Genomic DNA, 228521 nt, shown 5'->3' with positions numbered 1-228521 from the left:
GATGTCCTCGCCCTCGAAGACGACCTGGCCGGCGGTCGGTTCGATCAGCCGGGTCAGACATCGCACCAGGGTGGACTTGCCCGAGCCGGACAGGCCCATGACCACGAAGACCTCGCCGGGCGACACGTCGAAGCTCACGTCCCGCACCGCCGCCGTGCATCCCGCACGGTCCATGAGCTCACGGCGCGACAGGCCGCACAACTCCTCGGACTGCGGCACCTTTTCGGCCTTCGGCCCGAACACCTTCCACAGCCCGCGCACGGAGATGACCGGGGTCCGGTCCTGATCCGGGTCCTGGGACCTGTCGCGCCGCCGCGACACCTCGGTCTGTGCTGGGATCACTGTCGACCTCTCTCCATGCTTCAGGTGTTCGGCCTTCCGGGCTTCAGGTCTCCGGCCCGGTGCGCTTCAGCTGCGGAACCAGCGCTGCGGCCGCGGTTGGATGTTCTGCCAGATGTGCTTGGGCTCGCGGTACTCGTCCAGGCCGGCAGGTCCCAGCTCCCGGCCCACGCCCGACTGCCCGAACCCACCCCACTCCGCCTGCGGCACATAGGGGTGGTAATCGTTGATCCATACGGTGCCGTGGCGCAGCCGGCGGGCGACTCGCTGCGCCTTGCCCGCGTCCTGTGTCCAGACGGCACCGGCCAGTCCGAAATCCGTGTCGTTGGCGATGCGTACGGCTTCGTCCTCGGCGTTCTCGCCGCCGCTGAAGCGTTCGACGGTCAGCACCGGGCCGAAGGACTCCTCGTGCACCACGCGCATGTCCTGGGTGCACTCGTCGAGAACGGTCGGCGGGTAGTAGAAGCCGTCCGCGAGCGCGGGGTCGTCCGGGCGGGCGCCGCCGCAGCGCAGGACGGCGCCTTCGGCGATGCCGGCGGCGACATAGGCCTCGACCTTGTCGCGGTGGGCGGCGGAGATCAGCGCGCCGGTCTCGGCCGCGGCGTCGAAGGGTCCGCCGAGGCGGATCTGCCGCGCGCGGCGTACGACCTCATCGACGAAGGCGTCGTGCAGCGAGTCCTCGACGATCAGCCGGGCGCCGGCCGAGCAGACCTGGCCCGAATGCAGGAAGACGGCCGTGAGCGCGAAGTCCACGGCCGTCTCGAAGTCGGCATCGGCGAAGATGACGTTGGGGTTCTTGCCGCCCAGCTCCAGCGCGACCTTCTTCACCGTCGCGGCGGCCGTGGCCATGATCCGCTTTCCGGTCTCCAGCCCGCCGGTGAAGGACACCATGTCCACATCCGGGTGCTCGGACAGCGGCGCCCCCACCTCCGGCCCGGTGCCCAGGACGAGGTTGGCGGCCCCCGCGGGGAGCCCGGCCTCCTCCAGCGCCCGCATGAGCAGGATCGAGGTGGACGGGGTCAGCTCACTGGGCTTCAGGACAAAGGTGTTGCCCGCGGCGAGGGCCGGCGCGACCTTCCAGGAGGCCTGAAGAAGAGGGTAGTTCCAGGGGGTGATCAGGCCGCAGACACCGATCGGCTCGTGGACGACCCGGCTGATGGCGTCGTCGCGGCCCGTGTCGATGACCCGGCCCGCGCTGGTGCCCGCGACCCCGCCGTAGTAACGGAAACAGGAGACGACATCCGCGATGTCGTACTCGCTCTCCACGAGCCGCTTGCCCGTGTCGAGCGATTCGGCCCTGGCGAATTCCTTCGCGTCCCGTTCCAGGATGTCCGCCACGCGAAGGAGCAGCGCCCCGCGCTCGCGCTCCGGCGTGCCCGGCCACGGTCCCGAGTCGAAGGCACGGCGTGCTGCGAGGATCGCGGCCTCGGTGTCGGCCCGCATCCCCTCGCCCACGCTCGCGACGAGCGTGCCGTCGGCTGGGCAGCGAATCTCCCGGCGGCCGCCCGCAACCGGGTCGCGCCACTCACCGTCCAGATACAGGTCCGCCACGCGATGAGCCCTTCAGACGAATCCGTTGCGCATAGCGCATCGAATTGCTTGTGGTGGAACACCCTGGCCGAACGGGTGGCGCGCGTCAAGGGGTTGATACCTGCGGGCTTCACCTCTTGACCGCAGGCCTTACGGGACTGGACCATGTTGCGTATCACTCACTCTGTTGCTCATTACGCACCAGCGGAGGTCGCATATGTCCCCTCGCCCACAACCCGGCCACGAGTACGTCCTCACCCTCGCGTGCCCGGACCGGGCCGGCATCGTCCACGCGGTGAGCGGCTTCCTCGTACGCAACTCCGGCAACATCCTGCAGAGCCAGCAGTTCGACGAGCGGCTCAAGGGCCGGTACTTCATGAGGGTCCACTTCGACATCTCCGATCCGGACACAGGTCTGGAAACTCTGCGTTCCCGATTCGGCCCGGTCGCCGAGGCGTACGGGATCAGGTGGACGCTGCGGGACGCGGCCACCCCGACGCGCACGCTGATCATGGTGTCCAAGTTCGGGCACTGCCTCAACGACCTGCTCTTCCGGCAGCGGACCGGCGCGCTCAACATCGAGATCCCGGCGATCGTCTCCAATCACCGGGAGTTCGAAGCACTCGCGGACACCTACGGCGTGCCGTTCCTGCACGTGCCGGTGACGCGGGAGACCAAGGCCGAGGCGGAGGCGCGGCTGCTGGAGCTGGTGCGTGAGCTGGACATCGAGCTGGTGGTGCTGGCCCGCTACATGCAGGTCCTCTCCGATGATCTGTGCAAGCAGCTGGAGGGGCGGGCGATCAACATCCACCACTCCTTCCTGCCGAGCTTCAAGGGCGCACGTCCCTACAACCAGGCGTACGACCGCGGGGTCAAGCTGGTCGGGGCGACCGCGCACTACGTCACCCCGGAGCTGGACGAAGGGCAGATCATCGAGCAGGACGTGGTCCGGGTCGACCACTCGCTCGACCCGGAGGAGCTGGTGACCGTGGGCCGCGATGTCGAGGCGCAGGTACTCGCGCACGCGGTGAAATGGCACAGCGAGAACCGCGTCATGATCGATGGAAACCGCACGGTGGTCTTCCGCTGACGCCACGTCGTGCGAGCGCGCGGGCACCCTCGCAGGGGTGGTGCGGAACGCATCAGTTGTCGGCGCGCTCGAGCATCGCGCGGCGCCAGCGCTCGGTCTCGGCGATCTGGTTGAACGTGAAGACGTGCAGCCCCGCCACCACCGCCGAGGGCGCCGTCAGCGCGGGCGCGGTGCGCGTGAGGAACCGCTCCGGCGAGTAGCCGCCGGGCGCGGAGAGGCGGACGAACCACGAGGCGTGCCGGGCCAGGAAGCGCGTCGACTCGCCGACGCCGATCTTGGTGGCCATGGCGAGCAGCTTCGTCCGCTCCACGGGCCCTGCCACCCCCACATGGACGGGCAGGGCCACGCCGCGGCGCCGGATGCGCCCGACCCACTCCCCCAGGACCTGCGGGTCGAAGCACAGGTTGCTGACGATGTACGTGGCGTGGACGCGCTTCTCCCACATGGCCTGAATGGTGATGTCGTCGTCGATCAGGGGATGCCGCTCGGGATAGCCGGTGATGCCGACATGACGGAAGGGGCTGCCCAGCTCGCTCAACTGCCGCAGCACGGGCAGGGCCCCCTCGTACGCACCCGCCGAGGGGTTCGCGTCGCCGGCCGGCACGAAGACGTCCTCGACGCCGGAGGCCCGGAGCCGGTCGGCGATCTCCGCGACGTGCGCACCGTCGCGCAGGAGGCGCGCGGGCACATGCGGGACGACGCGGTAGCCATGGCCCGCGAGCCGGACGGTGAGGTCCAGAGTGGGGTCGAGGCCCTTGACCGGCGACGCGGTGACGGTGATCACCACGTCGCGCGGGACATGGGCGAGGACCTGGTCCTCGGTGGGGCCGGCCGGCAGGACTTCGTAGCGGACCCGCTGCAGAAGCGTCCTCACCGCGGGTCGCGGTGGCGGTAGTACGCCGCCTTGGAGGGGGGCAGGGGGTCCTTGCCGAGGATGAGGTCGGCGGCCCGTTCGGCGATCATCATCGTGGGGGCGTAGATGTTGCCGTTGGTGACGTAGGGCATGACGGACGCGTCCACGACGCGCAGGCCCTGCACGCCGTGCACCCGCAGGCTGTCCGGGTCCACGACCGCCATCGCATCGGTCCCCATCTTGCAGGTGCAGGACGGATGCAGGGCCGTCTCGCCCTCCTTGGCGACCCAGTCCAGGATCTCCTCGTCCGTCGCGACCGACGGCCCGGGCGAGACCTCCCCGGCGTTGTACGGCTCCATGGCGGGCTGGTTGAGCAGCTTGCGGGCCACCCGGATCGCCTCGACCCACTCCCGCCGGTCCTGCTCGGTCGACAGGTAGTTGAAGCGGAGCGCCGGATGCTCGCGCGGATCCCTGCTCTTGATCTTCACCGAGCCGATGGCGTCGGAGTACATGGGCCCGACGTGCACCTGGTAGCCGTGCCCGCCCGCCGGCGAGGAACCGTCGTACCGGACCGCGATCGGCAGGAAGTGGAACATCAGGTTGGGGTAGTCGACGTCCTCGTTGCTGCGGGCGAAGCCTCCGGCTTCGAAGTGGTTCGTGGCGGCCGGACCCTTGCGGAACAGCCACTGCAGGCCGATGAAGGGATAGCGCCACTTCTTCATGTACGGCTGCATGGAGACCGGCTGCTTGCAGGCGTACTGCACGTAGACCTCAAGGTGGTCCTGCATGTTCTCGCCGACGCCCGGCAGATCGTGGACGACCTCGATGCCCAGATCCTGCAGCTCCTCCGCCTTGCCGACACCGGAGAGCTGCAGCAGCTGGGGTGAGTTGATGGCACCGCCACAGAGGATGACCTCGCCGGCCCGTACCCGCTGCGGCTTGCCGCGACCGCGCTGGTACTCCACGCCGACCGCGCGCTTGCCCTCGAACAGGACGCGGGTGACGAGCGCCCGGGTCCTGACGGTGAGGTTGGGCCGCTTCATGACGGGGTGCAGATAGGCCTTGGAGGCGGACAGCCGACGCCCGCGGTGGACGTTGCGGTCGAAGGCGGCGAAGCCCTCCTGGCGGTAGCCGTTGACGTCGTCCGTGAGCGGGTAGCCGGCTTCCTGGACGGACGCGAGGAACGCGGGAAAGAGCGGGCTGGACGCGGGTCCGCGTTCGAGGACGAGCGGGCCGTCGTGGCCTCGGAACTCATCGTCCTGGTCGGCGGCAAGGCAGTTCTCCATGCGCTGGAAGTAGGGCAGGCAGTGGGAGTAGTCCCACTTCTCCATCCCCGGGTCCGCGGCCCAGCGCTCGTAGTCCAGCGGATTGCCGCGCTGGAAGATCATGCCGTTGATGCTGCTGGAGCCGCCGAGGACCTTGCCGCGTGCGTGGTAGACGCGGCGGCCGCCCATGTGGGGCTCGGGCTCGGACTCGTACTTCCAGTCGTAGAAGCGGCTGCCGATGGGGAACGTGAGGGCGGCGGGCATCTGGATGAAGATGTCCCACGGGTAGTCGGAGCGGCCGGCTTCGAGCACCAGCACGCGGTTGGCCGGTTCGGCGGAGAGCCGGTTGGCCAGCGCGCTGCCGGCCGAGCCGCCGCCGACGATGACGAAGTCGTACTGCAAGGGAGCCATGGCTGTCTCGTCTCGCTCGCGCCGTCGATACGCGAGGCATGCTAGTACGAGTAGCGCCATACGCACCAGGTTGCGTGCCACGCAACTTGGAGAGCCATCGCCTCCCTTTCGCTTCCCCCGGTCTGTTGTTTACCGCGCGTATAGTTCCGCTATGAGCAACTTCAGCGCAGATAACGAAACTGCCGGGTCGCAGACCGGCGGCGTCCAGTCCGTCGACCGCGCGATCAGCGTCCTGGAGATCCTGGCTCAGCGCGGCGAGGCCGGAGTGAGCGAAGTGGCCACGGAGATCGACGTGCACAAGTCGACCGCTTTCCGGCTGCTGGGCGCCCTGGAAGCGCGCGGTTTGGTGGAGCAGGCCGCCGAGCGCGGCAAGTACCGGCTCGGCTTCGGGATCGTCCGGCTGGCCGGCGCCGTCACCGGACGGATCGACATCACCCAGCAGGGACGCCCGGTCTGCGAACGGCTGGCCGAGGAGCTCGAGGAGACCGTCAACATCGCGGTCATGGAGAAGCAGTTCGCGATCAACCTCTTCCAGGTGCGCGGCCCGGCCGCCGTCAGCGCGCACAACTGGGTCGGCCAGCTGACCCCGCTGCACGCCACGTCCAGCGGCAAGATCCTGCTGGCCCACCTGCCCGCAAGGGAGCGCGCCGAGCTGATCATGGACGCGGGCCTGGAGAAGCTCACCCCGCACACCCTGACCTCGAAGACGAAGCTGGAGAAGAACCTCGCCGAGGCCAGGGAGCGCGGTTACGCCTGGACCCTGGAGGAGCTGGAGGTCGGCCTGCACGCCATGGCCGCGCCCGTCCGCTCCCGCGACGGCGAGGTCATCGCGGCGGTCACCGTGTCCGGGCCGTCCTACCGCTTCACCGAGGAGCGGATGCACGAGCTGGCACCGACACTGATCAGGGGAGCGGCGGAGATCAGCCACCGGATGGGCTACCTCGGCTGAGGAGCCGTCCCCAGCCGCTCCTGGACCCACTCGTGGAAGGCGCCGATGTGGTGCTCGCTGGGGACCAGGACGCCACCCTTGGCGTACAGGCGGGAGCTCATGGCGGGCTGGCAGCGCTCGCAGGCGTCGAAGTCCTGCCGGTTGACGCGGTCGAAGAGCTCGACGGAGCGGCTGACGTCCCTGCCGCTGTCCACGACGTCCTTGAGGTAGAGCCAGTCGCACTCGACGATCGTGCGGTCGGCGGCGACCGGGTACATCCGGTGGAAAATGACATGGTCCGGCACGAGGTTGATGAAGACCTGCGGCTGGACGGTGATCGCGTAGTAGCGGCGGTCCTGGTCGGGGGACACACCGGGTATCCGGTCCAGGCCCTCGGTGCCGTCGACCGTGAAACCCTGGATGTCCGAACCGAACTCGGCGCCGTGGCCGACGTAGTACTGGGCGGCGTAGCCGTCGGCGAACTCCGGTAGCACCTCGGTGAGTTCGGGATGGATCGTCGCGCAGTGGTAGCACTCCATGAAGTTCTCGATGATGAGCTTCCAGTTCGCCTTGACGTCGTAGACGATCCGCTTGCCGACCGCGAGGTTGTCGATGTCGTAGTGCTCGATCGGCTCCACATCGCCCAGCCGCTCCACGACCGCGCCGATGACCTGCTCCTCGAAGCTGGGCGGCTCCTCGGCCAGGCAGACCCACACATAGCCGAGCCATTCGCGTACGTGCACACCCACCAGGCCGTACTCGGTACGGCCGACGTCCGGCATCTTGGTGAGGTTGGGCGCGGCGATCAGCTTGCCGGTGAGGTCGTACGTCCAGGCGTGGTAGGGACACTGGAAGGCCCGGCTGACCTCGCCGGACTCCTCGGTGCGGAGCTTGGCACCGCGGTGCCGGCACACGTTGAAGAAGGCGCGGATCGCGTTGTCGCGGGAGCGGGCGACGAGGATGCTCTCGCGGCCCACCTCGACCGTCCGGAAGGCGCCGGGCCTGGCGAGTTCCGAGGCGCGCGCGACGCAGAACCACATCGTCTCGAAGATCCGTTCCTGCTCCTGGGCGAAGACCTCCGGATCGGTGTAGCAGGAGCCGGGGAGGGTGGCGATCAGGCTGTCCGGCAGGCTGGTCGATGTCACGTGGGCACTCCCCGGGGACGTTGTGTGATGTGCAACCTGACGTGGATGGCGCAACTTCTTGCGGGCAGAATGTGGCGCGCGGCCCCCGCTGTCAAGCCCCGGCGGCAGCCAGTTGCTTGCGCCAGCGGGTGAACAGCCGAGGCTGGTCCATCCCGAGCACCGCGACCGGAGCCCCGGCACGGCGGTAGACCGCGAGGAAGCTGCGGTCGTCCGCCGCTCCTTCCTCGACCGTGACACTGTCCGCCGCGGCCGCATGGCCCGTGAACTGGATCCGTACGCCGTACTGGTCCGACCAGAAGTACGGCGGCCTGACGGGTCCCGGCTCCCCGGCGCCACCGGACAGCAGGGTGGTGACGGCGACGGCGGGGCGTTCCTTGGCGCCGGTCCAGTGCTCGACGCGGCGGTGGATTCCGGCGGCGGGGTCGTACCAGTTGGCGCAGTCGCCGACCGCGACGACGCCGGTGAGGTTGGTGCGGCCGTCCGCACCGCACTTGACGCCGTTCTCCAGCTCGATGCCGGAGCTCTCCAGCCATTCCACATTCGGCCGGGCGCCCACCCCGACGACGACGATGTCGGCGGGCAGCCGGCGGCCGTCCTCCAGGAGGACCGCTGTCACCCTCCCCCGGCCGTCGGCCGTCGGGACTCCCGCCTCCCCTCGCTCGCCGCCGCTGAACCCCTTGACCCCGACGCCGCACAACAGCCGTACGCCGTGGTCCGCGTGGAGCGATGACACGACACCGCCCATCGTCTCGCCGAGCGGTCGGGCCAGCGGAGTCGGCGCCACCACGACGACCGTCACGTCCAGCCCGAGGGCGTACGCCGTCGAGGCGACCTCGGCACCGATGAAGCCGCCGCCGATGACGACCAGACGCCCGCCACGGGCCAGGTCGTCCCGCAGCGCACGGGCGTCGTCCAGGGTGCGCAGCGCGTGGACGCCGGCCAGCTTCCGCCCGCCCGCACGGGCCGGCAGGGTGCGGGCAGCGGCGCCGGTGGCGATGACAATGCCGTCGGCGCGGACGGCTGTCTCGTCGGCGAGGCGTATCCGGCGCTCGGTACGGTCGAAGCCGGTGGCACGGGTGCCGAGCAGCCATTCGGCGGCCAGGTCCTCGCCGTCCGCTTCCAGGGCGAGGTCGGCCTCGGCGACGGCCCCGGTGAGGAACTCCTTGGACAGCGGGGGCCGGTCGTAGGGCCGGTGGGGTTCGTCGCCGATGATGACCAGCCGCCCGTCGTACCCCTGCCTGCGCAGGGAGCGGGCGGCCGACAGACCGGCGAGCGAGGCACCCACCACGGCCACGGTTCTCACGCGGAGCCCTGCGCGAGCCGGGCCCCGACGCAGGGCGGGAGGTTGGGCGCGGCCAGGGACAGCTCGACGTAGATCATGCCGTCCTCGACCAGGACCTGGTGTGTTCGGACGGGACGCTTGGCCGGCGATGTGTCGACCGCGCCGGTGCGCAGGTCGAACTTCGACGCGTGCAGCGGACATTCGACCTCGCACCCTTCCAGCCAGCCGTCAGCGAGTGAGGCGTCCTGGTGGGTGCATGTGTCGTCGATGGCGAAGACCTCTCCGTCGTCGGTGTGGAACACCGAGACAGGCGGGTCGATTTCGAGCCGGTAGGCCTCGCCTCGCGGCAGATCCGCGAGCCGGCACACGGGAATCTTCATGACACCTCGGTGCGTATAACGAAACTGATTGCGGGAAGCGCAACAACAGTTTGGAGGCGCCCCCAGCCGCTGTCAAGAGACACGAAAACCGCCCCACAGCATGGGGCGGTTGACGTACGAACGGGCAGCTCAGGGGCGGTCAGTGGCCTCGCTTGATCCACTCGTCGAGCTGCGGCGCCTCGGCTCCGACGGTCGTCCCGTCGCCGTGTCCGGTACGGACGACCGTGCCGGGCGGCAGCGTGAGCAACCGCTCCCGGATGGAGTCGATGATCGTCGGAAAGTCCGAGAAGGAGCGGCCCGTGGCCCCCGGACCGCCGGCGAACAGCGTGTCGCCGGTGAAGACCGTGCCCAGCTCGGGCGCGTACAGACACACCGCACCTGGCGCGTGGCCCGGGGTGTGCAGAACAGCCAGCTCGATCCCGGCCACCGACAGCTCCTGGCCGTCGGCGAGTTCGCCGTCGGGAGACCGCTCCGGGTGGGTCTGCTTCCACAGGAAGAGGTCATCCGGGTGGAGCAGGATCGGCGCACCGGTCAGTGCCGCCAGCGCGGGAGCCGCGTCGATGTGGTCGTTGTGGGCGTGCGTGCACACGATCGCGCGCAGCGTACGGTCCCCGACGACGGACGCGATGGCGGCGGCGTCGTGCGCGGCGTCGATGACGATCGCCTCGCTGTCGTCGCCGATGATCCAGACGTTGTTGTCGACGTCCCAGGTGCCGCCGTCGAGACTGAACGTCCCACTCGTGACGAGATGGTCGATGCGGACGGCGGAAGCGGCGGCCATCAGAAGACCACCACCGAACGCAGCACGTCACCGTTGCGCATCCGGTCGAAGGCCTTCTCGACTTCGTCCAGGGCGATCGTCTCGGTGACGAAGGCGCCCAGGTCGAGGCGGCCCTGCAGATGGAGGTCGACCAGCATCGGGAAGTCCCGGGACGGCAGGCAGTCGCCGTACCAGGACGACTTGAGCGAGCCACCGCGCCCGAAGACGTCCAGCAGCGGCAACTCCAGCTTCATCTCGGGCGTGGGCACGCCCACCAGCACGACGGTCCCGGCCAGGTCGCGGGCGTAGAACGCCTGCCGGTAGGTCTCCGGCCTGCCGACCGCCTCGATGACGACGTCGGCGCCATGGCCGCCGGTCAGCCCGCGGATGGCCTCGACGGGGTCGGTGGCCTGGGAGTTCACGGTGTGGGTGGCGCCCATCCGCTGCGCGGTCTCGAGCTTGCGGTCGTCGATGTCGACCGCGATGATCGTCGCCGCCCCGGCCAGCCGGGCCCCCACGATGGCGGCGTTGCCGACGCCCCCACAGCCGATCACGGCGACGGAGTCGCCACGGCCGACGTTGCCGGTGTTGATCGCCGCGCCGATGCCGGCCATGACACCGCAGCCCAGCAGACCGGCGACCGCCGGGGAGACGGCGGGGTCGACCTTGGTGCACTGTCCGGCGTGGACGAGGGTCTTCTCGGCGAAGGCGCCGATGCCCAGCGCCGGGGACAGCTCGGTGCCGTCGAGCAGGGTCATCTTCTGCTCGGCATTGTGGGTGTCGAAGCAGTACCAGGGGCGGCCACGCCGACAGGCGCGGCACTGACCGCACACCGCACGCCAGTTGAGGATCACGAAGTCGCCGGAAGCCACATCGGTCACGCCCTCGCCGACGGACTCGACCACGCCCGCCGCCTCATGGCCGAGGAGGAAGGGGAAGTCGTCGTTGATGCCTCCCTCGCGGTAGTGCAGGTCGGTGTGACAGACCCCGCAGGCCTGGATCCTCACAAGGGCTTCGCCCGGCCCGGGGTCCGGCACGATGATCGTTTCCAGACTGACCGGGGAACCCTTCCCCCGGGCGACGACAGCACGAACCTGCTGGGCCATGACTACTCCTCGGCTGGTTTCTTATTGCGGTACGCAGCGCACGTATCGCAACGAAAGCATCCGCGAAGCGGATACGGCGGTCAAGGACCGGGCGTCGTCTACTCGCGGACCGGAGCGTTCACTGCGCGCTGCGCGTCACCGCTGTCCGCGCCCAGCCCCGCGAGCAGGCGCAGCCCGTCCTCGGCGGGACTGCCGGGGGCCGCGGACAGCACCAGCAGCTCCATGCCTGTCTCGTCGGGTAGTGCGAAATTCTCCTGGTGCAGTTCCAGCAGTCCGACCAGTGGGTGCCGGTACGCCTTGCGTCCGTGCGTGCGGGCGCGCACGTCCGCGCGGGCCCAGAGACGGCGGAAGCGTTCGCTGCCCATCGCCAGTTCGCCGATGAGCGAGGCCAGGCGGGGGTCCTCGGGGTACTTGCCGGCGGCCAGGCGGAGGTGCCCGACCACGTCGAGGGTGCACTTCTCCCAGTCCGCGTAAAGGCCGCGCTCGGCCTCCTCGAGGAAGATGTGCCGGGCGGTGTTCAGGCCCGGCATCGGCCGGCCGAAGAGGAGCCCGGCGAGGCGGTTCCCGGCGAGCACGTCCAGCCGATGGTCCATGATCAGCGCAGGTGCGTCGGCGACCAGGTCGAGAACGCGCAGCAGCTCCGGCCGGACCCGCCCGCCCGGCGCCTTCGCGCGGCGGCGGCGCTGCCGGGCGAGCCGGTAGAGGTGCCCGCGCTCGGTCTCGTCCAGGCCGAGGACACCGGCGAGCGCGTCGAGGACCTGCTCGGAGGGCTGGGTCGCGCGGCCCTGCTCCAGGCGTACGTAGTAGTCGACGCTGACTCCGGACAGGTGCGCGACCTCTTCGCGGCGCAACCCTTCGACGCGGCGCCGGCTGTCGGTGGGGATGCCGACGGCCGCCGGGTCGACCCGGGAACGCCGGGTCCGCAGGAAGCTCGCAAGATCGTCCATGCCCTCAGTATGGCCTCGGTGGTTCCCGCGACGTGCCCGTGAAGGTGGTCCTGCCGATACCAGGAAGTCCCGTCCGATGGAAGAGGCGCCCCTGAACGGCGGGCGCCGCGGCGCCCAGGATCGAAGGCATCCGATCCGAAGGAGTTCCCATGAAGACGCTGATCGTCCACGCCCACCCGGAGCCGAAGTCGCTCAACAGCTCACTGAAGGACCTCGCGGTGTCCACACTGGAGACCGCCGGGCACGAGGTACGGGTGAGCGACCTGTACGCGATGAACTGGAAGGCGGTCGTGGACGCCGCGGACTACGGCCCCGACGCCTCGAGTCCGCTGAAGGTCGCCCTGGACTCGGGCCGGGCCTTCGACGCCGGGACGCTCACCGCGGACGTACGCGCCGAGCAGGAGAAGCTGCTGTGGGCCGACACGGTCATCTTCCAGTTCCCGCTGTGGTGGTACTCGATGCCCGCGATCCTCAAAGGCTGGGTGGACCGGGTGTTCACCTACCACTTCGCGTACGGCGTCGGCGAGCACAGCGACACCAAGTACGGCGAGCGCTTCGGCGAAGGCACCCTCGCGGGCAGGAAGGCGCTGCTGTCGGTGACCACCGGCGGCCCGGAGTCCCATTACGCCGCTCGTGGGATCAACGGCCCCATCGACGATCTGCTGTTCCCGATCCACCACGGCATCCTCTACTACCCGGGCATCGAGGTGCTGCCGCCGTTCGTGCGGTACGGCACCGACCGGATGACCGACGAGGAGTACACCGACGTCGCCAAGGCCTGGGAACAGCGCCTGCTCACCCTGGAGTCGACCGAACCGATCGCGTTCCGGCGGCAGAACTTCGGTGACTACGAGATCCCCTCGCTGCACCTGAAGGAGGGACTGGAGCCCGCGGGCCACCGGGGTTTCGGGCTGCACGTGCGCGGCTGACCGCCGGCGATGGCCAGGACGGGCCGGGGCGCGAACCCGAGGCGCAGCCCGGCCGTGGTGGCAATCGGTGCACCGTGATGCCACGGCCCTGCCCCGAAACCCCCGTGTGTTCCGGGACGGGGCCGTGGCACGGATGAGTGCGGTGAAGGTGGTGCCGTCGCGTTGGTTGCCGGCCGCCCCTCAGGGGCGGGGGCCGCCGGATCCGGCGTCACACGCGTCGCGGTCGTCTCCACGGCTGACGTGTCTTGGTCATCAGTCGTCGTGCGTTCGGGTCATGTGGTGAAGGAGACCCGGAGGAACTCGAGGATCTCCGCCCGAGCGGCCTCGGCCTGCGGTTCCACGCCCGGCCTGCCGAGGAACGACGTCACCGCACTGATCGACTTGGTTCTGCCGCAATTCGCCGACGGCCCCGACCCCGCTTAGCGCCGGGTCGGACCGGATGCGCCCTGTTGCCCGGGGCCGTTCGCGTTCCCGTTGCCGTTGCCCTTGCCGTTGCCGTTGCCGTTGCCGTTGCCGTTGCCGTTGCCGTTGCCGTTGCCGAGGGTCCACGCCTCGATGTCCCGGTAGTGGATCGGCCCGCGGCTACGGCCCACGTTGCTGCCGACCAGGTGCAGACGTTCGGCAGCCCATCGGCTGCCGGTGAATCCGGCGAAGCCTGCGGCGATCTCTCCGACGGAGGATCGGTCGCCCCGGCGGGCCCGGGCCAACGTCAGATGGGGGCGCAGGGGCCGCTCCTCGAAGACGACACCGCAGTTCCTGACGGCGGTACGCACAGCGGCGGCGAGCAGGTGCAGTTCCTCGAGGTCTCCGTCGATTCCGCTCCACAGCACCCGGTCGTCGAAGTTTCCGCTGCCGCGCAGTGCCAGACACGGGGGCCGGTGGTCCGCCGCAAGGTCGGCGAGAAGCGGGCGCAGCAGCGGAACGGTCTCGGCCGGGAGCTCCCCGAGGAACGCCAGGGTGATGTGCCAGTCCTCAACACGGTTCCACCGCATGTCCGGGTGCGTGTCATAGGCGGGGCGCAACTCCCGGGCCAGCTCTTCTTTCGCGTGGTCGGGCGGGGCGAGCGCGATGAACACACGTACGGTCGCGGGCTGAGCCTGTTCGTTCACACTGGACTTCGTACCACCCGGGCAGGCGATGCCCCGGCGCGGGTGCCGCGGAAGAGGCAACATGTCCAGGCCGTTTCTTTCGGATCGTCCTGCCGAGCGGATGAAGATGCTCGATGCGCATTCCGAAGTCCACCGATGAGTTCTGCAGGCGCGGCGGGTCCACCCCGTTGTACGTCATCGAACCTCGGACTGGAGACACACCATGACCACTCCCGCACACGCCGGTCGCATGCTGTTCGTGAACATGCCCGTGGCGGACGCCGAGCGCAGCAAGGCGTTCTTCACGCGGCTCGGGTTCAGCTTCAACCCGATGTTCAGCGACGAGACCGCGGCCTGCATGCTGGTCGGCGAGCAAGCCTCCGTCATGCTGCTCAGCCACGAGAAGTTCGCGCAGTTCTCGAAGCTGCCGATGGCCGATCCCACCACGCACGCGCTGGCGCTCTACTGCTTCAGCGTGGCAACCCGCGATGAGGTCGACACGGTCGCTGAGGCTGCGTTTGCCGCGGGCGGCACCGAGGCGGATGGCCCGGAGGACCACGGCTTCATGTACTCACGCAGCTTCTTCGACCTTGACGGCCACGGCTGGCAGATCATGTGGATGGATCCGTCGAGCACCTCGGACAGCTCGACTTCCTAGACGGAGTCGTCGCGGTCGGCTCCACACACGGTCGTCGACCTCCAGGACAGCGCTTCAGTCAAAGGCTCTGCCGGTGGCGGCGAAGAGGCGGGCGCAGCGGTCCGCCATGGCGTCCGGGGATTGGTCCGGATGGTTGATCCACCAGCGGACCAGGGCGCTGACCAGGCCCCGCCAGGCGTATTTGAGCGCGTCCGCATCGAGTGGGTCGGGGGACCCGGTCGCGCGCAGCAGGTCGGCGGTGCCGGTTGCGGCGAGCTGGTCGATGGCGGTCCGGTAGCGCGCGGCGGTTCGGGCGGGCTCGCTGTCGGCGGGCAGCGAGGCGTCGTAGAGCACGAACCACCCCTCACGTCGGCCGTCCAGTGCGGTGAAGATGGCGCGCAGCACCAGCAGTGGTGTGCGCGCTGCGGTGGCGTCGCCCTCCGCCATCGCGGCGCGCATGGCGTCCAGCAATTGGTCGCCGACCGGGTTCAGGCAGGCGAGGAAGAGGTCCTGCTTCGCGCCGAAATACTGGTGCAGCAACGTCTTGGTGACGCCGACGCGTGCGGCGATGGCGGCCAGCGACGCGGAAGCGTAGCCGTGGCGCCCGAACTCTTCGGTGGCGGCGGCCAGGATCTGCTGCTCACGGCGAGCCCGTGGGACGCCCTTGGTGCCGGCCCTGCCTTGGGGGGTGGTCATGGGCTCGATATTACCCTAACATAATTTACCGACAGGTACATTACCCTCAGTCATCATGGAGTATCGGACCCATGCCCGACCCCACGACCGCTCCCCGCACCTCCCGCGTCCGCTCCTGGTGGGGATGGGGATGGGCCGACGCTCACCCCGACGACGCCGAGTGCACCGCTCTGGGCGCCCTGCTCCCCGGCACTCTCCCCCACCCGCTGCCGGTCCCGCGGACAGCCGACCTGAACATCGGACACCCCGGCGCCGAGCCCCCGCAAAGCCTCGCCCACCTGGTCACCGCCGACCCCGGACCGCGCGCCGCCCACGCCATGGGCAAGGCCTATCGCGACGTCATCCGTGCCCTGCGCGGGCAGCCCGGCCGGATCCCCGACCTGGTCGCCCATCCGACCCGCGACCAGGACGTGGCCGACCTTCTGGAGTGGGCCGGCCAACACCACGTCGCCGTGGTCCCCTTCGGCGGCGGCTCCTCCGTCACCGGAGGTGTGGAGTACCGCGGAGACACCCACCACGCCGTCATGTCCCTCGACCTGACCGCCATGGACCGGGTCCTGGAGATCGACGCCGACAGCCGCTCCGCTCGCATCCAGGCCGGCACCTTCGGCCCCGCGCTGGAGGACCAACTGCGACCCCATGGCCTGACCCTGCGCCACTTCCCGCAGAGCTTCGAGTTCTCCACCCTCGGCGGCTGGCTCGCCACCCGGGCAGGCGGCCACTACGCCACCGGCCGCACCCACATCGACGACTTCACCCAGTCCCTGCGCGTGGTGACCCCCGCCGGTACCAGCACGTCCTGGCGACTGCCCGCCTCAGGCGCCGGGCCCTCTCCCGACCGGCTCTTCCTCGGTTCCGAAGGCGCCCTCGGCGTCATCACCGAGGCATGGGTGCGCCTGCAGGAACGCCCCCGCCACAGTGCTTCCGCTTCCCTCGCCTTCACCGACTTCCACGCCGCGCTGAACGGGGTACGCGCCATCGCCCAGTCCGATCTCGCTCCCGCCAACTGCCGCCTGCTCGACTCCGGCGAGGCAGCACTCGCCGGCGCCTCCCGGGACGGCTCCGCGGTACTCGTCCTCGGCTTCGAGTCCGCCACCGCACCCGTCCACGCTCGCCTCGCCCAGGCCCTCGACCTCGCCCGCGCGCACGGCGGACGGGGCGGTGAGTCCGCCGCCGAGGCAGGCGCCCCGGCCGACGCGGCCGTCGGTGCCTGGCGCTCCATCTTTCTGCGCATGCCCTACCTGCGCGACGGTCTGGCCAGGATGGGAGCCGTCGTCGAGACCTTCGAGACGGCTAGCACCTGGAACCAGCTGCCCGCCCTCATCGACGCCATCCGCACCGAGGTCGGGACCGCCGCACGCGACATCACCGGCCACCCCGCAACCATCAACTGCCGCCTCACACACGTCTACCCCGACGGCGCCGCCCCCTACTTCACGGTCCTCGCCGCCGGCCGCCCCGGCGACGAAGTCGCCATCTGGGACCACCTCAAGACCGTCGCAAGTGACGTCCTCCACCGCCACCGCGCCACCATCACCCATCACCACGCCGTCGGCCGCGACCACCGCCCTGGTTACGACCGCCAGCGCCCGGAACCCTTCGCACTCGCTCTGCGCGCCGCCAAGCACGCCCTCGACCCCCACGGCATCCTCAACCCCGGCGTACTCGTCGACTGAGCCGGAGTGCGGAACCGGTGATGCGGTCGGTCATGGTGTTCAGGCGGGTACGGACAGGGCCGCACCGTAGCTGGACAGAGCCGCCTTGGCGTCGGCGAGTGCGAAGCGGGCGCCAAGGTGCCCGTCCGGGCGGACGAGGAAGCCGGTCGGGCCCTCAGGTCGGTACAACCGGGCGAACTCCCCGGCGGTGTCACGGTATCCGGGGACGGCCAGGGCTCCGGGATCGGTCGGTGCGGCTTCCCGGGCGAGGACGGCGATGGTCTGCAGGCCGGCCCCGGCGTCCGGGCCGTCGGGGGTGTCAGGGCTGCTGCCGGTCATCCGCAGCACCCCGGCAGCATCGGCGGCTTCGGCCAGGTCGGCCGCCTCGGCCGCGTACAGGACCAGCACGTGGCCCGTGCGGTCGCGCAGGATGTCGAGCAGGCGCAGCGGATAGGTGGCGATGGGGGTGGTCAGGCCGGCGCAGTCCGGGGCCCGGTCGCCGGGTTGGGGTGCGTCGGTCGGCCCGTACGGGCTGTCGGCGAGTGGGCCGTCCCGGTAGCCGACGAGCAGTTGGGCTTCGCGGAGCATGATGGTCTTCGGGTCGTCCGGGTCGGACTCGATGCCGCGGGTGGCGTGCCGGACCGTCCGGCCGACGACCTCCTCGCCGACCGGGCGACGTTCGGCGTCGTAGCTGGTGAGCAGGGTCGGCCCGGCCTCCCCGCTGATGACGAGCGCGAGCTTCCAGGCCAGATTGCAGGCGTCCTGGATGCCGGTGTTCATGCCCTGGGCGCCGGTCGGTGGGTGGATGTGGGCGGCGTCGCCCGCGACGAAGACCCGGCCGTCGGCGTAGCGGTCCACGATCCGGTGGCTGATGCGGAAGACGGAGGACCAGCGCATGGTGGAGACGGTGGCCGGCCTGGGGGCCAAGCGGTCGACGACAGCCTGGACATGGGACAGCTCCGGGACCCGGCCGCCCTCCAGGCCGTGCGCTACGCCGGCTGTCCGCCCGGGCGCCGGGTCTGTCGCCTGGGCGGAGAGTTCGGGCGGGACCAGCATCGACATGCGGTAGCGTCCGGCGCCGGGCAGCGGGATGCAGACCAGCAGGTCATCGGTGGCGCCGTCGTCGGTGTGGTGGAGGGAGCGCACGCCGTATCCGGGCGGAAGGTCCCAGTCCGCCTCGACGTCGGCCAGCATGTACTCCTCGGCGAAGGCGCCTCCCTCGAAGCCGAGCCCCAGTCCTTTGCGAACGGTGCTGTGCGCGCCGTCGCAGCCGATCAGATAGCGCGTACGGACCTCCTCGGCACCGCCGGACGCGGTCATCAGGCGGGCGGTGACTCCGTCCGCGTCCTGGGTGAACGAAAGCAACTCGGTGGAGCGCTCGATTGCCGTGCCCAGGCCCCTGACGTATTCCTCCAGCAGGCGCTCGGTCTCGTACTGCGGGAGCGCGGCGAATCCGTAGGGCACCTCGGGCGGCAGCGCGAGCTCGATCCGCGCCTGCTCCCGGCCGTTGACGTAGATCAGCTGGCCGTGCATCGGAACGGCGGCTTCCAGGACGGCGCGGACCAGGCCCATCCGGTCCCAGATCTCCAGGGTGCGCGGCTGGATGCCGACAGCCTTGGCATACGGGAGGCGGGCCGGCAGCCGGTCGATGAGACGGCAGCGCACCCCGTGGCGGCGGAGCTCGGCAGCCGCGCTCAGTCCCACGGGGCCGGCGCCCGCGATCAGTACGTCGATGGACCGGGTGTGCGACACGGGCGCCTCCTCGGCTTGTCCCCCCGTATCGCCCCTCTGCTCCATGGTCCCCCTCCGGGGCACGGGCGGCGAGCCGAGGCCCAGGTCATCCCCTGACTCCTGATCTGCCGGCCGACTGAGCGCCTCATGCCCACCCCCACCACGGGCAGCGGCGGCGGGCAGCGCCATAGGAGACCGGCGTCAGGCCTGTCCGGCGCATCGTGCCGGACAGGCCCTGGTCCCGGGAAGGGTTCAGCGCTTCAGCGCTTCAGCGTGAAAGTGAAGTCGCCGGAGAGCTTGCCGCTCAGCCGGACCGCCGAAACGAGACTCCCTTCCATGATCAGTCTCTCGACCTCGGCCCGCGAAAGCCCGCAACCTTCAGCGATCAGCCGCACCGGCCGGACCGGAATCCGCGCCGCGAAACGGACCGAGATGTCGATCACCTCTTGGTCCAGGTGATCCGATCCGCCGGTGTCGAGGCGCCAGGCATTGTCCCAGTCGAGGGCGATGCGATTACGGCGCCGCACGACCGGATCCTGGAGCAGCTCAGCTGCCAGGCCAGGGTCGTTGTCATGCAGCCGGTCCAGCAGCTCAGGTCGGACGGAGCGCACATTCACCCGCTCCAGGACCGTGAGCTTCGCCGTTTCCCCGCAAGCGGTACAGAGCACGAGGAGCCAGACGTCGATGAGCTTGTGGTGTGCGTTGACGCGAAATTTACCGTTTGCCCGGAAGCACTCGGAGGCGCACGAGTGGCAACGGCGGAGAACGAGCGGAAGGCAGGTGGGCGTGACCGCCCAGTTCTTGAGCACAGAAGTACACCAGTCCCGGTGAGAAGTCCGCAGCAAAAAGGAGCGCGGCGCACATGCGCGACGCGCGACGATTCAGCACTTGGGAGGTCTCACACGGTGTACAACGGCACGCCCTTGCCCAGACGACTCGGTCCGGCAGCACGGTAGTGGCGCACAACGGCGCCGCTCCACTGGTTTTCGCGTGCCGGCCCCCGGGCGCCAGGGCGGTCTCCGCCATTCAGCTCTGCTGGACGTCCTTGACGAACACGAGACCGTCGCTGTCGGCCAGGTGGGCCGGGTCGAGCGGGGCGTAGCCGAACCAGGGGGACACGCGGGTCTCGGGCCGTGTGGTGCCGAGGGCGGTGGCCAGCCGCGGGGCGTCGATGACGCAGCGGTCTTCCGGGAGCGCGTACAGGAGTCCTTCGACGGTGTCCGGCGGCGGTGTGTCCACTCCCTGGTGCCGGATCGTGCCAAGGGCTGCGGCCACGAAGGCGTACTCCTTGCCGAGTTGGGCGCTCACCAGCGCACCGGCGCTCCACCACTCCACCGGCCCCTGCCACATCTGCATCGTGCTCTTCTCCCGCTGGAGATGGGAGTTGTGGGCGTGGACGAGTACCGGGCCCCGTTCAGCGAGGGCGAGGAGGTTGTGGGCCATCATCAAGTCCCGCAGCGCGCACAGCCGGGTCATGCGGGCCGGTGAAGTGTCGGCCATCGAGTGGTGGTAGCGCAGCAGGCCGGTCGCGGTGCGCCCGTACAGGCGCGCCCGGTCCCAGTCGTCCCGCGAGTTCGCCGTGATCAGGTGCGGCGTCCGCGCGTCGAGCAGCGCCACCAGATCGTCGGTGAGCAGCCGCAGTTGACCGGCCTCGGCCGACTGCCCCGTGGATCGGGACGGGTCCATCATCGCGGCGGGATCGGTCCACCGGTCGTCGGCACCCAGCAGGCGGTCGAGGGTGTCCGCGGTGCAGGGGAGCAGGTCCGCTTCCACCCGGGCCGCGAGGTAGCCGTGGAGTGCGGTGAGGGCCTGCCGGGGGCTCGCGGCATGGGTGATCTCCAGCGGGCCGTCGAACCCGGCGAAGCGGAGCCGCTCGGACGCGGGCCGGCCGTCGGTCTCGGCGCGGACGTTGTAGGAGCGCATCCAGCGCACGAGCTCGCGGTTGGCCGCGAAGGTGCCCCAGCCGTGGCTGACTCCCTGCTCCATGACCTCGTCGAGAGTGCCCGTCCCCGAGGTGACGTAGTCGTCCACGACCAGTCCCATCATGCAGTCGCTCTCGATCGTGATCGTCCGGTAGCCCTCCTGCTCGACCAGCTGCTGGAAGAGCTCGTTGCGCAGGTCGAGCAGAGCATCCTGGCCGTGGGTGGGCTCGCCCAGGGCGAGCAGCCGAGGCCGGTACTGGAGCAGCCTCATGACGGCGGCAGCCTCGACGGCATGGACGGTGTCCTTGATGTCAGTAGCCATGCCTTCAACGGTATCGTTGAACGTTCGGTTGAAACTTTCCCGCGATATCGTCAGCTTCATGCGGAGAAACCTTCAAAGTGGTGATCGGCTCAGGCCGGTCGATCTGGCGCGCGGGCACGGTCTGTCCACGCAGGCGGTCAGGAACTACGAGGAGACCGGCATCCTGCCGGCCGCCGATCGCACACCCCACGGCTACCGCACCTACACCCCGCTGCACGCCGGGGCCCTGCGCGCGTTCCTCGCCCTGGTGCCCGGCCACGGCCACCGGACGGCGGCGGCGATCCTGCGGGCCGTGAACCAGGGTGCGGTCGACGAGGCGTTGCGCCTCATCGACGAGAGCCACGCCCAACTGCTCGGCGACCGGCGGACGCTCGAGGCTGTGGAGAGTGCCCTCCGCGACCTGGAGCCCGGTTTGAGGTCCGAGCCCGGTGTGGAGTCCGAGCCCGGTGTCGGGTCCGAGCCCGGTGTGGAGTCCGAGCCGGCCGCGGTGTCCGGGCCCGGCGGCACCTTCATTGGGCCCACGTTCATCGGGCCGCTGGCGGACCAGCTCGGAATCCGGCCCGCGACGCTGCGCAAATGGGAGCGCGCCGAGCTGGTGCGCCCGCGCCGCGACCCACGGACCGGTTACCGCGTCTACGACGAGGCCGACGTTCGGGATGCCCGGCTGGCCCATCAGCTCAGGCGGGGCGGCTATCTGCTGGAGCAGATCGCCCCGCTGATCACCCAGGTGCGGGCGGCCGGCGGCCTGGAGCCGCTGGAGGCCGCACTGTGCGACTGGCACGGTCGACTCTCCGCCCGCGGACGGTCGATGCTGACCGGGGCGGCAGAGCTGGAGGCGTACCTCCGCGAGCGCGGATGAGACCTCGATCGCGAGCCGGCTTCGGCTGCCCGCGGCGGCCGGGCCGGCCGGGACCCAACTCGGTCTGCACGATGTGCTGGTGCGGATCTCATCACCGTGGTTTCCTTGCGGCAAGACCCTGCTTGTGACCCGTCGCCACGTGGACTACGGGCGTGTCACCAGCACCGGTTGTCGCGCCGTGCGCTGACGCCACGCTCCCGGCGTCCTGCCGCCCTCTCCGGCCGCTGATCATCCCCCTTGTCTCCGCGCCTTCGGCGCGCTCTCCGCCTTCCTGCTGCTGCAGGGCGTGGAGACACTCAGCCTGCGCATCGAACGGCACTCGGCCAACGCCCAGGCGCTCGCCGAATGGCTGGAGCAGCGCGACGAGGTCGCCGCCGTCCACTACCCGGGCCTGCCGTCCAACCGGTGGTACGAGACCGGGCAGCGCTATCTGCCGCGTGGTGCCGGCGCGGTCCTGGCCTTCGAACTGCGTGACGGCGTCGAGGCGGGCAGCGCCGGGTCACCGCCAGGACGCTGGTCGCCGCAGTCGACTCCGACCGTCTCTACCCACCCGCCCAGCAGGCCGAGTTGGCAGCCGGTATTCCTTCGGCCGACCGGCTGCGAATGGTCCACTCCCCCTACGGTCACGACGGCTTTCTCATCGAAACCGAGCAGGTCGCCGCGCTCGTACGCGAACTCACCACCTCATGACGATCTCTGGGTGGACCGGGGATCTCAGGCGTCCGCCTGCCTGATGCGTTCACGGACGGCCGCACGGTCGATGCCCAGCTGCTCCATCAGCTCTGCCGCGGGATCCGGCCGCTCACAGTCAAGGATCGCGAGCAGCAGGTGCTCCGGCGTGATGCGCCGGCCGCCGGCCTTCTTCACCTCGACGAGGGCGCGCGGGAGGACCGAGCGGGCACCGGAGGTGAAGGGGGTGCGCTTGCGTGAGACGGGGACCGGCGGCCTCTCGACGCCCTGGACGTCGATGCCGATCGCGGCCAGTGCCGACCGGTCGAGGACGTCGAGGGCGGTACGTGCGGCCTCCAGGTCGGTACCGAGGGATCGGACCGCGAGCGAGCCGGGTTCGTGGAGGACTCCCAGGAGGAGGTGCTCGGTGCCGATGCGGCGATCGCCGCGCAGCCTGGCTTCTTCCAGAGCAGACGTGACCGCCGCGCGGGCACCTGTTGCGAACTGTTCGAACACTGTCGTCTCACTTCCCGTGTTTGGCGTGCGCCGATTGCCGTGACACGCCGAGGGCATCCCCGATCTGTTCCCAGGACCATCCCTGCTCCCTGGCGCGGACCACCGCTGCCGTTTCGATCTGCTCGGCGAGTCTGTGCAGGGCGCCCACCGCCCGTAGCCCGACGGCGGGGTCGTGCGACCTGAGGCGTTCTGCGAGATCTCCTGCTTCCATGACTGTCAGTCTGGGCTGACAGCCATCATGTTGTCAACCCAGACTGACAGTCCGCCGACGCGTTACGACCCATTGACCGCGGGCTGTCAGGCCCCCAGCGGCCCGTCATGGGAAGGACCTCAGCGGCGTTGCCACTCCTCGGCCAGGAGCCGGTAGGAACGCACCCGGTCGGCGTGGTCGTGCGTGATGGTCGTGATGACCAGCTCGTCGGCGCCGGTGGCCTCCTGAAGTCGTTCGAGCTGGTCGGCCACATGTCCTGCGGTGCCGACGAACTGGGTGTCGACGCGGTCGGCCACCAACGCCCGGTCCGCGTCGGTCCACACATGGGCGCGGGCCTGCTCGGGGGTGGGGAAGGCGATGGCGCCCTCGGCGGTGCGGATGCTGCGGACCCACGGACCGTAGCCGGCGGCGAGTTCACGGGCCGTCGCGTCGTCCTGGGCGACGACGACGTCGGCCGAGACGCTGACGTACGGCTTGTCGAGATCGTCGGAGGGCTGGAACGCGGCGCGGTAACCCTCGGTCGCCTCCAGGACAGTGGCCGGACTGACGTGGTAGTTGGAGGCGAAACGCAAACCGTTGCGGCCGGCGACGTCGGCGCTCTGCCCGCCGCTGCTGCCCAGGATCCACACCTGCACGGCGGCGCCCTCGCCGGGCACGGCGTGCGCCTCGACGCCGTCGGCCGAGCGGTAAGTGCCGCGCAGCAGGGCGAGGATGTCGTCGATCTGCTCGCCGTAATCCTGCGCCTCGGCGTTCGGTTGGCGCAGCAGGCGCTGCTGGAGGGCGAACCGGGGTGAGCCGAGCAGGTGCTCGAAGGAGAACCGGGGTGGGATCCGCAGCCCGTTCGGAGTGTGTCCGTCGATGACCGGGGTCGCGGTCACGACGGGTCCCACGGCCGGAACGGAGTCCGCGCTCGGACTGGGGGGACGTCCCCCGGAGCGGCCGAGGCCCAGGTCGAGCCGCCCGGGGTGCAGGGCGTCGATGAGGCCGAACTCCTCGACGGTGGACAGGGCGGTGCGGTGGCCCAGCAGGACCGCCCCGGAACCGATCCTGATCGTGGAGGTCGCGGAGGCGGTCAGGGCCAGCACGACAGCGGGCGAGGTCCCGGCGACGCCCGGGTTGAGATGGTGCTCGGCGACCCAGTAGCGGGTGTAGCCGAACCGCTCGGCCTGGCGGGCGAGGTCGATGCTGTTGTGCAGCGCGTCGGCCGCGGTGGACCCGGCCGGAACCGGGACGAGGTCGAGAACCCCGAGAGGGATGCCGGACATGATCGGGGTGCTCCTCAGAAGTCGGCGGGTCGGGGCGCGGCGAGGACCGGGGTCCAGGGGAACGGTGGGTCGGGGATGTCGCGCCGCAGTACGGGCGCGATGTCGGACTGGAAGAGTTCCAGCGAGGCCCGGTGCCGGGCGTCGCCGAGCCCGCTCGCGTCCTCCTGCAGATGGAGCACGCTGTGGCCGAACTGCTCGTGGTAGCGGTGCACCTTGTCGATCACCTGTTGGGGGCTGCCGATCAGCGCCGAGCTGCGCTCCACGAAGTCCTCCAGAGTCGCGAACACCGGCTCCAGACCCAGCCGCTTCTGGAAGGCCAGCTGTCCCTCGAAGACCGGCCGGTAGGCGGCGATCGCCTCCTGCGAGGTGCGTGCCGCGTAGTACCCGGCGGTACCGGCGCCGACCACCGCGTGGGCGGCGTCGTGGCCGTAGTGGGCCCAGCGCTCCCGGTAGTGGCGGACGAGTTCGGCGTAGGGCTCGATGGGGTTGGTGACACTGGCCGAGAACAGCGGGTCGCCGTAGCGGGCGGCGAGGTCGACGGACTCCCGGCTGGTGGCGCTGCCGTGCCAGACCCGCACCGGCTGCTGGTACGGCCTGGGCCACACCTCGGCGGCGGTGAGCTCCGGGCGGAAGCGCGGTTCTGCGGTCACCTTGTCCTCCCGCCAGATCCGGCGGAACAGCTCATAGCTCTCGGCGTTGCGCTCCCACTGGTCATCGGGAGTGACCTGGAACAGCTCGCGCTGGGCGGTGCCGTTGCCCTTCCCGATGATCAGGTCCAGGCGGCCGTCGGACAGGTGGTCCAAGGTCGCGTAGCCCTCGTAGGCGCGTACCGGGTCGAGCAGGCTGAGGGTGGTGACGGCGGTGAACAGCCGGATCCTGGAGGTGAGCGCGGCGATGTGACTGAGCACGACCGGTGGCGACGAGGAGATGAACGGCCGCTCGTGGCGTTCGCCGACGCCGAAGCCGTCGAACCCGGTCTCCTCGGCGAACACCGCGTTGTCGATCACCTCGCGGAAACGGTCGTGGGTCGGCTTCAGCACCCCGGTCACCGGGTCGGGGGCGTGCACGATGAGGGTGATGGCCAGGAACTTCACGACGCCACCCGCCCGGTGCCCGGCTCGGCGGCGGCGTCGGGGTGGGCCAGACCCAGGTGGTCGCGCAGCGTAGTGCCCTCGTACGCGGTGCGGAAGACACCGCGCTCCTGGAGCAGCGGTACGACGGTGTCGGCGAAGCCGTCCAGACCGGTGGGGGTGATGTGCGGGACCAGGATGAAGCCGTCGGCGGCATCGGCCTGGACGAGGGTGTTGATGGACTCGGCGACGGTGGCCGGGGAGCCGACGAAGTTCTGCCGGCTGCCGGTCTCGATGACGAGGTCGCGGATCGACCAGTTGTTGGCCGCCGCGAGCTCACGCCACTGGCGGGCGGTGGCCAGCGGGTCACGGTACATCCGCACCTGCGCGCGGCCGCGGGCGATGGTGTGCTCACCGAGGTCCGGGTCGATGTCGGGCAGCGGGCCGTCCGGGTCGTAGCCCGACAGGTCGCGGTTCCAGACGAATTCCAGGTGCTTGAGCGCGGTCGCTCCGCTGACCTGCTGCCGGCGCACCTCGCGGGCCAGCTCCTGGGCCTCGGCGTCGGTGTCGCCGAGCACGAAGGTCGCGGCCGGCAGGATCAGCAGCTGCTCGGGGCGGCGCCCGTAGCGGGCGAGCCGGCGCTTGACGTCGGCGTGGAACTCCTGACCCTCCTTCAGGGTGCCGTACCGGCTGAAGATCGCGTCCGCGGTGGAGGCCGCGAACTCCCGGCCCTCCTCCGAGTCACCGGCTTGGAAGATCACCGGACGGCCCTGCGGACTGCGCGGGACATTGAACTGCCCGGCGATGTCGAAATGCTCTCCCTCATGGACGAAGGCCCCGGCGCGCGCGTCCTTCAGAAAGATGCCGGACTCCTGGTCGGCGACGATCTCCTCACCGTGCCAGGAGTCGAACAGCTCGGTGGCGGTCGCGAGGAACTCCGTGGCGCGGGAGTACCGCTGGTCCTGCGGGAGGAAGCCGCCGCGGCGGAAGTTCTCGCCGGTGAACGCGTCCCAGGAGGTGACGACGTTCCAGGCGGCACGCCCGTCCGACAGATGATCGAGGCTGGCGAACTGGCGGGCCACCTCGTAGGGCTCGTTGAAGGTGGAGTTGATGGTGCCGGTCAGGCCCAGGCGCTCGGTCACCGCGGCCAGAGCGGACAGCACCGTGAAGGTGTCCGGCCGCCCGACCACGTCCAGGTCGTAGATCTGCCCGGCCTGTTCGCGCAGCCGCAGCCCTTCGGCGAGGAACAGGAAGTCGAACTTGGCGCGTTCGGCGGTCCGCGCGAAGTGCGCGAACGAGCTGAACTCGATGTGGCTGCCGGCCCGCGGGTCGCTCCACACGGTGGTGTTGTTGACACCGGGGAAGTGGGCCGCGAGATGGATCTGCTTCAGTGGCTTGCTCATGGTCGGACGGTCCTCCCGGCTCAGACGGTGGCGTAGCGGTTGGCGGGACGGGACAGCCCGAGCAGCCCGCGCAGGGTGTCGGCCTCGTACACCCGCCGGAAGGCGCCGCGGCGCTGGAGTTCGGGCACCAGGCCGCGGGTGATCGCCGGAAGGTCATGGCCGATGACCCCGGGACGCAACCGGAAGCCGGACAGTCCGGCCTGCTGCCACTCCAGGAGCAGGTCGGCGAGCTGCGCGGGGCTTCCCGTGAAGATCTTCGCGTCGCTGGTGTACGGGTAACCCGCCAGGTCGTCCAGGCGTGTCTTGCGGTCCGCCGCCGCTGCCGCGTCGTCGTCGAGAAAGACCACCAGGTCACCGAAGATGTGCAGGGGCTCGTCGGAGCGCCCTGCCGCGGCTTGGGCCGCGCGGATCTCGTCGGAGATGGCGCGGGCGTGGCCGGGGTCGTGCGGGGCGACGTAGCCGATGTCGGTGGAACGGCCCACCAGTTGGAAGGGGACGCTCTGGTGCGCCAGGGCGGTGACGACCGGCTGTCCCTGGGGCGGCCGGGGGGTGATCGAGGGTCCCTTGACGCTGAAGTGCCGGCCCTCGAAGTCGACATAGTGCAGCTTGTCGCGGTCGACGAAGCGCCCGGTGGAGGTGTCGCGGATCTCCGCGTCGTCCTCCCAGCTGTCCCACAGACGGCGGACGGCCTCGACGTGGTCGGCGGCCTCCTCGAAGAGCTCGGCGGTCAACTCCCGGACCTCCGGGGTGTCCAGGTCCTCGATGCGCAGAGGCGGGAACGTACGACGGCCGAAGTGGGCCGCCTCGCTCTGCCGTGCCGACACCTGGACCCGCAGGCCCGCTCGGCCGGTGCTGACGTAGTCCAGGGTGGCGATCGCCTTGGAGATGTGGAACGGCTCGGTGTGGGTGGTGACGACGGTCGGCACCAGCCCGATGTGACGCGTCAGCGGTGCGACGCGGGCGGCGATGAGGACCGCGTCCAGCCGGCCGCGTACCTGATCGGTGCGATCGTCCGGCTCGGTGAAGCGCGACGACTGCAGCCCGAGGGCGTCCTCGAAGGTGACGAAGTCGAGCAGGCCGCGTTCCGCCTCGGTGACGAGGTCGGCCCAGTAGCCGGCGGTGAGCAGGTCGCGGGGCCTGGCCTGTGGTGCGCGCCAGGCGGCCGAGTGCCAGCCCGCGCCGTCCAGGGCTACGGCAAGATGCAGAGGTGAAGGAGGAAATGCGGGCACAACGATGTCTTCCTGATCGGCCGTACACGATCGCCGGGTCTGCTCGGCAGGGCCCGGCGCGGGGAACGCGTCAGGCGCAACAGAGCGCGCCGGCCACCCGCAGCAGGTCGATGTGGGACCGGGAGTACAGGTGCACGCAGCCACGCGGGACCAGGGGTTCGACGACGAACCGGCCGGATTCAGCCTGCATCGACGTCACCTCCACCCATCGTGTCCGCGGCTCACCGGATAGTGCCGTTTGGGAGGCATACCCACACCCCCGTCGCCCACAACGCAGCCGCCACGCCACCTATTCCGCCCCATGCTCAGGCGTCCGTACGAGGTGGAATCGCCCCCGGCCGCAGTGCGAGGCCACGGGCGATCGCCACCCGCTGCTGCTGGCCGCCGGACAACTGCCGGGGATGCGCACCGGTCTTGTCGGCCAGCCCCACCCGGTCGAGGAGGGTACGGGCCAGCGCCTGCGCCTCGGGCTTGCGCAGCAGGCCCGTCGCCACGGGCGCCGCTGCCACGTTGTCCAGCACGGTCGGTGCGGGAAGAGGTTGAAGTTCTGGAAGACGAAGCCGATCCGGCTGCGCTGGGCGAGGATCGCGCGCTCGCTCAGCTCCTTGAGCCGTTCGCCCTGTCTGCGGACGCCGATCAGTTCGCCGTTGAGGCTGGCGTAGCCGACCTCCGGCTTCCCAGGTGGTTGATCACCCGCAACAGGGTGGACTTGCCGGAGCCGGACGGCCCGAGGATCACCGTGACCTCTCCTGGCCGCACCGTCAGGTCCACGCCGTCCAGCACCCGGTGGTCGCCACCGTCTGGTACGTGATCCTCATCAGCGTGGTGTCCGTCGTCCAGTACCGGTCCATGAGACGGAGCCTCGGCCTTCTTGACTCCGTCACAGGGCGCAACCACACTGTTGAGGACGGTAACGATAGTCAGCGCCCACCTCGCGGGGTTCCTGCCCCAGTGGGTCATCGGCCCCGGCCCGCTGACAGGCAACCCTTCTCCGCGACGGGGTGCCCTGGGTGATGACCGGGTCCTGCCGGGGTGGCGGGACAAGCGTGGTCTCGTGTCTCACGAGCCCCGATGATGGGACCGGTGGAGATGCCGCGCACTGGCAGTGGGGCGGGGAAGGCGGGCGCCCGTCGGCCGCTCCTGACCCGACGTCTCCACATCGACCTGTTGCGGGTCTGCAGCGCGACCGGCAGCCCGGCGGTCTGACCGGGACAGCTCCTGAGGGGCTCCCGTAGGCGCACATCACCGGGCCAGGCGTCGTCCGCACACCCAGACACCGGGCTCTCCAGGCGTCCTGCCACCGACGCCGCTTCGGCACACCCAGGCTGCTTCCCTCCCCGCATTGGAGAGCCATGCCCGAGACAGCTCTGCCCAGCCCGCTCACCTCACGCCCGGCCACCCTCCGCGATCTCCGACCCGCCGTGTCCGACCCCCAGGTCACCCTGGCCGCCCGCGCGTCGCACTTCGGCAGCCGTATCGGCGTCGACCTCGCCGGCGGGTTCTATCCGGCGCCCCTCCGCTACAACGTGTACCTAGCGCCGGGCTGTCCGCGGTCCCTGCGGGTGTCGATCACCCTGGACCTGCTCGCCCTCACGGACTCGGTCACCATCACCCCCGTCCCCCAGTCGGCCGGCACCCCCGACCCGCTCGTGGCACTGCGCAGCGCCTACGAGGCCACCCGGCACCACTACGACGGTCCACTCACCGTGCCCGCGCTGTCCGACCGCTGGAGCGGACGCATCGTCAGCGATCAGACCCCCGACATCCTCCGCGACCTCGTCGACCTCGCCGACCACCTCACCGAGCACGGCCGGGACGGCCTGCCCCGCCTGCGCCCGCCGGCCCTCGTCGCGGACATCGAGACCATCCGGCAACTCCTTGACGAGGACATCGCCGAAGCCGCCCAACGGGCCGGTGCGGCCCCGGCATCGCACCGCCGAGGGGAGGCGCTGGAAACCCTGCTCGCGGCACTGGACCTTCTCGACCGCCAACTGGCCACCGGGCCCTATGCGCTGGGCGACGAACTGACCGCCGCAGACGTGGACCTCTGGGTGACCCTCGTACACCTCGACCTCGTCGACCGTCTCCACCTGGACGCCGACGCGGTACACGCCATCGCCCGGCACGACCGCCTGTGGGCCTACGTGCGACGCCTGCACGGCCACCCGGCCTTCCGCGACAACCTCCGCACGGACCGGATGGCCCGTCTGCACCGCCGCACCTGCCGTGGCCCGGAATCATCAGGCGCCGCGATCGAGCTCCCCGGAGTCCCGCCGATCAGCTGAGCGTTGCCGGCGCAACGGCGAGGTCAGTCCCGGTACCCGTAGTCCCGTTCGGACTGCCGGTAGCGCTCCACCAGGATCGCGTCCATCGGCGCGGTCTGCGGTCCGAAGAACTTGCCGAACTTCTCACGGTACTTCTCGAACCATTGCGCCCGCTCGGACAGGAAGAAGATGTCGTGCAGGGCGATGGAGCGAATCGCGAGGACGGGTACGGGTGCCTTGCTCACAGCGAACCGCGGATTCCTTGCTGCCCTCACATCGCAGTTCTCGTGGAACTGACCGACCATGAGGCCCTGCGCCACGTAGTCGTCCTTGACGCGTTCCTGCGCCTTGTCGAGCAGCTCGGTGTCCTCGCTGTGGAGATCGGGAAGGACGACCACCATGGCGCGCAGCATGGGATTCCGTCCCTGCCAGGAGGTCAGCAGGTACTCGTGCAGGCTGCTCCGTACGATCTCCTCCACCAGGTCGGGGGTCGACGAGTGCCCGACCAGGCGGATACGGATCTCCATGGTTCTGTTCTTGCGAGAGGGGGCCACGAAAGGGCAGATGGGGCCCATCCGGCCGATCTCCGGATGGTTCGTCGCAATGTAGTCGGTCAGCCATAAGTCGACCGATTCGAGCGCGGACTCGATATCGACGACGGATCCCGTGGAGTTCATGGTGTTCCCGTCAGATCCGACACGCGATCGCCCGCGATGCGCGCGAGGCGACGGATCTCGGACTCGTCCGGGACTCGGGTGTTCACCAGCGAAAGGATGTCGTCCTTCATCACGATGACCCAGGACGTCTCGATACGGAAGTGCTCGACGGTGGACAGCCATCGCACCATGAAGCTGCCGTCTCCGACGGAGATCGGTTCCTGGCCGACTTTCGTGATGTCCAGCTGGACGCCGTCGTTCAGTTCCATCCGGTAGTGCGTGCAGTCGCGTACTGCGGCGGAGATCTCCTCGAACACCTGCCGGCAGGCCTGGTTGCCGAACCGCGTGACGTTGTGGAATATCACCGAGCCCACGACGTTCGTGAACAGTGCGGAGGCATGCTGTGTCGCCTCCGGATGCGTGCCGTGCGTCAGCATGTTCGTCAGGTCGACAATGGCGCGCCCCGACTCGTCACCGGAAACGAAGCTGGGGTCGTAGGCGGCGCTCGGTTCCTCGCCGAAGAACGACTCTTCGAGGTCCTCTTCTCTCAGGAGCAGTGTCTGGAAGGCGGTGTCGTCCATCGCGTTCTCCTATCGGCGTACGAGGCTGAGGGGGCGTATGTCGGTCCAGTGCTCCTCGACGTAGTCGAGGCAGGACTGGCGGTCGGTCTCGGCGAGGGCGACCGTCCAGCCCGCGGGCACCTCGGCGAAGGCGGGCCACAGCGAGTGCTGGCCCTCGTTGTTGACGAGTACGAGGTAGCTGCCGTCAGGGTTCTCGAAGGGGTTGGCCATCGTTTCTCCCTACAGAAAGTGGTCAGATTCGGGTGGCTGCGCATGCTTCATGCCCGCGCCGGCATTGCCGGGCGGTGGGGTTCGTCATCTCTCTTCGACGACCCTCATCACGTACTTGTGAATCCCGTTGATCGAGGTGAACAACTCCATGTCCTCGAACTGCGGGTCTATGACGACACCGTGCTTCTCCTCCAGCACATGTTGGAGGACGAGCAGGGTGAGCGAGTCGATCACCAGTTCGGCATCGTCGGGAAACTCGTCCGGGGGCCCGAGCCCGGCATTCTCGGACAGGATCACTCTGATGTCACTCTTTGAGATCATGCTGTGTCCCATGGCTTGGAAGACGCCTCCGACGTGACGTACTCGTGCATCAGTGCGCGGTTGCGGGTCAACTTGCCCATCGAGTTCCGGGGCAGCTGCCGCGTGACGAAGAACCGCCTGGGGATTTTGGCCGCGCTCAACCGTTCCCGGCACCAGACGGTGAGTTCGTCCGCGGTGACCGCCTCATGGGCTCCGACGAACGCTTCGATGGCCTCCGCATGGGTCACCACGGCATCGGTCACCCGGGGATGGCTCAGCAGGGCCGCCTCCACTTCTGTGAGGTCGACCTTCAACCCGCCGACGATGACGAGCGAGTCGGTCCGGCCGAGCATGGTCAGCACCCCGGTCGTCGGGTCCTGGTGAAATCGGTCGAAGGTCCGCAGCCAGCCGTCCGTGAAGCGGTCGGCATACTCCCCGTAGAGGTACGGCGAGCGGTCCATCCGGACGTGGAGCTCCTCGTCGACGACTTTCACCTCGGCCCCCGGCACCGGTGGCCCCAGCTGTGGGGGCAGGCACGTCCCGGAGAGGTCACCAGCGATCAGCCCGATCTCGGTCAGGCCGTAGACCTGGCTGATCGGCAGGCCGAAGCGCTCACCGAACTGCTCGTAGGTCTCGTGCGGAACCCGCTCACCGCCCGAGACGGCCAGCCGCAGCGAGGGCAGGTCCAGCGGATCCCTTGTGCGCACCAGGAGTTCGTAGTGGGCGGGTGTCCCGTACACGGCGGAGATCTCGGCGGCTGACATCAGCCGCACCACCTCGGTGGGGCGGAGCGTCGGGGGGACGACCAGCGTCGCCCCGGACACCAGCGCATGCAGCACCCCACTGACCAGACCCATGTTGTGCATGACGGAGTTCAGCAGCAGAATCCGGTCGCCCTTGCCAGGAACCCCGGGGAGTGCGGCGTGCCGGTCGAGCTCGGCCAGCACGGAGTCGGCCGGGCGGCCGATGACCTTCGGCCTGCCCGTCGAACCCGAGCTGAACTGCACCAGGCGGATGTCGTCGTCGGCCGGCCGCCCGTTCGGCAGCCGCCGGACCGAGAATGCGGACTCCTGACGGAATCCGGCCACCGGCCCATCAGCCCCGGCCGCCGTAACCAGGTACTGCGGACGCACCAGCTCCACCAGCGGCTCGTATTCGGCCGGTCTCAGCCGAAAATCGACCAGAATTACTTGCGCCCCGCGGCTCCACAGAGCCAGCAGTACCTGCAGATACGTGAAACTCGGCTTCATGCGCAGTAGAACGGAGCTGCCGTGGGCAATACCGTGCTCCCGAAAATCGCCTGCAAGGCCACCGACCGCTGCCCGGAGTTCGCCACGGGTGACGGGAGCACGGGAAACCGCCCACAGCTCGTCGTCGGCCCCTCGACCCAACAGGTGTTCTCCCCACCATGCATCCGCCATAAACGCATCCTTACGAGAAAACCGGCCCGTGCAATATTCGCTCCGGCATTTGATGACGGTGAAGTTAGCACCGCCGAGAAACGCCGAGCAAGCACACCACCAACGCACCCGGACCGCCTCGGAAGGAGCCGGCATTCGACGCGATGCGCCGCTGGAGGACCCTGCGCGTGAGGTGACCGGCGTGGCAGTCGAAGCCGTTCGCACTCCTCTCACCAGCGAGTCCTCGGCGGCGCACACCTGCGGGGATCGTCGTCGGACCGCCCGCGAGGCTGCGCTCCCACAGGATTCCGTCGGCTGCGGCGTACGCCGGTTGTCCCGCCGGCGGGACACATACGAGACCTCCCACATTGATCTCCTTGACCACCCAGTGGCCTCGGGTTAGGTTTCTAGGGATTTTGGTTCAGGGCAGTTGCGCCGGTTCCGGCGTACGAGGCGACCCACCGTTCCGATGGTCAGACGGTCGCGCATTCTCCGATGTCCGGTCGCGCTTTCTCATTGTCTTCGCGGCTGTCAGGATTTCTTTTACCTTTCTCCCCCAGGCAATGTCCGCACGGGGGATATTCCGGAGGTGGGGACTTGTCCATCAGTGCTGGCGCCACACTGCCGCTCACGGCCGCGCAACGCGAGATATGGATGGCCGAACAGCGGTTGGCGGGAGCCAACCGGGTTTTCCGGGTGGGCGACTATCTGGAAATCCACGGACGAGTGGATCCGGTGCTCTTCGAGCAAGCCCTCCTGCGGGTTGTCTCCGAGACGGAGGCGCTGCACGTCCGTTTTGTGGAAGAGCGCGGCGACGGCCGACAGGTCCTCCACGGACTCGGTGACTGGTCGCCCGCGATGATCGACCTCAGCGCCGAACCCGACCCCGAACGAGCCGCCCACGCCTGGCTGGAGGCCGCGGTGGCCCGGCCGATGGACCTCGCCGGCGACCGGCTCTTCGAGTACGCGCTGCTCCGTCTGGGCCCCGACCGCTTCTACTGGTACCAGGGCTACCACCACGCCGTGATGGACGCCTTCGGAGCACTCCTGATCACCCGCCGGGTCGCCGAGGTCTACACCGCCCTTGTCCAGGACCACCCGGTGAAACCGAGCCCCTTCAGCCCGTTGCACGAGCTGCTGGCCGCCGATGAGAAGTACCGCGATTCCCAACAATTCTCCCTCGACCGGGAGTACTGGACCGAGCAATTCGCCGACCGCCCCGAACCGACCGGGTTCGTCGACCGGCCGTCGACCACCCCGGAGCACTACCTTCGGCGGACAGCCGGCCTGGGGGCCGTGGAGCTGAACGACTTACGCGCAGCGGCGCGGCACGCCCGGGCCCCTTGGTCACACCTGGTCATCGCGGCAACAGCCGTCTATCTCCATCGGATGACCGGCTCATCGTGCGTCGTGCTCGGCCTGCCGGTGACCGGGCGTCTGGACCAGCTCCAGCGCCGTACTCCCGGCATGGCCTCCAACGTCCTTCCGCTGCGGCTCTCGTTCCGACCGGATCTGTCGCTCGGTGACCTCCTCGGGCAGATCGCGGACCGAGTGGTCGAGCTGGGCAGGCACCAGCGGTACCGGGCCGAGGACCTGCAACGGGACCTGGACCTGCCGGGCAGTCTGGGAACGTGGTACGCACCGGTCGTCAACGTGATGTCGTTCGACTACGTGCTCGACTTCGCCGGTCTGCCGACCACCGCGCACAACCTTTCCTCGGGCCTGGTGGGCGACTTCACGGTCGCCGTGTGGGACCGGCGCGACGGGACCGGCCTCAAGGTCGATGTCAATGCCCACCCTGAGATCTGCTCGGACGGCGAGCTGGCCGCTCATCATCAGCGCCTGCTCACCGTGTTACGGGCCGTGACCACGGCCGATCCCACCCAACCCGTAGGCCGGATCGACCTGCTCACCGACGAGGACCGCACCGCCCTGCTGGGTATGGCCGCGGATGCTCCGCCGGTTGCAGAGACCACGCTGCCGGGGTTGTTCGAGGCGCAGGCCGAGCGTGCACCGGACGCGGTAGCCGTGACGTGCGACGACACCGCCCTGACCTACGCCGAACTCAACACCCGAGCCAATCGCTTGGCTCACCTCCTCATCACCCACGGCATCGGCCCCGAACACAACGTCGCCCTCGCCCTGCCCCGCTCCACCGACCTCGTCACCGCCATCCTCGCCGTCCTCAAAACCGGCGCCGCCTACCTCCCCCTCGACCCCCAATACCCCACCCCACGCCTCAACCACATGCTCACCGACGCCCAACCCACCCTCACCCTGACCACCACAACCCAGACCAACCTCCCCCACCACACCACCCCAACCCTCCACCTCGACCACCCCACCCTCGCAACAGACCTCACCCACCAACCCACCCACAACCCCACCGACCACGAACGCACCACCCCCCTCAACCCCCACCACCCCGCCTACATCATCTACACCTCCGGCTCCACCGGCCGCCCCAAAGGCGTCGTCAACACTCACCGGAACGTGGTCAGGCTGTTCGACGCCACCCGCCAGTGGTTCGGCTTCGGCGCCGACGACGTCTGGACGCTGTTCCACTCGTACGCCTTCGACTTCTCCGTCTGGGAGCTCTGGGGGCCGCTGCTGCACGGCGGCCGACTGGTCGTGGTGCCCTTCGAGGTGAGCCGAACACCGGGGGCGTTTCTGGACCTGCTCGCCGAGCAGGGTGTCACCGTTCTCAACCAGACACCGTCGGCCTTCTACCAGTTGGTGCAGGCCGATGCCGACACGTCCCGGCCGGCCCGGCAGCTCAGTTTGCGCGTTGTGGTGTTCGGCGGCGAGGCGCTGCAGCCCTCCCGCCTGGCCGACTGGTACCTGCGGCATCCCGACGATGCACCGGTGCTGGTCAACATGTATGGCATCACCGAGACCACGGTGCACGTGACCTATCAGCCGCTGACCCGTGATCGGGTGAGCAACGAGGCTGCGAGCGTGATCGGCGTCGGCATTCCCGACCTGCGCACCTATGTGCTGGACGGCGGTTTGCAGTTGGTGGCGCCTGGTGCGGTGGGTGAGTTGTACATCGCGGGCGCCGGTGTGGCCCGCGGCTACCTCGGCCGTTCCGCCCTGACAGCTGAGCGGTTCGTCGCCGACCCGTTCAGCCTGGAGCCCGGCGGACGGATGTACCGCACGGGCGACCTCGTGCGCTGGAACGGCGACGGTGAGCTGGAATTCATCGGCCGCGCCGACCACCAGGTCAAGATCCGCGGCTTCCGCATCGAACTCGGTGACGTCGAGGCGGCGTTGTCCGCTCATCCGTCGGTGGCTCAGACGACCGCGATCGTGTACGAGGAGCGGCCGGGTGACTCCCGTCTGGTGGCGTACGTGGTGGCACGGGATGCTCTTCTACCCCAGCAGGTACGGGATTTCGCGCAGGAGAACCTGCCGGAGCACATGGTCCCCTCGGCCGTGATCCTGCTCGATCGTCTGCCATTGACCACTAATGGCAAGCTCGACCGAGCCGCTCTGCCGGCGCCGGACTTCGCGTCGGTCGGGTCGGGCCGGGAGGCACGCACTCCGCAGGAGCAGATCGTCTGCGACCTGTTCGCGCAGGTACTGGGGCTGCCTCGGGCCGGGGTCGACGACAATTTCTTCGATCTGGGCGGGCACTCACTGCTCGCCACCCGCCTCATCGCGCAGATCCGATCGGTCTTCGGCGTCGAGGTCGGTCTACGAACGCTCTTCGAGGGCCCGACGCCGGCCGCGGTGGCGGCCCTGCTCGACACCGCTGCACCTGGACGACTGGCGCTCACCGTGCGGGAGCGGCCTGAGGTCATGCCGCTGTCGTTCGCTCAGCGCAGGTTGTGGTTCCTCCACCAGATGGAGGGGCCCAGCGCCACCTACAACATTCCCCTCGTGCTGCGGTTCACCGGCCAGTTGGACCGGCATGCGCTGCGCGCCGCGCTCGGTTACCTCGTCGCACGGCACGAAAGCCTGCGCACGATCCTGCCCGAGGTCGACGGCACTCCGTATCAACGAGTGCTCGACATAGCGACCATGGACCTGCCCATCACCGAAACCACTGAGTCCGAACTGGATGATGTGCTGCGCCGGGGAGCTCGGCATGCGTTCGACCTGACCGTGGAACCTCCGCTGCGAGCCGACCTCTTCGAGCTCTCCTCCCAGGAGCATGTCCTGCTGCTGGTGGTCCACCACATCGCGGGCGACGGCTGGTCTCTCGGACCCCTCGCCTCCGACCTCACGCACGCCTACACCGCCCGCACCCAAGGAGAAGTCCCGAACTGGGTTCCACTGCCGGTGCAGTACGCGGACTACACCCTGTGGCAGAACGAACTACTGGGCGACCAGAACGACCCCGACAGCCTCTTCGCCACCCAAATCGACTACTGGACGAACGCTCTGGCCGACCTTCCCGACCAGCTGAGCATCCCCACCGACCGGCCCCGTCCGGCCGTGATGACCTACCGCGGCGACTACGTCACCGTCGCCATCAACCCCGAACTCCACCAGCGTCTCGCCAACCTCGCCCGGTCCACCGGGACCAGTCTGTTCATGGTCCTCCAAGCAGGCCTCGCCTCCCTGCTGACCCGCCTCGGCGCGGGCCACGACATCCCCCTCGGCAGCCCCATCGCCGGCCGCACCGACCAGAACCTCGACCACCTCATCGGATTCTTCGTCAACACCCTCGTCCTGCGCACCGACACCACCGGCGACCCCACCTTCACCCAACTCCTCAACCAGGTCCGCGAAACCTCACTCGCCGCCTACGCCCACCAAGACGTTCCCTTCGAATACCTCGTCGAAATCCTCAACCCCACCCGCACCCTCGCCCACCACCCCCTCTTCCAAATCATGCTCGCCCTCCAAAACGCACCCGTGAGTGCGTTGGAGCTTCCCGGAGCGCGTGCCGGTGTCGAGCTGGGTAGGACGGGGACGGCAAAGTTCGACTTGTTCTTCAGTCTTGCCGAGCAACGCGGTCCCAACGGCGAGCCTCAGGGCATCGACGGTGCCGTCGAGTACTCGAGCGATATCTACGACGCACCTACGGTCCATGATCTGTTCGACCGCTGGATCCAGCTCCTCGACGCTGCGACCATCCACCCCGATCAGCCGCTCAGCACCATCGACGTTCTCACCCCCGCCGAACGCCACCAGCTCCACCACACCTGGCAGGACACCGCACTGTCCCTGCCCGAGGCCTCCCTGGCTGACCTGTTCACCCGGCAAGTGACGAAAACCCCGGACGCCCCCGCCCTCATCACCGCCCACACCACGCTTTCGTACGCGGAGCTGAACACTCGCGCCAACCACCTCGCGCACCATCTCATCGCCCGCGGAATCCGCCCCGGCGATGCCGTCGCCGTTCTCCTGCAACGCTCACCCGAGACCATCACGACGCTCCTGGCCCTGATGAAGACCGGCGCCGTCTACGTCCCCCTCGACGCCCGCTATCCGAGTGAACGCATCCACCACATCCTCGAGCAGACCGACACCGCACTCGTCCTCACCGACACCACCTCACAAACCGCACTCCCTACCGCAACACCTCACCTCCTCATCACCGAAACCGACGCGGCCCGGTTCGACGGCGACAGCCACCACGCACCCGATGTCACGGTTCAGCCGGACGCCGCCGCGTACGTGATGTACACCTCCGGCTCCACCGGCACCCCCAAAGGCGTCGTCGTCTCCCACCGCAACGTCACCTCACTCGCCCTCGACCCCCGCTTCGATCCCCACGCGCACCAGCGGGTTCTGCACCACTCACCCTCCGCCTTCGACGCCTCCACCTACGAAATCTGGGTCCCACTCCTCAACGGCGGCGCCATCGTCATCGCCCCCGCCGGAGACCTCGACATCCCCCTGCTCCAGAAAACCATCACCGACCACCACGTCACCGCAGCCTGGCTCACCAGCTCCCTGTTCAACGTCATGACCGAACACCACCCCGAAACCCTCACCGGGGTGCAGCAGATCTGGACCGGCGGCGAAGCCGTATCCGGAGCATCCGTCCAACGCCTCCAACAAGCCTGCCCCACCACCACCGTCACCGACGGCTACGGACCCACCGAAACCACCACCTTCGCCACCTGCTACCCCATCCCCACCCCCTACACGGGCAACGCCACCGTGCCCATCGGCCGCCCCATGGCCAACACCCGCGTATACATCCTCGACAACCACCTCCAACCCGTCCCACCCGGCGTCACCGGCGAGCTCTACATCGCCGGCACCGGCCTCGCCCACGGCTACCTCAACCAAACCGCACTCACCGCAGAACGCTTCACCGCCGACCCCCACAACCCACAACCCGGCACACGCATGTACCGCACCGGCGACCTCGCCCACTGGAACCCCGACGGCAACCTCGAATACACCGGCCGCGCCGACCACCAAATCAAAATCCGCGGCTTCCGCATCGAACCCGGCGAAATCGAAAAAATCCTCACCGACCACCCCGACATCACCCAAGCCGCCGTCATCACCCACGAAAACCAACCAGGTGACGCTCATCTGGTCGCCTATGTAGCAGCCGACCGTTCCGTCCCGACGAGCGACGAGGATGAGCGGGCTCAGATCGGCGAGTGGCAGGAGCTCTACGACTCGCTGTACACCGGGTCCGGTGCTGAGTTCGGTGAGGACTTCTCCGGCTGGAACAGCAGCTACGACGACAGCGCGATTCCGTTGTCGGAGATGCGGGAATGGCGTGAGGCGACCGTCGAGCGGGTCAGGGCGCTCAAGCCCGGCCGGGTCCTCGAGATCGGCGTCGGTACCGGCCTGCTGCTGGCGAAACTGGCGCCCGAGTGCAGCGAGTACTGGGCGACGGATCTCTCCCCGACCGTCATCGAGGCGATGCGGTGCCACGTCGATGCCGATCCCGAGCTCGCCGGGCGCGTCACCCTGCGCGCCCAGGCAGCGCACGAGCACGACGGACTCCCGCAGGGTCACTTCGACACGGTCATCCTGAACTCCGTTGTCCAGTACTTCCCCAACGCCGAATACCTCCGGCAGGTCATCGAGCAGGCCGTACGCCTGCTCGCTCCCGGCGGAGCCCTGTTCGTGGGTGACGTCCGCAACCCCCGCCTGCTGCGCACCTTCACCACCGCGGTCCAGGCCGCCCGCGCCGACGACGCCGACACCGCCGCCATCCGCCGCGCCGTCGAACAGAGCCTCGTCCTCGGCAAAGAACTCCTCATCGACCCCGAATACTTCACCGCCCTCACCCACCACATCCCCGACATCGCCGGCACCGACATCCAACTCAAACGCGGCACCGCACACAACGAACTCACCCGCTACCGCTACGACGCCACCCTCTACAAAACCGGCATCACCCCCCACCCCCTCACCCACACCCCCCACCAACCCTGGGACCAGGACATCGACACCCTCGCTGAGCGGCTGCGCAACGAGCGGCCCGAGCAGCTCCGGGTGACGAGCGTCCCCAACACTCGCATCGCCGACGATCTCGCCGTCCAGAAGGCCCTGGAGGCCGGCGCACCTCCGGCCGCCCCGCATACGGCGAACGTCGACCTGGAGGCGTTCCACCACCTCGGCGAGGAACTGGGATACTGGACCGCGATCACGTGGAGCAGCCACGACGCCGGCGCCGTCGAGATCACGTACGTCAACCGCCGAGTACTGGGCGACGCCGCTCCCATCGGCACCTACGCACCGGCGGGTGGCGCCGACGCCGGCACCCCCCTGTCCACCTGGGTCATCAACCCGGCCACTCACCGCGGCACCGCCGCCCTCCTCACCGCCCTCCGCGAACACACCCGCCAACACCTCCCCGACTACATGCAGCCCGCCGCCATCGTCCCTCTCGATCGCCTGCCACTGACCGCCAACGGCAAGCTCGACCGCGCCGCCCTGGTGGCCCTCGACCCCGAGCGCGCCGACATCGGCCGCGCTCCCGGCACTCCGCAGGAGCAGGTCGTCTGCGAGCTGTTCGCGGAGACCCTCGGCCGAAGTGTGGTCGGCGTGGACGAGGACTTCTTCGAGCTGGGTGGACACTCACTACTGGCCACTCGGCTGATCGCCCGACTGCGCAGCGCGTTCGGCGTCGAGCTGGGGCTGCGGAGCCTGTTCGAGGCGCCCACCCCGGGGAAGATCGCGGCACGGCTGGATGTGGACGATCCGGACGGCTCGTACGAGGTGGTGCTGCCGCTGCGCACCCGGGGCAGCCGGCCGCCGTTGTTCTGCATCCACCCCGGGGGCGGTATCAGCTGGTCCTACAGCGCTCTGATCAAGCACCTCGACCCGCAGTACCCGCTCTACGGCATCCAGGCGCGCAGCCTGGCCCGCCCGGAGCCCCGGCCGGACAGCATCGAGGAGATGGCGGTGGATTACGCCGACCAGATCCAGTCGGTGCAGCCGCACGGTCCGTACCATCTGGCCGGCTGGTCGTTCGGCGGGCTGTGCGCCCACGCGGTGGCCGCTGAGTTCCAGCGGCGCGGTGAGCGGGTGGCGCTGGTCGCCGTGCTCGATGTCATCCCGAACTGGCAAGGGCTGACGCATGCCGACGTTCCTGCCCCCGACGACCGGGTGATGCTCCTGTACCACGTCGGCCTGGTCGACGACGGCAGCCATCGCGACAGCGGCGAGGAGATGACCTTCGCCACGGCGCGGGAGATCCTGCGCCGCCAGGGAAGCGTCCTGGCAAATCTGGAGGAGGACCGGCTTGCGACGATCACCGAGATATCGGCGAACAACACGCACCTGACCGTCGATTACCAGCCTGGACCGATCGATGGCGACCTGGTGCTGATCGCCTGCTCGGAACAGCAGGACCCGCCCGTCACCGCCGAGGCCTGGCAGCCCCACATCCGCGGCACGGTCGAGGCCCATGTGGTGTCCGGTGACCATGGAACCATGCTCACCCGCCCGGGCACGCTGGCCCAGATCGGTCAGATCCTGTCGGCCAAGCTCCACGACATCGCCGGTGACGAGTGACACCCGCCGGCCGCACTTGAGGTTCCTTCCACTCACTGTCTGCGAGGACTGATATCGATGTTGACCGACGTGCTCTCTGTCGACCTGGACAAAACGTTGGAGGCCGTTGAGGGCTGGCTCAGCGGCTACATCCGTCAACCGCACAGCGAACTCGGGCGATCCGGTCCGGTGTGCCCGTTCGTCGCCCCGGCCCAGGACGCCGACGCACTGGAGATCAGAGTCAGACTCGTCGGACTCACCCCGAGCCAGGCGCTCATCGACGAGATCGTCCGCTGCGGTCTCGACGAGTTCAGCGAGGTCGGCTGGAAGGCGGGCAATCCGAACCTTCGCTCACTCCTCCTCGTACTGCCGGACCTGCCGCCCGAGCACCTGCACCTGCTGGACGCCGCGCACAGCGCGCTGAAGCCCGAGAGCGTGCGCCGCGGGCTGATGCTCGGGCAGTTCCACGAGAAGTGCCGTGAGAAGGCGGCCCGCAACCCGGCATTCGAGGTCAGTTGGGCCCCGGTGCCGATGGTGGCGATCCGCTCGATGGCCATCCACGACGTGCTGTTCCTGGCCGATCGCAGAGACTGGTTCGAGGAGTATGCACGCCGTTTCGGGATCCGCTACCGGAATTCGGCACACGGCGTCGACCCGCTCTTGACCAAGGTGTACGAGCACGCCTGCGCCGTCCACGGTCTGCGGGGCTGAGCGGATGGGCAACGCATCACAGCTGACGGGGTGGCGGCGATGACCGGCGTCGTCGTGTACCGGGGCATGAATCGGGCCACGCTGGACCGGCAGTACTCGCCGAGCTCCCGCGTGCGCAGTCTGCCGGCCTATCTGGACGAGTACCGGCGGCTGAGCGAAGCTGCCCGCCACGACCATCCAGTGCTCACCGGTCTCGCCTACGGACCGCATCCCGCCGAGACGCTCGACTACTTTCCCGGCACGAGCACGAGCACGAGCACGAGTACAAGTACGGGTTCGGGTACGGGTACGGGACGCCCGCCCCTGCTGGTCTTCGTGCACGGCGGGAACTGGCAGGCGCTCGGCCGGGCCGATTCGGCCTTCCCGGCACCGCCACTGCTCGCGGCGGGCGCGGCGGTCGCCGTGGTCGAGTACGGGCTGGCGCCTGATGTCGGGCTCGACACGATGGCGGGGATGGTGCGCCGCAGCGTGGACTGGCTGCTGCGGCACGCGGACGGACTCGGATTCGCCCCGGACCGCCTCCACCTGTGCGGGACCTCGGCCGGCGCCCAGCTGGCCGCGATGGCGCTGCTGCCTGATCCGTTCGACGGCCCGGACGTGTCCGGCCGGATCGCCGGAGCGGTCCTGCTGAGCGGCATCTACGACCTCGAACCGGTCCGGCTGTCCTACGTCAATGAGGCGCTGCGCCTGGACGAGGCCGCGGCGCTGCGCAACAGCCCGCTGCTTCTGCTGCCGCCGCGGCCGGCCAAGGTCGTGGTCGCCCGCGGCGGCAACGAGACCGAGGAGTACATCCGGCAGCACGAACGGATGGTGGGGGCGCTGCGGCCCCGGACAGCGGTGAGGGAGGTCGTCGCGGACCGGCGCAATCACTTCGACCTTCCCTACGACCTGGGGGTCCGCACGTCACGGCTCGGGAGCGCCGTCCTCGCGCAGATGGGACTGGAAGGGAGCACGACATGACCGCCGAGCAGAGCGCCGGCACCGGGTGCCCGTTCACCGGCGGCGCACCAGCGCACCCGGAGGACGCCACGGTGGCCGCGCCGACGGTTCAGCCGTCGGACGCGTCACCTCCGGGCAGCACCGCATACGCGCACTACGCGCAGATGGATGCGTTGCTTGCGCTGCAGCATCCGCTCAGCACGGCGGACACCGAGCCGGGCTTCATCATCATGAGCCAGGTCAAGGAGCTGCTGTTCAAGCTGCTGCACACAGAATTCAGCACGTCGCGTGACCAGTTGCGCAAGGACCAGCTCGACGACGCGCTGTGGACACTGCGCCGGTCGGCCCGGGTGCAGCAGGTCCTTCTGGTGTCCTGGGAGACGTTCTCCGTACTGTCGCCCGTGGAGTTCGCCGAGTTCCGGGACGTCCTCGGTTCCGCGTCCGGTTTCCAGTCGGCCGGCTACCGGCGGTTGGAGTTCCTGCTCGGCAACAAGAACCCGGGGATGGTGGAGCCGCACCGCGGCTCGGTCACCTACCACGAGGTGCTGAATCAACTGCACGAGCCGAGTCTGTACGACGAGGCGCTCGCGCTGCTGGCCCGCCGTGGGCTGCTGGCTGGGGACGACGTCCCGGCCCGTGACGCCGCGCAGCCGTATCGGGCCGGCGAGGAGGTCGAGGCGGCCTGGCGGGCGGTGTACCAGGATCCGATCCGTCACCGTGACCTGCATCTGCTCGCCGAGGCACTCATGGACACCGCTGACCAGTTCGCCCGCTGGCGCTACACCCACCTGGTGACCGTGCAACGGATGCTGGGCGCCAAACCGGGCACCGGCGGCACCGACGGCGTGTCCTGGCTGGCCCGGATCAGCGAGCACCGCTTCTTCCCGGAACTGTGGGCGGTGCGCTCGACGCTCTGACCGACGCGCGGCATCAGGCGTTCGGCACCCGCGAGCGGCACAGCGAAGGATCCCGCAGGACACGACCTGCCCAGCCACACGACAGACAAGGAGCAGCAATGGAAGGCGGCATCCCTCGCGCGGCGGCCGAGGAGCTGGACGCGGCCGATCCCCTGGCCGCGTTTCGTGAGCGGTTCGTCATCGCCGACCCGGAGCTGATCTATCTGGACGGCAACTCGCTGGGCAGAATGCCCACGGCCACCCCGGACCACCTGCGCGCGGTGGTGGAGCAGGGCTGGGGCGAGGGGCTGGTGCGTTCCTGGCAGGACTGGATCGACTGGGGCAGCCGGCTCGGTGACCGTCTCGCCGAGCACGTGCTCGGGGCCCGCTCCGGTGAGGTGGTGGTCTCCGACTCCACGTCGGTCAACCTGTACAAGCTGGCCGGCGCCGCGCTGGAGGCCGCGCCGGGGCGCGGTACCGTCCTGATGGACGCCGAGGACTTCCCGACCAACCGGTACGTCCTGCAGGGCCTGGCCGCGCAGCGCGGGCTGCGCCTGCACCAGGTCCCCTCCGACCTCGACGGCGGCATCGACCTCGACCGGTTGCGCTCCGCCCTGGACCAGGACGTCGCGCTGGTGGTGCTCTCGCTGGTGTCGTACCGCAGCGGCGCGCTGCTGGACATGGCGAGGGTGAACGAGCTGGCCCGCTCGGTCGGCACCCGGGTCCTGTGGGACCTGTCGCACGCGGCCGGAGCCGTTCCCGTGGAACTGGCGGCGACCGGCGCGGAGCTCGCCGTCGGCTGCACGTACAAGTACCTCAACGGCGGACCGGGCTCACCCGCCTACCTCTATGTGCGACGTGAGGTACAGACCCAGCTACGGCAGCCGATCTGGGGCTGGTTCGGACAGCGGGATCAGTTCCGGATGGGCCCCTCCTACGACCCCGTACCCGGCATCGAGCGGTTCTTGGTGAGCACACCACCGCTGCTGTCGCTGGCGGCAATCGACCCGGGTCTCACCCTTGTCGAGCAGGCCGGTGTGGCTCAGATCCGGGCCAAGGGCCTGCTCCTGAGCCAGCTGGTCGCCGATCTGGCGGCTGCCTGGCTGACCCCGCTGGGATTCGGACCGGCCTCACCTCCCGCGGCGGAGCAGCGCGGTTCACATGTGTCGCTGCACCACCCGGACGCCTGGCGGATCTGCCAGACGCTCGCTGCGGACGCGAAGGTCATCAGCGACTACCGGACCCCGGACCGGCTGCGGCTCGGACCGTCCCCGCTCTACACCCGGTACACCGAGATCTGGGACGCGATGGACCGCCTCCGCGAGGTCGCCGAACGGCGGACCTATCTGTCCCGGCCTGCCGGTCTGGCCCGAGTGACATGACATCCCGGTCGATGCCCAGCGCCTCGCCCCCGAACCCCTCCACCTCATCCGATACGGAGTAGCCATGTCAGACCCGTCCCCGCTCACCACCGATGGTCTGGTCCAGATCCTCTTCGGTTCGTCGGCCTTCCAGATGCTCAACGCCGGCCGCAACCTGGGCCTGTTCCCGCTCCTCCACCAGAAGCCGGGGCTGACGGCGCAGGAGATCGGGGAGGAGCTCGGTCTGGCGGACCGCCCGACCCAGATCCTGCTCCTGGGCACCACCGCGCTGCAGCTGACGACCCGCCAGGACGACCTCTACCGCAACGCCGATGTCCTGAGCGGCATGTTCGCGGACGGAACGTGGGACATCATCGAGGACCTCATCGAGTACGAGGAGCGGATCGTGCGCCCCGCCGAAGTCGACTTCACGGACTCACTGCGCGCCAATACCAACATCGGCCTGCGGCGGGTCAAGGGAACCGGCACCGACCTGTACCACCGGCTGTCGGCCGATCCGGACCTGGAGCAGCTGTTCTACCGCTGCATGCGGTCCTGGTCCCGGCTGTCGAACCCCATCCTGCTCGAGAAGGCCGACCTGACCGGAGTGCGCCGGGTACTCGACGTCGGCGGCGGCGACGGTGTGAACGCCATCGCCCTCGCGCAGGCGAATCCGGGGGTCGAGTTCACCGTCCTCGACCTGCCGGGGACCGTGGAGATCGCCCGCCGCAAGGTAGCCGAGCACGGCCTGAGCGACCGGATCTCCGTGCGGGAGGCTGACATCTTCGCCGACGCCTACCCCGCAGGGCACGACTGCGTGTTGTTCGCCAACCAGCTGGTGATCTGGTCGCCGGAGCAGAACGTGCGCCTGCTGGGCAAGGCCTACGCGGCCCTGCCGGACGGCGGACGGGTGCTGGTGTTCAACGCCATGTCCGACGACAGCGGCGACGGACCCCTGTACGCGGCGCTCGACAACGTCTACTTCGCGACCCTGCCCGCCGCGAGCAGCACCATCTATCGCTGGGGCCAGTACGAGGAGTGGTTCGCCGCGGCCGGATTCGCGAAGGCCGAGCGGCTCCCAGGCGGCCGGTGGACCCCGCACGGCGTGATCAGCGCGGTCAAGTGACGCCCCAGCGAGAACCGGAGCCGACCATGTCCCTCACTACCCACGGCACCTCGTCGACCGGCGGGGGCGCGACGTGCCCCGTCGGCCCGCACATGATGGACCCGGACCTGCTCGCGGACCCGTTCAGCGGGTACGGGCGGATGCGCGAGCAGAGCCCGGTGGTCCGTGGCCGGTTCGTCGACGGCACCCCGGTGTGGTTCGTGACCCGCTTCGACGACGTCCGCGCCGTGCTGCGCGACCCCCGATTCGTCAACACGCCCTCCCACGTTCCGGGCGAGGGCGGCACGGATCCACGCGAGAGCATGATGGACCTGCTCAACGTCCCCGAACATCTGCGGGCCTATCTGCTCGGCTCCATCCTGGACAGCGACCCGCCGGACCACCCCAGACTGCGGCGCCTGGTCACCCGGGCTTTCGCGGCTCGCCGCATCCTCGACCTGCGGCCGGACATCGAGCGGATCGCCGACCGGCTGCTCGCCGAGCTCCCGGACCATGAACAGGACGGTGCGGTCGACTTCCTGGAGCATTTCGCGTATCCACTGTCGATCACCGTGATCTGTGAGCTGGTCGGCATCCCGACGATCGATCTCGAACGGTGGCGGGTGTGGGGAGGCGATCTGGTGTCGATGCGGCCCGAACGGCTGCAGCACTCGTTCCCGGTCATGATCGACTACTGCCATGCACTGATCGAGCAGCGCCGCGCCGCGCTGGGGGACGATCTGCTGAGCGCGCTGATCCGGGCCCAGGACGACGACGGCAGCCGGCTCAGCGACATCGAGATGGTCACCATGATCGTGACCCTGGTGCTGGCCGGGCACGAGACGAGCGCGCATCTGATCGGCAACGGCACCGCGGCACTGCTCACCCACCGCGACCAGCTGGAGCAACTGCGCAAGGACCCGTCGCTGATTCCGCGCGCGGTCCACGAGCTGATGCGCTGGTGCGGTTCGGTGCAGGTGGCACGGCTGCGCTACGCCGCCGAGGAGCTGGAGATCTCCGGGACGCGCATTGCTCGTGGCGACGCGGTCCAACTGGTGCTGGTGTCCGCCAACTTCGACCCGCGCCAGTACCCGGACCCGGACCGGCTGGACGTCACGCGCCACCAGGACGGACAGGCCGAGAACCACGTGGGGTTCGGTCACGGTATCCACTACTGCCTGGGTGCCACGCTGGCCCGGCAGGAGGGCGAGGCGGCCTTCGCCAAGCTGCTGGAGCACTACCCTCATCTGGCGCCGGCCGACGGTGACGCGGGGTGGGACCGCGCGCTGCTCCCCGGCAGCTGGCGGCTGAACTCGCTGCGCCTTCGGCTGCGGGCCTGAGCCGGCCGGTCGCGGGGTGAGGGGGCCGACCGGTGCCGGGCGACCCCATCACCCCGCTGTCCCGCTCAGTTGGCGGACGGCTCGTCCGCCACGGCGATGGCCCGTACAGGACACGACAGGGCGGCCTCCGCCGCCTGCCGCCGCGTCGCTACCTCAGTACCTCCGGGTACGAGCCGGGAGTACCCGTCGTCATCCTGGGTGAACAGGTCAGGCGCCGTCAGGACGCACTGCCCCGAGCCGATACACGTATTGTGGTCAATGCCGATCAGCATGAGCGTGACTCTCCGGTGGTGGGCAGTCAAAGGTCCTTCAGTGATCCAGCTCGTGCGCGGCGGCGCGGTCGAGCGCCGCGACTATCCAGTCCTCGAAGTCCCGTTCAGCCTTGGACGCGGCCTCGCGCCAGAGCTCCACGCGGTCACCGGAGGCGCTGATCCGGGGGATGTGGTCACGTTGGGGTGTGGCCGCCCGGTTGCCCTGACGGCTCTCGCGCAGGGTGGCTCTGAGCTGATTCCTGGACCAACTGTGCTGCTCCGCCCGGTCGAGCCACACATCCGCCTCCGCGGGCGGGAGGGAAGCGACCTCGGCATGGTGGCCGAAGCTGAGAGCCTCGCGCCGTCGCCCGAGCTCGAAATGCCGCGCCACCCAGGCGTAGTTGCGCAGTGTCTGGTAGTCGAGGCCGGCAGCCTCCGAGCCGGCCTGGTAGCGGTCGGCGTACTGTTCCTGGCCGTACACCAACCAGTCCCCCAGGCACCAGGCGGAGGAGTCGGCGATCTGGAAGATGCGCTGTCCGGCCTTCTCCCAGCGGTCGTAAGTGAGTCTGGCTGGGAGCTGCAGGCCGACCCGGGTGGTCAGGATGCGCTCCGGTCCGGCGTTCCGGGGGCGCACTGTCCTACCACCCGTGGTGTGCCTGGCCGTTGATGGAATGATCCGCTGGTTTTCCTTGGTGATGTGCTCCATGTGGTGCTCCCCTGGAATTGAGGCACTGCCAAATCTCGTACCAGTCGTATGCGGCCGGGGGTCGTGATATGTAGCGGCCCAAAAAACCGTAGGTCAACCTTCAAGAATCAGTCAACAATCATTTCCGGTCGGCATATGACCGATCCGGTTGCGTTCCTGGGCTCCCAGCGATCAAGACCGTCCTAAAATCGCCTATAGGTGAGCGCGATAGGAGTCAGCCGCCCGGGGCGGGGGGTACTGCTGCCTTCACGCCTCCACGCGGCGGCGCAGCACCCCGCCCGCCCGGACCGTCCGGACCGTCCGCCCGTCCGCCCGCCCGTCAAAGAGCTGACGAGGTGGGGCGGTCGGAGCCGGCCGAGCTGGACAGGACCGCCGCGTCGATGCCGTCGAGGATCAGGTCCAGGCCCACCCGGAAGGCCTCCTTGGCCTCATGGTCCAGATAGGGCGCGGTGTCGCCGCTCCCTTCCTCGACGGCGACGGGGGCGGCGCCCGACTCCAAGGCCGCCACGGCCGGAAAGCGCTGGGCGAAGTCCGGAGCAGCCTCCATGAGCAGCGCGGACCGGACGGACCACCACTCCTCGTCGGACACGCCGGTCGCCGGCCCCGCCTGCTGAAGCTCCGCTGCGACCCGGGCCATCCCGCGAACGAACTGGAAGAGCACGGAGATGACACGACGGACCTTCAACGGCTCCAGCCCGATCCCGTCGAGAATCCGCACCACCGTCTCCAACTGCGTGTACTCGCCGGGGCCGAGTACGGGCCTGGCCTGGGAGACCTGCAGGACCCACGGGTGGCGCAGGTAGAACGCCCAGACGTCGTCGGCCCAGGAGACGACCGCGGGGCGCCATCCACCCCCGGTCTCGTACGCGGTGGGCAGCTCGGCCAGCACACGGTCGTGCATGAGGTCGATCAGTTCGTTCTTGCTCGGCACATAGGTGTAGAGCGCCATCGCGCTCCGCCCGAGCCACACGCCCACCGCCCGCATCGACAGGTCGGCCATGCCCTGCTCGTCGGCCACGGCGATACCCGCCGCCACGATCGTGTCGACGTCGAGACCGGGCTTGGGCCCGGGCGCCGTCCTGGCCTCCTTGGAACCGGCCGTGCGCCAGAGCAGGGCCATCGAACGGCGAGCGTCGCCCTGTCCGGAAAAAACAACCACCTTGCAACTCCTTACCGCATAAAGTAACCTCTTCCACGCATCTCTTTACAGCGTAAAGATATCACGTCGGCACGGGCTGCCCCGGGATGGCCGACGTCCATGGAAGGTTTCCAATGGCAGAACTCCCTGTATCTCTCATCCAGGTCACCGACATCACCCGCGTCACACCGCACATGGCCCGCGTGACCTTCGACGCCGACCAGCTCGACGCCTCCGTCGGCCGGACACCGGACCAGCAGGTGAAGCTCTGCTTCCCCCTCCCCGGCCAGCGGGTGCCCATCCTCCCGGAAGAGGGAGGAGACGCCACGAGCTGGTACTACGCGTTTCTGGCCATTCCGGAGGACGAACGTCCGACGATGCGCAGCTTCACCGTCCGCCGTCGCGTACCGGGCACCAACACGATCGAGATCGACTTCGTCCTCCACGGCGAGACCGGCCCCGCGACCCGCTGGGCCGCCTCCGCCCAGCCGGGCGATCAGCTCGGCATGGTCGGCCCCTCGGCCGTCTACGCGCTGCCGGTCTCGATCGACGACTCGATCGCGAACTCCGACTGGCTCCTGCTGATCGGTGACGAGACCGCCCTGCCCGCGATCGGCACCCTGCTGGAGGCGCTGCCCGAGGGAGCCCGCGCCCATGCCTACATCGAAGTCGCCGACCACACCGAGCGCCAGAGCTTCGAGACCAACGGCGACGTCAGCGTCAACTGGGTGTTCCGCAACGGAACCGCCGCCGGACAGAGCGACGTCCTGGTCGACACCGTAGGCAAGGCCGAGTTCGCCCCGGGCCGCCCCTTCGTCTGGCTGGCCGGCGAGTCGGGCACCGTCCGGGCACTCCGCCGTCACCTCGTTGACGATCGCGGACTGGACAAGCGGTCGATCGCCTTCAGCGGCTACTGGCGGTTCAAGCTGACCCAGGACGACGCGCCGACCGAGCAGGACATGGCCGAGGCGCAGGAGCGGCTGGCCGAGGCGACCGCGGAATGAGCCACAGCGAGGAGTACACGGTCGGGCCCTTACGTGATCCGAGCCAGGAGCCGTCCGCACACGAGGGAGATCCCATGATCACCGTGCGAGGTCTTGCCCGGCAGTTCGCCCTGCGGGGGCGAACCGTCGACGCGGTCAAGGGCATTGACTTCGATGTGGCCGCAGGCGAACTCGTCGGGTTCCTCGGGCCCAACGGAGCAGGCAAGACCACGACCCTGCGGATGCTGACCACGCTGCTGCGCCCCACCGGCGGGACCGCGACCGTGGGCGGCTGCGATCTGCTGACGGACCCTCAGGGAGTGCGCCGCAGGATCGGCTATGTGGCCCAGGGCGGCTCCACCTGGCCGGAGTCCCGGGTCGGCGAGGAGATCGAGCTGCAGGCCCGGCTGTACGGACTGTCGCGATCGGAGGCCAGACGCCGCGGAGCACTGCTGGCCGAGCAACTCGACCTCGCCGGCTTGGACCAACGTCCCGCCAAGACGCTCTCCGGAGGCCAGCGGCGGCGGCTCGACATCGCCCTGGGCCTGGTGCACGAACCGGCCCTCGTCTTCCTGGACGAGCCCACCACCGGACTGGATCCGCAGAGCCGGGCCAACCTCTGGGACCACGTCCGCCGGATGCGCGCCGAGCAGGGCATGACCGTCTTCCTCACCACCCACTACCTCGACGAGGCCGACGCCCTGTGCGACCGGATCCTCGTGACCGACCACGGAACGATCGTCGCGCAGGGCACCCCGGACGAACTCAAGGCCCGCGTAGCCGGCGACACGATCACCATCGAGGTGTCCGACCGGCCCACCGAGGCCGCCGACGCCGCCCAGCAGCTGCCGGGCGCCCACGAAGTCACCATCACCGACGACACCGTTCGGCTCCGGGTCCCGCACGGCGACGCCGCCCTGCCCGAACTGCTGCGCGTTCTGGACCGGCAGGGCATCACCATGACCTCGGTCAAGGTCAACCGCCCCACCCTCGACGACGTGTTCCTCAGCCTGACCGGTCGCTGTCTGCGCGACGACGAGGCCGCACCACCGGCCCTGGAGGCCACCCATGCTGCATGACACCGGACTCATCTTCACCAGGGACATGAAACTGTCGCTGCGCAATCCCACCTGGCTCCTCATCGGAATCATGCAGCCACTGTTGTACCTGTTCCTCTTCGGGCCACTCATGGTGACCGTGGTCCGCAACACCCCCGGCTTCCCCTCCGACGACGCCTGGACGGTCCTCACGCCGGCGCTCATCGTGCAGACGGCGTTGTTCAGCGGCTCGTTCGCCGGAGTCGGACTGCTCACCGAGTACCGGGTCGGCGTGGTCGACCGCTTCCGGGGCACCCCGGCCAGCCGGTCCGCCCTGCTGTTCGGCAAGGTACTGGCCCAAGCCGCCCAGGCCACAGCACAGTCCGCCCTGATCGTGGTCGTCACCCTGCTGGTCTTCGACCTGAACGCCCCCGTCTCCGGCATGCTGCTGAGCCTGCTGATCGCCGCGGTGCTGGCCATCACGCTCTCCTCGGGGTCGTACGCGCTCGCGCTGATCCTCAAGAGCGAGGCCGCGTTTCCCTCGCTGATGAACATGGTGCTGCTTCCGCTCCTGCTGCTGTCCGGCGTGCTGCTGCCGGTCACCAGGGAACTGGCCCCCGCCTGGCTCTACAACCTGGCGCGGATCAATCCCCTGACCCACATCGTCGATGCCGAACGTGCAGCGTTCCGAGGTGACCTGCAGGCGACCGGGCTGCTCACCGGTTGCCTGATCCTGTTGCTCATGACCGTGTTGGCACTGGTCTGGGGCACCCGCACGTTCCAGAAGGAGAACGCCTGACGAACCGTCGGCCGGGCGGGCCGCGGACCGACCCGCCCGGCCGATGACACCCCCTCCCCCGACCACCACCCGAGGTTCCCTCCGGAGCCTCACCCGTACCACCCCGAGGAGCGCATGTGAGTACCGAGGCCATCAAGGTGACCGGTGCGAGGGAGAACAACCTCAAGAACGTCTCGGTAGCGATCCCGAAGAACCAACTGACGGTCTTCACCGGTGTCTCCGGCTCGGGCAAGTCCTCCCTGGTGTTCGACACCATCGCGGCCGAGGCACAGCGCCAGCTCAACGAGACCTTCACGAGCTTCGTCCGCAACTTCCTGCCCGACCAGGGCCGCCCGGACATGGACGCCATCGAGAACATCTCCGCCGCGATCGTCATCGGCCAGAATCGCCTCGGCGGCAACCCGCGCTCCACCGTGGGCACCATCACCGACATCCACCCGCTGCTCCGACTGCTGTTCTCCCGCGCGGGAGAGCCGACCGGCCTTCCGCCGAGCGCCTTCTCCTTCAACAACCCCGCAGGCATGTGCCCGGTCTGCGAAGGCCTGGGCACGATCGTCGAGCTCGACCTCGACGCCTTCGTCGACCGCACCAAGTCCCTCAACCAAGGCGCCCTGCTGCACCCGGACTTCTCCCCTGACAGCTGGTACTGGCTGAGCTACGTGGAGTCCGGCCTCTTCAACGGCGACACCCCGCTGGCCGACTTCACCGATCACGAGTGGCAGCAACTGCTGCACGGCGAGACACCGCACAAAATCCGTCTCAATTGGCAGGGCAACACCCTGAACGTCAAGTACGAAGGCATCGCCGACAAGTTCACCAGGCTGTACATCAAGAAGGAGGACATGTCGGAGCGCGGCCGCCAGGTGTTCCAGCGGTTCACCCGCTCGGCAGCCTGCACCGCCTGCGACGGCACGCGCCTCGCCCCCGCCGTTCGCGCCACCCGCATCGCCGGCCACCACATCGCGGACCTCACCGCGATGGAGACCGAACATCTCGCGGCGGTCCTGGCGGCATGGGACCTGCCCCACGTGAAGCCCGTCCTGAACGACCTGACCTCCCGCCTCCGCCACCTGGTCGACATCGGTCTCGGCTATCTGAGCCTGGACCGGGAGACCCGCACGCTGTCGGGCGGGGAGTCGCAGCGCATCAAGATGGTCCGTCATCTGTCCAGCAGCCTGACCGGAATGATGTACGTCTTCGACGAACCCAGCGTCGGCCTGCACGCCCGGGACGTCCACCGGCTCAAGGAACTCCTGGTCAAACTACGGGACAAGGGCAACACCGTGCTGGTGGTCGAGCACGACCCCGACATCATGGCCATCGCCGACCATGTGGTGGACATGGGACCCCAGGCCGGAACGCTGGGCGGCGAAGTCGTCTTCGAGGGGACCTTCGCCGGCCTCGCCGACGCTGACACCCTCACCGGCCGCCACCTCCGGCACGCTCTTCCCCTGCGGTCCGAGCCCCGGCAGCCCACCGGGACCCTCACTGTCCGCAACGCGAGCGGCCACAACCTCAAGGACGTCACGGTCGACTTTCCCACCGCGTCCTGACCGTGGTCACCGGCGTGGCCGGGTCGGGAAAGAGCTCACTGGTCCATGACGAGTTCCTGAGCCGGTATCCGGATGCCATCGTCATCGACCAGTCCGCGGTGACGGGCAGCCGGCGGTCCAACACGGCCACCTACACAGGGCTGCTGGACACCATCCGCAAGTTGTTCGCCAAGGCCAACGGCGTCAGTGCCTCCCTGTTCAGCGCCAACTCCAAAGGCGCCTGTGAGAACTGTCAGGGGCTCGGCATGCTCTACACCGACCTGGCGTTCATGGAGACGCTGAAGTCCGTCTGCGAGGTCTGCCAGGGCCGCCGCTTCTCCGACGACGTCCTCGGCTACCGGCTGCGCGGCCGGTCGATCAGCGACGTACTGGAGATGACAGCGGCCGAGGCGGCGGGGTTCTTCACGGAACCCAAACTCCGCCAGGTCCTGCACGCGCTGACCGAGGTGGGCCTGGACTACCTCCGCCTCGGCCAGCCGCTCAGCACCCTGTCCGGCGGCGAGTGCCAACGTCTCAAGCTCGCGGCCGACCTGCACCGGGTCGGCAGCGTCTACGTCCTGGACGAGCCCACCACCGGTCTGCACATGTCCGACACCCAGCGACTCCTCGGCATCATCGAGCGCCTCGTCGACCAGGGCAACACCGTGATCGTCATCGAGCACAACATCGACGTCATCAAAAGTGCCGACCGGATCATCGACCTGGGCCCCGAAGGAGGCAGCGGCGGCGGCCGGATCCTGTTCGAAGGAACGCCCTCGGACCTCCTGAAGGCCGAGAACTCCCATACCGCCGAATTTCTTCGCCGGGACCTCGCGGGCACATGACGTGTCCGCACGCCGCCACACGGCCACTCCCCTGGCGGCTACGCCCGGGGAGTAGCCGTTTCCTCGGCCGGCACGGCCACTCCTATGACGCCTGACGCCCCCGCGAAGCGGGCTGCACTCCCCCGATCGGCTCGGCTCCCCTCTTCGGCCGCCCGTTCTCGCGATGGCTGATTCCCACTCAGCGACGACTCGCTCACTCCTGGTTGTTTGGCGGACGCCTAATCGAATGACCGCACAAGTGTCCACACATCGCGTTCTGTCATGTTTTGGTTACTGACGGCCCGTTCAAGGCAATGCCATGCCGACGACGACCGGACGAAACCGCAGCGGTGCGCGCAGCGCCCCGCCCGACACCAGGAGTGCCGTGAGCCCGATCCTGTTCATCTACGCCAAGGGCGGACCGCCTCTGGAATACGCCCTCCCGAAGATCGCTGCACACGGCGACGTGCATGTACTGGCGCTCGCACCACTGCCGCAGTCCACCGAGACGGCGTGGCAGCCCTGGTGTGCCTCGGTCACCCGCGTGCAGCCGCAGGAGGGTGCGGAGTTGGTGAACCTGATCTGCGCCCACGCCACTCGCGTCGAGGCCGCCGCCGTGCTGACACTCTCGGAATACGCGGTGGTGGCCGTCGCGCACGCCTGCCTGCAGCTCGGTCTGGCCGGTGCGGGCGAGCAGGTGCTGGCCGCCCGGGACAAGCGGCTGATGCGGCAGATCTGGCACGACGCCGGGGTTCCCGTTCCGGGCTTCGCCGAGATCCACTCGCCCGGCGACATCGCCCTCGCCTTCGAATCGCTGAAGCCGCCGCTGCTCCTCAAGGCGGCGTGGAGCGCGGGCTCCACAGCTCACCTCACGGTGCGGAACGAACAGGAGGCGGAGCGCGGCTGGCAGATCGGACGCTCCGTCATGGAGGCGTCGTCCGAGGAGGGTTACGCGGAACTGCACTCCGCGGACGAGGGCGTGAGCGACTTCCTCCTCGAAGAGATCGTCATCGGAGACGCGACCGACTGGTTCGACGGACCCGGCTGGGGGGACTACGTCAGCGTGGAGGGAATCGTCGCCGACGGTACCTACCACCCTTTGTGCATCACCGGACGCATGCCGACCATCCCGCCCTTCACCGAACGCGCCAGCATCACCCCGGCCGCACTGCCCGAGACGCTGCAACGTCGCATCGAGGACGTGTCCCGAGCCGCGGTCGACGCGCTCGGACTCGGCACCTGCGCCACGCACACCGAGATCAAGCTCGGTGCGGACGGCGCGATGTGGCTGATCGAGACCGCGGCCCGGTTCGGCGGCGTGATGACCACCTGCCAGGTGGAGACCGTTTTCGGCCTCGACATGATCGGCATGCTGGTGCGCCAGTTGCTCGGTGAGAAGGTCGTATACCCGTCGCGGATGCTGACCGAGGGCTCGGGCGCCGCGGGCTCGCTGGTCATCCTCGCCGCCGACACCGCGGGCGAGCCGTGGCAGCACCTTCCGCGCTGGGACTTCGCCGCGGTGGACTGGTCCTCCCTGCTCAGTGGCGGGTCCCGGATCGAGCTCGTCCGCGAGCTCAGTCTCCCGCCCGGCACGGTCATGCCTGCCTACGAGGAGGCCGGAGGAGCCAACTCCATGGCCGCCCTGTGCTTTGTCGCAGCCGATTCCGGCCCCGCACTGCTCGCCGACTGCGGACGCATCGTCGAATCCCTTCCCCACGAGCTCGCCGCCACCTGTCCGACCTCGCGGAGTACCTCATGACGAACTCCGGCACTCCCGTGCCCGGGACGGGCGCACCGACCACGGCTCACCAGGGAGCAGTCGTGGGCAGTGTGCTCACCCTGCCCCTGTTCGAGCAGCTGTGCGGCGTCCTCGGCGGCCACCCTTACGTCAAGGTCGTCGTGGACCGGCAACAGGGTGTGTGGCACATCCTCGACAGCGCCGTGCACTCCTTCCACGTCAACTACATCGCCACCGAGATCCAGGCGCTGACCCTGGAGGAACTCGACTCCGAGCTCGACAGTTTCAACCACAGCGTCTACCAGGACCCGGAGCGCCGGTTCCTGCTCGGTGTCCTGTCCCTGCACTTCGGCGGGCCCGAGGACCAGTCACAGCCGTTCCTGGTGCTGGAGACGACCGAGGCCGACACCATGGGCGCGACGCTGCTCATCGAGTTCTACTCCTTCGTCCGCGAGCAGCTCGACAGCGCGCTGGCGCTGCTGATCAAGCCGGCCAACCACGGCCAGGCGAACGCTCTCACCTCCGTGCCCGAGACCGTGCTGCCGCGCACCCAGGGCCACGAGCTCTTCGCGGCCGCCCCCTTCGTACCGCTCACCCTCGGCTCGGCCGTCGGCCGGCTGCGGGCCTTCACCTCCACCGAGGAGTACCTCGCCGCCCGCCCCGGACTCACGTGGTACGACATAGTCGCCATGCCGGTGGTCCCGGACGACATCCCGCGGCTCGCCGGCCTGATCAACGGCTCGCCCACGACCCCCCTGTCGCACACCAACATGCTGGCGGCCGGCTGGGGCATCCCCAACGCCATCGTGCGCGGTGTCCTGGACCGGATCGCCGCCGAGGACCTCGACGGCGCCTGGATCCGCTACGAGGTGCTGGCCGACACCGCTGTCGTCGAACGCTCCGAGCAGCCGTCCGACCTCAACGAACCGACGTGGCACACCCAGCGCATCAGGCTCGACGCCCCCCAGGTCGCCGACGTCCCCATCGTGCCGCTGAGCGAACTCCGCTCCCACGACCGGCGCAGCTACGGCACCAAGGCGGCCAACCTCGGCGAGCTGCACCATGTGCTGCGCCACGGCTCGGCCCGGCTGACCGGCTACTACTCCGTACCGCGCCCGCCCAGGCCCGACCTGCTCGGCCACCTGGCGGGCCGCCTGCAGTCGCCCGAGCACGCCGATCTGGCCGAGGCCGCCGGTGCGTTCCTGGCCCGGCGCGTCAGCGCACCGGAGGGGATAGCCGTCCCCTTCGCCGTCCAGCAGCGATTTCTGGACTCCTCGCCTGCGGTGCAGCAGAGCATCGGCAAGCTGAAGATGGCCCTGGAACTGGATGCCATGGACGCCGTGGACACCGCCTGCGTCCAGTTGCAGCACCTGGTGCGCACCCTGCCGGTGCCCGAGGACCTGGTCAGCGCGCTCGACACGCATCTGGTCAAGCACCTGGCCGGAACGAGCCGCTTCGCGGTGCGCTCCTCCTCCAACGCCGAAGACCTGCCGGGCTTCTCCGCCGCGGGCATCTACGAGTCGCACACCAAGGTCACCGATCTCCCCGGACTCCTGGACGCCATCCGCCACGTGTGGGCGTCCCTGCTGTCCCCCCGTAGCGTGCGGCTGCGCCACCAGGCAGGCATCTCCCTCGACGACACGTACATGGGCGTGATCGTCCAGCGGTACGAGGCATCCCCGCTCGGAGGCGTGATGGTCACCTGCAACCCGACCAACAGGGCCGACTTCCGCAACGTCTACCTGAACTGCGCGCACGGCTCCACCTCCGACATCGTCGACGGCACCACGCTGCCCCTGCAGTACCTCTACAACACCGTGGAGGGCGGCGGCCGTACCATCTCGCTCGGTGCGGCCTCCGAGGACCTGGACCCGCACACGCAGGACCACCTCGGCGAGCTCGCGCTGGCCGGCCGCCTGCTCCAGTCCCACTTCGCCACCGACTACACCTTCGCGGTGCCGCTCGACATCGAATGGCTCCTCGCACCCGGTGGCCGGCTCCACATCCTCCAGCTGAGGCCCTACAGCGCCTGACACCGCCCGGCAGGCCCCACCACCACAGGACTTCCGGTGTGGTGGGGCCCGTCCCCCGTGGTCGCCCGCGCACTCTCGGGGAAGCCGGCCCCTCGCACCGTCCCGCTCATCGACGAAGGTCACCCATGCCTGTTTCCCTGCTCGCGCGTGCGAAGCGCCGCGCCCCCCTGCGCAAGAACGTCCTGCGCGTGATCCGCCTGAACAACGGCTTCCAACTGCTGTTCAACCTGCTGTGGTGGATGCCGGTCTTCTACGAGTACCAGAAGCAGGCGGGGCTGTCGGACAGCCAGATCTTCGGCATCCAGAGCATCTACTACGTGGCGTTCTGCCTGCTGGAAATACCCACCGGTCTCCTCGCGGACCGCATCGGACAGCGACGCTGCCTGCAACTGGGCGCGGCGGTGATGACCGCCGCCAACCTGGTCCCGGTGGCCTGGCCCTCCTTCTCGGGCTTCCTGCTGCACTTTCTGGCCATCGCCGCCGCCCGGTCCCTGGTGTCCGGAGCCTCCAGCGCCTACCTGTACGAGTACCTGCACGCCAACGGTGCCGGCGAGCACTACGTCCAGGCGGAGGGCACCGCGAGGTCCCTCGGACTGTGGGCGAAAATCGCCTGCTGGCCGCTGGTCGGCGTCCTGATGCACCTCCAGCACCAAGCCCCCTACCTGCTGACAGCCGCCTGCACACTCGGTTCGCTGGCCTGCGCCGGCGCACTCCCCGCCCTCGCCGCGGACCACGAGGCACAGCGCCCGCACGCTGAGCGCGCCGGTCTCCTCAGCTCCGCCCGCCAGGCACTGACCTTGCTCAAGAACTCGCGATCTCTGGGGCCCTTGATGGTGCAGGGCGTCGCCATCTTCACGCTGGCCCGCATCTGCCAGGTCAACCTCTTCCAGCCGCTGCTCCTCGACAAGGCCATTCCGGTCGCCGACCACGGCGCGGTGCTGTCCGCCATGACCGTGGCCGAAGCCGTCGGTTCGGCACGGCCGGGCTGGGTCCGCGGCAAGCTGTCGGACACGGTCATCGTCACCGTCCTGAGCCTCGTGATGGCCCTGTCCCTGGCCGCCACCACCATGGCCGGGGCCATGGCCACCATCGGATGGCTGTGTGTCTTCGCGGCGGCGACCGGTCTCGCCTACCCGGTCCAGCGGAACCTGATCAACGCGGCGATCCCGCAGACCCCTTACCGCGCAACGCTCCTGTCGTTGGAGTCCATCATCGACCGCGGGGTGTGTGCCCTGGTGGCGCTGGCCGTCGGCGCCTACCTCGCGGCCGACCGCCTCGACGCCCTCCTGGTGCACGCGGCCGTGGGAACGTGCCTGCTGCTTCTGGTCGTCAGCGTCGTCCTGTGGCTCGTCCGTCGTGACCGGGTCCGTCCAGCTCCCGAGGAGGCCTGAGACCTGGTCAATGCCGGGAGAAGGCGTCGACGGCCCGCGGCGGCCAGGCGGTGGCGTCGAGAATGCCCAGAGCGTAGGCGCGAGCCACCATCGCCGGACGGGAAGCGGCGTCCAGCACACCGCGCAGTCGCCGCAGATGGTAGTCCAGCGCTTGCCGCGACAGTCCGAGGTCGGAGGCTATGACCGTGTTCGGGCGGCCGCCGGCCATCAACGTGAGCACGCGCAACTGCACCGGACTCAGACGCGGCCTTCCGCGGAACTCGGCGCTCAGCGCGGTCAGAACGGCTGCGATGTGGTCGGGCGCTCCTTGCCTCCTGACCACCGCCAGGTCGGTCCGCAGCACCCTGTTGCCGCCGGAGGCCGTACGGCAGACCACCGAGCCGCTGTACCGGGAGGTCCGACCCGCGACGAGGTCCGCCCATACGCGCCGCACCGTGCCGTCATCGAGACCACCGTCCAGATGCTCGGCGGCCCAGCTTCCCTCCAGGGCGCTGCGGCCGCTCCCCAGCAGTTGGGCGGCGCCGCCACTGACTCTCCGCACCCGACCGCTCAGGTCCAGCGTCACGACGGCGAGCCCCGTACGCTCCCGCAACGCGTGCAGTTCCTCGTCGGCGACGGTCTTGTCCTCCAGGACCCGGGTGTGGTCGGTGAGGTCGACATAGATGCCGCCCACACGCGGACCGCAGCCGACGTCGAGCACGAAGCGGTGCCCGGTCACCTGGCGGGGTAACCCGTCGGGATGCCGGAAGGACAGGGTATGACGGACGGGCCTGCCGGACAAGAGCACCTCGCGGTCGAGCGCGCGGAACATGGCCGCGTCGGCGGGTGTGTCGATCTCTTCGACGGTCCTCCCGACGACATCGTCGGGCTCCCTGCAATAAAGGTGTGCGTAGGCGGCGTTGACCCACAAATACCGGCCCTGCCCGTCCCGGATGAACGCCGGTGCCGGCGCGAACACGGCAATCGCCTCGAACCACCGCGCAAATTCCGAACGGTCCTGCTGCACCGGCGGCTTCCGGGCCGACGTCTCCCAATTGCCGGGCTCCCGCAGGGCCCGCCCGTCATCCGCTTCTGCGTACATACCCAACTCCCCCATTCTTCATCGGATCCCGTGGTCATCGGCTGGTAATCGGCGCCGGCGTATCGAGTGCAGCGGCCCATCGTCGAACGTGCCTGGTTCCCCACCACACAGACCATGATCGACGATCAGGCCCCTGACGTGCCAGCGCCGACGATGCACGATTCGTCAGCTCGGCACACCACCCCGTCGACGTGCCGGTGTCGAGCGCACCTGGTGAAGTGCGCTCGACACCGGCATCGCGCCTCTCCAGCAGTCCACGCCTCTGCTTCAGATGAGATCTCATGAGCGATACACCTCTCGGATCGGTTGACGCTACGCGCGAAAATTACCTTCCTGGCAAGCTCCACGGCTTTCCAGCGGCCCTTGGAGGTCCCTTCTCAGCCAGGCTTCCTGGCGCCCGGTGAGAACGGTTCCGATAGTGAACTGATAGCGAGGGCACGGGTATCCCGAACTCTGGTGGGTGGACACGCAGGACCTGCGTTGGGAGCTTGCAGGGACGGAATGGATCCCAGCAATGCAGTCAGACGCACCACGGCCGGAGGACGGGCGGTTCGATGGCCCGAAGGACCGGGCTCGCGACGAAGATGGGTTCGGTGCAGGCGGGTAGCAGCGTGGCTTGGTCGCCGTTGAGGTGACCGCGTGGAAAGGGACGAACGGCGCTGGCCGAGCTGCGCAGCTCGCTGCCGGCTGTCCGTGCCCTGTCGGGCAGTGCCGAGCCGATACAACCATTGGCGGTACCAGCGCTGTTGACGAGCACCCCCTGTCCCGCGCGATCACCCGGCTCGAGCGACAAGCTCGGGGTCACTCGGTTGGAGCGCAACAGCCGGAAGGTCGCCCTCACCGAAGCGGGAGCGGTGCTGCTCTCCGAGGGGCGCGCCATCCTCAGCGCGGTAGCCGCGGCGGAGCGGCGTACCCAGCAGGCCGCGCAACCGCGACCCAGCCTCGTCCTCGCCGTCAAATCCGGCGCCGCCGGCGACCCGAGTCCGCCGGCACCGACCTGAGCCGGGATCTCGCCGCCGTACCGGTCATGGATGCTCCGCCGGTGACAACGGTGATCGCTTGGCCGTCACAGAGCCGACTTCGCGCAGTCGCCGACCTGATCTGCGTAGCAACACGCCTCTGACCGGGGTGGGCCCGGGGGCCCAGGTCGCGTGTTGCCTGCCGCTCAGGCCCGCGTTGTCGTAGCGTCACGACCATGACGACCTGGAAAGAGTTCACCGAGGGCGCGCCGCGGATCGCCGGCATCTTCACCCGCCGTCATGCCGCCACAGGCAACCTGTGCCTCCTTGCCACTCTCCGCTCGGACGGATTCCCGCGGATCAGCCCGATCGAACCGAGAGTGTTCGAAGACCAGCTGTGGATCGTGGGCATGCCGGACACCACCAAATTCCAGGACCTGGGCCGCGACCCGCGCTTCTGCCTGCATACGGCAACGGTCGACGCCGAGGTCAAGGACGGTGACGCGAAGTTGTGGGGCGTCGTCGTCGACGTCCAGGACAAGGCGCTTCATCAGCGGTTCGCCACCGACCTGTTCGAAGACACCGGACTCGATCTCCGGGGGCGCGACTTCGACCACTTCTACGCGGCCGATGTGACCGCCGCGTCAGCGGTAGAGGTCGGCGGCGGCCACATGGACGTCACGATCTGGAAGCCGGGCACGCCGGAGCGCGTCGTACGGAAGCACTGACCTCGCTCCGGCGCATCCCGGTCTGGTCGGTCTAGTCGGCCCGATCGGCCTGATAGGTCACGACAGGATCTCGATGTACCCGTCGGTTCCGTGCACGCGGATCCGCTGCCCGTCCTTGATCAGCCGGGTGGCCTGCTCCACGCCGACGATGGCCGGCAAGCCGTACTCACGGGCGATCACGGCGCCATGGGTCATCAGGCCACCCACCTCCGTCACCAGGCCCGCGATGCCGACGAACAGCGGCGACCAGCTGGGGTCCGTGAAGGCGGTGACCAGGATGTCGCCCGCTTCGAGATCGGCCTCCGCCATGTCAAGGATGACGCGGGCCCGTCCCTCAATGGTCCCAGCGGAAACCGGCAGGCCGATCAGGGCGCCGGCCGGCGCGTCGTCACGTCGGTACGCCCCGGTGACGGCCTCACCGTCCGAGGTGAGCACCCGGGGCGGTGTGAGCGCGTGATACGAGCGGAACGCGTCCTTGCGCTCCTGGATGAGCTGGTCATCCACCTGGTGAGAGCGCACGACGTCGTGAAACTCCTGGAACGTGAGGTAGAAGATGTCCTCCTTGGCAGGGAGCACGTCAGCCTGCACAAGACGCTCGGCCTCCGCCAGCAGGGCCTGCTTGTAGACGAAGTAGCGGCTGATGATGCCGTACTTCGGGTACTCCCGGTACCCGATGAAGGTTCGGACCCGGTCGATCATCCGCTTGGTCTCGTCGGCTTTCCGGTCGCCGTCCGGCAGGGCCCGCAGGCGTGACAGGACGTCCTGCTCCTTCTTCAGCGCCTTCTGCCGCCCTTCCTCGAAACGCCGCTCGGCGGCGCCCGGCTCGAAGATCCTGACGTTGTCGAGGATCACGGGCACGAGCGTGGTGGGGCGCTCGCGCCAACGTGGCCTCGTGATGTCGATCTCGCCGACGCAGCGCATGCCGTACCGGTCGAGGTAGGCCTCGATGGCGTCACGCGCCTCGGTCCCGCCCGCGACCTTCGCCAGCTCGTCCAGGAAGCCCTCGTCCTCGACGCCCTGCAGGAACGTCACCACCTCCGGATACGGGCGGATCACGTCCGCCACGTCGAGCAGCGCCAGTCCCATCTCCGACGTGACGTTGTCGGGGGCGGACAGCGTGAGCGTGTCAGCCGCGTTCTTCTCGCCCAGCCACTCCTGCAGCTTGTCGTTGAGCCACCAGGTGGACTCCATCCCCGCCATGATCACCTGCAGGCTCAACGGGTCGCTGAGGACTCGCTTGTGCTCCTCGAAGGCCTCCCGCAGGAAGTCGAAGAGCGCCGGTCCGGTCTTCGTCCGGATGGCGCGCTCCAGGGCGGCGATGGACAGCCGGCTGCGCTCGATCAGCTCGGTGACGATGGCCGGATCGGTCTCGATCGGGGCGGGCGGGCTGCCGGCCTGCGGGCCGCCGGGACCTGCGTCCGGGAGCGACGGGACGAAGCCGTCGCGGTCGAGAACGGTCTCCAGAGCGTCCCTGACCAGCGGATCGCCCTTCCCCATGATGTCCAGGAGGCCGGCGCGGCTCGCGGGCGAGGCCAGGCGCCGGGTGACGTCGACGAACAGCCTCCCGCCGGCCTCGTGCATCGGCACCATGGCCGTCAGCTGCCACATGGAGAACCCCAGGGGCTTCATGGGGTCGGTCATCATCTGCTGGTGACCGACGGAGACGTAGACGTGATTCTCCTGGTCGCCCGACTCGGGGATGGGGAAGAGCGTCGTGATCGGCCGGCTCTGAACGATCTGGAAGCCGTCGTCGACCAGACACCATTCGATGTCCTGCGGGCGGCCGAAGTGCGCTTCGATCCGCCGCCCGAGCTGTACGAGCAGCACGACCTGCGCATCCGTCAGCGCCGGCTGCTCCTGCCGCTGCGAGTCGATCGCCACTTCCTGCGTGCCGCCGGCGGGCAGGGCGTAAATGGCACGCTGTTTGGCGCCGATCGCCTTGGCGATGACTTCGCCGTGTCGCACCGTGTAGACGTCCGGGTTCACCAGGCCGGAGACCAGGGCCTCGCCGAGGCCGAAGCCGGCGTCCACGGTGGCGACCTTCCGGTTGCCCGTGACGGGGTCGGCGGTGAACAGGATGCCGGCCGCATGCGGGAAGGCCATCTGCTGCACGACCACGGCCATGTGGACCGTACGGTGGTCGATTCCGTTGCGCCGGCGGTAGGTCACGGCCCGTTCGGTGAACAACGAGGCCCAGCACCGGCTGACGTGCTGAAGGATCGCCGTCGGCCCCACGATGTTCAGGTACGTGTCCTGCTGGCCGGCGAAGGACGCTGTCGGCAGGTCCTCCGCCGTCGCGCTGGACCGGACGGCGTAGGCGGCCTGCTCGCCGAGCCGGGCGAGCGAGCGGGTGATCGCCGCCGCGAGATCACCCGGGATGGCAATCCCTTCGATGGTCCGACGGATCTGCGCGCTGAGGGTGCGGATCGCCTCCCGGTCGTCCGGGTTCACACGCGACAACTGGTCGAGCTGGTCGTCGATCGACGGCGCTTCCGCCATGATCCGCCGGAACGCGTCCGTGGTCACGCAGAAGCCACCCGGCACGCGGATGCCTTCGATCCGCGACAGCCCGCCCAGGTGCGCGCCCTTGCCACCGACGACCGCGACCTGGGTCTCGTCGACCTCTTGAAGGTCCAACACGTACTGCTCAGTCATGGCGTTACCTCCGAGGCAGCCGTGGTCCGTTGCACTGCGGCGGCCGATCGAATCACCGGTGCCTCCAACTCTGTCGCGCCTCTTGGCGACAACAACACACGCACGTGGTGCTCCTCTTTCCGCAGGTTGTGGCCTCGGCCGACGATTCTGCGGCACCACCGGGGTCTTGCCGCAAGCCCCCCGGTGCGCTATAAGTTGAGAGTGGCAAGGAGAGAGTTCTCCTTGCCTTTGCCTTTTGCCGTCCCATGGAACCGTCGTCCAGAGCTTGGTCAGGGGTGGTCGCCGGCCTGCCCCCCTCCTCGTACTCGGGAACTTCGGGTGCCGGTTGCCTACTGAAACGAACGGGACATCGATCCTTGTGAGATCCGGTGTCCATTCTGCGTAGGTTTCATCGTCGAAGGGGTGCTCCCGCGACGTGTCGAGCGAATTCACACCCTTTGCAAAAGGACACGTCCTTGGCCCGCCCTGCGGTGACAGCCTCCAAGTCCTGTTCGTTCCGGGCCCTCTCGCACGCGATGCAGGTCAGCATCCGGCCGCCGGGGAAGGCGGCGCCGACGGACTCGTAGGCGTGGTCCATTGCCGCGACCACGAATCCGCTGCCGGCGAGTTCCTCGGCAAGGCCGGTGAGGGTGAAGCGCGAGACGCCGAACCCTGGGGAGAGCACCACCAGGGGATGACGGCGGCGGTCGGGCCAGGCGCCGACGCGGCCGTTGGTGGCCGTGGCGCTCAAGGTCTCGGCGGGGAAGGCATCATCCAAACCGAAGCTCTTCAGGAACAGCCCGGCCTCGCGCACGGTCGCGTACGGTGCCGGTGTTCCGGTGCCGGTGTTCCGGTGCCGGGGAGCGCGGGGTAGAACATGCCGATCATCAGCTCTCGAGCCCTGTCCGGCACCCACGGGTCCCGGCGTGCGCCGTCGACGAGGTGAAGGGTGTCCCGGCCGACGGCGTACGGGCCGGCGGGGCGGGGCAACGAGGTGCGCGCGTCTGCGTCGTCGCGGATGGAAGCGACACCGGCGGCCGCATGAGTCGGGGCCACGCCGCGGCGGCCGGCCACGCACCGGCGGTAGGCAGCGTCAGAGCGAGGGTGAGCAGCGCGATGGTCGGGGTTGCAGAAGATCTGAGCATGTCGTGGACGCAAAGTGCCGTGGCCGGTCCAGCACATCAGCCCCCAGTTGCGTCCTGATGCCTGGAGTGTCCACTTGCGGATGCAGTTCCGCGACGGTGGATTCAGCCTGTGGGATCAGCCTGGGCGTTCCGGTCGTCCTGGCCCACGTGGAGCGCGTGAAGGTCCCCGCTGACGAGTCGCTGACCTCCGGTTCACAGGAACCTGACAAGTTTTGGCGATCTTGTTGTCTTCAGACGGTCCCTGAAGCTGAAGCGGGTACTCCCCGGCAGCGGGACCTCGCACGCACCAGATCCGAGGGACACCCAGCGATGAGATTCCGAACGCGCGAACTGTTTCTGGCAGGGGCACTGACCGTCAGCACGGTGGGCCTGGCCGTGCCCGCCTCCGCCGCCTCGCCGGTGGCGGACCTCCGGACCGATGCCGCCACGCCTCCCGGGAAGCCCGAGCTCTTCCTGGCCAACATCGACGATGACGCCGGCATCTGCAAGGCCCGTTCCAAGGAGCTCCTGGTCGATGCCGCCGGTCGGGAGCAGGCCGACAACGAGAGCTTCCGGGTGCAGGAGGCGGCGCTGCGTGAGGAGGCCAAGGACCCCGCCAAGAAGGAGGCGGCGGAGCGGAAGTACGCCGCGCTGAGGCGGACCCATCGGCTGGCGCAGTATCAGGCCGACCGTGACATGGCCGGGTGCAACGACGCCGCTGACACGGTGGTCAACGGCGCCCAGGACGAGGCGGATCTGGCCCGGCTCCATACGGCCCCCTGGGCCGCTGCACCCGCCTCCGCGACCGGGCGCGTCACCGTGCCAGGCGCCGGGGCCGACCACGTCCGCCTGTTCGTCAAGCGCCCCAAGAGTGCGGCGCCCCGCGGCTGGGAAGTCGTCGGCCCCGACACGAAGCTGAGCGCCGCCGAGCTGCGCGCCGGAGTCGAGCTGGGCATCGAAGGGCGTGACATCGTCCGGGACTCCGCCGTATGGGCAGGCCGCGTCACCGTACGGCTGGACGTCACCGCGAACGGCGTGACCTCCTCTCGCACCGTTGCCCTCGAACAGGCCCCCGTTCTCACCCAGCTCAACACGCAGCGTCTGCAGGAGGCGCTCGCCTCAGACGACCAGGACCCGGAGACCGGCAAGCCCTTCACCGACGCCCTCGCCGCCGCCGTGAAGGCGAACGGCGTCGCTACTCCGCTGCGCAGGGTGGACACCGGCGGCGACCAGTGGATGCAGGACCTCTTCGAGCCGGGCTACGCCTCCATCCCCGGCCCCGGCGGCAAACCGCACGGGATGCGGGTGCTGATCCCCTCCGTCAACGAGAACCGGCACGCCGCCTCCCGTGTCGTGTTCACCGAACTCGCCGGGCCCGATGTGGCCGCTGTGCACATCGCGCACGTGCCGACCCCGGACGAGGACTCGACCTACGACTCGATGGGCAACCTGGAGACGGTCCCCGCGTACCCGGGGTACCCGGCGGGGCGCATCGTCATCGGGGGCGATCCCGCGGACGGGAAGAAGGGCCCCGCCGCGGAGATGCTCACCTTCCTGCGCTCGCAGAACATGCAGAAACCCCTGTCGCTCGACACGTCATGGCTGTCGGTCGGCCACATCGACGAGTTCGTCCAGTTCCTGCCCGCGCCGGGGAGCCGCCTCGGCTGGCGCGCGGTCGTCGCCGACCCACGAAGCGGCATGAGGATTCTCCAGGACGCGAAGAAGGCCGGGCACGGAGGCCAGATCATGCACGGCGGGCTGCCGGCGCTGGACTGGCGCTATACCGACCACATCGACCAGCGCAGCATCAGCGAGTTCCTCGCCGACCCGCAGTTCCTTCACGTCAACGACCGCAGCGCGAAGAGGATCGACGCGAACGTCGCCGTGCTGAAACGCGAGGTGGGTCTGACCGACGCCGACATCGTGCGGGTCCCCGCCTTGTTCACCGCCCGCACGATGGACTACCTGATGCTCCAGAGCGAGATCAGAGGCATGAAGCCGGGCCCGGACAGGGACGCGGCCGAGGCCCGGCTCCGCGCCATGGACCAGGCGGTCGCGTTGATCCCCGGCACGGTCAACGGCCTGGTGCTGAACAGCGGGGAATATGTCGCGCCGAAGCCCTTCGGTCCGCTGATCGGCGGGAAGGACGTGTTCACCGAGGCCATCGACAAGGCCTTCGCCACCACCGGCTACACGGTCCGCTACGTCGACGACCTGCTCTCCACGCATGTGTCCGAAGGAGAGATCCACTGCGCGACCAACACCCTGCGCGCGGTCTTTGCCACCGACCAGCGGTGGTGGCCGCACTCCGCATGACCGACCGCGGATAACACTCCGCCCAGGAAGCCCGGGAAGCAGCGCCACGTCCGCTCCGGTGCGGCGACGGTCGTCCGGCCCGAGGTTCGGAACGACGTCGCTGCACCGGCGCGGGCAGGACGCAACGCATCGCCCGAACCGTGGCAGGTGCGCTACCACCAGGACACAGCGCCCTACTGTCGTCGACATGACGGAACCAGTGGCAGCGACGCATCCGCACGAGAGCGACCTGGGCGCGACACGCCTGATCGCGCTGTCGGACGGTATCTATGCCATCGCGATGACCCTGCTCGTCATCAACGTGGCGATCCCCGCGCATCTGGGGGACGCCGCGTTCCACAAGGCGCTCGGCGATGCGCTTCCCAACGTCGGTGCCTTCGCCCTCAGCTTCAGCCTCATCGCCGGATTCTGGCGTGACCACCGCCGCATCCTCACCGCGCTGCCCACCGAGACGGTCGTGATCACCCGCCTGGTCCTCCTCGGCCTCGGCCTGGTCGCCCTGCTGCCCTTCCCCACCGCGCTCCTGGCCGAGTACGCGTCTCAGCCCGAAACCGTCGCCCTCTACGCGGGCACGCTGGCCGCGATCCACGCGGTGCACGCAACCTTGCTGCTGCTCACACAACGCCAAGTGCACCCCTCCGCCGCATCATCCGCGGCCGCGGCCCGCCGAGGCTTCACCGCCCAACTCGGCTCCAGCGTGCTGATCTTCGGCCTCTCCGTTCCCTTGGCCTTCGTCAACACCGCAGCAGCCATGTGGTTCTGGATCACGCTCCTCCCCGCCCACTACATCCTCGGCCAGTACCACCGCCGACGCCCCGAACGGTGAATCACCCGGTCCGGCTTGTCGGTCCCGTCGTCGCGTGATGTGCTTTCATGCTTCGGTGAATCGACAGGGTGTTCCTATGGCCGGTGAACCTTCGACCTGCCGCATTCGGCAGCGCGAGGCGTCTGATCTCGATGACTGTGTCGAGGTGCTCGCCGAGGTCCATTCCGGTGACGGCTATCCGGCGAACTGGCCCGACTGTCCCGGCGAGTGGCTGATGCAGCCTGCACTGCTCGCTGCCTGGGTGGCGGAACTGGACGGGCGCGTAGTCGGTCACATCGGTCTGTCCCGCAGCGGGGCGGGAGATGCGGCACCTGGCCTGTGGAGCCGCCGCGAGGGTGTGTCCGTCGAGGACACCGCTGTGATCAGCCGGTTGTTCGTCTCGCCTTCCGCTCGTGGCCACGGGATCGGCGCACTGCTGATGGAGCGGGCCGTACAGGACGCCCACGAGCGTGCCCTGCATCCGGTCCTCGACGTCCTGGCCTCCGACACGTCGGCCGCAGCCTTGTACGAACGCCTGGGCTGGAGCTTGCTGGCCACCGTCGATCAGCAGTGGAGTCCGACCCAGACGGTGACGGTCCAGTGCTATGCCGCACCTGCGTGACCAATCGGACCACGCCACAGCCTTTCGTTGCGCCCGGCACTGGATCCTGTCCCTGGGTCAGCGGTGGCGTCGGCCAGGACGAACAGGCGGTAGTCCTCGTCGGCCGCCTGCCGGAGCGTCGTCAGCACCACGCCGCTGATGTGCCGCCGCGAGTACGAGGGCGGCGGCGAGCGAGCCGCCGAAGCCCAGCATGCCGAGCCAGTCGATGCGGGAGGCGAGAGTGCGCGGCGAGCCGGGACGCACGGGGTCGGCGTTCCGTGGGATCCCGGTCAGCACCAGGACCAGGGTGACGGCCACGACCGGAATGTTGATCCAGAAGGCACTCCGCCAGCCCGCCCAGGCGACCAGCAGCCCGCCAAGGGCGGGACCGACCGCGACGGTGGCGGCGCCGGTGATCAACAGTCCGCCGAGCACCCCCGTGGTGGGGCCTCGTGCCCGGCCTGTTCGGCGCGGCGGCGTATCAGCAGCATCGCCGCCGGATTTCGCGCCGAGGTGCCCGCACCGATCAGCACCCGTGCCACGATCAGCGCGGTCAGCGAGTGGGCCGACGATCCGACGACCCCGGCCGTGAACACCAGCACGATGCCTGCGACGAAGACCCGCCGGGGCCCGAACTCCTCGGCGAGGCGCCCGGCGGCGGGCTGGGCCGGCGCGCTGGTGAGGTAGAGACAGGAGATCAGGATCGCGGTGTCCCCGACGGGAAGGTGGGCACGACGCACTGTCAACCACCCATTGGAAGGAGACACGCCGCAAGATGATCGTTCCTGCAGCCCTGACCGCCTAATCTGCAGGCGGATCGCTCAGCGGTCGCCGATGCGGCTGCCCCGCGGCTGGTCCCATGTTCTGTAGCGGAGGTAGTTGTCCTGTGTCGCCCCACGTCAATCCCACTGTCGGAAGACGCCGACTGGGATCGGAGTTTCGCGCGCTTCGAAAGAGCAGGGGTTTGACAGCCCAGCAAGTGGCAAAGCAGTTGCTGGTCTCGCAAGCAAAGATCAGCCTTCTGGAGAATGGCCGCCGCAGAGTCAACTCACGTGATGTCCGCGATCTCTGCGAGGTGTACGGGGTTCAGGATCCGCAGGTTGTCGATGCTCTGATGCGGATGGCCGAGGAATCCGGTCAAGCAGGCTGGTGGAAGGAGTACGGCGATATCCCGCACAGCGTCTACATCGACCTCGAGACCGACGCCGTGGCCATCCGCTGTTACCAATCCATGGTGATTCCCGAACTGCTGCAAACTCCGGCCTACGCCCGGGCCGTTATTGCAGGAACGATCCCGCACGCCACGGCAGAACAGATCGACACATGGGTTCACGTTCGGTTGCGCCGTCAGTGGCGGGTCGACGAGCTGGACCGCCCGTTGCGCCTGTGGGTCGTGCTGGACGAGTCGGCCCTGTGGCGCGTCGTGGGCGGTTCCGAGGTCATGAGGGAGCAGTTGGAGCGACTGCTCGACCTCGGTGGTCGCCCGCACATCACCGTGCAGGTCATCCCGCACCAGTTGGGAGCGCATCCTGGCATGGCGGGGCAGTTCTCGATCATCGAGTTCGCGGATGACTCGGACCGGAGCGTTGTGTACCTGGAAGGGTTGACCAGCGATCTCTACCTGGAGAAACCCCTCGACGTGCAGCGCTACGCCGTCATCCATGAGAGTTTGCAGGCCAGGGCGCTGGACCCGGTAGCTTCCGGGCAGCTCATCACTGATGTCATCAAGTCGTACATCGGAGCGGAGTTCGGAGACTCCGCACATCAGGAAATTCCGCCACCGCCCTGAGGCTCAGCGGCGAAGAAGCTGACGATCGACACCTTTTTCATCCCGCCCGTGATGTCCCATTGCGTCCATGCCTGCCGAAGGCACCTGCTCGCGCCGGCGGCGCGCGGCGGAATCGATGACGATCCGCCGCGCGCCGCCCGGACCACTCGCCCGTACGGACGACCGCTCCGAGAACTCAACGCTCCGCTGGATGCAGGGATCAGCCGCAACTTAGCTGATCTGCAGGGCGAGTGGGCATCACCTGCCCGGCCCGGCCTCGGTCCTATGCGTAGTCGCTGTGCTGATCTTCGTGATCGGCGCCGTAGCCGCCGTGCACGTCGTGCGGCCGGCCCTGGTCATCGTGACCCTGAGGCTGGTCACCGTAGCCATGGCCACCGGTCTCTCCGCCGTTGTCACCACCCGGATAGCCGCCGGTCTCGCCGCCGTTGTCACCACCGGGATAGCCACCGGTCTCTCCGCCGTTGTTCCCTCCGTTGTCACCACCCGGATAGCCGCCAGTGGTGCCTGCCGTGGGACTCCCGGTGGTACCCGCTGTGGGGCTGCCGGTGGTGCCCACCGAGGCGCTGCCCGTGGTACCGGCGATGAGACCGCCGGGAGTGCCGCCGATGACACCACCGGTCAGGACGCCGCCGAGCAGACCGCCGTTGGTGCCACCCGTGGTCACCCCGGCGATCAGGCCGCCCGAGGTGGTTCCGCCGGTTGCGGTGCCGCCGGTACTCGTGCCGGCGATCACGCCGGTACCACCGGTGATCACGCCACCCGCGGTGCCGGCCGCACACGTGGCCCGGGTGATCTTGTTGGTGTCCAGCGTCACCGAGCCGTTACGCGCCAGCGCCCGGCCGTCGATGCTCGCACCCGTGGTCACACTGATCGACGTCAGCGCCATGATGGTGCCCACGAAGGTGGAGTTGGTGCCGATGGTGGCCGAACTTCCGACCTGCCAGAACACATTGCACGGTGCGGCACCATTGACGAGGAGCACGCGGCTGGCGGACGCCGTCGTCAGACCGGAGCCGACCTGGAAGACCCAGACGGCGTTCGGGTCGCCCTGGGCGTCCAGGGTCAGGGTGCCGGTCAGGTGGAGCGTGGAGGAAGCGGTGTAGACGCCCGGGACCAGCCTCAGGCCGCCGGCATCCGGGGGAAGGGCACCGTTGGTGGCCTGACCGGCGGCGTTGTTGTAGGCCGCGACCAGGTCGCTCTTGGCTTGGAGCGCCACCCCGTCATGGGAGTGCTGAACTCCGTTCACCAGGCCGGGCGGAAAACCGGTGATCGACGTACCCGGATCCACTCCGAGGTCTCCGGTGATCACCGAAGGACCGGTGTTGGTGACCGACTCACCGGACAACACCGCGAAGCTGTCCGCCGTCGCCAGCGGTACGGGTGTGGCGATGGCCTGGGCCGGGCTCGACGTCATGGCGACCATCAGTGCGGCCATGACCGCCGCGACCAGCGCCGCGATCCAGGCCGAAAGGGTACGTGCATTGGGCACTACAGGGGCATTCAGGGTCATCGAGGGGCCAACTCCTGTGTGGGGGTAGTGGCGCAATCGGTGCTTCTTCGACAAACAGAGGCGCCGACTTCTGTCACCGGCATATTACGGAGTCACGTAATCCGGAATGCGGCGCATTCGGGTGATCGAGGAATGCCACCCATTTGCGACCGTGCGCTGCGATAAGCGCACGATCTCCTTCCATGAACGGGGTACTTTTATCAGCGGATATATGAGCGCAGGAAACGAGTTGGCCGCCATCCCGCCGGGGCAGATGACGCTGTCGGACCGGCGGAGCGCGGCCCATTGCTACGTGAGTAGCCGGCTTCATGGGGCCGGTCGGGCCCTTGGCAGGGCCCTGCGGCCCCTCCCTCAGCGGGTTCACGGCCTGCACGCTGGAACGGAGCCGGTCCGCCGGCCACCGGCGACCTCGGTGTCGGATACGCGCTACCGCGCCATACCGACTTCCACTTTGCGCGGTTCGAGGGCCACGGTGTGGCTGGATCGCACGGGACGGCAGGTCCCGGCGCCCGTGGCCGGCGAAGAGCTCATGTCGATGACGTTGGTCGGTGGTGCGCTGGGCGCCGGCTGCGCGGCATTCGCGATCGTCATGGTGCGCGGACTGGTCCGCCGGGGTGCCGATCGGCGGCGCATGACGGAATGGGAAAGGGCCTGGGCGTTGACCGCTCCCGAGTGGGGCCGGCGTCCGGTGTGACGACGAACCGCACCTCGAACCTGAGCACCGCAGAGCGCGGCGTGAACGTCACCGAGCGGCTGAACGGGCCCTCGAAGTAGGGACGTTCGGCCCGGGTCGCCGGGACTGCGGACCCCTGCGGTCCCGGATCCCGGGACAGCATATTGAGACCGGAAGCGCACCCCGCACTCCCCCGCACACAGACCGCGCCCGGCCCAGCCGGCCGGTCGCCCTCACCCCAGGAGATCGACCATGCCGCAGCAGACCCCGGAACTTGCCCGACGCGTGGTCGTCGGAGTCGACGGATCGGAGTGCTCCAAGTCGGCGCTGAAATGGGCGATGACCTACGCACGGCTGACCGACGCAACCGTTGAGGCGATCACCACATGGCAGAACCCCGACACCTACGTCTACAGCTATGGCTGGGCGCCCGGAGTGATCGACATCAGTGAGATCCCGGCCAGCGTCCGCAAGAACCTCGACGCAGCCATCGCCGACGTGGCCGGACAGGTCGACCGGCCCGTCGAGGTACTCGCCCGAGTGGTGCAGGGGCATCCGGCGGAGGTGCTCCTGGAGGCCGCGGCCGGAGCGCAGCTGCTGACCGTGGGCAGCCGGGGGCACGGCACCTTCGCCGGCATCCTCCTCGGCTCGGTCAGCCGGCACTGTGTCCAGCACGCACCGTGCCCGGTCGTCGTCGTTCCTGAGTGACGTGTCCGCAGACCACCGTCATGACAGACGCTCAAGGAGTCCGCCGCTCCAGCCTGCGAGACGGCGGTACCCAGCCCGTTCGAGTGCCGGATCCCGCCTTCAGCCGAGGGAGCGCCGCCGGTTCAGCCGGCTCCCCCTTCGCCCCGCTCCAGGGCGGCCGCGTGGTCGGATACGTAGGTCTGGAGATCGCGTGGCGGCCGCTCGTAGCCGGTGGACGGCGGGCGCTGGGGCAGTTCCAGCGTCGGCCGCGTCACCTCGCGGTACGGGATCGCCGACAGCAGATCGTTGATCATGTTGATCCGCGCGCTGCGCTTGTCGTCACTGGCGACGACGTTCCAGGGCGCCTCGGGGATGTCGGTGTGCACGAACATCTCGTCCTTGGCCCGCGAATACGCCTCCCACCGGGTGACGGACTCCAGGTCCATCGGTGACAACTTCCAGCGCCGGGTGGGATCTTCGAGCCGGGCACGGAAGCGCTCCTCCTGCACGGCGTCGCTCACCGAGAACCAGTACTTGCGCAGCAGGATGCCGTCCTCGACCAGCATCCGCTCGAAGATCGGGCACTGATGCAGGAAGCGTCCGTACTCCTCCTTGGTGCAGAACCCCATGACGTGCTCGACCCCCGCGCGGTTGTACCAGCTGCGGTCGAACAGCACGATCTCCCCGGCGGCGGGCAGCTGCTCGACATAGCGCTGGAAGTACCACTGGGTGCGCTCGCGCTCGGTCGGCGCGGGGAGCGCGGCGATCCGGGCGACCCGCGGATTGAGGCGCTCGGTGACGCGCTTGATGGTGCTGCCCTTGCCGGCCGCGTCACGTCCCTCGAAGACCACGACCAGCCGGACGCCCTCGGCACGCACCCACTCCTGCAGCTTGACCAGTTCCGTCTGCAGCCTGAGCAGCTCGCTCTCGTACAGCCGCCGCGGCAGCCGCTCCTGACGTGGGGCACTCGTTCGGGACTTCTTGCCGGATGCCACGGCGGCCTCCATCAGAGAGCGGGTACTGGGGGTCCACGCTATGGCTTTTCCGCGATGCGGGCCGGTTGGACCCCTGTACCGGGTCCGAGTGGCCCAAGCGGCCGGCACTGGTGCCGGGCCAGGCTGTACCTGAGGGGCTGCGGAGCGGGCACCGGCCCCACCGGCCCGGCCTACGGCCGGGTCCCCGGCGGGAAGCCCGCAGACAGCAGCAGATGGCCGCAGAAGCCGCAAGAAGCATTCGATGAAGGGAACGGCCATGAAGGCATTCGTTTTCCACGGCCCGGGGCAGTCCGCGTGGCACGACGTTCCCGACCCGGGGATCCAGGACGCCGCCGATGTGATCGTCCGTGTCGATGCCGTCACCATCTGCGGTACGGATCTGCACATCCTCAAGGGCGACGTACCGGATGTCCTGCCGGGCACGATCCTCGGCCACGAGGCCGTCGGTGAGGTCGTCGAGGTCGGCAGCGGGGTACGTACGGTCCGGCCCGGCGACCGGGTCCTGGTCTCCTGCATCTCGGCCTGCGGACTCTGCCGGTTCTGCCGGGAGGGCGCGTACGGGCAGTGCCTCGGCGGCGGTGGCTGGATCCTCGGCCACACCGTCGACGGCACGCAGGCCGAGTACGTCCGCGTACCGTTCGCCGACCTGTCGTTGCACCCGCTGCCCGCCACGGTGAACAGCCAGGATGCCGTGCTGCTGGCCGACATCTATCCCACCGCGTACGAGGTCGGCGTGCTGAATGGGCGGGTGGGTCCGGGCGACACCGTCGTCGTGGTCGGCGCCGGCCCCATCGGGCTTGCCGCGATCGCCACGGCTCAGCTGTTCTCGCCGGGCAGGATCATCGCCGTCGACCTCGTGCCGGCCCGTTTGGAAGCCGCCAAACGTATGGGCGCCGACACAGTGGTCAGCGCCGCGGAGGACCCCGAACAGCTGGTCACGGACCTCACCGACGGCCTGGGGGCCGATGTGGTCATCGAAGCCGTGGGCGTGCCCGCCAGCTTCGAGATGTGCACCCGCATGGTGCGCCCAGGAGGGCGGGTGGCCAACGTCGGGGTGCACGGCAAGCCCGCGACACTCCATCTGGAATCCCTGTGGAGCAAGAACCTGACGATCCGCACCGGACTGGTCGACACGTACTCCACCCCCGCCCTGCTACGGATGATGACCGCCGGACGGCTGCCCACATCGTCCCTCGTGACGCACGACTTCCCGCTCCACCGCATGGAGGAGGCGTACGACGTCTTCTCCCGGGCCGTCGACACCGGCGCTCTGAAGGTCGTACTCAGCAGCGGACCCGCGAAGGACCGGACATGACCGCTGCCAATGTCGTCGTCGGCGTCGACGGCTCCGTCGTCGCGATGCGGGCACTCGACAAGGCCTCCGCGGAGGCGGACCGGCGCGCCACCGGTCTGGAGATCGTCTATGCCGTGCCCGGCTTCGACGAGGCCGGACCGGTTCTCGCATCGGCCGTGACCCGGGCACGCCACCGCTACCCGGCGCTCGCGGTGAGCACTACGGCAGTGGTCGGCGACGCGGCCGAGGCCATCGTGAGCCGTGGCCGGGACGCCGCCCTCACCGTCGTCGGCACCCGTGATCTGCCCGGGTTCGCCGGGAGGCTGCTCGGGTCGGTCAGTCTGCGGGTGGCGGCTCGCACCCAGAGCCCGCTCCTGGTCGTCCGCGGCGACCACACCGCGTGGCACGACAGTTCAGGACCCGGCGGTGACGTCCTGCTCGGCCTGGAGGACGACACCGACACCGACACCGCCGGGTACGCCTTCGCCGAGGCGGACCGGCGCGCGGCGCCGCTACGGGTCGTGCATGCCTGGACCTACCGGCACCTGCCGCCCGTCGGATACGCCCCGGTACCCACCAGCCACCTTCAGGAGGACATCGTCCGGCGGGCGCGAACGGAGGAGGCGGTACCCGGCCACGTCGTGACACCCCTGCGGGAGACGTATCCGCAGGTTCCCGTGCAGACGCGCACCGTAAGGTCCGGCGCCACACACGCCCTGCTGGAAGCCACCTGCGGAGCGGCCGTCATCGTGGTCACCGCGCACCGCAGACCGGGCCTGCTGGGACCTCAACTCGGCCCGGTCGCCACCGCATTGCTGCACCACTCGCACTGCCCGGTCCTGCTCGTCCCCGAGACACCACAAGGCTCGTTGCCCGTCTCCCCGCGCGATTGAGCCGGGGCCGCTGAGCGGGGCATCGACGGAAAGGGCCGGCCCGCAGGCCGGCCCTTTCCGTCCGTCGGACGCTGTACCCCTCGGATGGGATCCCACGGAGCCGTGTGCGCGGTGGTGCACCGGACCGGCCCCGTGCCGGAGAGGCTAGAAATCGCCGTCGGCCAGCCACAGGTCGGGGCCGAAGACCTCGTAGTGGATGTTCCGGGCCGCCACACCGGCGCGGAGCAGCTGGCCGCGTATCACGCGCATGAACGGCAGCGGTCCGCACAGGAAGACACTCGCGTCGGACGGGACGTCCACGCCGTCCAGATCCATCAGACCGGCCCGGGCCCCGGGTGCCTGCACCGGATCCGGGCGCTCGTACCAGACCAGTTCGCGGGCCTGCGGCAGGCTCCCGACGCAACGGTGGAGATCGTCCCGTAGCGGATGGTCGGCGGGCGAGCGGTCGGCATGCAGTACGAGGACGGGGCGGGTCGCACCGGCAGCGCAGAGGTGTTCGAGCATGCTCATCAGGGGTGTGGTGCCGATGCCCGCGGAGACCAGTACGACCGGACGGTCGGATTCCTCCAGCACCACCTCCCCGAAGGGTGCCGAGCAGGTGAGTTCATCGCCGGCGACGACCGTGGAGTACAGGAGGTTGGACATCTCCCCGTCCGGGGCACCCGGCTCCTGAACCCGCTTCACGGTGATCCGGCGCGACTCGCCGCCGGGGGCACCGGACAGGCTGTACTGGCGTAGTTGGCGTACACCGTCGGGCATGGTCATCCGCACGCTGACGTACTGACCGGGCAGGGCCTCCGGGGCGGCGGCGCCGTCGGCGGGACGTATCAGGAACGACACGGTGTCCGGGGTCTCCTCGCGGCGCTCCACGACAAGCCACTGCCGCCAGCTGCCGCCGGGTTCGACCCCCGCGCCCTGGTACAGGCGCGTCTCACGGACGATCAGTGCACCGGCCATCAACCAGTACACCTCGTCCCAGGCCGCGACCACCTCCGGGGTCACGGCCTCGCCCAGCACCTCCGCGATCGCGGCGAACAGGTACTTGTGGACGATCGTGTACTGGTCGTCCGTGACACCGACCGCGGCGTGCTTGTGTGCGATGCGGTTCAGCAGAACATACGGCCGGGCGTCCGGATCGGCGAGCAGCGCGCCGGCGAAGGCCGCTATCGATCCGGCAAGGGCCCGGCGCTGGGCTCCGCTGGCCTGGTTGCCCCGGTTGAACATCCCGTCCAGGAGTTCCGGCCGCTCGCTGAACATGGCGCCGTAGAAGCGGGTGGTGATCTCGTCCAACGCGCCGCCGACCGCGGGCAGGGTGGCGCGTACCAGTACTGCGGACTCGGCAGAGAGCACCGTGACCTCCTGAGGTCGTTGGGGCACGGCAACGAGCCGGGCCCGGGAGCAACAGACCCGTGTATAGCAGCCAGAGATCATGCCTTTTGCGGCCGAATCGGACACTCGAACCAGACCGGGGACCCTTGACCGGCCAGATCGGGACCATGGTCCGGAGAGACCTCAAGGCGACAAGGACCCAACGGCCCTCCGGAGGAGCCCATCCGGCCCTCGCGGATCGCACTCGGCGTCGGGCCGGCCATTCGCCAGGATGAGCCGCATCGCCGCGAAGAACCGGACCGCCCACCGGAAGAGCAAACACTTCCCGTGGGCGGTCGGTCCGTCAGTCAGGATGTCGGCCGCTGAGAGGCGACCGACCCACTAGCGGACGAGGCCCCACGCCTGCCCGTTGTTGAAGTCGGCTGCGCAGGTCCACAGAGTGAGCCACGTGCCGTTCGCCAGCGAACCGCCCTTGTTGGTCAGGCACTTCCCGCCGGTGACGGTCCACGTGCGCTCGTTGGTCCCGTTGAACCTCTGCGGGTTGTTGAGCGAGTTGAAGTCACAGGTCCAGAGGGTGAGCACGGCGCCGTTGGTGCCCGAGGCGTTGCCGCGCGGCGTCAGACACTTGCCGCTCACATCGTGAACGATGAAGCCTTCCACCCAGTGCCAGTTCTGCAGGTTGCTGCCCGTGCACGACCAGGTGGTGATGACAGCGCCGTTGGACGTGCTGTTGCCCTCGGGAGTTGCACAGTTCCCGAGGTTGTACAGCCGGTCACCGGCGGCGTTGGCGGTACCGGTGGCGAGAACGCCACAGCCCAGCACGGTGAGCAGCGCGAGCAGCACTGCGGAAGCCTTGCGAATCACGTTCTGTTCCTCAATCGTCTTCTCCGGCCCGACGGCCGGCATGGTGTCCCGTTCTGTGACGCCGCCGCCGGGAGCAGATGCGGGTCTGGACGTCCGCCACCGGCATGCGTGTCTGTTTTTGGGCGCACGAGAGTCCGGCCCGCGAACCATGACGTTCGGGACCGCTGGCCCTGTGGAGTACCCCCTGGACGAGCGCGTATTTCGGGCTGACTCGCCATACGCACGCGTCGTTCACCGGAACTTTACATGGCCTCAAGCCAGGTGTTGATCTTGAGGGTCAGTCACATCTCGGATGCGGCTGGTTCAACGCCGGGCGTAGGGCCGGGTCATGATCTCCATGTTGTGGCCGGCCGGGTCGGCGAAGTACGCGCCGCGGCCGCCGAAGAGGCGGTTGATCCGGCCTGGATCGGTGTGGTCGGGGTTGGCGTAGTAGGTGACCGCGATCGCCTTCAGGCGAGCGATCATGGCGTCGAACTGATCGTCGGGCACGAGGAACGCGTAGTGCTGCGACTGGATCGGTTCGTCGCGCTTTTCGTAGTAGTCGAGCGTCACGCCGTTGCCGAGGTCGACGGGAAGGAACGGCCCCAGCGGGGCGCTGACCTTCAGGCCCAGGATCTCGGCGATGAACTCGGCCGACAACTGCCGGTCCGTGGCATACACGGCAGTGTGGTTGAGCTGGACGGCTGTGGTGGGTCGCTGCTGCTGGTCGTGCGACATTCTGTAGTGCCTCTCCGAGTCTTGGGTTCCACTGAGATGGGCGCCGCGAGAGGGCGCCGGAAGGGAAGACAAGGAGAGGGCGGCGGGCTTCTTGCCCGCGCGGTGCTCAGGGCGAGGCCGGGGGCCTCACTCGTGTATGGCCCAAGGCCGACCCGGCAGTCACCCGGCCGACCTTAATGCCCCGTCGGAGGCCAAGGCAACGCCCTATAGTGTGTCGTCGACCAAGGGGTGGCCACCGGCACGCCGCTGGCTTTCCTGAACCCGGCCGGTGCCGCGCGGCGTCTTGTTGGACGGACGGAGGGGATCGCGGCATGACCGGCCCCCACACCGATGAGGAGCCCGCCGAGCATCAGCGCTTCGCCCGCTACCTGCAGGCCCTGGAGGCCGTCGCCGAGCCGGACGAGGCCGGCCTGGTGGCCACCGTCCTGCGTGACGAGGACGCGACGACGGCGGACAGCGCGGTGGGCCGCCATCTGGACCGCCGGGCCGCGGACCTGCTGCCCGACCCCCGTTTCACCGCCTGGGCCCAGACCCTGACCGAGGTGATCGCGGACCGCGACTTCCTCGCCTGCCGCCTGCGCGAGTGGACCCTGCTCAGAACCATCGCCCTGGGCAGGCCGTGGGCCGCCGAGGATCTCACCAGGGCGTCCGACTGGTGCCAGCGCATGGCCGCAACCACGCAGATCGCGCCCTCATCCAAGGCCCTCAGCCTGCTGGCCGAACACGGACGGACCCGCCGCGTTCGAAACGCAGCAAAGCTGCAACTGCAGCGCTGGACGCAGCCCGACCGACGTGACCCATCGGTGATGCGGGCCGGAGCTATTCCCTGTGCTGGACCAGCTGATGGGTCTCCCGCGAGACCCTCCCTGTTCCCGTCGGCGGCAGACCGGTGATCGGCCGGACGTACCCGTCGTACACCAGGAACGCCACCACCGGGGTGCCCAGGGACAGGCCGTCCTTCTGTCCGAGCTTCCAGCCGGCGCCCGGAATCACACCGCGCACCTGCGGCTCGTCGTGCCGCTCCACCCGCAGAAAGCCGGGGCGTTCCTTGGCGGACACCAGTCGGCCCTCCTCCTGGTCCAGCACAAGAGCCAGGCCATCCGCACTCCAGCTCTCCACCCGCATCTCCGTCTCGCTCTCGTCCGAGCCGGGCGCTGCGTCCGGGTCGGTGAAGTAAGCCCGGTACTGCACGTCGTTAGTGTCCATCGGACGATCATGCCTCAGCGCGCACGGCAAGCGGGGCTCAGCAGGTCATTGACCTGAGTCTGTCGAGCGCCGTCCACCGGGCCGGCAGCTCAAGGGCCTTCCCGCCGGTGGTTCAGGGTGCCCCCGGGCGGTCGGCCTGGTAACCCGCGAGAAGGGGAATCGTGCCGCTCCCGTCCAGCACCGAGACGGCGAACGGCCGGTCGAGGCGCACCGGCGCCGTCCGCAGCAGCTGCCCCGGGCCGTCGAAATGGGCCCCGTTCGCCCAAGGCCGCGGCACCTTCCGCGTTCCGGGCACCGACCGGGCCGACGACCCCCCGCAGCTCTGTGCGGGTCGCCCCGTCCGCGCAGGCCTCCAGGGCCGCCAGCGCCAGCCACAGGCCGGCAGGCGAACACATCACGTCAGCCCTGGCACCACGGACCACCGGATCATCGGAGAGCAACTCCAGCCACAACTCGCCCAGGGCCGTGATGGCCCCGGCGGCGCCGGTTTCCGTTCGCACAACAGCCCTCCTGCCGACGGCTCCACAGGGGGCCGACTTCGTGGCATACCAGTGCGTTCCCTGGCGTTCCCGACGAGGTTACGGGCATGGCCGGCCGGGTGCTGAAGTCGGCCCCGCTGCTGTGCGGGACGTCAACTCGACCGCGACGCGCAGTGGCCGTCATCGGTCTCCGACCGATGACGGCCACTGCTCAGGTTGTCACCCGTGCCAGAGCTGGGTCGCACCTCCGTAGCAGTCCCACTGGTTCACGACGGTGCCGTTGCTGTGGCTCCACACGGCGTCCAGACACTTCCCGCTGTCCACGTTCACGACCTCGTATCCGCCGTTCACCAGCCGCAGCGTCCACAGTTGGGTAGCGCCGCCGTAGCAGTCCCACTGCGTCACGGCCGTGCCGTTGCTGTGACTCCACACGGCGTCCAGGCACTTGCCGCTGTCGGTGTTCACGATCTCCTGGCCGTTCCAGCTCCACTGCTGAGTCGCGCCGCCGTAGCAGTCCCACTGCGTCACCGAGGTGCCGTTGCTATGGCTCCACACGGCGTCCAGGCACTTGCCGCTGTCGACGTTGACGAAGTAGCCGCCGGCCACCGCGACGGCCGGGCCGACGGGCTTGACCTGAGCGCCGGCCGGTGCGGCCGCTACGAGACCGCCCCCGATGAGGGAGGCAACGCCGACCGCGAGGGCGGCCATACGCTGGACGTGATTCCACGCCATGATGAAGTGCTCCTTCGCTGATGCCACTGGTGTGGTGGGTACGGGCCGATCCTTGCTGTCCGTAGATCAGGTGATGACTCGGAGAAGCCGGCTTCCGTCTTCGATGCCAAAACTCTCGGATGTTCCGCCCTGGGTCGAGCAGCTTTTCGGACGATCCTGGATGTTCTCGGACAGAGCACCATCGATACCGGAATCACTGTCACGAGCGAACAAATTCACGACACCGACCGAGGTCGGGAACGCAGAAAGGGCCCCCGCAGGCTTTCGCCTGCGAAGACCCTTCGCACCGTCGGGACGCCCCGATATGAACCTACGGCTGCGCGCTGTGCGCGGCGTCGAGCTGGTGGTCCGACCAGATGTAGCTTTCGGGAAGCAGGCCGGTGATGGGGATGGTCCGGAGGCCGTCACTAGTGCCCACGATGACGTCGAGGGCCGGGAAGTAGTCGAGAAGGACCTGGCGGCAGCGGCCGCACGGAGGCACCACTCCGCGGTCGCGGTCTCCCACGGCGACGATGGTGTCCAGCTCGTAGGCGCCCTGCGCGGCCGCGGCACCGATGACGACCAGCTCTGCGCAGGGGCCGCCGGTGAAGTGGTAGGCATTCACCCCAGTGACGATCCGGCCGTCCCGGGCGCGGGCCGCCGCCGCCATGGTGTGGTTGTCGCCCCGGCAGCGTGTGGCCGCGACGTGCGCCGCGGCCTCGATCAGTTCATGGTCGACGCGGTCGGTCTGTGGGGTCATCTTCTCTGCCTTCATGCGGTGTCATGCGGTGTCATACGACGTTGGCCCGGCTGACGATGGCGCGGAGCCGGCATCAGCGTTGTGCAGGGCGAAGGCGTGCCCGTCCCCGCGGGCCCCGGGCTACCGGGTGAGGTCGAGGGCGGCCCGGATGATGCTGTCGGTGTCGATGCCGTGGTAGCGGTAGACGTCCTCCAGGGAGCCGGACTGCCCGAAGCGGGTCACGCCCAGGGTGCGTACCGGCACCTGGTGGATCGTGGCGAGGAACGCCAGGGTGTGCGGATGGCCGTCCAGCACGGTGACCAGAGGGGTCGCACGGGCGCGGGGGAAGGCCTGGTCGAGGATCCAGTCGGCGGCCTCCGGGTCCTGTCCGGTACGGGAACCCTGCGCTCGGAAGAGCAGGTCGGGGCTGGTCACGCAGACGACGTCCGCGGCGACACCCTGCGTCGCGAGCCGGTCCGCGGCGGTCAGGGCCTCGGTCACCATCGCGCCCATCGCCGCGATGGTGACCTCCGCGCCCGCGACGCGCCGCATTGGGTAGGCGCCGGCCACCACCTGCCGGCGGCGGCGCTCCCGGGCGGCGGGATCGGTGGGCACCGCGGCCAGCGCCTGGTCGACGGACCGGGTGGACAGCCGCAGATACGCCGACTCGCCGTCCGGGCGGCCCAGCTGGGCCAGCGCCGCGAGCAGGGTCCACTCGACGTCGATGGCGAAGGCCGGTTCCCACGTCGTGCAACCGGGCTGTTCGAGGCCCACCGACGGCGTGGTGATCGACTGGTGGGCGCCGCCCTCCGGCGCCAGCGTCACCCCGGACGGCGTGCCGACCAGGATCGACTGGCCGCCGGCGTAGATGCCGAACGACCACGGTTCCAGGGCGCGCTGCACGAAGGGGTCGTAGAGCACGCCGATCGGCAGCAGCGGCCGGCCCCAGCGGCTCCAGGTGGCGCCCAGTTCGCCGAGCAGACCGACCAGGTTCGTCTCCGCGATACCCAGCTCGATGTGCTGGCCGGTCGGCTTCTCCCGCCAGTGCAGGATGGTCTCCGGGTCGTCCGCGAACCAGTCCGTGCGCTCGGCCACCGACCACACGCCGACCTTGTTCACCCAACCGCCCAGGTTGGTGGAGGAGCTGACGTCCGGGCTGACCGTCACCACCCGCGCGGCGGCCTCGGGCGCCTGCCGGGTCAGATCGAGCAGCGCCCGGCCGAGCGCCGCCTGGGTGGTGCCGGAGCCCGTGGGGGTGCGGCCGATGTCGGTGGGCAGCGCGGGCGGCGGCTGGAGCACCGGGGCGTCTCGACGCAGCCGCTCGGCCGTTTCTGCGCACAGCCCCGCCGCCGCGGAGCCGGGCGCGAAGTCCGCCCAGGGTCGGGCGGTATCGCAGCCCAACTGCTCGGCCAGCTGGTCCATCTGCTCCTGGGTGAGCAGTGAGGAGTGGTTCTGGGGGTGGCCCTGGACCGGGAGGCCGTAGCCCTTGACGGTGTACGCCAGGATCACCGTCGGCCGGGTGTCGTCGACCGCGGACAGGGCGGCGTCCAGCATGGCCAGGTCGTGGCCGCCGAGGTTCCGGACGGCCGTGACGAGCTCCTCGTCCGCCAGTTCTGCGAGGAGTTCGGCGATCCCGGCCGCACCCGGTCCCGTACCGGGCAGGCGGCTGCGCAGCTCCAGTGCGGAACAGCGCAGCAGCCGCTGGTACTCGGCGTTCGTCATCGCGTCCAGACGGGCGCGCAGCGCGTCGCCACCGGGCCGGGCGAACAGCTCCTCCAGCGCTCGTCCGTACTTGACCTCCAGGACCTGCCAGCCGGCCGCCGCGAACATCCCGCGCAGTCGGTCCGCGGTGGCCAGCGGCACGACGCGGTCCAGCGACTGGCGGTTGAGATCGACGATCCACACCAGCTCACCGAGTCCGGCCACCGCCGGGTCGAGTACCGCCTCCCACACCGCGCCCTCGTCCAACTCGGCGTCGCCCACCAGCGCGTACTGCCGACCGGCGAATCCGCCGTCGGCCGCGGTCACCCAGCTCTCCGCTTCCGGCCTGGCCGCGTCGCCCGGACCCGTGCGGGTCCCGGCATCCGCGCCGTCCCGGACGTAGCGGCGGGCCAGCGCGCCCCAGATCGTCGCGGTCGCGCCGATGCCCACCGATCCGGTGGAGTAGTCGACCGGGTCGGGGTCCTTGGACCGGCTCGGGTAGCTCTGCAGGCCGCCCAGTTCCCGCAGCGTCGGCAGATACGCCTCCGGCAGCTCGCCGAGCAGGTAGTTGATGGCGTGCAGCACCGGCGAGGCGTGCGGCTTCACCGACACCTGGTCCTGCGGGCGCAGATGGCGGAACCACAGCGAGGTCATGATCGACACCATGGAGGCGCACGACGCCTGGTGGCCGCCGACCTTGAGTCCGGACGGGTTGGGACGCACCCGGTTCGCGTGGTGCACGATCGAGCTGGACAGCCAGAGCAGGCGGTCCTCCACCTCGCCCAGCACGCCGTAGGGGTCCGATCCGCTGGATTCGGCACGGTCCCCGAGTGGAGCGGCTGTGGTCATGGCGGGAGGTCCTCCTGGGGTTCTGCCGGGGTTCTGCAGGTCTTCGCCGGTCGGTGGCGTACGGCACGACGGTATGTGTTCGCTGCCGACCAGGAGACCAGCAGGCAACCCGGCACACAAGTCGGGGCCGCACCGGGCAGAGGTCGAGCTGACGGGCGCGCGGCGCCGGATCGGACCGCCGTCCTGATCCGGCGCCGCCCGGCCGTGGCGTGGTGTCAGGCCGCGTGGCGGTGGTGGTTGAGAGGTGCGCGGGCGTGGCGCTCGATCAGGACCGGCCGGCAGGCGGCGTGGCCTACTACGCGACGTGCCCCGTGTGGATGATCGAGATGCGGCCCAGGTTGCACTCCCCAGCGCCGCCACCGGCCGCACGGTGGGTTTGCGCCCGCAGCGCGACGCTGGCCAAGGTGATCAACAGGTCCGCGTCCCTGTCGCCCCCCAGCACCACGGTCACCCACCCCGAACCCGGGAGCAGGCGCAGCGCGGTGGAGTGCCCCAGTTCCTCGTGCAGGCGCTCGATCGCCGGTCGGCCCAGGTACAGGTCGGCCTGTCGCTCGGAATGGAAGTGGACGATCTCCGCCCCGTCGGCCAGCACAGCCGTCCCCGTACCGCACCGGGCCGGGGCCGCGGACAGGCCCGGCCACGTCATCAGGTCTTCCATAGCGCGACGCGCAGATGCCATGCCCACATGATCGACCGTTTGCCCCCGGTGCCGCTACCCCGCCCTCGTAACATCCTGTGGTCCCGGCTGTTCGTGGACGCGCGCGGCGAGGACCGCGATGTCGTCGTCGGGCGTAGTGGGTGCGACCGTGGTCAGAACATGGTCCAGCAGGTCCTCCAGGGACTCGCCCGGGAGCGGGCGGCGCAGGCGGGTGAGTCGGGCAAGGGAGGCGTCGATGTCCTCGGTGCGCCGCTCGACCAGACCGTCGGTGTAGAGCAGCAGCACCTGCTCGGGGTCCAGTGAGTGGACCACCGCCTGGTACTCGCCCAGACCCGTTCCCAGCGGTGGCCCGGTGGGAACGGCCAGCAGTTCCGCCGGCCCGTCCGGGCGGAGCAGAGTGGGCGGCGGGTGCCCGGCGCTGGCGAAGGTGCACCGATGACGTGCCGGTTCCACCAGGGCGAGCAGACAGGTGGCGGGGCGGGTGGCGTCGCTCTGCGAGGTCAAGTGGTCCAGTTGCCGCAGGATGCGGTGCGGCGGCAGGTCGGTGGCCGCTACGTAGCGCAGCAGCATGCGGTAGGCATTCATGTCGACGGCCGCCTCCACCCCGTGGCCCATGACGTCGCCGATGACCAGCAGGGTGCGGCCGAAGGAGAGGCGGATGGTCTCGAACCAGTCGCCGCCCACCATCGCGGACGTACCGCAGGGCAGATACCGGGAGGCCAGCTCCAGATTCGCGTGCGGGCTGCCCGGATCGGCCAGCAGCGCCCCCTGCAACTCCATCGTCAGGTCCTGCGCCACGGCGTAGCGCCGAGCGTTGTCCACGCTCCGGGCCGCCCGGTCCGCGACCGCTTGCACTTTGGCGGCGTCGTCGTCGAAGGCGGCACTGGGTGGGGATCTGAGCAGCGACAGGACACCGATGAGCCGGCCGCCGGCCCGCAGCGGGACGACGAGCACCGACGCGGCACCGACGCCGCCCCCGAGCTCGCAGGACCAGTCCTCGCCGGCGCCGGCTCCCTGTCCGCCGGTCCTTTCGTGGCTCAGGAAGGCCTGGCCGCTCTCCAGGCACTGCGCGGTCGGGCACCCGGGCAGATGACGCACCCACTCCCCGGCCGGCGCAAGGGTCTCCATGCCGTGACGCAGTCCCGGAACCGCCTCCAGGGCGGTGCGCCGCACTCGCAGCGGGCCGGCCCCGACGGTCAGCCCGGCTGGAAGCGCCTCTGGGGGCAGGATCTCGACACTCGCCAGGTCCGCGAAGCGCGGGACCGCGAACCGCGCCAGTTCCGCGCAGGTGACGTCCAGGTCCAGGCTGGTCCCGATCTGCTCCGTGGCCTCGTCCAGCAGCGCCAGCCGCGCCCGGTCGGCCAGCAGTGCACGCAGGGCATCGGCGTTGTCGAAGGCCGACCCAAGCACCGTCTCACCTTCGCCCGGGCCGGTGCCCGCTGCTGTGGAACGCACCCTCGCCTCCCTGGTCCGGCCCCCGTCCCGGAAGAGCAATCATCGGTTCCCCGGACGCCGTGCGCACCCCGGCACCCTGTGAGGTAGCCGACACCCGGCAATCCTATGCCGTCACACACGCAACACAGCCCCCAGGGGACCCACGATCGCCGGGTCGAGGTCCGGCGCGCACCACTGCGAAAGCCGCCCGCCGTGCCTACGCTGGTGCAGGTCTCCAGCGATGGCTTCGCCGAGTCGGATCGCTCACCGTCCGAAGTACCGGGAAGCCCGTGAAAGAAATCCGTGCGGCGGTGTCGGATCGGGGCGGAGCTGCTCGTAGTAAGGGTGAGCGGTCGCCCGGGAGGGGCGTCGCCGAAGCGCAGGAGATGGTGCGAGATGCAGTATCTGGTTTCCGTGATCACGGACACGACCGACAACCTCGCCACCCCGGACGAGGACGCTGCGATCGACGTGTTCAACGAGCACCTCCAGGCCGACGGTCACTGGGTCTTCGCCGGCGGCCTCGGCGGGCCCGACACGGCCACGGTGATCGACAACCGCGGAGCGGAGGCGTTGTTCACCGACGGGCCCTTCGTCGAGTCGAAGGAGTTCCTCATCGGCTTCTGGATCATCGAAGCGCCCGACCTCGACGTGGCGCTCAAGCTGGCGGCCGAGGGGTCGAAGGCCTGCAACCGGAAGACCGAGGTGCGGCCGTTCCTGTGAGCGTGACCGACGTCCGGGAGGCGATCAGCCGGGCCCACCACGAGGAGTGGGCCCGGGTGGTCGCCGCCCTGACCGGACGATTCGGCGACCTCGACATCGCCGAGGAGGCGGCGGCCGAGGCGTTCGCGACCGCCGTCGAGCGGTGGCCGGCCGACGGCGTGCCGCCCAACCCCGGCGCCTGGCTGACCACCACCGCCCGCCGCAAGGCCATCGACCGGGTCCGGCGCGAGAACAAGCGCGTCGACAAGCAGAAGGAGGCTCAGCTGATGTACGACGACCCGCCCGAGCCTCCCGGCCCCATCGACGACGAGCGGCTACGGCTGATCTTCACCTGCTGTCACCCGGCGCTGGCGATGGAGACCCGGGTGGCGCTGACACTGCGCATGGTCGGCGGTCTGACCGCGACCGAGATCGCCCGTGCCTTTCTGGTGCAGGAGACCGCCATGGGCCAGCGGATCACCCGTGCGAAGGCCAAGATCAAGGCGGCTCGCATCCCCTACCGGGTGCCGTCCGCGGCGGACCTCCCGGCACGCGTGTCCGGCGTACTGGCCGTTCTCTACCTCGTCTTCAACGAGGGCTACCTGGCGACCGGCCCCGACACCGACCCCGTACGCCACGACCTGACCGCCGAGGCGATCCGGCTCACCCGCCTGATCCGTGCCCTCCTGCCGCAGGACGGTGAGGTGGCCGGGCTGCTGGCGCTGATGCTTCTCATCGAGGCCCGCCGTACCGCCCGGGTCTCGGGCAGCGGCGAACTCATCGCCCTCGATGAGCAGGACCGTGGGGCCTGGGACGCGGCGCTGATCACCGAGGGCCACCGGCTGGTACGCGAGCGCCTGGCGACCGGTGCGGCTCCGGGCCGCTACCAGATCCTCGCGGCGATCAACGCCGTGCACACCTCCGCCCGCGACGTACGCGACACCGACTGGTCGCAGGTCGTCGCCCTCTACGACCAGCTCGTCCGCCTCGACCCCTCGCCGATCGTCGCCCTCAACCGGGCCATCGCGGTCGCCGAGCTCGACGGCCCGCAGGTGGCGCTGGCGGCCGTCGACCGTCTCGAGGAAAAGCTGGCGGGCTATCACGCCTACCACGCGACGCGCGCCGACCTGCTGCGCCGGCTGGGCTACGGTCAGCAGTCACGCGCGGCGTACGACAAGGCCATCGATCTGGCGGGCAACACCGCCGAGATCACCTATCTGACGCGCCGCCGCGACCAGCTGGGGTAGCGACGCTTCCGGCGTGACCGTCGGGTGACGAGCCAGTGGGCCACCTCGCTCCTGCTCGGGCTGTACGACTCCCACGGCTGGAGCTGCAGCAGCACGTCACCGCCTGTCGGAAGACGCGGTCAGGCGGGCTGCCACAGCTCGACCCGGTTGCCCTCAGGATCGGTGACCCAGCCGAATCGGCCGACACCCGCCATGTCCTGCGTCTCCGGAGCCACGTCCGCTCCCTTGGCGCGCAACTGAGCGAGCATCGCATCGAGGTCGCCGACCCGGAAGTTGAGCATGCTCTGCTGGGCGCGGGACCCGAAGTAGTCGGTCTCGGACTCAAAGGTCGCGAACACCGTCGGCCCGGCTCCCGGACGCCACAGGCCGTTCTCATCGGCGTCCAGGCCCAGGCAGTCGCGATACCAGGCGCCCAGAGCCGCCGGATCCGCTGCCCGCAGGAAATATCCACCGATTCCCAGCACACGTTCCATGCCGCCATCCTGCCAGGACGGCGATCGCGCGTGGTGGCACCTTGCCGGGTTGCTCGCAACAACGCGGATCCCCGGCTTGCACGGCGGGAGCGCGCGAGTTCGTGAGCGAACACCGCACTCACGGCAGCACTCTGATCAGGCTTCACCCGATCGCAGTAGCTCCGATGCTTCTGTCGCCGAGAGGGAGTGGCCCCATCGCCGAGCGTCCGAACTTCGCGGAACTGCTGCGCCGGCAGCGGCGCGCGGCCGCCGTACGCACTGGCTGATCTCGGCCGGTGTCCGGGGTTGCTGGCCCGCCGCGGCGAAAACGTCTCCCGTTCGGCCACGGTGGCCGCCGTCATCACCCAGGCAGCCGAGGACCTCAACGGCCGGCCCTGACGGCCGCGGGCACTCGCCCCATCCGTCCACCGTCTCGACCTCGGCGCGGGTGACAGCGACATCGACAGTCCCGGTGGCGGCGAGTGGATGACCGATGACCTCCTGGACTGGCTGGCCGCCGGGGCCGGCTCACCATCTGCCTGAGCGCCATGATGCGGTCCCTTCTCGGCGAACCCGGTCGGGTGGGATCTGGTTCGGGGTACGTGCGACCCAGGCGGCGGCTGTGCGTCCTGCGGAGACTGCGTCAGCCGCGCCGTGGCCACCGGTGGGTGGTCCCTCGAGCGCGTGTGCTCAGGCCTGGTGCCTCACTCGGACCGCGACTGCGGTGTGGAGCCGGCAAGGCGTAGCGATGCCTCTTCCCCCTCCTCCCGCCCGTTCGGGCATCGGAAGCCCGAAGTGCCCGTGGATGATTTATACCCTCGGGCCGAGACGACGGGCAGTTCCGCAACCGACCGGAACAGGCCCGAAATATGCCCGCTTTCGAGAAGGATGAGAGCAGGTCAGGGCCTTACACAGCACGGGGGGCCGCACCGCTGATGCCCGAAGACCCCACTGTCGGCACCCGATGCTCGGCAACACCGGTCATTCTTCTGGCAGTTACTGCCGGAGCTCGGGTTCCGCCCTGGTCAGGGCACCCTGACCGAAGGCGGCAGGGGGGCTTGACCCGATGTCGGACACCGGCGACACTCACACTCGGATCCCGAGGGTCCGAGTGGGCCGGAGTCCCGGGCCGGTGGTGATGAATCACCACCCGCCGGAGTTCACACCGGACACGGTCACGCTGAACCAGGCGTGGCCGGGACCGACGATCGAGTCGGTCCCCGACGACCTCGGGATCAACCCGGAGCCACTGCGGAGCTGGATCCGGGAGCGGCCAACACCCCACGCCGGGGCGCCGACCGCCGCTGCGGGCAGCGGTCTCAGAACCGAGGCTGCACCCTGCCTGTCGCCCGCGACGGCGCGTCCCATGCCCCATCGCAACCACAGGCTACGCAGAGCCGAGACAACGCCCTTACCTTCGACAGCGCTGGTGGACACCGTGCCCGGTGTCCGGTCCAGCACGCCGGAAGCAGGACAGCGCGCGAGTCGGAACTCTGCTTCCTCAGAGGGAGAGACCGTCATGGAGAACGGTTGCCTGCGGGTCGAGACTCTCGGACCGCTCCGCGCATTTGCCGAAAGGCGGGAGATTCCCCTCGGGCCGCCGAAGCAGCGCGCGGTGTTCGCCGTTCTCACGCTGAGGACCAACAGTGTCGTTTCGCGGGACGATCTGATCGACTGCATCTGGGGCGAGTCACCGCCGGCCACCGCGGCCGGCAGCCTCCACACCTACGTTTCCGGGCTGCGCCGGGCCCTGGCCGGTCTGGGCGAACCACTGACCAGCTCGGGATCGGGCTATGCGCTCCAACTCGGCCCCGGACAGCTGGATATCGGAGTGGTCGAGCGGCTGGCCGCACGGGCCCGGACCAGCCGGGCCCACCAGAACCCGGCCGCCGCGGTCACCGCCTTCGACGAGGCGCTGGCCTGCTGGCACCCGGGTTCCGCACTCAGCGGACTGCCGGGTCCGTTCGCCGCCGAGCACCGGACGTGGGCGTCGGATCTGCGGCTCCGTCTGCTGATGGAGCGGGCCGAGCTTCTCCTGGAACTCAAGCAACCAGCTTCTGTGGCACACGAGTTGCGAGGCCAGATACCGGACAACCCGTACCACGAGCAGCTCCGTGCCCTGCTGATGACAGCGCTGGACCGGAGCGGCCGGACCGCCGATGCGCTCGCGCAGTACCACGACCTGCGGAACCTGCTCGCCCAGGATCTGGGGATCGACCCGTCCGCCGAATTACAGACCCTGTACGCGTCGATCCTCGCCGACAACACCGGCACACGGACCACCCCGATCAGGCCGGCGGCCCCGACCATGGCAGTGGGACCGGTCCGGCCGGCGCAACTGCCTCGCGGCGTCGGTGGATTCGTCGGGCGTGTCCCGTCGGTCCGGCAGGTGCTGGACGCGGCGCGTACCGCGTCGGCCGACGGCGGAGTTGAGGCCCTGTCCCCGCAGATCGTGATGATCGTCGGCGTCGGCGGAGTCGGCAAGACCGCGCTGGCCGTACAGTGCGCCCACCTGCTGGCCGCCGCGTACCCCGACGGCCAGTTGTACGTGAACCTGCGTGGCTTCGACCCCAAACACCCGGCGAGCTCCCCCGCGGATGCCCTGCACCACCTGCTCACCTCGGTGAACGCGGGAACGATTCCGGCGGACCAGGAGGAGCGGGTCGCGCTGTGGCGCAGCATCGTCCGGGACAGGAGCATGCTCATCGTGCTGGACAACGCCGAGTCCGCCGACCAGGTGGAGGATCTGCTGCCCGGCGGTGGTCCCTCCTTCACCGTCGTGACGAGCCGTAACCGGCTCAGCGGCCTCGCGGTCCGCTATGCGGCCCGCCGGGTGACGCTGGCCCCGTTCAGCGCCGAAGAATCGATGCACCTGCTCTCCGACTCGATCGGGAGCGCCCGGGTCGGCGCCGAACCGTCGGCGGCACGGCGCCTCGCCGATCTGTGCGACCACTTGCCGTTGGCCTTGCGGATCGCCTCGGAGCAGGTGACAGCGGGGCCCCGGTCGCGGATCGCCGATCTGGTGGCGGATCTGGAGGATGTGCGGCGCCGGCTCGATGCCTTGCAGATCCCGGACGACGAGTTGTATTCCGTGCGCGGCGTTCTCTCGTGGTCCTACGCCAGACTCGACGCCGGAGCAGCCCACGCGTTCCGCACACTGGGGTTGTTCCCGGGGGTGGCCATCCGCGTGGAGGCGGCCGCCGCCCTGCTGGACGTCCCGCTGTCAGCGGCTGCTGCCGCGCTGCGGACCCTCGCTGCCCAGCATCTGGTGGAGACCACCGGCAGCACCTATCGGATGCATGACCTGACCCGCATCTACGCCGAGGAGGTCTCCCGCAGTGGCGAGACGCCCGACTCACGGCGGCGGACTCTCGAGCGGGTGCTCCGCTGGTACGTCGGGACCCTGGCACCGGACGGCCAGGACGCCGGCATCGAACTCCCCTTCACCCTCGATGGCGAGGCTCGCCACGAGCCGTTGCGCTTCGACGATCAGAGGGAACTCGTGGCGTGGTGTGCCCAGGAGTGGGACAACATCGCTCCGTTGGTCCGCACGGCGCAGCGGATCGGCTGCCACGAGCAGGCTTGGCAACTGGCGTACCTGCTCTTCGACTACTTCTACGCGGCCGGGAAGGCCCGGGAGTGGGTGGACACGTTGCGGATCGGGATGCGCAGCGCCGAACTGACCGGGAACCGGCGGGCCCAGGCCGTCCTGCTCAACCACCTGAGCGTGGCCCTGTCGCGCCTGGGACAGAACGGTGCTGCGGTGCACCAGCTTCGGCGTGGTCTGCGGCTGCTCGAGGACCTCGGCGATGACGTGCTGCGCACCAGTCTTCTCGGCAATCTGGCATCAACCCTCCGGGGAGCCAAGGACTACGCGGTGGCCCTGTCCTACGCCAGAGCGGCTCTGGACCTGGCCCGCCGCATCGGGTCGGAGTACTACGCGGCGGGCTGCCTCGACGTCCTCTGCGAGCTGCACGCCGAACTCGGCGAGTTCGAGGAGTCGTTGCGGTGCGGGAGACGCGGCCTCGCGGCGGCACGACGCTGCCGGAACGTGCTGCTCGAGGCGAACATCCTGATCAACCTGGGTGTGGCGGAACACGGGCGCGGCAACGCGGAGCGGGCGCGGCGGCACCTCCAGGACGCGCTGTCGCTCTGCGAGTCCAGTGGCGACCACTACCACGAGGCCCTGGCGCTCTTCGGTCTCGCCAAGGTGCACCGGACGGAATCGGCCCGGCAGGCGGCCCACGACCTGGCGAACCGAGCGCTGCGGCTGCTGAAGGATCTGGAGGCCGAGGAGGTCGCCGACGTCACGGATTTCCTCCATGGCCTGGGTGCAGGCTCGGGGCCGGCGCCAGAGGAGGATTCGGTGCTCCGCGCCGGATAGCACCGTCCTGTTGGTGGCGCTGCCAGATCAGCACCGCCTCGACCCTGCTGCCGGCCCCCAGCGACCTGAAGATCCGGTTGATGTGGTTCTTCACGGTCTTCTCGCTGACCTGCAGTCGTGCGGCGATCTCGCTGTTGCGGGCGCCGCGGGACACCAGGGCCATCACCTCGTGCTGACGCTGTGACAGGGCGACCAGCAGCCGGTCGGCGTCGGGGGCCGGCACCGGAACCGGATGGGGCGGGATCTCCGGGGCCGGGTGCTCGGCCGTGGGACGGCCGCCGACCTCGACCACGCTCAGCCGGTACTCCGCGCAGAGCCGGCGCGAGGCGTGGACACCTGCCCGGGAGGCGGGACCGCCCACCCGCTCCAACGCGGTCCCCACCGCGGACCGGTCGGGGCCGGCAGCACCGGCCGCAGCACCGGCGGCCGGTCTGACGATGACCTCGACGTAGGGCATGCGGACGAACTCCAGGGCCAGGTTCTTGCTGGCGAACACCTGGCGGATCTGGGCCAGGATGTCCGGGCTCGTGATGGCGATCCGCACGCTGGTGGGACTGATCGGCACGGGCGTGGCGACGATGGTCATGCACTCAGCGTGGCGGAGCGTGCTTCATACCTTCTTCATGTCCGCTGCAGACGTTGTCCCGGCATCGGTGCCGGCTGCCGGCGAGCCCGCGGCGGACAACTCGGCCAGTTGGGCCAGCACCTCGTCCTCGGTGGGGACGTCGATGCGGTCCGCCCAGCGCAGCGTCGTCACGATCATGTCGAAGAGCAGGACGACGGCCTGGACCGGCTCAGCGTCGACATCGCCGTCGGTCAGGACGGTGAAGGTCAGCAGTCCCCACGTACCGGGCGCGTCCGGATGGGAGACGTAGTACGAGACCCGCCAGGACGGTGCCCTGCGCCCGACCCGGCCGCTGTCCACGACCGAGGCGACGCGGACCGCCGGAGCACCGCCGATCTCCCGGTAGGACCCTTCGGCCCCCGCGTCGGCGAGGATGGAGGCCAGCAGCCGTTCCGGGTCCTCTGCCTCGTCCTCGCCTTCGAGAACCGTCACCAGCATCGATCCCGGCAGCCGGACCCCACTGAACTCCTCCAGCGGCAGGAGTACCGAGCGGGCGCTCTGGCGTGCGGCCTCGTCGGTCGCCTCGATGAGTTCCTTGCGCAGCATCCGGCGCCACGGACCCGCCTTGTCCCGCGGCAGCGAGTCGGGCAGGTGGTGGCGGATCACGTCCTCGATGATCCTGCGGCGCAGCGCGGTCGTGTCGGGTGTGGTGGGAATCTGCACCCAGCCGTGCGGGACGACGAGTTCGAAGTCGATCACGGCTGTGCTCCTTCGGTGGCCGCGACGAAACCGAGCCGGGCCCGGCCCGCATCGCCGGGAGCGCATTCGTCGGCAATCTGCTGCATCAGCAGCTCCACTCCGGCACCGATCAACGCCATCAATCCCATCTCGAAGACGAACGTGGCCAGTAGGACGTCAGTGCTGACGCCCGGCGCGCCGCCGCTCGGTGGCACGTCGAGACGTAGTGCGGCGTGCACGCGCGCGTAGCCCGCGCCCTCCGCGCCGCGACATAGGGCGAACACCCGCAGCCCGTCACCGATCGGGGTGGTCACGTAGTCGATGACGGGCTCACGCGCGTCGCTCTCCACTCCGCGGGCGCCCACCACGTCCATGAGGTAGTTGGGATCCTCGGCCACCGGCCCGCAGAACTCCACGACGACGGGGACGGGCGCCCACCTGGGCCGGCCGTTCACGAACACCGCGCCCCAGGCCAGCCGGGACCACACGGGCAGCTGGTCCGCACGTTCCCGCAGCCACGTGGCGGCGTCCCGTCCCAGCATGTCCGACGTGAAGGGGAACTCCGTCCCCGCGTCGGCCGGCCAGACCGCGCGCACGGCGGCGAGGCCCTCGGACGTCCACTCCTCGAACAGGGCCACCATGCGCTCGGTCCAGACCTCGTGCTCCGGCTCGCCCGGTCGCACGGGCGGTACCCACTCCCAGTGCCACTCCACCTGCGTCGGCGCCGTCCGGTCGTCGCTCATCGTCTCTCCCGTCCTCACGAGGCGGCCTGGCCCGGCGGGTTGACCGCGGGGATCCAGCCGACCAGGCGCCCGCCGGTGTAGATGAAGCCGGCGCCGATGCCGAACGCGCCGTTCACGCCGCCCCAGACGAACCACAGCGACGAGATGCCCCCGAGGCCGGCCGCCTTGGTGATGGCCGACAGGTCGAGGGGCCCCTTGATACCGCCGAGGATGCTCGCGAAGTCCTTTCCGAACTTCGCCGGATCGCTCAGCAGGGTGCCCCACATCTTGCCGGCGCCCTGGAGCCCGGCCCAGTTCGATGCCCAGAACCCGATCTCGGGGGTGGTGGCGCCGAATTTGCCCAGCAGCCAGTTGGTGGCCGGATTGTTGAACCACTCCGACGTGTTCTGCCAGTCGGCGGCCACGTTCGGCGGCGGTGCCCCGGCCGGTTGGGAGCCCGGGGCAGGGCGACCCGGCACGTTTCCCGGCCTGTTGTTCGGCCCGAACGGCCGGGAGAAGTTCGGGACACCTCCACCGGGACGCGGGTTGCCCGCCCCGAACGGCCTGGAGAAGTTCGGAATGGAGCCGGCGGGCGGACGCAACGGCACCAGTTGGATGCCGCCGGCTCCGCCCGGCCGGTTCGCGAGGGCGGCGGCCTTGGCGATACTGGAGATCCCCTTGCCCACCACCGCGACGATGGCGCCCAGACCGGCCAGGCCGAGCCCGACCGCCCCGAGCACGACGTCCAGGACGCTGCCCTTGCCGTCGACGTACAGCACGATGTTGGCGATCAGCGTGACGGCACCGGCGACCACCCCGGCGATGACGATGACGTTCACACCGGGGATGAGGATCGCGAGGACGCCCAGGATCATGCCGATGATGGCGAAGATCTGGCTGATCTTGGCCATGACGGCATCGAGCTTGTCCTTGTAGGAGTCGGTCAGCCCATCGGTGTACCTTCTGGCGCTGACCGCGTCGCCGAAGCGCTTGCCGGCCACGTTGAGAGCGTCCACGGCGTTGTTGAGCCGTGTCTTCGCCGCTGCCATCTTCGAGTCCGCCTCGGAGTTGGCCTTCTCCTTGTCGGTGCCCTTCTGCTGTTCCTCGGGGGTGATGGTGCCGTCCGGACTCTTCGTCGGATCCGGTAGGCCCTTCGCCTTGGTCTGGGAGCCCTGCGCCTCGTCGGCGTCCTGCAGCGCGCCGGCGGTCTCGCTGAGCCCCCGGTCCAGATCCGGCTCGTACTTGCCGATCTCGTTCGCGACATCGTGGTAGCGCACCGCGGCCTTGCCGAGGCTGTCCTTGAGGGTGCCCGCCTCGGACTTCAGCCCCTCGACGTACTGGCCGGCGAGGCTGTCACTGTCGCTGTCCACGATCTGCCCGAGCTTGGCGGTCGCGTCATCGATGGTCGTGGCGATGTGGCTGTAACGCTTCTGCGCCGCGCTCACCACGTCGGGGTCGGCGTAGGCGGGGTCCGAGTCCAGGTCCAGCGACGACCAGTCGAGATTTCTGATTGCCATGCGGTTCTCCTTGAGCGACTCGTCAACCGTTCTGGAACGTGTCCATCAGCTGTTGTTCCCCCTGCGACCACGCATCGTCGATCTTGGTCACCTTGTCGCGGAGGGATTTCATGTCCTTGACCATCGCGTCGCGGTGGACGGTCCAGTTGTCGGCGAAGTCGCCCATCGACAGATTGGCGTTGTGCTGTCCCCAGAGCCCCTTGTCGTCGTTCTGGAAGTCCAACGCCCCCTCGAACTGGCTGATCAGTTCGTTGAGATCGCTGACCAGGTCCTTCAGGTCCTTCACCACCAGGTCTGCCATCACTGCTCCCGCGTGTCGTGGGTGGGTCCGCCGGGCCGGGCCGGCGCTGCCGAAGGGATCTGGGTGGTCAGCAGGCTGCCGCTGCCCAGGTGGACCAGTGCCGCGCCCGGCACGACCCTGGCGGCGATCTGAGAACGCGTCAGCCGGACGCCGACCAGGTCGCCGTCGCCCATGCCGGGAGGGGACAGCAGCGCGCCGCGCCGGTTCTTCTTGACCTCCGCCTGCCAGCCGGAGAAGCCCGCCGCTACCGAGGCGACGTTCCCGCCGAGGATCACGCCCCGGTTGCTCCCCGAGGCCTTGCGGACGAACGCCTTCAGCCAGTCCCGGCAGCGCAGGTCGCGCCATGCCTCGGCATCGTCGACCAGGAGCACCACCGGACCGTCACCGGGGTCCAGCAGTTCGGAGAACTCCCGCTCGGCCGGCTCCTCGCCGGTGATGACACCCCGCACCCCGGGCCGGCCCTCGAAGCCGCGCAGCGGGGAGTTCATGGGGGCACCGATGACGATCTCGGTGCCACCGCGCAGCAGCGACTCCGCCATGACGGCGAGCGCCGTGCTGCGCCCGGACCGGGAAGGTCCGGCGACCAGGAAGGTCGGCTGATCACCCAGCAGGTCGGCCCCGACCGGCTCGAGGTCGTCGCCGCCGACCCCCACCAGTGCCCACATGGGGGCCGGGGTCCCGACCGCCTCCCACGCCTGCTCGAACGTGAGGTCCGTGGGCAGCACCGCGATCCGGTTCGGCCGCGCCGACTTCTCGACCCCCGCTTCCCGCTCGACGAGCCGGGCGGCCAGCGCATGCACCGCGGCCACCTGCGCCGGACCCGCCGGGTCGGCCGCCACCAGCGCGACCTGGGTCTCGATCGCGCTGCCCGCGCGGTAACCACGGCCCGGTGGCAGGTTCTCCGGGATCTTCCGCGGGTTCAGCCCGGCCAGGCTGGCGTCGCTGCGGTCCGACAGCCGCAGCACCAGCTTGTCCTCGCAGAGCGAACTCATCCGGCCGGTCAGCAACATGCGGTCACCGGCGATGACCACGTGCACCCCGGCGCTGGCGCCCTCGCGGTGCAGGGTCTGGATCAGTTCGGTCAGCGCCCCGGCGTCGTACTCGTTGAGGGTTCCCATGAACCCTTCCCAGCGGTCGAGCAACAACACGATATGCGGCAGCCGCTCGGACTCCTGGGCGGCCGCCCGCTGCTCCGACACATCGGCGAAGCCTCCCTCACCGAGCAGTCGCTGACGGTTCCGCACCTCGGCGTCCAGGCGTTGCAGCAGCCGGACGGCCCGGTCGGTCTCCGAGCGCTGCACCACCGCGCCGCAGTGCGGCAGCTTGGTGAGCGGAAGCAGGGCTCCGTTGCCGCAGTCGAGCCCGTACAGGTGCAGGTCGGCGACGCTGGACGCACTGGCCGCCGCGGCCGCGAAGGTCCGCAGCGCCGCGGAGCGCCCGGAGCGCGGGCCTCCGATGATGTGCAGGTGCCCGAAGGTGGCCAGGTCCACCGTCACCGGTTCCTGGCGCTGCTGCGTCGGCAGGTCCTGTACCGCCCAGGAGAAGGACGGATCCTCCCGGGTACCGCGGACCGGATCCGCCGCCAGCTCGACCACCGGCGACAGCGGCAGCGGCGGCAGCCAGGGCCGGCGCTGCGGGGCGATGCCCACCATGTCGTTGGCCTGTCTGATCGCTGTCACCAGGACTGACAGGTCGGTCAGTTCGTTGGTCTCGGCCGTGCTGTGCGGGCGCTGCGGCGCGGGCAGGCCGAGGTCCAGCCACGAGACCGGCTGCAGGAACGGGACGGCCACGACCGCTGTCCGGTCGGCCGGCGGGCGGCGGCCCCCCACCCGGCCGGTCTGGAACGGGATCAGCGAGCTGTGCCCGAGCCGGGCGTAGCCCCGCCCCGGAGTCGACGCCGAGATGCTCGCGGCTTCCCGGGCATCGATGACATCGGTGCTCTCTCCGGAATCGGTCACCCGCAGCGCGACCCGCAGGTTGGTGTTGGCGCGGATTTCCGCCGACACCACACCGGACGGGCGTTGGGTCGCCAGGATCAGATGGATGCCCAGCGAACGGCCGCGCTGGGCGACGTTGACCAGGCCGGTGACGAAGTCGGGCAGCTCGCGCGCCATGGAGGCGAACTCGTCGATGACGATGAGCAGGCGTGGTATGGGAGCCAGTTCGGGCCGTCGGCTGGCGTAGTCGAGGTAGTCCTCCAGGTCTTTCGCGCCCGCGGCCGCGAGCCGGTGCTCGCGATGGGTCAACTCGGCGCTCAGCGAGGCCAGGGCCCGCTCGACGAGATGCGTGTCCAGGTCCGTCACCAGGCCGACGGTGTGGGGCAGTTGGACGCAGTCCTTGAACGCGGCACCGCCCTTGTAGTCGACCAGGACGAAGGTCATGGCGTCCGGGCGGTTGGCCACGGCCAGCGACGCCACCAGGGTCTGCAGGAACTCCGACTTGCCCGAACCGGTCGTGCCCGCCACCAGGCCGTGCGGGCCGTGGTTGACCAGGTCGAGCGCGAACGGGCCGCTGAGCGAGTAGCCGACCACAGCCTTGGTGGTACGGCCCGATGAACGCCAGCGGGCAGCGATCGAGGCACCGGTCGGCTCCTCCAGTCCGAGGACCTCCAGCAGGCGCGCGGCTGCGGGCAGCGCGGCCTCGCCCTGGTTGTCGCTGACATCGCGCAGGGGCGCCAGCCGGCGCCCGGTCGCCGCGTACCAGCTGTCCGCCACCTCGTCCGCGAGGATGTCGTCGATCTGTGCCGCGCGCTGCTGCCGTAGGGTGGCCGGCCGCGCGGCGCCCCCGACCAGGACGGTCGCGCACTCCTCAGGCAGGGTGCGTTCGTCGGCGTCCACACAGATGCTGTAGACGCCGACCGCGGGTCCTTCCTGCAGGATCGTCACCATTCCGGGCAACGCCCGCAGTCGTCGGGCACCGTCCAGCACCACGACGACGTCCGGGTCGGCGAGCACCGCCCCGAAGCCGGCGTTGAGACGCGCCTGCTGACGTGCGTTGATGAGCTCGGTCAGCTCGGCGACCCGGCGGCCGAGCGTCTCGGCGTCGGCACCCAGCAGAGCCAGCGCCTGCTGCCCCAGCATCGGCCGGGTGTGCGGCAGCCAAGCCGCCCACTCCCATAGCGACTCCCCCGCCGGGTCGGTCAGGATGTACAGCTGCACGTCGCGAGGACTCTGCAGCACGGCCAGTTGACCGACCAGCCAGCGCGCGGTACGACGCGGCCAGTCGCCGAGCCCCGCGACACCGACGACACCCGTCTGCGCGATGGAGAAGGCCGCGGGGACGTCCCGCACCGCGCGGACTTCCCGTTGGCGGTGCGTGCCGTCTCCCCCCTCGACAGAGATCTTGGTGGGCAGGTCGGCGATGCCGACCCGGACCAGCAGGTGGTCAGGATCGGTGCGGCGGCGTTCCCAGAGCCGGGCCCGCGGACCGGTCGCGATGACGAGCAACTCGGCCGGGTCCGGGCTGGCGGCGCGGTAGTCCAGGCGTTCCTGCTCCAGCGCCGCCGTGATCTCGGCTTCGGTGGCCTCGATCTGGGCCTGGTGTTCGGCCAGCTGACGCCGGTTGCTGATCCGGCCCTGACGCCGCCCGGTGAACCAGTTCCCGAGGACCATGACCGGCGACATCGCCGCCATCATCAGGAACAACGGGTTGTCCATCATCACCGCGAACGCGCCGCCGAAGACGGCGGGCAGCGCTGCCGCCAGCCAGGGCAGTGCGCTCGGTGCCGACGGCTTGGGCCGGTTCGGGAGGCGGAACGCGGTGCGCTGCTCGAAGGGAAGCAGCCGAGGGGGACGGTTGTAGTCCAGGTACTCACCCTCTGGCGAGGGTTCGACGACGGCATCCGGGCGCAGCAGCGGATACGCCTCCAGGATGGTGTTCCCGACCAGGAGTTGGGAGGTCTCCCGCCAGGCGACCTCGTGGTCGGGCAGCGGGGTGCGGTCGAGCAGGGCGGAGGACGTGCCCGCGCGCACGTGCACCGAGGCGTCGAGGGACACCCGGACGACGGCGACCACCGCCGGCTGGTCACTGCCCATGATGATGCGGCAACCGGCACCGGATCCGATGCGGTGCTCGCCCGCGTCGAGGTACCAGACCCGCCCGGCGTCGGCGCCCGCCACGGCCCTGACCGTGGCCAGACCGGTGTCCGGGCCCGCGACGGGGCCGGGCGTGCCGAGCCACAGGACGGTGCCGTCGTGGATCCCGCTGTCCGCCAGGGGCGTGGAGAGGTCGAGCGGCTGATCGGCGAGATAGACCGCCGTCACACCCGGATCGCCGGACGGCGGGGTCTGCGACGCATCAAGGCTGTCCAGCAGGTTCTTGACGACGTCGCGGAGGGCGGTGGTGGGATCGGCATCCACGACCACGTCGGCCGACCAGTCCGGTAGCCGGGCAATGGTGATCATCATGGGCATGGTTCCCCACCCTCATCAGTCCGGGCGCCCGAGCCGGGGGAGCGGCCGGCGCGGGGCGCACGTACGGCGCCGGCCGCTCTGGGCCGGCTACTTCTGGTTGAGGGAACCGGAGAGCTGGGTGTCCATGTCACGCAGCGCGTCCACGGCCTTGTCGAGCCACACCGACAGCTGGTCCAGGGTCTCCATGGCCTGATTGGCCGAGGTGACGAACTCGGTGTGCACTTCGTCGAACTTTCCCGACGCCTGCTCGGTGACGAAGCCGTTGGCCGTCAGGCCGTCGACGATGCTCTTGCACTGCGTGAGTTTGTCGTCGATATCGGCCTTGTTGGTGCGCATCGTGTTCGCGGTGTCCGACATCTCCTGGTAGGTGACGTTCAGATTCGCCATGGTGTGTCCCTTCTGGTGTCGCCGAGCGTCTCGGTACGCACCGACTCGTTCGGCACGGACGCTGCCGATGCTAGGAACGGACCCAGTGGCGGTCCAGAACACCGGCTGGAGGCTTGGGCCCAAGGGCCCAAGCCCTCCCCCTGCCCGGCGTTGACACTTCCCTGGCGGGAAGGCCAACGTTCGGGGCACGACGAAAACCCCGTGCGCTCCGCTCGTGGTGGGGCGGCTCCTGACGACGCGGCCAGCCGCGCCTGGCGGGGTGCGCGCCCGACACGACCAGCCGCCCACAACCGAGGAGACACAGGTGACACTGCCGAGCCGATCCGTTGATCGCGTTCCTCGCCGCGGCGACTGGCGTGCCCGGCTGCGCAGGTCGCGAAGGGCCGAGCCACGATCGGGGCCGGCCCGGGGCGCCGATCACGGCCTGTGGACCGTGGACCGGGTCGTGCGCGTCCTGGCCACCGCCTGCGACCGCGAGAACCGCGGTGTTCCCGTGGCCCATGTGGTCGTCGTCGGACCCGACACCGTCTGGCTTCGCCTCAAGACCCCCGACGAGCGTCCCCCCGTCGGGTGGACCGCCGATCACGGCGGCCGGACCTGGCATGCGCGGCTGCGCATGCTGCAGAGCGCGAGTGTGGCGGAGTCGCTGCCGGACCCGTACCCGAAGCTGGTCTCGCTCGGCGACACCGCCTCGGGCTTCGCGCTGCTGAACCTCAGTCAGGTCGGCGGCATCATCAGCCTGGAGGGCGACGCCCGGCAGGCAAGGGCCCTGGCCGAGGCCTGGACCCGCGAGCTCACCACGAGCCCGTGGTCACAGGGTGTGCAGGTGGTCCGGATCGGGTTCAGACCAGGGACCGCGGAGCGGTTCGGATCGGCCGAGTCACCGACCCAGGCCCTGACCGACGGCGATGCCGCGCTGGACGACGTGAGCGGCGGGGTGGCACTGCTGGTCGGTCTGCCCGGCGGCCGTGACCGCCAACGCGAACGCATCACCAAGCTGGCGGACGATCCGGACGGACGCTGGTCGGTGGTCGTCGTCGGCCGGGTCGACCAGCCGCGGTGGCGCTTCACCATCGACGCGAACGGTGTCGTGGACACCGGCCTCCTGGACGAGCCCGTGGCACGCCGGCTGCATCCGTCATCGGACGCGCCCGCCCATGAGGAGGCGGGTGCCGATCCTGCCGGCCACCCCGTCGGCGGGGCCGCACCCGAGAACCGCCGGAGAGGAGGGCCGTTCACCCGCCGCTGGGTGATCGTGGCGACCGCGGTCGGCGCCTGCCTGATGGGCACTGCCCTCGTTCTCACGCTGAAGGACTCCTCATCGTCCTCCGCACCCGGGGCCAAGGCCTCCGGCACCCAGGGGGCTCCCCAGGACGCCGCCACTTCGAAGCCGACGGCGCGCACTCCCCCCGCGAACGCGGCGCCCGCGAGCGGCGGAACCACCAACGGGGGCAATGCCGGAACGGCGACCGCGCTGGTGAACCCCGGCACCGGCAAGTGCCTCAGCGGATCGAAGGCCTCGGACGGCACACCGCTGATCCTGGCGGCGTGCGACGGCAGCGCGAACCAGAAGTGGGACCCCTCGAACGGCACGGTCCGGACGAAAGGCCTCTGCATGGACGCCGCCTGGGGTGCCACCGCCCCCGGCACGGTGGTGCAGCTCGCGAACTGCAGTGGCAATCCGGCGCAGCGGTTCTCCGTCCGCGCCGGCAACAGCACCGTCTACTCCGAGCAGGCCAAACTGTGCGTGGGCACGGTGAACGGCGGCACGGCGATCCAGCTGCTTCCCTGCGGCCACAACAAGGCCGAGGCGGTCTTCAAACGAGGCTGAACGCCGAACTGGCGCAGGTGGTAGTCGGCGGCGAGCCCTGGCTGGGCCGCCGCCGATCACTGCACCCGCGCGGCGTGGGTCATTCGGCTCCCGCTGCGGCGTTGGCTGCCGCAGCAGCGGTGCCGGTCCGGCCGAAGACGACCGCGACCAGGGCCAGGCCCACAACGGCGCCGGCGAGTTGGGCGCCGATGAAGCCGGGCACCGAGCTCGGGGCGATCCCGGCGAAGGTGTCGGTGAAAGCCCGGCCGATCGTCACCGCCGGATTGGCGAACGACGTCGACGAGGTGAACCAGTAGGCGGCACCGATGTACGACGCGACGGCGACCGGTGCGAAGCGCAGTCGGCCGGTGCGGGCCAGGCCGAAGATCAGCAGGACGAGTCCGGCGGTGGCGACGACCTCGCCCAGCAGCAGGTGTCCGGTCGAGCGGTCGTGCGTGGACCACTTCACGAGCGGTTCGCCGAACATGGCGTCCGCCAGAACCGCGCCGCCGATCGCCCCGACCACTTGCGCGGGGAGGTACACGGCAACCTCGCGGCCGGTCACGCCTGCGCCGCCGCGCCGTGCGTTCCACCACTCGGCGAGGGTGACGGCGGGGTTGAAGTGGGCACCGGAGACCGGGCCGAGCAGCAGGACCAGGATGCCGAGGCCGAAGACCGTGGCAGTGGAGTTGGCCAGCAGTTGCAGGCCCACATCCTTGCTGAGCCGGGTTGCCTGGATGCCGGAGCCGACGACCACAGCCACGAGGGCGGCGGTGCCGACCAATTCCGCTGCCGCCCGGTGGGCCAGCGGGACGCGGGGCGGGGTGGCGCCCGGGGCAGGCTGGGGACCGGTCTCAGGTATGGGCGGCGATTCCGCCGTGATCGCGGCGCCGGCCTCGGTGGCACTCAACGGGACTCCTCAATGCAGGTACGGAGATCAGGGGCAGGAACGCTTGAGGTTGCCCTCGGCGGTGGCGCGAGCGGTGGCGGCGAGCTCGGTGAAGGACCCGGCCAGGGCTTCCATGACGTCCGGCCGCAGCTTGTAGTACGTGAATCGGCCGCAGGGTTCGGTATCGACCACGCCCGCCTCGCGCAGCACCCTGAGGTGGTTCGAGAGGTTGGTCTGTCTGGCCCCGGTCTCCTCCACCAGGTGCGTGGTGCACAAGGTCTCCCGGGCGAGAAGGGTCACGATCTGCAGCCTGAGCGGGTCGGCGAGAACCCGCATCAGGTCAGTGTCGACTGACGTCATCATCTGCTGATACTTTCACATCAGTGAGTGCTGATGCCAGCTCCTGCCCACGACGCTCGCCGACAGAAGGAACGAGAACACCGTGTCCGACAAGCCATCCGTCCTCTTCGTCTGCGTCCACAACGCCGGCCGCTCCCAGATGGCGGCCGCATGGCTCACCCACCTGGCCGGAGACCGCGTCGAGGTCCGCTCCGCCGGGTCCGCCCCCGGCGCCCAGGTGAATCCGGCGGCAGTGGAGGCGATGCGCGAGGTCGGCATCGACATCTCGGCGGAGATCCCCAAGGTACTGACGGTCGAGTCCGTCCAGGCGTCCGACGTCTGCATCACGATGGGCTGCGGCGACGTCTGCCCGGTCTTCCCCGGCAAGCGGTACGTGGACTGGAAGCTGGAGGACCCGGCCGGCCAGGGCGTCGAGGCCGTCCGCCCGATCCGCGATGAGATCAAGGCCCTCATCGAGAACCTGATCGCCGAGATCGCCCCGGAGCCCGCTCCATGAGCGCGGTCGGCCGGTGCGGTCCGCCGGTACGCGCTGTCGGAGCCGTTCGCTAAGGTCTGCGGCCATGACTGAGTTCACTGCGGAAACATGGCCGGAACCTCCCCTCGCCGGTACCGAGGCGGCAGCCGTCCTCGGCGCCCTCGAACGCCAGCGGGCCACGCTCGCCTGGAAGTGCTCCGGCCTGGACAGCGCCGGTCTGCAAGCCACGGTTGGCGCATCCACCGTCACCCTGGGCGGGCTGCTCAAACATCTGGCGCACGTGGAAGACAGCCACTTCGCCCGGCTGTGGCTCGGCTCCGCCGCCGGCGCCCCCTGGGACACCGTCGACTGGGACTACCGCTCGGCCGCCGAGGACACTCCCGAGCAACTGCGCACTCTCTGGCAGGAATCGGTCGCCCGCTCCCGTGCCACCGTTGACCAAGCACTCAGCGAGGGCGGACTGGATGAGCTCGGCGCCTATGTCACCCGCAGCGGCGAACACCCCAACCTCCGCCGCATCCTGCTGGACCTCATCGAGGAGTACGCCCGCCACGTCGGTCACGCCGACCTCATCCGCGAATCCGTCGACGGCCTGACGGGCGAGGATCCGCCGAGGTGATCAGGCCGCGTGCGCAGGCGTCCGCTTCCTGGGCGGTGTTCCGGCGGTCGTAACGCGCTCGGGAGGGGGTCCGGAACCGACTCCCGCGGGACCCCGTTACGAAGTCGGCTTCGCGTAGTCTCCGTAGCCGGTCCAGTCCAGCGCCACGCAGGGTTCGTCGCCGACCACCCAGGCGTCGTGTCCTGGTGCGATCTGGATGAAGTCGCCCGGACCCGCCTCGGCGCTCTCGCCGTCGTCCATGACGACCTTGATCCGGCCGCTCACCACGTACCCGGTATGGGCCGACTGGCAGCTGTCGGTGCCGGCCATCGGCTTGATGTGCTCCGACCAGTGCCAGCCGGGCTCAAAGACCGCCCGACCGACCGGTCCACCATCGGTTTCGAGCAGGTCCAGCCTGCCCTTGCCGTCCTCGAACGGTCTTGTCTCGTCAGCGGAGTCGAAACTCCGGAACACCAGTCCGGTCATGATCAACCACCTCAGCGGGAAATGGCCCCGAGTCCACCTCCAGCCTAGACCCGCCCCGGGTACGTGGCGATTCAGCCGATGAGCGGCGGAGCCCGACCACCGCCCGTCACGTACTTTCATTACGCCGGGGTCACGCCGCCCTCTCGCGTCATGAAGGTCCGACGTGGCCGCCCTTGCCGTAGAGAGGTGCCTGCTCGGTCGTGGGGCCGGTGGGCGGGATCATCAGGCCCGCTACCAGGGCCGCGAGCAGCAGGATGCCGGCCACCCACCAGAGGGTGGAGGTGTATCCGCTCATGGTCGCTTCGGCGAGCGGCTTCGACAGCGACGGTGGGAGCCCTCGCTGGCTGCTGGCGCGCCCGCTCCGGGCCAGCTCGTCAAGGCCTGGCGGGAGCCCGGACAGATCGTGCACCCGGGCGACGATGGCCGAGCCGAGGATGCTGCTGAACCCCACGACTCCGATCAAACCCCCGAACTGTTGGGCGGTGTTCACCGATGCCGAGGTCACACCGGAGTCCTGCGGGGTGGTGCCGGCCGTCGCGATGGCGAAGAGCGGCATCAAGGCCATGCCTGTGCCGAGACCGGTGAGGAGCATGCTCGGCAGCACCTGGGCGGAGTAGGTGCTGTCGAGCGTGAGGCGCGTCAGGAGCAGAACGCCGACGGCCACGAGTGCCAGGCCCGGCACCATCAAGGCGCGGGGTCCGACGCGGTGCAGCAGGCGGGCGGAGATCTGGGTGGAGCCGATGACCATCGCGCCGACCGTGGGCAGGAAGGCGACGCCGGACCGGAACGGGTCGTAACCGAGGACATCCTGGAGGTAGAAGGTCTGGGTCAGGAACAGCGCGACAAGTCCCATACTTGCCACGACCATGGTGAGGAAGGCGCCGAGGCGGGCTCGGTCCCTGAAGACGTAGGGCGGCAGGAACGGGCTCGACGCCTGGGTCTGCCACCCCACGAAGGCCGCGAGCAGCAGGACGCCACCCACCAGTAGGGCCGCGATCCGGGGGTCGGTCCAGCCCCATGTCCCGGCCTTGTTGAAGCCGAGGGTGAGGGCGAAGAGTCCGCCGGCGCCGAGCACCGCGCCGAGTAGGTCCAGGCGCACCGCAGTGCGGCCCGGACGCTCGTGCACCAGGGTGGCCGCGCCGATCACGGCGACCACGGCGATCAGGACGTTGATGTACAGACCGAGGCGCCAGTCCAGTTTCGTGACCACCCAACCGCCCACGAGCAGTCCGATCGCCGAGCCGCCGCCGGCAATGACACCGAAGACCCCGAAGGCCCTGCCGCGCTCCTTCGGGTCGGTGAAGGAGGTGGCCAGCAGGGACAGCGCCGACGGCCACAGCAGTGCGGCGAAGACACCCTGCAGCGCCATGGCCCAGATGAGCATGTCGCCGCCCGCGGCCGCGCCGCCGAGCGCGGAGGCCACCGCGAAGCCGGCCAGACCGATGATCAGCGCCCGTTTACGGCCCATGAGATCCGCGATGCGCCCGCCGAGGAGGAGCAGACCCCCGAAGGCGAGGGGATGGGCGAGGTACAGCAGGCTCAGGTCGTCGTGAGGGATCTGCAGATCGGCCATGACGGCCGGCTCGATCATGTCCAGGTACGACCCATTGATCAGCACCAGCAACTGTGCCAGCGTGATCACCGCCAGGCCCCACCAGCGCCGGGGATGCGGGCCGTGGACGTCCGCCGGGACAGGGGGCGCGGGCCAGGAGCCGGGGTACGGCCCCGGTGGCGGGCCGAAGCCCGGAGCCGGACGGAAGTCCGCCGGGGCCGTCGGGGTGTACACGGGCATGGGGGGCAGCGGCTGGACGGGGACGACGGGAGCCGGGGCCGGCGGAGCGGTCCGCATCGCAGGGGCATAGTCCAGCAACTGAGCCGCATGTCGGCCGAGTTGGGCCAGCACGGGGCCAGGGAGCCATTCACCGTTCCCGTCCGCCGCCGTGTGCGCCGCGATCCGCTGCAGTGCGGGCCGCTCGGCCGGGTTCTTGTGCAGACAGGCGCGTACGAGATCGACCAGCGATTCCGGTACGCCGGTCAGGTCCGCTTCCTCCTCGGCGATCCGGAAGAGGTGGGCGTTGAGGCCGGTGTCCGTGGCGCCGAACAGGAGGCGCCCGGTGGCGGCGTAGACGAGCACGGCACCCAAGCAGAAGACGTCGCTGGCGGGGGTGAGTTCAAGGCCGCGTACCTGCTCCGGCGACATGAACCCCGGGGAGCCGATCAGCATGCCGGTGCGGGTGTGCAGGCTGTCCCCGGCGAGGCTGTCCATCGCCCGAGCGATGCCGAAGTCGATGACGCGGGGGCCGTCGACGGTGACGAGGACGTTGGACGGCTTCAGGTCGCGGTGGATCAGGCCCACCTCGTGAACAGCCTGCAGCGCGAGGGCGAGGCGGTTGGCGAGGGTGCGTACCGAATGCTCGGGCAGCGGTCCGAAGTCCTTGGCGACCACCGTCTGCAGGTCCGGCCCCGGGATGTACTGGGTCGCCACCCAGGGCACGGCGGCCTCGGTGTCGGCGTCGAGCACGTCCGCCGTCCAGGCCCCGCCCACCCGACGGGCGGCCGCTACCTCGCGCGCGAACCGCTTGCGGAATTCGGGGTGCTGGGCGTGCTCGGCCTGCACCACCTTCACGGCCACGGTCCGTCCGGCCTCCGAACGGCCCAGGTAGACCAGACCCATTCCGCCCGCGCCCAGGCGGGCGATCAGGCGGTACGGGCCTATATGGGTCGGGTCTTCGGTGATCAACTGGTCCACCGCAGCAAGATACTTGAGGAGCCAGGACTCCGGTGTCCGATCCTGGAGTCCGGTGCGGAAGTCCCTTATGCGGGGGGGGTGTCGTGACTGCGGCCATCTGCGAGCAACCCGTCCCGCGTGCGGTTCACCCGCTCCGGCGCGTCCTGTCGGCCCTGGTCGGTAAGGTCCTATCGATCGAGCAGCTGGAGCCGCCACCCATGAGCGCACCCCCGACACCCGTACCCCTGACCCCTGGCTGGCCGCACTGCGGGCATGGTGCGGATCCGGCTCACGACCCCATTGGTTGCCGAGGCGTCCACACCCCTGGCAGTACCGCCTGCCTGGCTCACCTCGCCGACGCCGACCGCGCCGCCCACCTCGCCGGCCTGACGTCCGGCAGTGATGTGGACCTCCGCGGAACCCCGCTCACCCGGTCCCTCCTCAACCAGGTCCTCGACGCGGTGCGCGACCCCGCCACGGGGAACCCGCATTTCGGCTCCGCCTACTTCGCCGAGGCGACGTTCCGCGAGAACGTCCGGTTCAACGGGGCGCAGTTCACCGGACCCGCCTGGTTCCACGGTGCACGGTTCACCGGGCAAGCCCGCTTCCGCGAGGTCCAGTTCCACGACGCCGTCTGGTTCACCGAGGCGCAGTTCTCCAAGAGTGTCTGGTTCAGCGGGACACGGTTCATGAAGGACGCCTGGTTCGACGGGACGCGGTTCGCTGAGGACGCCGCGTTCGACATGGCGCAGTTCACCGAGGATGCCCACTTCGACAGAGCGGAGTTCAGCGGACCTGCTGGATTCCGCGAGACCCGGTTCAGCGATAACGCCTGGTTCAGCGAGGCTGAATTCGCCGTTAATGCCTCGTTCGACACGGCCTGCTTCACCAAGGGCGCCCGGTTCCTCGATGCGCGGTTCAGCGGCGAAGCCGGTTTCGACGGGGTTCAGTTCAGTGGGGACGCCCAGTTCGATGGAGCGCAGTTCGCTGGGGACGCCCAGTTCCTTGCGACGCAGTTCACCGGGGAAGCTGGTTTCGACGGGGCGCAGTTCAGTGGGGACGCCCGGTTCTCCAGCGCGCGGTTTGCGGCAGCGTCGTCCTTCGGGCCGGTGCTCTGTGCCCGGACAGTCAATCTGAGCGGCGCGGTATTCGAGACGCCGGTGACCCTCGAAATCGCGGCGCGTCGAGTGGACTGCGTACGGACCCGATGGGAGGCGACGATGACGATGCGGCTCCGCTACGCGGCAGTGGACCTCAGCCACGCGGTCCTGTCCGCCCCCGCCGCGGTCACCGCCCACCCGGCTCCCTTCTCCTACCGCGCGCCGAGCGGCGAGAGCCTGTTGGCCGGGGCAGCTCCCCAGGCCAAGGTGCAATCGGTTCAGGGTGTCGATGCCGCACACCTGGTCCTGACCGACACCGATCTGACCAAGTGCCTGTTCTCCGGGGCCTTCCACCTCGACCAGCTCCGCTTGGAGGGCCGCTGCACTCTCGCCCCGGCCCCCGTCGGCTGGCACCTCCGCGGCATCCGGCCCTACCGGTGGACCCGCCGGCGGACGTTGGCGGAAGAGCACCACTGGCGCGCCCGGAACGCCGGCCACCCCGCACCGGTGGCCGGCCGGCCACCGTCGGCCCGGGTCTGGAGCGAAGGTCCTCACCACCCCGACCCCGGCCTCACTCCCGACCCCGAAGACGTGGCCGCGCTCTACCGACAGTTGCGCAAAGCGTTCGAGGACGGCAAGAACGAGCCTGGCGCCGCCGACTTCTACTACGGCGAGATGGAGATGCGCCGCCACGACCGCGCCTCCACCCCTCGCGGCGAACGCGGCCTGTTGTGGGGCTACTGGCTGCTCTCCGGGTACGGCCTGCGCTCCTCCCGCGCCCTGGCCTGGCTAGTGGCAGCCATGTCCGTGACGATCCTCCTGCTCACCGGTTTCGGGCTGCCCGACCACGACCCCGACCCCGCCACCACAGGAACCCTCCGCGGCAGCGCCATCAGCCTCACCACCAGCTCACCCGATCCTTCCCTGCGCGGCAGTCTCAGCCGGCGCATGACCGCGGCGCGCACCGAGAAAGCCACTCGCGTCGCCGTCAACTCCGTGGTCTTCCGCTCCTCCGGACAGAACCTCACCACTGCCGGCACCTACATCGAGATGACTTCCCGTCTGCTGGAACCCATCCTCCTGGCCCTGGCCGCACTCGCCGTGCGCGGACGCATCAAACGCTGACCGCCGCCATGCGGGCACCGGCCCGATCGTCCGCGCTGAATGCCCAGGAGGCAGCCACGCCTTCATCACTCCAAGTCATTGCACCACTACTCACTGTCTCAACTCCCACGTCCGGTCCAGCATCAGCACCCCGTGGTCGGCACAGTGAGCGGGATCGGCATTGTCGTGGAACGCTGGTAGAGGAGCTGCCGACCGGCCTGCTCAGAGGGCCGCTCCGTGCGACTCCCCTGATCACGGAGGCACCTATGGCCAGCAACGTCAACCAGCCGCAGGCCGCAGGCACCCGTACCGGCGGGTCATCGTTCACCAGTCAGTCCGGTTGGATTGTGTTCGCGGCGATCATGATGATCTTCAGCGGCGCCATGGCCATCCTCGAGGGGATTTCCGCCATCGCCAAGGACGACCTGTTCGTCAGAACCACGAACTACACGTTCCAGTTCAACCTGACCAGCTGGGGCTGGATCCATCTCATCCTGGGCATCATCGTGCTTCTCGCCGGCTGCGCTCTCTTCTCCGGAGCCCTGTGGGCGCGCGCCGTGGGCGTCATCCTCGTCGGACTGAGCCTGATCGCCAACTTCATGTGGGTGCCCTACAACCCGTTCTGGGCGATCGTCCTGATCGCCATCGACATCTTCGTCATCTATGCCCTGTGCACCCCCGCACGCTCCGGGACATCAGCAGCCCGATCCTGACCGATGAGTGCCGCCGCCGTGAGTTGAGCAGATCCCATCTGCTCAACTCACCGAACGCGGCTCTCCCGTGGAGGCAGCCATGGTGCTTGACCTCGTCGTCATCGGTCTGGCCATCACCTTGGGGCCCCTGCACAACACCGCGTTCATCCTGCTGCTCTCGGGGCTCAAAGGAGTGCGCAAGGGACTGGCGTTCATCCTGGCCTGGCTGGCGTGTCTGGTCCTTGTCATCGCCGGAGTGGTCCTGATGACCGGCGGGGAACCCCTCGTGCACAAGAGCGCGCCGTCCACCGCCGCCCTGGCCGTGAAACTGTTGCTGGGCTTCGGCATGGTGTTCTACGGCGAGCGCAAACGGCGCCGTGGGCGCCGGCCACGCCAGTCCCCCAAGTGGTTCGCCCGACTCGACAACATATCCCTGTGGTCCGCGGCGGGACTGGGAATCCTGCTGCAGCCATGGGGCATCGTCGCCGCCGGTGGAGCGACGGTGGTGCAGGCGAACCTGTCGTCCCTCGCCACCTACCTGGCCTTGATCGGCTACGTCCTGCTGGCCACCTCCAGCCTGCTGGTCATGGAGCTCTACGCCACCTTCAGGCCGACCGCCGCCGCGACCGGACTCAGCGGTCTGCGCTCCTGGATCGAGGGTCACCAGGACCAGGCGATCGTGAGCCTGTCGCTCGGACTCGGCCTATGGCTGGTGGGACAGAGCCTTTACGGACTCGTCAGTTGAGACCACAACCGGCGACCTGAGAACAACCGCGACCGACGGAGGAGACCATGAACCAATCGGTGAGCCTGGCATCGGACTATCCGATGCTGAACCTGTTCTGGACCATAGCGGTCATCTTTCTGTGGGTGCTGTGGTTCATGCTGCTGTTCCGTGTCATCGCTGACATCTTCCGTGACCACGAGCTGAACGGCTGGATGAAGGCCTTCTGGGCGTTCTTCGTCCTGGTCCTGCCGTTCCTGGGCGTCTTCGTGTACCTGATCGTCCGGGGCAGCGGCATGCACGAACGCGACGTGCACCAGGCCAGGCGCCACGAGGAGGAGTTCCAGACGTACGTGCGTGCCGCCGCCGGCACCAGCAGCACCACCGACGAGCTCGCCAGGCTCGCCGAACTCAAGAAGCACGGCGACATCACGGACAAGGAATTCGAGCAGGCCAAGACCAAACTCCTGGCCTGAGGGCGGAGCGGCAGACCGCTCTTCTCAGCCCGCGACGAGCTTGATGTCCTGCCGCCCGGCCACGTGGAGCCTCGGCAGGGGGAGACCTCCGCTGGAGTCCAGTTCCATCACGGTGGCTTCAACACGGACGGCGCCTGCTGTGACGGTGCCCGGGGCGAGCTTCTCGGAGTTGACCCAACGGTGCTCCGTCTGGTCGCAGACGGCGTTGGTGCCACCGATGCCGTAGCGGACACGGGTGTCGCCCTGGGACACGGAGGAGGACACGAACACGGGGTTCGGTCCACTTGCACAGCGGTAGGTGCCGGAGAGGGTGATGGTCCCGTCGGCTGCGAGGCTACCGGTTGGGTCGACGGTCACTACCTCGCTCGGGTCCGCCGATGCCATGGGGACATTGAGCAGGAGCAGCAGCGCGGCACTGGCGACGGCGCCGAGAACGGGGCGCAAGGACATGAGGGCACCTCTGGGAGTATGCGGCCAGGAACAAGAGGTTCCACATGTACCGGATCCCCGCCCTCCGCCGACCGAACGTCCGACGGCATACATCCCACGTCACCCGGTTGCATCACAGCCAAGCGCTTGAGGACAGGCCGGCGGGGAGCAGGCGAACTCGTCAGCAGGGCAGCGTCGAGTCGATCCCGCGGCACGACCGTGCCCGCCTCCGGTGCGGTGGAGGCGGGCACTGCGTGGGTGCGCTCTCGCGTGGTCAGACCTGCGCCGAGTTCTTCGCGTACGGCGACTCGTCGACGAGCTCCGGCGCGGCCGCGGGCGCGGGGCCGCCTTCGCTGAGGCCGAACCGCGCGTGGAAGGTGCGCAGGAAGCCGGGCGCGTACCAGGCCGAGCGGCCGAGCACACGCAGCGACCGCCCTGCTGCTCAGTGCGTGGGGGCACCTGCACGGCCTCGTCGTCCTGGAGGTGTTCGGGCACACCTCGTTCCTCGGCGACCAACAGGACGAGATCTTCCGCATGGCCATGCAGAACCTGCTGGAGGACGTCCACCGCCGGATCCCGTGAGCGCTGCGGCCCCGGGGGCCGCACGCACGCGAGGCCGGGCCCCGCAGATGCTCTCTGCGGGGCCCGGCCTCGTGCGCTGGGTGGCTCAGCGGCGCGGCGCCAGCACCTGGGCGAGCACGTCGTGCACGTAGGTGTTGGGGTGCTTGCCGGAGAAGCGGTCCGACAGCGGGCCGCTGGCCGTCACCGGCACGTCCACGCTGGTGTGACCCGACGTCGTCCAGTCCAGGGTGAACGTCCTGCTGCTGCCCGCGATGGTGAACGGGCCGTCCTCGGCGGAGATGGCGGTTCCGGACTCGTCGTTGGGGTCGTTCTCCTCCACCGCCAGGCCACCGGTCTCGTGGTCACCGGTGACGACCAGCAGGGTGTCGGGGTGAGTGGCGACGTAGGCGCGGGCGACCGCGACGGTCTTCTCCAGCTGCTGCATCGACTGCAGGAGACGGGCACCGTTGTTGGAGTGCGCGAACTCGTCGGTGCCCTCTTCCTCGACGAACAGGAAGAAGCCCTTCCTGTTCTTGTCCAGGGTCGTCAGGGCCTTGGTGGTCATGGTCGCGAGATCGACCACCGGGCTGTAGACGTCGCCCTGGCCCTCGGGCCGCTGCTGGAACATCTCCTCGTTGCTGAACAGACCGAGAAGCTTGCCGCCCTTGGCCTTGTCCAACTGCTTGGCGCTGGAGACGTAGGTGTATCCCGCGTTCTTCGCCTTGTTGATGAGGTTGCCCTTGGTGCCGAGGCTGCCCTCGGTCGGGTCCTCGGCGGGCTTGTCCTGGAACGCGCCCGGGGTGCCCTTGGGCAGCCACCAGTCCTCGCCGCCGCCGAGGATGACGTCCGGCTTGCTGACGTCGAGGTACTGGCGGGCGATCTCGTCCTGCGCCGATCGGTTCGCGGTGTTGGCGAAGAACGCCGCCGGGGAAGCGTCCGTAACCTGGGCCGTGGTGACCAGACCGGTGGACTTTCCGGCCGCCTTGGCCTGCTGGCCCAGCGTCGCCAGCGGGTTGCCGTCGACGTCGACGCTGATCGCGCCGTTGTACGTCTTCTCACCCGTGGCCCACGCGGTCGCAGCCGCCGCGGAGTCCGTCACCACGGACTTCGGGTCGTGCGGGGTCGTGGTCAACTGACCGGACGCGGTGAGCTTGTCCATCGCCAGCTGCCCGTCCAGTCCGGCCAGGTGCAGTCGGGCCGCCTCGCGGGCCGCGGCCCCCATGCCGTCACCGTTGATGAAGATGACGTTCTTCGCCTGGGTCCTCGCCTGCGCGCTCGGCGCGGTGGCGGAGGCACCCATCGTCGGGCTGATCACCATGGTCACCGACGCCGCGGCCACCGCCGCCACCAGGGGCACACCCCAACGCCGCGCATTATGCAACCGCCCGCTCACGGAATCTCCTATAGACACTTGACTATCTCTTGACCCCCTGAACGTAGAGAGTGATGGGGTATCGCACCTGAACGCCGTGCGTCTACGGGAGGAACCTCCGGGGCCCTTGTCGCCGACTGCTCCTAGGCCGGAAGGGGACCCCGCGCGAGAATCCGGGCCGCGGCGAACTCCTCGCGGGCCTCCTGTTCCGCCTGGTCCAGATAGCCGTACGCGTCGTCGCCGACCGGGATCCGCAGGGGTGTGGGCGCGGGGGCGGCGACGATGTCGAGGACCCGTGCCGCGAAGTCCTCGGGGCGGCCGGTCTCGGGATGGTCCGCAAGGCCGCGGGAGCCTTCGAGCATCTCGCGGTTCGTCCCGTCGTAGGCGGGGACCCGATGGCCCGCTTCCGTCATGGACGTGCCGTAGCGCGTGGCGAACATGCCCGGTTCGAGCACGGTGACGCGGATGTTGTGCGGGGCGGCCTCGATGGTCAGCGCCTGGCTCATGCCTTCGAGGGCGTGCTTTCCGGCGACGTAGGCGGCCAGCCCCGGGAAGGCTATCCGGCCCACCACGGAGGAGACGTTGAGGATGTGGCCATGTCCCTGGGTCCGCATCAACGGCAGGACGAGGCGGGTGAGCCGCCATGGGCCGACCAGCAGCGTCTCCAGCTGGTCGCGGAGTTCGGCGTCCGAGACCTCCTCGACCGCGCCGAACAGTCCGACGCCGGCGTTGTTCACGAGGATGTCGATACCGCCGAGACGGTCGACCGCGATACGGACGGCCTCCTCGCACGAGGCGGCGTCACGTAACTCGAGGGGAATCGGGGTGATACGGCCGGGCCAGGTGGCGGCCAGCTCCTCCAGGTCGGCGGTCTTGCGGGCGGTGACCGCCAGTTCGTCCCCGGCCCGGGCCGCGGCCGTGGCCAGTGCGTGCCCGAGGCCGGAGGAGCATCCCGTGACCAGCCAGCGTCGTCCCATCGTTCCCCCGTCATGACTGAGTTGTTCCGGATGATCGTGGCGCCCCGCGGTGACCGCCGTGCCGTGGCCGCCCCCGCGGAGTCGCGGCCGCGGCCGCCCGGCTGATGGCAGCAGTTCATGGTCAGGGGATTCCGGTGCACGGTCACCCCTCCCGCGGGGGCGCACGGAGGCGCCCGGGCGCACAGACAGGCGCCCCCACGCGGCCCGGCCGCCGCAGGCACCATCGGCGGCCACCCCGACGGTCAGCTCACGGCGGCACCGGCCCATCGGACGATGGCGCCGATGCCGGGCCGACGTCCCGTGGAGTGATCTGACTCACACGCTGTCACAGGGACCGGCCCCGCGGTGTCTTGTGCCCGAATAGCCGACAACGAATGGAGACACCGTGACCGGGAACAGCAATGTGGTCGTGATCGGCGGAGGATACGCCGGCGTCATGGCGGCCAACCGCCTGACGCAGCGCGACGACGTGACCGTGACGCTGATCAACCCGCGCCGGAGCTTCGTCGAGCGGATCCGGCTGCACCAACTGGTGGGCGGGTCCGACGACGCTGTCGTCGAGTACAGCGAAGTCCTGCGTTCGGGAATCGAGTTGGTGGTCGATTCCGTGGCCCGGATCGACGCGGCCGAACGCAGCGTGGCGTTGGCGTCGGGCGGCGCGGTCGGCTACGACTACCTGATCTACGCGGTGGGCAGTGGCAGCGCCGATCCGCGCGTGCCCGGAGCGGGCGAGTTCGCCTACCCGATCGCCAGTCTGGAGGAGGCACAGCGGCTGCGGCCGGTCCTCGACGCCGCGCCGGCAACGGCCGCGGTGACGGTGGTCGGAGCGGGTCCGACCGGTATCGAGACCGCCGCCGAACTGGCGGAGGCCGGCCGCACCGTGACCCTGGTCTGCGGAGGGGTGCTCGGCCCGTACCTGCACCCCCGGGGCCGACGCTCGGTCGCCAAGCGGCTGGCCACCCTCGGAGTGACCGTGCTCGACGGCCCCGGCACGAAGGTGACGGCGGTGGCGCGCGACACTGTCCAACTCCGCGACGGCCGCACGCTGCCCAGTGCGGTGACCGTGTGGACCGCCGGCTTCGGTGTGCCGGACCTGGCCGCCCGCAGCGGGCTGAGCACCGACGCCGTGGGCCGCCTGCTCACGGACGAGACGTTGACCAGCGTGGACGACGAGCGCATCGTCGCGGCCGGGGACTCGGCGGCACCGTCGGACCTACCGCTGCGGATGAGCTGCCAGGCCGCGATGCCGCTGGGCGCGCGGGCCGCCGACACGGTGCTCAGCCGGATCGCCGGTGAGCAGCCCTCGCCCCTCAACCAGGCGTTCGCCGGCCAGTGCATCAGCCTGGGCCGGCGCGCCGGCATCTTCCAGTTCGCCCACCGCTACGACGTCGCGCTCTGGTTCCACATCGACGGTCGCTCCGGTGCGAGGCTCAAGGAGTTCGTGTGCAAGGGGATCGTCAAGCATCTGGCCGACGAGGCGGGCAAGCCCGGTTCGTACAGCCTGCACCGCGTTTCCGGAGGTGCCAAGCGCCAGCAGTTGCTGCAGGACCGGCGCGGCGAGACGAAAGCCACCGCCCAGCCCGCGGCCTGACCTGGCCCCCGGGGCGGATCCGGGCTGCTGACGAATGAGAATCTTGCCGTCGATACACGCTTGAGGGCCGTCGGCAACCAAGGCCGGCCGCGAAGGAGAAGGGTCGAGATATGAGCGACCAGGCCACTGACCTGGCGACCGAGACGTTCGTCGCCCACCGCAACCTGCTCTTCACCGTCGCCTACGAGATGCTCGGATCAGCGGCCGACGCCGAGGACGTCCTCCAGGAGACGTGGCTGCGCTGGGTCAAGGTCGACCTGGAGCAGGTGCGCGACCAGCGCGCCTACCTGGTCCGGATCACGACCCGGCAGGCGCTCAACCGGCTGCGCGCGATGAGTCGCCGCAGGGAGGCGTATGTCGGCCAGTGGCTGCCCGAGCCGCTGCTCACCGCGCCGGACGTGGCCGATGACGTCGAGCTCGCCGAGAGCGTGTCGATGGCGATGATGCTCATCCTCGAGACGCTGTCGCCGACCGAGCGCGCCGTCTTCGTACTGCGCGAGGCGTTCGATGTCGGCTACGACGAGATCGCGGCCGCCGTCGACAAGAGCCCCGCGGCCGTCCGCCAGATCGCGCACCGCGCCCGCCGGCACGTCGACGCCCGGCGCCCTCGCCAGGTGGTCTCCCAGGGCGAGACCCGGGCCGCCCTGGAGTCGTTCCGGCGTGTACTCGAAACCGGCAATCCGCAGGACCTCCTCGACGTGCTCGCCCCGGAGGTCGTCCTGATGGGCGATGGCGGCGGAGTCAAGCGGGCCGCGCTGCGGCCGATCATCGGCGCCGAGAAGGTGGCCCGCTTCATGATCGGTGGTCTCGGCAAGGAGAAGAGCCCGATCACTGTCGCCCCCACCATGATCAACGGCAACCCGGCACTCCTCGTACACCTGGACGGGGAGCTCGACGGCATCATGGCGGTCCGTGTCGAGGACGCCCGCATCAGCGGCATCTACTACGTCCGCAACCCCGAGAAGCTGTCCCGCGTCGCATCCGAGACCCCGCTCACCCTGGGATGAGGCCTCGTACGCGCTCTTCGGTCCCCGGGTCGAGAGCGGCGGGCCGGCCGTCGGCGCGGGGCAGTGGACGCCCCGCGCCGACGGAGACGGATCAGAGGGCGCTGAGGGCGAGCCATGCGGACCATGAGACATTCCAGTCTCCGTAGCCGTTGCCGGCGGCGACCTGGTCCTTGGATCCGGTGACGCGGATGACGTCGCCGGGGATGACCTGCTCGAAGAAGCGGCGGGCCGTTCCGTCGCTGGCGAGGCCGATGCAGCCGTGGGTGACGTTGCTGTGGCCGCCGTAGGTGTTGGCCTTGGGGTTCTCGTGGAGGTAGGTGCCCGAGGTCGTGAGGTGGACGGCGTAGTTGTACCGCCCGAGGTAGGAGTCGCCGTAGCCGACCGTGCGGGAGTCCATCATCACCGAGCGTTCCTTGTCGGAGACGACCATCGTGCCGTTCCAGGTGTCCATACCCGGTGCGCCCGCGGTGATCGGGATGGTCCGGTTCGCGGCTCCGTCCTTGACGACGGTCATCCGGTGGGTGCGGACGTCAACGGTGGCGACAAGGGAGCGGGCAATGGTGAAGGTACGGGAGATACCGGGGCCCGCGTGGAGGCTGACCTTGGTGCCCGGCTTCCAGTAGGCCTTCGGGCGGAAGTCGACGCGCTGGCCGTCGTTCAGATTGCGGTCCTTGATCCAGGCCCAGCTCCCCGTGACCCCCGGGTCGGCCGTGACCTTCAACAAACGCTCGACGTCGGCGCGTTCGGCCGCGGGTATCGGGTGCTTGAAGGTCACCGATATCGGCATGCCGACGCCGGCCTCCAGACCGTCGGAGATATTGACCGAGGCGGTGGCCAGACGGTCGAGGGCGGCCCGGGACGGCGCGGGCTGCGTGGGCTCGGTCGCGGTCGGCGCGGCGGCAGCGGCCGTGGTGGCGGGCCGGCTGCGCTCCGCTGCGGCGGCGTTCGGTGTCACACCGGCGCCCTGGCATGCGGTGAGCGACAACCCGCCGATCAGGCCGGCTGCGGCGAGAGCGGTGGTGGCGCGGTGACGGACGCGGGTGTGGCGTGGCATGGGATCCTCCCCCGGGGAAAGACAGCTGCAGGTCAGCTGGCTCGGTACGGCTTCTGTACGCATGGGAGGGGCGGCAGGTTGCATCTGGGACACGGAAATCTCCGCAGGGAACCACGAGCCCGGAACGGGAGTCCTTGCGCTCGTGACCGAGGAGGAATTCGATGTCTTCTACGCGGCGGCGTTCCCCCGTCTCGTAGGGCAGCTGTACGCGCTGACGGGCGATCACAGCGAGGCGCAGGACGTGGTGCAGGAAGCCTTTGTACGGGCCTGGGACCGGCGCGGGGCACTCCTGGCCGAGGGCGCGCCGGAGGCGTGGATCCGTACGGTGGCGGTACGGCTCGCCGTGAGCCGCTGGCGGCGGACACGGCGGTGGCTGGAGCTGGTGCGGCACAACCCGCCGCAGGACCGTACGCCCGGTCCCGGGCTGGAGCACACGGTGCTGGTGGAGGCATTGCGGCAGTTGCCCGAGGCGCAGCGGACGGCAGTGGTGCTGCATCATCTGTGCGACATGAGTGTGGAAGAGGTCGCGGTCGCCACCGGTGCTGCGGTCGGGACCGTCAAGGCACGGCTGTCGCGGGGCAGGGCCGCTCTCGCCCGGCTGCTGAGTGTGCGGGACAGGGAAGGCAGCCATGTCTGACGTCGACGGCGAGCGGGACGAGTTCGACTCCGTGCTGCGCGGACTTGCTGCCGAGGGCGAGACGTCTCCTTCGCTGACCGGCGCGCAGATCCGCCGGCGCGGTGCGGGACGGCGCCGGCGTCGGCGGGTCGCGGCGTCCGCCGCGGTGACGGTGGCGCTGGTGGCGACTGCCGCGGTGGCGGCACCGCGGGTGCTGCAGTCGCACCGGCCGCCGGCCTCGCCCGCCGCGTCGGCGCCGGCCGCCCCGAGCCCGGACCCGAGCCCTTCTCGGACCGGGCGGGCGACGGTGTCCCTCGATCTGAGCCGGCAGCGGGTCGTCGTCGAGCGAGACGGCCACCAGGTTCGGACGATCCCGGTGTCCGTGCGGAGCTCCTCGCCGGCGGAGCGGCTGACCGTGGTGTCCAAATCCGCCGAGCGCACCGTGGCCGCGCCCACGCTCGGCTCCGGCGAACAGTACGACTACCGGGCCCAATGGGTGGTGGAACTGAAGTCGGACGGCGGTGCGACCGTCCTGCTGCTCGAGTGGCCGTTCAAGTCACCACGCGGCAGCCAGATCGGAGTGCCACTGAGCGAGAACGCCCAGTGGCTGTACCAGCAGCTCGAGATCGGAGCCACGATCACCGTGGACCACAGGTGAGCGGCGTGGAGGATGGCTCGGCGCCCCATCCCGACCAGGAGTCCTGACGCAGAGTCCTGACTCAGCGGCCGGCGGACGGGCGGCGGCGGTTCATGAGGACCAGGCCGGCGCCCGCCCCGGGGGCGACGACGGCACCGCCGACGGCCCACTGCGGGGTGTCCCCAGCGCCGGTGGAGGCAAGCTCGGTACCGCTGTTCCCCGCGGGGGCGGCGGCGTTCGGCGCGGAGGTCACGACGGCGGCGGGCTTGCCGCTGACCTCGGTTCCCGGCTTCGGCTGGTCACCGGTGGTCGGCTTGTCGCCCGTGCCGGGCGTCGGGGTGGGCTTGTTGTTGGCCGCGTCCTCGGCGGCCTTGTCCTTGGCGCGGGCCTCGTACTGGCCCACTTCGAGGAAGTACTTGATGCTCTCGGGAGTCCCGGTGCGGAGTGCGGCCTTGCCGGCCTTCTGCACTTCGGGGCCGCCGGCGTTGATGATCTGGGAGACCTTGACCTGGTCGTCCTCGAACTTGGCCTTGTACTGGCCGACTTCGAGGAAGTACTTGATGGCTTCGGGAGTGTTGGCGGTCAGCGCGGCTTCGCCGGCCTCCTGCAGCGAGGGGCCGCCGTCGCTGATGATCTGGGCGATCCGGACCCGGTCGTCCTGAAGGCGGGCCTGGTACTGGCCGACCTCGAGGAAGTACCGCAGGTCCTCCGGAGTACCGTCGAGCGCCTTCTGCGCCGCCTCCCGCACGGCCCGGCCGGTGTTCTTGTCGGCGAGGATCCTGAGGATCGCGACCCGGTCGTCGTCCGCCGAGGAGTCCGAACCGTGGGCGGGATCGGCCGGCTTCGTGTCCGGGGCCGTGTCGGGCGCCGAGGTGGTGACCGGCTGCGTACCTTCGGCGGCGACCGCCGGAGAGGAGAAGAGCACGGCCGGCGCGATCGCGGCCGCGGCGACGATCGCCGATATACGAGCCAGCTTCATCTGGGGAACCTACTTTTTATAAGAAAAATCTGAGAATGTCCCCATAGAGTAAGCTCGATTTGATCTTGTCTTGACCATAGTCCCCCTCGCCGCGCCCGACCCCCTCATCGCCCCGCAGGTGGGTCCGTTCTCCCGGAAGGGTGGTGCCGGGGCCGGGGCGACGGGACTATGGAGGCAGCGGGCGGGTATCCCCAGGCCACACACCATGGTGCGGGTACAGGGACGAACTTGAGGGGGGCCATGCGTAGCTACGGCCGTGTGGTGATCGGCAACCTTGGCTGCGCCGTGATCCTGTGTTTTCCGGTTCCGCTCGCCTTGCTCGTGGGATACAGCGCCTGGCGTGCGGGCGAGGACTGGGCCTGGATCGCGCTCGCCATCGGAGGGGTCGGCCTGGTCGCGATCCCGCTGCCGACCCTCCGGTTCACGCGCCGTGCCTTCCCCCGGATCACGCGCAGGGACCGGCTGAAGGACCGAAGCGTCCCGTACGGGGACGACACCTTCGTGCTGTGGGCTCCTCGGTCGGAACCGAGCTCGGTGCAGGCGCGGTTGGTGCGGGCGGACGTCCTGGAGGCGTCGCTCGTGCGTTACGACCCCGAGGGCGGTGCGGGGTTCACCACCTACGGCGGCGGCCTCTCCCCCGATGAGTTCACACCGCTGGTCAGGATGTGGCTGCGCGTGCACGACGGCGACGAGGCCGAGGTCGCCGACCGGTTCGAGACCACGGGCGAGTGGCGGGTGCCGTCCCTGTGCCTGTCGGCGGTCACCGCGGGCCGGCTGGCCGTCCTGGTCGATCCAGGCCGTCCCGCCGACCCGGCCGATCCGCGGGTCCCCGGACGGGTCACCCCCCATTGGCCGCGCAGCGCCCTGCTCGCGGGCACGAGAACCTGCCGGGTGATCGACCTCGACGGCCGACCGACCGATGTGACCCGGCGCCCCGTGCGCCAGTTGCGCCAGATGCGGATCTCCCGGGAGGCCGGGGGCATCGAGATGACCGGCGACACGACCGATCTGCGGCGCCTGGACCCGGCCGTCGCGGCGCGCTACACCGCCGTGGCCGAACAGGACCGCGCCGCCCCGGAGGACCGGGCGCCGGTGACCGAGCCGGGCGAGGAGTCCCGGTGGCTCGTGGACAGCCTTCCGGGTGAGGCGGCGGGGTTCGGTCCCGTCGGCCGACGGTGGTCCCGCCGCGGTGGCGTGCTGGTGCGGGCCCGGTTCCTGCAGATGACCGCCACCAACACGTTCCAGAGCCACGGCCCGGTCCTCGACACGGTGTTGCGCATCCATCCGGCCGACGGCACACCCGCGTTCGACGCCGCCCGGCGGCTGACGGTGCCGATGAACTATCTCGCCGTCCTGCATCGCACGCGGGAGGTCGTCCTGTACGCCGCTCCGAACGGCAGCTCGTTCGTCGTCGACTGGGCCCGCACCAACCTCCTCGCCGGCACCACCGCGGCCACGGTCATCACGCCCGAAGGACAAGAACTCCCCGTCACGGAGCGCCCTGACGTGATCTGGGCCCTGATGAACCTGCTGGCATCCCGGGGCATCTCGAACCCGGCACCTGTCCTGGACCTCCGCAAGCGCCGCATGAGCGCGGCGTCCGGGGCGGTGATGGACGCGGTGCGGGGCAGCGCGTCCGAGGTGGGTGCGGGACGCGGATAGGCCGTAGAGAGGCAGCTCGCCCAGGTTGCTTGACTGAATCCAGAGGCATCTCTAACTTTGGAGTACTCTCTAAGTCAAGGTGAAGGGGTGTGTGCGTATGCAGACGGTCGAAGGGGGGCTGCGTGAGCAGCACAAGGCCCAGCGACGGCTCCGGATCCTCGACGCGACGCGCGAACTCCTGCGGGACAACCCGGAAGCGGTGATCAGTACCGAGCGGATCGCCGAGCGAGCGGCGGTCGCCCCGGCCACCGTGTACAACCTGATCGGACCGCGCGACAAGATCTGGGAGGCGCTCGCCGCCGGGTTCACGGACGAACTCGAGCGCCGCCTCACGGCGCTCGGAGCCGGTGGCCCGCAGGAGGTCGTCAGGTCGACCGTCCAGCTGTTCGTGGACGACCCGGTCGTGTCGCGCCGGATGGTGCGCGAGTGGGAGGAGAGCGGGCTCGTACTGGACCGCAGTCCCCTCACCCAACTCCGCCAGGCGATGGCGGATGCACAGACGCAGGGTCTGCTACGCGCCGACATCGACACCGAGGCGTTGGCCGCCGTCGTCGGCACCGCGTGCGTGGGTGCGCTCCACCAGTGGGTCGCCGCCCTGATCAATGAGGACCGGTTCCTCGCACGTGCCCTGTTCGCGCTGGACGTCGCGCTCGCCGCGGCGGCCGCGGATGCCCACCGCGACCAACTCCTGGCGCCGCTGCGAACCCGAGGCGCGCCATGACGGCCGGTGCACTGCCGCGGGCCCGACGTTTCGTGGGCCGCGGCGGGATCCTGCTCACCGCGGATGTGTGGGGCGAGTCGTCCTCGCCGCCTCTCGTCCTGCTGCACGGCGGCGGCCAGACGCGACACGCCTGGGGTCGGACCGGTCCTCGACTCGCCGCACTGGGGTGGCGGGTCATCGCCCCGGACCTGCGGGGGCACGGCACCAGCGAATGGTCGGCCGATGGTGACTACGACCTCGACCTGTTCGCCGAGGACGTCCGGGCGCTCGTCGCCGAAGTCGGCGACCGGCCGGTGCTCGTCGGTGCCTCGCTCGGCGGCCTGAGTTCGCTGCTCGCCGCCGGAGAGGCACCCAGGGCGGCGATTCGCGCCCTGGTGCTCGTCGACGTCGCCCATCGACCGGACCCTCGCGGGGTTCGCCGGATCGTCGAGTTCATGCGCCGTGAGCCGGACGGATTCGCCGGCGTCGGGGAAGCGGCCGCGGCGGTCTCCGCCCATCTGCCGCATCGCTCACGTCCGGACGACCCCGAGGGGATACGGAAGAACCTGCGACGCCACGGCGATCGGTGGGTCTGGCACTGGGACCCCCGGATGCTGGACAGCTTCGAGGGGCGGATGGACCCGCCCGGCATGGCGGAGCGGCTCCTCGACGCAGCGCGCCACGCCGAGGCGCCGATTCTGCTCGTCCGCGGCGGGATCAGCGATGTGGTGCGGGAAGACATCGCCGAGGAGTTCTGCGCCAGGGTTCCCCACGCGCGGCGCGTCGATGTGGCGGGCGCGGGGCACATGGTGGCCGGAGATCGGAACGAGCACTTCATCGATGCGGTCATCCCGTTCCTGGACGGAATCGACTGAGCGACCCGTCTGAAGGCGTGGCAGGGTAGGTGTCATGTGTGGCCGATACGTCTCCACCCGCAGCCCCCAGCATCTGGCCCCGTTGTTCCAGGTCACCGCTCGGAATCCCGAACAGATCCTCGCGCCGAGCTGGAATGTCGCTCCGACGGATGACGTGTGGGCGGTGCTGGAGCGTGCCGACCACGACAGCGGCGAGCTGGTGCGGCAGCTGCGGCCGCTGCGATGGGGCCTGGTGCCGTCCTGGGCCAAGAGCCTGGGCGTCGGCGCGAAGATGATCAACGCCAGGGTGGAGACGGTCCACGAGAAGCCCGCCTACCGTCGCGCGTTCGCCAAGCGGCGCTGCCTGCTGCCGGCGGACGGCTTCTACGAGTGGCAGGCCGTTCCGGCGACGGACAGTGCGAAGGCGCACAAGCAGCCGTACTTCATCAGCCCCGAGGACGGGGCGGTGATGGCGATGGCGGGACTGTACGAGTTCTGGCGCGACCCGGAGGTCGCGGAGGACGATGCGGCGGCGTGGTGGACGACCTGCACCATCATCACCACCGAGGCCACCGACCTGGCCGGGCGGATCCACCCGCGCATGCCGCTGGCCATCGCCCCGGCCGACCACGACGCCTGGCTCGACCCCACCCACCAGGACCCGCACGAACTCCGGGCGCTCCTGGCCACTCCCGCCGACGGACACCTCGACACCCGTGCGGTGTCCACCGCGGTCAACAACGTCCGCAACAACGGACCGCAACTCCTCGACGCCCCACCGGCAGATGCCGGCACCGGGTGAAGTGCGGCGGCGGGTGCGGTCAGGTGCGCCGTCACGCACTCCCTGGCTCGGTTTTGCGGGCGAGCAGGTGGATCTCCTGGAACTGCCGTCGGTCGGTGGGCTGAGGCTCGCGCACCATCCGGGCCACCTCGGCCAATCCCGCCTCGCGCAGCATCGCGGCGAGGTGGTCGGGTGACCACCGATAGGCCGGCACGACGGCGTGATCGAAGACCTGCGTCGGGTGGGACGCGTCATCGCTGGCCGAGAAGCCGATCAGAAGGTGGCCGCCAGGTGCCAGCACACGATGGAACTCCGCGAGTATGACGGGGAGTTCCCGCGGCGGCGTGTGGATGACGGACCACCGTGAGAGTACGCCGCTCAGCACACCGTCAGCGATGTTCAACGCGGCCATCGAGCCCACGTCGAACCGCAGGCCCGGATAAGCCTGCCGAGCCAATCCGATCATCGCGGGCGAGGCATCGATGCCGAACACCGCCGGCCCCAACTCGGCAAGATGCGCGGCGATATGGCCGGGCCCGCATCCCAGGTCCGCGACCCGGCCGCCCCCACTCCCACTGACGACCTCGGCGAAGGCCCTCAGGATCGCGCGGTCCAAGGGCCTGTCACGCAGCTCGTCGCGGAACCGCTGCGCATACAGGGAGGCAGCGGCGTCGTATCCCTCGCGGGTGGCATCGAGGGCATCGTGTTCGACCATGCCCGCGACAGTAGTTCCCGGGGAGGGGGCGAGCGGGAGAATCACGATTCGCCCGCCCGCCTGTGCCGGGTTCGCCGCGGGCACCGGGGCTCGGGTCAGGTCGGCTGCTTGCCGGGGTGAAGTGCATGGGTCGGCTCAGACATGCAGGGTGGGCCGGTAGACGAGCTCCTGGATGCGGCCGTCGAGGGTGCGGCTCTCGATCAACTCGAGGTCGAAGTCTGCGGCGCCCTGGAAGACCGGGGCCAGACCGTTCCGACCGGTGATCACAGGGAAGAGGGTCACCTGGACGCGGTCGACCAGACCGGCGGCCATCAGCGCCCGGTTCATCGACAGGCTGCCGTGCGAGCGCAGCGGTACCTCGGACTCCTCCTTGAGCCGGGCGACGACGTCGACGGCATCGCCGCTCACGACCTTCGCATCCGGCCAGTCGAGGGGTCCTTCCAGCGTGGTGGAGACCACCGTTGCCGGCAGGCTCCTCATCCGGGTGACCCAGGCGTCACGCACATCGGAGTCCTCGGTGCTCGCGGCCAGCATCTCCGCGAACGCCCGATACGTGTTGGCTCCCATGACCATCCGCTGCTCCTCGGCGTACAGAGCGAGGCGGTGGTCGAGGAGCTCGGGGCCTTGCTTGCCCCAGTAGCCGGTCCAGTTGCCGCTGGCGCCGCCGAAGCCGTCGAGGCTGGAAAAGACGTCGAATGTGTAGGTGGCGGTCATGATGCGCTCCTCGAGTGTGGTTGATGGCGTGCTGGGGATAAAGACCGGCAATCGCTGCGAAACTCATCGCCCTGCGACTGTTCCCCGGGCCCAGCAGGACACTCGGCCCGGTCCTCCGTTCGGCGGACACCAGCACGCCCATGCGCTCCTCGGCCGTCCCGGCCGCCACCCGAGAGCCCCTGCTGGACGAGCACACCGCTCTCATGAGCCGCTGAGCCGCGTTCCTTGATCCTCCTCGCCGGCCACGGCGCCGGCCGAGAGGAGCGTCGCAGCGGCGAGGCTGCCCCAGAGGGCGGCCGAGCCGTGGGGTGCGAGAGTGGTGATGACCGCCGGGGAGACGGCGAGGCCGAAGCCCGTGGAGAGCTGGAAGCGGGCGAGTGAGCGTCCCAGGACGTGGGCCGGGGCGAGGACGGTGACGAGCGCGGTGGCACTGCCGGCATAGAGGATCTCGCCGATGGTGCAGGCCACGGACACCGTGGCGACGGCCGGGGCGGCCCAGCCGTCTCCCAGTGAGGTGGCCGCGAGGAAGCCGAGGTAGGACGCGGTGAGTACCCCGCCGGCGAGAGCCAGCACCGTACGCCGGGAGAAGCGGGACATCAGCACGGTGACCGGAACCTGCAGGGTGACCACCAGCACCGTGTTGGCCACGAAGATGGCTGCCGACCACATCGGGGATGCGTGCAGCTGTGTTACCAGTACCAGCGGGAGCGCGATTTCGGGGATGTTGAGGCAGAAGGCGTAGATCACGTTGGCGGCCAGCAGCGCGCGCATCCGTGGTGCGGGCCCGCCGCCCCCTTCCGTGGCCGGGGTAGCGGCCGGGTCCGCGTGCAGATGGACCGACCATGCCAGGGCCGCCGCGGTGAGATAGGCGAGCCCGGTGACGGCGGCCAGCGCCTGCAATGCGGTGGTGCCGCCCGCCAGGCAGGCGGTGGCAAGGAGCGCGCCGGCGCCCAGGCCGGCGTTGCGCAGGGCGCGGCCTGCCGCGAGAGCGGTGTCGCGTTCCCGGCCGTGGGCGACCGTGGCCACGAGAGCCGCGTGGGCGGCCGGCCATGCCTGGTTCCCGATACCGAGGAAGAGGGCCGCCGTCGCGAACAGCCCGACGTGCCCTGCCGGGGTGGCCAGCAGCAGCGCCACGCCCACCACCCGCACCAGCATCGACGCCGCCACGACCGTGCTGCGTGCGCCCCGGTCCAGCCACCGGCCCACCGCGGGCATGCACACCAGGCCCACGACGACCCCGACCGTCATGGCGATGCCGGTGGCCGGCGCGGACAGCCTCAGCACCGTCACCCCGTAGAGCAGCAGAAAGGGCCGCAGCAGGCCGGTGCCGAGCGCGTCCACGGCCAGGGCGACGGCATAGCGGGGACCTCCGGAGGCCCGGACGAGGGCACCGGGCTGGATCTTGGTGATGATTGCCATGGCGTCAACGGTGCGTTCGGCCGCCGGGCCGGGAACGCCGGTTGACGGACACCGTCAACCGACGCCGTCGTCGCCCTTCCGGTCGGTGATGATGAGGGGGTGACCTTGAGGATCGACATCAGCGGCCTGCCGGCCGAGCGACTGCGGTTCGCCGCCTCCCCGCTGGCCGAGCTGACCGCGATGCTGCACGTGCTGGCCGAACCCGGACACCACCCGCAGCTCGCCGGCTGGGCCGGCGAGGTCTGGGCCGGGCTGCGGCCGGAACTGGCCGAGCGGTTGCGCGAGGCGGAGTTCCTCTGGCGTTCCTCGTAGGCCGACTTCCTGATCCCCGCCCGTCCTCGGCCGACCCTCGCCGAGGAGTTGGACGACGTGGACCGGATCGACGACGAAACGTATGTGCGGGCAGCACTCGTCACCACCTGCGGCAGCAACCGGGTCCACTTCGGCACGCCGTCGCCCCTCACCGATGCCGCCGCCCGCGAGCGGGCCCTGGACGTCGCCCAGGCCCGCGGCGCGCTGCAAGAGGCTTTCGCGGAACGGCTGCTCGCGGACCCGGCCGCTGTGCGGGCGCGGGTCCGCCACACCCTCGAACAGTGCGCCGAGGCCTTCTTCGACGCCGCTTGGACGGACGTCGCCGTGCGGCTCGCCACCGACCTGCGCATCAAGAACGACCTGCTGAAGCGCCAGGGCATCGGGGTGGCACTCGCATCGGTCTCCGGCTCGGTCACCGTGGCACCGGACGGCGACTGCATCATCGTGGACAAGCTGCAGGACAAGGCGACCGCCGCCCACGGCACCGGGGTCACCTTCATCCCCAGCGTCTTCGGCCGCCCGCACCTGGTGGCGGTCCACGCGCCCGGGTGGCAGCCGGTGGTGCAGTACCCCGTGGCCGAGCCGAGCCCCTCGGAGCCGGTATCCCTGGAAACGGTCACACTGCGGCTGGAGGCACTCGCACATCCGGTACGGCTGCGGCTGCTGCGTACCCTGGCCCGCGGCCCGCACACCACCGGTGAGCTGGCCCACGCCTGGGAACTCTCACCCCCGGAGGTCTCCCGCCACCTCGCTGTCCTGCGCCGCGCGGGCCTGCTCACAGCCCGGCGGCACGGTCGCTACGTCCGCTACACCCTCAATCTGCCCGATCTGACCGCGCTGGGCGCCGACCTGCTGGCGGCCGTACTGCGCTGACACCCGTCGGCGGCCGCCCGGTCGGCACCGGGATGGTCGGCCCCGGGACGATCGGCACCGGGACGATCGGCACCGTCGTGATCGGGAACCCGGGGGGACCCTACGGGCGGGCCAGCCGGTGGCGGTCCGCCCAGGCGCCGATCGCCGCGGCCAACTCCTCGGGGCGGTCCTCCGGGGAGTGGTGGCCGGCCAGGCCGAGGCGGGAGACCTCCAGGCCCGCGATGTTCTGCTCGCACCAGGCCACGGCCCCTTGGTCGGTCATCGCGCCCGGGCCCGGCTCGAACGCGGCGAGCAGCTTGGGGACGTCGGGGCTGGCGGCCAGCCAGGCGTCGTAGTGCTCGATGCGGGCCACGACGTCGGCGGGCTCGCCGTCCAGCGGCATCATGCGCGTCCACGCCAGAACCGGGCGGCGGCTGTGCGGGGTCGGGAAAGGGCGTCGGTAGACATCGAGGTCGGCAGGGTCGAGCGGGGTGGCGAGCGTGCCCGGGAGTCCCTCGATGAACAGTGACTTCTCCAGGATCATCTCCTCCCCCACGCCGGGGGTGCGCAGGAGGGTGAACAACTCCCGCCCGGCCGCCGGGAATTCGTCGCCGACCAGCGGTTTGATGATCGTCTCGGTGAAGGCTAGACCGCGGACGGCGCTCGGCAGGCGGGCGGCACGGTCGAAGGCGAGCGCGCCGCCCCAGTCGTGGCCGACGAGGACCGCCTCGGTGAGGCCGAGGGCGTCGAACCAGGCGTCGAGGTAGCGGGCGTGGTCGTCGAAGGAGTAGGCGAGGTCGGGCTTGCCGGAGTCGCCCATGCCGATGAGGTCGGGGGCCAGCAGGCGGCGGCCGGGCGCGGCCACACCCGGCAGAACGTTCCGCCACAGGTGGGAGGAGGTGGGGTTGCCGTGGAGGAAGACGAACGGCAGCCCGTCGGGGTCGCCGGACTCCCGGTAGTGGACGGTGGAATCAAGGACGGGGATGGTGGGCATCTCGGGGTCACTTCGCTTTCAGTACGGGGAGGGGAAGGTTGAGGCTCAGGACGCGGTCGACGGCGATCTCGACGACGGCCAGGTCCAACGGGGCGGGCGGTGCCGCCCCGTAGCGGACGGTGTAGCGGCGGACCGCCTCGGCCAGGCGCGCGGGTTCGTCCGTGACGGTGGCCCGGCCTTCGAGGGTGACCCAGTCGAATCCGTCCGCCTGGCAGAGCGCGACCCGGGCCGCCGGGCCGCCCGCCGCCACGTTCCGGGACTTGCGGGCTCCCGCCCGGGTGGTCACCCGGGCCAGACCGGTGGTCGCGTCGAAGGTGAAGCGGACGGGCGTGACGTGCGGGGTGCCGTCGGGGCGGAGGGTGGTGAAGGTGGCCGTGTGGGGACGGGCGAAGAACGCCCGTGTGATGGCCGGGAGTTCAACGGCCCGGCTCACTTCTTCTTCACTCCCTCCTTCCAGATCAGCTTGGCGATGTTCGGCTGCACAGCCGTGGTGATGACACCCATGGCCGCACGGACGTACCGTCGCTCCTCCATTTCGCGCAGCATGCTCGCGGCGAGGTCGGCACGGGCGGTGAAGACGCCGTCGGCGCTGGTCTCGGCGGTGTGGAAATCCGTGACGACGGGGTGCTCGAAGAGGCCGGACGGCCGCACGAGGGTCCAGTCCAGGCCCGTCCCACGAATCACGGCCTCCATCCGGCGCATGTCCTCGTGGAGGGTGCGGCCGAGGCGTCGGTTCACCAGCGGGTCGAGCACGTGGTTGAAGAAGTGCGCTCCGGTGGGACGCCAGTTGGGGTCGGCGATGCTGGAGCTGACAGTGAGCAGCCGCTTGACGCCGTGCCGGTCCATGGCCTCGGTGATGACGGTGGCGCTCGCGGAGTACGTGGTGATGGCCTCCTTGCTGAAGCGTGCGCCCAGCGCGGACAGGACGGCGTCCGTCCCGCCGATCGCGGCGTCGACGGCCGCCGGGTCGGTGGCGTCGGCGACGGCTACGGTCAGTCCTGGCCGCGCGGCGATGGAGCCGGGGCGACGGGTCACGGCGACGACCTCGTGGCCGGTTGCCAGGGCTTGTTCGGTGAGGTGGCGGCCGGTCGGTCCATTGGCGCCGAAGACTGCGATACGCATGATGTCGGGTCATCCCTCCGTGTGGTTTCCGGAACGCCCTTGACTGTGCCGATCATGAAACGCAAGCTCAACGCTGATGAATAACACCGCCCCCGCCCCAGCCCGCACGCGCGGCCGCCCGCGTGGCAACCCGCCGACCCGCGAGTCGATCGTCGTGGCGGCCCGCGCGCTGTTCCTGGAGCGCGGCTACCGGCGCACCACCCTGCGCGCGGTGGCCGGCGCCGCCGGGGTCGACCCGGCACTCATCGCGTACCACTTCGGGTCGAAGAAGGGCCTGTTCGCAGACGTGATGCAGTTCCAGTGCGCCAACGCACTGGCAGTGGACGATGTCCTCCTCGGCGACCCGGCGACCCTCCCCGACCGCTTGATCGACGCGGTGACGGACCTGTGGGAGGACGCCGACTTCCGCCGGCTCACCGCCCAGGGCGACGAGGCCTCCGAGGTGATCCGCGAATATCTGGAACAGGAACTGCTGGCCCGGCTTGTTGAATTTCTCGGCGGCCGGGACGCGACCGCCCGTGCCATGGCCGTGGTGACGATCCTCGGCGGCCTCATCTACACCCGCTACCTCAACCCCCTCCCCACGCCCCCCGCCCTCACCCCCGCCGAGGCCCGCCACATCCTCACCCCGGCGCTGCGCGCCGCACTGACGCCGAGGGCGCGCACCGCGGCAGCCACGAGAGCAGCCCACCGGGGCTAGCGCGAACCCCTCCGCGGCTCCACGGTCTCCGGCTCTTCGACGGAACGCCGGATGGCTGAGGGCCGTCGGCCGGGCCTGCCGCAGGCGCGTATTTCCATTGCCGACGAGTCACACCTGTCCATACGGTCCCCAGTGGTACGGCATGAACACAGCACAAGGGAGAGCGTGTGGCCAGGGTCGCGCAGCTGTTGTCCTACCCCGTCAAGGGCTGCGCCCCCATGCCGACGCACACCGCGGTGCTGACCCCCGCGGGCCTCGCGCATGACCGCAGTTTCATGGTCACCGGCGAGGACGGAGTCTTCCGCAGCCAGCGGCGCAACCCGCGACTGGCAGTGATCCGCCCCGAGCTCAGCGACGGCGGAGAGCGGCTCACCCTGCACGCCCCGGGCGCGGACCCGACGGGCATCGACGTCGACACCTCCGGCCGTCCTCGGGACGTCACGCTGTTCGGGGCTCCGTTCAGGGGTATCGACCAGGGAACCGAAGCCGCCGCATGGCTGTCCGACGTTCTCGGCACCCCGAGCCGCCTGGTGCGCGTTCCGGCCGACCACCACCGCGTCACCGACGGCCGGACACCCGGCACCTCCGGCTACGCCGACAGCTGCGCCGTCCACGTCCTTTCCCGGTCCACCGTGGATCTGCTGAACGAGCGGCTGGGCGAACACGGCAGCCCGCCCCTCCCCATGGACCGCTTCCGCCCGAACATCGTCGTCGACGGCTGGGACACCCCCCACACCGAGGACCGCGCCCACCGCATCACTATCGGCGACAGCGAACTCGGCTACGCCAAGCTCGCCATCCGGTGCGCCGTCACCATGGTCGACCAGCAGGCCGGCACCAAGGCGGGCCCCGAGCCACTGCGCACCCTGGCCACCTACCGCCGGGCCGCCGAGGGCGGCGTCGCCTTCGGCACCAAGTACGCCGTACTGCGACCCGGAAATCTGTCCACCGGCGACGAGGTGCACGTCACCTCCTGGGGGGCATCGGAGCTGTGAACCGGGCATCGGATCGCCGGCCGGAGGCCCGCCGGTGGGACCGTCGCGAACCGGCCACCGGGATCCGCCCGTTCGCCGGGGCCGCTCTCCGGCACGGGACCGGTGTCCGGAACAATCCGGTGGCATGAGCGTGAGACCCTCCGACAACCTGGCCGCCGCCTTCGCCCGCCTGGGCGGTGAGGAGGACGGACAGGTCTGGAGCGACCTGTGGGACGACCTGTGTCACCAGGAATCCGTCTACGACGACAGCTTCCTCGCCCTCCCGTACCTGGCGGCCATCGCGACCGGCCGCTCCCCCGGGGAGCCGCAAGGGGCCGTCCTGATGGCGGGCCTCATCGCCTCGGCGGCGGACGACGACCGCCGCACGCGGTACGCCGAGGAGATCGCCGTCTTCGCGATCGCGGAGCAGGTCGAGGAGAGCTACCGATGAGCGACGCGCTCGCGCGGCTCGACGACGTCGACTGGGCGGCGCTGAGGCACGCCTACGGTGCCGCCGAGGACGTGCCCGGCATGCTGCGGGATCTCCACCGGCCGGAGAAGGCCGCGGCCGCTGCCGACGATCTGCTCACGCACGTCCACCATCAGGGCGGCGCGGTCCATTCCTCGGCTCCGGCCGCTCTTGGGTACGTCATCGCGGCCGCCGTCGACCCGGCCATCGACGCGGACGTCCGCCAGGAGCTCCTGGACCTCGTCGGGGCGCTGGCCGACGCGGCGAACACCGCAGCACCCCGCTTCGTCACCTCGGCCTGGCCCGCCGCGTGGGACCTGGCGGTGACGGACCTGTTGCCGCTGCTGGACGGTCCGCTGGCGGTGCACCGTACCGCCGTCGCTGACGCCCTCGCGCAGGCCCACCACCGGGCCGACGAGGTGACCGCGGGGCTGCGGACCCGGTGGGCCGTGGAGTCCGACCCACAAACGAGGATCCAACTCGTCGACTCGGTCGGCTCGTTGATCGCCCATGCTCGCGAACAGCGCGGCGCCTCGATCGGCTGGCTGCGGGAACTCATGGACGGCGCCGAGCCCTCCGTACGCCTCGCAGCCGTGCAGGCCTTGCGCCGCGCGCTTCCGGGGCAGGACGACTCCGTGTACGCACAGACAGTGTCCAACGTGCTGTCCGGCAGCGAACCGGAGACGTGGCGGCCGGGACGCGGCGCGGCCAAGCCCACGGTCGTCTGGGCCGTCGGCCTGCTGGGAGAGGACCGGGCGGCCCTGGCCGACGCAATCCAGAGACTGATGGGCCACCCCGACCCCTCCGTGCGCGCGGGCGCGCTGCAGGCGGCCGCCCAGGCGCTCAGCCGTCGGCGCTCCGCCGTCGCGGAGTTGCTACCGGCTGTGGCCCGTTCACTGTCCGACCCCGAGCCCGACAACCGGCTCTTCGCCGCCCGGGTCCTCGGCATGTGCGGGCACGCCGCCCGTCCCTGGTCGGACGCGCTGGCGGCCATGGTGACGGACGAGGGCGAGCCGTACCTGCCCGCCCGGTCCCACGCGATCTGGGCCCTGTCCCGGCTCGGTGACGCCCGGTGCGTACCACCGCTGGTGCGGCGGCTGGCCCAAGCGCAGCTCGGGTTCGCGTACCACGCGTCCCACGCCGACGGCTGGTGGACGTACGAGCTGAGCCTCAACGAGGTCGCCGCAGGGCTCAGCGCCCACGCCGACGCACTGCTGCCCCCGCTGCGGGCCCGGCTCGCCGCCGCATCCACCCTCGACGAACGCCGCGAGCTCTGCCGCTTGCTGGAGTCCTGGGGCGCCGCGGCCGCCCCCGCCCTCCCGGAACTGCTGGGCCTCCTGGACACCCACGCCGTGGTGTGGGCTTTGGACGCACTCGCCGCGATCGGACCGGCCGCGGCCCGCGCCGTGCCCCGCGAGCGGCTGCGCGCCCTGCTCGACACCCCGCCCACGGACCAGCCGTTCGCGCCGCGCAGCCTGGCGCTCGCGTACGGGCGGCTGACCGGCGACCGGGAGCCCGCGCTGGCGCTGCTGGTCCCGCAGTTGGGCGAGCCGTACGACCAGGACAACGCCGCCGTTCTGCTGGCGGAACTGGGCACGCCGGGCGCCGCGTACGTCGGGCGGCTGCGCGAACTCCTCACCGTGCACCAGGAGGGCTGGCTACCGCTGCGTGTCGGCGAGGCGCTGTGGCGGATCACCGGGCGAACCGACGAGGTGGTCCCTGTCCTGGTCCGGGCGATCGCACCGTTCACCGAGCGGGGCGGCGTTCATCGGGCGGTCGTCGAGACCGTGAAGCTGCTGGCCGAGATCGGCGCCGACGCCGCCCCGGCGGAGCCCGTCCTGCGGGCGTTCCTCGACGCCGACGAGCGCCCCGTCAGACAGGGAACCTGGCGCTCCGTCCCGGAGGACGACGAACTGTGCGACGCGGCGCGCGCCGCACTCCACGCCATCTCCGGACCTGGCGCCGCCTGACACCGCCTGACACGGCACGAGCCACGGCGCCCACCCGCCCGTACAGAGGACCGGGCGGAGGCTCTGATCTGACCCATGCGTCCCCCTGTTCGCACCGTTCCTCGATGTCATGATGGCGGGTGTGAGCTTCCCCTATACGGCACCCAAGGCCGTCCTCGTGCGGGACCGCTGGCGCGCCCGGGAGGCGCCTGACGGGGACTTCATCATGTTCGGCGACGGATCCCTGTCGGTCATGAATCTCATGCGGTTCTCCCCCGCCGACCGGCTCCATGACCGGCGGGCCGAGGACTGGCAGTGGTGGGAAGTTCTACGGGCCACCGCGTGGACCCCCAGTACCTGGATCGACGTCGATACGACCTTCGCCACCTGCGTCCACGCTGGAAGCCGCGCCCTGGCAGGGGAATCATCGGCCCACGGCAGCATCGGCTGGGTCGCCCTGACCCGGGACGACGACGACCACACTCTGCAATGGATCGCGGTCTCCTGCGACTCCAACCCGTTCACCGAAGTCACGCTGGACGCAACCACAGTGACCGCCACCAGCACCCTGGGCCACATCTGGACCTTCCCCAGAGACAACCCCCAGCAGGTGAAGATCACCGAAGATCCGGCCTGTCCCTGGCCCAAGCCACCTCAGGCAGTGGTCCCGCCGGCTGGAGATCACCCAGGAGCGAACTACCCCTGAAGCGACGCCAACGTCGTCACCACAACGTCGGTTGCCCTCCTGTACCGCTCCGACTCACCCGGCTGAGCCCGTCCCGACGGTCCCACGCTCTCGCTGTGCGCGACGAGCCTGAAGATCAGTGCACGAATCAGCATCTGCTGCCAGGCCGGATGATCACTGACACTCGTCAGCAGATCCGACGGAAGATCGAACCACAGCAGACCGTCTGCGATCACGATGGCCTCGGCGAACACCGGTGGCCGCCAGTACGGCGAAAAGTCGATGACTACAGGCACGTCGTCTGCCGCGAAAAGCACATTCCCGGTGAGATCGCCGTGAATGAGCTGAGCTGCCTCCTGCTGCACCGGCCGCCTCAGCTCCAGCAGCGTCGAATACGCCGCGGAGAGGTCATCGATCACGTCGCTGTCCTGTTCGCCCCACGCGACCCGGTCGGCCACAGCCCAGGGATGGGCCCGCCGGTCGAGGAACTCGGGCCGGGGCAGGTTTCGCAAAGCGGCATGGAAGGAACGGCCGGCACTGATCACCCCGGCCCAGTGTCCCCGCGGACCAGGCTCTCCGGTCAGGAACTCGCCGGCGGTCCAGCCGTCCACGACACTTCGCCCATCAGCCGCCCGCAGCGGCCGCGGGACGCGGAAACCACTGCCTGCTGCCAGCCCCTCGAGCAGGGAAGCCGCCCACTCGGTCTCGTCCTCAGGCCCCTCAGCAGGCTTGAACACAAACCCACCGACGAGAACGCTTCGCCCTTGCCCACCGGCCAGCGGGACCGGGCTGCCCCTCACCCCGAAGGCCTCAAGGACGGACGCGGACGGGAGTGCGTTGCTCAACTGCTCGGTCACGCCGCGCATCCTGCCGACACCGACCCGCCCGGCGCACCTTCTTTTCGCCCACCCGTGGCCTTCGCACCGGCGGCTGGACTTCTGCACGGCAGGCGAGAGCGGGTGTGCCTCAGCAAAGCGCTCTGCCGGCCCCTGGCCGCGTTACCGGGGCGTCAGTACGCAGAACTCGTTGCCGTCGGGATCGGTCATCGCCACCGCGCCGAGCTCGCCCTGGCCGGTGTCGGTTCGGGTCGCGCCGTGGGAGAGCAGCTGGTCGACCTCTGTCTGCCGATCGCCGTCGGTGGATGGAGCGAGGTCGAAGTGCAGGCGGTTCCTGCCTGTTCTGGGAGCCACTGGTGGGCCGCCCCAGGTGATCTTCGGGCCACCGTGCGGTGAGCGGATCGCGGTCTCCTGGTCCTGGTCCCAGACCAGCGGCCATCCCAGCGCTTCGCTCCAGAAGTACCCGACTTCCTGCGAACCGTCGCAGGCCAGGGCACCGATGAATCCGCAGTCGGCGAGGAACTTGTTGCCCGGCTCGATGACGCAGAACTCGTTGCCTTCGGGGTCGGCGAGTACCACGTGACCGTCCTCCGGGGTCTGGCCGATGTCGATGTGCCGTGCGCCAAGACCGAGCGACCTGGTCACCGTCTGCTGCTGGTCCTCCAGGGATGTACTGGTCAGATCGAAGTGCATCCGGTTCTGGCCGGCCTTCCGATCCTGACTCGGCAGGAAACGGATGCGGAACCCGGTGTCATCACTGGGCAGGAGCATGATGCCGTCGTGTGGATCGTCGACCATCTCCCAGCCCAGGACCCCGGACCAGAACCTCGCGAGCCGCAGCGGCTCGCTCGCATCGAAACAGACCGCGAACAGTTGACACGTCATACCCTGCGCATCTCCGATCACTGACCGACCGCTGTCGACAGGGCGCCTTTGTCAGCCCCTCGAACGGGAGCCTATGGGCGACCCCACGTCACCCGCATCCAGGTTTTCGCCCGCACGCCCTGGTGCAGCCGGGATGCTGAACGCGGTCAGCCCGCACCCTCGTGCGAAACGGCTCAAACCAGGACGGGTTGCGGTTCCGGTTGCTGCACCGGTGCGGCCTTCAGATCCCACAGCTTGGTGGTCCGCAGGTAGCCGTGCACCACCGACGCCATCGCGAGAAGAAGAAGCGGTCCGGACAGCCACGCGTGTTCGGCCATTTCCATCGGCAGATAGCGATACGCCACCAGGAGCCCGGCGAAGACCGCTGCGCCGTGAGCGACCAGCCGTATTCCTGACCGTTCCCAGCCACGGTCGTGCGCGCGCAGCCCTGCCTCGATCGTGAAGGCGAACACCACGCCGGCAACGAGATCCGCACCGTAGTGATAACCGAATCCCAGCGTCGCGCAGAGCGTGGCGATCAGCCAGAACGTGCCCGCGTAACGCAGAGAGCGCGGGCCCTTGCGGGAATGAATGAAGATCGCGGTGGCCCACGCTGTGTGCAGGCTGGGCATGCAGTTGCGGGGGGTGACCGCGTCGAAGAGCACCGGGTGCGGGGCGGCGATCGGCGGCAGTGTGTTCGGCCACAGGTTGGCCAGCGCCCAGTGCTCGCCGCCGCCGGCGCCGATGCCGACGCCGTAGGCGTAGATCGGTCCGACGACCGGGAAGAGCATGTAGATGGCCGGCCCGAGCAGGCCGATGACGAGGAAGGTGCGCACCAGATGATGGCGCGGGAAGCGGCGCTCGGTCGCCACATGGCGCAGCTGGTACAGCGCGACGAGGACAGCGGCCACCGCGAGCTGAATGTAGACGGCGTCGAGAAGATGGGTGCCGATCGGGCCGCTGGCCCTGACGATCCGGCCCATCAGCCACGACGGATTGCCCAGCGCGCGATCGGCGGTCGCCACGTACTGGTCGAGCACCATCGGGCGGGTCTTCGACGTGATGAGTAGCCAGGCATCGCCGGTCTTGCGGCCGGTCACCAGCAGCAGGCCCAGCCCGACGCCCTTCAGCAGCAGGACACGTTCCCGGCCGGTGCGACGCGTGACAGCGATGACCCCATAGCTCAAAAGCACCCACAACGCGCCGTTGCCGAAGGTCAGCCTGGAGTCGGCCGTCCACCGCACCAGGAAGAAGACGACGTCGATGCCGAGCGCGGCACCGAGCGCGATGAACCGTTGCCGCCAGGTGAGCACCAGCATCATCAACGCCATGCCGGCGTACAGCAGCGGCCCCGATTTGGGGCCGAATATCAACTCCTGCACCTGGTTGGTGATCGGCCCCCGCAGGCCGTAGCGGCGCGCGGTGATCTCCAGCGCGATGAGGAACGCGAGGGCCGCCACACTCACCGCGGCCCACAGCATCACCCGCGGTTGGCGCCATGCGGCGAACGCAATTCTGGAGTTAATTCGTGAAAACATGCGCGATGCTATAGATATCAATTGTTTGGCCGATTTGTTAGATGTAAATAAAGACGCTCTTTGTGCTGGTCGGTATGGCTTTCTGGTGAATGAACGGGCGATCAGGGTGATCGTCGCGCGGTCGATCATCCTATCGGAGCGGGTGCGGGTGGGTTTCACCGGTCGCGGATGAAGCGAAGGTGGGCCAAGTGGTCTCAGCGCAGTCGGCGTGCGCGCAGCACCAGGTCGTCGGTGTGGTGCGCACCGGCACCGCCGTCGGGTGCGAGGCGCGGCCGCTGCTCATCCACCTCCACCTCCCAGTCGTCGTCGAGCAGGGCAGCGACCATCTGGGGCCAGACGTAGTCGGCCGGGTCGAAGCCGCTGTCGTCCGGGTGCTGGGTGTCCATGCCCGCGTGGTGCACGAGCAGCAGCACGCCGCCGGGCGCGACGGCCGCGAGCATCGCTCGCTCGGCCGCGGCGTCGGGGGTGCGCAGCAGGGCGGGGTACTGGGCGGAGACCAGGTCGAAGGAGCCCGGTGGGAGGGCCGCGTGCGCCAGTTCGGCGTGCACCCAGCGGACGGCGAGACCGGCGTCCCGGGCGTGGCCGGCCGCCCGCTCCAGCGCCACGCTCGAGACTTCGAGCGCGGTCACGTCCCAGCCGCCGCGTGCGAGCCAGAGCGCGTCGGCTCCCTCGCCGCAGCCGACGTCGAGGACCCGCCCGGGTGTGAGATCGGCGGCCTCGGCCACGAGCGCACCGTTGGGCCGGCCGCTCCACAACTGCTGCCGGTCGGCGTACCGGCTGTCCCACTCCTCCCGTACCGCGGGGTCCCCGGCATACCCGTCGGCGGGTGCGGGAGCGTCGGACGCGGGCGAACCTGTTGCGATGTCGTCGGTCATGCGCCCACCGTCGCCCCTTGCGTCCCGCTCACGCCACTCCTGTTGCCGCCCCGGCAAAATTCCGGGCGCCCCCGTGGATCCCTCGGCCCGGGACCACATCGATCACCGTGAACCGCCGCGCCGCTCCTCGACCCTGCCGAGCGGCGCGGCGGCGGCCTCATCCTCCCGCGCGCGGTTGCCGGGTCCCAGCGGTGGGCCCGGTGGTCGGGCAGGTGACATCCGCGGCGGGCAGCCTTCCGGTGCGCAGGTAGACGTTGACCGTGTTGTCGGCGCAGGTGTTGCCGTACGCGCCGTAGATACCGTGCCGGTCGGCACCGTCGACGGTGACCAGGCGCGAACTGGGCCACGCGCGATGCATCGCCGTGGCGCCGGCATAGGGCGTACGGGGGTCGCCCGTGGCGTTGACCATCAGCGCGGGAAGGTCGTGGCGTACGACGGTGGGGCGTTCGCGTGGCCGGTCCCAGAAGGCGCAGGGGCTGATGTCGTTCGTGAACGGCCCCACCAGCGGGTGGAGCTCACGGCTGCGCTGGACGTCACGCCAGTAGACCTCCGGGTTGCGCGGGGCTGCCACGTCACCGCAGAGGATCGCGGTCTGCACGCTGCCGTAGGCCGATGCCTCGTCGCCTCCCTTCAGCAGGAAATCCAGCGCCTCCGCGAAGTCGGCGTCGGGCTCGGCCCGTCGCCCTTCCGCCGCCTGCTCCAGGGTGCGGATCGAGGAGGCGAACGACCGCCGCGCCTGCTCCGTATCGTCCGACAGACCGTTGAAGACGACGAACGGCACAATGTGTTCGTCGAGCTGATAGGACACCGAGGACCCGCCACCGATCACCAGGGGCCGCTCGGTGGCGGTGCGCTGGATGCGGTCGATCGTGCCCAGGACGGCGTCACGGGTCGTGCCCAGGCCGTATGCGGAATCGTGCTCGGCGGCCCATGCGGCCCAGTGGCTCAGCGCCGTCTCGTTGGCGGTCTCGGTGCCGACCAGCAGCCGGGGGCCGTACCGGGACGGGTCGATCACGCCGTCGAGGATCATCCGGTCGGTGCGGCCGGGGAACATCGTCGAGTAGACCTCGCCGAGGTAACTGCCGTACGAGTAGCCGAGATAGGAGACGCGGCGCTCGCCGAGGGCGCCACGGACGACGTCCATGTCGCGGGCGGTGTTGCGGGTGGTGATGTACGGCAGCACGTCCGCGTTCGTCGTCCGGCAGCGGTCGGCCAGGTCCCGTTGGAACGCCGTCACGCGGTCGAACCCGGCGCGGTCCGAACCTGCCCAGCGGAAGGGGCTGCCGGTGGGCCATCCGCAGTCCAGCGGAGTGCTGCGGCCGACGAACCGGGGATCCATGCCCACGATGTCGTAGCGACCGCCCACGTCCTTCATCGCGTCGTGCACCCAGGGCGGGTCGCCGATGTCCTGTCCGCCGGGGCCGCCCGTGTTGAGCAGCAGGGAGCCGATGCGGTGAGCGGTGTCGGTGGCCTTGATCCGCGAGACGGCGACGGTGATCGTACAGCCGCCGGGATCGGCGTAGTCGAGTGGCACGATGACGTCCGCGCAGCGGGCCCCGGCCTTCTCCAGCTCCTTGCCGGTGGCGTCGTCGGGGCCGAGGACACAGCTCTTCCAGGCCAACGACTGGTGTTCGTAGCGGTCGAGTCCGGCGGCGGTCGTCGGGGCGGCGGCCGGGGGGTGCGAGACGGCGGCGGGTGGGGCCGACGCTGACGCCGGCGTACCCGCCGCCAGCACGAACGCGGCAGCAAGGGTCGCCGTCACTGTGCGCGGATTGTTCACAAGTCCCATGCACACGACGCTAGGCCGAGCCGGTCGCCGGCTCACTCCGGCCAGCTCCCGGCCGCACCTGGTGCCAACCCCACCGCCGTTGATCGGGACATCCCCCGGCAGGTGACCCTGGACTCCGCGGCACAACGCCGGCCCAGTCCGGTGGCCTGGGCCGGCGTTCACCTCACACCGGTATCGGCGTCTTGAGATGAGTGGTGGTCACCTTGGCGGTCCAACCGGGCTCGGCGGTGACCATCACGCCGGGAATGGGGTGGTCGGCGGGAAAGGCCTGTGCCGTTCCAGCGCCTCGCCCCGCGGTGTCGACCGTGGCGGCGGTGTGCCGCCCGTGCGGGGACCGGCCAGGGTGCGGTCCGCCGGGACCGCACCCTGGCGCACGGCCCAGCCCATCGAAGGGCGCGCGCCGCCGGGCTGGCTACCGCACCGTGATGGTGGTCAGACGCGTCATCTCCGGCCGCGCGAGGTAGGTCCTGAATGCACCGAGGTCGATGGCACCGGCCGTCAGCTGGAGGGTGCCCCCTGAGAAGCCCAGTTCCTCCACCGAGAAGGTGCCCCACACGGCGGCGGCGAACGCGGCCGCCAGGGCCGTGGCCCGTTCGGCGAACTTGAACTGGCCGGCGAGTTCGATGACCTGGACCGGTTTCTCCTTGCTCCAGTCCCTGCAGGCCCGCCAGTTGTCCGTGTCCGGGTCGTCCCAGAAGTCCGCGAAGGGATCGGTCGCGAAGATGTCCTCACTCTCCGAGGACGACGAACTCGCCACGACTGCGGCCTTCGGCGCCGCCTCGACCGCGGTCCGCTGCGCCCGGCGCACGACGGCCAGCTCGGCGGCGCGGTGGTCGGCCAGCCAGGCGGCCAGCGGGTCCGCCTCGGTATCGGGTGTGACCTGCGCCTTCCAGGCCGCCGGGTCCTTCGTCCTGGTCATGATGCCCAGCAGCCGCTGGGCGTCCGGGTTGCCCTCGAGGCGCTTCCACAGCGCCAGGCAGGCCGCCGGGCCGGCGGTGTGACCGAACGCCATGCAGGCGTTGAAGGAGTCCACATAGCTCGGGGAGAGCTGGGCCTCCGCCTCGCCGAATTCGGTGAGCGGAGACCGGTAGGAAGCGCCCGTGAACCAGCCGACCGGCTGATCGTGGGAGTCCCAGCCCTGCTGGTACACGTCGATGACGGGCACGATGTGGGTCGACCAGAACTTGAGCAGGTGGTTCCCGGTGGCCTGCGCCCGCTCCTGCGAGGTGAGGGCCGCCCAGCCGGCGCGGCGCTCGGCCGTGCCGGCGGTGAAGTAGGAGGCGACGAAGCGGTCCAGCGCGGTCACGGGCGCGGGAACGGCGGCCGGAGCGGGTTCCGTCCGCAGTCGCTTGGTCACCCTCGCGCGCGACTTCTCCGTCAGACCGTACAGATAGTTGAGGAAGTCCCACGCGCTCAGCGAGCCGCGGTACTGGCGGGCGTCGTGCAGGATCAGCAGGGACTCCAGCTTCTTGGAGGAGGCCAGGATGAACGACGCCTCGCGGGCGCCCGGGGCGGTGGAGGCGAGCTTGTGGAACGCGGGGATCGCCACGTCCGGGGACTTCGTCATCCGCTCGAACCAGACCTTGGCCTCGTCGATGTAGCGCGCCAGGTGGGCGTTCGGCTCCGCGTAGGTGTCGGTCGCCGGGAACGTGGTCGTCATCTTGCTCTGCCCCGACTCGCTCGCCTTCCCCACGCAGAAGGCGAGCCGGATGTCGGTGTCATGGACCCGGCCCAGGATGCCGTCACACTGATGCCGGCCGCCCGTGCAGCCCTTGAGGTCCGTGCAGAGCTGGGTCTCGTTCCCGAACCCCTCGGTGAAGCCGATGTAGATGATCGTGTTCTTCGAGGAGTCGACGGTGCGCATCCGCTGGTACTCGGGATGGGTGAGCGGACCGATCCGGTAGTTGTGGACCTTCGAGGTCTTCCCGGCCGTCGCGTCGAAGGTGGTCGGCGGCTCGAAGCCCCCTTGTGTGGACAGGACCGCCATGCCGATGGTGATGGCCAGCAGGGTGTTGACCTCTGCGTAGATGCCGATTCTGCTGCCGGTCGGGACGAAAGTGTCGGGCTCGCTGTAATTCCCGTGGCCCATGATGAAGGTGGTCACCTGCTACTCCCCCGGTTTGTGACTACCGGCCCGCCGAGCGGGCCCCCACGGAGCAATGTACGCGAACCAGCCCACAACGTACGGGAGTTGGAGCCAATTGACCAGCTCCGCCCGGGTACGGGCCGTCCGGCGAAAGTGGTTTGCCGACCGGGTGTCGCGTGGGTAGCGTCGCCGCCCGTGACCCCTACGCTGCGCACCGAGCGACTGCTCCTGGAACCGTATGTCCCCGAGGACGAAGAGGGCTTCGTCGCACTGTTCCAGGACACCAGGGTGTCGCAGTGGATGGGTGACGGCCCCGCCTCCGAAGCGGCGGACCGGGCCCTGTTCGGGCGGATCTTCACGAAGGTCTATGCCCAGGAGTTGTTCGATGTCTGGGCCGTCCGTCGGAACGGGCTCCTGGTCGGGCATGCCGAGATCAAGCCGACCGAGGTTTCCGGAGGCCACGAGATCATCTACGCTCTGGCGCCGGCGGCCTGGGGGTCAGGCCTGGGAACCGAACTGGCGGAAGCGATCACCGCCTACGGCTTCGGCACCCTCGGACTGACCAGGGTTCACGCCACCGTAGCCGCGACCAACAAGGCCTCACTGACCCTGCTGGACAGAATCGGCTTCAAGCATGTCCGGGACGTCACCGAGGACGACGGCAGCACCACCCGCGTGTTGGTCCGCCCTCTCCACGCGAGCGACACGTCACCCGTCGCACGATAGCGACGGGCGAGCGCGCGGCCACGACCGCCTGCCCCGGTTCAGCCGACACCGACGGTCTGCCGCTCGGGCTCGATCACGGCCACGACGCGCTCCTGTCCTCGGGAGTACGGCGCACCGGTGTACTTCGTCGAGATCCGGTCGATGATCGCCCAGGCCGCATCTCCCTCGATCCATTCGACGACGCCACGGCCGGCGACAAGGCGACGGCCTCCGGTCCGAGCTGACGAGCGGCGTCCGGGATCGCGATAGGCCTCACCGCACGAGCGACGGCCCGCCTGCTGCCTCGGGATATCCACAGCTACGGCGGGCCGACGCTCGATCAGTACGGTCCCCGGCGTCGGGCCGGCTCCGCCGGCCACCTCGGGGATGCGGTCCCCTCAGTCGTCCTCGGACGTCGTCCCCGGCGCCTCGTCGGCGCGGGACCGTTCCGACTCGTCCCCCTCGTCGGCCAGGTCCGCCTGATCCGGAGGATCACTGGTCCGCGCGACAGGCGGCGTCGGCGCCGTGATCGTCTGCGGTTCATCGGAGCCCGGGCGCGTGCTCGGCTGGGAGCCGGGAGCGTGGGGCGTCTTCGTTTCGTCGTCAGGATTCGCCATGAATGACGTGTTCCCACTTTTTCCTGTTCAAACGCCCCGCGGTGCGCCGTCCCGGTGATGCAGCGGCCGGTGCCGCGACGACACGACCCAGGCCCGGCGGGCGTCGGCGAGCTGGGCGGGACGGCGCCGAACCACCAGGCCCTTGACCAGCTCGCCAGCGCCGCCTACGGCCTCAGTGCCGCCGACTCCCGACTGCGCGGTCGCGCCACGCGCACCCCCGGCGCGCTCTCCCTCACCCATGCGCGAGCCCTGCGCGTCCTCGCCGATCAGGGGCCGCTGCCGGTCGGCCGGCTGGCCGCCGCCACCGAGACCACCGGGGCCGCCGCCACGCAACTGGTCAACGGCCTCGCCGCAGCCGGCTACGTCACTCGCGAACGCCCCGCGGGCGACAAGCGATCGGTCACGGTCGCCCTCACCGACAGCGGCCGCCTTCTGCACCAGGAGCGCCAGGCCGCCCTGACCCAGGCCCTCGACACCGCACTCGCCCACCACGGCACCGCCGCCCTTGGCACCGCGACCGACGTACTGCGGGAGCTGGTCACCATCCACGACCGACTGTGACGACAACAACGCCTCCCGCCGAGGACCGTGGGCGAGAGACGTGGCGCTGTCGCCGCGGTCAGCGCACCAGGGGGAGGAAGACCGTGTCGACGATCTCTTCGAGGACGTGGTCGGGTACGGGGGCGAAGGTCGTGAGGACCTCCTGGCGCAGCAGGTCGAAGGGAAGGGACTTGATGCGTTCGGTGAGGAGTTCCGGCTTGATCTCCCCGCGGTCGACGGCACGGTCGAAGAGCACGTCGACGGAGTTCTCACGCCCTGTCGCGAGGAGGTCCCGGGGGCTGGTTCCCGTCTCCTGGTAGTAGCCGGCCAGGTGCACGCTCATGACGGTGATGAACTGGACGCGGGTGGCGTTGATCTCCCGCATGAGGGTGAGGACGTCCCCCCGCAGGCTTCCCGTGTCGGGAACGTCGAGGCGGTTCTCCTCCAGACTGCGGATGATGGTCGCCCGGACCAGCTCGTCGCGGTCGGACCAGCGGCGGTAGAGAACGGGCGGACTGGTGCCCGCGCGCTGAACGACCGCGTCCATGGTGAAACTGGCGTACCCGTTGGCCACCAGTTCTTCCCAGGCCGCATCGAGGAGCGCTTTCTCCAGTGCCGCTCCGCGGCGTCGCTCGGGCATCCATACCTCCTTGGATAGACTTGCCTATCTTATTCTAGCGCCCTACTCTGGCATCCGTAAGATAGACCTCTATATCTTAGGTGGCCGTTCATGAGTACTCCCCACGGGACCGGAACCGCACTCGCGGCGGCGGACCCCTCTCCTGGCTCGCCCCGGTCGTTGCGCGAGGCCTGGGTGGCCTTGGCCGGACTGTCGGCAGTGTTTCTGTTCGAGATGCTGGACAACTCGATCCTGAACGTCGCGTTGCCCACGATCGGACGCGATCTGCACGCTTCGACGATCGCGCTGCAGTGGGTGACAGGCGCCTACGCCGTCGTGTTCGGCGGGTTGATGCTGGCGTGCGGCGCGATCGCCGACCGGTTCGGCAGGCGACGGATCATGCTCATCGGGCTGGTTCTGCTCGGCGTGGCGAGCCTGGCGACCGCCTTTGTCTCCACTGTGGAGCAACTCATCGCCGTCCGGGTGGCGATGGGGGTCGCGGCCGCGATGACGACCCCGGGATCGATGGCGCTGGCATTCCGGCTGTTCGACGAGGACGGTATGCGTGTCCGTGCGACCACCCTCATCTCGACCGTGGGTCTGGTGGGGCTCGCGATCGGCCCGACCGTGGGTGGCTTCGTGCTGGCGATCGCGCCATGGCAGGTCCTGCTGCTGGTGAACGTGCCGATCGCCGTGCTCGCATTCATCGGTGTGCGGTCCGGTATCGCCGCGGACGTCGCGGCCGATCTGCACCGCGATCCGGTGGACATCGCAGGTGCGGTGCTGGGTACGGCGACGATCGTGCTCGCGCTCGTCGCACCGACGCTGTTCGTCCACCAGGGCGCCGCATCGTGGATCCCGTGGGCGACCACGGCAGCGGCCGTCGTGGCTGCGATGCTCTTCGTCCTCCGCGAGCACTCGGCGCGTTACCCGCTCCTCGACCTCGAACTCGTTGCTCACCCTCTGGTGTCCAGCGGCCTGGCGTTCAAGGCCGCGGCCGGGCTGGCCACCGCCGGCCTCGGATACCTGGTGACGCTGCAGCTGCAGCTCGACTGGGGGTGGACGCCCGCACTCGCCGCTCTCGGAATGCTGCCGCAGGTCATCGTCCTCGTCGCGGGCGGCGCGTTCGTCAATCCGTTCGTGCAACGGGTCGGCCTCGAACGGGCCGCATGGCTCAGTGCCGCAGCGGTCGTGTTCGGGCTCGCCGTCTACGGTCTGCTGGGCAGGTTCGGATATGTGTGGGTCGCGATCGCACTCGTGCTCGTGGCAGCGGGAATGCGCGTGGTCGGCGTGGTCGCCGGAGTCAACGTGCTCCGTGGTCTGCCGAAGAATCGCACCACGATCGGCGCTGCCCTCGTCGACACTGCCACCGAAGTCACCTCCGGAATCGCCATCGCCGTCACCGGCACCATCCTCGCGGCCCTGTTCACCGGCAACCTCGCCACAGCGAACTGGAGCACGCAACAGACCGCGGAATTCGAGGAGGCGGTCACGATCGCGGGCCTCACGCTCACCGTCGTGGCCGCAGCACTCGTCGGCTGGGGAATCGTCCGTACGCGACGCGTCACGAACGGCCGGGTGACCACCTCCGCCGACGACGCGATCGGCGAGAAGGCCACGGCATGATGCGTCGATCGGGAGAACCGGCGCGGACCGACCGCCGCCGGGTCCTGGTCGCCCATCGATCCGTACGGCACGCTCCGACGAAGCTCCGACGCGACACCCTCCAGCGGGCCGTGCCTACTGCCCTTCGTGGTACCGGTCCCCCGCCGGACCGGCCATGCTGCGCAGGACGGCGGCGCTGTCGGCGTCCGCCGGATAGTAGGACTCGATCGAGATCTCTTCGAGCGTGATGTCCTGAGGGGTTCCGAACGTCGTGATGGTCGAGAAGAGTCGCACCTCGTCTCCGTCCAGCCGGAAGACCATCGGAATCGCCACCTCGGACTCCAGCCCAGGGGTTGATCCGGCAGGCTCGTCGTCCGCGAAGAACTCGTCGTACAGGGCGCCGATCACCGGATCACCGGTCCTGGCGACCTGGCGGGACAACCGGGCGCGAAAGAACGAGCGAACGTCCGCCAGGTTCACGATCCGGGAGGCGAGACCCCGTGGATCGAGCCCCAGCCGCACCATGTTGACCGGAGCGACAAGGAGTTCAGGGGCGACGTCGGCGAGGAAGTGCGCGACCGGTGCGTTGGTCATCAGAATGTTCCAACGCCGGTCCACGACCAGGGCCGGATAGGGCTCGTGCGCCTGCAGCACCCTGGCCACGGCGTCCCGAACGGCCGACATGTCCGGCTCGTCGAGCGGCCGTTCGCGATAGCGGGGCGCGAACCCGGCCGCCACCAGCAGCCGGTTGCGATGCCGCAGCGGCACCTCCAGCTGAGCGGCGAGCCGCAGCACCATGTCGGCGCTGGGCCGGGATCGGCCGGTCTCGATGAGGCTGACGTACCGGGGCGAAACTCCCGCCGCCAGCGCGAGATCGAGCTGGCTCAGCCGTCGGCTGTGGCGCCACTCGCGCAACAGGCCCCCGACCGTCTCCACAGCGCCGACCCTAGTCGTACCCTCCGACCACGGTCCATGAACTGCGAGTTCATCGACAGTCCCCGACCACCCCAGCACACTCGGGGACATGAGCACTGACTACAAGGAACTGGTCCTCACCTGCCTGGCGCGGTACGGCAAAGGCGACCTCGATGCCGTCGCGCCGCTCCTGCGCGACGACTACACGGATCACGGGCTGCCGTTCCGGACCACCACGAAAGCGGATTGGATCGCGGCAGCACGGAAGCTGCCCCTCACCGACATGCGGATCGACATCCGCCGCCTCGTGGCAGAAGGCGACTACGTGACGATGTTCTCCCGGCGGTGGCTGCCCGGAGGCGGGCTCGACATCGCGGTGGCCGATGTCTTTCGCCTCCAGGACGGCCTGATCGCCGAGCGGTGGGAGATCGTCGAACCGATCACGGCAGATGCTCCAGATCCGGTGGCGACTTTGTAGCCCAGGGGGCCAGACCCGGTACAGGCCCGCAACCCCGTGCGTCACCGACTCGCGGCAGGGTGCGGGCGACCGTCGGCCGGGCCGGCAGGGGCATCCACCCGGTCGGTGCGCCGGTACCGCCACCACGGCGCGAGCTGTACGGCGCCGAAGGCCACCTCGACGACGAAGAACAGCCAGAGCAACCGCATGGCACCGTGGGTCAGTGCGTACGCCTGCCACGCCGCGAACAGCGTGCGCGCGGCGCCGTCGAACAACCCGTGCACCGGCAGCGGCCGGACGATGCGCAGGACGGCCCAGACGACCACGACCGAACCCATCAGATTCGCGTACAGGGTCTGTACCGGGTCGAGTTCGGGCAGGTGGCCCATCCCGAGCGTGTCGCCCAGTGATGACAGCGCATTGTGCAGCAGCGCGTACGTCCACGGTGTCGCGAATCCTGCCGTGACGACGAGGTCGTACCAGGCGCTCGCCCGTACGACGTGAAGGTAGGACGGGCGTGCGGGGGTGAGGTGAGGGATCACGGTGAGGCTCCTGCTGTTCTTGGGGCAGCGACACCTCACGCTAAACAGTGGAGTACGGTCCAAGGTCAAGCCCATCGTGCGACGGAGGACCATGCGTATCGGAGAGCTGGCCGCGCAGGCGGGCATGACCAGGGACACCATCCGGTTCTACGAAAAGGTCGGCCTCGTCCAGGGCCGGCGGTTGCCCAACGGCTACCGCGACTTCCCGCCCGAGACGGTCGCCTGGCTGCACTACGTCCGCACCGCGCAGACGCTCGGGTTCTCCCTCGCGGAGATCGCACGGACCGGCGAGGAGCTACGCGAGCGTCCGGATACCGCGGAAGCGCTGTCGGCGCTGTTCGAGGAGAAGCTCCACGTCGTCGACGCCCGCATGGCTGAACTCGCGGCCCTGCGGGCCGAACTGGCCGCGCGCGTGGGCACCGGCTGCCCGCTACGGGCAGCACAGGGCTGATCCATCGCCAACCCTGCCCGCGGAAGTGCTGCCTTCCTCGATGGCACGACGAGGGAGCACCGCCGGGCCCAGGCGTCGCGCTCCGGGCATGGAGCCCGCAGAATGGAAGGTGGGGAGCTCGCCGGTCGAGGAGTGAGCGCAATGTGGCGACCCGATGGCTGGGACGTACGGGTGCGCCTCGGCGTACTGACACCGCACGCCGACGTGGGACCGGAGTCGGAGCTGCGCGCGATGGCCCCACCCGACGTGGGCATTCACGCCGCCCGGGTGCCGTTCGGCGGTATACGGCAGGGCGGTGCCATGGACCCGACGATCCCGCTCGCCCCGGTCCGGGCCTTCGCTGATCCGCCGGATGTCGACGACGCCACCGAACAGCTCGCCACCGCGCCCGTAGCGGCCGTCGCTTTCGGGTTCACCAGCTCCGCGTACGTCATCGGTGCGGACGGCGAAGCAGCGATGCTCAGGCGCCTTTCGGCTCGTGCCCACGGACTGCCGGTGGTCGCCACCTGCGCCGCAGCCGTCGACGCACTGCACACCCTCGGAGCCACCCGCATCTGCCTGATCGATCCGCCGTGGTTCGATACCGAACTCGACGATCTCGGCCGGACCTACTACCAGGACGCCGGATTCGACGTGGTGTTCTCCGCCCCCTGCGCGCTGCCCAGCGGACAGGCACTCATCCGGCCGGAAGACCTGCACGACTGGGCGGCCGACCACGTCCCCGAGGGCACCGAAGCCGTCGTCATCGGAGGCAACGGCTTCCGCGCCGTCGGCGCGATCGAAAACCTCGAGACCACCCTCGGCCGGCCTGTCCTCACCGCCAATCAGGTACTGCTGTGGTCGGCCCTCCGCGCGGCCCGTACGAGCACCACCGAAATCACCGGCTACGGACAACTCTTCGCAGCCTGACGCCTCCCCAACTGTCCACACCGTGGCCGCATCAGAGCCGGATTCTCACCCGAGTGCGGGGAAACCGCGCGCCTCCCTCCCCTGTTGGGCCCGTCGCACGTCGCTCCAGTCCAGCGCCGTCACCGCCTGATGCTGTACCTGTTGGGCGGCCTCCCGCGTCGCGGCCAGCACATCGCCGCGTTCTTCTATCAGGCGACCGTAGATCGGCGGGTGCTCTGTCACTTCTGCGTTGCTCATAGTGCTGGCTCCTGCCCGCGATCCGATGATCTAACGGACCGTACCCTGACGGATTCATTCCCCGCCGCGCACCTCCCACCGGGAGCACCGGTTCCGGCCCGTCAGGTCAGCCGCGCCGACTCGCGTGAGTAGCCGTACTCATGATCTCCCTCTTGTTTTCGGGCAGGCTGGGCGGACCAACCCATCGCAAGGGAGATCACGTGCGTACGACCAGCGGATCCCGTAAGACCGCGGCTGCGGGCGGCAACCGCCCGACGCGGTTCGTGCTCGGCCTCGCCATGGCCTGTGTGGCGGCCGTGGCCCTGACCGGCTGTTCCACCGAGGACGCGATCTGCGGTGGCGGCGAGTACCCGGTCCTGGCCGTGGGCACCACCGGTAAGGCCTGCGCGCCCAACGGCCAGGAGCCGCCGAAGGGGTACGTCCGTTATCCGGAGGGCAAGGTCCCCCAGCACGTCGGCGACACATGGGACACGTACTGGAACACCCACACGATCGACAAGAACGGCAACATCGTCGAGGCCTCCGCCACCGGATGACGGGGGCCACGGACCGCGCCGGCGGATCGGACGGCGCATCGGACAGCGCATCGGACGGGATCGGACGGGATCGGACGGCGGATCAGACAGCGGGCACCGGGGCGGTGGCGGCGATCAGTTGCTCGTCACGCAGGTCCTGCCAGAACGCGGCCGGGATCTTCTCGTCCAGGGCCGCCACGTCCTCGGCGATACGGCTCGGCCTGGTCGCGCCGGGGATCGCCGCGACCGTGGCGGGGTGGGCCGGCGAGAACTGGAGAGCGGCGGCCTTGATGCCGATGCCGTGCCGCTCGGTGAGCTTCTTGATGCGGGTCACCTTGTCGATGATCTCCGCGGGCGCCTTCTGGTACTCGAAGTGCTGACCGCCGGCGAGAATGCCTGAGCTGTAGGGCCCGCCGACCACCACGTCGACGTCCAAGGCTCACCTCAGCCCTCCGCAACCGCCCGGTAGGGGCGGAAGAATGCGCGCAGCTCCTCCGCGTAGAGCTCGGGCTCCTCGAAGGCGGCGAAGTGGCCACCGCGCGCGGGCTCGGTCACGCGCACGACGTTCGCCGTACGCTCCAGCCACGCCCGGGGCGGGCGCACGATGTCGCCGGGGAAGAGCGAGAAGCCCGACGGCACCTCGACCCGGCGGGCGAGCTGCGCCGGTGGGATCGCGGCGTTCGCGCGGTACATGCGCATCGACGAGCCGATGGTCCCCGTCAGCCAGTAGATCGTGAGGTTGGTGAGGATCTCGTCCTTCGTGAAGGACCGCTCGATGTCTCCGTCGCAGTCGCTCCACGCCCGGAGCTTCTCGACGATCCACGCGGCGAGACCGGCCGGCGAATCGGTGAGCCCGAAGGCGGCGGTCTGGGGCTTCGTACGGTGCATGGCGGCGTAGGCTCCCTCGGCTCCTCCCCAGGCCACAGCGCTGTCGAGCCAGGCGCGCTCCTCAGGGGCGAGGTCCGCCGGGTCCCCGGCGAAGACGGGGACACCCGCGTCCGTACGGTGGACGGCCACCATCCGGTCGGGGTGGTCGAGCGCTAGGTAGCGGCTCACATGGCTGCCGATGTCCCCACCCGCGGCGCCGAATCGCGCGTAGCCCAGAACGCTCATGAGTTCGGCCCACAGGCCGGCGACGGCGATGGAGTCGAGGGGCGGACCGGTGGGGCGGTCGGAGTACCCGTACCCCGGCATGTCGGGCACGACGACGTCGAACGCGTCAGCGGGGTCGGCGCCGTGCGCGCCCGGGTCCGTCAGGAGCGGGATGACCTTCGCGTAGCGCCAGAACGAGTCCGGCCAGCCGTGGCTGAGGACCAGCGGCAGGACGGGTCCGGCCGGCGCGACAGCGCGGACGTGAGCGAAGTGGATCCCGAGGCCGCCGAGCGGGACGCGGTAGCGGGCGAAGCGGGCGAGTGCCGCCTCCTGCGCCGGCCAGTCGAACCCGTCCGCCCAGTACGCGACGAGCTCACGGAGGTAACCGAGGTCGGAACCGAGCGACCACCCGGCGTCCTCGGGCGTGTCCGGCCAGCGCGTCGCACGCAGCCGCGCCCGGAGGTCTTCGAGCGCCCCTGGGGCGGTCTGCGGGATGAACGGCTCGGGGCGGGGCACGGCGTCCGGCATGGGCGCATGCTAACGCGGCGGAGACGACCGGGACGGGCAGGCGGGCCGATGACGACATGGAGTTACCCACGCCCTTGAACCGGTGGGCCGGGCGCCCTGGGGGCAAGAGCCGCCCGGGGTCAGCGCGGGGGGCCGACGATGATCTGGCCGTAGGCGTCAGCTGCTTCGGCCAGGCGCTCCGGGGAGATCTGGAAGCCCTCGGGCCGGGGTGTGGACAGATCGCGTCCTGCGTGGCGGAACATGCCCTCGATGCCGCCAGGGGTGCAGATCATCAGCAGGTCGGCGGTGTCGGAGGTGATCCGGTAGCCGTGCGGGACGTTCTTGGGGAGATAGACGATGCCGCCTTCGGAGAGTTCCCATTCCTCGCCGTCGGACCACACCAGGGCTTCGCCCTTGAGCAGCATGAAGACCTCGTCCTCACGGGTGTGCAGGTGATACGGCGGCGCCTCGCCCTTGTTGACGGCGAATCGGCCGACGGTCAGTTGGCCGTCGGTGGCCGCGCTGTCCAGCAGAACGGAGAAGACTCCGCCGTCGAGCCATTCGAGCTTCTGCTGCTCATCGGGCTGCGCAAGGTAGGCCATGCTCATGAGGGCGTCCATTCGAGGGGATCAGGGCGATGACGGGCTGACGCGTTCGGCCGTCCCGCCCCGAAATGATCGCACTCGGCGGCCTGCTCGGGCGGATCCGTGTCCCCATGACCGCCGTCCCGCCCCGTTCCGCGGCCCCGCGCCGCAGAGCGGCACCCCCTGCATGATCCGTCCGACGGCCCCTAAGCTTTCGCCGTGAACGACACCACACATGGCATACAGATCAGACCGGGCAGCCTGGCCGACGCACCAGCCATTCTCGACATGCTCGACGCGGCAGTGGCCTGGATGAACGCTCGCGGCAACACCGAGCAGTGGGGCACGACACCGTATTCGCGGCGGCCCGGCGGAGTGGCACGGGTCGAGCGGTACACGACGGAGAACGCCCCCTACATCGCGGAGTTGGACGGAAGACCGGCCGGAGCCCTGGTGCTGGGTTCCGGACCCAACCCACAGGTGCCGATCGCGCCGGCCGGCGAACCCGAGCGGTATGTGCGGCTGCTGGTCTCCGACCGCCGCTGCGCCGGTCTCGGCATCGGGGCGGCACTGCTGGCTCATGCCGCCGACGAAACCCGGCGGGCCGGTGTGGAGCTGCTGCGCGTCGACTGCTGGGCGGGCGGCGGGGGCGAACTGGTCGCGTTCTACGAGCGCAACAACTTCGAACCCACCGACCGATTCCTGTTCAAGGAGTGGCCCGGACAGGTACTGGCCCGTCGGGTCGGCTGACCACCGGATGCCCGCTAATGCCGGACGCGGACGACGAGTTTGCCCGTGGCGCGATCGTGTTCCATGTCGTCATGGGCTTGCGCCACCTGCTCCAGGCCGTCGTAGACGCGGTCCACGGGGAAGGCCAGCTGCCCTGCCGCGACCGCGTCGAGGATCTCCTGGAAGGTTTCCCGGGGCAGATCGGCGGCGTCGCCGAAGTAGCCCGCCAGGCGCACGCCTCTGGGCAGGTACTCGTTCGGGGAGAAATCCCGCACCGTCCACTGGTTGGACAGGCTGCCGCCGAAGCAGGCCGTGCCGTGCACGCGCACCGCGCGCAAAGTGTCGGGCAGGGTCGGCGTGCCGACCAGATCAAGGGCGGCGTCGACGCCGCCCGGATACAGCTCGCGCACGGCGGGCGCGACCTCGCCGGTGTCGAGCAGAGGGTGGTCGACACCGTGCTCCTTCAGCGAAGTGAGGCGATCGGCCCGCCGGGTGGTGGACAGCACCGTGGCGCCGCGCCAGGCGGCCAGAGCGGCGGCGGCCAGGCCCACCGAGGACGTTCCGCCGCGGATCAACACGGACTGACCGGGCTTCAGGTCCAGGCCGATGGTGAGCGAGCCGTTGGCGGTCTGCACCATCTCCGGCAGAGCGCCCAGCACCTCCCAGGGCAGGTCGGTGTCGACGGGGATGACCTGCGACAACGGCACCAAGGTGTATTCGGCATAGCCGCCGTCGAAGGTGCGCCCCATGTCCCCCATCATGGCGACGACCTTCTGCCCAGGAGCCAGTCCACTGCCGGCCGGTGCCGCGTCGACGGTGCCGGCGGCCTCGATACCCGGCACCCGGGGGAAACTGACACCCGTGCTCACACCCAGCCGCAGCTTCAACTCCGAGCGGTTGAGGCCGAACGCCTCGACGCGGATGCGCACCCAGCCGTCCCTCTCGGGTGGGAGAGGGAGCGTGGTCAGCCGCAGATTGTCGACGGGGCCGGGGCCGGAGAGTCGAACGGCGCGCATAGTGGTCGGCGAGGACGTCATGAGCCTGCCTTCTTCCCGAGCTAGAAGAGTCGATCAGCGGTCATCAACATGCGGCCGCTGCGGCTTCATTCCCGACTCCCCTGGGTTTCCGCCTGTTGGGACCTGCCCTCGTCCGTTCGGGCGGGACTTCGGGCCGGCCGGCCCGAGGGGCGTACTGCCGCTCTGTCGGTGCTTTGAGGTAAGAAGGGAGAATCAAACAGACCTGGTCAGAGGGGGGTTCGAGAATGGGGCCACGGAATCGGCCGTTGCGGGCGCTGGAGCACGGCAGCGAAGCGGACGCTTTCGCGGGCCTGACGGTGCCGCTGCGGGTCGCCGCATCGCTGCTGGGGATCTCGACCTACACGCTCGACAAACTGATAGCCGACGGGGTGTTCGTCGTCGAGCGCGAGGACGGTTCGCCGCAACGGGTCATCGCCCTGCCGCGAGTCCTGGCGGTCCGCCGCTGGATGCTCGACGGCTCCGCCACGCACTGAGGCAGTACGAAGACCTCGTCCACGCGGGGGCATGGTCGCCCCGGCGTCAAGGGCTCAGACGTCGTTCCGGAGCCGGTCGCGCTGGATCTGGCAGGCGAGGGCGCGACGCACGGAGGCCGATCCGGTGGCGGTGACCTGCGCGGGGAGGTCGAGGCCGCGGCTGATCTCGTCGTACGCGTTCCGGTATCCGACGGGCAGCTCTGCCCGGTGCAGCCTCAGGTCCTCTTCGACGAGGCGGCGCAGCTCGTCGACGTTCTGGGGCGTGAAGCGCTTCTTCCCCCTGGCGAGGGCGTTGACGTAGCGCGCGCTGCGGGCGGAGTCGACGGTCTCGGCGATCTCCTCGGCGAGGCCCCACAGGCGCCCTTCGAGCCACGGCACGTCGCGCTGGTCGAGGGAGAAGGTCGCCGCGGGCAGTGGGTCGCCCAACCTGTATTTCGCCACCTGCTTGGAGACGGCCGGCTGACTCATGTCGGTGAGCTGGGCAATCCTGTCCTGGGTCCAGCCGAGGTCCGCAAAGATCTTGATCATGTCGGCGCGCAGCTTCCGCATCTCCTCGCCCGCGCGGATGACCTCGTTCATGTCGGCGAGTATCCGTTCGGCCTGCGCCTCGGTCAGCCCCTCGGGGATCTGGTGCGTGTTCTCCTCGCCCGTCATGACCCGGTTATATACCCTGAGCACCAGGCCGTCATAACCGGGTTGTATAACGTGGTTATAAGTGCCAGGATCCACGGCATGCCCACCTTCTCCGCACATGACGGAACCCAGCTCTCCTACCGCGTCCTCGGGGACGGCGACCCGGTCGTCTGCATCCCCGGCGGTCCCACCGACTCCCGCTACCTCGGCGATCTCGGCGGCCTGTCCGGGCACCGCAAGCTGATCTTCCTGGACCTCCGCGGCACCGGCGGGTCGGCCGTTCCGCAGGACCCCTCCTCCTACCGCTGCGACCGTCTCGTCGACGACGTCGAGGCGCTGCGCGAGCACCTCGGACTCGGCAGGACGGATCTGCTCGGCCACTCCGCCGGCGCGAACATCGCGACGCAGTACGTGGCCCGGTTCCCGGAGAACGTCGGCAGACTCGCCCTGATCGGCCCTGGCACCCGAGCTGTCGGGGTGGACATCAGCGGGGAGACGCGCCGCGAGCTCGCGCAGCGGCGGAAGAACGAGCCGTGGTTCCCGGCGGCCTTCGCCGCGTTGGAGGCGATCACCGAAGGTACCGGCAGCGACTGGGAAGCCATTGCTCCGTTCTTCTGCGGCCGGTGGGATGCCGCGGCGCAGAAGCACTATGCGGCCGGCCGGCCGAGCAACCAGGACGCCGTCGCCGGCTTCGCCGCCGAGGGCGCCTTCAGCCCGGAGGCCACGCGTGCGGCGCTCGCCACCTGCGACGTCCCGGTCCTGTTGCTCGGCGGCGAGTTCGACCTGAACAGCCCTCCTCGGCCGGTGGCGGAATTTGCGGCACTGTTCCCCGACGCCACCCTCGCGGTGCAGCCGGGGGCGGGCCACTGTCCCTGGCTCGACGACCCCGACCGGTTCGTGGCGACCACTGCCGCGTTCCTGAGTTGAAGCACCGGCCGGAAGTGCTACCGGATCACGCCTCGACCGTGCTCCCTTGGCCCTGATGCGGGATCCGCCCGCAGACCAGGTTGCCGGGCTCGGCAGGGTCGTCACTGATCCAGAACTGGGACCACAGCACGGCGAACTCCGGGCGGCTGAGGTGACCGTCACCGTCCAGGTCGAGAAGGTCGAAGACCTCGTCGGTGTCGATGCTCTGCCCGTGCCAGGTTTCGATGAGTCGGCGGTGTTCGCTGCGGGAGATCCGGCCGTCCCCGTTCTCGTCGACGGCGTCGAAGATCGCGTCGGCGGTCGCCGTGACGGACTCGCGCATGGACGGCAGCCGGTCCACGAGCACGACGAGTTCGTCGAAGTCGACACTGCCGTCGTTGTTGGCGTCGCCGACCGCCAGCAGTCCCTCCCACCAGCCCATGACGACCGCCTCCACCCGGGCGCGCAGCTCCGTCCCCGGCCCCACTCCCGGGAGTCGGCCCCAACGGACCACGAGGGCCTCGAAGTCGTCCCTTCGCAGGTAGCCGTCCCCGTCCGCATCGAACGCCGCGAACATTCCCTTGATCTTGTTCCGCTGGAACACGCTGGCCATGAACAGCCCTCCCTCACGCCGAACCACAAGAACGCCATCGCACCAGGCGATCCGCCATGCATGGTTCAACGAACGATCACGCCCTAGGAAACGACAGCCGCAACGGAGGTGACGTCGACGGGATGTACGGCCGGCTCGGCGATCAGGGACGGCAGATGCGCAGGACGAGCTCCTCCCAGCCCTGAGCCATGCGCTCCTCGACGCGGAGGGCAGCGTCGGCGTGCTCCGGCGCGGACAAGTACAGCAGGAACGGGCCTTCCAGCGCGGCCGTGAGCTGCACTGCGAGCAGGTCGAGATCGGTGACGCCGAGGTCGGCCAGCCCCAGCAGCATGCGGATGCGGACCTGGGAGATCGTCCCGTCCCCGGCCGCGATCGGCCGGGTGCCGTCCAGGGCGGCGCGGGCGATGTCGTAGTGCCCGAGCTGGAAGGCGATCCGGGCCCGGCCGTAGGCGATCAGGCGGGCGGTCGGCGCGGCGCCCGGGCCCAAGGGGGCCGGCCCGGCCAGTACCTGTTCCTGGAAGGACCGCTCGTCGTCGTCCAGGAGCGCGTGGAAGATGCCCGCGCGGCTGCCGAACCGGCGGAACACCGTGCCCTTGCCCAGCCCCGCCCGTTCGGCCAGACCGTCCATGGTCACGGCCTGCCGCTGATGGTCGCCATCATCGGCGGTCCCATGGGCCGCTTCGCACCCCACGTCGACCTCACGGTCGCGAGGTGATTCCCGGGGTCCGGGAACTGCTGGCTGCTCCTCCGGACCGGCCTCTTCCGTCCGAGCAGCACGCGACCGTGAAGAGCACGACCGTGAAGAGCACGGGCTGAGCCGCGGGAGCCGTCAGGAAGCATCAGGAGGGCAGCGGCAGATCGGAGAGGATGTCGCTCAGGTCAGCGGAAGCCTCATGATCGTCAGGTCGAGCCACCGGCCGAACTTGGTGCCGGCCTCCGGCACGGTGCCCACGTGGCGGAAGCCGAACCGTTCGTGCAGCCGAATCGAGGCGGTGTTGCGCGCCTCGATGTCGGCGATCATCACGTGATGGCCGGTCTCGCGCGCCGAGGCGATGAGGGCCGTCATCAGAGCTGAGCCGATGCCGAGCCCGTGAGCGTCCTCGCGGACATAGACCGAGTTCCCCACCGTGTGGCGATATCCGTCCTTCGGCCGCCATGGTTCGTAGACCGCGAAGCCCGCGACCCCGCCCGCCTTCTCGGCCACGAACGCCGAGCCCCGCTCCAGGTGAACGGCGAGCCAGGCGGCTCCTTCGGCCGGGGTCTGCAGCGTCGTGGTCCACAGGGCCGTCGAGTGCTCGATCGCCTGGTTGCGGATGGCGAGAACGGCTTCCGCGTCCTTGGTCTGTGCCGGGCGGATCGTCACCGATCCAGAGTTCTCGTATATTGGATCCATGTCCAATATAGTAGACCCACTGGTGAGGCAGATCGCAGCTCGTATCCACACCGAACGGAACCGGCGGCAGTGGACCCTGGCGCAACTCGCCGCCGCCTCCGGTGTGTCCCGCGCCATGATCAACCGGATCGAGCGCGGAGAGAGCAGCCCCACCGCTGTGGTCCTGGGCAAACTGTCCGCCGCCTTCCAGCTCAGTGTCTCCTCCCTGCTGGCGCTCGCCGAAGGCGCGGCCGGCGAGAGCGGGGAGGCGACCGCGGGCGTGCGCCGCTCGGCCGACGCCGTGGAGTGGCGCGATCCGGCCACCGGGTACCGCCGGCGCCAGATCACCGGGCCGCACTTCCCCGCCGAGATCGCCGACGTCCGACTGCCCGCCGGTGCCCGCGTGCCGTATCCGGCCGCGGCCTTCGTCTTCATCCGGCAGGTCGTCTGGGTGCTGGCGGGCCGGCTGACGTTCCACGAGGGCGACGCGGTGCACGAACTCGACGCGGGCGACACGATCGAACTGGGCGAGCCCGCCGCATGCGTCTTCGCCAACAACACCGAAGCCGAGTGCCGTTACGCCATCGTCCTCGCCCGGGGCGAAACGCCGTGAAGGGGATCGGCAACGCCATCGGCCGGGGGACAACGCCGGCCCCTGCCACCGGCCGGGGCCCGGAAAAGGAGCGGCGCCGTACGGGCGGAGTGCAGTAACGTGCGGCCGGCACGTCCACCGTGTCCTGCACGAACGTCCTCGCAGCAAGGAGAGAGACATGCGCCGTCATCTCGGAGCAGTCGCGTCGCCCCACGCCCTCTCTCTGCCTCCCGAGGACCACCTTGACCTCCACGCCCCTGAATCTGGGCATCCTCGCCCACGTCGACGCCGGTAAGACCAGCCTCACCGAGCGGCTGCTGTTCGAACACGGAGCCCTCGCCGCGCTCGGCAGCGTCGACAAGGGCAACACCACCACCGATACGGGCGAGCTCGAACGCGAACGCGGGATCACCATCCGCACGGCGGTGGCGCCGCTCATCATGGCCGGCCGCCACGTCAACCTAGTCGACACCCCCGGCCACCCCGACTTCATCGCGGAGGTCGAACGCGCCCTCTCCGTCCTCGACGCGGCCGTCCTCGTCGTGTCGGCGGTCGAGGGGATCCAGGCCCAGACCCGGGTCCTGATGACGTCACTCCGCCGGCTGCGCCTGCCCACACTGATCTTCGTGAACAAGATCGACCGCCGGGGCGCCCGTGAAACCGCGCTGCTGGCGGAACTGCGCCGCGCGCTGGCGCCCCGCCTCGTTCCGCTCGTGTCGACGGTCGGCGCCGGCACCCCGGCCGCCCGCGCGGTCCCGGTCCCGCTCACCGGCGAGCGGGGCGGGTCTCCGGCGGCAGAAGTACTCGCCGAGCACGACACCGCCCTGCTGTCCCGGCTCCTCGACGGTCCGCCACCCACCGAGGCGGAGATCCGCGAGCAGTTGCTCCAGCAGACGGCCGCCGCGCTGGTGCAGCCCGTCTTCTTCGGCTCGGCCCTCAGCGGAGCGGGCATCGCCGAACTCGCCGAGGGCATCGCGACCCTGCTGCCCGCAGCGCCCGCGGACGAACTGGCCCCCGCCCGCGGCACGGTGTTCGCCGTCGACCGTGCGGAAGGCGGGGAGAAGAGGGCGTACATCCGGCTGTTCTCCGGCCTGCTGCGCGACCGGCAGCGTCTCGCCCTGCACCGGGACGAGGCGGAGGGAACGCCGACCGTCACCGGGCGGATCTCCCGGCTCGACGTCGTGACCGCGAAGAGCAGCGACGACGCGCAGCGCCGGGGAGTGCTCACCCCCGGCGGGATCGCGGTCCTGCGCGGCCTCCCGGGCGTCCGGGTCGGCGACCGCGTCGGTGCGGCCCGCGGCGACCGGCCGGCTGCCCGGCTCGCCCCGCCGGGACTGGAGGCCGTCGTACGTGCGAGCCACCCCGGGCAACGCGGCGCCCTGCACGCCGCGCTGAGCGCGCTTGCCGACGAAGACCCGTTCATCAGGACGCGAACCGCCTCCGACGGGACGCTCTCGCTGCTGTTGCACGGGGCGGTCCAACGCGAGGTCCTCGCGGACCGCCTCCAGCGGGAGTTCGGTATCGCGGCGGAGTTCGCCGCGGTTACGCCCGTCTACCGGGAGCGGCCGGTCGGCGCCGGCGCCGCAGTGCAGGAACTCGGCCCCGGACCGGGTGAGTTCTTCGCCACGGTCGGCCTGCGCGTCGAGGCCGCCCCCTACGGTTCGGGCGTCCGGTACGCGCGGGAGACCGAATGGGGCGCGCTGCCCCGCGCGTTCCACCGCGCCATCGAGGAGACAGTGCGCCTCGGCCTGCGGCAGGGGCTCCTCGGCTGGGAGGTCACCGACTGCACCGTCACCGTCATCCGCACGGGCTGGGCCTCCCCGATGAGTACCGCGGCCGACTTCCGCAAGCTCACGCCGATGGTGCTGATGCGCGCGCTGAACAGCGCGGGAACGCGGGTCCACGAGCCGTGCAGGGAGGTGGAGGCGGAGATCCCCGAGGACACGCTGGGACCGGTCGCCGCCAGGATCGCCGAACTCGGCGGGACCATCGGTGCCACGGAGGAGAGCGGCGACCGGTGGACCCTCCATGCCGAGCTGCCGACCGCGAGGATGCAGGAGCTCGGCGACGCCCTTCCCGGCCTCACCCGTGGAGAAGGCGCCTTGTGGTCCCGCCCCGGCACGGACCGCCCGGTACGCGGTGTCACTCCTCGCCGCCCCCGGACCGACGGCAATCCACTCGATCCGGAGGAGTACCTGCGGTTCCTCGCGGACCCTTCCCTGGCGCGGTGAAGGGTTCACAGAGCGGCGGTTGGCCCCAAAGCCCTGGGACCACAGAAAGGGGCATTGCCCTGCAATATTGCTGGATACGGCGAAATACCCCGAAGGGGACAATCGCCTCCCCGGACTCGCGCCGCCCGCCGGGGACATGGAGGACATCCGAGAAGGCTGTGAGAGATTCCTAACTCTCTCATTTGCATTCTTAGACCATTTGACACTTAAACGTGATCAGATTCGGCACTTCGTCAGGGACACTTCGACGTCGAACAAAGTGCCCCACCGCACCTTGACGAACTGAACGCCGTCCAGCCGATTTGTGCGCGAAGCGCGCCCCAGAGGGAGCTCCACGTGGTCAGCGCTTCGCGCGCACCGGTCCGTCGCCACCGCATCAGGCGACGTGCGGACATGCCCCTGCTCGGCGGAATTCGGCCGCCGGTCGCCGCGTTGCTGGTGCTCCTGCTGTCGGTGGCGGGAGCGACCGCCCTGATCCTCGGCCGTACCGACGCCTCCGGCGTCTCCCGGGCGGTCCTCGCCTCGCAGCAGCATGTGGCTGAGGACGGGGCGACCGCACTGCGTGCCTCGCTCGACGAATCCACCAGCGACCTGCAGCGCGCCGCGGCGCTGGCCAACGCGGCCGCTCCCGTCACTCCTGACGAGGTGCTCTCCACGCTCGGTGCCGTCTACCAGAAGTGGCGCGGCACAGCGGTGGTCGACCCGTCCAGCGGAGCTCTGCTGGCCGCCCGCGGCGAGAACGTTCCGCTGTCCGCCATCGACGTCAACGCCCTTCCCGAGGGACTGCCGCCACGGCTGGTCACCACCAAGTCCGGTGAGACCCGGCTGCTGGTCTTCGCGGTACTCAGCCAGCCCGCAGGAAAGCGGCTCCTGGTCGCCTCGGACACCTTGAGCGTGCCGAGCATCACCACCGGCGACGGCCGTTCGCTCATCGTTCTCAACTCCTCAGGCACCATCCTCGCCTCCGACGGACCCGACGCACGGGGCAAGGCGGCCCGGCAGCTCTCCGTCGACGCCGCCCGCACCGCCCACGGCAAGCGACCCTCCGAGACCGCCGCCTCCGGCGGATTCGACAGCCCCAGCGGCAGCCTGCTCGGTGAGACGGCCAACGGGCGCCGCACCGTCGCGGGGTACGCCTCCATCACCTCCGGGATCGACGCCAACGGCAAGACCACACAGCAGAAGGCCGCGAGCTCGGGAGAGCTCGGTCTCAGCGTCCTCACCACGGTGCAGGTCGCACAGGACGCGGCGCCGGGCAACCACCGGCTCTTCGCCGTCATCGCCGCCGGCGTGCTGCTCCTCCTGGCCGCCCTGGTCACCTGGGTGCTGTACGTCGTGCTCCAACGGCCCCTGCTGCGGCTGCACCTCGAAGCCCGCCGGCTGAGCAACAGAGAGCTGTCCCGACCCGTGGACGTGCCGCGGTTCGCCGAATCCGGCCGCATCGGGGCCGCCCTCGAGTCGATGCGCCGCGAGCTGACCGGTCAGGCGCCCGCTCCTGAGGCGCGGGGCAGGAAGGGCCTCGGCGGGACCAGGGCCGTCCTGATCGTCTGCGCCATCGTGCTGCTCTCGTGGGCCGCACCCCTGCTGTTCCTCTTCAACCGGGCCGAGCAGGTGGCCGTCGTGCCGCAGCAACTCGTCACCGACCAGCGGCAGCGCACCGAGACCGCCGCCGACCGGGTCCGCGAAGGACTCAACGAGGGGTACGCCGACGTCGCCGCCATCGCCACCGTGGTCGGTGACGGAGCCGGCGCCGAACAGGCGCACAGCGTCCTGGTGAGCACGCTCGCCGCGCATGCCCGCTACCGCTCCCTGTACGTGGTGGACAAGGACGGCACCGTCGTGGCGCGTGCCGGCGACTCCCCGCACACACCGACGGCGCTACGGACGAAGCGCGGCGTCGGCCTCGTTGACGACACCCTCAACCAACCGGTCATTGCCGCCCGGGCGCCGGTCGCGGGCAAGACCCAGCGAACGGTCGTCGGAGAGTTCGACATCCCCTACCTCGGCGCCATCATGGACCGCCCTGGCCTCGGCCGAGTGTGGCTGGTCGACACCGGCGACCGCATCGTCGCCTCCAACCAGGGATTCCGCGCCTTCGAGGGCCTGCACGCGGCCCGGCTCGAGAACCTCGCGAAATCCGCCGCCAGCAAGTCCTCCGGAGCGCTGCTGAGCAACGGCGAGCACGCACTGGCGGCCGCCGCGCCGCTCACCGGCGGTGGTGAGGCGAGCGCGCTCAAGACCTGGCATGTGGTCTCCGAGCAGCCCGCCGGCTGGCTGGACCTGCCCGAGTACGTCGCCCAGCGGCGCACCATGCTGGCCGGAATGCTGGGGCTGGCGGCGGCCGCGACCTGTCTGGGTTGGCTGCACATCGTGATCGTCCGCCCGCTGCGGGCCATGGCCGACAGCGCCGAGGCCCTCGCGCACGGAGACCGCAAGACCGTGCTGTACCCCGCCAACCACGACGAGGTCGGCTCGGTCGTCCGCAGCCTGGAACTGATCAGGCAGCAGCTCGTTGACCGGCACCGGGCCCACACCGCCCAGTTCGTCCCCGGGCAACGCGGCCCCCAGAGCCGCCGTCATCTGCGCAGGCCGCACACGTAGCACCGGCCCGCCCCGCCCGCCCAGACCTCACTGAGAAGACACCGAGACCCCTGTGCTGTTCCTCTACTGCGTCCTGCTGATCTGCTGCGCCGTGCTGCTCGTGGCCGGCGTCGTCGAGCAGCGGCGGCACTTCGTCAACCTCGACCAGATACCTACCCGGGTGTTGGTCAACGGCATCCGCGGCAAGTCCTCCATCACCCGCTTGTGCGCAGGGGCGCTGCGTGGCGGCGGCCTGGTGACCGTCGCCAAGACCACCGGGACCGCGGCCCGGTTCATCCACCCCGACGCGACCGAGGAGCCGGTCTACCGGAAATTCGGGATCGCCAACGTGGTGGAGCAGATCGGAATCGTGCGCCGGGCCGCGAGCTACCGGCCGGACGCCCTGGTCATCGAGTGCATGGCCGTCATGCCGGCGCTTCAGGAGGTCAACCAGACCAAGCTGATCCGCTCGACGATCGGCGTGCTGTGCAACGTCCGTGAGGACCATCTCGCCGAGATGGGTCCGACCCTGGACGACGTCGCACGCTCGCTGTCCCGCTCCATGCCGGTCGGCGGGATCTGCGTGACCGCCGAACGCGACCGCCTCCACATCCTCCAGGAGGAGGCCGCCGACCGGGACTGCGAACTGATTCTCGTGGAGCCGGAGACCGTCAGCGACGCCGAGCTGCGCGGGTTCTCGTGGTTCACCTTCAAGGAGAACGTGGCGATCGCTCTCAAGGTGGCCGAACTGCTCGGTGTCGATCGGGACGTTGCCCTGCAGGGGATGTACGACGCCCCGCCGGACCCGGGCGTGCTGTCGGTTGAGCGCTACGCGACGGTGGACGGCAAGCGGCTGCGCTTCGCCAATGTCTTCGCCGCCAACGACCCCGAGTCGACGCTGATGAACGTGAACCAGCTGCTGTCGCTGGGAGCGATCCACCGACCGCTGCATGTGGTGATCAACTGCCGTCCGGACCGTGTCGAGCGCAACGGTCAGATGGGATCGATCATCCCGCAGCTGGACCCCGACACCGTCTTCCTCATCGGCCACCCGACCAAGAGCGCCCGCGACGGCATCCCGGCCGGCTGGTCGGGACGCGTCGTCGATCTCGGCGGTGACCGGCGCGACCCGGCAACCCTCACCCGGGAACTGCTGGCCGAGCTCGGCCCGGAATCGTCCATGGTCGCCATCGGCAACATCCATGGCCAGGGCGAGCTGCTGCTCGAGCACCTGGCGGAACTTCCCGCGGACGTCCCGGCCGGGCCGACGGTCGCAGCGGACTCGTACGCCTACGGAGAGAACCAGTGATCCCCACCATCCTCACCCCCGAGATCGCCGCCATCGGCATCGCGCTGGGGCTTCTCTTCTCGCTGGTCTGCTATCTGACGACCAATCTCTCACCGGGCGGCATGATCACCCCGGGCTGGCTGGCACTGACCCTCATCGAGGACCTCCAGCGTGCCGCCATGGTCGTCGGCATCACGCTGCTGACCTACCTGTGCACCCGCTTGCTCCAGCGCAACGTCATCCTCTACGGCAAGCGGCTGTTCGCCGCGGTGGTGCTGACCGGCGTCGTGCTCCAGGCCGGCGTGTACCTGGTCATGCAAACGCAGTTCCCGCTGATGTACGCCAACCAGACGCTCGGTTTCATCGTGCCGGGCCTCATCGCCTACCAGCTGGAGCGGCAGCCCAAGGGCGCCACCTTGCTGTCGGTGTCCACCGTCACCCTCGCGAACTACGTGGTGCTGATGTCCGGGCTGCTGCTCGGCCTGCTGCCCAGCGCGTGATCGTCCTCCGGACAGGAGTAAGCCGATGAGCCCGAAGAAACGCCGCAGCAAGATCCGCACCGCGCTCAACACAGCAGTCCTCCTCGCCCTGCTCGCGACGAGTGGCTGGCTGACGGTGGAGATGCGGCAGCGCACCGACAACGGGCGGTTGCCCGCGCTCGGCTCGCTGCAGGCCGAGCCCACCACGCCGGACGACACCGCAGGCGCCAAGGCCGCAGCGGGCCGGATGACGTATCTGCGACTGGCCCATCCGGCGCGCACCGTGGTGCGCGACACCGACGGCGAGGTCGTGGCCACCTTCACCGACGGTGCCCGCACGGCCGTCCTCACCGGCCCCGGCCGCACCTTCGCCGAGCCGCGGACCACCCGGGCGACCGTGGTCACGGACAGCTGGGTTCGGCTGCTGCCGCGCGCCTGGGCCAAGGGCGCCGAACAGCAGAAGTGGTTCGCCAGCTGGTTCCACCAGTACCGGGGCAGTACGGCCGACGACGTCTTCGCGATCGCCCTGCAGTACGGCGACGGCGCCAAGCCGGCGAAGAACGCCCTGGGCCAGCGTTTCCGGGGGGACTCCCAGTTCGGCCCCGTGGACGTGGTGAACCAGCGCAAGGAGCAGTCCGACTTCTACGACTACCTCGGCACGAGCTGGAAGTTCAAGGACGGCCTGCGCGAGACCCCCGAGAAGAACAAGTACGGCGCCCTCGACTGTTCCGGCTTCGTCCGCATGGTCTACGGCTACCGCAGCGGCTACCTCCTGAACGCCACCGACAAGTCGACCGGCGCCGGACTGCCCCGCACCGCGAACGGCATCGCCACCGGTAAACCGGGGCTGCCGATTCTGCCGCTCGTCAAAACCGGCAACACCCGCAATCCCCTCTACTACTACGCCCGGCCCTCCTCCATCGACGCCCTGCAACCGGGCGACCTCGTCTTCTTCGAAATGGACAAGCGCACCGGGACCCGCCTCGACCACATGGCCATCTACCTCGGCCTGGACACCGACGGGCACGCCCGTTTCATCTCCAGCCGCAAGGAGGCCAACGGACCCACGCTGGGAGACCTGGGCGGGGATTCACGGCTGGACGGCGACGGCTTCTACGCCAAGTGGCTGCGCAGCGCCAAACGGATCTGACGATGTGGCGGCGCGCACCCGCCGCCAAGGATGGGACCACATGCCTCCCTGGAACCGAACTGCCGAACCGCGCCGCACGGCCCTGCTGTCCGGCCTGGCGCTGCTGGCGACGACCGCCGTCGCCCTCGCCGTCGCCGTGCTGCCCCGTTCGCACGGAACACCGTCGCCCGGCGTCACCGGAAGCCCGCCGCCGGTCGATCTGATCGACCGGATCGGCTCCTTCGTCGCCGGATTCTCCGGGACCGACGGCTATCGCACCCCCGACGCCGCCGAGCGCGCACACCTGAGCCGGGGGGTGGAACTCGTCCTGAACGGCAGGACGAGCGCGGCGCGCAAGGAACTGTCGGGTGTCGGCTTCACCGTGCGCGTCCTGCGGCTGACGGGATCGAACCGCCAGGTCGCCGAGGTGTCCGAGGAACGGTCCACGGCACGAGGCTGGGGGCGGGTCTACGTGGATCTCAGCCGCCCGGCCCGGTGGAGCGTGCAGGTGCCCCACCCGCGCTCCGACCTGCGCAGCGAGCTGATCGGAGCGGACCTGTTCAGCAGGGTGCCGGGTGGAGTCCTGGTACTCGCCGGCGCGCCGCGTGACGTCGGCCAGGGCAACGCCGCGGACGTCGCGCACCGCCGGGACACCACCTTCAACGCCGTGTGCGACATGCTCGTCGCGCGCGGCTTCCCCGCCGTCCAGGTGCACGGGTTCGCCGACGAGAGCTCACCCGGCCACGATGTCGTCGTCTCGCCGGGAGTTGCGGCCGCGAATTCCGACGTGCGGCGCGCCGCCGACCTGATCGCAGCGGCAGGACAGCGTGTGTGCCGCGTCTGGGAACAGTCGTGCGGCCGGCTCGAAGGCACGACCAACATACAGAGCGCGTCCGCCGCCGACCGCGGCGTCCCCTTCCTGCACATCGAGAACAGCCGCGGTGTGCGCGACTCCGCAGCTGCCCGCGCAGAAGTCGCCGGTGCGCTGGCCGAAGTGGCCCAGCACTGGAACCGGTAGAGGCCTCGGACGTGCGCCCCACTGGGGCGGATTCACCTCAACGGTGCCGGTCCGGCGGGACGCCCGCGTTTCCCAGGGTGGTGCGCGGCCGGTCCCGCGATACTGCACAGCATGCGCATCCTGATCGTCACCGCCGGGTCCCGAGGCGACGTGGCCCCGTACACCGGCCTCGGCGCACGGCTGCGCAGGGCGGGTCATGAGGTGTCGGTGGCCACGCACACGGGGTTCGCGGCCTCCGTCCGGGAGGCGGGGCTCGGCTTCCACGCCCTGCCCGCCGACCCACGCGCCGAGCTGTCGTCCGCCGCCGGGCAGCGGCTGCTGCATGCCGGCACCGGCGCTCGTGCCGTCATCGAACTGCTGCGCATGGGGCGGGCCCTCATGCCCGCTCTGGGACAGGGCATTCTCGCCGCCGCCTCGCACGGCACGGACCTGCTTCTCCTGTCGGCCACCACCGCGCCCCTGGGCCGGGTCGTCGCCGAAGCACTCGGACTGCCCAGCATGGGCGTCTTCCTCCAGCCACTCGCCCCCACCGGTGCCTTCGCGCCCCTGCTCGCAGGGAACCGCGTCCAGGGCGGAGAGCACGTCAACCGGCTCGTGGGCCGGACGGTCCAGTCCGCCACCGACCACCTCTTCGCGCCAACCGTCCGCACGCTCCGCCGACAGCTCGGGCTCCCTGCCCGCAGCGCCCTGGCCCAACGACGGCACGACGTACGGCAGCTCTGGCCCGTCCTGCACGGCTTCTCCCCCAGCGTCGTCCCGCGGCCCGCCGACTGGCCGCCGGGGATGCGAGTAGCCGGCTACTGGTGGCCTTCCCCGGCACCGGACTGGCACCCTTCGCCGCAGCTGGCCGACTTCCTGCGGGCCGGGCCACCGCCGGTCTACGTAGGGTTCGGCTCCCTGGTCGTCGCGGACGCCGCGCGCCTCGGCAACATCGTCACCACCGCCCTGCGGAGCGCAGGACTGCGGGCCGTCGTCCAGCCCGGCTGGACGGGACTGAAGGTGACCGGTGACGACGTCCTGACCGTGGACGAGGTCCCTCACCACTGGCTGTTCCCGCGCATGGCGGCCGTCGTCCACCACGCCGGCGCCGGCACCACCGCGGCGGGGCTGCGTGCGGGCGTACCCGCGGTCCCGGTACCGGCCCAGATGGACGCTCCCTTCTGGGCCGCCCGCCTCACCCGCCTGGGCGTCAGCCCCGGGCCCGTCCCCCTGCGCGACCTGTCCGCCGACCGACTGACCGCCGCCTTGCGACAGGCAACCGACACTCCCGCCTTCCGCGGCCGCGCCCAAGCCCTCGCCACCCGGATCGCCGGCGAGGACGGAGCGGGTGCCGTCGTGGCCGCGGTCGGCCGGCTCTCCGGCGGCTGACGACGCCGGCTCTCGAGACGGCCTCCGTCGACCGGGCGCGTCGACCGGGCGCAGGGGCGATCCCTGCGCGATCGCGTCGGCGGATGTCACATCCGCGCGCCCGGCGGTGTCTTCATGCCGAACAGGCAGACGTCCAAGGAGGACACCATGGCGCTACGCGCTCCGAAGGCTGAGCTCCCCACCGAGCTCAGCGAAAACATGATCAAGCAGTTCGGTGCCGTGCCCGAACCCTTCGAGGTGACGGCGCACAACCCCAAGGTCGCCCAGGACTCCGCGGAGATCGGGGGCAAGGTGAGCGAGTGGGACATGGCCGACGAGGGTCTCAAGACGTTCGCGCACATGGCGGTCGCGGCTCAGGTCGGGTGCAGCTGGTGCCTCGACATCAACTACTTCCAGGCGCTGAACAAGAACCTGGACCTGGCCAAGGCGAGCCAGGTGCCGCGCTGGCGGGAGTCGGAGGTGTTCACACCGCTGGAGAGGGACGTGCTCGAGTACGCCGAAGCCATGACCAGCACGCCCCCGACCGTCACCGATGAACAGTACGCAAGCCTGCTCGACCGGCTCGGCCCGGCGGCGATGGTCGAGCTCACCGCGTCCATCGGCTTCGCCAACATGGCGACCAGGAACAACTCGGCGCACGGGATCACCTCGCAGGGCTTCTCCGATGCCTGCGGGATTCCGCTGGCCAAGCGTCCTGAGAAGTCCCGGGCAGCGTCGACGGCATGACCGAGGACCCGTTCGTCGCCCATCGCAGCCTGCTGTTCACGGTCGCCTACGAGATGCTCGGGTCGGCGGCCGACGCGGAGGACGTGGTGCAGGAGTCCTGGCTGCGGTGGGCCGACGTCGACCGCTCGCAGGTGCGTGACCCGCGGGCCTACCTCGTACGGGTCGTCACACGTCAAGCGCTCAACCGCCTGCGGTCGTTGTCGCGCAGCCGCGAGGAGTACGTCGGTGAGTGGCTACCGGAACCGCTCCTGACCAGCCCCGATGTCGCCGAGGACATCGAACTCGCGGAGAGCGTGTCGATCGCGATGCTGACGGTGCTGGAAACGCTCGGACCGACGGAGCGGGCGGTGTTCGTGCTCCGCGAGGTCTTCGACATCCCGTACGGCGAGATCGCCGAAGCCGTGGGGAAGACCGCGGCCACGGTGCGGCAGATCGCGCGGCGGGCCCGCGAGCATGTGGCGGCCCGGCAGCCGCGGGTGCAGGTGAGCCGGTCGGAACAGCAGGCCGTGGTGGAACGGTTCCTGGCAGCGTTGCGAACCGGGAAGTTGCAGGAGCTGGTGGAGGTCATGGCACCGGACGTGGTCCTCATCGCCGATGGTGGCGGGTTCGCGGCCGCCGCTCTGGCTCCGGTCCACGGGGTCGACCTGGTGGCGCAGGTGCTCGCGCGCGCGAACCGGGTGGACGTGGCCTCGCTCGGGACAACGGCCGTATGGCTCAACGGCGCGCCCGCGGTCCGGATCGAGATCGACGGCGAGTTGGCGGCGACGCTGAGCGTCGTGGTGGAGAACGGGCAGGTCACACGGGTCTACCTGGTGAGAAACCCACGGAAGCTGACGCGGCTGGACGAACCGGCCGAACTCTCCAGGTAAGCCGGCTTCCGCTCTGTCGCTGTGGCGTTCCGGCCGACCGCCCGGAACGCCACGCGGCATCCGCACGACCGTCCGATCGTTGGCGGAAATCAGTTTCCCCGAGCCGGTCTCGCTCGTGCGGATCTTCCGCATCCGGGACGGGAAGATCGCCCGCCTGCGTGACTACTTCGCGCCGGAGCTGATGAGTTGAGGACGCCACCGGTGTCCCCGGCAACCGGGCTGCCCCCTACCGCAATTGGGCGTGGGCGTGAGCGCGGGCGTGTGTCGTGATCGCGGCCGTGCCGATGACGATCCAGATCAGGTTGAGGACCGCTGAGGGCCACGCCCGGTGGTACGCGGAGTTGGCGGTCAGGGCGGCGGCGCCGAACAGGTTGAGCAGCTGGAAGGCGACGCCGCCGGCACGGATCCGTTCGGCCGAGACCAGGGCGTAGGCCGCCAGCAGGAAGGCCGCTCCCGCCCAGCCGATGGCCGCCAGGAACATCTCCACCGAACTACCGGTCCTGGTCCACGAGCGCGAAGGCCCGTACGGGGAAGGTGCCCAGGCCCTCGACCGCCGGCGGTGCGGCGGTGAAGCGGAAACCGTGGGGCGGCAGCTGCTCCAGCCCCCGCAGGTGCTCGACCACGGGGATGCCCGCCGCGAGCAGCAGGGTGTGGGCGGGCCGGGTCCCGTCCGTCGTGCTGTCGATGTTGAGTGAGTCGATCCCCACGAGGGCCGGCCGCTGGTCGGCGAGCCAGGCCGCCGCCTCGGCGGTCAGGAAGGGGTGACCGACGCCGTACTGCTCGGTGCCCCAGTGCCGGTCCCAGCCGGTGTGGATCAGCACGGCCTTTCCGGTCACCTCGTGCGGCAGCAGGAGCGCCCGGTCGACCGCGGGCCCCTCGGTGCCCGTCACGCGGATCACCACGCCGTCCAGGTCGGTCAGCCGCTCCAGCGGCAGCGCGGCGAGGTCGTCCCCGTCAGCAAAGCGGTGGAAGGGGGCGTCGACGTACGTACCCGTGTTGGCCACCATCGCGATGTGTCCGATGGAGAACTCGGTACCCGGCGCATAGGTGCCGCGAGAGGCCTCCCGGGACAGGTGCTCGCCGATCTCGGGTCCTGGCACCCCCGGAAGGGTCACCATGCCCTGACGGATCGGATGGCTCAGGTCCACGGTCCGTCCCCCGGAACGAGCGCTCCCCTCGGTGCCGCGCGATCCCTTGTGGGGTTCGCGCAGCAGCTGCCGCTCGCTGATCCGCACCTCGCCGACCATGAGCAGGCCGAGGTGGCGCACGAGCAGCTCCCCGACCTCCTGGTCGCTGAGGTCCGGACCCGGCACGTCCAGCCGGAACCCCTGGGTCTGCAGGCCTCCGCCGTTGGCGAAGACGACATCGGCGTCGAACTGCACACGCCATTCCTCACTGGTTTCCATGCTCCGATGATCAGTGAAGCCCTGCTTTATTTCAATCACGATTTTCTGAAGTGCCACTACAGTTCTGCTTATGGAACTCGACCCCCGGCGGCTTCGCGTCCTGCGCGCGGTCGCTCTGCGCGGGGGCGTCATGGACGCGGCCCAGCTCCTGCATCTGTCCCCGTCCGCCGTCTCCCAGCAGCTCGCCCAGCTGGAGCGGGAGGTGGGGCTGCCGCTGGTGGACCGCTCCCGCCGCAGAGTCGGGCTCACTCCCGCAGGACACCTGCTCGCCGCCCGCGCGGAACGCATCGAACAGGAGCTGGCCGAGGCGCGACGCGAGCTGACGGAACTCAGCGGCCGGGTGGCCGGGCCTGTCACGATCGCCGCGTTCTCCACGGCGATCTGCCACCTGGTGGCGCCGGCGCTGCGCGCGATCGTGGAGGCGTATCCCGAGCTGGAGCCACGGGTGGTCGAGCTGGAGGGCCCGGCGGCCCTCCGCGAACTGCGCACCGGCGGTTGCGACATGGTCGTCACCGAGCACGACGGCGACGGTGTCGCGTCCTCCGACGGGCACGATCTGGCCTCCTCCCCGGTGGCCGACGACGAGTACCGCGTGGTCACGCCCGTCGGCTGGCCGCGGCCGGCCTCGATCCGGGACCTGGCCGGCCGCCCCTGGGTCGCCAGCCCTGACGACACCGCCTGCGGCCGGGCGCTGCTGCGGATCTGCGCCGACAACGGCTTCACCGCCCGCCGCGACCACACGTGCCGAGAGTTCCCCACCGTTCTGGCCATGGTGGCAGCAGGTGCGGGAGCGGCCGTCGTGCCCACTTTGGCGCTCGGCTCGACACCGCCGGCGCCGGTCGCGGTGCCGGCCGTTCCGGTCGTCGGCCACCGCAGGATCACCGCGCTGTTCCGCCGCTCGGGACCCGATCCCGTCGCCTCCGCCGTCGTCCAGGCCTTGCGGGAGTCGGCCGACCAGGCCGGGTTGATCCCGGTGCGGGTGCCGTGACCGCACAGGTCCGCCGGGTTGGCCGACGCCGGCCACGGGCGGTCCTCGAGCATCCGGCGGTCGGCATCGAGCTGCGACTCGGCACCGGCAGAGCCCAGATCACGGTGCCTCGCGACGCGATCGTCGACGTCGAGGATCTGCACACCGGGTGGAAGGATGCGCGCTACAAAGCCCCGCAGCACTCCCGCCTCAATGGGCCGAGGATCCGGATCTCGGGGACCATGGGCTTCGGACGGTTGAAGACCCGCCACGCGCGGCGTTGAGGTCCAGGACTCACGCCTCGTGGACCCGATCGCAGCGACCCGCGCCTGACCGGGCAACGCAGCGTCGGAAACAACCCTGATCCACGCCAGGACCACCCGAATGGCCCTATCTGTTGGCGCGCCCCGGAGCGGCGTGATGCGCTGGTGAGTGCCCTACCGTGCGCCACCGCACAGGTGATCACGACGCAGCAGTCCGTCGACGCATGGGCGCTCGGAGCCGGGCTCGTACAGGGGCCGACGCGGCCGGAGTCATCGTTGCCGCGGTCGTCGATTGCCTGACCTGACCCGCGAGCGCGGGTGGAAGGTGAGCACGATGGAAACAGGAAGAGTCCAGCGGAACCCCGAGGCGCCGGAATCGCCGCAGCAGCCGAGATCCGGCCGGGATCTGGACCGCGAAGCAGCCGAGCGGCTCGATGAGATCCGGCAGCACTTCAAGGACCTGTACGCGCGCCGCGACGTCATCGCCCGTACGACGACGGCCTCCGGTCAGGAGCTCGACTGGATTCCCGCGGAATCCCAGGCAGCCGGCGCCCTGGCCGAGCCACCCGCGCTGGAGCACACAGAGCTGGTGCGCGACGCCGACCGTCCTTCGCAGTCCCCGCCTTTCGAGCTCGCAGCACCCGGCAACGAGCCGGGCCCGCCCGGAACGGTCCCGGTCCTGCGCAAGCCCCTGGACCGGGTCTCCCCCGCCGGCACCCTTCAGGACTACCTCGCGAAGGGGATCCGGGCCAAACGATCCACGCCGCCCGACGATCCGGGCCCGGCCACGCCCAGCGCCTCCGACGCGGTGCACAAGTACGCCCATGCCAGTCAGTCGGTGGTGAACTTCGGCACCGAGGGGATCATCAACACGTGGCGGCCCTACGTCCAGTGGTCGAACGAGTTCTCCCTGGGGCAGCTGTGGGTGGTGCGCGGCGGCGGAGCCGGACTGCAGACCGTCGAGGTGGGCGCGCAGACCTACTTCGACCTCTACAACGACTGGAACCCGCATCTGTTCATCTTCTTCACGACCAACGGCTACACCCAGGGCGGCAATGATCTCGGCGGCTACAACACCGATGTGACCGGCTGGGTGCAGCGGTCGTCGGTGGCCTATCCGGGCATGCGGCTCGCCGAGAGCATCCTGGGCGGGGATCAGTACGAGCTCTCCTTGAAGGTCACTCTCTCGCTGGGCAACTGGTGGGTCCGGGTGGGCAACGAATGGATGGGCTACTACCCCAACGGCCTGTTCAACTCCGGCGGGCTGCGCGACCAGGCGGCGACGGTGGACTGGGGTGGTGAGATAGTCGACGACGTGGCCAACCACCCGGAACCCACGGCCACATGGATGGGCAGCGGCCACTTCCCCTTCGAGGGGTGGCAACACGCGGCCTACATGCGCAATCTGGCCTATCAGACCGATGCGGTGGGCACGATGGCCGCGATGCAGGGGTACCCCTCGGTGACCAATCCGAACGCCTACCAGATCGCGGCGGACTTCAGCGGAGCGTCCACCTGGGGATCGTATTTCTACTGGGGCGGACCGGGCGGAGTTGCCTGACATGCCAACCGAGGACAACCGTCCCGACATCATTCCCTCCGAGGTCGATCCCGATGTCGAATGCGTCCGGATCGACGATGCGGGTGACCTCGCGGAACCCCCGGAAGCACCCGTGCCCGCCGACGCCCAGGAGCCGAAACTCTGCCCGGACGGCTATCTCCCCCGGCGGCGCAGCCGCGGTGACCACCCACTGGCGGGCAAACGTGTCATCACCGACGAGCCACCGATCCGCAACCCCGACGATCCGGCCACTTACCAGCCGGGCCACCGCTTTCCTCCGTCCAAGGGGGTCTTCCCGTGACCGCTCACATCTCCCCGCAACCGTTCGACCGGTTCCTCGAATCCGTGGCTTCGACCCGGTACGAAGACTTCCGCCGACTGCCCGGGTCCGAAGTGGAAAGCTCGGCCGCCTTCGAGGAGATGCAGGCGTATGTGCTGGAGCTGTACCGGGGTGTGAAAGCCGTCGAGAGCTCCGTCGAGACCGACGGACAGGTCATCGACCACATCGTCGCGGACACGCATCCTGCCGCGCGGCGCTGGGGCGGTCTCGCCGTCGCCCCGGCCGACGGCCCGCCGCAGGTTCCCGAACCCGACGAGCCGACCCCGCCGGACCCCAGGTCGCAGGAGACCGTGCGCCCAGGGCCGCAGAACCCGGCGCCTGCCCGGACCTCTCCTGCCGACACCACGCCCCTGTACCGCACCACCTTGTCGGGGCTGTGCCGCTTCCCGAATCTGGCGGCCTTCTCGGCGAAGGAGAAGCCGTTCGGCCTCGCAGCGCCCGCCGCCGAGTCACCGGTGGCCCTGCTTCCGAACAAGAGATACGCGACCGGGGAACTGGACATCGACTGTCTGGGCGGGTCGAGCAGGGTCAATGTGTGGAGCCCGTTCGCCGCGCCCTCCTTTCAGTCGACCTTCAGCCAGCAGTGGTACCTCGCAGGGCACGACGGCACCCTCCTGCAAACCGTCGAATGCGGATGGCATGTCGACATCGCGCGGTATCACGACGCCAGACCGCACCTCTTCGTCTTCGCGAACCGGGACAACTACGAGGACGGCGATCGCGTCTACAACCTGGACGACGGTGTGTTCCGTCCCGTTGCCAACCCGTACGTGAATCCGGGAAGCCCGTTGTTCGTTTCCCAGAGCGGCGGATCCCAGGTCGAGCACCGGATGGGCTTCTTCCTCACCGACAACGCGTGGTGGTTCTACTTCGACGACCATCCGATCGGCTGCTTCCCGGTGTCCTGGTTCAACAACGGACCGCTGACCACCAAGGCCACCCGGGCCCGATTCGGTGGTGAGGTCGGGTCCGCGGTCAGCACATGGCCCCCGATGGGCTCCGGCCAACACGCCACGGCGGGCTTCGGCCAAGCCGCGTACCAACGGACAGCGACGGTCTTCCCGGTGGGCGGCGGCGCGGTGTACCCGAACCTTGCGCAAGCGGGCTCGGTCACCGGAACGTGCTACTCACTCCAGATCACCAACAACTCGGTGTCGTACGACTGGGGCACCTACCTGTTCTTCGGCGGCCCGGGCGGGAACTGCTGACGTCACGGCGTCGGTCGTCAAGCGACGCGCCGACGTGGCGGGTTTGTATCGGGCCGGTATCAGCGAGCGCTTCGTTGTCCATCGAATCGATGCGCCGGGCCGTGGCGAAGAGGAGGCACGGAGGGCCTGGCATATCGTTCCTTCCAGGTCGCCGGCCGCGTCAGCCCACCCGGGACCTCTGCCACCCGATCGTCCGAACAGGAGCCAGCTGCCCGTGTCCCCCGCCACCCCGGCCCCGGCCGCTCCGCGGCCTGCGCGCGTGCTGCTGGTGGAGGACGACGACCTGATGCGCCGGTCCTTCACCGTCGCCCTCGATCGCTACGGCTACCGGATGAAGGCCGCGGCCGACGGGCTGACGGGGCTGGAGCTCTTCCGCGACGACAGCTTCGACCTGCTGATCCTGGATGTGATGCTGCCCGGCCTGGACGGCATCGGCCTGTGCCGCAAGGTCCGGGAGACCAGCCTGGTGCCGGTTCTGATGATGTCCGCCCGCGGCGACGGGCTCGACGTCGTCGCCGGTCTGGAGGCCGGGGCGGACGACTACGTGGTCAAACCCGTGGAGACCGGCGTGCTCGTGGCACGCATCCGTTCGCTGCTGCGCCGGGCGACCTACCCGCCCGCACCGGCACCCGGGCAGGCCGCGGGCGACGAGCCGCTCCTCTCCGAGGGGGAACTGCTGGTCCTAGGGGACCTGACCATCGACACCGGCGGCCTGGAGGTGTTCGTCGCCGGCAGCCCGGTGGCGCTGACTCCGACCGAACTGAAGCTGCTGCTGGAGTTCGCCGCCCACCCGGGCATCGTGCTGGAGCGGCACACCCTGCTCCGGAACGTGTGGGAGTACGGCTGGGACGGCGACAGCCGGGTCGTGGACCTGTGCGTGCAGCGGCTGCGCAGGAAGCTGGGCCGGGACAGGATCGAGACGGTCCGCGGCTTCGGCTACAAGCTCAGGCGTTGAGGCCGGTGCACCCATTCCACCGCCTGCGTCCGGCCCGCGTGCCCCTGCGCTGGAAGATCACCGCACTGGCCGCGGCCACGGCCTGCCTGGTCGCGGCCGCGGTAGGCCTGCTGGTGCACGCATGGACCGCGCAGGACATTCTGGGCAGAGCCGAAATGCGGGCCTCCAACGGTGTGTACTCGGCCGTGGACACCTACCGGCGTACCGGAACTCTCACCGACGGTGCCGAGCTCGATCCGGCCGAACTGCCCTACACGCTACGGAACCCGGCCGACGGTGACCGGCACACGGCCTACGACGGGAGCGTCCACGGCAATGTGGGACCCAGCGTTTGGGCCGCCCAGCGGGTCGACGGCCCGGGCAGCCCGGTGCTGGCCCTGCAGGTCAACATGAGCACGGAGCGCCACGAACTGTTCCGGCTCGACGTGGTCATGGTGGTTGCCTCGCTGATCGCGCTCGCGGCGGCCACGCCCCTGGCGGTCTACGGAGCCGGGCTGATCGGCCGCCGGCTGGGGCGGGTCTCCGAGACCGCGGGCCGGATCTCCGCAGGTGACCTGGATGCCCGCACCGGCCATATCAAGGGCCGCGACGAGGTCGCCGACATCGCCGCCACCGTCGACCTCATGGCGGACACCCTCAGCCAACGACTGCGCACCGAGCGGCAGTTCACCGCCGACGTGGCCCACGAGCTGCGCACCCCCGTCGGCGGTCTGCTGGCCACCGCCGACCTGCTGCCGCCCGGCGAGACGGAGGATCTGCTCCGGGCCCGGGTGCGCGACCTGCGCGGCCTGGTCGAGGACCTGCTGGAGATCTCCCGGCTGGACGCCGGCGCCGAACAGCCGGTCCACGCCCATGTCCCGCTCGGCGCGGTCGTCGCCGAGGCCGTGGCGCGCACCGGCCTGGACACCGCGGTCACCGTCGCCGACCCGCAGTCCGGGCAGACCGGACACACCGTGGAGACCGACCCGCGCCGCCTCGAACGGATCGTCAGCAACCTCGTCATCAACGCCCACCGGCACGGGGCCACCCCGGTGCAGGTCACCGTCGAGGGCCGTACGGTCGTCGTGCGCGACCACGGCCCCGGATTCCCCCCGGACCTGCTGCGCGACGGCCCGCGCCGCTTCCAGACGGGCGCGACGGAGCGAGGCTCGGGCCACGGTCTGGGCCTGACCATCGCCCTGGGCCAGGCCCGGCTCCTCGGCGCGGAACTGCTGCTGGACAGCGCCCCGGACGGCGGCGCCGTCGCCACCCTGCGCCTGCCGGCCTGACCCGCCCGGCCCTACGGCGCCGGCCTGACCGCCCGGCCCCGCAGAACTGATACGCAGAACCGATACGCAGCCGAGCGGGCGCCGATACACGGCGGTCCAGGTCCCGATACGTACCCCGGACACCCTTCGAAGTGCACCTTTCGGCACCGAAGAGGAGTTCCCCGTGACCGCCGCACCCCTTGACGCTCGCATCTCGCACCGGACGACCGGGGCCGCGGCCGCCGTCACCGGCCTGTCCAAGGTCTACGGCAGCGGCGACACCCGTGTCGTCGCCCTGGACGATGTCAGCATCGCGTTCCGGGAGGGCGAGTTCACCGCGATCATGGGTCCCTCCGGCTGTGGCAAGTCCACACTAATGCACTGCGCCGCCGGGCTCGATTCGTTCACCTCAGGCTCCGCGCGCATCGGAACCACCGAACTGAGCACGCTGAACGACCGGCAGCTCACCCAGCTGCGCCGCGACCGGATCGGCTTCATCTTCCAGGCGTTCAACCTGCTGCCGACGCTGACCGCGCTGGAGAACATCACGCTGCCGCTGACCATCGCCGGTCGCCGGCCCGACCGGCAGTGGCTGGACCGTGTGATTTCCATGGTCGGCCTCTCCCAGCGCCTCGACCACCGGCCCGGACAGCTGTCCGGCGGGCAGCAGCAGCGCGTCGCGGTGGCCCGGGCCCTGGTCTCCCGCCCCGGGATCATCTTCGGCGACGAGCCCACCGGCAACCTCGACTCCCGTGCCGGGGCCGAGGTGCTCGGATTCCTGCGCGACTCGGTACGCGAGCTCGGCCGGACCGTGGTCATGGTCACCCACGACCCCGTCGCCGCCGGCTACGCCGACCGGGTGGTCTTCCTCTCCGACGGCCGCCTGGTCGACGAGATGGCTCAGCCCACACCGGACCGGGTCCTGGAACGGATGAAGGCCTTCGACACCCGCGTACGCACGAGCTGACCCGCGCGCCCGCCGGCACCCGAACCAGCCATCCGCTCGCATCGCCGAGCCCGCACCCTGACTCAGGATCCGCACCCATGTTCCGTACCGCCCTGCGCAACGTGTCCGCGCACAAGGCCCGCCTGCTGATGACCGCGTTCGCGGTCATGCTCGGCGTCACCTTCATCACCGGCAGCCTCGTCTTCGGCGACACCCTGAACCGCGCCGCCACCGCCCAGGCCACCGACGGCTACGAGCGCATCGCCGTCGAGGTCGATCTCAACGGCTCCCCCGGCGGCGGCCCCGGGCCGGGCTCCATCGACGCCCAGGCCGTGACCACCCTGGCCAACATCCCCGGCGTCGCCGTCGCGGCGGGCCGGGTCGACGGCCGCGACGGCCGACCGCTCGGTCACGGCGAGTCCCACCAGGGCGCCAACTTCGCCCCGGGACCGGGCGGTACGGACCCCGCTTACCGCTTCACCCAGGGTTCCGGCCCGGCCGGCAACGACACGATCGCCCTCGACGAGACCAGCGCCGCGCGGGGCGGCTACCGCGTCGGTGACACCGTGCGCGTGGGCACGGACAAGGGTGCCGCCTCCTACACCCTCAGCGGGGTCTTCCGCACCGACGGGATGCGGCTCACCACCGGAAGCAGCCTGGTGCTGTTCACCAACGCCACCGCCCAGCGGCTCTTCCTCCAGCCCGGCCACTACCGGAGCGTCGAGCTCACGGCCGCACCCGGCACGCAGCCGCAGGAGCTCCTGCGCCGTGTGGAATCGGTGCTGCCCCAGGGCACCAGCGCGGTCACCGGGGTCCAGCTCGCCCGGATCAAGACGAACCTCGCCACGAGCACGAGCAGCACCATGAGCCAGATCCTGCTGGGATTCGCCGCGGTCGCCGTGTTCGTCGCCACCTTCCTCATCTCCAACACCTTCACCATGCTGATCGCCCGGCGCACCAGGGAGCTGGCCCTGATGCGGGCCGTCGGCGCCTCACGCCGACAGGTGCGCCGCATCCTGCTCACCGAGTCCCTCCTCGTCGGCGCGATCGCCTCCGCAGCCGGCCTCGCCGCCGGCACCGGGGTCGCCGCCCTGCTCCGGACGCTCTTCACCCCCGCCGACACCCCGGCCGGTCCACTGGTCCTCACCCCGGGCACCGTAACCGTCGCCCTGCTGGTCGGCACCCTGCTGCCCATGGTCGCCGGATGGCTTCCGATCCGCCGGGCCATGACCATCCCGCCCGTCGCCGCGCTCAGCGCGGCCGAGCCCACGGCGCCCGCGCGCGCCGGCTCCCTGCGCACCGGCCTCAGCGCCGCGCTGGCGCTCACCGGCACCGCCGCCGTGGTGTACGGAGCCCTCACTACGGGGAAGGACGCCCGGACCGTCATCGGACTCGGCGGGGCACTCGCCCTGACAGGGACGATTGGCCTGATCCCGCTGCTGTCCCGGCCGTTCGTGGCCCTGGTTCAACCGTTGTTGACGCGCCTCCAGCCGGTGCACGGCGACCTCGCCGCCCGCAACACCGTGCGCGACCCGCGCCGCACCGGCGCCACCGCCGCCGCGCTCGCCATCGCCCTCACCCTCGCGTCGGGCCTGTCCGTCCTCGGCGCCTCCGCCACCCGGTACCTCGACCGTGCGACCGCCCACGACTTCATCGCCGACTACCAGGTGAAGCCCGCCGACGGCGGCATGCGGATGACCCCTGCCACCGCGGCGCTCCTCAGGAAGCTGCCCGGCACGGCCTTCAGCCCGCTCAACCAGTCCACCCAATACCGTCTGGGCGGCGCCCCCTCCGTACTGACCGGCGTCGACCCCGCCACCATCGGCCGGCTGCTGCGGTACGACGTGATCGAGGGGTCTCTCGACTGCCTCGCCAAGGGCCAGATCGCAGTGGCCGACTTCAAGGCCGAGCGGGCGGGCTGGCACGTCGGTCAGACCCTCCCCCTGCAGCGTCAGGACGACCAGCGCGGCAGCGTCACCATCGGCGCTGTCTACCAGGCGGACGAGCAGAGCAACCTGCTGCCCAGCATCACCGCACCCGACTCCCTCGTCGCCCGCTACGACTCCAGCCCGAACACCGCAGCGATCCTCGTCGCCACGGATGACGGACCCGGCCGGGCCGCACTCGGCACCCTCACCCACGCCCTCGGCGACAACCCGGCCCTGGCCGTCCTCGACCAGGCAGACATCCGAGCTCAGGACAGCGGACCCATCGGCGACCAACTCAACGTCTTCTACGCCCTGCTCAGCATGGCCCTGGCCATCGCCGCGCTGGGTATCGCCAACACCCTCGCGATGTCCGTCCTCGAACGCCGCAAGGAGATCGGCACGCTGCGCGCCCTCGGCCTGGACCGCGCCGGAGTGACCCGGATGATCCGCCTGGAGGCCCTGCTCCTCGGCGGACTCGGCGCGACCCTCGGCACGGTCATGGGGATCTTCCTGGGCTGGGCGCTCGGGCGCACCCTCCAGGAGAGCGTCGTGGGCTACGCGTTGGTCCTCCCCTGGGGACGCCTCGCGCTCGGCGTGCTCATCGCCCTGGCCGGCGCGCTGCTCGCCTCGCTGTGGCCGGCCCGCAGGGCCGCGAGCGTCGACATCGCCGCCGCGACGTCGGCACAGTGAACTCGCGCCCACCGGCCCCGGCTCAGCGTTCCGGTAGCGGCCGCCCCGCCAGCCGGTACCAGAAGCGGGCCTCCTCCGGTGCGCCCTCCGCGTCCGCCACATCACCGAGGAGCGCGAGCACCGCGGCCGGCAGCGGGTGCGGTGCCTGGGCAACGGGCTCGCCGGGTGCCGCCGGCGCGAGCCGCGGGGCCTCGGCCGGCGCGGCGAGGTCGGCGGGGTCGGCCGGCGCCTCCTGGTCCTCGGCCACCTGCGGGGTGTAGACCTCCTCGGCCCGGTCGCGGTGCCCCGCGCTCAGCAGCAGCTCGGCGTAGTCGTAGCGGGCCACGGCCTCCGTGTCGGGGTCGCCGCACTCGATGGCCTGCTCGAACCACGGGTACGCGTCCGCCGGCCGGCCGGCGGCCGTCAGCACCTGGCCGAGCAGCAGCAGCGCCTGCGGCCGGTGCTCGGTGTCGTCCGACGTGGCCAGCGGCAGCAATGTCCGCTCCGCCTCGGCGTACTGCAGCAGCCGGAACAACGTGCTGCCGAGGTAGCGGCGGGCCATCGGCTCCACCGACGGCTCGCCGGAGGCGAGGGCGTCGGACAGCAGCTGCCGGGCCTCCTCCAGGTCGTTGATCGAGCGGCGTACGACGCCGAGCAGTACGGCGGCCCGGGGGGCGGTCTCCTCATCGGCGATCTCCATCGCGGCGGCCAGCAGTTCACCGGCCGCCTGCACCTCGCCGGTGTCCAGCAGGTACTCGCCGGTCCCGAGGTAGGCGAGCGCGATGGCCTCCTGGTCACCGGAGTTCTCCACCCCGGCCAGCAGCTCCTCGGCCGCCTCCTCGTCGCCACCGCGCAGCAGCTGGACCGCGAGGTAGGCGCGGGCCACTTCGGTGACGTCGGTGGGCTCGTCGTCCACCACGGACCGCAGCAGTTCCTCGGCGGTCTCGGCGTCGCCGTCCTCGACGAGGCACTTCGCCAGCTGGAACCGGGCCATCTGCGAGGCCGGGGCGGCGTTCGCGTCGCTCGCCGCCCTCAGGTGGCCCAGTCCCTCGGGCCGCTGGTCGTTCTGGATCAGGACCATGCCGAGCACGGTGACCGCCCAGGTCGCGACGGTGGGGTCGTCGGAGTCCGCGACCACCCGCAGCAGGCTCTCGGCGCGTCCCAGGTCGCCCTGGTCGGCAAGCATCAGGGCGAGGTCCATCCGGGCGATCTGCGACCACTGCTCGTGACCCGAGTCGATGGCGGTCCGGTACGCGGCCTCCGCCTCCTCGTACCGGCCCTCCTGGGACAGGAAGTCGCCGAGCAGGTCGGCGGCGCCCGGCGACAGGTCCGGGTGGCCGGCGGCGATCGCACCGGTCAGCTCCTCCACCACCCGGTCCGGCTCGTTGCCCGGTGCCCTGAGCATCAGGCCGAGGTCGATCCGGGCGATGGGTGACCAGTGTTGGTGCCCGGAGCCGATGGCGGTCCGGTACGCGGCCTCAGCCTCCTCGTACCGGCCCTCCTGGGACAGGAAGTCGCCGAGCATGTCGGCGGCGCCCGGCGACAGGTCCGGGTGGCCGGCGGCGATCGCGGTGGTCAGGAGAGTCACCGCCCGCTCCGTACCGCCCGGCTCGTCCCCGGCACTGTCACCCTCCGGGGCGCCGTCCTCGGCACCGCGCCGTGCCAGGCCGATGACGACGTCGGCGAGGTCGACGAGACCGGCCACCGACCAGTCCGGGTGTCCGGTGGCGATCGCCCGCTCCAGCCACTCGACGGCCGCGGGCCCGTCGCCCTGCGCGGAGTAGCACTCCCCGAGCGCACAGGCCGCCCGCGGCGCCTGGTCGGGGTTGTCGGAGCCGGCCACCTCCAGCAGCAGTTCCATCGCCTCGTCGATGCGCTCCTGGTGCAGCAGCGTGATCGCCAGGAAGACCTTGGCGAGCGGGGTCAGCAGCGGGTGCCCGGAGCGGACCAGCGCCCGCAGCAGCGTCTCGGCCTCCTCGTACCGCCCCCGCACGATCAGGAGTTCACCCAGGCAGGCCTGGGCCAACGGCACCGCGTGGAACTGCCCGCTGTCCAGCACCGAACGGAGCAGTTCCTCGGCACGGTCCAGCTTGCCCTGGTTCACCAGCAGGCCGCCGAGGTTGGCGCGGGCCATCGCGGTGATCTGGCCGGCGATCGACTCACCGACCGCCCGGGACAGGGTCCACGGCTGCTCGGCCGGCTCCGCCGGACCGCCCCGGACGATGGCCGGGGCGGCGCCGGCCCCGGACTTGCCGTGCACCGCGCCCGGCCTGCGGCCGGCCCGTACGCCCGCCGGTTCGCCGTCGCTGAGCGTGAGAGCCTTGACCAACTGGGCCTGCGCCAACGGCGTCACCTCGGTGTCCCCGGCGGCGAGCACCGCCTCCAGCAGCCGCTCCGCCCGGTCGCTCTCCCCCTGTTTGACCAGCACTCCGGCCAGCCCCACCTGTGCCATCTGGGAGACCTGCGGATCGCGCGATCCCACCGCGGCCTCCAGCAGCTCCCGGGCCCTGGTCCGGTCGCCGGTCACCATCAGCGCCCCGGCCAGCACGACCTGCGCCAGCGGCACCACGCTCTCCACATCGGAGGCCACCGCGCTGTCCAACTGCTCCACCGCGGGACCGAACCGGGCCAGGTACAGATACATCTCGCCCAGCATCAGCGCCGCCCAGGCCGGGTTGTCCCGGTCGTCGGACGCCGTCGCGACGATCCGCAGCAGCGTCTGCTCGGCGATCTCGGTCTCGTCACGGATCAGCGCGGTGTACGCGGTCGCCAGCAGCTCGCCGGGCGGCCGGCTGTCGGTGAGGTACTGCCAGGCGAACCGCGGCACGGCGGCCGACGGGTCGTCGTCGCGGGTGTCCAGGTACTCCGCCATGTACGGGGTCGCGGCGTAGCCCGGGGCGCCGTCCGGCCCCGGCACCTGCTGGACCAGTGCGATGCTGCCGGCCACCGGCTGCCGGGCCCAGGCCAGTGCGGTCCGGTACCCGGCGTCGTCGGCGTCGAGTTCGGGGTGGTAGGCGTAGAGGTAGGCGTCGAACAGTTCCCGCAGTGCCTCCTCCGGGACGCCCTCGGCCAGGCCCATCCGCAGCCAGTCGGTGGCCGCCCGCGCCAGTGCCCAGCCTGCCGGATCGCTGTCCGCGCCGTCGTTGAAGCGCTGCTCCAGCCCGGGTGCGGCGACCATGAGTTCACCGATGCCGCGGACGTCGAAGTCCTCCCGGGGGTACAGCTCCCGGGCCCGCTCCGTGTCCTCCGTACTCAGCAGCGACGGCAGTTCCACGGTCCGCGCCTTGGCCAGGACGGTTCGGGTGGTGCGGCCGACATCGTTCTCCATGCCGGTGAGGGCGGCCCGGTGCTTGGCCGGGATGGTCGCCACCACCGTGATCCCCGGCTGGGCGGTGAACCGTTCGAGGATCTGCAGGTCCAGGCCCCCGGGCCGCAGGAAGCGGTGCAGGTCGTCCAGCCAGACCACCACCGGGTCGGAGCCGGTGGGCAGCGGCAGCAGTCGGCTCAGATCGTCCAGCACCCGCCGGTCCGGACCGTCCGGGCGCGGCACGATCAGCCGGGCGCCGGGCATCGTCCGGAGCAACGCCTCGTACAGAGTGCGGGACTTGCCTGCCTTGGACCGGCCGGCCAGCACCACGAAGCGCTCCTCGGCGAGGTACGCGTCCAGTTGGTCGTCCTGGGGGCGGCGGGACACATAGGGCGCGCCCTCCCGCAGGTCGCTGTACTTGGAGCGGGAGACCCCGATGTCGTGCGGGTCCACCTCGTCCACCCGGGGGATCGCGCCGTCCCCGGTCAGCGGCAGCCACAGCAGGCTCTCCAGCCGGTCGCGCAGCTCGGTGGTCGTGGTGTCCCTGATGAACGGGGCGAGGCCGGGCCAGTACCGGGCCACCGTCTCGACCCGGACGGCGTACGCGGTCCGCCGGTCCACCGCGACCACCTTGTCGCGGGCGACCAGCATTCCGACCACGCCCTCGATGTTGACGTCCCAGACGGGCGAGCCGGAGAAGCCCTGCTCGAGCCCCCAGCCCGCGTGCGGGCCGGCTTCCACCTGGAGCCACTCGTCGCCGGCGTGCCCGATGATCTCGCCGCGCACCGGCACACCCTGGCGGCGGTGCTCGGCCGGGTAGCCGTACGCCCGGAAACGGTGGTCCCAGGTGCCGGTACCGGTGGTCCGCAGCGGAGCCGGCCGCGCCCGCCAGTTCCACGTGGTCGCGCCCGATCCCGTCGGACGGCGTCCACTGCGCCAGCAGGGCACTGGCCGATGGTGGTGTGGTCCGGGGCGGGCTGCCAGCGGGCCGTCAGTAAACCGTCCCCCGGTCCCGCCGCCGCGTCACCGCCCGCCCGGGTAGAGCTGTCCGAGTGGCAGCAGTCCATCACCGCCACCAGGTGCACCCCGCGCGCCGCCACCTCCGCGATCAGCGTGGCGAGTTCCTTGTCGTAGAGGTCCGCGGTCCCGTCGTGCCGGCTGTCCACGCACAGCACCGTCTGGAGCATGCGGCCCGGCTCCAGCCGTACGAGGTGGGCGGCTTCGTCCGGCGGCGGGGCCTGCGACCCGTGGCCGCAGAACCAGAACACCGCGCTGTCCCCGGCTCCGGCCCGCCCCAGATGGTCCCGGAAGCCGTCGACCACCGCGGCCCGGGTCGCGTCCTCATCCAGAAGGCACAGCGGGAAGTACGCGTCGGGCGGCACGCTCCCGGCCAGGAAGGCCTGCGCTGCCGCAATGTCGTTGCGGGCGCCGTTCAGCCGTTGGACCGGAGCCTCGTACGCGTCGATGCCGACCAGCAGTGCGTACAAGGCCATGGTTCCCCCTCATTCAGACATGACGACCCGCATGGTGGTTCCCTCCGACGCCGTTATTGCAAGGCAAGCCCTACCTTATTTAATATGAGCGTCGTTGAGGGAGACGATGCATCGGTGACGCACCGCGCAGTATGCCCGACATCATCCACGATGTCCTCGGGATCGGCTTCGGCCCGTCACATCTGGCTCTCGCCATAGCCGTTGAGGAACACAACGCACAACTCCCCGAGGACCAGAGGCTGAATGCCCTTTTCCTGGAACGGCAGCCACGCTTCGGATGGCATCGGGGCATGCTCATCGACGATGCGACCATGCAGGTGTCCTTCCTGAAGGACCTGGTCACGATGCGCACCCACCGGGGAACATCAGATCCTCGCATCGGACATCCTCGTCCACGCCACCGGCTACCGCTCCCAGGACATCGGCACTCTGCTCGACGAGTCGGCGAAGATCTGCCTGCGCGACGACGGGGACGCGGTCCGCGTCGGCCGCGACCACCGCGTCACCGCCTGCTCACCACGGGCGGCCCGGCGCAGACGTATGCAGGGGCGCAGCAGCTCGGTCCACCGTTAGCGAGGTCGGTGGGAGATGTTCGGCGGCAAGCCGGGAGAATCGCTCATCGTTCACAACGACCATGACCCGACCTGCCACTGGCATCTCTTCCGCCGGCCAGGCGACGCCTCCTGGAGCGGACGGTCAGGAGGAGGGGGTGGCGAAGTAGTGCCCCTTGTCGAGGTCGTCTATGAGGCCCGGCTGCGTCGGCTGCCATCCCAGCAATTCGCGGGTATGCGCACTGGAGGTGGGACTGTCCATGCCGAGGAAAGCGGCCAGCCAGGTGAAGTGTCCGGCCGCGTCGTCGCGGTGGACCGAGGCCACGGGCAGGGCGAGGTGCCGTCCGATGACCTCGGCGACGGAACGGATCGGCACGCCCTCGTCCGCGACCGCGTGCAGTGTGGAGCCGGCCGGAGCACTCTCCAGCGCGAGGCGGAAGAGGTGGGCGGCGTCGGATCGGTGCACGGCGGGCCAGCGGTTGGCGCCGTCGCCGATGTAGCCGGAGACGCCCTTCTCGCGGGCGATGGCGACCACGGCGGCGAGGAAGCCGTGATCCCCGTCGCCGTGCACGGTCGGCGGAAGCCGTACGACCGACGAGCGGATGCCGCGCTCCGCGAGAGCGGCCGTCGCGTGTGCGTTGGCCACCCGCTTGGCCAGGCCGCCGGTCCAGTGGTCGCCGACCGGGGCGGACGCCTGGCCGTCCTGCTCGGTGGCGACCTGCCCCGGCGCCAGCCCGAGGGTCCCGGAGGCGATGAGGAACGGGCGGTCGGAGCCGGCGAGCGCCTCGCCGAAGGTGTCGATGGCACGCCGGTCCGCGTCGGCGGCGTCCTCGAAGCCGCCGCTGAACGCGATGTCGTGCTTGAAGGCGAGGTGGATCACGCCGTCGGATTCGGCGGCCGCGCTGCGCAGGGTGTCGAGATCGTCGATCGTGCCGCGCCGCACCTCGGCGCCGGCCGCGGTGAGGGCGGCGGCCGAGGCGTCCGAGCGGGCGAGCCCGACGACCTGATGGCCGGCGCCGATGAGCTCCGGAACCACGGCTGAACCGATCCAGCCGGACGCGCCGGTGATGAACACACGCATGAGGAGAACCTCCGGATAGGTCGACCGTCCTCGCCGCGCGGTACCGGGACACGGAATGTGCGGCGATCGAGCCGATGTCAGTGACTGACATCAACCGTAGCACCCGATGTCAGTCACTGTCATCACGTAAGATCTCGGATATGGGCCGATGGGAACCGAACGCGCGCGGACGACTGGAACAGGCGGCGCTGGACCTCTACAGCGAGCACGGGTTCGAGCAGACAACCGCCGCGCAGATCGCCGAACGCGCCGGGCTCACCGAGCGGACCTTCTTCCGGCACTACGCCGACAAGCGCGAGGTGCTGTTCGGGGGTGCGCACGCCCTGGAACAGGCCTTCGTGGACACCCTGGCCGACACCCCGGCCGCGGCCGCACCGATCGACGCGATGGCTTCGACGCTGGAGACCGTCGCCGCCTTCTTCCTGGAGCGCCATGAGTTCGCCCAGCAGCGCCAGGCCGTCATCATGGCCAACGCGGAGCTGCGCGAGCGCGAGCTGATCAAGCTCGCCTCGCTGTCCGCCGCGCTCGCCGCCACCCTGCGCCGGCGCGGCGTCAAGGACCCGGCCGCGAGCCTCACCGCGGAGGCGGGCATCGCCGTGTTCAAGGTCGGCTTCGAGCGCTGGGTGGCCGACACCGGGCAACGCACCCTGGCGGAGTACCTACGGGAGTCGCTCGACGAACTCAAAGCCGTGACCTCGGGCGAGTGACCGCAGGCCCGGCCGGTGCGGGAGGGTCCAGGACGCGTGGATCGAAGCCGTTGCCGGACTCCGAACTCCACCTGCCGGATTCGGGCGCTGCCGTCACTCGGCGATGGCCCGGGTGAGCATGACCACGGCGACGAAGCCGCGGTACAGACGGATCGGGTCGGCGTCGGTGAGACACACGGTCAACGCGTCCTCGCGCACCGCACCGTTGATCCACGTCGCCATCTCGGCCAGGTCGGCGTTGCGGAACCGGACGGTGAGGGTGGCGGGGATTCCGATCGTGGGTGGTGCGGCGTGCGCCAGGTCCTGGACCGCCTCATGGGCGGCGTCCCGGATCACCTCTCGAGCCTGCGCCGGGTGCATGCCGTCGGCGGCGAAGCGCGACACCGAGGTCTTGACCACAGCGGCGCGAATGCCGGGGCAGAACGGCTCGATCTCCTCGGCCGTGGTCAGGTCACCCGTGATCAGTACCACCGGCACCCCGTGCCCGAGTGCGACCAGGCCGTTGATGCCGCTCTCCAACTGCAGCAGCCCGTACGCGAACCCACGGCGGGGCTCCTTCGCACCGCAGCGCTCGTTGCTGTAGCCGAGCGCAGGGGAAACTGGTGGGCCGATCGTCCTAGACCGCAAGGCCGCCCGGACTCTCCGTCGGCTTGCCGGACAATCCCGGCACGGGGAAGTCTGCTGATAAGGAGAGGACACTTCGATGACATCCACCGCACCGAACCCGCAGCACGACACGGGGCAGGAGCGGATCGCCGCGACGGTCGCCTCTCTTCAGGCCGACTGGGGCACTTGAGATTCATGGCCGCCCTCGCCACTCGGAAGTTCCGTCTCATCCGGGCTGCCGTCGACTGCATGCTCGCGGGGCCGGCTTTGCTGGTGCTCGCCGCTGTCCTCGTCGCAACGGCCTGACCTCGGCACACGGTCAGTTGTCGTCCTCCACCTAAGCGGGCAGGACCGCGGAGGCCGGTGCGGGTTGGGGGTTGCGGAACGTGAACGCGAGAGGCCCGTCGCCGCGTTCCCGCAGCAGGGCGATGCGTTCCATGGCCTCGGCGGTCGTCGGGCGATGGCCGACAGGCACCCACCACAGCGCCTGATGGTGCTCCGACATCCTCTCGAACCACTCCCGCCGGCGGCTGAGCACCTTCAGGTGTTCACTGCGGTAGGTGAAGTCCCTCAGCGCCTGGACCGATTCCCAGACCGAGCAGTTGATCAGGAGCAGGTCGTCCTCCCCGTCGGGCCGCAGGCTCGTCGAGTCCTCGCCGTCGTCGTCGACCATGCGCCAGACGAATCCGGCGGCCTGGTCGGCCAGGGCGTTGATCTCGGGCAACTGCGCGACGAAGTCGGCCAGTACGGGACCGTCGAGCGGGCCGAGGATGCGTCCGATGTTGACCTGGGCCAGGTGGAAGTTGGTCATGGTGTCAGCATGACCGGACCAGGCTTCTATCGTCAAGCATCATTAGTTTTAGAAAGAGTGACACAACACCCCTTCGGCGGTGGGTCCATGGCTGCCGTCCAGTCCCCGCCACCGGCGCATCCGGGAAGCAGGCCCTCGATGAAGGCCAGGTTCATCCCGCAGACGAGCGCCGGGAACTCGTCGGCCAGCGAGTGGAACGGGCAGTTGTTCAGCCGGACCGTCGCCCCGTCCCCGTACGGCTCATAGCCACGCGACCGCAGCGCCGCGACCGGATCGGCATCGCTGCCCAGTTCCGCGCCCTCGGCGGCGCCGGCCGCCCGGGCCGCGGACTGCAGTTCCCGGTCAAGTCCGGCGCTGTCGACGACCTTCGCGAGCAGCCGGCCGACGGCATCGTAGGAGCGGGGCGGCAGTGACACCGCCCGCTCGCCCGGCGCCCGCAGGTACAACTTCGCCGGACGCCCCGCCCCCGGCCCGCTGCGCCCCGACAGCCGCTGATAGGTGACGGCCAGCAGGCCCGCCTCGACAAGCTTGTCCAGGTGGAACGCGGCGAGCGACCGAGAGATCCCGACCGCCGCGGCCGCCGCATCACGGCCGACGGCACCCGGCGTCGCCGCCACGTACCGATACAGACCACGGCGGACCGGGTCCGCCAGGGCACCCACCGCCTCGAACACTTCATCCTCACTGTTCACGAGGCGATTCTATAACCAATGACTGCTGTCACTAGTGGGGCTCCGCGTCGATCCCGGTAGGGTCTGATCAGCGGTGCCGCACAGGCGTTTGACGCCTGCACGGAGTGGCATTGTCGTCAGCTATGGACAGTTGGTTTCTGCAAACAGGCAGTGGAGCGCGGTTCGGCTGGGGAACCGTCGGCGCGCAACGGCTGGCGGCGGACGTGGCATGCCTGGTGGTCGTCGACGTGCTGCGCAATGCAACGGCGGTAGGCCATTGGCTCGCTCAGCACGGCTACGGAACGCTCGACCGTCCCGTCGCCGTGATCGCTTCCGGCGAACGATGCAACGGGACGCCTGCGACACCGTTCCTCTCCTCACCGACGGGGCTTTCACGGCGGCCGAATGACCCCCATCGGATGATCCGACGTCAGGGATCCAAGTCCAGTGCGGCAGGCAACTGTTCAGGCCTGAGACGTGTCGCCGACCGGCACCTTCGACTCGGGGACATCGGCAGAGGCAGCGACCGTCCCACCCCGCACCGTCCAGAGCGCCGTGCCCCCCAGGGCCAGTGCGGAGATCAGGCCCACCGCCAAACGCACGGTCTTGTCCGGGCCGTCCCCGAGCCACACCGCCACAGCTGCCGCCCCGGCCGCGACCAGGGCCGCCGGCACCCTCAGCCCGGGCTGCTCGAACACCGCGGCCAAGGGCAGGAAGCGCAGCCCGACCACGACCGCGAACAGCCCCACCCCTGACTTGAGCATGATCAATACCTTAGATGGCGGAGCCCCACCTGAGCAGGCCCCGCCCGCAGCTCGTTCGGGACTTCACGAGCTGAGTGGCGGCTCGACGCGGGAGAGCCACGCGGTGAGGAGCACTTCAAGGTGCGCCGCCTCCTGCGGGGTGAGGCGGTCCATGAGGCGTCGCTCATTGCCCATGTGCTCGGCGAACGCGGCGTCGATCAACTCCCGCCCCGCGGGGGTGAGGGCGACCACGCGCCCACGGCCGTCACTCGCGGCGCGGCGGCGGGTGACCAGCCCTTCGCGTTCGAGGCGGTCGATCCGCTTGGTCATCGCGCCCGTGGTCACCATGGTGTGCGCGGCCAGTTCGCCAGGGGCCCGCTCGCACGGCCCTCCCGCGCGGCGCAATGCGGCGAGGACGTCGAACTCCCCCTCGCTCAGCCCGTAGCGCCGATAGACGGTGCACAGCTCCTCGGTGAGCAGCCCGGCGAGGCGGTGCAGTCGCCCGATCACCGCCTGGGGGGTCACGTCGATGTCGGGGCGTTCGCGGGCCCACTCGGCCTGGATGCGGGCGACGTGGTCGAGCGGTGGTGACATGACTTCATTATACCTTCCAAGGAAGATATAATGGCTTCCATGGAAGGTAATCTGCGGTGGACCCTGATCACGATGATCGCGCCGGTCGCGTGGGGTACGAACTACTACGTCACCCGCGCATTCCTGCCCGCCGACGAGCCCCTGTACGGCGCGGCTTTCCGGGCGCTGCCGGCCGGACTGCTCCTCCTGGCGGCCTGCCGGGCGCGACCGCACGGGTCGTGGTGGTGGAAGTCCCTGGTCCTCGGCATCCTCAACATGGGCGGGTTCTTCGCCTTGATCTACATCGCGGCGCAGCGGCTGCCCACCAGCGTCGCCTCCTCCGTCATGGCGACCTCGCCGATGGTCATGATGCTGATCGCCTGGGGACTCATCGCCGAGCGGCCACGCCCCGCGCACCTGATCGGTGCGGGGGTCGGCATCGGCGGCGTCTACCTCATGCTGTTCACCGGAGCCACCTCGATCGATCTTCTCGGCGTCGGCGCCTCCATCGCCGCCATGCTCATGTCTTCCTGCGGGTACATCCTCGCCAAGCGCTGGAGCACCGAGGTCGAGGTGCTCGCCTCGACGTCCTGGCAGCTCATCGCCGGCGGTCTTCTGCTGTTCCCGCTCGCCGTCGCCGCCGAGGGGGCGCCGCCGCACCTCGACGGGGCGGCCGTCCTCGGCTTCGGCTACGTCACCGTCGTGGCGACCGCACTGGCCTTCGCCGCCTGGTTCGCCGGCTTGCGCCACCTGCCCGCCGCCACTGTGGGCCTGGTCGGTCTCCTGAACCCGGTGACGGGCGTACTGCTCGGCACCGTGATCGCCGGGGAGGCGCTCACGGTCAAGCAGTTCTGCGGACTCGCCCTGGTGACCATCGGCATCCTCCTGGGCCAGCCGGTGCTCCGACGATGGGGGCGCTCGCACGGCGCGACATCTGCGGCTCGGAACCAGGGCGGTCGGCCGGGCGTACGTGCCCCGGAATCCGCCTGCAAGGTGCCCCCTGCGTGATCTCCTCAGGACTTGGGCGACCGAGCCACAACTTGGCAGCGCCACCGTTCGGGTGAAACGACGGAACTACGTCGGCGATCGGTAGTTGAGCAGCATGTTCTTCCCTGTGCTGCCCTCATCTCCAAAGGATTGCAAATGCTCAAGAAGTTCCTCGGCACCGCCGCGGTGGCCGCCTCCATCGTCGGCGTCTCCGCTGCGTTCGTTTCCCCGGCCATGGCCATCGGCAACGACGAAGGCGCGTCCACCACCAACGGCAACGGCGCCGAGCAGTCGTACGGCAACACCCACACCGGCGGCACCCTCAGCCCGCAGGTCGGTCTGGTTCAGGGAACGCTGAACAAGCCGTGCATCGGCCTGCCCGTCAAGGCGAACGTCGGTTCCCTCGTCGGCGCCGTCCCGATCACGGTGCAGGACATCAACGTCCTGTCCTCCCCGCAGAACCAGCAGTGCGCCGAGAACTCCTCGCAGATCAAGGGCGACGAGCCGCTGTCGCACATCCTGGACCAGATTCCGGTCCTGTCCGGCAACGGTGTCGCCAACCACTGACACTCACGTCCGGCAGTACCCCAAGGGCCCCGAAACCGCACAGGTTTCGGGGCCCTTGGGGCGCTTAGGGCGCTTGTGCACGGAGCCGGTCGGCTGGGACCGGAACCCCGTCAGGTTTCGTCGGCGACCGTTCGCGGCTTCTGCCTGCGCATCAGCACCGCTCCCGCAAGGACGGCCGCGATGACACCGCAGGCCACCGCGAGCGCGGCCGCGCCCGCGAACAGGTTGCCAAGGCTGTCCCTGAGCAGATGCACGGAGTTGCTTCCTGCGGCGATGGAGTGCACCGCCACGATGCCGACGGCGGCGGCCGCGGCGGCCGCCCAGATCCACACCGTGTCCCGCGCGGCCAGCAGGTACGCCAGCGCCAGGCAGAGGACGGCGATGACCGTGGACGCGACTGCCGCCGGTCCGCCGGAACGGAGGCCCGCGATGTCGGTCGGCAGGTGGAGCGCGCCGATCATCAACAGCGCCATGGCGGCGGGCCAGCGCAGCGGGGATCGCAGGGACGACGACGCCGAGCGCTCCGGCGACACACCTTCGAACCCGACGGTGGCCGCCGGGGCTCGTCGGCTGACGGCCTGCGCGGCGCGCGGGACGGCGGCACTTGCGGCAACGGTGGCACTCGCGGCGCTCGGAGTGGCGCTCTCCGAAGCGCCGACGACGGTCCCCTGCCGCTGCGGCCTGTCCTCGACCGGGCCGTACTCCTTATCCGGGCTGTTGTCCTTACCCGGGCTGTTGTCCTCGCTGGGGCTGTTGTCCTCGCTGGAGCCGTTGTCCTTGTCCGGGCCGAGGACGGCCACCAGCTCGGCCACGTCCTCGATGGGCCGACCCATCGCCGCCGCGAGCAACGCCGTATCGGCGTCGGCGATCGTGTGAGGGGGATTCTTCAGCAGGGTGACCAACTGAAGGACCTCGTCCACCGGGCGGGAGACGGCGGCCATGCGCAACGCCTCGTCCCCCGGGCGTGGCGACTCACCGGTCCGGTTGAGCAGGGCCACCAGTGAGGCGACCTCGTCCAGCGGCCGGGCGGTAGCGACCGCCCGGAGAAGGGTGAGCCTGGGCTCATCGTCTGGGCCTATGTGGCTGGGGTCGTGCTGGGTGGTGCTGAGATCAGATGTCATGACGCGACTTTCTTTGCCGAACCTTCGAGGCCGGGCTCTTTCCCGAAGGTCACCGTGTGTCACAGATGGCACACTGTTGGTCCCATCTCAGCCGATAGGTGCGCCTTCCGCCATTCGGAGCCCCGCACCCGGTCCGATCACGACCGAGGGTGGAAAGCCGGCACCGATGGAGCGCGAGGACACGCACCCTGTCGCGAGATGATGCGGCCGGACCTGGCAGAAGAAAGGCGAACTGCCAGGCCCGACCGGACCTCGATGTCGCACTTGGGCAACGAAGGCGCACGGCCCAGGACACGGACGACGCCCCCACCGCGGACCCGTATTCACCCGGACGGCCCCTCCGGCCGGAGTCCCCGGCGCGCGCGGTACGGAAGGCCGGTCGGCCGTCGGGGCGTCCGTTCGGTGGAACACCCGTGACCTGCCGAGGAGCAGACCCGTTGGTGGGGTCAACGCCGTGATCCCTACGGCGGACTCAACCCTTCCAAGGAGACTTCGATGTCCCGTATTGCCCAGGCAGCCGCCATCACCGCCGCCGCCGGCGCCGTCCTGGCCGCCGGCGCCGGTATGGCCGCCGCCGACGCCGGAGCCCACGGCGCAGCCGTCGGCTCGCCCGGCGTCCTGTCCGGCAACCTCCTCCAGGTGCCCGTCCACGTGCCGGTCAACGTGTGCGGCAACACCGTCGACGTCATCGGGGTCCTCAACCCGGTGTTCGGCAACACCTGCCAGAACATCAGCGGCCACCACGACACCGACGACGACAAGGGCTACGGGGCCGGCGACAACGGCTGACCCGCACCCCACGACCCCCGGGCCGCCGCGGCCAGGACGCCAGCCCGCACAGGATCAGGCACGTGAGACGCCCTGATCCTGTGACGCGTCCTCCCGGCGGCCCGGGTTTCGCCCGTACAGGCCCCTGGCGTGCTCGTTCCCCGAAGGGGCCGGGTGCGCGACGATAGTGCGATGCCCGACCACAGCACAGCGCCCGTTCCGCAGCCGGTACAGATCCCTGAACGGGCTGACACGGTGGGGCCTGGCTGGCAGGAGTTGCTGGGCCGCCTGCACCGCCAACTCCGCGCGATGGCCCCCGGATACCGTCTCGTGGACCTCGGGGAGAAATTCGGCGGCCTGCGCATTCACGTCGAGTCCGTGGGCCACGACAGCGACACGGCGCGCGCCCTGATCACTGCCGCAGAGGCGGAGTCGATGCGCACCTGTGAATTCTGCGGCGCTCCCGGCCGCATCCGGACCCGCGAAGACGCACCGCGAGGGTGGCGCAAGACCGTGTGCGACACCTGCCACGGCCCGTGGTCCGCCCACCACCTCATGATCGTCAATGGTGTGGTGCGCGGCCGACCGCATGAGGCGTGACCTTCCGCTGCGGCGCCGGGCGCGGAGACAGGAAGTCCCCCACCGGGAAATCAGCAGCGTTGTGACGGATTTGCCAAGTTCACAAACCGGGCAGGCGCGCATACTGGGAGGACCTGTCAGTCAGCCTGCCTGAATGCTCGGTCAGTCCAGACCCTGCCGGTCCTGCGATCCGTCTCGCTGATGTCGTCCGTGGCGAGGAGAGAGTCATGACCGAGCTCGGGGTCGCGCCCGCGACCCGATCCCAGGGAAGCGACTACGCGGAACTCATGAGGCAAGTACGGGGCGCCGGACTGCTGGAGCGCCGGACCGCGTACTACTACGTCAAGATCGGTGTGACGGCGGCGCTGCTCGCCGCCGGGATCGCCGCGTTCGTCGTCATCGGCGACTCATGGTGGCAGCTGGGCACCGCAGCGTATCTGGCCGCGGTCTTCGCCCAGCTCGGCTTTGTCGCCCACGATGCCGGGCACCAGCAGATCTTTCGCCGCCGACCGGCGAACGCGGTGGTCGGCCTCGTCCACGCCAACCTGCTCATCGGGTTCAGTTACGGCTGGTGGGTGAGCAAGCACAATCTCCACCACGCGCATCCGAACGAACCCGGCCGCGACCCCGACGTCGCCCCGGGCGCCGTCGTGTTCACCCCGCAGGAGGCCCGCACGCTGCGGGGCCCGGCCAGGCTGCTGGCCCGCTGGCAGGTGTGGCTGTTCTTCCCGCTGCTCCTGCTGGAGAGCGCCAATCTGCACGCGCTGAGCGTGGGATCGCTACTGCGGCGGCGGAACAGGCACAACAGCCTGGAGTTGGGGTTGCTGCTGCTCCACGCCGCGGGATTCCTGGCCGTGGTCCTGCTCGTTCTGCCGCCCGTGAAGGCCCTGGTGTTCGTGGTCGTGCAGCAGGGTCTGTTCGGGCTTTATCTGGGGTGCGCGTTCGCCCCGAACCACAAAGGCATGCCGATGCCGGAGTCGGGCAGCGCGGACTATCTTCGCCGACAGGTCCTGACCTCGCGCAACATCCGCGGCGGCACGGTCACCGACTGGCTCCTCGGCGGGCTGAACTACCAGATCGAGCACCACCTGTTTCCCAGCATGCCTCGACCCAACCTTTCCCGAGTGCAGCCGCTGGTACGGGAGTTCTGCGTGCGGCACGGGATCGACTACCTCCAGTGCGGCGCCGTGGACTCGTACCGCCAGGCGCTGCGCCACCTGCAGAGCGTGGCGAACGCGACGCTGCGCGTCCCCGTCACGACGACGTGACGGTCACGTTGGGGCGCGGGGCCGGCGTCGCGGCATGATCGTGCTTCACATCGCGGTGCCGGCGACGCCATGGGGGATGGCGTCGGTGTCGAAGGTGCCGTCGGTGATGTCGCGAGCCAGGGCGGCGAGCTTCAGGTTGTGGTTGCGGGCGTAGCGGCGGAACGCGGCGAAGGCGTCGTCGACGGAGAGCTGCCAGCGTTCGGCAAGGATGCCCTTGACCTGCTCCAGGACGATGCGGCTGGTCAGCGCGTATTGCAGTTGGCCGCGTTCGGTCTCGCTCTGGGCCAAGGTGCGCTGCTGCAGGATCGCGATGGTCGCGATGTCCGCCATGGCCTGGGCGAGCGAGACGTCCTGATAACTCAGGGGGGCGGGATCGGTCTGGAACAGGCTCAGGGCGCCGATGATGCGCCCACGCAGCCGCAGCGGCAGCGCGTTCGTGGCCACGAAGCCGATGTCCTGAGCCTGGGTGGCGAACTGCGGCCAGTCGTCGGTGATCCGGGAAGCGGTGAGGTCGATGTTGGTGCGGGGCTGCCCGCTCTGGAAGCACTCCACGCACGGGCCCTGGTCGTGCTGCGTGGCGAAGAACTCCAGCAGCCGGGTGCGCTCGTCGGAAGCGGCCAGGACCCGCAGGATGCCGTGTTCGTCCGCGAGGAGGATCCCCACGGCGGCCACGTCGAGGAGTTCCATGCAGCGGACGGACAGCTGCTGCAGGAAGTCGATGACGTCGAAATCATCGATCAGGGAATCGGCGATCTCGACGAACACCTGGGAGAGTTGCTGTTCGCGGGGCATGGCGATCAGTCCTTGTCTGCGACAGCAGGCTCAGTGCCGTCGGTGTTGGGGTCCAGGCGCAACCGCCGGGCCACGATCTCTCGGGAAATGTCGGTGATGGTGCGGCCACTGCCATAAGCATGACCCCGCAGTCGCAGCAGAGCTTGGGGCAGGGACAGGCTGAGCTGGACGCTGATCATGCCGGTCGCCTGGTGCACGACGGCCTGCTGCAGTTCGTGGGCGGAATCCTGGGAGACGCGGTCGTCGGGGTCCTGTCGGCGGGGTTCGCCGCCCCCCAGACAGCGGGCGGTCAGTGCGCGGGCCAGGACCAGGGCATCGTCGGCCTGTCCTGAGCTCAGTGGGCCCGGAGTGCGGCGCACCGCGGTCAGCACGCCGACACGGATGGCGCCCAGGCCGATCGGGAAGCAGAACACCGCCCGAACCGCCAGGCCCGCGCTCTCCATGGCCAGGGCGGGCCAGCGGTCGGGGCGCACTCCCGCCAGATCCGGCACCCACACCATGATGCCGGCGCGCACGGTGTCGGGGCCCGGCCCTTCCCCGAGGGTGAACTGCAGATCCTCGAAGGTCTGCGCGCTCTCGTCCGAGCAGGCCACCAGTTCGATACCGGAGTCCTCCATCAGCAGGGACACCGCGAGGCCGTCCACACCCAGCGCGACCGCACCCGCCGTCATGGCATGCGCGATCCCGCCGGGCCCGTCGTCGTCGCGCAGCCGGCGCAACACGTTCGCCATGCGATCACTGATCACCCGGGGTCACCTGGCGCCGTGCCGCCCAGGCCGGAGTCGCCCGCTTGCCGGCAGGACAGGTCACCTGAGGGTTGGTGCGCGTTCCACGGTGCTGATGTGGTCACAAGACCGACTTTAGAGGTACGGAGAGTGCTCTTTGCGGAATCCGCCGGACCACGCAGCAGATGGCTGCTGCCGGCCAGGGGTCACCCCGGACGTGGGGTGGCCCAGGCGAAGTTGCTTTCCGGCCGCTGTGGCGTACTGGCTGACGGCGAGGAAGAGGTTCAGACCGCTGACGTCGCAGAAGGAGCCCGCCGTCAGGTCGATGTCGGCATGCCCGCGAAGGCGAACACCACGGGTGCGCAGCGGCACCTCAGGACGACTGCGGTCGCCGCAGTCCCTCAAGGAGCAGTCCGACCAGTCGTCGGGGGTCGTAGCGGGGGTCGCTGTCCCGACCGATGCAGAGGTTGCCGATGCCGCGCATCAACTCGTAGGCCTGCATACCGGTTCTGATCTCGCCGGCGTCGGCCGCGGCGTCGAGCAACTGCGCGCAGACGGGTACCAAGCGGTCGAGGAAGTAGCTGTGCAGCGCCTCGAAGCCGCTGCTGTCCGATTGCAGCGCGTTGGCGAGTCCGTGCTTCGTCACCAGGAAGTCCACGAAGAGGTCGACCCACTGGCGGAGTGCCGTGAGCGGGGAGTCGGCACCGGCCAGCAGGCTCGGGCCGGCCTCGGCGCATGCCTCGACCTGGTGGCGGTAGACGGCGACGACGAGATCCGCCCGGGTCGGGAAGTGGCGGTAGATCGTCCCCATCCCGACGCCCGCTCTGGCCGCGATCTCGCGGATCGGCGCATCCACGCCGGAGGTGACGAACACCGCGGCGGCGGCGGTGAGCAGCGTCTGACGGTTGCGCTGCGCGTCGGCCCGCTTGCCTCGGGCCGGCACCTCCCCGGAGGGGCTTGTCGTGGGCACCACGCTCTCCTTCCGGCCGCCGTTGACAAAACGGAACACCGCTCCGTATATTAATCGGAACGTCGCTCCGTTTTCAGTGTAGCTGAATCGGACGCTCCCGACCGCCTCCCCCGCCGCTGTCCGAAGAGACCGGCGGCAAAGGCCATTGAAGGGACCTACGCAGCATGAACGCATCGGCTCACCCCACCGACACCCTCAGCTCACCCACTCCGGTCCTCTCGGTCGCCCCGGTGGTGCTGCCGGCTCCCGGCCGGGTCGTGGACCTGGAACTGCGCGTCTCCGCGCCCGTGACCGGGAGCGAGCTGCCGGTCATCCTCCTCTCCCACGGCCAGGGCTACTCGAACCACCTCTCCTCGCTCAACGGCTACGCCCCCCTCGTCAACTTCTGGGCGGCGCACGGCTTCGTCGTGATCCAGCCCACCCATCTGAGCTCCAGGACGCTGACCCTGGATCCCGCCACCCCCGGCGCACCGCTGTTCTGGCGATCGCGCGCCGAGGACATGAAGCTCGTCCTCGACCGGCTCGACGCGATCGAGGCCGCCGTCCCGCAGCTCCGCGGGCGCCTGGATCACAGCAAGGTCGCCGTTGCCGGGCACTCGATGGGCGGGCACACCGCGAGCCTGCTGCTGGGCGCCCGGCTCACCGATCCACAGGACGGAACGGAGGTGAACCTGGCCGAACCCCGGATCAAGGCCGGTGTGCTGCTTGGCGCGCCCGGCCGGGGCGGCGATGCCCTCACCGAGTCCGTGGCCGAGAATCTCTCCTTCTTCGTGACGACGGACTTCTCCGCGATGACGACGCCGACGCTGGTCGTCGCCGGTGACAAGGACGCCTCTGCCCACCTGACGGTCCGGGGCCCGGACTGGCACGCCGATCCGTACGTCCTCTCCCCCGGCCCCAAGGCCCTGCTCACCCTGTTCGACGCGGAGCACGGGCTCGGCGGGGTCTCCGGATACGACGTCGCCGAGACCACGGACGAGAACCCCGAGCGCGTGGCCGCGGTCCAGCGGCTCACCTGGGCCTATCTCCGCACCGAGCTCTACCCCGGGGATTCCGCCTGGAAGGCTGCGTGCGACGAGCTGACGGCCGGCCCCGACCCGCTCGGCCGCGTCGAATCCAAATGAACGGCCACGGCACGAAGCCGTCAGTGGCCGGACAGCGCGGCGCTGAGTGCGGCGTCGAGCTGGGCGGCGGTCGCATCGACATCGGGTCGGTCCGCGGTGAGCCAGGCGTGGACGGACGACTGGAGGACCTGGGTGAACGCGCCGTAGTACGGGGTCCGGGGCCGCTGGACCGCGCCCTGCAGCGCCTTGAGCACGGTCGCCCGGTACGCGGCTCTGTCCTGCGTCGACGGGGTGCGCGCCGGGTCCTCGCCCGCCGTCGCCGCGCGGTGCAACGTCTCGGCGACCTTCGGCCAGCAAGGGCGGGCGCTTCCGTCGTAGGCGGAGACGCGGGTGGCGGCGAACCCGGCGTCGAGCAGGCAGCTTTCGCTTTCCGGGGAGGTCAGGAAGTCGATCAGCGCGCGGGCGTGCGCCGCGCGCGGGGAGTCCGCCGTGACAGCGAGGTTCTGGCCGCCCAGGACCGCACTCCCGGGCAGGCGCGTCACGCTGTACGCGGTGGGCGGCAGCAGCGCGGCCAGTGAACCGTAGCCGTACGGCCAGAAACGCAGGAAAGCCGTCTGGCCCGCGCCGAACTGGGTGAGGCTGGCGCTCTCGTCCGAGGACCTTGCCGCGGGCAGTACGTGCCCCACGCGGGCACCGAGTTCGACGAGCCCGGCCTTGAGCTGCTGCTGGTCCGCCGTGTAATGCCCCTCTTCGTCGGTGAGATGGACACCCACCGACTCGAACGCCTCGATGACGTTGACGGTCAGCCCTTCGTACGCGGCGAGCTGGGTGGTCCAGCCGCCGAGGTACCCGCTCTTGCGGGGGCCGGAGGGCGAGGCACTGTCGAGCTCCTCGATGATGGCGCCGAGGGTGGACCACTGCCATGTCGACACGGCCGACGGGGACAGGTCCACCCCGGCCTGCCGCAGGTAGTCGGGCCGGTAGAAGAGCAGTCCGACGTCGCTGTTGAAGGGTTCGGCGTAGGTACGGCCCTTCCAGTCGGCGGTCTTGGCGACCTGCCCGATCAGGTCCGGGTCCTTGGCCTCGGTCGCGGGGGCGGCCCGGATCAGACCGGCCGCCGCGAACTCCGGTATCCAGGTGATGTCCAGGTTCACCACGTCGTAGTGGGCGCTGCCGGACTGCAGCGCGCCGAGCAGCTGGCTGCGCTGCTGATCGGCGGCGCCCGGCAGTTCGACCAGCTCGGCCTGGAGGTCGGCGGAACCCGCGTGCCGCCGATTCCACTCCTCGATGAGGTGCTGGCGTACCCCGCCGGATCCGGTCACGTCCAGACCTGAGGCGACGACGATCGGACCGCCCGCCCCCACGGCGTCGTCGTCGGGCGGCGGTCCTGGTGATCCTCCGGACGAGCAGGCGGCGGCCGCACAGACGAGTAGTGGAAGGAGTGCGGCGAGGGCGCGCCGCCCGGTCCGGCTCATTCGGCGTCTCCTGTCCCGGTCTTCGCGACCTCGGCCGGCAGCTCCGTCGCGAGTTCGACGGCCGGGTCCAGGCAGCGGCCACCGGTGGCCGCCGTGATCTGCTGGTTGAGCGGGACCGCGGTGCAACCGCCGCTGTGCAGCGAGACGGTGACGACGCGGCTGGGGGCGCCGGCTACCGCGTCCTGGACCAGCGATGTCAACGCGGCGGGCGGGATGCCCGTCGAGTCCTCGTCGTCCGTGATGAGGACGATCAGCTGGGGCCGGTCGCCGTCCTTCGCCCGGCCGCGCAGTTCGGCCAGTGCCTCGTGCAGCGCGAGGTCCGGTCTGGCGTCCTGGGGGACGGTTCCGGCCTCCGCCACCTTTGCTTCGGCGGCCTTCCGGTCGTGGGTACCGAACGACAGCAGCTCGCGATGGTGCGCGCTGCCGTCCTCCACGACGGACCAGATCCCGTACTCGTCCTTCGCCCCCAGCGAGCGCAGCGACCGGGCGAGCAGATCCTTGGCGCGGCCCGGGCCGGTCCAGAAACCGTCCATGGACGAGGAGCTGTCGAGCAGGTACAGGACACGGCCGGGACCCAGCGCCTGGCGATACCTCTGCAAGGTCTTGTCGAGCGCGGCGGCGGAGACCTCCGGCGCGACCGACGGCAGGAGGTCGGTACGGACGGCACGGGAGTTGGCGGGGTCGGTGAGCAGCGATCCGGGGCCGGGGGTGGCGGGATGCCCGTCGCTGACGCCGCGGTAGCCGTCGCCGGTGAAGAGTTTCTGGGCGTCGGGCCGTGTCAGCCAGGTGTAGAGGTCTCGTACCGCCTGGGCCCGCTCGTCGCTGTGCCGGTCGGCGCCCTTCCATGTGACGTGGATGAACGGCAGATCGGCCAAGGGCAGGTCGGCGGGATAGTTGGCGATCCGCTTCGACAGCGTGGCGGACGTGCACGTGGGGTGTCCGGGGTCGGCCGGTCCGAGGTTGAACTGGGCCATGGTCTGCTCGGGGACCAGCACGGCGGCCCGGTCCTCCAGGGCGTTGTTCGTCCCCCGCGCCAGGGCGCACATCAGGTCGTGGGCCGTCGAGGGGGACGGGCTGAGCGCCTGCACCATGCCCTGCTCGATCTCCGCGGGGGATTGTCCCGAGCCGCCGAGCGATGTGTACAGCGCGACCGTGCCGAGCAGTGCGGCGTCGGTGTACTCGGGGTCGGGGCGCAGCAGCGCCGCCTGGGACTGGGGCGCGCGCAGATGGCCGATGATCGCACTGAGCGCCGTGCCGGTCTGGTCGGCGGCCGGCAGCGAGACGGTCCCGGGGACGGCGAGCACCAGCGGGGAGTAAGCGACCGGGCCGAGCCGGTCCAGGTTGACGGCCTGTTTGCCTGCCTCCCTGGCGCGCTCCCAGGTGCTGCTCGCACCCGGAATCCAGATGTCGGGCTGCGCGCCGAGGTCGCGCTGCGGGCGCAGGCAGTCGCCGGTCGCGGGACAGATGGCGGGCGGGGACTGCCAGACCGCGGAGTTGCGGAAAGCCGTGACGGCGTCCGTGCCCTTCCCCGCGTACACCGTGATGCCGACCGCCCGGCAGCCCCCGGGCCGTTGGAGGTACGCGTCGACGGCCTTCTGGACGGTGGGCAGCGCGTCCGGGTCGGCGAGCAGTCGCAGCTCCGTCGGGGGCGCGCAGGCAGCCGCCTGACCGGAGGTGAGGGCGTACACACCGCCCGCGGCGGCCAGGGCGAGAACCGTGAGGACGACGGCCGCGGTGCGGGTGAACGCACGGTTCTTCAGGCGGTGCCTCAATCGACCGCCGGACCGGGCAGGCGCCGGGACCGGAGGCGGGCCCTGCACCGGCGGCGGGGTGGCCGGGGGCGCAGCTGCCGGGAGATTCGCGGACGCGGCGTGGGAGAGCACCACGTCGTCACCGCGGCGGCGCTCGTCAGGGAGCCAGCGGTGTTCGTCCACCGCGCGGACCGGTTCCATCGCCTCCCGGACGGCGGCCACCAGTCCGGTGAAGGTGACCATCGGCTGCCCGGGAATGCCGTTGGTCAGCAGCCGGTGCACTTCACGGGTGAAGGGGGTGCCGTCCGCCGGACTGCCCTCGGGGATCTCCACCCCGGCCTCGGCGGCGGTGAGCACCGCGAAGTTCTGTTCGCCGTCCGGGGTGAAGTCGCGCAGGGCGTTGCCCGCGTAACAGCAGTCCAGGATGACGACGACCCAGTCGGCCTTGGCGTGGATGAGCGAGCCCATGACGTCGTGCTGCCAGGAGATGGCGTCCACGAAGGGGTGCTCACGATTATGGGTGACGCGCGAGCCGCTGACCATCAGGTGCAGGTCCGTACCGTTGCTGCGGACCAGGCCGTGCCCCGCGAAGTAGACCAGCAGCAGTCCCTCGGCCTGGTCCCTGGCGTCCGAGAGCGCGGCCCGGAACGCGGTATGGCCCAACTCCCCCTCGGGCACGATGAGATCACCCGGATCCAGGACCCCGGTGTCTCCGGCCGTGAGCGCCTGCCGCATCAACTGCACACTGCGCGCAACGGGAAGCAGCGGAGGCAGGTGCTCGTAGGTGTCGACGCCGAGCAGTACGGCACGGTGCCGTTTTCCGCCGGCCCCAGCGTCGTTCCCCCGGCCGCGCGGATCGTACGGCGGCACAGCGGCTACGCCTCCTCCACCTCGTCGGTCGCACCGGAGGTATCAGGATTCTGGTCGCTGTCCAGGCGGATCTCCCGGCCGGGGCCGAGGTCGCCGCCGTCCAGGGTGACACGGGGCTCCTCACGACGGTCCGCGAGCCGGCGGCGGTTGCGTACCCAGGTCAGGACGGACCGCCAGGCGCTCTCGGCGACCGGGCGCACGGCCTCGGCGACCACGACCAGGATGATGTCCTGCAGGATCTCGCCCGCCATGGAGTCGCGCTGGTCACGGGAGGCTCTTCGCACGACGGTGAACTCGCCCCGGTCACGGGCCTCCTTGAGGGAGGAGGACGTGTCCAGCCACTCCTGGAGCGCTTCCAGGTCGAGGTGCCGGTTGTGGGTACCGGTGACGCTGATGCGCAGTTCCGTCCGCTCCGCGTCACGGGAACCGCCCGCGATACCGTCTGCCATTGCTCTGCCTCCGTCGGGCGCCGTTGCCCATCACCGCAGTGCCGCTCCCTGCCGAAGTGCCCATTCTTTCATGGTCGTTGGCGCCCGGTGGGGATTGCCGAGGATCCCGGTCACCGCCGGCGGCGGCGGCCCCGGCGCATGACCGGCATCCCGCCGGTCACCCGAGGAGTGGCTGGGGGCAGCCGGTTCGCGGCGACGCCGAGCCGAAGTGCAATCTGCGGGTTGCACGTCATGAGATGTCGTGCAACCCTTGAGTTGCAAGTCAATGGCAGCGATGCAGCGATGAACGGAGTCACCTCATGAACGAGGACCGGATCGAGCGCGAAACCCTGATCTCGGCACCACTGGAGCGCGTCTGGTCCCTGGTGGCACAACCCGGTTTCTGGGTGGCCGACAAGGCGAGCCTGCCCGGCACCGTGGCCAAGGAAGGTGAGTCGATGGTGGCGAAGAACTCCGAGCACGGCGACTTCCCGGTCAGGGTGGAGAAGGTCCAGCCGCCGACTTACCTGGCGTACCGCTGGACCAGCGCTTTTCCCGGAGAGGAACTGCGCGAGGACAACAGCACCCTTGTGGAGTTCACCCTCACCACGGAAGGCGACCAGACCCGGCTGCGCGTCGTCGAGAGCGGGTTCGCGACGCTCGCCGGGTCCGAGGAGCTGCGCAGTGAGAACCACAAGGACCACAGCCAGGGCTGGCCCCTGGAACTCGACGCGCTCAAGAAGCGCGCCGAAGAGCCCTCCGCATGACAGAAGGACCTCCCGGCGCCGCCGAGGTCGTCGACAGCGTCCTCGGGGCGCTGGCCGACCCGACACGGCGGCAGCTGCTCGATCTGCTCGCCGCGCGAGGAGAGGCCACCGCGACGACGCTCGCCGAACGCCTTCCCGTCTCACGGCAGGCCGTGGTCAAGCACCTCGCCGTCCTCGACGCCGCCGGGCTGGTTTCCGGCGGCCGCGTCGGACGCGAGGTGCGGTACACGGTGCGGCCGGCCGCGCTCAACGCGACGGCGCGGTGGATGTCCGCGCTCGCGGCCGACTGGGACCACCGGCTGGCGAACATCAAGCGCGTCGCCGAAGCAGCGGAACGGGATGCGGATTCGGCACGACCCGACTGACGCGGACGACGCCCTCTGTTGACCGTCGGTCAGTTGTCGACCTGTTGCCCGTCGATCAGTGGTCGACGTTCCGGTAGTGCGTCGTCAACCGTCCGTCGTCGTCCAGGACATGGAAGGCGAGGGCGGGCGGCTGGTCCAGGTGGACGTGGTCCTGGGGGTGCGACCGGTGCTCCCAGGGGAGGCGCAGCGTGGAGACGACTCCTGGTGCCACCAGTACCGGGCGCCCGGCGAAGGTGGTCGCCGCCGGTGTGTGGGCGTGCCCGCACAGGAACGCCGTGATGCCGGGGTGCCGGTCCGTCAGCGCGGCCAACCACTCTGCACCGAACTGGCGGATGCCGTCGACGAAGGGGACGTGCAAGGTGGTCGGTGGGTGGTGGAACCCCACCAGGACCGGCACCCCGTCCGGGGTCAGGGTCAGGGTCTCCTCCAGCCACGCCAGCGTCCCGTCGTTCAGGAAGCCCTCGTCCTTGCCGGGCACCGAGGAGTCGCACAGGGCGATGACGACACCGGCGGCGCGGCTCACCTGGTTGACCGGTGCCGCCGAGCCCGGTTGCCCGAGCAGGTGCTGCCGGAACGCGGTGCGCTCGTCGTGGTTTCCGGGGCAGACCATGACGGGATGCCGGGAGGTCAGCAGCCGGCGGGCCTGCTCGTACTCGGCGGGCAGGGCATGGTCGGCGATGTCCCCGGTGACCAGGACCGCGTCCAGGTCGTACGGCAGCTCCTCGAGATAGTCCATGACAGCCCTGGTGCGCTCGACGCTCCGCTGTCCGCTGTCGATGTGGATATCGCTGAGGTGGCCGATCACGATCACGGCTGTGGTCCCTTCGTCGCTGCGTACCGGAGAGGAACGAGAACGACCAGGGGGTGCTGGCCGGCCCGCCCCTCGAACCTAGAGCGCCACCGGACCAGGAATAAGATCCGGTCTCATGCCGAATTCTTGGTCCAGTTCCCGGCTCGATCTGCACATCGACCTCGACACCGCCGTTGGGCGGCGCGCCGGCCTGGAGTCGGCTCTCCGGACGGCGATCCGGCAGGGGCGGCTGCCCGCCGGGGCGCTCCTGCCGTCGACCCGCGGGCTGGCCCAGGAACTCGGGATCGCCCGGGGCACCGTCAGCGCCGCCTACGACCAACTGGTCGAAGAGGGCCACCTGACCACCCGCCCGGGATCGGGCACCATCGTCGCCGACACGCCGCACCACACCCCGGCCCCCACGCGCCCCGAACCGGCGCCCACGGCCCCCCGCCACGACCTCCGCCCCGGGCTCCCCGACATCAGCGCCTTCCCCACCCGGGCCTGGCTCGCCGCCACCCGCCGGGTTCTGACCCACGCCCGCCCCGACGTCTTCGGCGCCGGCGACCCGCAGGGCCGGATCGAACTCCGTAGCGCGCTCGCCGAGTACCTGGGGCGCACCCGTGGGGTGATCACCACCCCGGAGCGCATCGTGATCACCTCCGGGTACTACCAGGGCCTGGGTCTGCTCTGCCGGGTGCTGGCCGCGTCCGGCATCACCACCGCGGCCGTCGAGGACCCGGGCCACAACGTCTTCCGCGCAGTCGTGCAGCGCGCCGGGCTCGCCACTCTCCCGCTGCGCGTCGATGCCCACGGCGCCCGCGTGGAGGCGCTGACATCGCACATCGGGGCCGCGGTTCTCACCCCCTCGCACCAGTACCCGACCGGCGTCCCGCTGCATCCCGGCCGCCGCCAGCAGCTGTGCGGATGGGCCCGCTCCACCGGTGGTCTGATCGTCGAGGACGACTACGACGGTGAGTACCGCTACGACCGCCAACCCATCGGCGCCCTCCAGGGCATCGCCCCCGACCAGGTCGTCCACTGCGGTACCGCGTCCAAGACCCTCGGGCCCGCGCTCCGCCTGGCCTGGATCGTCCTACCGCCCCATCTCGTGTCACCGGTGGTGCGGGCCAAACAGGAAGCCGACCTGTACACCGAGACGCTCGGCCAACTCGTCCTGGCCGACCTGATCACCACCCACGCCTACGACCGCCACGTCCGGGCCACCCGGCTGCGCTACCGGCGCCGACGCGAACTCCTCCTCGACCGGCTGACCGCCACCCCCGGCCTCACGCCCCACGGCGTCCCGGCCGGCCTGCACACCCTCCTCACCCTCCCGTCCGAGGGCCCCACCGAACACGAGCTCCTGACCCACTGCGCCCGCCACGGCCTCGCCCTGCGCGGGCTCACCGAACTCCACCACGAACCGGCCGACCGCCCCCAGGGCCTCCTGATCGGCTTCGCCGCCCCGTCCGAACACACCTACCCGGCCGCCCTCGACGCCCTGTTCACCCACCTGACCACCAGTCCTGGTTCCAGCTGACCCACCGCGTCGGTGAGAGTGCCGCCGGTATCCTGCACGGCATGATCAACTCATCTGCGAGCCTTGACGATGCCGAAGTCGCGATAGCCGCGGCACGCGCCGGCGCGGACGTGGTGCGTGGCATGTACGGCCAACGGCTCACCCGCGTCGACAAGGGCGCCGGGGACTTTGCCACCGCCGCCGACATCGAGGCCGAGAAGGCGATTCTCCACGTCATCCGGTCCGCCCGACCCGAGGACGCGGTGCTGGGCGAGGAAGGCGGGCAGCAGGGGGCCGCCGACGCTGCGCGCCAGTGGCTGGTTGATCCCTTGTGCGGGACGCTGAACTACGCCGTCGGCAACATGCTGGTGGCCGTCAACGTGGCGCTGCGTGACGGGGCGGCCGCGGTGGCCGATCCGTTCAGTGGCGAGGTCTTCTTCACCGACGGTGAGACGGCCAGGGTGCGGCACGACGGCGCCGATGTGCGGCTGGCGCCCACGTCCGCCACGCAGTTGGTGGACGTCAACCTGGATCCGCCGTTCCCGAGCGCGCCCGGCTTCCGGGCCGTGGACCTGCTGGCCCACGCCGGGTTCGTCGAGCGGTTCCGGCCGCGGGTCGTGTCCACGACGCTGGCGCTGGCCTGGGTCGCCGCCGGCAAGCGTGCCGCGTACGTCACCGATGGCGGCGACCTGTCGGGGAGCGTGCACTTCGCCGCCGGCATCGCTCTGTGCCGTGCCGCCGGTTGTGTGGTCACCGGGATCGACGGCGCCCCGATCGGTGAGGCGGGCCGCGGACTTGTCGTGGCTGCCGACGCCGGGACCCACGGGCTGCTGATGTCGATGATCCGGAGCCGAGCCGGGGATGCCGGGCAGCGTCCCACCGGCCGGCCGGAGGCCGGGTCATGAGTGTCCACCGCACGCCGTCAGGGTCCGGCCGAGCCCCGACGCCGCAAGCCGCTCCCCCATTCGACCCTGAACTGAGCGTCGCACTGGCCGCCTTGGGCAAGGGGCCGAGGCAGCCGGTCACTCCGGACAATCTTGCGGCCCGGCAGAAGCGGGATGCCGTGACCCGGCCCAGACCGACGGCCGAGGACCTGCGCGCCGACGGCCGTTTCGAGGTGACCGAGTTCTCCGTGCCGGGACCGCCGGACGGACCGGACGTCACGCTCGTGAGCGCGCGGCCGTCCGGACTCGTCGGACCCCTGCCGCTGCTGTACTACCTGCACGGCGGCGCGATGGTCATGGGCAACGCGTGGTCCGTGCTTCCACGGATTCTCCGCGAGTGGGCACTCCCGCTGGAGCTGGCCGTCATCTCGGTGGAGTACCGGTTGGCGCCCATGACGCGCTACCCGGGACCGCTGGAGGACTGCTACGCCGGCCTCGTCTGGGCAGCCGCGCACGCGGCAGAACTGGACATCGACGCGGACCGCATCATCATCGGAGGGAAGAGCGCCGGCGGCGGACTCGCCGCGGCCCTCGCCCTGCTGGCCCGTGACCGGAGCGGCCCCGGGGCACTCGGACAACTGCTGCTGTCTCCGATGCTCGACGACCGCGGCAGCACCTTCTCCAGCCATCAGATGACGGGCCTGGGCGTATGGGACCTCACCTCCAACGCGACCGTGTGGAAGGCGCTGCTGGGTGACCGCTACGGCGCCGCGGACCTGCCGCCCTACGCGGCCCCCTCCCGCGCCACGGACCTCTCCGGACTCCCCCCGGCCTATGTCGAGGTCGGCTCGGCCGAGATGTTCCGGGACGAGGACGTGGCGTACGCGAATGCGATCTGGCAGGCCGGCGGCCAGGCCGAACTGCATGTATGGCCCGGCGCCTACCACGGCTTCGACGGCTTGGCACCGCGAGCGGCCCTCAGTCAGGACGCCCGCAACGCCCGCACCCGCTGGCTCCAGCGTCTTCTCGCGCAGTCCGGCACGAGAAACCCGCGGTCAGGGGCGTAACCGGAGGGTGCGGGAACCTCCGGTGGCACGGTTGGACCGAGCGGTTGACCATGGAAGAGGAGCCGGCTGGACGATTCGACTGGATCGGCACGCGAAGGACCCCGGTTCGCAGTCCCGGAACGTCGGACAACGGAGGTTCTGATGACAGCCCAGCCGTCGGGTGGAGTACCCCGCACCAGCGGGCGAACGGACCACGCCAGGGCGCCGGCACCGCGAGGAGCGGCGTTCGCCGGGGTGGTCCTGGCGATCAGCGGCGTCCTCGGCATTCTGCAGGGTGCCTCCGCCATCGCGAAGAACGACCCCTACACAGCGGTCGTCAACTACGCCTACGGGTTCAATGTCACCGCCTGGGGATGGATCCACCTGCTCTTCGGCGCGGCTCTCGTCGTGGTCGGCCTGTGCCTGCTGATCGGGATGCCATGGGCCAAGGGCGCCGGCGTGCTCCTCGCGGCCACGACCATGGCGCTGCAGTTCATCTTCCTGCCGTACTACCCGGTATGGGCAATGGTTGCGATCGCACTGGATGTCCTCGTGCTGTGGGCGCTGCTCGTCTACTCGAACGAAACCGCCGGCTGACGAGCTGGGCCTTGTGCCGGTAGACGATCAGGTAGGGCACATTGCCCTCTGTGTGGGCGAAGACACCGACCCCGCCGAAGTCCGCGATCGGTACTGACCACTACTGGTGCAGGTCGGCCCGTGGGCGGGATCCCGTCGGGCGTAGGCCACTTGAACCGGGCGGGTCGATGGAGGCGGGCTTCCGCCTGTCCCGGACCGGTTCCATGATCTCGATGTAGCCGCCCTCCGGGGTTCTGACGATCCGTCCGGTCTCGCGGCCGTGCGCGGCCTCGTCGCCTGCTCGCTCCAGCAGTCCGAGGCAGAACCAGCGGGTGAGAACGAACGCGAGTACCGGTCCGGCCAGAACGGCTACCCGGAAGAACTGGGTGACGTCGTTGAGGGACAGATGGAAGTGGACAGCGATCTGGTCGTTGGCAGCGGCAGCCCACAGGAGTCCGTAGAAGGCGAGGGCCCCCGCCCCGACCGCCGTGCGGGTCGCCGCGTCGCGGGGGCGATCCAGCTCGTCGTGCAGTTCCCTGTCACCGGTCAGACGACGTTCGATCAGCGGGTACGCCGCCAGGAAGGTGAAGAACGCGCCGGGGATGATCAGCGCGGGCACCAGCACCGCGAGGGTCAGCGTGCGGCCCGCCACCTCGAACTCCCAGCCCGGCATGAGCCGCACCGCGCCGTCCAGGAAGCCCAGGTACCAGTCCGGAACCGCCCCCGCGGTGATCTCTCCGGGACGATAAGGGCCGAGCAGCCAGATCGGGTTGATCTGGGCGAGTGCGCCGAGCAGCACCAGCACCCCGCAGGTTCCGAAGAACAGCGCCGGTCCGGCGGTCACCGGGAGCGGCCCCAGCCACCGAGGACGGCGGGTGGCTGCCGCCGGCAGCCGGGGGTGGCCGTGCTTCCGCACGAGCCGGTGCCGCAGGACGAACAGGCCGATGATCGCGACCGGCAGCACCACCGCGTGCAGCCAGTAGAAGCGGGGAATGATGGCCTCGCCCGGGAACTCGCCGTCGAACAGCCAGAAGGTCAGACGGGTTCCGATCAGCGGGATCGACTGGAGGATGCCCTGGACGAGCCCCAGGCTGCCGCCGGACAGCATGTCGTCCGGCAGGATCGTGCCGGTCAGCCCGGTTGCCATGGCCAGCACGAGCAGCATCACCCAGATCGACCAGAGCGGCAGGCGTGGCCTGCGGAACGCCCCGGTGAAGAACATGCGAACCAGCTTGAGGCAGATCGCGGCGACGAATATCAGCGTGGCCCAGTGGTGCACCTGCCGCAGCAGGAGGCCGCCGCGCACCTCGAGGCTGAGGCGAAGGGTCGACGCGTAGGCGTGGCTCACGACCACCCCGTGCAGCGGGCGGTAGGAACCTTCGTAGCGACTGCCCGCCATGTCCGGCCGGTAGAACAGGGCCAGAAGGATGCCGGTGACGACGAGTACGACGAACGTGTAGGCGGCGATCTTGCCGAACAGCGTCGACCAGGGGTCCGCCGGTGTACGCCGCCGCGACCACCGCCGCGCCGGCCCGGCCGGGGATACCGCAGCGAGCAGTCTCGTCATGGTGCGTCCTCCGGCGGGTGTCCGCTTGCCCATGCCAGCGCCCTCCTTGGCGGTCGCCGGGCGCCGGCCTCCCGGTCGGCAGCGTCGGCTGTTTTCATGCCTGCGCTACTAAGACACCGGGGGACGAAGAAATGTGACACGACGGCCCGTGAGAAATCCTCGAGTTCTCACGGGCCGATGTCGTGGGTGGCGCGGGGGCTCACTACCGTTCCTGGTGCCGCCCGAAGACCCCGGCCTTCATGGCGTGGGCAGGACGCTGTTCAGCGGCCTTCGCAGGGCGCTGCGGTTGCCGCGCCAAGCGTGCAGGAGGTGGGCGCCGAGGCGGTCCTCCAGGAACTTCGTGCTCTCGATACCGAAGGCGATGTCGGCTTCGAGCTGGGGCTCATCGGCCAGCAGACCGCCGATCACGTCGCGGCGCACGATTTGTTCGTGGACGGCGTCGGCTTCGACGTGCTCGTCGTAGAACCGTTCCGCGGCCGGTCCCGCCCCCGTTCGCCGCATCGCCTGGGCCAGGCGGCGGGAGCCCGGTGACGAGGTCACCTCGACAGCGGCGAAGTGACCTACCAGAGCTCCGCGCAGGCTTCGGTGCAGGCCGAACAGCGACATCTGGTTGACCGTCGCGAGTGCCTCGGCGGGGGCCGCGTCGAGGTAGTGCCCGTAGCCGATGTCCAGCGAGAGGTCCTCCATGAGATCGGCATAGAGCCGGGCATGGAGGTCCTGCGCGCGGCCGGCGCCGAACTCGTCGAACTCGACGGCGGCCATCGCGGCCTTGGCACGGCCGTACAACCGGGGAAGCACCCAGGCGTGCGGGTCCGCCTCCTTGAGGTGGTAGAGGGAGCGCAGGGCCGCGTACTCCCGCAGGTTCTCCAGCGAGCCCTCGCGCTGCAGATGGTGGCTGACCCCGGCATCCTCGTGGTCTGCGACGACAGGCTCGACCAGGAGGGCGGCCAACGCTTCCTCCGCACTGGATGCGGAACGGACCTGGCAGCGAAGGGATTCGAGGAAACGCTGTTCGAGCACGCGCCGGAACTCCAGCAGTTCCGGGTCCCATTCCCGCTCATCGTCCACGCCCGCGAAGCCCTGGTAGTGCAGTTCGTACAGGACGTAGAGGGCGAGTTGCAGATCGTCGCCATAGGGATCCGCCCGCACGGTCTCCGTACCGGCCGCCAGAGGTCGCCCCCCGGCCAACGCCGCGATCACCGCATGGGACAGCTCACCTCGCCCTACCGGCAGGACGGGCCGCACGCTCCGCGACTCCTGATAGGCGGTCATCGCCCGACCCCGCCGGCGGCGGGTTCAGCCGCACCCTCTTGGTCGACCTTCTCGTCCGTCCTGGTGCGGCGCCGGTGACTGGTGTCGCACCAGGGGTAGATCCGGCTGCGCCGACAGGTACAAATCGCGGCGACGAAACGATGTGACGTGGAGACACTGCCGTCGTCCGCGACGACCTCCACCGGTCCCTCCACCAGGAGTGGTCCCTCCGGGTCGACGGTGATGCGGCGGGGCCGTTCAGGCGTGTTCGGCACGGATGATCACCAGCTCTTCCCGGTCCTGGCTGTCGGCTATCAGTCCCCGTTCGCGCAGCCACGGCAACCGGGAACGCAGCACCGGCCCAAAGGGCACGAGCGCGCGCTCGCTCACCGTTGCCCGCATTCCCGCCAGCGACAGGCGCCGCAAGGTGGCCTCGGTGCCGCACAGATCCGAATGCACCAGGAGCAGCACGCCCTGGGGACGCACGACAGCGGGTGCCACATCGCAGATGCGGTCCACAAGGGCCCGGCCGTCGCCCCCGGCGTCCCAGGAGCGCGCCTGCCCGCGCCCGGGCGGCAGCCCGCTGGGAGCGGGCACGTAGGGAGGGTTGCTGAGCACGATGTCGTAGGAGCGTCGGGATACCGACGCTGTGAGATCTCCACGCCGGACGGTGACCCGCTGTCGGCAGAGGAAGGCGTTCAGCCGTGCGGTGATCACCGCACGCCAGGCGATGTCGACAGCCGTGACGCGCCCGCCCAGTTGTGCGGCCCGCACCGCGAGCGCCCCACTGCCCGTGCCCAGATCCAGGACGTCACTGCCAGGGCGCATCTCTTCCTGGTCCAGCGCCGCCATCAGGAACTGTGTGTCGTACTGGGGGACGTAGACGCCCGGCAGGGTCAGCATGCGTGCAGGAGGGCCCTGGGCCGGCCGTGGCATTTCGACAGTCATGAATATCCTCCACTCAGGGAGACCACGAGAGCGAAATCCAACTCGCCATCAACTCTCCGCGCACTCATCCCGGACCGCCATGGGAGCCATGACACTCCGTGACGATGTGGTGCGCTCGTGCTACGGCGGGGCTCGTGGCCACCGTGATTCCCGGCGCGGAACCCGCGCGGAACCGGCGCGGGGCGGGCCGCCGCCGATCCGGGAGGTTCTCATCCCGGGTACGACGGGAAGGCTCCCCGTGGAGAGGGTGTTCCGTGACGCGGTCCTCGACGTGCGGAGGAGCACCGGCACTGCCCTGTCGGCAGGGCCCGCTCGGCTACCCAAGGGAGTGATCACCATGAGCGTCGCAGAAGAGTCCAACGGCCGGATACGGCAGATGCGAACAAAGGCGCAGGAGCTGGAACAGGCCGCGGAGCGGGCCACTGATCCGGAGCACCGCCAGCGGCTGAAGGACAAGGCCCGTCGGCTGAAGGATCAGAGCGAGCAGGAAAGCAGCATCGCCCGCAGGGACAGCGACCCGATGATGTAGCGCAAGAACAGCGCCTTGCGGCGGCGGCCCCGGACGCGCGGCCATTTCGCCGAAGGCCAGGTCGGTCGGCGGCGTGACGAGCCGGGCTCCCGCCGCGAGGACCTTGTCGACCGCCTCCTGGGCGTCCATGGTGCAGATCCGCAGGCGTGATGGCACGACGAACTTGTTCGTAACGAACATGTTCGTTACACTGGTCGGGTGACCCCGCGAACCCCCGCACCCCGCAGCCGCCGCGAGCGGCCCGCCAAGCCCGCCCTCACCTACGAAGGCATCGTCGAGACCGCGGTCCGTCTGATGGAAGCCGAAGGGCTGCAGCGCGTCACGATGCGACGTCTTGCCCAGGAGCTCGACACCGGCCCTGCGTCGCTCTACGTGTACGTGGCCAACACCGCCGAGCTGCACGCGGCGATCCTGGACGAACTGCTGGGCTCCGTGGACCTCTCGCCCGCTGCCAGCGAAGGCGATGGCGACTGGCGCGACCGGCTGACGCGGGTGCTGATCTCCTACACCCGCGTGCTTCTCGAGAATTCCGCGCTGGCTCACTCCGCCCTGGTCGCCCGGCCCTCAGGCAGCAACTACCTGGCCCTGGTCGAGGCCATCCTCACCCTGTTGCACGAAGGCCGGGTGCCCGGACCGCAGGCCGCCTGGGGAGTGGACGTGCTGCTCCAGACAGCCACTGCCACCGCCGCCGAACACTCCACCCGCGCCCACGCCGTCGACAGCGTGGACGAACACAACGCCCTGGTCACCGCAGTGCGGGGGGCCTCGCCGGGCACGCATCCGCGCATTGCCGCACTTGCCGACGACCTCGTCTCCGGAACCCCGGAACAGCGCCTCACCTGGATCTTCCACTCCGTCATCAACGGCACCCTCACCACGGAGCGGCCCGCGCCCTGACCGGCCCGACCATCCGGCCTGACCCCTCCCCCGAAGAGAATCGAGCTCCGCCATGAGCACCCCTCCGCACCACCCCATCGCCATCATCGGCGCCGGTCTCGGTGGCCTCACCCTCGCCCGTGTCCTGCACGTCCACGGCATCGAAACGGCCGTCTTCGACCTCGAAGCCTCCTCCCGGACCCGCGCCCAGGGCGGCATGCTCGACATCCACGAAGAGACCGGACAGGCCGCATTGCACGCCGCGCACCTGCACGACACGTTCCTCGCCAAAGTCCACCGGGGCGGCGAGGCCACACGCGTCTTCGACAAGAACGCCCGCCTGGTGCGCGACGAGGCGGACGACGGCACGAACGGCCGGCCCGAGATCGACCGCGGCGACCTTCGCGACCTGCTGCTCGGCTCCCTCCCGGCGGGCACCGTCCGCTGGGGCACCAAGGTCGCCTCGACCCGCTCCCTGGGCGACGGGCGGCACGAGGTCACCCTCGCCGACGGAACCCTGTTCACCACCGGCTTGCTCATCGGCGCCGACGGCGCCTGGTCCCGCACCCGCCACCTGCTCTCCGACGCGACCCCCGCGTACACCGGGATCTCCTTCGTCGAGGTGGACCTCCTGGACGCCGACGCCCGCCATGCCGGGGCCGCGCAGCTGATCGGCGGCGGTATGTTCTTCGCGCTGGGCGACGACAAGGGCTTCCTCGGCCACCGGGAGACCGACGGCAGCCTGCACATCTACACCGCGCTGCGTGCCGCCGAGGACTGGCTGTCGACCATCGACTTCACCGACACGGCCGCCGCCAAAGCAGCCGTGCTGGAACACTTCGCCGACTGGGCACCCGAGCTGCGACAGCTGGTCGCCGACGCGGACGGCTCACTGATCCCCCGGCTGATCCATGCCCTGCCCATCGGCCACCACTGGAAGCGGGTGCCGGGAGTGACCCTGCTCGGCGACGCGGCCCACCTGATGTCGCCGTTCGCCGGCGAAGGAGCCAACCTCGCCATGATCGACGGCGCGGATCTGGGGCGCTTCCTGGCCGCACATCCGAACGACGTCGAGACAGCTCTCGCCGCCTACGAGGAGGTCCTCTTCCCCCGCAGCGAAGAGACGGCTCAGCAGTCCGCGGAAGGCCTGGACGTCATCTTCAACGACCGCGCCCCGCAGCCGCTGGTGGACATGTTCGCCTCTTTCGACGTACGGACGGCATGAGCGCCGCCGGTCGCGCCGCCCCGCGGAACCCGTGCCCGGCGATGGCCGGTCCCCGCTCGTAGAGAAGTCGGGCGGCGTGGCCCCGTCCGCCGTGGCAGTGTGGTGTCGTGACCATCGAGGTGCGCCCGGCTTCGGCCTTCGACGATGTCCGCGCCGTGATCGGCCCGAAGTCGCCGACAGCGAACGTCTGCTGGTGCCTGAGCTACCGGATTCCGTCCAAGCTCAACAACGAGCTGCGCGGGCCAGCGCGCGGTGAGTACGTCGCCGAGCTGTGCCGGGCCGAACCCCCGCCCGGTGTCCTCGCCTATGACGATGACGAGCCGGTCGGCTGGGCCGCCGTGGCACCGCGCTCCGACACCTCCTTCGCGCGCAACCGCAAGATCCCGCACGTCGACGAACTGCCGGTCTGGGCGCTGTGGTGCGTCCGGGTCCGCCCCGGCCACCGGAAGAAGGGGATCTCGCACTCCCTCATCGCCGGCGCGGTCGAGTTCGCCCGCGCCCACGGCGCACCGGCTATCGAGGCATACCCTCTCGACAACGGGGATGCCAGGGTCGACCTGACCATGGCGTACGCGGGGATCCGGAAGAACTTCGAACGCGCGGGATTCGCCCACGCCGCCGACACCACCTCGGTACTGGCCGGCCATCCCCGGATCCTGATGCGGCTCGACCTGCGCTGACACGACGCGCTCGGCGTCCTCGACGCCGGGCGTGGGTAGGACACCCACCTGGTGACGACCCCCGTACGTCACCAGGTGGGTAGCTTGTGTGTGCCGTGCTGAGCCGTGGACGCGGCGCCGTTCAGGGCGGGCCGGGACCACGCCGGCGACGCCCGGACGAGAGGTCGCCCGCTCGGTTCGTCGAATCGAAGTTATCTTGATTCAATGAACGGATCAAGTGGTTAAGGTTTTCCTGTCCACGACAACCAGCAGCCGGGGAGCAGCTGAATGCCTTCGCGTCACTTCGACGGCCGCCGCGTCCGCGCGGTGCGCCGTGCTGCCGATCTGACGCAGAGCCAGGTCGCGAAGGCCCTCGGCATAGCCGATCCGACCGTGGCCAGTTGGGAGACCGAACAGTCCTCCCCGGACGGGGACAAGCTGCCCTCCCTGGCCACCGCCCTCAGGGCGGATCTGGACGAGCTGTTCCCGCGTGAGGGGCTGCCCGATCTCGCCGACCTGCGGTGCGATGCCGGCTACTCCCAGTACCAGACCAAGGACATCCTGGGGACCAAGAGCGCCGGGCCCGTCGCCAACGCCGAACGGGGCGTACGCCGCCTCCAGACGGCCTTCGCCGAGGCCCTGGCCGCCGCGTACGGGGTGAGCGTCCAGGAGTTGCTGGCGGCACAGGAACGGTCCTTCGGCAATGACGCCCCCCTCCCCCAGCCGCCGTCGGACGATCGTCGCCGCGACCCGCGCACCCTGTCCGAGAAGATCAGCTTCATGGTCGATCACACGTACCAGGGTGGGCAGACACCGCCCACCGACGCGGAGATCGCCCAGGTCATCAACGCGCAGGCCGGCAGCACGGTGGTCTCGGAGAGCAGCGTGCGCGACCTGCGCACCGGCGCCCGCACGGACGCGTCACCGCAGATCCTGGACGGCCTCGCGGCGGCCTATCACGCTCCGCCGCAGTTCTTCCGGCCCGACGACGAAGCCGTGCGCGAGCTCGCCGCGAACCTGGAGCTGATCGCCTCGTTCCGGTGCGGCGAAGTCGGCAACATGGCGACACGCGGTGGCGGGGGTGCCCTGAACACCCGGCTGGTGTCCTTCCTCAACGATCTGCTGGACGACATCGAGGACGGCAAACTGCCGGGCGTGGGCACCGACACGGATCTGGACTGACCCGCCGGGCCGACAACGGAAGGGGGGGTGACACGGACCCCCGTGGCACCACCCCCTCCGGAATCCGGCCACCGGTCAGACGCTGACCTCCAGGTACGCCACGCCGCCCTCGGCGCGGGCGCGCAGGGCACTCTGCAGGAGGCCGAGCAGGTGCGGCGGAGCCACAGCCGGATCGATGTCATCCGTGGGGAAGAAGGCGTGCTCGCTGAGTTCGCTCTCCTGGACGGTGATCGCCGCCTGCTGTTCGGGGCTGAGTTCCCCACCGTCGAAGACGAAGAGCACCTGCTCGCCGCGGCCGGGGACGGTGATCCAGGCGGTGGCGAGCAGCGGCCCGAGCTCCACGTCGATGCCGAGTTCCTCCCGGCCCTCCCGTACCGCCGCGATTGCCGGGGTCTCGCCCTGCTCGACGTGCCCGCCGGGCAGGTTCCAGAACGGCTTGTAGGTCGGGTTCACGAACAGGGCGTGCCCGTGCTCGTTGAAGCACAGCAGACCAGCGGACACGGTGGGGCGGGCGTTGTTGTCGGTCATGTCGGTGCTGTTCACCTTTCTCTGACGGTCGGAAGGTCGGCTACACGGTCACGTCGGTCTGGAGCAGGTCCCGGGCGGTCTCCGGGTCGGTCCGGCCGTAGGCCGCCTGGGCCCGCACGAACCGTTCCACCTGGATGTCGAAATCGTCATCGGCGGGAGGTGCGTCGACCGGAGCGCTGTGGGCCACCGCACCGGAGGCCATGGCAACCAGCGCGCTCTTGATCCAGTAGGCGTCGGCGACGGCGCGGGCCTCGTCCTCGGTGTGGCCCTGACCGTCGGCGAGTGCCTTGGCCCGCGTGTACAGACCCGGCGACGCGTAGTGGCTCAAGGTGCGCTGCACGTCGCTGATCTCCGTGATGTAGCGCTCCAGGAGCAGGTAGGGCGGCGGGGAGAGCTTCATGAGGTCCCGGGCCCGGTTCAGACGCGCGGCGAAGCGGTGGCCGGGCAGCAGGTTACTGGGGGCGCGGAGAACGACCGAGGGGACGGCCAGGGCCAGTTCGCGCCACAGGGGGTAGAGCGCGGTCAGCGTCCGCTTCGCCCTCCTGCGGTCGATGACGGACTGGGTGGCCGGCGCGATCGCGCCCAGGACCCACAGCAGGAACACCAGGTACAGCACGGTGTCCGTCACGTTCTCCTGCAGGTCGACGAAGCTCATGGAGACCGTGTGGACCGTGATGAACGCGCAGTAGGCGGTGCGCAGGAAGGCGTACAGCACGGCCAGGGCCATCGCGAAGGCCATCATCGTCAGGCCGATCCTGAGCGTCCAGCGCTGCGCCCGGCGGGCGGAACTGCCCCACTGGTAGGCGCAGACCGCGGCTGCCGCGGCCGTGTAGAGGTAGAACAGGCCCATGTAGAGCGCCAGTCCCACCTCGCCGGCATGGCGGGCCATGAAGTACGGGCTCTCGGTGCGCGTGCGGTCCAGGACGATGAAGAACACCGCGGCCATGACCAGCATGG

At 70.0% G+C, this 228521-nt stretch carries 210 protein-coding genes, 12 pseudogenes and 1 riboswitch (2 of these 223 only partly in view); of the genes and pseudogenes, 107 read left to right on the top strand and 115 right to left on the bottom strand.

Annotated elements, in window-relative coordinates:
* Together G3I60_RS03305 and G3I60_RS03300 are read right to left on the bottom strand one after the other, a co-directional pair.
* On the bottom strand, positions 1–342 hold the beginning of the coding sequence (locus tag G3I60_RS03305; RefSeq protein ID WP_138351830.1) for a glycine betaine/L-proline ABC transporter ATP-binding protein. The gene continues 753 nt to the left of window position 1, outside the view; only the first 342 of its 1095 coding nucleotides appear in the window; its start codon is at positions 340–342; its stop codon lies beyond the left edge, outside the window.
* A gap of 66 nt (positions 343–408) precedes the next feature.
* Positions 409–1890: an aldehyde dehydrogenase family protein gene (locus G3I60_RS03300; protein WP_138351831.1), complete on the bottom strand. Its 1482-nt coding sequence runs from the start codon at positions 1888–1890 to the stop codon at positions 409–411.
* A gap of 196 nt (positions 1891–2086) precedes the next feature.
* Between G3I60_RS03300 and purU the strand changes: the two genes are divergently transcribed.
* A complete protein-coding gene (gene purU, locus G3I60_RS03295) occupies positions 2087–2959 on the top strand; it encodes a formyltetrahydrofolate deformylase (RefSeq protein WP_164292303.1) in 873 nt (290 codons plus the stop codon).
* A 52-nt stretch (positions 2960–3011) separates the two neighbouring features.
* Here purU and G3I60_RS03290 read toward each other — a convergent pair whose 3' ends face one another.
* Together G3I60_RS03290 and betA are read right to left on the bottom strand one after the other, a co-directional pair.
* Positions 3012–3833, bottom strand: a complete 822-nt coding sequence (locus G3I60_RS03290; RefSeq protein ID WP_164292304.1) for a methylenetetrahydrofolate reductase — start codon at positions 3831–3833, stop codon at positions 3012–3014.
* Complete coding sequence (betA, locus tag G3I60_RS03285) at positions 3830–5488, bottom strand: choline dehydrogenase (protein ID WP_164292305.1); 1659 nt, start codon at positions 5486–5488, stop codon at positions 3830–3832. The genes G3I60_RS03290 and betA overlap by 4 nt, the downstream gene beginning before the upstream one ends.
* 151 nt (positions 5489–5639) lie before the next feature.
* Here betA and G3I60_RS03280 point away from each other — a divergent pair, with 151 nt between their 5' ends.
* Positions 5640–6437: an IclR family transcriptional regulator gene (locus tag G3I60_RS03280; RefSeq protein ID WP_138351835.1), complete on the top strand. Its 798-nt coding sequence runs from the start codon at positions 5640–5642 to the stop codon at positions 6435–6437.
* On the opposite strand, the gene G3I60_RS03275 is transcribed toward G3I60_RS03280, so the two are convergent.
* From G3I60_RS03275 to G3I60_RS03250, 6 genes are all read right to left on the bottom strand, one after another.
* The gene (locus tag G3I60_RS03275) at positions 6425–7561 is read right to left on the bottom strand and encodes an aromatic ring-hydroxylating dioxygenase subunit alpha (protein ID WP_138351836.1); all 1137 of its coding nucleotides are present in this window, start codon (positions 7559–7561) and stop codon (positions 6425–6427) included. The genes G3I60_RS03280 and G3I60_RS03275 overlap by 13 nt on opposite strands.
* 91 nt (positions 7562–7652) lie before the next feature.
* The gene (locus tag G3I60_RS03270) at positions 7653–8864 is read right to left on the bottom strand and encodes an FAD-dependent oxidoreductase (protein WP_164292306.1); all 1212 of its coding nucleotides are present in this window, start codon (positions 8862–8864) and stop codon (positions 7653–7655) included.
* A complete protein-coding gene (locus tag G3I60_RS03265; RefSeq protein WP_164292307.1) occupies positions 8861–9223 on the bottom strand; it encodes a bifunctional 3-phenylpropionate/cinnamic acid dioxygenase ferredoxin subunit in 363 nt (120 codons plus the stop codon). The genes G3I60_RS03270 and G3I60_RS03265 overlap by 4 nt, the downstream gene beginning before the upstream one ends.
* A 139-nt stretch (positions 9224–9362) precedes the next feature.
* Positions 9363–10004 (bottom strand): MBL fold metallo-hydrolase, encoded by a 642-nt coding sequence (locus tag G3I60_RS03260; RefSeq protein ID WP_164292308.1) that lies wholly within the window; start codon positions 10002–10004, stop codon positions 9363–9365.
* The gene (locus G3I60_RS03255; RefSeq protein ID WP_164292309.1) at positions 10004–11089 is read right to left on the bottom strand and encodes an S-(hydroxymethyl)mycothiol dehydrogenase; all 1086 of its coding nucleotides are present in this window, start codon (positions 11087–11089) and stop codon (positions 10004–10006) included. Before G3I60_RS03255 ends, G3I60_RS03260 begins: the two co-directional genes overlap by 1 nt.
* 98 nt (positions 11090–11187) lie before the next feature.
* The gene (locus G3I60_RS03250; RefSeq protein WP_138351841.1) at positions 11188–12036 is read right to left on the bottom strand and encodes a helix-turn-helix transcriptional regulator; all 849 of its coding nucleotides are present in this window, start codon (positions 12034–12036) and stop codon (positions 11188–11190) included.
* A 149-nt stretch (positions 12037–12185) separates the two neighbouring features.
* On the opposite strand from G3I60_RS03250, the gene G3I60_RS03245 reads away from it, so the two are divergent.
* The gene (locus tag G3I60_RS03245; RefSeq protein WP_164292310.1) at positions 12186–12965 is read left to right on the top strand and encodes an NAD(P)H-dependent oxidoreductase; all 780 of its coding nucleotides are present in this window, start codon (positions 12186–12188) and stop codon (positions 12963–12965) included.
* Between the two features lie 527 nt (positions 12966–13492).
* Here the strand turns inward: G3I60_RS03245 and thpR are convergent.
* Positions 13493–14074 (bottom strand): annotated as a pseudogene (thpR, locus tag G3I60_RS03240) (RNA 2',3'-cyclic phosphodiesterase); the annotation flags it as partial.
* A gap of 202 nt (positions 14075–14276) precedes the next feature.
* Between thpR and G3I60_RS03235 the strand changes: the two are divergent.
* Positions 14277–14711 carry a VOC family protein gene (locus tag G3I60_RS03235; RefSeq protein WP_198358491.1) on the top strand — a complete coding sequence of 145 codons (435 nt, stop codon included), beginning with the start codon at positions 14277–14279 and terminating at the stop codon, positions 14709–14711.
* Between the two features lie 54 nt (positions 14712–14765).
* Here G3I60_RS03235 and G3I60_RS03230 read toward each other — a convergent pair whose 3' ends face one another.
* On the bottom strand, positions 14766–15386 hold the full coding sequence (locus G3I60_RS03230; protein ID WP_164292312.1) for a TetR/AcrR family transcriptional regulator: 621 nt from the start codon (positions 15384–15386) through the stop codon (positions 14766–14768).
* A 71-nt stretch (positions 15387–15457) separates the two neighbouring features.
* Between G3I60_RS03230 and G3I60_RS03225 the strand changes: the two genes are divergently transcribed.
* A complete protein-coding gene (locus tag G3I60_RS03225; RefSeq protein ID WP_164606462.1) occupies positions 15458–17062 on the top strand; it encodes an FAD-binding oxidoreductase in 1605 nt (534 codons plus the stop codon).
* Between the two features lie 39 nt (positions 17063–17101).
* Here G3I60_RS03225 and G3I60_RS03220 read toward each other — a convergent pair whose 3' ends face one another.
* The 3 genes from G3I60_RS03220 to G3I60_RS03210 form a co-directional block, all read right to left on the bottom strand.
* A complete protein-coding gene (locus G3I60_RS03220) occupies positions 17102–18793 on the bottom strand; it encodes an FAD-dependent monooxygenase (RefSeq protein WP_343240756.1) in 1692 nt (563 codons plus the stop codon).
* 239 nt (positions 18794–19032) lie between these two features.
* Positions 19033–19581, bottom strand: a complete 549-nt coding sequence (locus G3I60_RS03215; protein ID WP_164292315.1) for a DUF1062 domain-containing protein — start codon at positions 19579–19581, stop codon at positions 19033–19035.
* 217 nt (positions 19582–19798) lie between these two features.
* Positions 19799–21016 (bottom strand): erythromycin esterase family protein, encoded by a 1218-nt coding sequence (locus G3I60_RS03210; RefSeq protein ID WP_164292316.1) that lies wholly within the window; start codon positions 21014–21016, stop codon positions 19799–19801.
* A gap of 58 nt (positions 21017–21074) precedes the next feature.
* Between G3I60_RS03210 and G3I60_RS03205 the strand changes: the two genes are divergently transcribed.
* From G3I60_RS03205 to G3I60_RS45025, 3 genes and pseudogenes are all read left to right on the top strand, one after another.
* On the top strand, positions 21075–21875 hold the full coding sequence (locus tag G3I60_RS03205) for a TioE family transcriptional regulator (protein WP_164292317.1): 801 nt from the start codon (positions 21075–21077) through the stop codon (positions 21873–21875).
* Between the two features lie 262 nt (positions 21876–22137).
* Positions 22138–22365: pseudogene (locus tag G3I60_RS03200) on the top strand (PLP-dependent transferase); the annotation flags it as partial.
* Positions 22366–22370: 5 nt separating this feature from the next.
* Positions 22371–22565, top strand: a pseudogene (locus G3I60_RS45025) (homoserine O-acetyltransferase); the annotation flags it as partial.
* A 24-nt stretch (positions 22566–22589) separates the two neighbouring features.
* Here G3I60_RS45025 and G3I60_RS03190 read toward each other — a convergent pair.
* The 8 genes and pseudogenes from G3I60_RS03190 to G3I60_RS45020 form a co-directional block, all read right to left on the bottom strand.
* Entirely contained in the window at positions 22590–23060 is a 471-nt protein-coding gene (locus G3I60_RS03190) for a Clp protease N-terminal domain-containing protein (protein WP_343240757.1), read from the bottom strand.
* A 7-nt stretch (positions 23061–23067) separates the two neighbouring features.
* On the bottom strand, positions 23068–23271 hold the full coding sequence (locus G3I60_RS03185) for a helix-turn-helix domain-containing protein (RefSeq protein ID WP_138351851.1): 204 nt from the start codon (positions 23269–23271) through the stop codon (positions 23068–23070).
* A 119-nt stretch (positions 23272–23390) separates the two neighbouring features.
* A complete protein-coding gene (locus G3I60_RS03180) occupies positions 23391–24536 on the bottom strand; it encodes an LLM class flavin-dependent oxidoreductase (protein ID WP_164292319.1) in 1146 nt (381 codons plus the stop codon).
* A gap of 14 nt (positions 24537–24550) precedes the next feature.
* Positions 24551–25630 (bottom strand): LLM class flavin-dependent oxidoreductase, encoded by a 1080-nt coding sequence (locus tag G3I60_RS03175; RefSeq protein WP_164292320.1) that lies wholly within the window; start codon positions 25628–25630, stop codon positions 24551–24553.
* On the bottom strand, positions 25627–27009 hold the full coding sequence (locus tag G3I60_RS03170) for an NtaA/DmoA family FMN-dependent monooxygenase (RefSeq protein ID WP_164292321.1): 1383 nt from the start codon (positions 27007–27009) through the stop codon (positions 25627–25629). The genes G3I60_RS03175 and G3I60_RS03170 overlap by 4 nt, the downstream gene beginning before the upstream one ends.
* A gap of 20 nt (positions 27010–27029) precedes the next feature.
* A complete protein-coding gene (locus tag G3I60_RS03165) occupies positions 27030–28238 on the bottom strand; it encodes an LLM class flavin-dependent oxidoreductase (protein WP_164292322.1) in 1209 nt (402 codons plus the stop codon).
* A gap of 70 nt (positions 28239–28308) precedes the next feature.
* On the bottom strand, positions 28309–28428 hold the full coding sequence (locus G3I60_RS46680; RefSeq protein ID WP_331284126.1) for a putative leader peptide: 120 nt from the start codon (positions 28426–28428) through the stop codon (positions 28309–28311).
* A 136-nt stretch (positions 28429–28564) separates the two neighbouring features.
* Positions 28565–29021 (bottom strand): annotated as a pseudogene (locus G3I60_RS45020) (ATP-binding cassette domain-containing protein); the annotation flags it as partial.
* 156 nt (positions 29022–29177) lie between these two features.
* Positions 29178–29291, top strand: a riboswitch (SAM riboswitch).
* A gap of 299 nt (positions 29292–29590) precedes the next feature.
* Between G3I60_RS45020 and G3I60_RS03155 the strand changes: the two are divergent.
* Complete coding sequence (locus tag G3I60_RS03155; protein ID WP_164292323.1) at positions 29591–30523, top strand: glutathione S-transferase C-terminal domain-containing protein; 933 nt, start codon at positions 29591–29593, stop codon at positions 30521–30523.
* Positions 30524–30546: 23 nt separating this feature from the next.
* Here G3I60_RS03155 and G3I60_RS03150 read toward each other — a convergent pair whose 3' ends face one another.
* The 5 genes from G3I60_RS03150 to G3I60_RS03130 form a co-directional block, all read right to left on the bottom strand.
* Positions 30547–31179, bottom strand: a complete 633-nt coding sequence (locus tag G3I60_RS03150; protein ID WP_164292324.1) for a DUF6875 domain-containing protein — start codon at positions 31177–31179, stop codon at positions 30547–30549.
* On the bottom strand, positions 31176–31739 hold the full coding sequence (locus G3I60_RS03145) for a hypothetical protein (RefSeq protein WP_164292325.1): 564 nt from the start codon (positions 31737–31739) through the stop codon (positions 31176–31178). Before G3I60_RS03145 ends, G3I60_RS03150 begins: the two co-directional genes overlap by 4 nt.
* Positions 31740–31748: 9 nt before the next feature.
* Entirely contained in the window at positions 31749–31949 is a 201-nt protein-coding gene (locus G3I60_RS03140; protein WP_138351858.1) for an MbtH family protein, read from the bottom strand.
* 84 nt (positions 31950–32033) lie between these two features.
* Complete coding sequence (locus tag G3I60_RS03135) at positions 32034–32270, bottom strand: hypothetical protein (RefSeq protein ID WP_138351859.1); 237 nt, start codon at positions 32268–32270, stop codon at positions 32034–32036.
* Positions 32267–33805 carry a class I adenylate-forming enzyme family protein gene (locus tag G3I60_RS03130; RefSeq protein WP_275405846.1) on the bottom strand — a complete coding sequence of 513 codons (1539 nt, stop codon included), beginning with the start codon at positions 33803–33805 and terminating at the stop codon, positions 32267–32269. The genes G3I60_RS03135 and G3I60_RS03130 overlap by 4 nt, the downstream gene beginning before the upstream one ends.
* 441 nt (positions 33806–34246) lie before the next feature.
* Here G3I60_RS03130 and G3I60_RS03125 point away from each other — a divergent pair, with 441 nt between their 5' ends.
* The 7 genes from G3I60_RS03125 to G3I60_RS03095 all read left to right on the top strand — a co-directional run bounded on the left by G3I60_RS03125 (position 34247) and on the right by G3I60_RS03095 (position 48923).
* Positions 34247–42592, top strand: a complete 8346-nt coding sequence (locus G3I60_RS03125; protein WP_275416281.1) for a non-ribosomal peptide synthetase — start codon at positions 34247–34249, stop codon at positions 42590–42592.
* A 69-nt stretch (positions 42593–42661) separates the two neighbouring features.
* Positions 42662–43282: a DUF6875 domain-containing protein gene (locus tag G3I60_RS03120; RefSeq protein WP_164292327.1), complete on the top strand. Its 621-nt coding sequence runs from the start codon at positions 42662–42664 to the stop codon at positions 43280–43282.
* A gap of 39 nt (positions 43283–43321) precedes the next feature.
* Positions 43322–44242 carry an alpha/beta hydrolase gene (locus G3I60_RS03115; RefSeq protein ID WP_164292328.1) on the top strand — a complete coding sequence of 307 codons (921 nt, stop codon included), beginning with the start codon at positions 43322–43324 and terminating at the stop codon, positions 44240–44242.
* Positions 44239–45138: a tryptophan 2,3-dioxygenase gene (locus G3I60_RS03110; protein WP_164292329.1), complete on the top strand. Its 900-nt coding sequence runs from the start codon at positions 44239–44241 to the stop codon at positions 45136–45138. The genes G3I60_RS03115 and G3I60_RS03110 overlap by 4 nt, the downstream gene beginning before the upstream one ends.
* A gap of 98 nt (positions 45139–45236) precedes the next feature.
* On the top strand, positions 45237–46499 hold the full coding sequence (gene kynU / locus G3I60_RS03105; protein WP_164292330.1) for a kynureninase: 1263 nt from the start codon (positions 45237–45239) through the stop codon (positions 46497–46499).
* A 64-nt stretch (positions 46500–46563) separates the two neighbouring features.
* Positions 46564–47604, top strand: coding sequence for a methyltransferase (locus G3I60_RS03100; protein ID WP_138352447.1), 1041 nt, complete (start codon positions 46564–46566; stop codon positions 47602–47604).
* Positions 47605–47630: 26 nt separating this feature from the next.
* Positions 47631–48923: a cytochrome P450 gene (locus G3I60_RS03095; protein WP_239069457.1), complete on the top strand. Its 1293-nt coding sequence runs from the start codon at positions 47631–47633 to the stop codon at positions 48921–48923.
* Positions 48924–48988: 65 nt separating this feature from the next.
* Here the strand turns inward: G3I60_RS03095 and G3I60_RS03090 are convergent, their stop codons facing one another.
* The 3 genes from G3I60_RS03090 to G3I60_RS03080 all read right to left on the bottom strand — a co-directional run bounded on the left by G3I60_RS03090 (position 48989) and on the right by G3I60_RS03080 (position 51039).
* Complete coding sequence (locus G3I60_RS03090) at positions 48989–49195, bottom strand: ferredoxin (RefSeq protein WP_138352446.1); 207 nt, start codon at positions 49193–49195, stop codon at positions 48989–48991.
* 37 nt (positions 49196–49232) lie between these two features.
* Positions 49233–49880, bottom strand: coding sequence for an LmbU family transcriptional regulator (locus G3I60_RS03085; protein WP_203671928.1), 648 nt, complete (start codon positions 49878–49880; stop codon positions 49233–49235).
* A gap of 319 nt (positions 49881–50199) precedes the next feature.
* Positions 50200–51039 carry a TetR/AcrR family transcriptional regulator C-terminal domain-containing protein gene (locus tag G3I60_RS03080; protein ID WP_164292331.1) on the bottom strand — a complete coding sequence of 280 codons (840 nt, stop codon included), beginning with the start codon at positions 51037–51039 and terminating at the stop codon, positions 50200–50202.
* A gap of 113 nt (positions 51040–51152) precedes the next feature.
* On the opposite strand from G3I60_RS03080, the gene G3I60_RS03075 reads away from it, so the two are divergent.
* The 7 genes and pseudogenes from G3I60_RS03075 (at position 51153) to G3I60_RS03045 (ending at position 61355) form a co-directional block, all read left to right on the top strand.
* A complete protein-coding gene (locus G3I60_RS03075; RefSeq protein ID WP_164292332.1) occupies positions 51153–52022 on the top strand; it encodes a siderophore-interacting protein in 870 nt (289 codons plus the stop codon).
* Positions 52023–52096: 74 nt separating this feature from the next.
* Positions 52097–53080 (top strand): ATP-binding cassette domain-containing protein, encoded by a 984-nt coding sequence (locus G3I60_RS03070; protein ID WP_164606459.1) that lies wholly within the window; start codon positions 52097–52099, stop codon positions 53078–53080.
* A complete protein-coding gene (locus tag G3I60_RS03065) occupies positions 53070–53837 on the top strand; it encodes an ABC transporter permease (RefSeq protein WP_138352442.1) in 768 nt (255 codons plus the stop codon). Before G3I60_RS03070 ends, G3I60_RS03065 begins: the two co-directional genes overlap by 11 nt.
* 116 nt (positions 53838–53953) lie before the next feature.
* Positions 53954–56214: pseudogene (locus G3I60_RS03060) on the top strand (ATP-binding cassette domain-containing protein).
* A gap of 364 nt (positions 56215–56578) precedes the next feature.
* Positions 56579–57952: an ATP-grasp domain-containing protein gene (locus tag G3I60_RS03055; RefSeq protein ID WP_164292334.1), complete on the top strand. Its 1374-nt coding sequence runs from the start codon at positions 56579–56581 to the stop codon at positions 57950–57952.
* 62 nt (positions 57953–58014) lie between these two features.
* Entirely contained in the window at positions 58015–59964 is a 1950-nt protein-coding gene (locus G3I60_RS03050) for a PEP/pyruvate-binding domain-containing protein (protein WP_343240758.1), read from the top strand.
* A 125-nt stretch (positions 59965–60089) separates the two neighbouring features.
* On the top strand, positions 60090–61355 hold the full coding sequence (locus G3I60_RS03045; RefSeq protein ID WP_164292335.1) for an MFS transporter: 1266 nt from the start codon (positions 60090–60092) through the stop codon (positions 61353–61355).
* A gap of 7 nt (positions 61356–61362) precedes the next feature.
* Here G3I60_RS03045 and G3I60_RS03040 read toward each other — a convergent pair whose 3' ends face one another.
* On the bottom strand, positions 61363–62436 hold the full coding sequence (locus G3I60_RS03040) for a PAS domain-containing protein (RefSeq protein WP_164292336.1): 1074 nt from the start codon (positions 62434–62436) through the stop codon (positions 61363–61365).
* 745 nt (positions 62437–63181) lie between these two features.
* Between G3I60_RS03040 and G3I60_RS03035 the strand changes: the two are divergent.
* Together G3I60_RS03035 and G3I60_RS03030 are read left to right on the top strand one after the other, a co-directional pair.
* Positions 63182–63559, top strand: a pseudogene (locus tag G3I60_RS03035) (LysR family transcriptional regulator); the annotation flags it as partial.
* A gap of 72 nt (positions 63560–63631) precedes the next feature.
* Complete coding sequence (locus tag G3I60_RS03030; protein WP_164292337.1) at positions 63632–64123, top strand: pyridoxamine 5'-phosphate oxidase family protein; 492 nt, start codon at positions 63632–63634, stop codon at positions 64121–64123.
* Positions 64124–64180: 57 nt separating this feature from the next.
* Here G3I60_RS03030 and rph read toward each other — a convergent pair whose 3' ends face one another.
* Entirely contained in the window at positions 64181–66778 is a 2598-nt protein-coding gene (gene rph, locus G3I60_RS03025) for a rifamycin-inactivating phosphotransferase (protein ID WP_164292338.1), read from the bottom strand.
* Between the two features lie 388 nt (positions 66779–67166).
* The gene (locus tag G3I60_RS45015; RefSeq protein ID WP_343240759.1) at positions 67167–67571 is read right to left on the bottom strand and encodes a hypothetical protein; all 405 of its coding nucleotides are present in this window, start codon (positions 67569–67571) and stop codon (positions 67167–67169) included.
* 640 nt (positions 67572–68211) lie between these two features.
* Here G3I60_RS45015 and G3I60_RS03015 point away from each other — a divergent pair.
* The 3 genes from G3I60_RS03015 to G3I60_RS03005 all read left to right on the top strand — a co-directional run bounded on the left by G3I60_RS03015 (position 68212) and on the right by G3I60_RS03005 (position 71624).
* Positions 68212–70197, top strand: coding sequence for a protein-arginine deiminase family protein (locus tag G3I60_RS03015; protein ID WP_164292339.1), 1986 nt, complete (start codon positions 68212–68214; stop codon positions 70195–70197).
* A 187-nt stretch (positions 70198–70384) separates the two neighbouring features.
* Entirely contained in the window at positions 70385–71023 is a 639-nt protein-coding gene (locus G3I60_RS03010; protein WP_164292340.1) for a TMEM175 family protein, read from the top strand.
* 76 nt (positions 71024–71099) lie between these two features.
* Positions 71100–71624, top strand: a complete 525-nt coding sequence (locus tag G3I60_RS03005) for a GNAT family N-acetyltransferase (protein ID WP_164292341.1) — start codon at positions 71100–71102, stop codon at positions 71622–71624.
* 57 nt (positions 71625–71681) lie between these two features.
* Here G3I60_RS03005 and G3I60_RS44435 read toward each other — a convergent pair whose 3' ends face one another.
* Together G3I60_RS44435 and G3I60_RS02995 are read right to left on the bottom strand one after the other, a co-directional pair.
* The gene (locus tag G3I60_RS44435) at positions 71682–72038 is read right to left on the bottom strand and encodes a hypothetical protein (protein WP_203671918.1); all 357 of its coding nucleotides are present in this window, start codon (positions 72036–72038) and stop codon (positions 71682–71684) included.
* Entirely contained in the window at positions 72020–72343 is a 324-nt protein-coding gene (locus G3I60_RS02995; RefSeq protein ID WP_343240813.1) for an MFS transporter, read from the bottom strand. The genes G3I60_RS44435 and G3I60_RS02995 overlap by 19 nt, the downstream gene beginning before the upstream one ends.
* A 146-nt stretch (positions 72344–72489) precedes the next feature.
* On the opposite strand from G3I60_RS02995, the gene G3I60_RS02990 reads away from it, so the two are divergent.
* Positions 72490–73392, top strand: coding sequence for a helix-turn-helix transcriptional regulator (locus tag G3I60_RS02990; protein WP_164292343.1), 903 nt, complete (start codon positions 72490–72492; stop codon positions 73390–73392).
* A 262-nt stretch (positions 73393–73654) separates the two neighbouring features.
* On the opposite strand, the gene G3I60_RS02985 is transcribed toward G3I60_RS02990, so the two are convergent.
* Positions 73655–74902, bottom strand: a complete 1248-nt coding sequence (locus G3I60_RS02985) for an ice-binding family protein (protein WP_164292344.1) — start codon at positions 74900–74902, stop codon at positions 73655–73657.
* 511 nt (positions 74903–75413) lie between these two features.
* Between G3I60_RS02985 and G3I60_RS02980 the strand changes: the two genes are divergently transcribed.
* Positions 75414–75596, top strand: a complete 183-nt coding sequence (locus tag G3I60_RS02980; protein ID WP_164292345.1) for a hypothetical protein — start codon at positions 75414–75416, stop codon at positions 75594–75596.
* A gap of 231 nt (positions 75597–75827) precedes the next feature.
* Positions 75828–76283, top strand: coding sequence for a universal stress protein (locus tag G3I60_RS02975; protein ID WP_138352417.1), 456 nt, complete (start codon positions 75828–75830; stop codon positions 76281–76283).
* A 122-nt stretch (positions 76284–76405) separates the two neighbouring features.
* Here the strand turns inward: G3I60_RS02975 and ppk2 are convergent, their stop codons facing one another.
* Positions 76406–77257 carry a polyphosphate kinase 2 gene (gene ppk2, locus G3I60_RS02970; protein ID WP_343240761.1) on the bottom strand — a complete coding sequence of 284 codons (852 nt, stop codon included), beginning with the start codon at positions 77255–77257 and terminating at the stop codon, positions 76406–76408.
* A 256-nt stretch (positions 77258–77513) separates the two neighbouring features.
* Between ppk2 and G3I60_RS02965 the strand changes: the two genes are divergently transcribed.
* A complete protein-coding gene (locus G3I60_RS02965) occupies positions 77514–78572 on the top strand; it encodes a zinc-dependent alcohol dehydrogenase family protein (RefSeq protein ID WP_164292347.1) in 1059 nt (352 codons plus the stop codon).
* Positions 78569–79444 (top strand): universal stress protein, encoded by an 876-nt coding sequence (locus G3I60_RS02960; protein WP_164292348.1) that lies wholly within the window; start codon positions 78569–78571, stop codon positions 79442–79444. The genes G3I60_RS02965 and G3I60_RS02960 overlap by 4 nt, the downstream gene beginning before the upstream one ends.
* 144 nt (positions 79445–79588) lie before the next feature.
* Here the strand turns inward: G3I60_RS02960 and G3I60_RS02955 are convergent, their stop codons facing one another.
* From G3I60_RS02955 to G3I60_RS02945, 3 genes are all read right to left on the bottom strand, one after another.
* A complete protein-coding gene (locus tag G3I60_RS02955; RefSeq protein WP_164292349.1) occupies positions 79589–80794 on the bottom strand; it encodes a globin domain-containing protein in 1206 nt (401 codons plus the stop codon).
* Positions 80795–81154: 360 nt separating this feature from the next.
* Positions 81155–81637 carry an RICIN domain-containing protein gene (locus G3I60_RS02950; protein ID WP_164292350.1) on the bottom strand — a complete coding sequence of 161 codons (483 nt, stop codon included), beginning with the start codon at positions 81635–81637 and terminating at the stop codon, positions 81155–81157.
* Between the two features lie 303 nt (positions 81638–81940).
* The gene (locus tag G3I60_RS02945) at positions 81941–82354 is read right to left on the bottom strand and encodes a VOC family protein (protein ID WP_164292351.1); all 414 of its coding nucleotides are present in this window, start codon (positions 82352–82354) and stop codon (positions 81941–81943) included.
* Positions 82355–82665: 311 nt separating this feature from the next.
* Here G3I60_RS02945 and G3I60_RS02940 point away from each other — a divergent pair, with 311 nt between their 5' ends.
* Complete coding sequence (locus G3I60_RS02940; protein WP_203671892.1) at positions 82666–83247, top strand: hypothetical protein; 582 nt, start codon at positions 82666–82668, stop codon at positions 83245–83247.
* On the opposite strand, the gene G3I60_RS02935 is transcribed toward G3I60_RS02940, so the two are convergent.
* The 6 genes from G3I60_RS02935 to G3I60_RS02910 all read right to left on the bottom strand — a co-directional run bounded on the left by G3I60_RS02935 (position 83174) and on the right by G3I60_RS02910 (position 90152).
* Positions 83174–83560 carry a hypothetical protein gene (locus G3I60_RS02935; RefSeq protein WP_138352409.1) on the bottom strand — a complete coding sequence of 129 codons (387 nt, stop codon included), beginning with the start codon at positions 83558–83560 and terminating at the stop codon, positions 83174–83176. The genes G3I60_RS02940 and G3I60_RS02935 overlap by 74 nt on opposite strands.
* A gap of 698 nt (positions 83561–84258) precedes the next feature.
* On the bottom strand, positions 84259–84771 hold the full coding sequence (locus G3I60_RS02930) for an RICIN domain-containing protein (RefSeq protein ID WP_164292352.1): 513 nt from the start codon (positions 84769–84771) through the stop codon (positions 84259–84261).
* A gap of 310 nt (positions 84772–85081) precedes the next feature.
* Positions 85082–85510 (bottom strand): cytidine deaminase, encoded by a 429-nt coding sequence (locus G3I60_RS02925; RefSeq protein ID WP_164292353.1) that lies wholly within the window; start codon positions 85508–85510, stop codon positions 85082–85084.
* 120 nt (positions 85511–85630) lie between these two features.
* A complete protein-coding gene (locus tag G3I60_RS02920; protein ID WP_164292354.1) occupies positions 85631–88039 on the bottom strand; it encodes a transketolase C-terminal domain-containing protein in 2409 nt (802 codons plus the stop codon).
* A 295-nt stretch (positions 88040–88334) separates the two neighbouring features.
* Complete coding sequence (locus G3I60_RS02915) at positions 88335–88718, bottom strand: luciferase family protein (protein WP_138352405.1); 384 nt, start codon at positions 88716–88718, stop codon at positions 88335–88337.
* Between the two features lie 33 nt (positions 88719–88751).
* A complete protein-coding gene (locus tag G3I60_RS02910; RefSeq protein WP_164292355.1) occupies positions 88752–90152 on the bottom strand; it encodes a GAF domain-containing SpoIIE family protein phosphatase in 1401 nt (466 codons plus the stop codon).
* A gap of 375 nt (positions 90153–90527) precedes the next feature.
* On the opposite strand from G3I60_RS02910, the gene G3I60_RS02905 reads away from it, so the two are divergent.
* Together G3I60_RS02905 and G3I60_RS02900 are read left to right on the top strand one after the other, a co-directional pair.
* Positions 90528–90854 (top strand): YciI family protein, encoded by a 327-nt coding sequence (locus G3I60_RS02905; protein ID WP_164292356.1) that lies wholly within the window; start codon positions 90528–90530, stop codon positions 90852–90854.
* The gene (locus G3I60_RS02900) at positions 90851–92080 is read left to right on the top strand and encodes a DUF6596 domain-containing protein (protein ID WP_343240762.1); all 1230 of its coding nucleotides are present in this window, start codon (positions 90851–90853) and stop codon (positions 92078–92080) included. The genes G3I60_RS02905 and G3I60_RS02900 overlap by 4 nt, the downstream gene beginning before the upstream one ends.
* A gap of 119 nt (positions 92081–92199) precedes the next feature.
* On the opposite strand, the gene G3I60_RS02895 is transcribed toward G3I60_RS02900, so the two are convergent.
* Positions 92200–92553, bottom strand: a complete 354-nt coding sequence (locus tag G3I60_RS02895) for a VOC family protein (RefSeq protein ID WP_138352402.1) — start codon at positions 92551–92553, stop codon at positions 92200–92202.
* 1045 nt (positions 92554–93598) lie between these two features.
* Here G3I60_RS02895 and G3I60_RS02890 point away from each other — a divergent pair.
* Complete coding sequence (locus G3I60_RS02890; protein ID WP_343241910.1) at positions 93599–96916, top strand: BTAD domain-containing putative transcriptional regulator; 3318 nt, start codon at positions 93599–93601, stop codon at positions 96914–96916.
* Here the strand turns inward: G3I60_RS02890 and G3I60_RS02885 are convergent.
* From G3I60_RS02885 to G3I60_RS02855, 7 genes are all read right to left on the bottom strand, one after another.
* Positions 96840–97502: a helix-turn-helix transcriptional regulator gene (locus tag G3I60_RS02885; RefSeq protein WP_164292358.1), complete on the bottom strand. Its 663-nt coding sequence runs from the start codon at positions 97500–97502 to the stop codon at positions 96840–96842. The two genes, G3I60_RS02890 and G3I60_RS02885, sit on opposite strands and share 77 nt — an antisense overlap.
* A gap of 24 nt (positions 97503–97526) precedes the next feature.
* On the bottom strand, positions 97527–98240 hold the full coding sequence (locus G3I60_RS02880) for a hypothetical protein (RefSeq protein WP_164292359.1): 714 nt from the start codon (positions 98238–98240) through the stop codon (positions 97527–97529).
* Positions 98237–98962, bottom strand: a complete 726-nt coding sequence (locus G3I60_RS02875) for a hypothetical protein (RefSeq protein WP_164292360.1) — start codon at positions 98960–98962, stop codon at positions 98237–98239. Before G3I60_RS02875 ends, G3I60_RS02880 begins: the two co-directional genes overlap by 4 nt.
* A gap of 14 nt (positions 98963–98976) precedes the next feature.
* Positions 98977–100458 carry a DUF308 domain-containing protein gene (locus G3I60_RS02870; RefSeq protein WP_164292361.1) on the bottom strand — a complete coding sequence of 494 codons (1482 nt, stop codon included), beginning with the start codon at positions 100456–100458 and terminating at the stop codon, positions 98977–98979.
* A 22-nt stretch (positions 100459–100480) separates the two neighbouring features.
* A complete protein-coding gene (locus G3I60_RS02865) occupies positions 100481–100759 on the bottom strand; it encodes a hypothetical protein (protein ID WP_138352400.1) in 279 nt (92 codons plus the stop codon).
* Entirely contained in the window at positions 100759–105171 is a 4413-nt protein-coding gene (locus G3I60_RS02860) for an FtsK/SpoIIIE domain-containing protein (protein WP_164292362.1), read from the bottom strand. The genes G3I60_RS02865 and G3I60_RS02860 overlap by 1 nt, the downstream gene beginning before the upstream one ends.
* 87 nt (positions 105172–105258) lie before the next feature.
* Positions 105259–105558 carry a WXG100 family type VII secretion target gene (locus tag G3I60_RS02855; RefSeq protein ID WP_164292363.1) on the bottom strand — a complete coding sequence of 100 codons (300 nt, stop codon included), beginning with the start codon at positions 105556–105558 and terminating at the stop codon, positions 105259–105261.
* Between the two features lie 433 nt (positions 105559–105991).
* On the opposite strand from G3I60_RS02855, the gene G3I60_RS02850 reads away from it, so the two are divergent.
* Entirely contained in the window at positions 105992–107389 is a 1398-nt protein-coding gene (locus G3I60_RS02850; RefSeq protein ID WP_343240763.1) for an RICIN domain-containing protein, read from the top strand.
* A 79-nt stretch (positions 107390–107468) separates the two neighbouring features.
* On the opposite strand, the gene G3I60_RS02845 is transcribed toward G3I60_RS02850, so the two are convergent.
* Positions 107469–108278, bottom strand: a complete 810-nt coding sequence (locus G3I60_RS02845) for an MIP/aquaporin family protein (RefSeq protein ID WP_164292364.1) — start codon at positions 108276–108278, stop codon at positions 107469–107471.
* A 27-nt stretch (positions 108279–108305) separates the two neighbouring features.
* Positions 108306–108620 carry a helix-turn-helix transcriptional regulator gene (locus G3I60_RS02840; RefSeq protein WP_138352397.1) on the bottom strand — a complete coding sequence of 105 codons (315 nt, stop codon included), beginning with the start codon at positions 108618–108620 and terminating at the stop codon, positions 108306–108308.
* A 79-nt stretch (positions 108621–108699) separates the two neighbouring features.
* Between G3I60_RS02840 and G3I60_RS02835 the strand changes: the two genes are divergently transcribed.
* On the top strand, positions 108700–109113 hold the full coding sequence (locus tag G3I60_RS02835; protein ID WP_164292365.1) for an arsenate reductase ArsC: 414 nt from the start codon (positions 108700–108702) through the stop codon (positions 109111–109113).
* A 64-nt stretch (positions 109114–109177) separates the two neighbouring features.
* Positions 109178–109711, top strand: a complete 534-nt coding sequence (locus G3I60_RS02830; RefSeq protein ID WP_164292366.1) for a DinB family protein — start codon at positions 109178–109180, stop codon at positions 109709–109711.
* A gap of 96 nt (positions 109712–109807) precedes the next feature.
* Here G3I60_RS02830 and G3I60_RS02825 read toward each other — a convergent pair whose 3' ends face one another.
* A complete protein-coding gene (locus tag G3I60_RS02825; protein ID WP_164292367.1) occupies positions 109808–110176 on the bottom strand; it encodes a cupin domain-containing protein in 369 nt (122 codons plus the stop codon).
* A gap of 148 nt (positions 110177–110324) precedes the next feature.
* Positions 110325–112925: an MDR family MFS transporter gene (locus G3I60_RS45010; protein ID WP_343240764.1), complete on the bottom strand. Its 2601-nt coding sequence runs from the start codon at positions 112923–112925 to the stop codon at positions 110325–110327.
* 197 nt (positions 112926–113122) lie between these two features.
* Between G3I60_RS45010 and G3I60_RS02810 the strand changes: the two genes are divergently transcribed.
* The 4 genes from G3I60_RS02810 to G3I60_RS02795 all read left to right on the top strand — a co-directional run bounded on the left by G3I60_RS02810 (position 113123) and on the right by G3I60_RS02795 (position 117000).
* Positions 113123–115129 carry a pentapeptide repeat-containing protein gene (locus tag G3I60_RS02810; protein ID WP_164292368.1) on the top strand — a complete coding sequence of 669 codons (2007 nt, stop codon included), beginning with the start codon at positions 113123–113125 and terminating at the stop codon, positions 115127–115129.
* Positions 115130–115374: 245 nt separating this feature from the next.
* Positions 115375–115821, top strand: a complete 447-nt coding sequence (locus G3I60_RS02805) for a hypothetical protein (RefSeq protein WP_164292369.1) — start codon at positions 115375–115377, stop codon at positions 115819–115821.
* Positions 115822–115900: 79 nt separating this feature from the next.
* Complete coding sequence (locus G3I60_RS02800) at positions 115901–116545, top strand: GAP family protein (protein WP_164292370.1); 645 nt, start codon at positions 115901–115903, stop codon at positions 116543–116545.
* Positions 116546–116592: 47 nt separating this feature from the next.
* Positions 116593–117000: an SHOCT domain-containing protein gene (locus G3I60_RS02795; protein WP_138352390.1), complete on the top strand. Its 408-nt coding sequence runs from the start codon at positions 116593–116595 to the stop codon at positions 116998–117000.
* A 24-nt stretch (positions 117001–117024) separates the two neighbouring features.
* Here G3I60_RS02795 and G3I60_RS02790 read toward each other — a convergent pair whose 3' ends face one another.
* Entirely contained in the window at positions 117025–117450 is a 426-nt protein-coding gene (locus tag G3I60_RS02790) for a DUF6299 family protein (RefSeq protein ID WP_164292371.1), read from the bottom strand.
* Between the two features lie 253 nt (positions 117451–117703).
* Positions 117704–117850, bottom strand: a complete 147-nt coding sequence (locus G3I60_RS02785; RefSeq protein ID WP_164292372.1) for a hypothetical protein — start codon at positions 117848–117850, stop codon at positions 117704–117706.
* Between the two features lie 5 nt (positions 117851–117855).
* Between G3I60_RS02785 and G3I60_RS02780 the strand changes: the two are divergent.
* Positions 117856–118011: pseudogene (locus G3I60_RS02780) on the top strand (TetR-like C-terminal domain-containing protein); the annotation flags it as partial.
* Between the two features lie 85 nt (positions 118012–118096).
* Here the strand turns inward: G3I60_RS02780 and G3I60_RS02775 are convergent.
* A complete protein-coding gene (locus G3I60_RS02775; protein WP_343241909.1) occupies positions 118097–119383 on the bottom strand; it encodes an alkaline phosphatase in 1287 nt (428 codons plus the stop codon).
* Positions 119384–119505: 122 nt separating this feature from the next.
* Positions 119506–120339: an SDR family oxidoreductase gene (locus tag G3I60_RS02770; protein ID WP_164292373.1), complete on the bottom strand. Its 834-nt coding sequence runs from the start codon at positions 120337–120339 to the stop codon at positions 119506–119508.
* 385 nt (positions 120340–120724) lie between these two features.
* Here G3I60_RS02770 and G3I60_RS02765 point away from each other — a divergent pair, with 385 nt between their 5' ends.
* Together G3I60_RS02765 and G3I60_RS02760 are read left to right on the top strand one after the other, a co-directional pair.
* On the top strand, positions 120725–121930 hold the full coding sequence (locus G3I60_RS02765) for an FAD-dependent oxidoreductase (protein ID WP_164292374.1): 1206 nt from the start codon (positions 120725–120727) through the stop codon (positions 121928–121930).
* Between the two features lie 110 nt (positions 121931–122040).
* Positions 122041–122937 (top strand): RNA polymerase sigma-70 factor, encoded by an 897-nt coding sequence (locus G3I60_RS02760; protein ID WP_138352383.1) that lies wholly within the window; start codon positions 122041–122043, stop codon positions 122935–122937.
* 91 nt (positions 122938–123028) lie between these two features.
* Here the strand turns inward: G3I60_RS02760 and G3I60_RS02755 are convergent, their stop codons facing one another.
* Positions 123029–123991 carry a L,D-transpeptidase gene (locus tag G3I60_RS02755; RefSeq protein ID WP_164292375.1) on the bottom strand — a complete coding sequence of 321 codons (963 nt, stop codon included), beginning with the start codon at positions 123989–123991 and terminating at the stop codon, positions 123029–123031.
* A gap of 142 nt (positions 123992–124133) precedes the next feature.
* On the opposite strand from G3I60_RS02755, the gene G3I60_RS02750 reads away from it, so the two are divergent.
* On the top strand, positions 124134–124628 hold the full coding sequence (locus G3I60_RS02750) for a SigE family RNA polymerase sigma factor (protein WP_164292376.1): 495 nt from the start codon (positions 124134–124136) through the stop codon (positions 124626–124628).
* Positions 124621–125265: a L,D-transpeptidase gene (locus G3I60_RS02745; RefSeq protein WP_164292377.1), complete on the top strand. Its 645-nt coding sequence runs from the start codon at positions 124621–124623 to the stop codon at positions 125263–125265. Before G3I60_RS02750 ends, G3I60_RS02745 begins: the two co-directional genes overlap by 8 nt.
* Before the next feature lie 61 nt (positions 125266–125326).
* Here G3I60_RS02745 and G3I60_RS02740 read toward each other — a convergent pair whose 3' ends face one another.
* Positions 125327–126223: an ALF repeat-containing protein gene (locus tag G3I60_RS02740; RefSeq protein ID WP_164606456.1), complete on the bottom strand. Its 897-nt coding sequence runs from the start codon at positions 126221–126223 to the stop codon at positions 125327–125329.
* Between the two features lie 240 nt (positions 126224–126463).
* Between G3I60_RS02740 and G3I60_RS02735 the strand changes: the two genes are divergently transcribed.
* The 4 genes from G3I60_RS02735 to G3I60_RS02720 all read left to right on the top strand — a co-directional run bounded on the left by G3I60_RS02735 (position 126464) and on the right by G3I60_RS02720 (position 130241).
* Positions 126464–127885, top strand: coding sequence for a hypothetical protein (locus G3I60_RS02735; RefSeq protein ID WP_164292379.1), 1422 nt, complete (start codon positions 126464–126466; stop codon positions 127883–127885).
* Between the two features lie 97 nt (positions 127886–127982).
* The gene (locus G3I60_RS02730; RefSeq protein WP_164292851.1) at positions 127983–128606 is read left to right on the top strand and encodes a TetR/AcrR family transcriptional regulator; all 624 of its coding nucleotides are present in this window, start codon (positions 127983–127985) and stop codon (positions 128604–128606) included.
* The gene (locus tag G3I60_RS02725; protein ID WP_164292380.1) at positions 128603–129460 is read left to right on the top strand and encodes an alpha/beta fold hydrolase; all 858 of its coding nucleotides are present in this window, start codon (positions 128603–128605) and stop codon (positions 129458–129460) included. Before G3I60_RS02730 ends, G3I60_RS02725 begins: the two co-directional genes overlap by 4 nt.
* A gap of 34 nt (positions 129461–129494) precedes the next feature.
* On the top strand, positions 129495–130241 hold the full coding sequence (locus G3I60_RS02720; RefSeq protein ID WP_164292381.1) for an SOS response-associated peptidase: 747 nt from the start codon (positions 129495–129497) through the stop codon (positions 130239–130241).
* Positions 130242–130272: 31 nt separating this feature from the next.
* On the opposite strand, the gene G3I60_RS02715 is transcribed toward G3I60_RS02720, so the two are convergent.
* The 3 genes from G3I60_RS02715 to G3I60_RS02705 all read right to left on the bottom strand — a co-directional run bounded on the left by G3I60_RS02715 (position 130273) and on the right by G3I60_RS02705 (position 133068).
* On the bottom strand, positions 130273–130935 hold the full coding sequence (locus tag G3I60_RS02715; protein WP_164292382.1) for a class I SAM-dependent methyltransferase: 663 nt from the start codon (positions 130933–130935) through the stop codon (positions 130273–130275).
* A gap of 135 nt (positions 130936–131070) precedes the next feature.
* A complete protein-coding gene (locus tag G3I60_RS02710; RefSeq protein WP_164292383.1) occupies positions 131071–131649 on the bottom strand; it encodes a dihydrofolate reductase family protein in 579 nt (192 codons plus the stop codon).
* A 201-nt stretch (positions 131650–131850) separates the two neighbouring features.
* On the bottom strand, positions 131851–133068 hold the full coding sequence (locus tag G3I60_RS02705) for an MFS transporter (protein WP_164292384.1): 1218 nt from the start codon (positions 133066–133068) through the stop codon (positions 131851–131853).
* Between the two features lie 99 nt (positions 133069–133167).
* Between G3I60_RS02705 and G3I60_RS02700 the strand changes: the two are divergent.
* Positions 133168–134253, top strand: a pseudogene (locus tag G3I60_RS02700) (DUF5937 family protein).
* A 100-nt stretch (positions 134254–134353) separates the two neighbouring features.
* Here G3I60_RS02700 and G3I60_RS02695 read toward each other — a convergent pair.
* Genes G3I60_RS02695 through G3I60_RS02685 form a run of 3 tightly spaced genes read right to left on the bottom strand, consistent with a single transcriptional unit; the run spans position 134354 to position 136348 of the window.
* Positions 134354–135226: a haloalkane dehalogenase gene (locus G3I60_RS02695; RefSeq protein WP_164292385.1), complete on the bottom strand. Its 873-nt coding sequence runs from the start codon at positions 135224–135226 to the stop codon at positions 134354–134356.
* A 7-nt stretch (positions 135227–135233) separates the two neighbouring features.
* Positions 135234–135659, bottom strand: coding sequence for a TIGR03618 family F420-dependent PPOX class oxidoreductase (locus tag G3I60_RS02690; protein WP_164292386.1), 426 nt, complete (start codon positions 135657–135659; stop codon positions 135234–135236).
* Positions 135656–136348, bottom strand: coding sequence for an NAD(P)-dependent oxidoreductase (locus tag G3I60_RS02685; protein ID WP_164292387.1), 693 nt, complete (start codon positions 136346–136348; stop codon positions 135656–135658). The genes G3I60_RS02690 and G3I60_RS02685 overlap by 4 nt, the downstream gene beginning before the upstream one ends.
* 76 nt (positions 136349–136424) lie before the next feature.
* Between G3I60_RS02685 and G3I60_RS02680 the strand changes: the two genes are divergently transcribed.
* From G3I60_RS02680 to G3I60_RS02660, 5 genes are all read left to right on the top strand, one after another.
* Positions 136425–137048 (top strand): TetR/AcrR family transcriptional regulator, encoded by a 624-nt coding sequence (locus tag G3I60_RS02680; RefSeq protein ID WP_164606453.1) that lies wholly within the window; start codon positions 136425–136427, stop codon positions 137046–137048.
* A gap of 167 nt (positions 137049–137215) precedes the next feature.
* Positions 137216–138043, top strand: a complete 828-nt coding sequence (locus tag G3I60_RS02675; RefSeq protein WP_164292389.1) for an MOSC N-terminal beta barrel domain-containing protein — start codon at positions 137216–137218, stop codon at positions 138041–138043.
* 124 nt (positions 138044–138167) lie between these two features.
* Entirely contained in the window at positions 138168–138473 is a 306-nt protein-coding gene (locus tag G3I60_RS02670; RefSeq protein ID WP_164292390.1) for a hypothetical protein, read from the top strand.
* Complete coding sequence (locus G3I60_RS02665; RefSeq protein ID WP_164292391.1) at positions 138470–140461, top strand: HEAT repeat domain-containing protein; 1992 nt, start codon at positions 138470–138472, stop codon at positions 140459–140461. Before G3I60_RS02670 ends, G3I60_RS02665 begins: the two co-directional genes overlap by 4 nt.
* A gap of 121 nt (positions 140462–140582) precedes the next feature.
* A complete protein-coding gene (locus G3I60_RS02660; RefSeq protein WP_203671890.1) occupies positions 140583–141146 on the top strand; it encodes a hypothetical protein in 564 nt (187 codons plus the stop codon).
* Here the strand turns inward: G3I60_RS02660 and G3I60_RS02655 are convergent.
* From G3I60_RS02655 to G3I60_RS02630, 6 genes are all read right to left on the bottom strand, one after another.
* On the bottom strand, positions 141137–141982 hold the full coding sequence (locus G3I60_RS02655; protein WP_164292392.1) for an aminoglycoside phosphotransferase: 846 nt from the start codon (positions 141980–141982) through the stop codon (positions 141137–141139). The two genes, G3I60_RS02660 and G3I60_RS02655, sit on opposite strands and share 10 nt — an antisense overlap.
* Positions 141983–142123: 141 nt before the next feature.
* The gene (locus G3I60_RS02650; protein ID WP_164292393.1) at positions 142124–142846 is read right to left on the bottom strand and encodes a VOC family protein; all 723 of its coding nucleotides are present in this window, start codon (positions 142844–142846) and stop codon (positions 142124–142126) included.
* A 173-nt stretch (positions 142847–143019) separates the two neighbouring features.
* Positions 143020–144306 (bottom strand): phosphatase PAP2 family protein, encoded by a 1287-nt coding sequence (locus G3I60_RS02645; RefSeq protein WP_164292394.1) that lies wholly within the window; start codon positions 144304–144306, stop codon positions 143020–143022.
* Positions 144307–144557: 251 nt separating this feature from the next.
* Positions 144558–145238 carry a bifunctional 2-polyprenyl-6-hydroxyphenol methylase/3-demethylubiquinol 3-O-methyltransferase UbiG gene (locus G3I60_RS02640; RefSeq protein WP_164292395.1) on the bottom strand — a complete coding sequence of 227 codons (681 nt, stop codon included), beginning with the start codon at positions 145236–145238 and terminating at the stop codon, positions 144558–144560.
* Positions 145239–145395: 157 nt separating this feature from the next.
* Complete coding sequence (locus tag G3I60_RS02635) at positions 145396–147027, bottom strand: alpha/beta hydrolase (RefSeq protein WP_164292396.1); 1632 nt, start codon at positions 147025–147027, stop codon at positions 145396–145398.
* 412 nt (positions 147028–147439) lie between these two features.
* Positions 147440–149131 (bottom strand): putative adhesin, encoded by a 1692-nt coding sequence (locus G3I60_RS02630; protein WP_164292397.1) that lies wholly within the window; start codon positions 149129–149131, stop codon positions 147440–147442.
* Between the two features lie 177 nt (positions 149132–149308).
* Here G3I60_RS02630 and G3I60_RS02625 point away from each other — a divergent pair, with 177 nt between their 5' ends.
* Complete coding sequence (locus G3I60_RS02625) at positions 149309–149839, top strand: GNAT family N-acetyltransferase (protein WP_164292398.1); 531 nt, start codon at positions 149309–149311, stop codon at positions 149837–149839.
* 38 nt (positions 149840–149877) lie between these two features.
* On the opposite strand, the gene G3I60_RS44430 is transcribed toward G3I60_RS02625, so the two are convergent.
* Positions 149878–150198: a hypothetical protein gene (locus tag G3I60_RS44430; protein ID WP_203671884.1), complete on the bottom strand. Its 321-nt coding sequence runs from the start codon at positions 150196–150198 to the stop codon at positions 149878–149880.
* 18 nt (positions 150199–150216) lie between these two features.
* A complete protein-coding gene (locus G3I60_RS02615; RefSeq protein ID WP_164292399.1) occupies positions 150217–150435 on the bottom strand; it encodes a hypothetical protein in 219 nt (72 codons plus the stop codon).
* A 69-nt stretch (positions 150436–150504) separates the two neighbouring features.
* Between G3I60_RS02615 and G3I60_RS02610 the strand changes: the two genes are divergently transcribed.
* A complete protein-coding gene (locus G3I60_RS02610; protein ID WP_343240767.1) occupies positions 150505–150996 on the top strand; it encodes a MarR family transcriptional regulator in 492 nt (163 codons plus the stop codon).
* 58 nt (positions 150997–151054) lie between these two features.
* Here G3I60_RS02610 and G3I60_RS02605 read toward each other — a convergent pair whose 3' ends face one another.
* Positions 151055–151615, bottom strand: coding sequence for a TetR/AcrR family transcriptional regulator (locus G3I60_RS02605; RefSeq protein ID WP_164292401.1), 561 nt, complete (start codon positions 151613–151615; stop codon positions 151055–151057).
* Positions 151616–151705: 90 nt separating this feature from the next.
* Here G3I60_RS02605 and G3I60_RS02600 point away from each other — a divergent pair, with 90 nt between their 5' ends.
* Entirely contained in the window at positions 151706–153220 is a 1515-nt protein-coding gene (locus tag G3I60_RS02600; RefSeq protein ID WP_164292402.1) for an MFS transporter, read from the top strand.
* A gap of 114 nt (positions 153221–153334) precedes the next feature.
* Here the strand turns inward: G3I60_RS02600 and G3I60_RS02595 are convergent, their stop codons facing one another.
* Positions 153335–154135 (bottom strand): helix-turn-helix transcriptional regulator, encoded by an 801-nt coding sequence (locus G3I60_RS02595; RefSeq protein ID WP_164292403.1) that lies wholly within the window; start codon positions 154133–154135, stop codon positions 153335–153337.
* 88 nt (positions 154136–154223) lie between these two features.
* Between G3I60_RS02595 and G3I60_RS02590 the strand changes: the two genes are divergently transcribed.
* A complete protein-coding gene (locus tag G3I60_RS02590; protein WP_164292404.1) occupies positions 154224–154592 on the top strand; it encodes a nuclear transport factor 2 family protein in 369 nt (122 codons plus the stop codon).
* 41 nt (positions 154593–154633) lie between these two features.
* Here the strand turns inward: G3I60_RS02590 and G3I60_RS02585 are convergent, their stop codons facing one another.
* The gene (locus G3I60_RS02585; protein WP_164292405.1) at positions 154634–155113 is read right to left on the bottom strand and encodes a hypothetical protein; all 480 of its coding nucleotides are present in this window, start codon (positions 155111–155113) and stop codon (positions 154634–154636) included.
* A 91-nt stretch (positions 155114–155204) separates the two neighbouring features.
* Between G3I60_RS02585 and G3I60_RS02580 the strand changes: the two genes are divergently transcribed.
* Both G3I60_RS02580 and G3I60_RS02575 read left to right on the top strand, forming a co-directional pair.
* Positions 155205–155564 carry a MerR family transcriptional regulator gene (locus G3I60_RS02580; protein WP_164292406.1) on the top strand — a complete coding sequence of 120 codons (360 nt, stop codon included), beginning with the start codon at positions 155205–155207 and terminating at the stop codon, positions 155562–155564.
* Positions 155565–155705: 141 nt separating this feature from the next.
* Positions 155706–156473: a maleate cis-trans isomerase gene (locus tag G3I60_RS02575; RefSeq protein WP_164292407.1), complete on the top strand. Its 768-nt coding sequence runs from the start codon at positions 155706–155708 to the stop codon at positions 156471–156473.
* 45 nt (positions 156474–156518) lie between these two features.
* Here the strand turns inward: G3I60_RS02575 and G3I60_RS02570 are convergent, their stop codons facing one another.
* Positions 156519–156710 (bottom strand): hypothetical protein, encoded by a 192-nt coding sequence (locus G3I60_RS02570; protein WP_164292408.1) that lies wholly within the window; start codon positions 156708–156710, stop codon positions 156519–156521.
* Positions 156711–156988: 278 nt separating this feature from the next.
* On the opposite strand from G3I60_RS02570, the gene G3I60_RS02565 reads away from it, so the two are divergent.
* Positions 156989–157246 carry an SCO0607 family lipoprotein gene (locus G3I60_RS02565; RefSeq protein WP_164292852.1) on the top strand — a complete coding sequence of 86 codons (258 nt, stop codon included), beginning with the start codon at positions 156989–156991 and terminating at the stop codon, positions 157244–157246.
* An 82-nt stretch (positions 157247–157328) separates the two neighbouring features.
* On the opposite strand, the pseudogene G3I60_RS02560 reads toward G3I60_RS02565, so the two are convergent.
* From G3I60_RS02560 to G3I60_RS02550, 3 genes and pseudogenes are all read right to left on the bottom strand, one after another.
* Positions 157329–157658, bottom strand: a pseudogene (locus tag G3I60_RS02560) (aldo/keto reductase); the annotation flags it as partial.
* 11 nt (positions 157659–157669) lie between these two features.
* Positions 157670–158845, bottom strand: a complete 1176-nt coding sequence (locus G3I60_RS02555) for an epoxide hydrolase family protein (RefSeq protein ID WP_164292409.1) — start codon at positions 158843–158845, stop codon at positions 157670–157672.
* A gap of 119 nt (positions 158846–158964) precedes the next feature.
* The gene (locus tag G3I60_RS02550; protein WP_138352332.1) at positions 158965–159432 is read right to left on the bottom strand and encodes a cupin domain-containing protein; all 468 of its coding nucleotides are present in this window, start codon (positions 159430–159432) and stop codon (positions 158965–158967) included.
* Between the two features lie 195 nt (positions 159433–159627).
* Between G3I60_RS02550 and G3I60_RS02545 the strand changes: the two genes are divergently transcribed.
* Positions 159628–160158, top strand: a complete 531-nt coding sequence (locus tag G3I60_RS02545; protein ID WP_138352331.1) for a GNAT family N-acetyltransferase — start codon at positions 159628–159630, stop codon at positions 160156–160158.
* A gap of 14 nt (positions 160159–160172) precedes the next feature.
* Here the strand turns inward: G3I60_RS02545 and G3I60_RS02540 are convergent, their stop codons facing one another.
* Positions 160173–161174, bottom strand: coding sequence for a zinc-binding dehydrogenase (locus tag G3I60_RS02540; RefSeq protein WP_239069454.1), 1002 nt, complete (start codon positions 161172–161174; stop codon positions 160173–160175).
* A gap of 224 nt (positions 161175–161398) precedes the next feature.
* Between G3I60_RS02540 and G3I60_RS02535 the strand changes: the two genes are divergently transcribed.
* Positions 161399–161647, top strand: a complete 249-nt coding sequence (locus G3I60_RS02535) for a hypothetical protein (RefSeq protein WP_138352329.1) — start codon at positions 161399–161401, stop codon at positions 161645–161647.
* 54 nt (positions 161648–161701) lie between these two features.
* Here the strand turns inward: G3I60_RS02535 and G3I60_RS02530 are convergent, their stop codons facing one another.
* Positions 161702–162301 carry a sigma-70 family RNA polymerase sigma factor gene (locus tag G3I60_RS02530; RefSeq protein ID WP_164292410.1) on the bottom strand — a complete coding sequence of 200 codons (600 nt, stop codon included), beginning with the start codon at positions 162299–162301 and terminating at the stop codon, positions 161702–161704.
* A gap of 78 nt (positions 162302–162379) precedes the next feature.
* Between G3I60_RS02530 and G3I60_RS02525 the strand changes: the two genes are divergently transcribed.
* The gene (locus G3I60_RS02525; RefSeq protein ID WP_164292411.1) at positions 162380–163207 is read left to right on the top strand and encodes an alpha/beta fold hydrolase; all 828 of its coding nucleotides are present in this window, start codon (positions 162380–162382) and stop codon (positions 163205–163207) included.
* A gap of 25 nt (positions 163208–163232) precedes the next feature.
* Here G3I60_RS02525 and G3I60_RS02520 read toward each other — a convergent pair whose 3' ends face one another.
* From G3I60_RS02520 to G3I60_RS02510, 3 genes are all read right to left on the bottom strand, one after another.
* The gene (locus tag G3I60_RS02520) at positions 163233–163799 is read right to left on the bottom strand and encodes an EF-hand domain-containing protein (protein WP_164292412.1); all 567 of its coding nucleotides are present in this window, start codon (positions 163797–163799) and stop codon (positions 163233–163235) included.
* A gap of 142 nt (positions 163800–163941) precedes the next feature.
* Positions 163942–164427: a TetR/AcrR family transcriptional regulator gene (locus G3I60_RS02515; RefSeq protein WP_164292854.1), complete on the bottom strand. Its 486-nt coding sequence runs from the start codon at positions 164425–164427 to the stop codon at positions 163942–163944.
* A 246-nt stretch (positions 164428–164673) separates the two neighbouring features.
* On the bottom strand, positions 164674–165192 hold the full coding sequence (locus G3I60_RS02510; protein WP_164292413.1) for a GNAT family N-acetyltransferase: 519 nt from the start codon (positions 165190–165192) through the stop codon (positions 164674–164676).
* Between G3I60_RS02510 and G3I60_RS02505 the strand changes: the two genes are divergently transcribed.
* From G3I60_RS02505 to G3I60_RS02460, 10 genes are all read left to right on the top strand, one after another.
* The gene (locus G3I60_RS02505) at positions 165191–165784 is read left to right on the top strand and encodes an XRE family transcriptional regulator (protein WP_138352324.1); all 594 of its coding nucleotides are present in this window, start codon (positions 165191–165193) and stop codon (positions 165782–165784) included. The two genes, G3I60_RS02510 and G3I60_RS02505, sit on opposite strands and share 2 nt — an antisense overlap.
* A gap of 221 nt (positions 165785–166005) precedes the next feature.
* Positions 166006–167994, top strand: a complete 1989-nt coding sequence (locus tag G3I60_RS02500) for a translation factor GTPase family protein (RefSeq protein ID WP_164606451.1) — start codon at positions 166006–166008, stop codon at positions 167992–167994.
* Positions 167995–168387: 393 nt separating this feature from the next.
* On the top strand, positions 168388–170595 hold the full coding sequence (locus tag G3I60_RS02495) for a HAMP domain-containing protein (protein ID WP_164292415.1): 2208 nt from the start codon (positions 168388–168390) through the stop codon (positions 170593–170595).
* A gap of 52 nt (positions 170596–170647) precedes the next feature.
* Positions 170648–171883 (top strand): poly-gamma-glutamate synthase PgsB, encoded by a 1236-nt coding sequence (gene pgsB, locus G3I60_RS02490; protein ID WP_138352321.1) that lies wholly within the window; start codon positions 170648–170650, stop codon positions 171881–171883.
* The gene (locus G3I60_RS02485; RefSeq protein ID WP_138352320.1) at positions 171880–172362 is read left to right on the top strand and encodes a poly-gamma-glutamate biosynthesis protein PgsC/CapC; all 483 of its coding nucleotides are present in this window, start codon (positions 171880–171882) and stop codon (positions 172360–172362) included. The genes pgsB and G3I60_RS02485 overlap by 4 nt, the downstream gene beginning before the upstream one ends.
* 25 nt (positions 172363–172387) lie before the next feature.
* Positions 172388–173491, top strand: coding sequence for an NlpC/P60 family protein (locus tag G3I60_RS02480; protein WP_164292416.1), 1104 nt, complete (start codon positions 172388–172390; stop codon positions 173489–173491).
* Positions 173492–173531: 40 nt separating this feature from the next.
* A complete protein-coding gene (locus G3I60_RS02475; protein WP_164292417.1) occupies positions 173532–174488 on the top strand; it encodes a hypothetical protein in 957 nt (318 codons plus the stop codon).
* A gap of 111 nt (positions 174489–174599) precedes the next feature.
* Entirely contained in the window at positions 174600–175856 is a 1257-nt protein-coding gene (locus G3I60_RS02470; RefSeq protein WP_164292418.1) for a glycosyltransferase, read from the top strand.
* Between the two features lie 147 nt (positions 175857–176003).
* On the top strand, positions 176004–176582 hold the full coding sequence (locus tag G3I60_RS02465; RefSeq protein ID WP_164292419.1) for a carboxymuconolactone decarboxylase family protein: 579 nt from the start codon (positions 176004–176006) through the stop codon (positions 176580–176582).
* Entirely contained in the window at positions 176579–177451 is an 873-nt protein-coding gene (locus G3I60_RS02460; protein WP_164292420.1) for an RNA polymerase sigma-70 factor, read from the top strand. Before G3I60_RS02465 ends, G3I60_RS02460 begins: the two co-directional genes overlap by 4 nt.
* 226 nt (positions 177452–177677) lie before the next feature.
* On the opposite strand, the gene G3I60_RS02450 is transcribed toward G3I60_RS02460, so the two are convergent.
* Both G3I60_RS02450 and G3I60_RS02445 read right to left on the bottom strand, forming a co-directional pair.
* The gene (locus G3I60_RS02450; RefSeq protein ID WP_239069509.1) at positions 177678–177932 is read right to left on the bottom strand and encodes a hypothetical protein; all 255 of its coding nucleotides are present in this window, start codon (positions 177930–177932) and stop codon (positions 177678–177680) included.
* A gap of 10 nt (positions 177933–177942) precedes the next feature.
* Positions 177943–178857 carry a cyclase family protein gene (locus G3I60_RS02445; RefSeq protein WP_164292422.1) on the bottom strand — a complete coding sequence of 305 codons (915 nt, stop codon included), beginning with the start codon at positions 178855–178857 and terminating at the stop codon, positions 177943–177945.
* Positions 178858–178927: 70 nt separating this feature from the next.
* Between G3I60_RS02445 and G3I60_RS02440 the strand changes: the two genes are divergently transcribed.
* The 9 genes and pseudogenes from G3I60_RS02440 (at position 178928) to G3I60_RS02400 (ending at position 188962) form a co-directional block, all read left to right on the top strand.
* A complete protein-coding gene (locus G3I60_RS02440; protein WP_164292423.1) occupies positions 178928–179845 on the top strand; it encodes a LysR family transcriptional regulator in 918 nt (305 codons plus the stop codon).
* Between the two features lie 35 nt (positions 179846–179880).
* Positions 179881–180108: pseudogene (locus tag G3I60_RS02435) on the top strand (hypothetical protein); the annotation flags it as partial.
* Between the two features lie 313 nt (positions 180109–180421).
* A complete protein-coding gene (locus G3I60_RS02430; protein WP_138352312.1) occupies positions 180422–181648 on the top strand; it encodes a neprosin family prolyl endopeptidase in 1227 nt (408 codons plus the stop codon).
* Position 181649: 1 nt separating this feature from the next.
* Entirely contained in the window at positions 181650–181949 is a 300-nt protein-coding gene (locus G3I60_RS02425) for a hypothetical protein (RefSeq protein WP_164292424.1), read from the top strand.
* A complete protein-coding gene (locus tag G3I60_RS02420; protein ID WP_164292425.1) occupies positions 181946–183196 on the top strand; it encodes a neprosin family prolyl endopeptidase in 1251 nt (416 codons plus the stop codon). The genes G3I60_RS02425 and G3I60_RS02420 overlap by 4 nt, the downstream gene beginning before the upstream one ends.
* A 208-nt stretch (positions 183197–183404) precedes the next feature.
* Positions 183405–184151, top strand: a complete 747-nt coding sequence (cseB, locus tag G3I60_RS02415) for a two-component system response regulator CseB (RefSeq protein WP_203672154.1) — start codon at positions 183405–183407, stop codon at positions 184149–184151.
* Between the two features lie 5 nt (positions 184152–184156).
* A complete protein-coding gene (locus G3I60_RS02410; RefSeq protein WP_343240768.1) occupies positions 184157–185419 on the top strand; it encodes a HAMP domain-containing sensor histidine kinase in 1263 nt (420 codons plus the stop codon).
* A 190-nt stretch (positions 185420–185609) separates the two neighbouring features.
* A complete protein-coding gene (locus G3I60_RS02405) occupies positions 185610–186365 on the top strand; it encodes an ABC transporter ATP-binding protein (RefSeq protein ID WP_164292857.1) in 756 nt (251 codons plus the stop codon).
* 77 nt (positions 186366–186442) lie between these two features.
* Positions 186443–188962, top strand: a complete 2520-nt coding sequence (locus G3I60_RS02400) for an FtsX-like permease family protein (protein ID WP_164606449.1) — start codon at positions 186443–186445, stop codon at positions 188960–188962.
* Positions 188963–188984: 22 nt separating this feature from the next.
* Here G3I60_RS02400 and G3I60_RS46675 read toward each other — a convergent pair whose 3' ends face one another.
* A complete protein-coding gene (locus G3I60_RS46675) occupies positions 188985–193196 on the bottom strand; it encodes a tetratricopeptide repeat protein (RefSeq protein WP_343240769.1) in 4212 nt (1403 codons plus the stop codon).
* A gap of 98 nt (positions 193197–193294) precedes the next feature.
* Positions 193295–193741, bottom strand: a pseudogene (locus G3I60_RS47010) (caspase family protein); the annotation flags it as partial.
* Between the two features lie 131 nt (positions 193742–193872).
* Here G3I60_RS47010 and G3I60_RS02385 point away from each other — a divergent pair.
* Positions 193873–194091 (top strand): annotated as a pseudogene (locus tag G3I60_RS02385) (SidA/IucD/PvdA family monooxygenase); the annotation flags it as partial.
* 346 nt (positions 194092–194437) lie between these two features.
* Here the strand turns inward: G3I60_RS02385 and G3I60_RS02380 are convergent.
* Positions 194438–195373, bottom strand: coding sequence for an SDR family oxidoreductase (locus G3I60_RS02380; protein ID WP_164292428.1), 936 nt, complete (start codon positions 195371–195373; stop codon positions 194438–194440).
* A 140-nt stretch (positions 195374–195513) separates the two neighbouring features.
* Here G3I60_RS02380 and G3I60_RS02375 point away from each other — a divergent pair, with 140 nt between their 5' ends.
* On the top strand, positions 195514–196080 hold the full coding sequence (locus G3I60_RS02375; protein WP_138352307.1) for a TetR/AcrR family transcriptional regulator: 567 nt from the start codon (positions 195514–195516) through the stop codon (positions 196078–196080).
* 93 nt (positions 196081–196173) lie between these two features.
* Here G3I60_RS02375 and G3I60_RS02370 read toward each other — a convergent pair whose 3' ends face one another.
* The 5 genes from G3I60_RS02370 to G3I60_RS02350 all read right to left on the bottom strand — a co-directional run bounded on the left by G3I60_RS02370 (position 196174) and on the right by G3I60_RS02350 (position 199505).
* The gene (locus G3I60_RS02370) at positions 196174–196707 is read right to left on the bottom strand and encodes a M55 family metallopeptidase (protein WP_203671877.1); all 534 of its coding nucleotides are present in this window, start codon (positions 196705–196707) and stop codon (positions 196174–196176) included.
* Between the two features lie 316 nt (positions 196708–197023).
* Positions 197024–197497, bottom strand: a complete 474-nt coding sequence (locus G3I60_RS02365; protein WP_138352306.1) for a DUF3291 domain-containing protein — start codon at positions 197495–197497, stop codon at positions 197024–197026.
* 32 nt (positions 197498–197529) lie between these two features.
* The gene (locus tag G3I60_RS02360) at positions 197530–198189 is read right to left on the bottom strand and encodes a helix-turn-helix domain-containing protein (RefSeq protein WP_164292429.1); all 660 of its coding nucleotides are present in this window, start codon (positions 198187–198189) and stop codon (positions 197530–197532) included.
* Between the two features lie 443 nt (positions 198190–198632).
* The gene (locus G3I60_RS02355; RefSeq protein ID WP_239069453.1) at positions 198633–198932 is read right to left on the bottom strand and encodes a hypothetical protein; all 300 of its coding nucleotides are present in this window, start codon (positions 198930–198932) and stop codon (positions 198633–198635) included.
* A gap of 63 nt (positions 198933–198995) precedes the next feature.
* Entirely contained in the window at positions 198996–199505 is a 510-nt protein-coding gene (locus G3I60_RS02350; RefSeq protein WP_164292430.1) for a MarR family winged helix-turn-helix transcriptional regulator, read from the bottom strand.
* A gap of 39 nt (positions 199506–199544) precedes the next feature.
* Here G3I60_RS02350 and G3I60_RS02345 point away from each other — a divergent pair, with 39 nt between their 5' ends.
* Both G3I60_RS02345 and G3I60_RS02340 read left to right on the top strand, forming a co-directional pair.
* Complete coding sequence (locus G3I60_RS02345; RefSeq protein ID WP_203671874.1) at positions 199545–200492, top strand: DMT family transporter; 948 nt, start codon at positions 199545–199547, stop codon at positions 200490–200492.
* A 135-nt stretch (positions 200493–200627) separates the two neighbouring features.
* Complete coding sequence (locus G3I60_RS02340) at positions 200628–201038, top strand: rodlin (RefSeq protein ID WP_138352302.1); 411 nt, start codon at positions 200628–200630, stop codon at positions 201036–201038.
* A 110-nt stretch (positions 201039–201148) separates the two neighbouring features.
* Here G3I60_RS02340 and G3I60_RS02335 read toward each other — a convergent pair whose 3' ends face one another.
* The gene (locus tag G3I60_RS02335) at positions 201149–202159 is read right to left on the bottom strand and encodes a hypothetical protein (RefSeq protein WP_164292431.1); all 1011 of its coding nucleotides are present in this window, start codon (positions 202157–202159) and stop codon (positions 201149–201151) included.
* 495 nt (positions 202160–202654) lie between these two features.
* On the opposite strand from G3I60_RS02335, the gene G3I60_RS02330 reads away from it, so the two are divergent.
* The 3 genes from G3I60_RS02330 (at position 202655) to G3I60_RS02320 (ending at position 204774) form a co-directional block, all read left to right on the top strand.
* Positions 202655–202948, top strand: a complete 294-nt coding sequence (locus tag G3I60_RS02330) for a chaplin (RefSeq protein WP_138352300.1) — start codon at positions 202655–202657, stop codon at positions 202946–202948.
* Between the two features lie 171 nt (positions 202949–203119).
* A complete protein-coding gene (locus G3I60_RS02325; protein WP_203671871.1) occupies positions 203120–203527 on the top strand; it encodes a hypothetical protein in 408 nt (135 codons plus the stop codon).
* A gap of 206 nt (positions 203528–203733) precedes the next feature.
* Positions 203734–204774, top strand: coding sequence for an acyl-CoA desaturase (locus G3I60_RS02320; protein WP_164292432.1), 1041 nt, complete (start codon positions 203734–203736; stop codon positions 204772–204774).
* A 45-nt stretch (positions 204775–204819) separates the two neighbouring features.
* Here G3I60_RS02320 and G3I60_RS02315 read toward each other — a convergent pair whose 3' ends face one another.
* From G3I60_RS02315 to G3I60_RS02305, 3 genes are all read right to left on the bottom strand, one after another.
* Complete coding sequence (locus G3I60_RS02315) at positions 204820–205566, bottom strand: GAF and ANTAR domain-containing protein (protein ID WP_187144713.1); 747 nt, start codon at positions 205564–205566, stop codon at positions 204820–204822.
* A 5-nt stretch (positions 205567–205571) separates the two neighbouring features.
* Positions 205572–206312, bottom strand: a complete 741-nt coding sequence (locus G3I60_RS02310; protein WP_164292433.1) for a GAF and ANTAR domain-containing protein — start codon at positions 206310–206312, stop codon at positions 205572–205574.
* A 352-nt stretch (positions 206313–206664) separates the two neighbouring features.
* Entirely contained in the window at positions 206665–207261 is a 597-nt protein-coding gene (locus G3I60_RS02305; protein WP_164292434.1) for a TetR/AcrR family transcriptional regulator, read from the bottom strand.
* Between the two features lie 164 nt (positions 207262–207425).
* Here G3I60_RS02305 and G3I60_RS02300 point away from each other — a divergent pair, with 164 nt between their 5' ends.
* Positions 207426–208385 carry a chlorophyllase gene (locus G3I60_RS02300; RefSeq protein WP_164292435.1) on the top strand — a complete coding sequence of 320 codons (960 nt, stop codon included), beginning with the start codon at positions 207426–207428 and terminating at the stop codon, positions 208383–208385.
* Between the two features lie 20 nt (positions 208386–208405).
* On the opposite strand, the gene G3I60_RS02295 is transcribed toward G3I60_RS02300, so the two are convergent.
* The 3 genes from G3I60_RS02295 to G3I60_RS02285 are packed head-to-tail and all read right to left on the bottom strand — an operon-like array spanning position 208406 to position 212870.
* Positions 208406–209800: an extracellular solute-binding protein gene (locus G3I60_RS02295; RefSeq protein WP_164292436.1), complete on the bottom strand. Its 1395-nt coding sequence runs from the start codon at positions 209798–209800 to the stop codon at positions 208406–208408.
* A complete protein-coding gene (locus G3I60_RS02290) occupies positions 209797–212421 on the bottom strand; it encodes a VWA domain-containing protein (protein WP_164292437.1) in 2625 nt (874 codons plus the stop codon). The genes G3I60_RS02295 and G3I60_RS02290 overlap by 4 nt, the downstream gene beginning before the upstream one ends.
* 5 nt (positions 212422–212426) lie before the next feature.
* Positions 212427–212870 carry a hypothetical protein gene (locus G3I60_RS02285; protein WP_164292438.1) on the bottom strand — a complete coding sequence of 148 codons (444 nt, stop codon included), beginning with the start codon at positions 212868–212870 and terminating at the stop codon, positions 212427–212429.
* Between the two features lie 299 nt (positions 212871–213169).
* Here G3I60_RS02285 and G3I60_RS02280 point away from each other — a divergent pair, with 299 nt between their 5' ends.
* Together G3I60_RS02280 and G3I60_RS02275 are read left to right on the top strand one after the other, a co-directional pair.
* On the top strand, positions 213170–213616 hold the full coding sequence (locus G3I60_RS02280) for an SRPBCC domain-containing protein (protein WP_164292439.1): 447 nt from the start codon (positions 213170–213172) through the stop codon (positions 213614–213616).
* The gene (locus G3I60_RS02275; protein ID WP_138352290.1) at positions 213613–213981 is read left to right on the top strand and encodes a helix-turn-helix transcriptional regulator; all 369 of its coding nucleotides are present in this window, start codon (positions 213613–213615) and stop codon (positions 213979–213981) included. The genes G3I60_RS02280 and G3I60_RS02275 overlap by 4 nt, the downstream gene beginning before the upstream one ends.
* A 55-nt stretch (positions 213982–214036) precedes the next feature.
* Here the strand turns inward: G3I60_RS02275 and G3I60_RS02270 are convergent, their stop codons facing one another.
* Complete coding sequence (locus G3I60_RS02270) at positions 214037–214792, bottom strand: metallophosphoesterase (protein WP_164292440.1); 756 nt, start codon at positions 214790–214792, stop codon at positions 214037–214039.
* A 115-nt stretch (positions 214793–214907) separates the two neighbouring features.
* Here G3I60_RS02270 and G3I60_RS02265 point away from each other — a divergent pair, with 115 nt between their 5' ends.
* The 4 genes from G3I60_RS02265 to G3I60_RS02250 all read left to right on the top strand — a co-directional run bounded on the left by G3I60_RS02265 (position 214908) and on the right by G3I60_RS02250 (position 218820).
* The gene (locus tag G3I60_RS02265) at positions 214908–216314 is read left to right on the top strand and encodes a PLP-dependent aminotransferase family protein (RefSeq protein ID WP_164292441.1); all 1407 of its coding nucleotides are present in this window, start codon (positions 214908–214910) and stop codon (positions 216312–216314) included.
* Positions 216315–216355: 41 nt separating this feature from the next.
* Positions 216356–217198 (top strand): inositol monophosphatase family protein, encoded by an 843-nt coding sequence (locus tag G3I60_RS02260; protein ID WP_164292442.1) that lies wholly within the window; start codon positions 216356–216358, stop codon positions 217196–217198.
* Positions 217195–218244 (top strand): alpha/beta hydrolase, encoded by a 1050-nt coding sequence (locus G3I60_RS02255; RefSeq protein WP_164292443.1) that lies wholly within the window; start codon positions 217195–217197, stop codon positions 218242–218244. Before G3I60_RS02260 ends, G3I60_RS02255 begins: the two co-directional genes overlap by 4 nt.
* Before the next feature lie 141 nt (positions 218245–218385).
* Positions 218386–218820, top strand: a complete 435-nt coding sequence (locus tag G3I60_RS02250) for a hypothetical protein (RefSeq protein WP_164292444.1) — start codon at positions 218386–218388, stop codon at positions 218818–218820.
* 100 nt (positions 218821–218920) lie between these two features.
* On the opposite strand, the gene G3I60_RS02245 is transcribed toward G3I60_RS02250, so the two are convergent.
* The 4 genes from G3I60_RS02245 to G3I60_RS02230 all read right to left on the bottom strand — a co-directional run bounded on the left by G3I60_RS02245 (position 218921) and on the right by G3I60_RS02230 (position 222520).
* Positions 218921–220366, bottom strand: a complete 1446-nt coding sequence (locus G3I60_RS02245) for a cytochrome b N-terminal domain-containing protein (protein WP_164292445.1) — start codon at positions 220364–220366, stop codon at positions 218921–218923.
* A 237-nt stretch (positions 220367–220603) separates the two neighbouring features.
* Entirely contained in the window at positions 220604–221638 is a 1035-nt protein-coding gene (locus G3I60_RS02240; RefSeq protein WP_164292446.1) for an iron-containing redox enzyme family protein, read from the bottom strand.
* Entirely contained in the window at positions 221635–221892 is a 258-nt protein-coding gene (locus G3I60_RS02235) for a CDGSH iron-sulfur domain-containing protein (RefSeq protein WP_164292447.1), read from the bottom strand. Before G3I60_RS02235 ends, G3I60_RS02240 begins: the two co-directional genes overlap by 4 nt.
* The gene (locus tag G3I60_RS02230; RefSeq protein WP_306664977.1) at positions 221876–222520 is read right to left on the bottom strand and encodes a HemK2/MTQ2 family protein methyltransferase; all 645 of its coding nucleotides are present in this window, start codon (positions 222518–222520) and stop codon (positions 221876–221878) included. Before G3I60_RS02230 ends, G3I60_RS02235 begins: the two co-directional genes overlap by 17 nt.
* A gap of 382 nt (positions 222521–222902) precedes the next feature.
* Between G3I60_RS02230 and G3I60_RS02225 the strand changes: the two genes are divergently transcribed.
* The 5 genes from G3I60_RS02225 to G3I60_RS02205 all read left to right on the top strand — a co-directional run bounded on the left by G3I60_RS02225 (position 222903) and on the right by G3I60_RS02205 (position 227036).
* Positions 222903–223094 carry a DUF6381 family protein gene (locus G3I60_RS02225; RefSeq protein WP_138354655.1) on the top strand — a complete coding sequence of 64 codons (192 nt, stop codon included), beginning with the start codon at positions 222903–222905 and terminating at the stop codon, positions 223092–223094.
* 198 nt (positions 223095–223292) lie between these two features.
* Positions 223293–223991 (top strand): TetR/AcrR family transcriptional regulator, encoded by a 699-nt coding sequence (locus G3I60_RS02220; RefSeq protein ID WP_164292448.1) that lies wholly within the window; start codon positions 223293–223295, stop codon positions 223989–223991.
* A 52-nt stretch (positions 223992–224043) separates the two neighbouring features.
* On the top strand, positions 224044–225195 hold the full coding sequence (locus tag G3I60_RS02215) for an NAD(P)/FAD-dependent oxidoreductase (protein WP_164292449.1): 1152 nt from the start codon (positions 224044–224046) through the stop codon (positions 225193–225195).
* 107 nt (positions 225196–225302) lie between these two features.
* Positions 225303–225875, top strand: coding sequence for a GNAT family N-acetyltransferase (locus G3I60_RS02210; protein WP_164292450.1), 573 nt, complete (start codon positions 225303–225305; stop codon positions 225873–225875).
* 267 nt (positions 225876–226142) lie between these two features.
* A complete protein-coding gene (locus G3I60_RS02205; RefSeq protein ID WP_164292451.1) occupies positions 226143–227036 on the top strand; it encodes a helix-turn-helix domain-containing protein in 894 nt (297 codons plus the stop codon).
* 75 nt (positions 227037–227111) lie between these two features.
* Here the strand turns inward: G3I60_RS02205 and G3I60_RS02200 are convergent, their stop codons facing one another.
* Both G3I60_RS02200 and G3I60_RS02195 read right to left on the bottom strand, forming a co-directional pair.
* Positions 227112–227564, bottom strand: coding sequence for an NUDIX hydrolase (locus G3I60_RS02200; RefSeq protein ID WP_164292452.1), 453 nt, complete (start codon positions 227562–227564; stop codon positions 227112–227114).
* Positions 227565–227604: 40 nt separating this feature from the next.
* Positions 227605–228521, bottom strand: the 3' portion of a protein-coding gene (locus G3I60_RS02195; protein ID WP_164292453.1) for an MAB_1171c family putative transporter. 355 nt of this gene lie beyond the right edge of the window; the window shows 917 of its 1272 coding nt (coding positions 356–1272); its start codon lies off the right edge, out of view; its stop codon occupies positions 227605–227607.

Source organism: Streptomyces sp. SID13666 (assembly GCF_010548325.1).
Classification (GTDB): Bacteria; Actinomycetota; Actinomycetes; order Streptomycetales; family Streptomycetaceae; genus Actinacidiphila; species Actinacidiphila fildesensis.
This window is presented reverse-complemented; position numbering and strand designations above follow the sequence as displayed.

Coding starts and splice junctions, on each gene's coding strand:
- G3I60_RS02460 (WP_164292420.1), top strand. CDS start 176,579: ATGACCGAGGACCCGTTCGTCGCCCATCGCAGCCTGCTGTTCACGGTC.
- G3I60_RS02465 (WP_164292419.1), top strand. CDS start 176,004: ATGGCGCTACGCGCTCCGAAGGCTGAGCTCCCCACCGAGCTCAGCGAA.
- G3I60_RS02510 (WP_164292413.1), bottom strand. CDS start 165,192: ATGGATCCAATATACGAGAACTCTGGATCGGTGACGATCCGCCCGGCA.
- G3I60_RS03065 (WP_138352442.1), top strand. CDS start 53,070: ATGCTGCATGACACCGGACTCATCTTCACCAGGGACATGAAACTGTCG.
- G3I60_RS02375 (WP_138352307.1), top strand. CDS start 195,514: ATGGGCCGATGGGAACCGAACGCGCGCGGACGACTGGAACAGGCGGCG.
- G3I60_RS03130 (WP_275405846.1), bottom strand. CDS start 33,805: ATGCCGGCTCCTTCCGAGGCGGTCCGGGTGCGTTGGTGGTGTGCTTGC.
- G3I60_RS02905 (WP_164292356.1), top strand. CDS start 90,528: ATGCAGTATCTGGTTTCCGTGATCACGGACACGACCGACAACCTCGCC.
- G3I60_RS03085 (WP_203671928.1), bottom strand. CDS start 49,880: ATGGAGCACATCACCAAGGAAAACCAGCGGATCATTCCATCAACGGCC.
- G3I60_RS03045 (WP_164292335.1), top strand. CDS start 60,090: ATGCCTGTTTCCCTGCTCGCGCGTGCGAAGCGCCGCGCCCCCCTGCGC.
- G3I60_RS02740 (WP_164606456.1), bottom strand. CDS start 126,223: ATGAAGCTGGCTCGTATATCGGCGATCGTCGCCGCGGCCGCGATCGCG.
- G3I60_RS03235 (WP_198358491.1), top strand. CDS start 14,277: ATGACCACTCCCGCACACGCCGGTCGCATGCTGTTCGTGAACATGCCC.
- G3I60_RS02325 (WP_203671871.1), top strand. CDS start 203,120: ATGCCCGACCACAGCACAGCGCCCGTTCCGCAGCCGGTACAGATCCCT.
- G3I60_RS02725 (WP_164292380.1), top strand. CDS start 128,603: ATGACGGCCGGTGCACTGCCGCGGGCCCGACGTTTCGTGGGCCGCGGC.
- G3I60_RS02255 (WP_164292443.1), top strand. CDS start 217,195: ATGAGTGTCCACCGCACGCCGTCAGGGTCCGGCCGAGCCCCGACGCCG.
- G3I60_RS02205 (WP_164292451.1), top strand. CDS start 226,143: ATGCCTTCGCGTCACTTCGACGGCCGCCGCGTCCGCGCGGTGCGCCGT.
- G3I60_RS02565 (WP_164292852.1), top strand. CDS start 156,989: ATGGCCTGTGTGGCGGCCGTGGCCCTGACCGGCTGTTCCACCGAGGAC.
- G3I60_RS02855 (WP_164292363.1), bottom strand. CDS start 105,558: ATGGCGAATCTGAACGTCACCTACCAGGAGATGTCGGACACCGCGAAC.
- G3I60_RS02665 (WP_164292391.1), top strand. CDS start 138,470: ATGAGCGACGCGCTCGCGCGGCTCGACGACGTCGACTGGGCGGCGCTG.
- G3I60_RS02335 (WP_164292431.1), bottom strand. CDS start 202,159: ATGACATCTGATCTCAGCACCACCCAGCACGACCCCAGCCACATAGGC.
- G3I60_RS03075 (WP_164292332.1), top strand. CDS start 51,153: ATGGCAGAACTCCCTGTATCTCTCATCCAGGTCACCGACATCACCCGC.
- G3I60_RS02915 (WP_138352405.1), bottom strand. CDS start 88,718: ATGGCATCTGCGCGTCGCGCTATGGAAGACCTGATGACGTGGCCGGGC.
- kynU (WP_164292330.1), top strand. CDS start 45,237: ATGGAAGGCGGCATCCCTCGCGCGGCGGCCGAGGAGCTGGACGCGGCC.
- G3I60_RS02795 (WP_138352390.1), top strand. CDS start 116,593: ATGAACCAATCGGTGAGCCTGGCATCGGACTATCCGATGCTGAACCTG.
- G3I60_RS02330 (WP_138352300.1), top strand. CDS start 202,655: ATGTCCCGTATTGCCCAGGCAGCCGCCATCACCGCCGCCGCCGGCGCC.
- G3I60_RS02965 (WP_164292347.1), top strand. CDS start 77,514: ATGAAGGCATTCGTTTTCCACGGCCCGGGGCAGTCCGCGTGGCACGAC.
- G3I60_RS02295 (WP_164292436.1), bottom strand. CDS start 209,800: ATGAGCCGGACCGGGCGGCGCGCCCTCGCCGCACTCCTTCCACTACTC.
- G3I60_RS02450 (WP_239069509.1), bottom strand. CDS start 177,932: ATGTTCCTGGCGGCCATCGGCTGGGCGGGAGCGGCCTTCCTGCTGGCG.
- G3I60_RS02495 (WP_164292415.1), top strand. CDS start 168,388: ATGCCCCTGCTCGGCGGAATTCGGCCGCCGGTCGCCGCGTTGCTGGTG.
- G3I60_RS02715 (WP_164292382.1), bottom strand. CDS start 130,935: ATGGTCGAACACGATGCCCTCGATGCCACCCGCGAGGGATACGACGCC.
- G3I60_RS03095 (WP_239069457.1), top strand. CDS start 47,631: ATGTCCCTCACTACCCACGGCACCTCGTCGACCGGCGGGGGCGCGACG.
- G3I60_RS02975 (WP_138352417.1), top strand. CDS start 75,828: ATGCCGCAGCAGACCCCGGAACTTGCCCGACGCGTGGTCGTCGGAGTC.
- G3I60_RS02300 (WP_164292435.1), top strand. CDS start 207,426: ATGAACGCATCGGCTCACCCCACCGACACCCTCAGCTCACCCACTCCG.
- G3I60_RS02695 (WP_164292385.1), bottom strand. CDS start 135,226: ATGCCCACCATCCCCGTCCTTGATTCCACCGTCCACTACCGGGAGTCC.
- betA (WP_164292305.1), bottom strand. CDS start 5,488: ATGGCTCCCTTGCAGTACGACTTCGTCATCGTCGGCGGCGGCTCGGCC.
- G3I60_RS02520 (WP_164292412.1), bottom strand. CDS start 163,799: ATGGCCAGCGTGTTCCAGCGGAACAAGATCAAGGGAATGTTCGCGGCG.
- purU (WP_164292303.1), top strand. CDS start 2,087: ATGTCCCCTCGCCCACAACCCGGCCACGAGTACGTCCTCACCCTCGCG.
- G3I60_RS02885 (WP_164292358.1), bottom strand. CDS start 97,502: ATGACCATCGTCGCCACGCCCGTGCCGATCAGTCCCACCAGCGTGCGG.
- G3I60_RS02940 (WP_203671892.1), top strand. CDS start 82,666: ATGACCGGCCCCCACACCGATGAGGAGCCCGCCGAGCATCAGCGCTTC.
- G3I60_RS02935 (WP_138352409.1), bottom strand. CDS start 83,560: ATGGACACTAACGACGTGCAGTACCGGGCTTACTTCACCGACCCGGAC.
- G3I60_RS03245 (WP_164292310.1), top strand. CDS start 12,186: ATGAAGACGCTGATCGTCCACGCCCACCCGGAGCCGAAGTCGCTCAAC.
- G3I60_RS02480 (WP_164292416.1), top strand. CDS start 172,388: ATGAGCCCGAAGAAACGCCGCAGCAAGATCCGCACCGCGCTCAACACA.
- G3I60_RS02470 (WP_164292418.1), top strand. CDS start 174,600: ATGCGCATCCTGATCGTCACCGCCGGGTCCCGAGGCGACGTGGCCCCG.
- G3I60_RS02540 (WP_239069454.1), bottom strand. CDS start 161,174: ATGACGTCCTCGCCGACCACTATGCGCGCCGTTCGACTCTCCGGCCCC.
- G3I60_RS02530 (WP_164292410.1), bottom strand. CDS start 162,301: ATGACGGGCGAGGAGAACACGCACCAGATCCCCGAGGGGCTGACCGAG.
- G3I60_RS02650 (WP_164292393.1), bottom strand. CDS start 142,846: ATGACGTGTCAACTGTTCGCGGTCTGTTTCGATGCGAGCGAGCCGCTG.
- G3I60_RS02250 (WP_164292444.1), top strand. CDS start 218,386: ATGACAGCCCAGCCGTCGGGTGGAGTACCCCGCACCAGCGGGCGAACG.
- G3I60_RS03115 (WP_164292328.1), top strand. CDS start 43,322: ATGACCGGCGTCGTCGTGTACCGGGGCATGAATCGGGCCACGCTGGAC.
- G3I60_RS02755 (WP_164292375.1), bottom strand. CDS start 123,991: ATGCCACGCCACACCCGCGTCCGTCACCGCGCCACCACCGCTCTCGCC.
- G3I60_RS02860 (WP_164292362.1), bottom strand. CDS start 105,171: ATGCCCATGATGATCACCATTGCCCGGCTACCGGACTGGTCGGCCGAC.
- G3I60_RS02800 (WP_164292370.1), top strand. CDS start 115,901: ATGGTGCTTGACCTCGTCGTCATCGGTCTGGCCATCACCTTGGGGCCC.
- G3I60_RS02830 (WP_164292366.1), top strand. CDS start 109,178: ATGACTGAGTTCACTGCGGAAACATGGCCGGAACCTCCCCTCGCCGGT.
- G3I60_RS02265 (WP_164292441.1), top strand. CDS start 214,908: ATGCCGAATTCTTGGTCCAGTTCCCGGCTCGATCTGCACATCGACCTC.
- G3I60_RS02590 (WP_164292404.1), top strand. CDS start 154,224: ATGAGCACTGACTACAAGGAACTGGTCCTCACCTGCCTGGCGCGGTAC.
- G3I60_RS02685 (WP_164292387.1), bottom strand. CDS start 136,348: ATGCGTATCGCAGTCTTCGGCGCCAATGGACCGACCGGCCGCCACCTC.
- G3I60_RS03260 (WP_164292308.1), bottom strand. CDS start 10,004: ATGGCCGCCGCTTCCGCCGTCCGCATCGACCATCTCGTCACGAGTGGG.
- G3I60_RS03100 (WP_138352447.1), top strand. CDS start 46,564: ATGTCAGACCCGTCCCCGCTCACCACCGATGGTCTGGTCCAGATCCTC.
- G3I60_RS02865 (WP_138352400.1), bottom strand. CDS start 100,759: ATGGCAGACCTGGTGGTGAAGGACCTGAAGGACCTGGTCAGCGATCTC.
- G3I60_RS03225 (WP_164606462.1), top strand. CDS start 15,458: ATGCCCGACCCCACGACCGCTCCCCGCACCTCCCGCGTCCGCTCCTGG.
- G3I60_RS02260 (WP_164292442.1), top strand. CDS start 216,356: ATGATCAACTCATCTGCGAGCCTTGACGATGCCGAAGTCGCGATAGCC.
- G3I60_RS02985 (WP_164292344.1), bottom strand. CDS start 74,902: ATGACCCTGAATGCCCCTGTAGTGCCCAATGCACGTACCCTTTCGGCC.
- G3I60_RS02670 (WP_164292390.1), top strand. CDS start 138,168: ATGAGCGTGAGACCCTCCGACAACCTGGCCGCCGCCTTCGCCCGCCTG.
- G3I60_RS02745 (WP_164292377.1), top strand. CDS start 124,621: ATGTCTGACGTCGACGGCGAGCGGGACGAGTTCGACTCCGTGCTGCGC.
- G3I60_RS02315 (WP_187144713.1), bottom strand. CDS start 205,566: ATGCCCCGCGAACAGCAACTCTCCCAGGTGTTCGTCGAGATCGCCGAT.
- G3I60_RS03040 (WP_164292336.1), bottom strand. CDS start 62,436: ATGTACGCAGAAGCGGATGACGGGCGGGCCCTGCGGGAGCCCGGCAAT.
- G3I60_RS02705 (WP_164292384.1), bottom strand. CDS start 133,068: ATGGCAATCATCACCAAGATCCAGCCCGGTGCCCTCGTCCGGGCCTCC.
- G3I60_RS02550 (WP_138352332.1), bottom strand. CDS start 159,432: ATGAGCATGGCCTACCTTGCGCAGCCCGATGAGCAGCAGAAGCTCGAA.
- G3I60_RS02760 (WP_138352383.1), top strand. CDS start 122,041: ATGAGCGACCAGGCCACTGACCTGGCGACCGAGACGTTCGTCGCCCAC.
- G3I60_RS03030 (WP_164292337.1), top strand. CDS start 63,632: ATGACGACCTGGAAAGAGTTCACCGAGGGCGCGCCGCGGATCGCCGGC.
- G3I60_RS03185 (WP_138351851.1), bottom strand. CDS start 23,271: ATGGAAGCAGGAGATCTCGCAGAACGCCTCAGGTCGCACGACCCCGCC.
- G3I60_RS02570 (WP_164292408.1), bottom strand. CDS start 156,710: ATGAGCAACGCAGAAGTGACAGAGCACCCGCCGATCTACGGTCGCCTG.
- G3I60_RS03265 (WP_164292307.1), bottom strand. CDS start 9,223: ATGAAGATTCCCGTGTGCCGGCTCGCGGATCTGCCGCGAGGCGAGGCC.
- G3I60_RS02615 (WP_164292399.1), bottom strand. CDS start 150,435: ATGGCGAATCCTGACGACGAAACGAAGACGCCCCACGCTCCCGGCTCC.
- G3I60_RS03150 (WP_164292324.1), bottom strand. CDS start 31,179: ATGAACTCCACGGGATCCGTCGTCGATATCGAGTCCGCGCTCGAATCG.
- G3I60_RS02810 (WP_164292368.1), top strand. CDS start 113,123: ATGAGCGCACCCCCGACACCCGTACCCCTGACCCCTGGCTGGCCGCAC.
- rph (WP_164292338.1), bottom strand. CDS start 66,778: ATGACTGAGCAGTACGTGTTGGACCTTCAAGAGGTCGACGAGACCCAG.
- G3I60_RS02515 (WP_164292854.1), bottom strand. CDS start 164,427: ATGGACGGTCTGGCCGAACGGGCGGGGCTGGGCAAGGGCACGGTGTTC.
- G3I60_RS02805 (WP_164292369.1), top strand. CDS start 115,375: ATGGCCAGCAACGTCAACCAGCCGCAGGCCGCAGGCACCCGTACCGGC.
- G3I60_RS02930 (WP_164292352.1), bottom strand. CDS start 84,771: ATGGCGTGGAATCACGTCCAGCGTATGGCCGCCCTCGCGGTCGGCGTT.
- G3I60_RS02505 (WP_138352324.1), top strand. CDS start 165,191: ATGTCCAATATAGTAGACCCACTGGTGAGGCAGATCGCAGCTCGTATC.
- G3I60_RS02340 (WP_138352302.1), top strand. CDS start 200,628: ATGCTCAAGAAGTTCCTCGGCACCGCCGCGGTGGCCGCCTCCATCGTC.
- G3I60_RS02280 (WP_164292439.1), top strand. CDS start 213,170: ATGAACGAGGACCGGATCGAGCGCGAAACCCTGATCTCGGCACCACTG.
- G3I60_RS02710 (WP_164292383.1), bottom strand. CDS start 131,649: ATGACCGCCACCTACACATTCGACGTCTTTTCCAGCCTCGACGGCTTC.
- G3I60_RS02825 (WP_164292367.1), bottom strand. CDS start 110,176: ATGACCGGACTGGTGTTCCGGAGTTTCGACTCCGCTGACGAGACAAGA.
- G3I60_RS02680 (WP_164606453.1), top strand. CDS start 136,425: ATGAATAACACCGCCCCCGCCCCAGCCCGCACGCGCGGCCGCCCGCGT.
- G3I60_RS02215 (WP_164292449.1), top strand. CDS start 224,044: ATGAGCACCCCTCCGCACCACCCCATCGCCATCATCGGCGCCGGTCTC.
- G3I60_RS02475 (WP_164292417.1), top strand. CDS start 173,532: ATGCCTCCCTGGAACCGAACTGCCGAACCGCGCCGCACGGCCCTGCTG.
- G3I60_RS03090 (WP_138352446.1), bottom strand. CDS start 49,195: ATGCTGATCGGCATTGACCACAATACGTGTATCGGCTCGGGGCAGTGC.
- G3I60_RS02720 (WP_164292381.1), top strand. CDS start 129,495: ATGTGTGGCCGATACGTCTCCACCCGCAGCCCCCAGCATCTGGCCCCG.
- G3I60_RS02440 (WP_164292423.1), top strand. CDS start 178,928: ATGGAACTCGACCCCCGGCGGCTTCGCGTCCTGCGCGCGGTCGCTCTG.
- G3I60_RS02535 (WP_138352329.1), top strand. CDS start 161,399: ATGGGGCCACGGAATCGGCCGTTGCGGGCGCTGGAGCACGGCAGCGAA.
- G3I60_RS02770 (WP_164292373.1), bottom strand. CDS start 120,339: ATGGGACGACGCTGGCTGGTCACGGGATGCTCCTCCGGCCTCGGGCAC.
- G3I60_RS02285 (WP_164292438.1), bottom strand. CDS start 212,870: ATGGCAGACGGTATCGCGGGCGGTTCCCGTGACGCGGAGCGGACGGAA.
- G3I60_RS02605 (WP_164292401.1), bottom strand. CDS start 151,615: ATGCCCGAGCGACGCCGCGGAGCGGCACTGGAGAAAGCGCTCCTCGAT.
- G3I60_RS03010 (WP_164292340.1), top strand. CDS start 70,385: ATGACGGAACCAGTGGCAGCGACGCATCCGCACGAGAGCGACCTGGGC.
- G3I60_RS02245 (WP_164292445.1), bottom strand. CDS start 220,366: ATGACGAGACTGCTCGCTGCGGTATCCCCGGCCGGGCCGGCGCGGCGG.
- G3I60_RS02925 (WP_164292353.1), bottom strand. CDS start 85,510: ATGACCCCACAGACCGACCGCGTCGACCATGAACTGATCGAGGCCGCG.
- G3I60_RS02875 (WP_164292360.1), bottom strand. CDS start 98,962: ATGAGCGACGACCGGACGGCGCCGACGCAGGTGGAGTGGCACTGGGAG.
- G3I60_RS02790 (WP_164292371.1), bottom strand. CDS start 117,450: ATGTCCTTGCGCCCCGTTCTCGGCGCCGTCGCCAGTGCCGCGCTGCTG.
- G3I60_RS03180 (WP_164292319.1), bottom strand. CDS start 24,536: ATGTCCGGCATCCCTCTCGGGGTTCTCGACCTCGTCCCGGTTCCGGCC.
- G3I60_RS02320 (WP_164292432.1), top strand. CDS start 203,734: ATGACCGAGCTCGGGGTCGCGCCCGCGACCCGATCCCAGGGAAGCGAC.
- G3I60_RS02525 (WP_164292411.1), top strand. CDS start 162,380: ATGCCCACCTTCTCCGCACATGACGGAACCCAGCTCTCCTACCGCGTC.
- G3I60_RS03005 (WP_164292341.1), top strand. CDS start 71,100: ATGGCCGGTGAACCTTCGACCTGCCGCATTCGGCAGCGCGAGGCGTCT.
- G3I60_RS03230 (WP_164292312.1), bottom strand. CDS start 15,386: ATGACCACCCCCCAAGGCAGGGCCGGCACCAAGGGCGTCCCACGGGCT.
- G3I60_RS02960 (WP_164292348.1), top strand. CDS start 78,569: ATGACCGCTGCCAATGTCGTCGTCGGCGTCGACGGCTCCGTCGTCGCG.
- G3I60_RS02230 (WP_306664977.1), bottom strand. CDS start 222,520: ATGCTGACCCTGCCGGGCGTCTACGTCCCCCAGTACGACACACAGTTC.
- G3I60_RS02345 (WP_203671874.1), top strand. CDS start 199,545: ATGGAAGGTAATCTGCGGTGGACCCTGATCACGATGATCGCGCCGGTC.
- G3I60_RS02895 (WP_138352402.1), bottom strand. CDS start 92,553: ATGGAACGTGTGCTGGGAATCGGTGGATATTTCCTGCGGGCAGCGGAT.
- G3I60_RS02890 (WP_343241910.1), top strand. CDS start 93,599: ATGTCGGACACCGGCGACACTCACACTCGGATCCCGAGGGTCCGAGTG.
- G3I60_RS02200 (WP_164292452.1), bottom strand. CDS start 227,564: ATGACCGACAACAACGCCCGCCCCACCGTGTCCGCTGGTCTGCTGTGC.
- G3I60_RS02365 (WP_138352306.1), bottom strand. CDS start 197,497: ATGACCAACTTCCACCTGGCCCAGGTCAACATCGGACGCATCCTCGGC.
- G3I60_RS03015 (WP_164292339.1), top strand. CDS start 68,212: ATGAGATTCCGAACGCGCGAACTGTTTCTGGCAGGGGCACTGACCGTC.
- G3I60_RS03140 (WP_138351858.1), bottom strand. CDS start 31,949: ATGGCCAACCCCTTCGAGAACCCTGACGGCAGCTACCTCGTACTCGTC.
- G3I60_RS03135 (WP_138351859.1), bottom strand. CDS start 32,270: ATGATCTCAAAGAGTGACATCAGAGTGATCCTGTCCGAGAATGCCGGG.
- G3I60_RS02840 (WP_138352397.1), bottom strand. CDS start 108,620: ATGATGACGTCAGTCGACACTGACCTGATGCGGGTTCTCGCCGACCCG.
- G3I60_RS02355 (WP_239069453.1), bottom strand. CDS start 198,932: ATGCTCAAGTCAGGGGTGGGGCTGTTCGCGGTCGTGGTCGGGCTGCGC.
- G3I60_RS02445 (WP_164292422.1), bottom strand. CDS start 178,857: ATGGAAACCAGTGAGGAATGGCGTGTGCAGTTCGACGCCGATGTCGTC.
- G3I60_RS02555 (WP_164292409.1), bottom strand. CDS start 158,845: ATGCCGGACGCCGTGCCCCGCCCCGAGCCGTTCATCCCGCAGACCGCC.
- G3I60_RS46680 (WP_331284126.1), bottom strand. CDS start 28,428: ATGCAGGCTGAATCCGGCCGGTTCGTCGTCGAACCCCTGGTCCCGCGT.
- G3I60_RS03170 (WP_164292321.1), bottom strand. CDS start 27,009: ATGAGCAAGCCACTGAAGCAGATCCATCTCGCGGCCCACTTCCCCGGT.
- G3I60_RS03145 (WP_164292325.1), bottom strand. CDS start 31,739: ATGGACGACACCGCCTTCCAGACACTGCTCCTGAGAGAAGAGGACCTC.
- G3I60_RS03110 (WP_164292329.1), top strand. CDS start 44,239: ATGACCGCCGAGCAGAGCGCCGGCACCGGGTGCCCGTTCACCGGCGGC.
- G3I60_RS03070 (WP_164606459.1), top strand. CDS start 52,097: ATGATCACCGTGCGAGGTCTTGCCCGGCAGTTCGCCCTGCGGGGGCGA.
- G3I60_RS02730 (WP_164292851.1), top strand. CDS start 127,983: ATGCAGACGGTCGAAGGGGGGCTGCGTGAGCAGCACAAGGCCCAGCGA.
- G3I60_RS02600 (WP_164292402.1), top strand. CDS start 151,706: ATGAGTACTCCCCACGGGACCGGAACCGCACTCGCGGCGGCGGACCCC.
- G3I60_RS02430 (WP_138352312.1), top strand. CDS start 180,422: ATGGAAACAGGAAGAGTCCAGCGGAACCCCGAGGCGCCGGAATCGCCG.
- G3I60_RS02575 (WP_164292407.1), top strand. CDS start 155,706: ATGTGGCGACCCGATGGCTGGGACGTACGGGTGCGCCTCGGCGTACTG.
- G3I60_RS03210 (WP_164292316.1), bottom strand. CDS start 21,016: ATGGCTACTGACATCAAGGACACCGTCCATGCCGTCGAGGCTGCCGCC.
- G3I60_RS03280 (WP_138351835.1), top strand. CDS start 5,640: ATGAGCAACTTCAGCGCAGATAACGAAACTGCCGGGTCGCAGACCGGC.
- G3I60_RS02640 (WP_164292395.1), bottom strand. CDS start 145,238: ATGACCGACGACATCGCAACAGGTTCGCCCGCGTCCGACGCTCCCGCA.
- G3I60_RS02240 (WP_164292446.1), bottom strand. CDS start 221,638: ATGACCGCCTATCAGGAGTCGCGGAGCGTGCGGCCCGTCCTGCCGGTA.
- G3I60_RS02425 (WP_164292424.1), top strand. CDS start 181,650: ATGCCAACCGAGGACAACCGTCCCGACATCATTCCCTCCGAGGTCGAT.
- G3I60_RS03205 (WP_164292317.1), top strand. CDS start 21,075: ATGCGGAGAAACCTTCAAAGTGGTGATCGGCTCAGGCCGGTCGATCTG.
- G3I60_RS02645 (WP_164292394.1), bottom strand. CDS start 144,306: ATGCTGTGGGCCGCGGTGAGTGTGGCGGCCCTCGCGTTCCTCATCGCG.
- G3I60_RS02735 (WP_164292379.1), top strand. CDS start 126,464: ATGCGTAGCTACGGCCGTGTGGTGATCGGCAACCTTGGCTGCGCCGTG.
- G3I60_RS03250 (WP_138351841.1), bottom strand. CDS start 12,036: ATGGACGATCTTGCGAGCTTCCTGCGGACCCGGCGTTCCCGGGTCGAC.
- G3I60_RS02380 (WP_164292428.1), bottom strand. CDS start 195,373: ATGCGTGTGTTCATCACCGGCGCGTCCGGCTGGATCGGTTCAGCCGTG.
- G3I60_RS02400 (WP_164606449.1), top strand. CDS start 186,443: ATGTTCCGTACCGCCCTGCGCAACGTGTCCGCGCACAAGGCCCGCCTG.
- G3I60_RS02225 (WP_138354655.1), top strand. CDS start 222,903: ATGAGCGTCGCAGAAGAGTCCAACGGCCGGATACGGCAGATGCGAACA.
- G3I60_RS02920 (WP_164292354.1), bottom strand. CDS start 88,039: ATGACCACAGCCGCTCCACTCGGGGACCGTGCCGAATCCAGCGGATCG.
- G3I60_RS02635 (WP_164292396.1), bottom strand. CDS start 147,027: ATGGGACTTGTGAACAATCCGCGCACAGTGACGGCGACCCTTGCTGCC.
- G3I60_RS03155 (WP_164292323.1), top strand. CDS start 29,591: ATGCCCGAGACAGCTCTGCCCAGCCCGCTCACCTCACGCCCGGCCACC.
- G3I60_RS02945 (WP_164292351.1), bottom strand. CDS start 82,354: ATGTCGCACGACCAGCAGCAGCGACCCACCACAGCCGTCCAGCTCAAC.
- G3I60_RS02870 (WP_164292361.1), bottom strand. CDS start 100,458: ATGGCAATCAGAAATCTCGACTGGTCGTCGCTGGACCTGGACTCGGAC.
- G3I60_RS02580 (WP_164292406.1), top strand. CDS start 155,205: ATGCGTATCGGAGAGCTGGCCGCGCAGGCGGGCATGACCAGGGACACC.
- G3I60_RS02275 (WP_138352290.1), top strand. CDS start 213,613: ATGACAGAAGGACCTCCCGGCGCCGCCGAGGTCGTCGACAGCGTCCTC.
- G3I60_RS02350 (WP_164292430.1), bottom strand. CDS start 199,505: ATGTCACCACCGCTCGACCACGTCGCCCGCATCCAGGCCGAGTGGGCC.
- G3I60_RS03255 (WP_164292309.1), bottom strand. CDS start 11,089: ATGGCCCAGCAGGTTCGTGCTGTCGTCGCCCGGGGGAAGGGTTCCCCG.